Annotated in this window: 206 protein-coding genes and 2 tRNA genes (1 of these 208 cut by a window edge); 103 read left to right on the top strand and 105 right to left on the bottom strand. The window is 36.2% G+C overall.

The genetic code is table 11. From position 1 onward, the window contains the following. Window positions 1–893: the 3' portion of an arginine--tRNA ligase gene (argS, locus tag QOL71_RS09405; protein ID WP_283416678.1), read on the top strand. The gene continues 871 nt to the left of window position 1, outside the view; the window shows 893 of its 1,764 coding nt (coding positions 872–1,764); its start codon lies beyond the left edge, outside the window; it ends in the stop codon at window positions 891–893. A gap of 117 nt (window positions 894–1,010) precedes the next feature. Here argS and QOL71_RS09400 read toward each other — a convergent pair. Next, window positions 1,011–1,081: transfer RNA gene (locus QOL71_RS09400), tRNA-Gln, on the bottom strand. 100 nt (window positions 1,082–1,181) lie between these two features. On the opposite strand from QOL71_RS09400, the gene QOL71_RS09395 reads away from it, so the two are divergent. Then, a complete protein-coding gene (locus QOL71_RS09395; RefSeq protein ID WP_283416677.1) occupies window positions 1,182–2,270 on the top strand; it encodes an AMP-binding protein in 1,089 nt (362 codons plus the stop codon). A 199-nt stretch (window positions 2,271–2,469) separates the two neighbouring features. Continuing rightward, complete coding sequence (gene arfB / locus QOL71_RS09390; protein WP_283416676.1) at window positions 2,470–2,862, top strand: alternative ribosome rescue aminoacyl-tRNA hydrolase ArfB; 393 nt, start codon at window positions 2,470–2,472, stop codon at window positions 2,860–2,862. Here the strand turns inward: arfB and QOL71_RS09385 are convergent. Further along, window positions 2,852–3,379: a hypothetical protein gene (locus QOL71_RS09385; RefSeq protein WP_283416675.1), complete on the bottom strand. Its 528-nt coding sequence runs from the start codon at window positions 3,377–3,379 to the stop codon at window positions 2,852–2,854. The genes arfB and QOL71_RS09385 overlap by 11 nt on opposite strands. A gap of 78 nt (window positions 3,380–3,457) precedes the next feature. On the opposite strand from QOL71_RS09385, the gene cdd reads away from it, so the two are divergent. Next, complete coding sequence (gene cdd, locus QOL71_RS09380; protein WP_283416674.1) at window positions 3,458–3,937, top strand: cytidine deaminase; 480 nt, start codon at window positions 3,458–3,460, stop codon at window positions 3,935–3,937. Between the two features lie 4 nt (window positions 3,938–3,941). On the opposite strand, the gene QOL71_RS09375 is transcribed toward cdd, so the two are convergent. Genes QOL71_RS09375 through QOL71_RS09350 form a run of 6 tightly spaced genes read right to left on the bottom strand, consistent with a single transcriptional unit; the run spans window position 3,942 to window position 8,315 of the window. After that, window positions 3,942–4,076: a hypothetical protein gene (locus QOL71_RS09375; RefSeq protein ID WP_283416673.1), complete on the bottom strand. Its 135-nt coding sequence runs from the start codon at window positions 4,074–4,076 to the stop codon at window positions 3,942–3,944. 5 nt (window positions 4,077–4,081) lie between these two features. After that, window positions 4,082–5,161: a DNA replication/repair protein RecF gene (gene recF / locus QOL71_RS09370; RefSeq protein ID WP_283416672.1), complete on the bottom strand. Its 1,080-nt coding sequence runs from the start codon at window positions 5,159–5,161 to the stop codon at window positions 4,082–4,084. Further along, window positions 5,158–5,466, bottom strand: coding sequence for a type II toxin-antitoxin system RelE/ParE family toxin (locus QOL71_RS09365; protein ID WP_283416671.1), 309 nt, complete (start codon window positions 5,464–5,466; stop codon window positions 5,158–5,160). The genes recF and QOL71_RS09365 overlap by 4 nt, the downstream gene beginning before the upstream one ends. 16 nt (window positions 5,467–5,482) lie before the next feature. Further along, entirely contained in the window at window positions 5,483–5,692 is a 210-nt protein-coding gene (locus QOL71_RS09360) for a hypothetical protein (RefSeq protein ID WP_283416670.1), read from the bottom strand. Window positions 5,693–5,735: 43 nt separating this feature from the next. Next, complete coding sequence (locus QOL71_RS09355; protein ID WP_283416669.1) at window positions 5,736–7,535, bottom strand: hypothetical protein; 1,800 nt, start codon at window positions 7,533–7,535, stop codon at window positions 5,736–5,738. A 9-nt stretch (window positions 7,536–7,544) separates the two neighbouring features. Continuing rightward, window positions 7,545–8,315 (bottom strand): UbiA prenyltransferase family protein, encoded by a 771-nt coding sequence (locus QOL71_RS09350; RefSeq protein ID WP_283416668.1) that lies wholly within the window; start codon window positions 8,313–8,315, stop codon window positions 7,545–7,547. Between the two features lie 55 nt (window positions 8,316–8,370). Between QOL71_RS09350 and QOL71_RS09345 the strand changes: the two genes are divergently transcribed. Together QOL71_RS09345 and QOL71_RS09340 are read left to right on the top strand one after the other, a co-directional pair. Next, the gene (locus tag QOL71_RS09345) at window positions 8,371–14,400 is read left to right on the top strand and encodes an alpha-2-macroglobulin family protein (protein WP_283416667.1); all 6,030 of its coding nucleotides are present in this window, start codon (window positions 8,371–8,373) and stop codon (window positions 14,398–14,400) included. Window positions 14,401–14,548: 148 nt separating this feature from the next. Next, window positions 14,549–16,813, top strand: coding sequence for a zinc-dependent metalloprotease (locus QOL71_RS09340; protein WP_283416666.1), 2,265 nt, complete (start codon window positions 14,549–14,551; stop codon window positions 16,811–16,813). A gap of 61 nt (window positions 16,814–16,874) precedes the next feature. On the opposite strand, the gene QOL71_RS09335 is transcribed toward QOL71_RS09340, so the two are convergent. The 5 genes from QOL71_RS09335 to lpdA all read right to left on the bottom strand — a co-directional run bounded on the left by QOL71_RS09335 (window position 16,875) and on the right by lpdA (window position 22,158). After that, window positions 16,875–17,465, bottom strand: coding sequence for a porin family protein (locus QOL71_RS09335; protein WP_283416665.1), 591 nt, complete (start codon window positions 17,463–17,465; stop codon window positions 16,875–16,877). A gap of 90 nt (window positions 17,466–17,555) precedes the next feature. Further along, the gene (locus QOL71_RS09330; RefSeq protein ID WP_283416664.1) at window positions 17,556–18,239 is read right to left on the bottom strand and encodes a porin family protein; all 684 of its coding nucleotides are present in this window, start codon (window positions 18,237–18,239) and stop codon (window positions 17,556–17,558) included. 159 nt (window positions 18,240–18,398) lie between these two features. Further along, window positions 18,399–19,445, bottom strand: coding sequence for a 3-dehydroquinate synthase (gene aroB / locus QOL71_RS09325; protein WP_283416663.1), 1,047 nt, complete (start codon window positions 19,443–19,445; stop codon window positions 18,399–18,401). A gap of 139 nt (window positions 19,446–19,584) precedes the next feature. Beyond that, complete coding sequence (locus QOL71_RS09320) at window positions 19,585–20,508, bottom strand: proline and serine-rich protein 1 family protein (protein WP_283416662.1); 924 nt, start codon at window positions 20,506–20,508, stop codon at window positions 19,585–19,587. Window positions 20,509–20,754: 246 nt separating this feature from the next. Further along, complete coding sequence (gene lpdA / locus QOL71_RS09315; protein WP_283416661.1) at window positions 20,755–22,158, bottom strand: dihydrolipoyl dehydrogenase; 1,404 nt, start codon at window positions 22,156–22,158, stop codon at window positions 20,755–20,757. A gap of 208 nt (window positions 22,159–22,366) precedes the next feature. Between lpdA and QOL71_RS09310 the strand changes: the two genes are divergently transcribed. Continuing rightward, a complete protein-coding gene (locus QOL71_RS09310; RefSeq protein ID WP_283416660.1) occupies window positions 22,367–23,023 on the top strand; it encodes a YggS family pyridoxal phosphate-dependent enzyme in 657 nt (218 codons plus the stop codon). Between the two features lie 79 nt (window positions 23,024–23,102). Here the strand turns inward: QOL71_RS09310 and QOL71_RS09305 are convergent, their stop codons facing one another. The 10 genes from QOL71_RS09305 to amaB all read right to left on the bottom strand — a co-directional run bounded on the left by QOL71_RS09305 (window position 23,103) and on the right by amaB (window position 32,434). After that, window positions 23,103–24,197: a glycosyltransferase family 4 protein gene (locus QOL71_RS09305; protein WP_283416659.1), complete on the bottom strand. Its 1,095-nt coding sequence runs from the start codon at window positions 24,195–24,197 to the stop codon at window positions 23,103–23,105. Further along, window positions 24,197–24,985 (bottom strand): polysaccharide deacetylase family protein, encoded by a 789-nt coding sequence (locus tag QOL71_RS09300; protein WP_283416658.1) that lies wholly within the window; start codon window positions 24,983–24,985, stop codon window positions 24,197–24,199. The genes QOL71_RS09305 and QOL71_RS09300 overlap by 1 nt, the downstream gene beginning before the upstream one ends. Next, window positions 24,986–25,915 carry a glycosyltransferase family 2 protein gene (locus tag QOL71_RS09295; RefSeq protein WP_283416657.1) on the bottom strand — a complete coding sequence of 310 codons (930 nt, stop codon included), beginning with the start codon at window positions 25,913–25,915 and terminating at the stop codon, window positions 24,986–24,988. It abuts the gene before it with no gap. Between the two features lie 12 nt (window positions 25,916–25,927). Further along, a complete protein-coding gene (locus tag QOL71_RS09290) occupies window positions 25,928–27,115 on the bottom strand; it encodes a glycosyltransferase family 87 protein (RefSeq protein ID WP_283416656.1) in 1,188 nt (395 codons plus the stop codon). Between the two features lie 49 nt (window positions 27,116–27,164). Further along, window positions 27,165–27,977, bottom strand: coding sequence for a 2,3,4,5-tetrahydropyridine-2,6-dicarboxylate N-succinyltransferase (locus tag QOL71_RS09285; protein WP_283416655.1), 813 nt, complete (start codon window positions 27,975–27,977; stop codon window positions 27,165–27,167). Window positions 27,978–28,207: 230 nt separating this feature from the next. Next, a complete protein-coding gene (locus QOL71_RS09280) occupies window positions 28,208–28,747 on the bottom strand; it encodes a C40 family peptidase (protein ID WP_283416654.1) in 540 nt (179 codons plus the stop codon). A 327-nt stretch (window positions 28,748–29,074) separates the two neighbouring features. Further along, a tRNA-Ala gene (locus QOL71_RS09275) sits at window positions 29,075–29,148 on the bottom strand. A gap of 125 nt (window positions 29,149–29,273) precedes the next feature. After that, window positions 29,274–29,501: a putative signal transducing protein gene (locus tag QOL71_RS09270; protein WP_283416653.1), complete on the bottom strand. Its 228-nt coding sequence runs from the start codon at window positions 29,499–29,501 to the stop codon at window positions 29,274–29,276. A 66-nt stretch (window positions 29,502–29,567) separates the two neighbouring features. After that, window positions 29,568–30,887, bottom strand: coding sequence for an L-lysine 6-transaminase (lat, locus tag QOL71_RS09265; RefSeq protein ID WP_283416652.1), 1,320 nt, complete (start codon window positions 30,885–30,887; stop codon window positions 29,568–29,570). Between the two features lie 8 nt (window positions 30,888–30,895). Further along, window positions 30,896–32,434, bottom strand: coding sequence for an L-piperidine-6-carboxylate dehydrogenase (amaB, locus tag QOL71_RS09260; RefSeq protein ID WP_283416651.1), 1,539 nt, complete (start codon window positions 32,432–32,434; stop codon window positions 30,896–30,898). Window positions 32,435–32,734: 300 nt separating this feature from the next. Here amaB and QOL71_RS09255 point away from each other — a divergent pair, with 300 nt between their 5' ends. Beyond that, window positions 32,735–32,926 carry a hypothetical protein gene (locus QOL71_RS09255; protein WP_283416650.1) on the top strand — a complete coding sequence of 64 codons (192 nt, stop codon included), beginning with the start codon at window positions 32,735–32,737 and terminating at the stop codon, window positions 32,924–32,926. A gap of 52 nt (window positions 32,927–32,978) precedes the next feature. Here the strand turns inward: QOL71_RS09255 and era are convergent, their stop codons facing one another. Further along, window positions 32,979–33,854, bottom strand: coding sequence for a GTPase Era (era, locus tag QOL71_RS09250; protein ID WP_283416649.1), 876 nt, complete (start codon window positions 33,852–33,854; stop codon window positions 32,979–32,981). 153 nt (window positions 33,855–34,007) lie between these two features. On the opposite strand from era, the gene QOL71_RS09245 reads away from it, so the two are divergent. After that, complete coding sequence (locus QOL71_RS09245) at window positions 34,008–35,072, top strand: T9SS type A sorting domain-containing protein (RefSeq protein ID WP_283416648.1); 1,065 nt, start codon at window positions 34,008–34,010, stop codon at window positions 35,070–35,072. A gap of 119 nt (window positions 35,073–35,191) precedes the next feature. After that, window positions 35,192–36,196, top strand: a complete 1,005-nt coding sequence (locus tag QOL71_RS09240) for a DHH family phosphoesterase (RefSeq protein ID WP_283416647.1) — start codon at window positions 35,192–35,194, stop codon at window positions 36,194–36,196. A 94-nt stretch (window positions 36,197–36,290) separates the two neighbouring features. On the opposite strand, the gene QOL71_RS09235 is transcribed toward QOL71_RS09240, so the two are convergent. From QOL71_RS09235 to tilS, 7 genes are all read right to left on the bottom strand, one after another. Further along, entirely contained in the window at window positions 36,291–36,656 is a 366-nt protein-coding gene (locus QOL71_RS09235; RefSeq protein ID WP_283416646.1) for a DUF1304 domain-containing protein, read from the bottom strand. A gap of 1 nt (window position 36,657) precedes the next feature. After that, window positions 36,658–37,440 carry an alpha/beta fold hydrolase gene (locus QOL71_RS09230; RefSeq protein ID WP_283416871.1) on the bottom strand — a complete coding sequence of 261 codons (783 nt, stop codon included), beginning with the start codon at window positions 37,438–37,440 and terminating at the stop codon, window positions 36,658–36,660. Window positions 37,441–37,443: 3 nt separating this feature from the next. After that, window positions 37,444–37,941, bottom strand: coding sequence for a hypothetical protein (locus QOL71_RS09225; RefSeq protein ID WP_283416645.1), 498 nt, complete (start codon window positions 37,939–37,941; stop codon window positions 37,444–37,446). 142 nt (window positions 37,942–38,083) lie between these two features. Then, window positions 38,084–38,605: an ExbD/TolR family protein gene (locus QOL71_RS09220; RefSeq protein WP_283416644.1), complete on the bottom strand. Its 522-nt coding sequence runs from the start codon at window positions 38,603–38,605 to the stop codon at window positions 38,084–38,086. Window positions 38,606–38,731: 126 nt separating this feature from the next. Next, the gene (locus tag QOL71_RS09215; RefSeq protein WP_283416643.1) at window positions 38,732–39,166 is read right to left on the bottom strand and encodes a GNAT family N-acetyltransferase; all 435 of its coding nucleotides are present in this window, start codon (window positions 39,164–39,166) and stop codon (window positions 38,732–38,734) included. A 2-nt stretch (window positions 39,167–39,168) separates the two neighbouring features. Beyond that, entirely contained in the window at window positions 39,169–41,238 is a 2,070-nt protein-coding gene (locus QOL71_RS09210; protein ID WP_283416642.1) for a protein-disulfide reductase DsbD family protein, read from the bottom strand. A gap of 101 nt (window positions 41,239–41,339) precedes the next feature. Then, the gene (tilS, locus tag QOL71_RS09205) at window positions 41,340–42,632 is read right to left on the bottom strand and encodes a tRNA lysidine(34) synthetase TilS (RefSeq protein WP_283416641.1); all 1,293 of its coding nucleotides are present in this window, start codon (window positions 42,630–42,632) and stop codon (window positions 41,340–41,342) included. A gap of 83 nt (window positions 42,633–42,715) precedes the next feature. On the opposite strand from tilS, the gene QOL71_RS09200 reads away from it, so the two are divergent. The 3 genes from QOL71_RS09200 to QOL71_RS09190 all read left to right on the top strand — a co-directional run bounded on the left by QOL71_RS09200 (window position 42,716) and on the right by QOL71_RS09190 (window position 45,034). Continuing rightward, the gene (locus tag QOL71_RS09200; RefSeq protein ID WP_283416640.1) at window positions 42,716–43,552 is read left to right on the top strand and encodes an OmpA/MotB family protein; all 837 of its coding nucleotides are present in this window, start codon (window positions 42,716–42,718) and stop codon (window positions 43,550–43,552) included. 86 nt (window positions 43,553–43,638) lie between these two features. After that, window positions 43,639–44,286 (top strand): O-methyltransferase, encoded by a 648-nt coding sequence (locus tag QOL71_RS09195; RefSeq protein WP_283416639.1) that lies wholly within the window; start codon window positions 43,639–43,641, stop codon window positions 44,284–44,286. Window positions 44,287–44,317: 31 nt separating this feature from the next. After that, window positions 44,318–45,034, top strand: a complete 717-nt coding sequence (locus tag QOL71_RS09190) for a C40 family peptidase (protein WP_283416638.1) — start codon at window positions 44,318–44,320, stop codon at window positions 45,032–45,034. Between the two features lie 50 nt (window positions 45,035–45,084). Here QOL71_RS09190 and QOL71_RS09185 read toward each other — a convergent pair whose 3' ends face one another. The 5 genes from QOL71_RS09185 to QOL71_RS09165 all read right to left on the bottom strand — a co-directional run bounded on the left by QOL71_RS09185 (window position 45,085) and on the right by QOL71_RS09165 (window position 52,971). Then, window positions 45,085–45,339 (bottom strand): hypothetical protein, encoded by a 255-nt coding sequence (locus tag QOL71_RS09185; RefSeq protein WP_283416637.1) that lies wholly within the window; start codon window positions 45,337–45,339, stop codon window positions 45,085–45,087. 18 nt (window positions 45,340–45,357) lie between these two features. After that, on the bottom strand, window positions 45,358–47,565 hold the full coding sequence (locus QOL71_RS09180) for a TonB-dependent receptor plug domain-containing protein (protein WP_379953746.1): 2,208 nt from the start codon (window positions 47,563–47,565) through the stop codon (window positions 45,358–45,360). A 374-nt stretch (window positions 47,566–47,939) separates the two neighbouring features. Beyond that, complete coding sequence (kdsA, locus tag QOL71_RS09175; RefSeq protein WP_283416636.1) at window positions 47,940–48,749, bottom strand: 3-deoxy-8-phosphooctulonate synthase; 810 nt, start codon at window positions 48,747–48,749, stop codon at window positions 47,940–47,942. Between the two features lie 119 nt (window positions 48,750–48,868). Next, window positions 48,869–49,402 (bottom strand): DUF1697 domain-containing protein, encoded by a 534-nt coding sequence (locus QOL71_RS09170; RefSeq protein WP_283416635.1) that lies wholly within the window; start codon window positions 49,400–49,402, stop codon window positions 48,869–48,871. A gap of 83 nt (window positions 49,403–49,485) precedes the next feature. Continuing rightward, window positions 49,486–52,971, bottom strand: a complete 3,486-nt coding sequence (locus tag QOL71_RS09165; RefSeq protein WP_283416634.1) for a glycosyltransferase family 117 protein — start codon at window positions 52,969–52,971, stop codon at window positions 49,486–49,488. 219 nt (window positions 52,972–53,190) lie between these two features. Between QOL71_RS09165 and QOL71_RS09160 the strand changes: the two genes are divergently transcribed. Both QOL71_RS09160 and QOL71_RS09155 read left to right on the top strand, forming a co-directional pair. Further along, window positions 53,191–54,228 (top strand): PLP-dependent cysteine synthase family protein, encoded by a 1,038-nt coding sequence (locus QOL71_RS09160; RefSeq protein WP_283416633.1) that lies wholly within the window; start codon window positions 53,191–53,193, stop codon window positions 54,226–54,228. Window positions 54,229–54,303: 75 nt separating this feature from the next. After that, complete coding sequence (locus tag QOL71_RS09155) at window positions 54,304–55,575, top strand: aminotransferase class I/II-fold pyridoxal phosphate-dependent enzyme (RefSeq protein ID WP_283416632.1); 1,272 nt, start codon at window positions 54,304–54,306, stop codon at window positions 55,573–55,575. 76 nt (window positions 55,576–55,651) lie between these two features. Here QOL71_RS09155 and QOL71_RS09150 read toward each other — a convergent pair whose 3' ends face one another. Then, the gene (locus tag QOL71_RS09150; protein ID WP_283416631.1) at window positions 55,652–57,187 is read right to left on the bottom strand and encodes a serine hydrolase; all 1,536 of its coding nucleotides are present in this window, start codon (window positions 57,185–57,187) and stop codon (window positions 55,652–55,654) included. Between the two features lie 378 nt (window positions 57,188–57,565). Between QOL71_RS09150 and QOL71_RS09145 the strand changes: the two genes are divergently transcribed. From QOL71_RS09145 to QOL71_RS09135, 3 genes are all read left to right on the top strand, one after another. After that, the gene (locus QOL71_RS09145; protein ID WP_283416630.1) at window positions 57,566–58,114 is read left to right on the top strand and encodes a DNA-3-methyladenine glycosylase I; all 549 of its coding nucleotides are present in this window, start codon (window positions 57,566–57,568) and stop codon (window positions 58,112–58,114) included. Window positions 58,115–58,313: 199 nt separating this feature from the next. Continuing rightward, window positions 58,314–59,672 (top strand): orotidine-5'-phosphate decarboxylase, encoded by a 1,359-nt coding sequence (pyrF, locus tag QOL71_RS09140; RefSeq protein WP_283416629.1) that lies wholly within the window; start codon window positions 58,314–58,316, stop codon window positions 59,670–59,672. A gap of 66 nt (window positions 59,673–59,738) precedes the next feature. Next, the gene (locus QOL71_RS09135) at window positions 59,739–62,555 is read left to right on the top strand and encodes an aminopeptidase (RefSeq protein WP_283416628.1); all 2,817 of its coding nucleotides are present in this window, start codon (window positions 59,739–59,741) and stop codon (window positions 62,553–62,555) included. A gap of 137 nt (window positions 62,556–62,692) precedes the next feature. Here the strand turns inward: QOL71_RS09135 and QOL71_RS09130 are convergent, their stop codons facing one another. From QOL71_RS09130 to QOL71_RS09120, 3 genes are all read right to left on the bottom strand, one after another. Further along, entirely contained in the window at window positions 62,693–63,463 is a 771-nt protein-coding gene (locus QOL71_RS09130; protein ID WP_283416627.1) for a T9SS type A sorting domain-containing protein, read from the bottom strand. 335 nt (window positions 63,464–63,798) lie between these two features. Then, window positions 63,799–64,554: a T9SS-dependent surface endonuclease, AS87_RS02955 family gene (locus tag QOL71_RS09125; protein WP_283416626.1), complete on the bottom strand. Its 756-nt coding sequence runs from the start codon at window positions 64,552–64,554 to the stop codon at window positions 63,799–63,801. A gap of 195 nt (window positions 64,555–64,749) precedes the next feature. Further along, entirely contained in the window at window positions 64,750–65,532 is a 783-nt protein-coding gene (locus QOL71_RS09120) for a T9SS type A sorting domain-containing protein (protein ID WP_283416625.1), read from the bottom strand. Between the two features lie 152 nt (window positions 65,533–65,684). On the opposite strand from QOL71_RS09120, the gene QOL71_RS09115 reads away from it, so the two are divergent. After that, window positions 65,685–68,927 (top strand): hypothetical protein, encoded by a 3,243-nt coding sequence (locus QOL71_RS09115; RefSeq protein ID WP_379953688.1) that lies wholly within the window; start codon window positions 65,685–65,687, stop codon window positions 68,925–68,927. A 48-nt stretch (window positions 68,928–68,975) separates the two neighbouring features. On the opposite strand, the gene QOL71_RS09110 is transcribed toward QOL71_RS09115, so the two are convergent. Then, on the bottom strand, window positions 68,976–69,806 hold the full coding sequence (locus tag QOL71_RS09110) for a sulfurtransferase (protein ID WP_283416624.1): 831 nt from the start codon (window positions 69,804–69,806) through the stop codon (window positions 68,976–68,978). Window positions 69,807–69,899: 93 nt separating this feature from the next. On the opposite strand from QOL71_RS09110, the gene QOL71_RS09105 reads away from it, so the two are divergent. Then, window positions 69,900–70,871, top strand: coding sequence for an NAD-dependent epimerase/dehydratase family protein (locus tag QOL71_RS09105; RefSeq protein WP_283416623.1), 972 nt, complete (start codon window positions 69,900–69,902; stop codon window positions 70,869–70,871). Between the two features lie 68 nt (window positions 70,872–70,939). Further along, window positions 70,940–71,692: a polysaccharide deacetylase family protein gene (locus QOL71_RS09100; RefSeq protein ID WP_283416622.1), complete on the top strand. Its 753-nt coding sequence runs from the start codon at window positions 70,940–70,942 to the stop codon at window positions 71,690–71,692. A 175-nt stretch (window positions 71,693–71,867) separates the two neighbouring features. Here QOL71_RS09100 and QOL71_RS09095 read toward each other — a convergent pair whose 3' ends face one another. After that, complete coding sequence (locus tag QOL71_RS09095; RefSeq protein WP_283416621.1) at window positions 71,868–73,073, bottom strand: metallophosphoesterase; 1,206 nt, start codon at window positions 73,071–73,073, stop codon at window positions 71,868–71,870. A gap of 81 nt (window positions 73,074–73,154) precedes the next feature. After that, window positions 73,155–74,234, bottom strand: a complete 1,080-nt coding sequence (locus QOL71_RS09090) for a 3-oxoacyl-ACP synthase III family protein (RefSeq protein ID WP_283416620.1) — start codon at window positions 74,232–74,234, stop codon at window positions 73,155–73,157. Between the two features lie 170 nt (window positions 74,235–74,404). Between QOL71_RS09090 and QOL71_RS09085 the strand changes: the two genes are divergently transcribed. Beyond that, entirely contained in the window at window positions 74,405–75,001 is a 597-nt protein-coding gene (locus QOL71_RS09085; RefSeq protein WP_283416619.1) for an IMPACT family protein, read from the top strand. 3 nt (window positions 75,002–75,004) lie between these two features. Here the strand turns inward: QOL71_RS09085 and QOL71_RS09080 are convergent, their stop codons facing one another. Next, window positions 75,005–75,715 (bottom strand): zinc metallopeptidase, encoded by a 711-nt coding sequence (locus QOL71_RS09080; RefSeq protein ID WP_120213586.1) that lies wholly within the window; start codon window positions 75,713–75,715, stop codon window positions 75,005–75,007. A 99-nt stretch (window positions 75,716–75,814) separates the two neighbouring features. On the opposite strand from QOL71_RS09080, the gene QOL71_RS09075 reads away from it, so the two are divergent. The 18 genes from QOL71_RS09075 to QOL71_RS08990 all read left to right on the top strand — a co-directional run bounded on the left by QOL71_RS09075 (window position 75,815) and on the right by QOL71_RS08990 (window position 93,629). Further along, entirely contained in the window at window positions 75,815–76,945 is a 1,131-nt protein-coding gene (locus tag QOL71_RS09075) for a GNAT family N-acetyltransferase (protein WP_283416618.1), read from the top strand. Between the two features lie 61 nt (window positions 76,946–77,006). Beyond that, a complete protein-coding gene (locus tag QOL71_RS09070) occupies window positions 77,007–77,192 on the top strand; it encodes a hypothetical protein (protein WP_283416617.1) in 186 nt (61 codons plus the stop codon). Window positions 77,193–77,312: 120 nt separating this feature from the next. Continuing rightward, a complete protein-coding gene (locus tag QOL71_RS09065) occupies window positions 77,313–77,684 on the top strand; it encodes an NADH-quinone oxidoreductase subunit A (RefSeq protein ID WP_283416616.1) in 372 nt (123 codons plus the stop codon). A gap of 72 nt (window positions 77,685–77,756) precedes the next feature. After that, window positions 77,757–78,317, top strand: a complete 561-nt coding sequence (locus tag QOL71_RS09060; RefSeq protein WP_283416615.1) for an NADH-quinone oxidoreductase subunit B — start codon at window positions 77,757–77,759, stop codon at window positions 78,315–78,317. 36 nt (window positions 78,318–78,353) lie between these two features. Continuing rightward, complete coding sequence (locus QOL71_RS09055) at window positions 78,354–78,848, top strand: NADH-quinone oxidoreductase subunit C (RefSeq protein ID WP_283416614.1); 495 nt, start codon at window positions 78,354–78,356, stop codon at window positions 78,846–78,848. Window positions 78,849–78,916: 68 nt separating this feature from the next. Next, window positions 78,917–80,140: an NADH-quinone oxidoreductase subunit D gene (locus QOL71_RS09050; RefSeq protein ID WP_283416613.1), complete on the top strand. Its 1,224-nt coding sequence runs from the start codon at window positions 78,917–78,919 to the stop codon at window positions 80,138–80,140. A 133-nt stretch (window positions 80,141–80,273) separates the two neighbouring features. Further along, window positions 80,274–80,783: an NADH-quinone oxidoreductase subunit NuoE family protein gene (locus QOL71_RS09045; protein WP_283416612.1), complete on the top strand. Its 510-nt coding sequence runs from the start codon at window positions 80,274–80,276 to the stop codon at window positions 80,781–80,783. Between the two features lie 11 nt (window positions 80,784–80,794). Further along, window positions 80,795–82,150, top strand: coding sequence for an NADH-quinone oxidoreductase subunit NuoF (gene nuoF / locus QOL71_RS09040; RefSeq protein WP_283416611.1), 1,356 nt, complete (start codon window positions 80,795–80,797; stop codon window positions 82,148–82,150). A 45-nt stretch (window positions 82,151–82,195) separates the two neighbouring features. Next, window positions 82,196–83,032: a hypothetical protein gene (locus tag QOL71_RS09035; RefSeq protein ID WP_283416610.1), complete on the top strand. Its 837-nt coding sequence runs from the start codon at window positions 82,196–82,198 to the stop codon at window positions 83,030–83,032. Window positions 83,033–83,077: 45 nt separating this feature from the next. Further along, complete coding sequence (locus tag QOL71_RS09030; protein ID WP_283416609.1) at window positions 83,078–84,106, top strand: NADH-quinone oxidoreductase subunit G; 1,029 nt, start codon at window positions 83,078–83,080, stop codon at window positions 84,104–84,106. Between the two features lie 35 nt (window positions 84,107–84,141). After that, complete coding sequence (gene nuoH, locus QOL71_RS09025; RefSeq protein ID WP_283416608.1) at window positions 84,142–85,203, top strand: NADH-quinone oxidoreductase subunit NuoH; 1,062 nt, start codon at window positions 84,142–84,144, stop codon at window positions 85,201–85,203. A gap of 74 nt (window positions 85,204–85,277) precedes the next feature. Further along, a complete protein-coding gene (locus tag QOL71_RS09020; protein WP_283416607.1) occupies window positions 85,278–85,832 on the top strand; it encodes a NuoI/complex I 23 kDa subunit family protein in 555 nt (184 codons plus the stop codon). Further along, window positions 85,832–86,329 carry an NADH-quinone oxidoreductase subunit J family protein gene (locus tag QOL71_RS09015; RefSeq protein ID WP_283416606.1) on the top strand — a complete coding sequence of 166 codons (498 nt, stop codon included), beginning with the start codon at window positions 85,832–85,834 and terminating at the stop codon, window positions 86,327–86,329. Before QOL71_RS09020 ends, QOL71_RS09015 begins: the two co-directional genes overlap by 1 nt. A 4-nt stretch (window positions 86,330–86,333) precedes the next feature. Beyond that, window positions 86,334–86,663 (top strand): NADH-quinone oxidoreductase subunit NuoK, encoded by a 330-nt coding sequence (nuoK, locus tag QOL71_RS09010; RefSeq protein WP_283416605.1) that lies wholly within the window; start codon window positions 86,334–86,336, stop codon window positions 86,661–86,663. Window positions 86,664–86,670: 7 nt separating this feature from the next. Further along, the gene (gene nuoL / locus QOL71_RS09005) at window positions 86,671–88,566 is read left to right on the top strand and encodes an NADH-quinone oxidoreductase subunit L (RefSeq protein WP_283416604.1); all 1,896 of its coding nucleotides are present in this window, start codon (window positions 86,671–86,673) and stop codon (window positions 88,564–88,566) included. A 2-nt stretch (window positions 88,567–88,568) separates the two neighbouring features. Next, complete coding sequence (locus tag QOL71_RS09000) at window positions 88,569–90,059, top strand: complex I subunit 4 family protein (protein WP_283416603.1); 1,491 nt, start codon at window positions 88,569–88,571, stop codon at window positions 90,057–90,059. A gap of 19 nt (window positions 90,060–90,078) precedes the next feature. Beyond that, window positions 90,079–91,461 (top strand): NADH-quinone oxidoreductase subunit N, encoded by a 1,383-nt coding sequence (locus tag QOL71_RS08995; RefSeq protein WP_283416602.1) that lies wholly within the window; start codon window positions 90,079–90,081, stop codon window positions 91,459–91,461. 314 nt (window positions 91,462–91,775) lie between these two features. Further along, complete coding sequence (locus QOL71_RS08990; protein WP_283416601.1) at window positions 91,776–93,629, top strand: CocE/NonD family hydrolase; 1,854 nt, start codon at window positions 91,776–91,778, stop codon at window positions 93,627–93,629. Window positions 93,630–93,663: 34 nt separating this feature from the next. On the opposite strand, the gene QOL71_RS08985 is transcribed toward QOL71_RS08990, so the two are convergent. Continuing rightward, complete coding sequence (locus tag QOL71_RS08985) at window positions 93,664–94,656, bottom strand: LLM class flavin-dependent oxidoreductase (RefSeq protein WP_283416600.1); 993 nt, start codon at window positions 94,654–94,656, stop codon at window positions 93,664–93,666. Between the two features lie 164 nt (window positions 94,657–94,820). On the opposite strand from QOL71_RS08985, the gene aqpZ reads away from it, so the two are divergent. Next, window positions 94,821–95,534, top strand: a complete 714-nt coding sequence (gene aqpZ / locus QOL71_RS08980; protein ID WP_283416599.1) for an aquaporin Z — start codon at window positions 94,821–94,823, stop codon at window positions 95,532–95,534. Between the two features lie 46 nt (window positions 95,535–95,580). On the opposite strand, the gene QOL71_RS08975 is transcribed toward aqpZ, so the two are convergent. From QOL71_RS08975 to QOL71_RS08945, 7 genes are read right to left on the bottom strand one after another with little or no spacing between them, the layout of a single operon-like run. After that, window positions 95,581–96,126: a hypothetical protein gene (locus tag QOL71_RS08975; RefSeq protein WP_283416598.1), complete on the bottom strand. Its 546-nt coding sequence runs from the start codon at window positions 96,124–96,126 to the stop codon at window positions 95,581–95,583. An 11-nt stretch (window positions 96,127–96,137) separates the two neighbouring features. Next, the gene (locus QOL71_RS08970) at window positions 96,138–96,731 is read right to left on the bottom strand and encodes a DUF5715 family protein (RefSeq protein ID WP_283416597.1); all 594 of its coding nucleotides are present in this window, start codon (window positions 96,729–96,731) and stop codon (window positions 96,138–96,140) included. 60 nt (window positions 96,732–96,791) lie between these two features. Then, the gene (locus tag QOL71_RS08965; protein WP_283416596.1) at window positions 96,792–97,775 is read right to left on the bottom strand and encodes a LuxE/PaaK family acyltransferase; all 984 of its coding nucleotides are present in this window, start codon (window positions 97,773–97,775) and stop codon (window positions 96,792–96,794) included. 22 nt (window positions 97,776–97,797) lie between these two features. Beyond that, entirely contained in the window at window positions 97,798–98,562 is a 765-nt protein-coding gene (locus tag QOL71_RS08960) for a UDP-2,3-diacylglucosamine diphosphatase (protein ID WP_283416595.1), read from the bottom strand. 19 nt (window positions 98,563–98,581) lie between these two features. After that, on the bottom strand, window positions 98,582–98,779 hold the full coding sequence (locus QOL71_RS08955) for a hypothetical protein (RefSeq protein WP_283416594.1): 198 nt from the start codon (window positions 98,777–98,779) through the stop codon (window positions 98,582–98,584). 4 nt (window positions 98,780–98,783) lie between these two features. Beyond that, on the bottom strand, window positions 98,784–99,404 hold the full coding sequence (locus QOL71_RS08950) for a DUF3575 domain-containing protein (RefSeq protein WP_283416593.1): 621 nt from the start codon (window positions 99,402–99,404) through the stop codon (window positions 98,784–98,786). After that, complete coding sequence (locus QOL71_RS08945; RefSeq protein WP_283416592.1) at window positions 99,404–100,573, bottom strand: thioredoxin family protein; 1,170 nt, start codon at window positions 100,571–100,573, stop codon at window positions 99,404–99,406. Before QOL71_RS08945 ends, QOL71_RS08950 begins: the two co-directional genes overlap by 1 nt. 344 nt (window positions 100,574–100,917) lie before the next feature. Here QOL71_RS08945 and QOL71_RS08940 point away from each other — a divergent pair, with 344 nt between their 5' ends. From QOL71_RS08940 to QOL71_RS08925, 4 genes are read left to right on the top strand one after another with little or no spacing between them, the layout of a single operon-like run. Next, a complete protein-coding gene (locus QOL71_RS08940) occupies window positions 100,918–101,634 on the top strand; it encodes a DUF3822 family protein (RefSeq protein WP_283416591.1) in 717 nt (238 codons plus the stop codon). Window position 101,635: 1 nt separating this feature from the next. Next, window positions 101,636–102,076 carry a GNAT family N-acetyltransferase gene (locus tag QOL71_RS08935; protein ID WP_283416590.1) on the top strand — a complete coding sequence of 147 codons (441 nt, stop codon included), beginning with the start codon at window positions 101,636–101,638 and terminating at the stop codon, window positions 102,074–102,076. A gap of 4 nt (window positions 102,077–102,080) precedes the next feature. Then, complete coding sequence (locus tag QOL71_RS08930) at window positions 102,081–102,647, top strand: RsmD family RNA methyltransferase (RefSeq protein ID WP_283416589.1); 567 nt, start codon at window positions 102,081–102,083, stop codon at window positions 102,645–102,647. A 12-nt stretch (window positions 102,648–102,659) separates the two neighbouring features. Then, window positions 102,660–103,106, top strand: coding sequence for a glucosaminidase domain-containing protein (locus QOL71_RS08925; protein WP_283416588.1), 447 nt, complete (start codon window positions 102,660–102,662; stop codon window positions 103,104–103,106). Here the strand turns inward: QOL71_RS08925 and QOL71_RS08920 are convergent, their stop codons facing one another. Then, window positions 103,107–103,457: a winged helix-turn-helix transcriptional regulator gene (locus tag QOL71_RS08920; protein ID WP_283416587.1), complete on the bottom strand. Its 351-nt coding sequence runs from the start codon at window positions 103,455–103,457 to the stop codon at window positions 103,107–103,109. Window positions 103,458–103,537: 80 nt separating this feature from the next. Between QOL71_RS08920 and QOL71_RS08915 the strand changes: the two genes are divergently transcribed. After that, complete coding sequence (locus QOL71_RS08915) at window positions 103,538–104,140, top strand: nitroreductase family protein (protein ID WP_283416586.1); 603 nt, start codon at window positions 103,538–103,540, stop codon at window positions 104,138–104,140. Between the two features lie 271 nt (window positions 104,141–104,411). Then, entirely contained in the window at window positions 104,412–106,007 is a 1,596-nt protein-coding gene (gene abc-f, locus QOL71_RS08910; RefSeq protein WP_283416585.1) for a ribosomal protection-like ABC-F family protein, read from the top strand. 97 nt (window positions 106,008–106,104) lie between these two features. On the opposite strand, the gene QOL71_RS08905 is transcribed toward abc-f, so the two are convergent. From QOL71_RS08905 to QOL71_RS08895, 3 genes are read right to left on the bottom strand one after another with little or no spacing between them, the layout of a single operon-like run. Then, window positions 106,105–106,392, bottom strand: coding sequence for a putative quinol monooxygenase (locus QOL71_RS08905; RefSeq protein WP_283416584.1), 288 nt, complete (start codon window positions 106,390–106,392; stop codon window positions 106,105–106,107). A gap of 15 nt (window positions 106,393–106,407) precedes the next feature. Then, window positions 106,408–107,295 carry an NAD-dependent epimerase/dehydratase family protein gene (locus QOL71_RS08900; protein WP_283416583.1) on the bottom strand — a complete coding sequence of 296 codons (888 nt, stop codon included), beginning with the start codon at window positions 107,293–107,295 and terminating at the stop codon, window positions 106,408–106,410. A 7-nt stretch (window positions 107,296–107,302) separates the two neighbouring features. After that, on the bottom strand, window positions 107,303–107,923 hold the full coding sequence (locus QOL71_RS08895; protein ID WP_283416582.1) for an NAD(P)H-dependent oxidoreductase: 621 nt from the start codon (window positions 107,921–107,923) through the stop codon (window positions 107,303–107,305). A gap of 98 nt (window positions 107,924–108,021) precedes the next feature. On the opposite strand from QOL71_RS08895, the gene QOL71_RS08890 reads away from it, so the two are divergent. Then, window positions 108,022–108,918, top strand: coding sequence for a LysR family transcriptional regulator (locus QOL71_RS08890; RefSeq protein WP_283416581.1), 897 nt, complete (start codon window positions 108,022–108,024; stop codon window positions 108,916–108,918). Between the two features lie 144 nt (window positions 108,919–109,062). Here the strand turns inward: QOL71_RS08890 and murI are convergent, their stop codons facing one another. From murI to QOL71_RS08865, 5 genes are all read right to left on the bottom strand, one after another. Beyond that, a complete protein-coding gene (gene murI, locus QOL71_RS08885; protein ID WP_283416580.1) occupies window positions 109,063–109,893 on the bottom strand; it encodes a glutamate racemase in 831 nt (276 codons plus the stop codon). 250 nt (window positions 109,894–110,143) lie between these two features. Continuing rightward, complete coding sequence (gene hemW / locus QOL71_RS08880) at window positions 110,144–111,253, bottom strand: radical SAM family heme chaperone HemW (RefSeq protein WP_283416868.1); 1,110 nt, start codon at window positions 111,251–111,253, stop codon at window positions 110,144–110,146. Window positions 111,254–111,350: 97 nt separating this feature from the next. After that, window positions 111,351–112,319: a PorP/SprF family type IX secretion system membrane protein gene (locus QOL71_RS08875; RefSeq protein WP_283416579.1), complete on the bottom strand. Its 969-nt coding sequence runs from the start codon at window positions 112,317–112,319 to the stop codon at window positions 111,351–111,353. 19 nt (window positions 112,320–112,338) lie between these two features. Further along, a complete protein-coding gene (locus QOL71_RS08870; RefSeq protein WP_283416578.1) occupies window positions 112,339–113,403 on the bottom strand; it encodes an RluA family pseudouridine synthase in 1,065 nt (354 codons plus the stop codon). 49 nt (window positions 113,404–113,452) lie between these two features. Beyond that, window positions 113,453–114,502: a PASTA domain-containing protein gene (locus tag QOL71_RS08865; RefSeq protein ID WP_283416577.1), complete on the bottom strand. Its 1,050-nt coding sequence runs from the start codon at window positions 114,500–114,502 to the stop codon at window positions 113,453–113,455. A gap of 128 nt (window positions 114,503–114,630) precedes the next feature. Here QOL71_RS08865 and hpt point away from each other — a divergent pair, with 128 nt between their 5' ends. The 8 genes from hpt (at window position 114,631) to QOL71_RS08825 (ending at window position 121,558) form a co-directional block, all read left to right on the top strand. Continuing rightward, window positions 114,631–115,185 carry a hypoxanthine phosphoribosyltransferase gene (gene hpt, locus QOL71_RS08860; RefSeq protein ID WP_283416576.1) on the top strand — a complete coding sequence of 185 codons (555 nt, stop codon included), beginning with the start codon at window positions 114,631–114,633 and terminating at the stop codon, window positions 115,183–115,185. 44 nt (window positions 115,186–115,229) lie between these two features. Further along, window positions 115,230–115,808 carry an adenylate kinase gene (locus QOL71_RS08855; RefSeq protein ID WP_283416575.1) on the top strand — a complete coding sequence of 193 codons (579 nt, stop codon included), beginning with the start codon at window positions 115,230–115,232 and terminating at the stop codon, window positions 115,806–115,808. A 79-nt stretch (window positions 115,809–115,887) separates the two neighbouring features. Continuing rightward, on the top strand, window positions 115,888–116,871 hold the full coding sequence (gene obgE / locus QOL71_RS08850) for a GTPase ObgE (RefSeq protein ID WP_283416574.1): 984 nt from the start codon (window positions 115,888–115,890) through the stop codon (window positions 116,869–116,871). Between the two features lie 18 nt (window positions 116,872–116,889). After that, on the top strand, window positions 116,890–117,285 hold the full coding sequence (locus tag QOL71_RS08845) for an outer membrane beta-barrel protein (RefSeq protein ID WP_283416573.1): 396 nt from the start codon (window positions 116,890–116,892) through the stop codon (window positions 117,283–117,285). A 40-nt stretch (window positions 117,286–117,325) separates the two neighbouring features. Then, on the top strand, window positions 117,326–117,526 hold the full coding sequence (locus QOL71_RS08840; RefSeq protein ID WP_283416572.1) for a porin family protein: 201 nt from the start codon (window positions 117,326–117,328) through the stop codon (window positions 117,524–117,526). A gap of 97 nt (window positions 117,527–117,623) precedes the next feature. After that, on the top strand, window positions 117,624–119,687 hold the full coding sequence (locus tag QOL71_RS08835; protein WP_283416571.1) for a T9SS type B sorting domain-containing protein: 2,064 nt from the start codon (window positions 117,624–117,626) through the stop codon (window positions 119,685–119,687). Between the two features lie 50 nt (window positions 119,688–119,737). Further along, window positions 119,738–120,223 (top strand): DUF6438 domain-containing protein, encoded by a 486-nt coding sequence (locus QOL71_RS08830; protein ID WP_283416570.1) that lies wholly within the window; start codon window positions 119,738–119,740, stop codon window positions 120,221–120,223. Window positions 120,224–120,307: 84 nt separating this feature from the next. Further along, window positions 120,308–121,558 (top strand): DEAD/DEAH box helicase, encoded by a 1,251-nt coding sequence (locus tag QOL71_RS08825; protein WP_283416569.1) that lies wholly within the window; start codon window positions 120,308–120,310, stop codon window positions 121,556–121,558. A gap of 30 nt (window positions 121,559–121,588) precedes the next feature. Here the strand turns inward: QOL71_RS08825 and QOL71_RS08820 are convergent, their stop codons facing one another. The 4 genes from QOL71_RS08820 to QOL71_RS08805 form a co-directional block, all read right to left on the bottom strand. Continuing rightward, window positions 121,589–122,353 carry a TatD family hydrolase gene (locus QOL71_RS08820; RefSeq protein WP_283416867.1) on the bottom strand — a complete coding sequence of 255 codons (765 nt, stop codon included), beginning with the start codon at window positions 122,351–122,353 and terminating at the stop codon, window positions 121,589–121,591. A gap of 64 nt (window positions 122,354–122,417) precedes the next feature. Next, window positions 122,418–123,368 carry a GSCFA domain-containing protein gene (locus QOL71_RS08815; protein WP_283416568.1) on the bottom strand — a complete coding sequence of 317 codons (951 nt, stop codon included), beginning with the start codon at window positions 123,366–123,368 and terminating at the stop codon, window positions 122,418–122,420. A 77-nt stretch (window positions 123,369–123,445) separates the two neighbouring features. Then, window positions 123,446–124,417 carry a polyprenyl synthetase family protein gene (locus QOL71_RS08810; protein WP_283416567.1) on the bottom strand — a complete coding sequence of 324 codons (972 nt, stop codon included), beginning with the start codon at window positions 124,415–124,417 and terminating at the stop codon, window positions 123,446–123,448. 118 nt (window positions 124,418–124,535) lie between these two features. Continuing rightward, complete coding sequence (locus QOL71_RS08805) at window positions 124,536–125,786, bottom strand: Kelch repeat-containing protein (protein ID WP_283416566.1); 1,251 nt, start codon at window positions 125,784–125,786, stop codon at window positions 124,536–124,538. Between the two features lie 200 nt (window positions 125,787–125,986). Here QOL71_RS08805 and QOL71_RS08800 point away from each other — a divergent pair, with 200 nt between their 5' ends. Continuing rightward, window positions 125,987–127,036 carry a sensor histidine kinase gene (locus QOL71_RS08800; RefSeq protein WP_283416565.1) on the top strand — a complete coding sequence of 350 codons (1,050 nt, stop codon included), beginning with the start codon at window positions 125,987–125,989 and terminating at the stop codon, window positions 127,034–127,036. Further along, entirely contained in the window at window positions 127,026–127,715 is a 690-nt protein-coding gene (locus QOL71_RS08795) for a LytR/AlgR family response regulator transcription factor (protein WP_283416564.1), read from the top strand. The genes QOL71_RS08800 and QOL71_RS08795 overlap by 11 nt, the downstream gene beginning before the upstream one ends. Here the strand turns inward: QOL71_RS08795 and QOL71_RS08790 are convergent. The 7 genes from QOL71_RS08790 to QOL71_RS08760 form a co-directional block, all read right to left on the bottom strand. Continuing rightward, on the bottom strand, window positions 127,712–128,854 hold the full coding sequence (locus QOL71_RS08790; RefSeq protein WP_283416563.1) for an inorganic phosphate transporter: 1,143 nt from the start codon (window positions 128,852–128,854) through the stop codon (window positions 127,712–127,714). The genes QOL71_RS08795 and QOL71_RS08790 overlap by 4 nt on opposite strands. Before the next feature lie 24 nt (window positions 128,855–128,878). Further along, a complete protein-coding gene (locus QOL71_RS08785; protein WP_120213539.1) occupies window positions 128,879–129,517 on the bottom strand; it encodes a DUF47 domain-containing protein in 639 nt (212 codons plus the stop codon). 150 nt (window positions 129,518–129,667) lie between these two features. Beyond that, the gene (locus tag QOL71_RS08780) at window positions 129,668–131,362 is read right to left on the bottom strand and encodes a DEAD/DEAH box helicase (RefSeq protein WP_283416562.1); all 1,695 of its coding nucleotides are present in this window, start codon (window positions 131,360–131,362) and stop codon (window positions 129,668–129,670) included. Between the two features lie 139 nt (window positions 131,363–131,501). Then, window positions 131,502–132,920: an L-serine ammonia-lyase gene (locus QOL71_RS08775; RefSeq protein WP_283416561.1), complete on the bottom strand. Its 1,419-nt coding sequence runs from the start codon at window positions 132,918–132,920 to the stop codon at window positions 131,502–131,504. 405 nt (window positions 132,921–133,325) lie between these two features. Beyond that, entirely contained in the window at window positions 133,326–133,967 is a 642-nt protein-coding gene (locus QOL71_RS08770) for an alpha/beta hydrolase (protein WP_283416560.1), read from the bottom strand. 92 nt (window positions 133,968–134,059) lie between these two features. Next, window positions 134,060–134,626: a YceI family protein gene (locus QOL71_RS08765; protein WP_283416559.1), complete on the bottom strand. Its 567-nt coding sequence runs from the start codon at window positions 134,624–134,626 to the stop codon at window positions 134,060–134,062. A 168-nt stretch (window positions 134,627–134,794) separates the two neighbouring features. Further along, a complete protein-coding gene (locus QOL71_RS08760) occupies window positions 134,795–135,367 on the bottom strand; it encodes a hypothetical protein (protein WP_283416558.1) in 573 nt (190 codons plus the stop codon). A gap of 215 nt (window positions 135,368–135,582) precedes the next feature. On the opposite strand from QOL71_RS08760, the gene QOL71_RS08755 reads away from it, so the two are divergent. The 4 genes from QOL71_RS08755 (at window position 135,583) to QOL71_RS08740 (ending at window position 139,193) form a co-directional block, all read left to right on the top strand. Continuing rightward, the gene (locus QOL71_RS08755) at window positions 135,583–136,950 is read left to right on the top strand and encodes a DUF1800 domain-containing protein (RefSeq protein WP_283416557.1); all 1,368 of its coding nucleotides are present in this window, start codon (window positions 135,583–135,585) and stop codon (window positions 136,948–136,950) included. Window positions 136,951–136,961: 11 nt separating this feature from the next. Continuing rightward, window positions 136,962–138,152 carry a DUF1501 domain-containing protein gene (locus tag QOL71_RS08750; protein WP_283416556.1) on the top strand — a complete coding sequence of 397 codons (1,191 nt, stop codon included), beginning with the start codon at window positions 136,962–136,964 and terminating at the stop codon, window positions 138,150–138,152. Between the two features lie 132 nt (window positions 138,153–138,284). Next, entirely contained in the window at window positions 138,285–138,707 is a 423-nt protein-coding gene (locus tag QOL71_RS08745; RefSeq protein ID WP_283416555.1) for an organic hydroperoxide resistance protein, read from the top strand. A gap of 57 nt (window positions 138,708–138,764) precedes the next feature. Further along, window positions 138,765–139,193 carry a MarR family winged helix-turn-helix transcriptional regulator gene (locus QOL71_RS08740; protein WP_283416554.1) on the top strand — a complete coding sequence of 143 codons (429 nt, stop codon included), beginning with the start codon at window positions 138,765–138,767 and terminating at the stop codon, window positions 139,191–139,193. A 53-nt stretch (window positions 139,194–139,246) separates the two neighbouring features. Here QOL71_RS08740 and QOL71_RS08735 read toward each other — a convergent pair whose 3' ends face one another. Further along, a complete protein-coding gene (locus QOL71_RS08735) occupies window positions 139,247–140,269 on the bottom strand; it encodes a 3-oxoacyl-ACP synthase III family protein (protein WP_283416553.1) in 1,023 nt (340 codons plus the stop codon). Between the two features lie 294 nt (window positions 140,270–140,563). On the opposite strand from QOL71_RS08735, the gene QOL71_RS08730 reads away from it, so the two are divergent. From QOL71_RS08730 to QOL71_RS08680, 11 genes are all read left to right on the top strand, one after another. Next, a complete protein-coding gene (locus QOL71_RS08730) occupies window positions 140,564–141,472 on the top strand; it encodes a magnesium transporter CorA family protein (protein WP_283416552.1) in 909 nt (302 codons plus the stop codon). Continuing rightward, entirely contained in the window at window positions 141,473–142,396 is a 924-nt protein-coding gene (locus QOL71_RS08725; RefSeq protein ID WP_283416551.1) for an endonuclease/exonuclease/phosphatase family protein, read from the top strand. A gap of 73 nt (window positions 142,397–142,469) precedes the next feature. Further along, on the top strand, window positions 142,470–142,640 hold the full coding sequence (locus tag QOL71_RS08720) for a lmo0937 family membrane protein (RefSeq protein ID WP_283416550.1): 171 nt from the start codon (window positions 142,470–142,472) through the stop codon (window positions 142,638–142,640). Window positions 142,641–142,934: 294 nt separating this feature from the next. Beyond that, window positions 142,935–145,220 (top strand): hypothetical protein, encoded by a 2,286-nt coding sequence (locus tag QOL71_RS08715; RefSeq protein ID WP_283416549.1) that lies wholly within the window; start codon window positions 142,935–142,937, stop codon window positions 145,218–145,220. 277 nt (window positions 145,221–145,497) lie between these two features. Beyond that, window positions 145,498–147,621, top strand: a complete 2,124-nt coding sequence (locus tag QOL71_RS08710) for a Tex family protein (RefSeq protein ID WP_283416548.1) — start codon at window positions 145,498–145,500, stop codon at window positions 147,619–147,621. A gap of 163 nt (window positions 147,622–147,784) precedes the next feature. After that, entirely contained in the window at window positions 147,785–149,248 is a 1,464-nt protein-coding gene (locus QOL71_RS08705) for a tetratricopeptide repeat protein (RefSeq protein ID WP_283416547.1), read from the top strand. Between the two features lie 454 nt (window positions 149,249–149,702). Further along, the gene (locus tag QOL71_RS08700) at window positions 149,703–150,278 is read left to right on the top strand and encodes a hypothetical protein (protein ID WP_283416546.1); all 576 of its coding nucleotides are present in this window, start codon (window positions 149,703–149,705) and stop codon (window positions 150,276–150,278) included. A 319-nt stretch (window positions 150,279–150,597) separates the two neighbouring features. Further along, window positions 150,598–151,095 (top strand): hypothetical protein, encoded by a 498-nt coding sequence (locus QOL71_RS08695; protein WP_283416545.1) that lies wholly within the window; start codon window positions 150,598–150,600, stop codon window positions 151,093–151,095. A gap of 323 nt (window positions 151,096–151,418) precedes the next feature. Continuing rightward, the gene (locus tag QOL71_RS08690) at window positions 151,419–153,689 is read left to right on the top strand and encodes a beta strand repeat-containing protein (RefSeq protein ID WP_283416544.1); all 2,271 of its coding nucleotides are present in this window, start codon (window positions 151,419–151,421) and stop codon (window positions 153,687–153,689) included. A gap of 483 nt (window positions 153,690–154,172) precedes the next feature. After that, the gene (locus tag QOL71_RS08685) at window positions 154,173–154,985 is read left to right on the top strand and encodes a T9SS type A sorting domain-containing protein (protein ID WP_283416543.1); all 813 of its coding nucleotides are present in this window, start codon (window positions 154,173–154,175) and stop codon (window positions 154,983–154,985) included. Between the two features lie 347 nt (window positions 154,986–155,332). Continuing rightward, window positions 155,333–155,638 carry a hypothetical protein gene (locus QOL71_RS08680; protein ID WP_283416542.1) on the top strand — a complete coding sequence of 102 codons (306 nt, stop codon included), beginning with the start codon at window positions 155,333–155,335 and terminating at the stop codon, window positions 155,636–155,638. A 46-nt stretch (window positions 155,639–155,684) separates the two neighbouring features. Here the strand turns inward: QOL71_RS08680 and QOL71_RS08675 are convergent, their stop codons facing one another. The 5 genes from QOL71_RS08675 to QOL71_RS08655 form a co-directional block, all read right to left on the bottom strand. Next, entirely contained in the window at window positions 155,685–157,175 is a 1,491-nt protein-coding gene (locus QOL71_RS08675; RefSeq protein WP_283416541.1) for a collagen-like domain-containing protein, read from the bottom strand. Window positions 157,176–157,193: 18 nt separating this feature from the next. After that, the gene (locus QOL71_RS08670; protein ID WP_283416540.1) at window positions 157,194–157,670 is read right to left on the bottom strand and encodes a T9SS type A sorting domain-containing protein; all 477 of its coding nucleotides are present in this window, start codon (window positions 157,668–157,670) and stop codon (window positions 157,194–157,196) included. 170 nt (window positions 157,671–157,840) lie between these two features. Further along, on the bottom strand, window positions 157,841–159,409 hold the full coding sequence (locus tag QOL71_RS08665; protein WP_283416539.1) for a M20/M25/M40 family metallo-hydrolase: 1,569 nt from the start codon (window positions 159,407–159,409) through the stop codon (window positions 157,841–157,843). 209 nt (window positions 159,410–159,618) lie between these two features. Continuing rightward, window positions 159,619–160,332 carry a 3-ketoacyl-ACP reductase gene (locus tag QOL71_RS08660; protein WP_283416538.1) on the bottom strand — a complete coding sequence of 238 codons (714 nt, stop codon included), beginning with the start codon at window positions 160,330–160,332 and terminating at the stop codon, window positions 159,619–159,621. A gap of 228 nt (window positions 160,333–160,560) precedes the next feature. Beyond that, a complete protein-coding gene (locus QOL71_RS08655; protein WP_283416537.1) occupies window positions 160,561–161,307 on the bottom strand; it encodes a glycerophosphodiester phosphodiesterase family protein in 747 nt (248 codons plus the stop codon). 220 nt (window positions 161,308–161,527) lie between these two features. Between QOL71_RS08655 and ligA the strand changes: the two genes are divergently transcribed. After that, on the top strand, window positions 161,528–163,531 hold the full coding sequence (gene ligA, locus QOL71_RS08650; RefSeq protein WP_283416536.1) for an NAD-dependent DNA ligase LigA: 2,004 nt from the start codon (window positions 161,528–161,530) through the stop codon (window positions 163,529–163,531). A gap of 72 nt (window positions 163,532–163,603) precedes the next feature. On the opposite strand, the gene QOL71_RS08645 is transcribed toward ligA, so the two are convergent. Continuing rightward, window positions 163,604–164,251 carry a DUF1349 domain-containing protein gene (locus QOL71_RS08645; protein ID WP_283416535.1) on the bottom strand — a complete coding sequence of 216 codons (648 nt, stop codon included), beginning with the start codon at window positions 164,249–164,251 and terminating at the stop codon, window positions 163,604–163,606. A gap of 208 nt (window positions 164,252–164,459) precedes the next feature. Further along, a complete protein-coding gene (locus QOL71_RS08640; RefSeq protein WP_283416534.1) occupies window positions 164,460–165,020 on the bottom strand; it encodes a sugar O-acetyltransferase in 561 nt (186 codons plus the stop codon). Window positions 165,021–165,125: 105 nt separating this feature from the next. On the opposite strand from QOL71_RS08640, the gene QOL71_RS08635 reads away from it, so the two are divergent. Both QOL71_RS08635 and QOL71_RS08630 read left to right on the top strand, forming a co-directional pair. Continuing rightward, on the top strand, window positions 165,126–166,337 hold the full coding sequence (locus QOL71_RS08635; protein ID WP_283416533.1) for a S41 family peptidase: 1,212 nt from the start codon (window positions 165,126–165,128) through the stop codon (window positions 166,335–166,337). Between the two features lie 6 nt (window positions 166,338–166,343). After that, the gene (locus QOL71_RS08630) at window positions 166,344–167,093 is read left to right on the top strand and encodes a response regulator transcription factor (RefSeq protein ID WP_283416532.1); all 750 of its coding nucleotides are present in this window, start codon (window positions 166,344–166,346) and stop codon (window positions 167,091–167,093) included. Window positions 167,094–167,195: 102 nt separating this feature from the next. On the opposite strand, the gene QOL71_RS08625 is transcribed toward QOL71_RS08630, so the two are convergent. The 6 genes from QOL71_RS08625 to QOL71_RS08600 form a co-directional block, all read right to left on the bottom strand. Next, complete coding sequence (locus QOL71_RS08625) at window positions 167,196–167,597, bottom strand: hypothetical protein (RefSeq protein WP_283416531.1); 402 nt, start codon at window positions 167,595–167,597, stop codon at window positions 167,196–167,198. 108 nt (window positions 167,598–167,705) lie between these two features. Next, on the bottom strand, window positions 167,706–169,286 hold the full coding sequence (locus tag QOL71_RS08620) for a DHA2 family efflux MFS transporter permease subunit (RefSeq protein WP_283416530.1): 1,581 nt from the start codon (window positions 169,284–169,286) through the stop codon (window positions 167,706–167,708). A gap of 83 nt (window positions 169,287–169,369) precedes the next feature. Further along, a complete protein-coding gene (locus QOL71_RS08615; protein WP_283416529.1) occupies window positions 169,370–170,485 on the bottom strand; it encodes an HlyD family secretion protein in 1,116 nt (371 codons plus the stop codon). 45 nt (window positions 170,486–170,530) lie between these two features. Further along, window positions 170,531–171,835: a TolC family protein gene (locus QOL71_RS08610; RefSeq protein ID WP_283416528.1), complete on the bottom strand. Its 1,305-nt coding sequence runs from the start codon at window positions 171,833–171,835 to the stop codon at window positions 170,531–170,533. Between the two features lie 31 nt (window positions 171,836–171,866). Then, a complete protein-coding gene (locus tag QOL71_RS08605; protein WP_283416527.1) occupies window positions 171,867–172,499 on the bottom strand; it encodes a TetR/AcrR family transcriptional regulator in 633 nt (210 codons plus the stop codon). 235 nt (window positions 172,500–172,734) lie between these two features. Further along, complete coding sequence (locus QOL71_RS08600) at window positions 172,735–173,841, bottom strand: DNA polymerase III subunit (protein WP_283416526.1); 1,107 nt, start codon at window positions 173,839–173,841, stop codon at window positions 172,735–172,737. Window positions 173,842–174,050: 209 nt separating this feature from the next. Between QOL71_RS08600 and bamG the strand changes: the two genes are divergently transcribed. From bamG to QOL71_RS08585, 3 genes are all read left to right on the top strand, one after another. Then, window positions 174,051–175,349, top strand: a complete 1,299-nt coding sequence (gene bamG / locus QOL71_RS08595) for a BamG family beta-barrel-assembly machinery protein (RefSeq protein WP_283416525.1) — start codon at window positions 174,051–174,053, stop codon at window positions 175,347–175,349. Window positions 175,350–175,442: 93 nt separating this feature from the next. After that, window positions 175,443–175,973 (top strand): LPS export ABC transporter periplasmic protein LptC, encoded by a 531-nt coding sequence (locus QOL71_RS08590; protein WP_283416866.1) that lies wholly within the window; start codon window positions 175,443–175,445, stop codon window positions 175,971–175,973. Next, a complete protein-coding gene (locus QOL71_RS08585) occupies window positions 175,974–177,029 on the top strand; it encodes an anhydro-N-acetylmuramic acid kinase (RefSeq protein WP_283416524.1) in 1,056 nt (351 codons plus the stop codon). Here QOL71_RS08585 and QOL71_RS08580 read toward each other — a convergent pair whose 3' ends face one another. Next, window positions 177,030–177,416, bottom strand: a complete 387-nt coding sequence (locus QOL71_RS08580) for an SRPBCC family protein (protein ID WP_283416523.1) — start codon at window positions 177,414–177,416, stop codon at window positions 177,030–177,032. A 36-nt stretch (window positions 177,417–177,452) separates the two neighbouring features. Here QOL71_RS08580 and QOL71_RS08575 point away from each other — a divergent pair, with 36 nt between their 5' ends. Next, window positions 177,453–178,064 (top strand): NUDIX hydrolase, encoded by a 612-nt coding sequence (locus tag QOL71_RS08575; protein WP_283416522.1) that lies wholly within the window; start codon window positions 177,453–177,455, stop codon window positions 178,062–178,064. A 15-nt stretch (window positions 178,065–178,079) separates the two neighbouring features. Here the strand turns inward: QOL71_RS08575 and QOL71_RS08570 are convergent, their stop codons facing one another. Next, complete coding sequence (locus tag QOL71_RS08570) at window positions 178,080–179,351, bottom strand: UDP-N-acetylmuramoyl-tripeptide--D-alanyl-D-alanine ligase (RefSeq protein WP_283416521.1); 1,272 nt, start codon at window positions 179,349–179,351, stop codon at window positions 178,080–178,082. Between the two features lie 85 nt (window positions 179,352–179,436). Next, window positions 179,437–181,044 carry a gliding motility lipoprotein GldJ gene (gene gldJ / locus QOL71_RS08565; protein ID WP_283416520.1) on the bottom strand — a complete coding sequence of 536 codons (1,608 nt, stop codon included), beginning with the start codon at window positions 181,042–181,044 and terminating at the stop codon, window positions 179,437–179,439. Window positions 181,045–181,202: 158 nt separating this feature from the next. Here gldJ and porU point away from each other — a divergent pair, with 158 nt between their 5' ends. The 3 genes from porU to QOL71_RS08550 all read left to right on the top strand — a co-directional run bounded on the left by porU (window position 181,203) and on the right by QOL71_RS08550 (window position 188,645). Beyond that, window positions 181,203–185,141 (top strand): type IX secretion system sortase PorU, encoded by a 3,939-nt coding sequence (porU, locus tag QOL71_RS08560; RefSeq protein ID WP_283416519.1) that lies wholly within the window; start codon window positions 181,203–181,205, stop codon window positions 185,139–185,141. 42 nt (window positions 185,142–185,183) lie between these two features. Further along, window positions 185,184–186,314 (top strand): type IX secretion system outer membrane channel protein PorV, encoded by a 1,131-nt coding sequence (gene porV, locus QOL71_RS08555; protein ID WP_283416518.1) that lies wholly within the window; start codon window positions 185,184–185,186, stop codon window positions 186,312–186,314. A gap of 72 nt (window positions 186,315–186,386) precedes the next feature. After that, window positions 186,387–188,645 (top strand): FUSC family protein, encoded by a 2,259-nt coding sequence (locus QOL71_RS08550; RefSeq protein ID WP_283416517.1) that lies wholly within the window; start codon window positions 186,387–186,389, stop codon window positions 188,643–188,645. On the opposite strand, the gene QOL71_RS08545 is transcribed toward QOL71_RS08550, so the two are convergent. Continuing rightward, on the bottom strand, window positions 188,621–189,232 hold the full coding sequence (locus QOL71_RS08545; protein ID WP_283416516.1) for a 4'-phosphopantetheinyl transferase family protein: 612 nt from the start codon (window positions 189,230–189,232) through the stop codon (window positions 188,621–188,623). The genes QOL71_RS08550 and QOL71_RS08545 overlap by 25 nt on opposite strands. Before the next feature lie 143 nt (window positions 189,233–189,375). Between QOL71_RS08545 and QOL71_RS08540 the strand changes: the two genes are divergently transcribed. The 10 genes from QOL71_RS08540 (at window position 189,376) to QOL71_RS08495 (ending at window position 202,324) form a co-directional block, all read left to right on the top strand. Then, entirely contained in the window at window positions 189,376–189,753 is a 378-nt protein-coding gene (locus QOL71_RS08540) for a hypothetical protein (RefSeq protein WP_283416515.1), read from the top strand. A 242-nt stretch (window positions 189,754–189,995) separates the two neighbouring features. Further along, entirely contained in the window at window positions 189,996–191,081 is a 1,086-nt protein-coding gene (locus QOL71_RS08535) for an efflux RND transporter periplasmic adaptor subunit (RefSeq protein ID WP_283416514.1), read from the top strand. A gap of 104 nt (window positions 191,082–191,185) precedes the next feature. After that, window positions 191,186–194,398, top strand: coding sequence for an efflux RND transporter permease subunit (locus QOL71_RS08530; RefSeq protein WP_283416513.1), 3,213 nt, complete (start codon window positions 191,186–191,188; stop codon window positions 194,396–194,398). A 197-nt stretch (window positions 194,399–194,595) separates the two neighbouring features. Then, entirely contained in the window at window positions 194,596–196,044 is a 1,449-nt protein-coding gene (locus QOL71_RS08525; RefSeq protein WP_283416512.1) for a TolC family protein, read from the top strand. 136 nt (window positions 196,045–196,180) lie between these two features. Further along, window positions 196,181–196,774, top strand: a complete 594-nt coding sequence (locus QOL71_RS08520; RefSeq protein WP_283416511.1) for a TetR/AcrR family transcriptional regulator — start codon at window positions 196,181–196,183, stop codon at window positions 196,772–196,774. Window positions 196,775–196,823: 49 nt separating this feature from the next. After that, on the top strand, window positions 196,824–197,582 hold the full coding sequence (locus tag QOL71_RS08515) for an SDR family oxidoreductase (protein ID WP_283416510.1): 759 nt from the start codon (window positions 196,824–196,826) through the stop codon (window positions 197,580–197,582). Window positions 197,583–197,664: 82 nt separating this feature from the next. Further along, on the top strand, window positions 197,665–198,096 hold the full coding sequence (locus QOL71_RS08510) for a PaaI family thioesterase (protein ID WP_283416509.1): 432 nt from the start codon (window positions 197,665–197,667) through the stop codon (window positions 198,094–198,096). Beyond that, complete coding sequence (fabF, locus tag QOL71_RS08505; RefSeq protein ID WP_283416508.1) at window positions 198,096–199,331, top strand: beta-ketoacyl-ACP synthase II; 1,236 nt, start codon at window positions 198,096–198,098, stop codon at window positions 199,329–199,331. The genes QOL71_RS08510 and fabF overlap by 1 nt, the downstream gene beginning before the upstream one ends. A 128-nt stretch (window positions 199,332–199,459) precedes the next feature. After that, window positions 199,460–200,776 carry an adenosylhomocysteinase gene (ahcY, locus tag QOL71_RS08500; RefSeq protein ID WP_283416507.1) on the top strand — a complete coding sequence of 439 codons (1,317 nt, stop codon included), beginning with the start codon at window positions 199,460–199,462 and terminating at the stop codon, window positions 200,774–200,776. A gap of 111 nt (window positions 200,777–200,887) precedes the next feature. Continuing rightward, window positions 200,888–202,324, top strand: a complete 1,437-nt coding sequence (locus tag QOL71_RS08495) for a T9SS type A sorting domain-containing protein (RefSeq protein ID WP_283416506.1) — start codon at window positions 200,888–200,890, stop codon at window positions 202,322–202,324. 211 nt (window positions 202,325–202,535) lie between these two features. Here QOL71_RS08495 and QOL71_RS08490 read toward each other — a convergent pair whose 3' ends face one another. Beyond that, entirely contained in the window at window positions 202,536–203,051 is a 516-nt protein-coding gene (locus QOL71_RS08490) for an FUSC family protein (protein WP_283416505.1), read from the bottom strand. A 139-nt stretch (window positions 203,052–203,190) separates the two neighbouring features. On the opposite strand from QOL71_RS08490, the gene QOL71_RS08485 reads away from it, so the two are divergent. Together QOL71_RS08485 and QOL71_RS08480 are read left to right on the top strand one after the other, a co-directional pair. Further along, window positions 203,191–204,633, top strand: a complete 1,443-nt coding sequence (locus tag QOL71_RS08485; RefSeq protein WP_283416504.1) for an aminoacyl-histidine dipeptidase — start codon at window positions 203,191–203,193, stop codon at window positions 204,631–204,633. A 136-nt stretch (window positions 204,634–204,769) separates the two neighbouring features. Further along, window positions 204,770–207,532: a M4 family metallopeptidase gene (locus QOL71_RS08480; protein ID WP_283416503.1), complete on the top strand. Its 2,763-nt coding sequence runs from the start codon at window positions 204,770–204,772 to the stop codon at window positions 207,530–207,532. 71 nt (window positions 207,533–207,603) lie between these two features. On the opposite strand, the gene QOL71_RS08475 is transcribed toward QOL71_RS08480, so the two are convergent. After that, window positions 207,604–208,104 (bottom strand): FKBP-type peptidyl-prolyl cis-trans isomerase, encoded by a 501-nt coding sequence (locus tag QOL71_RS08475; RefSeq protein ID WP_283416502.1) that lies wholly within the window; start codon window positions 208,102–208,104, stop codon window positions 207,604–207,606. Window positions 208,105–208,248: 144 nt separating this feature from the next. Between QOL71_RS08475 and radA the strand changes: the two genes are divergently transcribed. The 3 genes from radA (at window position 208,249) to QOL71_RS08460 (ending at window position 211,765) form a co-directional block, all read left to right on the top strand. Further along, window positions 208,249–209,592 (top strand): DNA repair protein RadA, encoded by a 1,344-nt coding sequence (gene radA / locus QOL71_RS08470; protein WP_283416501.1) that lies wholly within the window; start codon window positions 208,249–208,251, stop codon window positions 209,590–209,592. Window positions 209,593–209,626: 34 nt separating this feature from the next. Beyond that, entirely contained in the window at window positions 209,627–210,193 is a 567-nt protein-coding gene (locus QOL71_RS08465) for an acyl carrier protein phosphodiesterase (protein WP_283416500.1), read from the top strand. 111 nt (window positions 210,194–210,304) lie between these two features. After that, entirely contained in the window at window positions 210,305–211,765 is a 1,461-nt protein-coding gene (locus QOL71_RS08460) for a tetratricopeptide repeat protein (RefSeq protein WP_283416499.1), read from the top strand. A gap of 250 nt (window positions 211,766–212,015) precedes the next feature. On the opposite strand, the gene QOL71_RS08455 is transcribed toward QOL71_RS08460, so the two are convergent. The 3 genes from QOL71_RS08455 to QOL71_RS08445 form a co-directional block, all read right to left on the bottom strand. Continuing rightward, window positions 212,016–212,384, bottom strand: a complete 369-nt coding sequence (locus tag QOL71_RS08455) for a hypothetical protein (RefSeq protein WP_283416498.1) — start codon at window positions 212,382–212,384, stop codon at window positions 212,016–212,018. A 66-nt stretch (window positions 212,385–212,450) separates the two neighbouring features. Further along, window positions 212,451–212,921, bottom strand: a complete 471-nt coding sequence (locus QOL71_RS08450) for an Lrp/AsnC family transcriptional regulator (RefSeq protein ID WP_027384579.1) — start codon at window positions 212,919–212,921, stop codon at window positions 212,451–212,453. Window positions 212,922–213,050: 129 nt separating this feature from the next. Beyond that, window positions 213,051–217,697: a translocation/assembly module TamB domain-containing protein gene (locus tag QOL71_RS08445; RefSeq protein ID WP_283416497.1), complete on the bottom strand. Its 4,647-nt coding sequence runs from the start codon at window positions 217,695–217,697 to the stop codon at window positions 213,051–213,053. A gap of 5 nt (window positions 217,698–217,702) precedes the next feature. On the opposite strand from QOL71_RS08445, the gene tsaD reads away from it, so the two are divergent. Next, window positions 217,703–218,719, top strand: a complete 1,017-nt coding sequence (gene tsaD / locus QOL71_RS08440; protein ID WP_283416496.1) for a tRNA (adenosine(37)-N6)-threonylcarbamoyltransferase complex transferase subunit TsaD — start codon at window positions 217,703–217,705, stop codon at window positions 218,717–218,719. Window positions 218,720–218,731: 12 nt separating this feature from the next. Here tsaD and QOL71_RS08435 read toward each other — a convergent pair whose 3' ends face one another. Then, a complete protein-coding gene (locus QOL71_RS08435) occupies window positions 218,732–219,175 on the bottom strand; it encodes a hypothetical protein (RefSeq protein ID WP_283416495.1) in 444 nt (147 codons plus the stop codon). 203 nt (window positions 219,176–219,378) lie between these two features. Between QOL71_RS08435 and QOL71_RS08430 the strand changes: the two genes are divergently transcribed. Then, on the top strand, window positions 219,379–220,260 hold the full coding sequence (locus QOL71_RS08430) for a DUF808 domain-containing protein (RefSeq protein WP_283416494.1): 882 nt from the start codon (window positions 219,379–219,381) through the stop codon (window positions 220,258–220,260). 67 nt (window positions 220,261–220,327) lie between these two features. Continuing rightward, window positions 220,328–221,020, top strand: coding sequence for an RsmE family RNA methyltransferase (locus QOL71_RS08425; RefSeq protein ID WP_283416493.1), 693 nt, complete (start codon window positions 220,328–220,330; stop codon window positions 221,018–221,020). 3 nt (window positions 221,021–221,023) lie between these two features. Here the strand turns inward: QOL71_RS08425 and QOL71_RS08420 are convergent, their stop codons facing one another. Further along, window positions 221,024–221,680: a hypothetical protein gene (locus tag QOL71_RS08420; protein WP_283416492.1), complete on the bottom strand. Its 657-nt coding sequence runs from the start codon at window positions 221,678–221,680 to the stop codon at window positions 221,024–221,026. 110 nt (window positions 221,681–221,790) lie between these two features. Between QOL71_RS08420 and QOL71_RS08415 the strand changes: the two genes are divergently transcribed. Together QOL71_RS08415 and QOL71_RS08410 are read left to right on the top strand one after the other, a co-directional pair. Then, window positions 221,791–222,378 (top strand): DUF1572 family protein, encoded by a 588-nt coding sequence (locus QOL71_RS08415; RefSeq protein ID WP_283416491.1) that lies wholly within the window; start codon window positions 221,791–221,793, stop codon window positions 222,376–222,378. A 3-nt stretch (window positions 222,379–222,381) separates the two neighbouring features. Further along, on the top strand, window positions 222,382–223,509 hold the full coding sequence (locus QOL71_RS08410; RefSeq protein ID WP_283416490.1) for an NAD(P)/FAD-dependent oxidoreductase: 1,128 nt from the start codon (window positions 222,382–222,384) through the stop codon (window positions 223,507–223,509). Between the two features lie 11 nt (window positions 223,510–223,520). Here the strand turns inward: QOL71_RS08410 and QOL71_RS08405 are convergent, their stop codons facing one another. The 8 genes from QOL71_RS08405 to QOL71_RS08370 all read right to left on the bottom strand — a co-directional run bounded on the left by QOL71_RS08405 (window position 223,521) and on the right by QOL71_RS08370 (window position 230,557). Next, window positions 223,521–224,033, bottom strand: coding sequence for a hypothetical protein (locus tag QOL71_RS08405; protein WP_283416489.1), 513 nt, complete (start codon window positions 224,031–224,033; stop codon window positions 223,521–223,523). A 30-nt stretch (window positions 224,034–224,063) separates the two neighbouring features. Next, on the bottom strand, window positions 224,064–224,729 hold the full coding sequence (locus tag QOL71_RS08400) for a TrmH family RNA methyltransferase (RefSeq protein WP_283416488.1): 666 nt from the start codon (window positions 224,727–224,729) through the stop codon (window positions 224,064–224,066). Between the two features lie 226 nt (window positions 224,730–224,955). Continuing rightward, window positions 224,956–226,743 (bottom strand): membrane protein insertase YidC, encoded by a 1,788-nt coding sequence (gene yidC, locus QOL71_RS08395; RefSeq protein WP_283416487.1) that lies wholly within the window; start codon window positions 226,741–226,743, stop codon window positions 224,956–224,958. Window positions 226,744–226,908: 165 nt separating this feature from the next. Next, on the bottom strand, window positions 226,909–228,522 hold the full coding sequence (gene pyrG / locus QOL71_RS08390) for a CTP synthase (RefSeq protein WP_283416486.1): 1,614 nt from the start codon (window positions 228,520–228,522) through the stop codon (window positions 226,909–226,911). Window positions 228,523–228,626: 104 nt separating this feature from the next. Continuing rightward, window positions 228,627–228,860: a hypothetical protein gene (locus QOL71_RS08385; protein WP_283416485.1), complete on the bottom strand. Its 234-nt coding sequence runs from the start codon at window positions 228,858–228,860 to the stop codon at window positions 228,627–228,629. Between the two features lie 563 nt (window positions 228,861–229,423). After that, window positions 229,424–229,795, bottom strand: coding sequence for a helix-turn-helix domain-containing protein (locus QOL71_RS08380; protein WP_283416484.1), 372 nt, complete (start codon window positions 229,793–229,795; stop codon window positions 229,424–229,426). Between the two features lie 31 nt (window positions 229,796–229,826). Next, the gene (locus tag QOL71_RS08375; protein WP_283416483.1) at window positions 229,827–230,162 is read right to left on the bottom strand and encodes a helix-turn-helix domain-containing protein; all 336 of its coding nucleotides are present in this window, start codon (window positions 230,160–230,162) and stop codon (window positions 229,827–229,829) included. Continuing rightward, window positions 230,129–230,557: a transposase gene (locus QOL71_RS08370; protein WP_283416482.1), complete on the bottom strand. Its 429-nt coding sequence runs from the start codon at window positions 230,555–230,557 to the stop codon at window positions 230,129–230,131. The genes QOL71_RS08375 and QOL71_RS08370 overlap by 34 nt, the downstream gene beginning before the upstream one ends. Window positions 230,558–230,686 lie beyond the last annotated feature (129 nt).

Genomic DNA, 230,686 nt, shown 5'->3' with positions numbered 1-230,686 from the left:
ATGGGATTCTTTACAAAAAAGAGGACGGTTCTGTTTGGTGCGACCTGACAGACGAAGGACTTGACCAAAAACTGTTGCTGCGTTCTGACGGAACTTCGGTTTATATGACTCAGGATTTGGGAACAGCTGTGGAGCGTTTCAAAGATAATGATATTCAAAAACTGATTTATACGGTTGGAAATGAGCAGGATTATCACTTCCAGGTTCTTTTCAAAATTCTGAAAAAATTGGGTTACGAATGGGCTGACCAGCTTTTCCACTTATCTTACGGAATGGTAGAATTACCGGAAGGGAAAATGAAATCCCGTGAAGGAACAGTGGTTGACGCTGATGATTTGATTCAGGAAATGTACCAGACTGCGAAGGAAAAATCTCAGGAACTAGGCAAGTTGGAAAGTTTGAGTGATGAAGAAAAAGAGAAGTCTTATGAAACTGTTGGATTGGGTGCTTTGAAATATTTCATCCTGAAAGTGGATCCGAAGAAAAAAATGCTCTTCAATCCTGCAGAAAGTATTGACTTCAATGGAAATACAGGACCTTTCATTCAATACACTTATGCAAGAATCCAGTCACTTTTGGCTAAGGCAGATTATTCTGCAAAAGAAGATTTTGGGACATATCTTCCGAATGAAAACGAGAAGGATTTGATTATGCTTTTGTCCGAATCCAAAGATGTTGTGAGCAAAGCCGCAGATTCTCTAAGTCCAGCTTTAGTCGCTAATTACGTTTATGAATTGGTAAAAACTTACAACTCTTTCTATCAAAATAATCCTATCCTGAATCAGGATGATGAACAAGCGAAACAGTTCCGTCTTCAGTTGTCTGAATTGACCGGGAAAACGATTAAGAAATCATTATCCATGTTAGGAATTAATGTCGTAAACAGAATGTAAATTGTGCTTAGAAATAAATAAAAACTCTGCTTTTTCGGTGGAGTTTTTTTTGTTTTTTTTTAATTAATCAAAATAAAAAAGCAACCAATTAAATTAATTGATTGCTCGATTTCGAAGTAGACCCACAGGGATTCGAACCCCAGATGACTGAACCAAAATCAGTAGTGTTACCGCTACACCATGGGTCTGTTCTTTTAAGTGGTGCAAATTTATAGCTTTTTTTTTAACTTCCAAACTTTTTCTGAAAAAAAATCAATAATTTTATAAAATAAATTTTCGCTCAACCTAATGTTAATCGACCTTTCCAAAGCATCACGCATTAACCCGGACTCATCTAATGAATTTGAAACCAAAGTTTTAGACTTTATAAAAGAATGGTTTTCGGAGTCCAAAACGATAAAAGTTCAGAGTTCCGGTTCTACAGGTAAGCCTAAAGTGTTTGATATCGAAAAATCAAAAATGTTGAATTCTGCTGAGATGACTTGTGATTTTCTAGGTTTAAAGGAAGGAGATCTGGCACTACTCTGTCTTCCGATTGAATATATCTCAGGCAAAATGATGGTTGTAAGAAGCATTTCACAACAATTAAAACTAAAAATTGCTCAACCTTCTCTCAAACCTTTAGAAAACCTTAAAGAAGAAATTGATTTTTGTGCAATGACACCTTTGCAGGTTGAAAATTCTTTGGACAAAATTCACTGGATCAAAAATCTGATTATCGGTGGCGCCGCGGTTTCAGAAACTTTAAAAACTAAAATCTATCAAACTCTTCAACGCTCCAATTCCCAAACACAAATCTTCGAGACCTATGGCATGAGTGAGACGCTTTCTCATATAGCTTTGAAAAAAATTTTTCCCAGTCAGGAAGATTGGTTTACGGTTTTTGACGGTGTTGATATTTCTTTAGACGAAAGAGGTTGCTTAAAAATATTTGCGCCCAAACTGAATGCGGAAGTTTTGCAGACCAATGATTTGGTTGAGCTGAAAACTGAAAAACAATTCAGATTTTTGGGACGATTGGATAACGTAATTAATTCCGGGGGAGCAAAGATTTTTCCGGAGGAATTGGAAAGATTAATCAAAAAAGAGATTCCAAATGAAGCTGTTTTTCTTGGAATTGAGGATGAAAAATTAGGACAGAAATTAGTTTTGGTAGTTGAAGATAAAAGATACAAGATGCAAGGCTTAACAAATGATGATTTAAATCCCGAGTTACAAAATTTTAAGTCTCAAATCTCAAATCTTAAATTCGAAAAGTCATTTCATAAGCCAAAAGAGATTATTTTTGTTGAACAAATCCCAAGAACGCCGAACGGAAAGGTGAACCGTTCCGAACTCCGACAACTGGTGAAAGAAATGACACACGGTTTGCAATAGCGATAGTAACGGTTATCCTTTTGCTTGCCTTGCAAGGCAAGCAAAAGATAATAGTGGATAGCGCAGTGACACAGATTAGCATTGGATTTGCAGTGGGAAATCTGTGGCAATTGCCCAAAATATATTAATAAACCACCTCGTCAAATTTTTCAAGAAAAATTTGCCACCCCTCCAAAGGAAGGGAATTTTGAAAAACTAAATGAAAGATTTTTCTACCGAGATCAGTTATAAAACTTCCCGCTCTTCCGGAGCTGGCGGACAAAACGTGAATAAAGTAGAAACAGCTGTGACAGGGATTTGGAATGTAATGGAAAGTCAGTTTTTTTCTTTTGATGAGAAAATGCGGATCTCGGAAAAGCTGAAAAACAGAATCAATTCCGAAGGTTTGCTGCAAATGACCTCGTCGGAAAGCCGAACTCAGTTACAGAACAAAAAAATTGTGACAGAGAAAATGTTGGAACTTGTAGAAAAATCACTCTTTGTTCCAAAAAAACGTGTTGCTACAAAGCCTTCAAAAGGTCAAGTCCAGAAACGTATCGACAACAAAAAGAAGTTGTCCGAGAAAAAAGAAAATCGAAAATTCAGATTTTAAAGTCTGACAATTTTTCTATTTCCTGATTGATTTTCTCACTGTACTCCAATTGCTTCTCACGAATTCTCCCGTGATTGGTAACCGTTTCATAATCCTGCTGAAAATCTTTATAAGCCTCATAAACATTAGTATAATGCTTTTGAAGTGTCTTTGCGTCGAGTATTTTGTCGCTGATTAATTTCCTGAATCTTCTCGCAAACAGTTCGGCAATGTCGAAGTGACTTTGTTCGTGCATCAAAACCAAATCCGTTTTGTGGTCACTGTGCGCCCACGATTTTGAAGGCACAAAAAAAGATTCGATCTTAACTTCTTTGGAACTGAATTTTTTGGTTGGGCTATTCAACAAATAAGAGATTCCACAAAAGGTTGTAGCAGCAGCTTTGGAAGTGTTCGGCTGGTTTTTTGACTGAAAATCTTCCCAGACCAGCTTTCGGTTTTCACTCCAAAAAATCTTGTCCTGGGCTTTCGTCAGTCCAATGATAAACATAAAAATAGCTGCTAAAAATATTCGTAACATATCGGTTAGATGTTTTTTTTCAATTAATGTTAATTTATTTCCACAAAAAATGTATTTTTACCTCCCTCATTTTAAAAAATGGAAAAAGAGATAAAAATCAACTTTGAAGTGATCCCGAGTTACGAAAAACTCAATGATATAGAAAAAATACTTTTTGACAAAGCTAAAACCATCCGCGAGCAGGCTTATGCACCTTATTCCAATTTCCTGGTCGGCTGTGCGGTTCTACTGGAAAATGGCGAAATCATCACAGGGAGCAATCAGGAAAATGCCGCGTATCCATCCGGACTTTGTGCGGAAAGAACCACAATTTTTTGGACTTCGGCCAATTATCCTGACGTGAAAATCAAAAAACTTTTTGTAATTGGTGCACCAAAAGACGCGTTAACTTCTACTCCAATTCCGCCTTGTGGTGCTTGCAGGCAATCAATTCTGGAATATGAGTCCAAACAAAAAGAGGAAATCGAAATCTACTTTGCATCGCTTGACGGGGAAATACTGAAAACAAAATCCATTCGGGATCTGTTGCCGTTTTCTTTTGATGCAAGTTTTTTATAATTTTTCAGGAGCAAACCGTTAGTTCTTCGGCAGAAGGTTCCAGCCTGCTGTCCACTGTATCTTTTTTGTCCGTTAAAAACAGACAAAAAAGGATGCCGTTCCCATCAGGGCTATGTTGAAGGTTAGTCTTTCTTTTCAACGTTTTCAAATTTCAAAGATTCTACTCTCTTCGTTGATCCTTCTCACCACATTTTCTGTCCGCTCTTTGTGCGTATCCGTAATGAAAATCTGCCCAAAACTCTCTTTGTTAACTAATTCGATTAGTTGAGAAACCCTGGTATCATCCAGTTTATCAAAGATATCGTCCAGAAGAAGGATTGGAGACTTTCCTGTCAATTCTTTGATTCGGTTGATCTGAGCTAATTTTAGTGAAATCAAGAAAGATTTCTGCTGGCCTTGCGAACCGATTTTTTTGATAGAATTCCCATTCATCTCGAACAGCAAGTCATCTTTATGTGTTCCTTTGGAAGTGTAGGTCAAAGCTCTGTCTTTATCAATTGAACCAGATAAAAGGCTGTGAAAATCTTCAGTCAAAAGATGCGATTCATAGATAACATTCACGATTTCTTTTCCACCGGAAATGATTTCGTAAAAATGCTGAACAATGGGATTCAGTTTTTCAACAAACTCTTTTCTTTTCTCAAAAATCCTTGTTCCGAAATTGGAAATCGGCTCGTCATAGATCTCCAAAGAATCTTTGTCGAAGACTCTGTTCTTCGCAAAATATTTCAGTAAAGCGTTTCTCTGCTGGATAGTTTTCTGATATTGGATCAAATCAAAAAGATAAGAAGAATCGGTTTGCGAAATCATCGCATCCAAAAACTTCCTTCTGCTTTCCCCGGAATCGGAAATCAGATTGGAATCGTAAGGTGAAATCATCACACTCGGTAAATAGCCAATATGGTCGGCTAATCTATCGTAATTTTTATCATTTTTCTTGATGATTTTTTTAGATTCTTTTGGCTGAAGAATTTTAATAATATCCTCTTTCTCTTCATTCTGAATTTCGGATTCAATAACAAAAAAATCTTGATCAGATTTCACATTATTAATATCAGAATTTCCAAGAAAGCTTTTCCCTACGGAAAGATAATGAAGCGCATCCAGAACATTAGTCTTCCCTACGCCATTATTTCCGACAAAACAATTGATTTGAGGAGAAAATTCGAAAGCTCTTTCCGAGTGGCTCTTAAAATTGATGAGTAAAAGTTTGTTGATAATCATAATCCCAAAAGTTTTTTCAGTTTACTCGGATTTTGCCGATTATCCCACAAAGAAATAATGTAGAGTAAATCTTTTTCTAATCTATAGACCAATCCGTAATTTTCAAAATGCAGAATTCGATATGGTTCGAAATTGGTTTCAATATCACTTAAAGGATTAGACTTTAATAAATCAATTTTTTGATAAATAGTAAGGTTTAGTTTTATAGAATAACGATTACTTTTATTTCTATTATTCCAGTAATCGAAAATGGCGTTTCTCTGTTTTATTGCAAGCGTTGTCCAAATGACCTTTACTTCATCCATTCTTCATCCAATTTTCTTAACTCCTCGTCGGAAATAGTTCGCCCATATTTAATATCTCTTCCGCAACTAGAATCATTTCTTTCTGACTTTTGGACAAAATATATTTTGCATCTTCTTCAGGCTGAACAGACAAAAAAAGATTTTCAACAGCTTGTAAGAAATTGACATTCGTAGTAGAAAAGATTCTTTCTACCAGTTTGCTTCTTAGTACTTCAATATTTTCCATCCCTCAAAAATTTATGTAAAGATAAAACTTCTTAACAAGAAAATCAATTTCCGAAGTTCACAAAATGCGGAATATCGGCCGCAAAAGTATTCATCGGCATCATATTGTTTCTATAGCTGTTGAAATCAAAAACAGAACTATTGTCAAATGGCACCTTCGGATAATACATAAAAGAAACCTGAATCCTGTTGAAAACCAGATAAGGATTGTTGATCAGAACCCCGATTCCAACTTTTGTATTGATACTGGTTTTCAATAATTTCTCATCCGGCATTCCCAGCCAACCAACAGCCGTTGTCAAATATGGACTGAAATGAAAATTTTTCCAGGTTTTGTTGATGAAAAACTGCAACTGGTATCTCAAAATAAGCTTTTTTGTCCCGATATAATCATAATTATAAACAGGAAATTCATCATTAGCAGAAAGGTTGATCCGGTCTTTGTAGGAATAATTATTTTGTGGATTACCCAAAGCCAGAGTCGGCGAAAAGAAATGACGGACCTTGGCAAATCTCCAGTCCATAAGGTTGGTAAAATATGTTCCATCGACGCGAAATGCATCACGGTTAATTCTTTCTTCATTAAAAAACCGTCCGAACTGTGCTTTGATATTAAAATATCCTATTTTCGTGAAGTCACCATAAGCCGCAGAAAGTCCGGCATAGGGAACAACTTCTTTACTTCTGGAGAGTAAACCGGCTGTAACATTAAATGCATTTCCGTAAGGAATATCTTCGGGCAAATCGTACTGGAAAACTTGTTTCTCCACCGAGAATTTTCTCTGGATAAATCCCGCCGAAGCCAAAAAACTATTATACGAACGGAAATACTGAAACTGATCAATGCCCGGACTGTCTTTATACTGATAATTCTGGAATCGACCTATTAAAGCAATATTACTGGAGATTCTTTCAGCAGGATTAGACGAAACGGGTATCTGGTAACCACCCCACAAATCCTGACTGTAAACTTTGATCTGAACTTCCGGAAATGCTGTCATATCATCCATTGGCAAGGTTACATTTCGCATAAAATATTCGAAAGTGAAACCTCCTGCCCATTTTGTCAAAGGCGAGAAAAAATCACGTCTTGCACTCAGGTTGATGCGCTCATTTTTCAAAAAATCTTTTTCTCCCAAAATTTGTCCAGTAATATAACTTCCAAAAAGATTATTCGCCGTATAACTTCCATAGAAATAATCCTGTTTTTCTTTGGAATCATTCCTGTAAAGAAAGTCCGCTTCATGGCCAAGACCAAGGAAATTCTCTTCTGTTACGCCTAATCCTATTTTGCTACCGGAATAGCTTAATCTTGGTTTCAAACTCCAGGAATCCAAAACTTTCACAACAACATCAATTGAGTCGTTAGAACTGTTTTCAACTACAATTTTTACACGGTTGACAAAAGGCATTTCTCTCAGCAAGCGTTCGGATTCATAGAGTTTTTGTGCATTATAAGCTTCACCTTTTCTGAAAAGTAAATAATTGTTAACCGTCGAGATTCTGGTGTTGGAATGGAGATGATTCGTGAACCAGTCGTACCATTTCGCTTTCTCTTTTTTTTCTTTGGTGTTGTATCCAAACGGGTCGATGGTTTCAATTTTTATATCCCGAATAAATTTTCCATCATAAGATTCCTGAGATTGCTTTTCCGTTCTTGTAGCAACTGACGCAGAATCAGCTTCCCGACGAAATATAAAGCGGTGAATGAATCTTGTAAATTTTCTTTTATCTGAAAATTCTTCAATCTTATAATAAATCGAATCTTTTTTCTCCTGCGCCTCAGCAACGGAAAAGAAACTTAAAAAGACGATAATCAGGAGAATAGATTTGTTATTGAACATTCGGAGATTTTAACAAAACTGCAATATCAATTTGTAAGCCAAAAGACATATCAAAGGAAGTCCACTACAGCTTTCCACCCAAAAACTAAAATAAGCTTCCCGATTATTATTTTCTGAAAAATAAATTAATAAAAATGTGATAATTGTAGTCAGGAAAAAACATATTGCAAAAGCAAAATCCAGGTAGAAAACACTTAACAAGCCTGAGATACAAACTAATAAATATGCCAGGAATTTAGTTTTCTGGACGCCAATGAGAATCGGGAAAGTCACTACATCATCACTGTTCATATCCCGGATATCAAAAGGCAAAACCAAAGCTGAAATAAATAACCAGGTAATCATAAAAATCTCCCAATCAAATTCCGGAAGAATGAGCCAGGAATTGATTAAAGCCCAGGTTAATCCAACATAAAAAACCTTTAGCAAAGGAATTTTGCGTATAAATTTTTCCAAAAAAAAGGAATTGTAAAGCAATCCGAGAATAACAATAATTGCCCATTTCAAAAGTCGTATTTCGTTATGATTCCTGAGAATCAGAATCACACTGATAATCCCACAAATACAATTGAAAATCAGAATCTTAAAAAATATTTTCTTATCGTACTGATATTTGGTGTAAAGGTAACCGCTGAAATAAGTAATAAAAATTAAAAGTAAAGTCGGCCAACGGAATATGTTTTGCTCCAGCATAAAATAGGCAGCCAAACAGGTTCCCATCAAAGAAACATATATCTGACTGTCAATAACATATTTTTTTGTTAAATTTAAAATCGACATTTTACTTTAACAAATGTCGGAAAAAACTATCTTACACAAGAGAAAAAATAAACTTATGAAAATCTTAAAGTCCTTATCAATTTTCTTATTGATATTTATCACTATGAATTTTTCTGCACAAAACTACTACGATCAGCAATGGAAAAAAATCGAAGACAATTATAAAAAAGGAACTTACAAATCCAATCTTCCCATCATTCTGGACATTCAGAATCAGGCTTTGAAGGATAATAACGCGATACAAATTATCAAATCTCTAAAAGCTGAATTCAGTATTACAAAACAAACTTATGACGATGTAAAAAATGATGAAAAATCTGTTTTTTTTGCCAAACTGAAAAGCATTGAACCCAAACTGAAAGGTGAAGAAAGGCAATTATTTCGTCTGTTGACTTTGGAATTTATCAGAGATTATTACCAAAGCAACTCCTGGAAAATCAATCAGAAAACCAATATAGACAACGTAGATTTGTCGCAAATCGAAACCTGGAGCAAGCTGGATTTTAAAAATTATTTGTCAAAGAATTATTCGGATCTGGAAAAAGACAATGCTGCTTTGAGAAAAATCCAGATGAAAAAATACAGCGAAATATTTGATACGACGGACAATTTTGAATATTCCCCGACACTTGCCGACTGGTACAATTATAATTATATCGATTTTCTTACCAATCAGAACATTTTCACACCGAACGAACTGAAGATCAATTCAACGAAAATCAATGATATTTATGACTCGGAAATTGCTTCGCTGTCAGGAAATGCTCAGTTGTATTTTAAACATCAGAAAATCAATTATAACTGTGAAGCGAATCATTGCAAAGACCAATTCGCTCAACTTGAAAAACTGGTTAAAGACGAATCTGCAAAAGGCGATTACAAAGTTCAGATTATTAATGATATGATTGAAATCCTTCAGCAAAAGCAGGATTACAAAGCAGCTTTAGCCTGGATTGATGAAGCAAAAAAACTTTATCCAAAATCGAAATTCCTTAATAATGTCATAAATAAGGAAAACGACATCAAAAATCCGCAGCTGATTCTTTTTTATGAGAACGAAACACAGAGCAATAAACCAATTCATATTGTTGCGGAAGGAAAAAATCTCACAATGTTTTCTTTGAATATCTATGAACTACAAGACAATTATCAGAGTTTCCTCAATTATGTTACTAATTCCTATCAAAAGCCGTTTTCAAGCGTTAAAAAATCTTTGATAAGAACAGAGCAATTCAGTTTGCCACAATCTCCTGATTATAAAACACACAGAACATCTTTAGAAGTAAAACCTCTTCCACCAGGAATTTATCTGGCAGAATATGTTGTGGGAAATTCTGTCCAAAGTAATTTTTACTTTATCGTTTCTGACACCAAAATCATTTATTCCAAAAAGAATGACAGCGGTTCCAATCCGGATATTATGAAATTGGTCAATAATGAGAATGGAAAAGCTTTTATGAATGAAAATCTTGAAATTACAGAATTTACCGAAGGTAATTCGGCAAAAAACTATACTGCAAAAACGGATAAATTGGGTAATTTTCAGTTTCCAAAATCGCTTGACGACAACTATTACAGATACTACCTTGTTAAAAACGGAAATAATGTTGTGATGATTGATGTTTACGGAAATAACCGATATAATAGAAAACAATCTGAAAATCAGGAAACAGCACAAATTTTCCTCGACAGAAAAATCTACAGACCTGGACAAATTGTTTATTTTAAAGTCATTGCTACAGGAATCAACGGAGAAACCCAGAAAGTGAAAACATTGGAAAAGGTTCCGTTGAATATTATAATTCACGATACCAATGGTGAAGAATTACAAACTTTGAAACTGACGACCAACGAATTTGGTTCTGTCAACGGCAGCTTTACACTTCCAAAAAATAAATTGAATGGGAACTTTAACATTCAAGTAGAGGAAAACGATAATAACTCGGATTATAACATTTCCGGCTACGCGGATTTCCAGGTTGAGGAATATAAGCGTCCGAAGTTTGAAGTGACTTTTGAGCCGATAAAAGAGGAGTACAAATATGGCGAAACTATTGAATTGAAAGGAAAAGCAACGATGTTTTCCGGCGTTCCTTTGAGCAATTCAATAGTGAATTATGAAATTAAAAAACAGAATATCCGTTGGAGATATTTTTGGTGGTATCCTCGTGAAAATGACAATGAGAATTCGATTCTTGGAGATGTAAAAACCAACGAAAAAGGAGAATTTACTATCAAAATTGAGTTGAAAAAAGATGAAACGTTGGAAGGAATCCAAATTGATAATTATGCAATCAATGCTTCTGTGACAGACATCAATGGTGAAACGCAATCTGCCAATACCAATGTGAAAGTCGCTTCGGTTTCTCATTATATCACTGCCAACGAAATTGGAAATACATTTTCTGACGAAGATGTGAAGTTGAATGTTGACACCAAGAATTACAACGACCAAATTCTTAAGAAATCATATAACCTAAAACTGGAAAAACTGGAAGAACCGAAACAGATTTTCAGAAAGAATTTTGCTTCTGTAATTCAGGATTTGCCACAATTATCAAAGAAAGAATTTGTACAAAAATTTCCTCACGACAGATTTGATAAAAATGATGATGTGAAGAATTGGAAAGTTTCTTCTGCCATTCTTAATGAAGTGAAGAATCCTGTCATTCAGAACCAAGCGAAGCGCAGTGAAGAATCTAAAGATTCCTCGTCCCTCGGAATGACAAGCGAACCGCTTAACTTAGGAAAATTAAATGCCGGCACTTATAAACTTCAGCTTTACAATATTGAAGGAAAAGACACGATAAAAACAGAGCAATTTTTCAAAGTTTGGGATAAAAAGTCGTTGGGTGAAAATCAAAATCCATTCTTGGAAGTGATTAAACCAACTCAGGATTTCAAACGGGGAGAAAAAGCAAAAGTGTTTGTTTATTCTGCGATTCCGGATGCTTTGGTCAATATTTTCATTCAAAATGGAAAAGGTGAAACCGTGACTGAAACCAAATCTTTCAAAAATGGAATTCTGGAATATGAAACAGTAATTCCAACAGGTGAAAGTATCTCGAGAGTGAATTTGCAGTTCCAACTGGTCGCTTTCAATGATGTGAAAACCGAATCGGTTGATTTGAAAATTGCAGACAGCAAAGATGATTTGAAAATTGAAACGGTGACTTTCCGGGACAAATTACAGCCTGGACAAAAAGAAAAATGGACAATCAAAATTTCTGGTGCTGATAAGGAAAAAATCAACGCGGAAGTTTTGGCAAATATGTATGATAAATCACTTGATCAGTTCGCAGTGAATTCCTGGAATTGGCAGAAATTTCATTCGGCTTTTTATGAAAGTTCTTATGCTATAGGAAATTATCTGCAACAGCAATATTATCGGAATTATTTTACTTACCAGAGCAATTATTACATTCAGTCACCTGATTTTAATTGGTTTGATGGCAGAATATATTATGGTTCAAACCTGGATACAGATGGCGACGGCATTCCAAATTCATTAGATGCTTGTCCAACAGTTCCCGGAACATCTCAATATCAAGGTTGTCCAAAACCAGCTATGGCTTATGCAAGCGAGGTTGAAATGTCAGCACCAGTTGCAAAACTCCAAGGAAAAGCAGCAGGGATAAATTTACAAGATTCTACAAATAAAAACCTTGAAGAGGTTGTAATAGTTGGTTATTCTGAAAAGAAGAAAACAGCGGAAAATATAGAAAAAATCCCAGTTCGTCAAAACCTCAACGAAACTGCATTTTTCTATCCAAATCTTCTTACAGACAAAGATGGAAATGTATCGTTTGAATTCACTTCTCCGGAAGCTTTGACACAATGGAAACTGATGTTTTTAGCTCATACTAAAGACGCGAGAGCAGCAATTCTGGAAAAATCTGTGGTTACTCAAAAAGACTTTTCGATTACGCCAAATTATCCAAGATTCTTGCGAGAGGGTGACGAACTGAATCGTCAGACAAAAATTTCAAGTTTAATCAATCAAAAACTAACTGGCTTTGCACAATTGCAGATTTTGGATGCTTTTACCAACGAGGATGTTACAGATAAATTCGGAATCAGTCAATTGACCGCAGTTTCAGGATACAATAAGGAACAAAGTTTTTCATTAGCTAAAAATGGAAACACATCTGCAACCTGGAAATTGAAAGTTCCAAACAATGTTTCTTCGATTATTATTAAAATTGTTGCTAAAGCCGGAAACTTCTCTGACGGCGAACAAAAGGCAATCGCAGTTCTTCCGAACAGAATGTTGGTAACCGATGCACTTCCGATTTTTGTGAAAGAAGGTCAGACAAAAACATTCACTTTAGACAATCTGAAAAATTCCAATTCTAAAACTCTGACCAATGTTTCCAACACTCTGGAACTGACGACGAATCCGATCTGGGAAATTATGTTTGCATTACCGAGTTTGAAAGATGATATCAATAATTCGGCAGATGTTGTTTTCAACAAATGGTTTGCAGATGTCCTGGCTTCGGAGATTTTCAAAGCGAATCCAAAGTTGAAAACTGTTTTTGATGAATATCAATCCAAAGGTCTTTTGATCTCGAATCTTGAAAAAAATCAGGAGTTGAAACAGTTGTTACTGGACGAAACGCCTTGGATTTTAGAATCGAAAAATGAAACGGAACAAATGCAAAAACTGGCAAGATTATTCGATGCGAATACGATGCGAAATTCTATTAATGAAGATTGGTCAGAATTGGTAAAACTTCAAAACCCTGATGGTGGATTTAGCTGGTACCAAGGTTATCCGAGCTCTTATTACACTTCGCTTTATATTCTGAAAAACCTTGGCAGAATTAATGAATGGCTGAAAGGAAATCTTTCTGATTACCAAAGTTCCGAACAAAAAGAAATGGTCAAAAAACTGGTTTCTTACGTGGATAATGAAGTCAATAAATATTGGGACTCTTCGACTCCGCTCAGAATGACAAAGGAGAATATTTGGAATAATTTTGTTCTCGATTATCTTGACACAAGGCATTATTGGGAAAAAGAATATGCTTTGAAGGCAAAAGGTGCCACTTTGAAAACTTCGGTTATTTCAAAAGCGAAAACAGCAAAAATTACCGATTTTACTTTCTTTGGATTGCATCGTTCGGCTTTATTATTCAACAATTATGGATTGAAAGATGTTTCGAAAAAACTGATGACTTATCTGAAAGAAACGTCAACAGAAACGGAAACGCAAGGCGTTTATTGGAAACAGAATCTGAACGACTGGGGTTGGTATTCTTCAAAAACCGTAAATCACGCAGGTGCTTTGGAAGCCTTCCAAAAACTGACTCCACAAGATGAAAATTTCATTGAAGAAATGAAAATCTGGCTAATCACTCAAAAAGAAGTGAATTCTTGGGGAAATTCGAGAGGAACTGCAGAAGTTATTTTTACGATTTTAAATTCCGGGAAATCCTGGACTTCTTCTGAATCCGACAAAGCGGAAATCACTTGGGGTGGAAAACAACTGAATCCTCAAACGCAGGCAACGGGCTATGTTAAACAAACTGTAACTTCAGATAATATTGACAAAAATCTGTCAACAGTTACAATCAAAAAAGAAAGTCCTGGAATTGTTCAAGGAGGTCTGTTCTGGCAATATTATGAAGACCTTGATAAAATAAAATCTTCGGAAAGTTATATCTCGATTTCTAAGGAATTGTACAAAAAAGTGAAGACTGAAAATGGCGAACAATTAATTAAAATCAATGAAAATTCGACTTTAAAAGTTGGAGATAAAGTGACTGTACGAATGATTCTTAATACAGACAGAAATATGGAGTTCATTCATCTGAAAGATATGCGAGCAGCCGGATTCGAACCTTTGGATGTTATTTCAGGTTATCAGTGGAAGAATAATCTGGGATACTATCAATCCACAAAAGATGCTTCAACTAATTTTTACATCGAATATATGCCAAAAGGAAAATATGTTTTCGAATATGATTATGTTGCCAATGCTAGTGGAAAATTCAGTAATGGAATTACAACTTTGCAGAATTATTATGCGCCGCAAATGAGTGCACATACACAGGGAACAAAAGTCAAAATAAACGAATAACAATTATTCCCGAATGTTAAAAAAGCAATCAGATAGCATTATTTGATTGCTTTTTTTTATTTTTACCCAGCTATTAATATTAAAGAGTTTAAAATTATTTAATATTCTTCAAGAAAAAAGAAATTCAATTATAGTAATACAATTAATTATGATCAAACATTTATTAACGGCAACCGGTATCATGGCTTCCATGCTATTGAGTGCACAAAAAAACTTCTGGACTCCTGTACAAAATTTAAGCGTTGCAGGAAAATCAGGACTAAAAGACAGAAAAACCCTTCCTACTGAATACAAAATTTTCAGTTTGAATGTTGATGGAATAAAATCAGAATTAGACAAAGCCCCAAACCGTGGAACTCAGAATGAGAGTCTTGTTTTAAAATTCCCTAACGCTTCAGGAAAACTTGTTGATTATGTGATACAGGAAGCGGCAGTTATGGAAAAAGAATTATCTGACAAATATCCCGGCATCAAATCTTATTTGGGATATCAGAAAGATAATAACAACAACACGATCAGGTTCAGCATCTCTCCTTTTGATGGGATGAATGTGATGTATTTTGATAATTGGGAAGTAAGCTATATGGATTCTTATTCTAACGATCTATCCAATTATATTGTTTACAAAAGGACAAGCTTACCTGCTGATCCGGAACGCTTCAACTGTGATTTTGAAAAAGTAAATATCCAAACACCGCCTACTGCTGAACCTATTAAGCTAAAAGCAGCGATTGTAAAAGATGGGCTTCTGAGAAAATACCGTTTGGCACTTTCCTCAACAGTAGAATATTCTAATTATCATATCAACAGAGCCGGCCTTTCCGGAGGAACAACAGATCAGAAAAAAGCAGCTGTACTTGCGGCGATGAATACAACGATGACAAGAGTAAACGGAGTTTATGAAAAAACAGTTTCTCTTACAATGGTTATGATTGCTAATAATGATCTTTTACTTTCTATAGGAACTGATGCTTATGGCCCGGGATTTACAAACAATGACGGATCAGCTTTATTAAGCGAAAACCAAGCTTTTACGGATCAGACTGTTGGTACAGCAGCATATGATATCGGTCACATCTTCAGTACTGGTGGGGGCGGTATTGCGTCATTACAGTCACCTTGTAACTCTTCCAGAAAAGCAATGGGAGTTACAGGTTCTAGTGCTCCAAGAGCCGATGCGTATGACATTGATTATGTAGCTCACGAAATGGGACATCAGTTTGGAGGAAACCATACCTTCCGAGCAAATACATCAGACGCAGGATCTTGTTATGGTAATTCTAATACAGCAACTTCTGTGGAACCGGGAAGCGGATCAACAATTATGGCTTATGCCGGCATCTGTGGCTCAACATATAATTTACAGGCACATAGTGACCCGTACTTTCATTCGGTAAGTGTTAATGAAATGTATAATTTTATTACTAGAACAACAGATTGTTCTGCAAAAACGGCTAACAATAATGGAGTACCAACAGCTGATGCAGGACCGGATTACACTATTCCTTACGGAACCGCATTTGTATTAACAGGTGCAGGCACAGATCCTGATGGTGATGCTTTAACTTACCTTTGGGAACAAACAGATTATGCTTCTCTTTCAGCGACTAATCCTCAACCTCCAGTAGCTACTGCAACCGGTGGAACAGTTTTCAGATCTTACAACCCGACAACATCTAATCAAAGATATTTCCCGGCAATGGCTTCTGTTGCGGCAAATACATTAACTCCAAAGTGGGAAGTTATACCAAACGTAGCAAGAACACTTAATTTTTCATTATTGGTTAATGATAACAAAGCAACAGGAAATCAATCCGCAAGAGATCTAATGAAGGTGACAGTTGCTAATACCGGGCCTTTCAAAGTTACATCTCAAACCGTAGCTGCTAATTATACCGGTGGTTCTCAGATAACCGTAACATGGGATGTAGCCGGGACTAATGCTGCTCCAATCAATACCCAAGATGTTCAGATTTTATTATCATCTGATAATGGACTTACATTTAATACGGTATTAGCTGATGCTCCTAATACAGGTAGCGCAGTTGTTACTCTTCCAAATGAAAGCAATGGGAATGCAAGAATCATGGTAAAAGCGGTCAATAACATCTATTTTGCGGTCAATTCTGCCAGATTTAATATTAATAAAAACCTTGCTGTCGATGAATCTGCTTTTAACAAAGGATTCGCAATCTATCCAAACCCAGCAAAAGGGGAAGTTAACATTTCTTTGAATAGCATAACAAAAGGTGCTACTTATCAGATCGTTGATCTTTCGGGAAGATTAATTTCCAACGGATCTTTAGAAAATGAGAAAACAAAGGTTAATATTTCTAATTTGAAACCAGGAACTTATAAGATTGTAATTTCCAACAACGGAGAAACTACAAGTAAAAATCTTATTGTTAAGTAATTTATCTAACAAAAATAATATCAACAATAAGCCCCAACTTATTTGTTGGGGCTTATATTTTTTAGAATCCGTATTGAAAGCCTATTTGCAATCCATTATTTCTTAATTGCTTGTCATCATTATTCCAGCTTGTAGAGCCGGATTTTTTAATGTCGGTAAAGCCAAACAGATATCTCGCACCAACTGACATATTATTAAATCTAAATCCCAAACCTAAGCCTGCGCTCAAATCGAGCTGATTATAAGCATCTTTATCCTTCTCAATAATTGTCTTATTGCTGCTCTCATATTTGTTTTTATTTCCAACCAGATAAGAAAACTGCGGACCAGCTTCAAAATATAATCTTGGGATTGGCTCAAACTGAAACATAACAGGCATCGCAAGATAATTCAGGTTCAGAGTATGAATTGTATTTGCATTTTCATATTTCACACCCATATTATTATAAATCAGTTCCGGCTGAATACTCAAAATATTATTTACAGAAGCATGCATGTAAACGCCTGCAAAATATCCGATCTTGGCATTCGTATCATTCCAGCCATTATCTTTGCTGATAGTCGATACATTCAAACCTCCTTTTACACCAAACGATTGTGAGTATGCTAACGACATCATTGTTAGTCCAAACAATCCAAAAATTTTCTTCATATATAATCGTTTATGAGTGACAAAAATAAAAATTATACAATAAAAAAGACCGAATTAATCGGTCTTTTAAAATATTTAATATTTAACTTCTTAGAATTTATATGACAACCCAACCTGGAAAGTATTGTTTCTGTTTTTTCCACTTTGTTCTAATGTTGTATTACCATCTTCACCATTATTCTTTTTATTGATGTCAGTAAAACCTGCAACATATCTTGCATTGATACCGAAGTTTGGTGTAAAATTGAAGCCTAAACCAAGACCAGCTCCCATATTAAATGAGCTGATTCCATCTTTAATATCGGTAGTACCCGATGTTGTACTAGTTGAAGTAGTTCCTCCAGTAGTAGTTGTTGTGGTCAAATCACCTTTATCCTTTGCACTTACTAAAAACCCAAATTCCGGACCAGCTTCTAAGTAAAAATTTGGAGTTGCGTGAAATTGAAACATTACAGGTACTGTAATATAATCTAAATTACGACTTTGAGAAGACTCGTATTTTCTAGTAGTTCCAAGAGCTTCAGTTGTATAACTTTGAGTAACTTTTGCTCCATATTGGCTATACAAAACCTCTGGTTGAATACTGAATTGCTCTGACAATGGTGCATTCATAAAAACACCTCCGTAGAAACCTGCTTTAGCTTTAGAGTCTTCGTACCCGTCATCTGAGATTGATGAAACGTTAAGACCTGCTTTTAAACCGAACGACGGACTAGTTTGTGCAAATGCAAATGTTCCTGCTACTAAACCTAATCCTAAAAATAACTTTTTCATAATTTCAAATTTTAAATTTTGTTTTACGAGTTGGGTAATTCCAAAATCTTTGCCAAAATTTAAAAATTTGATATTTATAAAGACTTATCAATTAACAAAAATCAAAATAAGACATTTATTATCAGCGAATTAAAAACATTATTCATTAAATAATAACATCTAATTTTTTTTTAGATCTTTATAGAAATTTAAAGTCAAAATTATTTGTTCAGCACTTAGTTTTTGATCATAAAGGCAGGATCCGATCCCATTAATCAATGAAAAATTGATATTTCCATCCTGATTTTTCTTATCATTAAACATCAGATCCATGATAGCGCCGTTTTTGAATTCGGAGATATCTATATAAGGAAATAATCTTTGGATCTTACTGATGATCACAGATGAAACCTCTACATCTATCAATCCGCAGAGAAATGCCAGATGCGTTTCACAGATCATTCCCAGAGCAACCGCTTCTCCGTGAGGAATCAGATTCCCTTTTTTAAGGAACAGGCTTTCTACGGCATGACCAATCGTATGTCCAAAGTTGAGCGTTTTTCTCACATTCTCTTCCTTGAAATCTTTGGAAACCACTTCATTTTTAATTGCCATACTTCTATTGATAAAAGGTGTAATAGATTCCGGAGTTATTTTATGCAATGAACTCAAATCATTCCAATGAGCTGCATCAGCAATCAGACCGTGTTTCAGCATCTCTGCAAAGCCACTTCTCAGTTCTTCGAACTTTAATGTTTCAAGAAATCCCGGATAAAAGAAAATAGCCTCCGGCAAAGCAAAAGTTCCAATGATATTTTTAAGATACTGATGATCAATTCCCGTTTTCCCGCCAATCGAAGCATCACACATCGATAATAATGTGGTCGGAATATTAATAAATTTAAAACCTCTTTTATAGGTTGATGCCACAAAACCGCCTAAGTCGGTAATAACGCCGCCGCCAAGATTAATCAAAAGAGATTTTCTGTCAGCTTCCATTTCCGAAAAAATCTCCCAAAGCTGCGTTGCTGTTTCGATATTCTTATGTTCTTCGCCTGCTTCTATTTCTATAACTTCAAAAGGAGCATCAGTTTCCAGATTCGGGAGCAAAACCGGTAAGCAGTGATTATGTGTGTTCTCATCAACCAGAATGAAAATTTTGCTTGGTTTGATTTGATCTATATATTCGTTAAGGCTTGTAAAATCCTTATCCAGTTCCTTGATCATAACTAATGTTTTAACAAAAGTAAGAACAAAATAGGAATATTCGGTTTTAATTAGATAATGTTTGTATCACTCAAATTGATGTGCCAGCTATTCAATTAAATAAAAAAGAGAAACTCAATCAATGGCTTCTCTTAATTTTTTATAATCTTGATATATAATCCCGCAATTCCTGGGCTGAACTTTGAAATTGAAACGAAGGATAGACCACAAAATAATTATTTGGATCTGCACATCGGGAATAAGCATATTTTGCGACATCTAACCTGTCTTTATCATAGTTTAAGGTTTCTATAAGTATTTTAATCTGTTCAGAAGTCACCATTGTGTTTCTTAATTGTTGCTTGATAACAGATACCTTATCACTGTCGAAGTTTGTTTTCCTGACAACCTGTAAAAAAGAATTAAACATCGTACTGTTCATGACATTTCCATAATTTCCCTGGTTATTATTGTTTCCGTAAGAACCATTCTGCGTACCATAAAAAGGATCCCATTGTCCCGGATTGCCATTATTATATGGCGAATTCCACATATCGTTCCAGATATCACCATAATTGCCATAAGCCTGGTTTTGAAGCTGGTAAGTTCCTAAAAGATATAATCCACGATTACTGAAGAAGTCCAAAACCAATCTGGAATTATTCCGAACATTAATTCTTGTTCTGTAAAGCAAATACCCGTTTGCATAAACAGAAATGGGAACTAGACCGGGAATGATGTCAAAGAACCTGTATTTTCCTGATGAATTGGCAGACATCTGATCACCAACTTCTACTGTGTAAAAACCTCGTTCAGGAATTCTTAAAAATATCTCTGCATAACCGTAACCATAATTCTGATTCCAGTTATAACCCGAATTGTTACTCCCTCTGTTGTTGCTGTTTTGATTATTCCTGTATCCCGAATTGTCGAGCGTCCCTTCTTTTTTGCTGCTGTTTCCGTTTCTTTGGGACATTTCGCTTTTGGAAGCTTCATTTTTCAGTAGTTCACCAGCTTTTCCTGCCTCTTGCCCGAAAGAAATAATACTGAAAACTAATAAACAAGTAGTAAAAATATTTTTCATAAATAATAGTTTAATAATATTCTAATCAAATCTACTATTATGCCAAAATAAAAATCAATTAAAATAATATTTAAAAAAAAATACATTTAATAATTTAAATAGATTTATATTTTTAATTTCATTTAATATAGCAATTTTAGATTTAGAAAAGATGAAAAAGTTAAATTAGCCTTGTTTTTTTACATTGATAAAGGTCAAAAAAAAGAGAAGCTTGCGCTTCTCTTTTTATATAATCTCCATAATCTATTACATATGAATAGAACGCTTGTCCGTTGCATCCAAAGCAGCTTCTTTTACGGCTTCTGCATAAGTCGGGTGTGCGTGAGACATTCTTGAGATATCTTCTGCACTTGCACGGAATTCCATGGCTGTAACACCTTCTGCAACCAAATCTGCAGCTCTTGCCCCGATCATATGAAATCCTAAAACTTCGTCAGTCTTTGCATCAGCTAAGATTTTTACAAATCCGTCCGTGTCACCACTTGCACGGCTTCTTCCCAAAGCTCTCATTGGGAAATTCCCTACTTTGTAATCTATACCTTCTGCTTTCAGTTGTTCTTCTGTTTTACCAACACCTGCAACTTCCGGCCAAGTGTAAACAACGCCCGGAATCAGGTTATAATTGATATGTGGCTTTTGTCCTGCCAAAGTCTCGGCAACAAAAGTTCCTTCCTCTTCTGCCTTGTGAGCCAGCATTGCACCTGCAACAACGTCTCCGATTGCATAGATATTGGAAACGTTAGTCTGAAGGTGGTCATTGGTTTTCACTCGTCCTCTCTCGTCCAGTTCCACACCGGCTTTTTCCAATCCAAGGCCGTCTGTATAAGGTCTACGTCCTACGGAAACAAGAACATAATCTCCGTCAAAAGTTACATCTTCTCCCTTTTTATTTTTTGCAGTTACTTTCACAGAATCTCCATTTCTCTCCACTGCAGAAACGGCTGTAGAAAGCTCGAATTTCATCCCTTGTTTTCTAAGGACTTTTTGCAATTCTTTTGACAGACTTCCGTCCATTCCCGGGATAATCTTATCCATAAATTCCACAACAGTCACCTGAGAACCTAATCTCAAATAAACAGAACCTAATTCAAGTCCGATAACACCGCCACCTATAACCACTAAATGCTTAGGAATTTCTTTCAAATTCAAAGCTTCTGTGGAAGTGATGACTCTTTCTTTATCTAAAGTGATGAATGGCAAACTGGATGGTTTTGAACCGGTTGCGATAATAGTGTATTTTGAATCGATGGTTTCTGAAGAACCGTCGTTTTTCGTCACTTTGATTTGTGTTGCAGACTCAAAGCTTCCAACACCTTCAAAAACAGTGATCTTGTTTTTGTCCATCAGGAAGTTGATTCCTTTTGTCGTTTGTTCTACAACACCGTTTTTACGCTCAATCATTTTTGCCAGATCCACTTTCGGCTCGTTGATAATAATTCCGTAATCCGCAAATTCGTGTTTTGCCTTTTCAAAATGTTCAGAACTATCCAACAACGCTTTTGAAGGGATACAGCCTACGTTAAGGCATGTTCCGCCCAAAGTAGGATATTTTTCAATAATTGCTGTTTTGAAACCCAATTGCGCAGCTCTGATTGCTGCAACATATCCGCCAGGACCGGAACCGATAACGGTTACATCAAATTGACTCATATTTTTTGTGATTATTATTCGAAAAAAATTTCCTCAAATTTACGAATTTTAGAGCAATTTTAGAATATAATTTTAACACAAGGAGTACGAAGTTGTTGTCAAAAAGAACACCATTTAATCGATTTCATTTTTGTGTTCTTTATGAAAGCTTTGAGACTTTGTGGTTAATAAACTATTTTTGCATCAGATTTTTCAAAATTGATTTACAATGTCGCTCGAGCAAAATTATCAGAACATCCTTTCTCAGCTTCCGCAAAATGTAAAGCTGGTTGCAGTTTCCAAAACCAATCCTGCTTTTAAGATCAAAGAACTTTATGATTTGGGACAAAAAGCTTTTGGAGAGAACAAAGTTCAGGAATTACTGGAAAAACAACCCGTTCTTCCCAACGATATTGAGTGGCATCTGATTGGTCATCTACAAACCAACAAAGTGAAATATATCGCCGGTTTTATCACAATGATAGAAAGTATCGACAGCGAAAAACTATTGAAAGAAGTTGATAAAGAGGCTGCAAAAAACAATAGAAAAATCAATATTTTACTCCAGGTCAAAATCGCTAAGGAAGACACAAAATTTGGCTTAACAACAAACGAAGCCAAAGACATTTTCAGCCAATATCTAGCAGGAAATTTCCCTAATGTTGAAATCAAAGGGTTAATGGGAATGGCAAGTTTTGTGGATGATGAGGCTCAGATCCGTGAAGAATTTTCTATTCTGAAAAACCTTTTTGACGAATTGTCTCAATTGAAACCATTAGAGACCCTATCAATGGGAATGAGCGGTGATTTTCCGATTGCAATAGAATCGGGGTCTAATTCGGTAAGAGTTGGTTCAGCAATTTTTGGGGAACGGAATTATGTTTAAACACAAAGTTCACCAAGCATTAACACGATGTTCACTAAGAAACTTGTGCGCTTTGTGAATCGTTGTGTCTTTATGGTTTTTATAAACCTTCATAAACTTTCATCAAATCTTTTGCAATCACATCATCATTGAATTTCTGTGCAAACTGCAACCCCTTTTCCACACGGCGTTTTCTTTCAGATTCGTTGTCCCAGAGGAACAGGATTTTAGCTTTGATATCATCTACATTGTCAGGATTGACATAGACAGAATCCGGGCCGCCGGCTTCTGGCAGACAGCTTGTATTACTTGTAATTACAACAGTTTCTGAAAACAAAGCTTCTATGACAGGAATCCCAAAACCTTCAAAAAAACTTGGATAAATAAAAATATCCGCCAACCTGTAAACCGAAGCTAATTCTTCCATAGAAACATCTTGAAGAAAATAAACTTCTACTCCGTTTTTTCTGATTTCAGACTCTATTTTTTTTACATATTTTTTTTTCTTTCTGCTTCCCACAACTACTAATGGAATACCAGAATCCTTAAGAGCTTTTACAACATTCAAAAGGTTTTTTCTTTCTTCGATAGTTCCGACATTCAGGACAAACCTATCAGGAAGATCGAATTTTTCTTTAACCTGTTCTAAAAATTCGTCAGTTGGCTTTTCTTTGAAACCGGCATGACAGCCTTGGTAAACGACATCAATTTTATTTTCTTTGATTTTCAGAAAATGGATAATATCTTCTTTAGTCTGCTGAGAGATTGCAATAATTCTATCCGCTGTATTAGCTGCTTTTCTGAATTTCCAAAAATGGATTTTTCTATCAAACCAAGTGTAATATTGGGGAAATCTTACAAAAATCAAATCATGGATCGTCACCACTTTTTTGATTGGCTTTTTGTTCCATTTCAAAGGCAATTCACCGGATAACCCGTGAAAAATATCCGCACCTACATTTTGTGCATCTTTTCCCATTTTGAATTGTCTGGACATTGTCCCATCGGAAGTTTTCACAAAAGAAACATTGGGCAAGTCCAAGATATCTCTACCTAGTTCCGACTTGTTCTTGTTAAGAAGAATATATTGATTTTGTGGATAAAACTCAGCAAGAATCCTAACCAGGTCACGAGAATAGTTTCCTAAACCAGATGTGTTATGAAAAAAACGTTTGGCATCGTAAGCAATCTTCATCAATTCTTATTTTTTTGAGTCCAATTTTCTAAAAAATCCCTGGTTGTAGAAAACTGATAATTATTTTTTTTTGCCCATTTGATAAAATCATCAAACCGCTTTATCATTACTTCATTCGTATTTTTGAAAGTAAAAGCCGGTAGTTTATATTTTGGATCCGATATATCCGCAAATTCCCAGGGATGAAAATAGATGTTCAAAAATCCTGTGGAACTTAATGATAATCGAGACAACAATTTATAAATCCAAAGTGGAAAGTTATGAAAACTTAACCAAAATAGAGGAATCCTGAATATTGTAGAAACCGAAGCAGGAAATTGTAAGACCTTTTTTTGCCAGAATGGTTTTCTGCTGACGCTGAAGTTGTTATATCTCCCAGGCAGATAAGTCGGGTTAATGGAAGAATTATAAAAATAGCCTGCATTAGAAACAGCATCTTCCGACACGGGACTCATTCTCGGCATCCTTAGCCCTACTACTTTTGTATCGAATAATTGTTCTAATTCCTTTCTGGACTCTGACAGATGCTTTTCCACAAAATCAGAATGAAACCAAGTGTGAGAAGCCAGCTCGTGGCCTTCGGAAAGTAATTGCTGAATCAAATCTTTATTATTTTCCGCAAAAACAACTGTGGAAAAAAAAGTAGCTTTGATGTGATTCTCATTCAAAATCCTGAGAATATTTTGCAATCCTTTCCTGGAAACAGCCAATTGCTCTTCCAAAGCAATTTCGCCATTATATTCCAAAGGCATATCAAACTCTTCGATATCGAAACTTAATAGAATCATTTATAAATTTTTTGAACGAATGATGTAATTAGGCCTTTCTTTTACCTGCTTGAAAATTTTACCCAGATAAATTCCGAAAATCCCCAGGATAATCAATTGTAATCCGCCAAAAAAAACAATCGTCATAATGAGTGATGCCCAGCCGGATATTTCCGTTCCGGAAACAAAAGATTCGATGACATAAATTCCATAGCCGACAACAGAAAGCACAGAAAACATAAATCCCAGATAAGCAGCAAGATAAAGTGGTTTTACACTGAAGGCTGTAATTCCTGTAAATGCAAACTTCATCATTTTCTTGATATTATAACTGCTTTCGCCAGCGTTCCTCTCACCAGCTAAAAAGTTGACCGATGCCTGCCTGAAGCCCATCCAGCTTGTTAAGCCTCTTAAAAACAAATCATCTTCGTTAAATTTTTTGAAGACCTCTACCACACTTGCATCCATCAATCGAAAGTCAGAACCTCCGCCTTTTTTCAAATCGACATCAGAAATCCTGGACAGAAATCTGTAAAAAATCTCCGATGTTTTTTTCTTGAAATAGGAAATCTCCTTGGGATATTTTCTGCTGGTCAAAACCACATCAAAACCTTCCTCCCATTTCCGGATCATTTCGGGAATAAGTTCCGGTGGATGTTGCAAGTCGGCATCCATAGAAATCACGGCATTCCCGTCTGCAAAGTCCATCCCGGCTTTAACAGCCGGCTGATGTCCAAAATTTCGTGAGAACTCTATAAACTTAATTTCGCTGTGATTTGTAGCAAGTTCCTCTAAAATCAGTTGTGTTCTATCCCTGCTACCGTCATTAACAAAAATGATTTCGAAATAATAATCTTCAAGCTGCGAAAAAACAGTCTTTATTCTCTGATAAATCAGAGAAATATTGCCTTCTTCGTTATGAGCGGGAATTACAACCGAAATTTTTTTCATTGGAGCATGTCTTTAATCTAATTTATAATCCTTTTCAAAATCCCGGGTTAACAATTCGTATATAACCCTGAACCAAACCAAAATGCATGGAATTGCTTTTGTAGAATATTTAACAAAAACATTTTCTTTTATAGATTTTGGAAATAAATCTGAAAATGCGAAACAAGTAAAAATCATTACAAAAATCAATAATCCTATATCCAATTTTGAAAATCTCTTTTGCATCAGAAACCAAAGCATAACACCAGCAATTGCAATGATATAGGTCGGACTTTCTGAACCCGAGCTGAAAAGAACAACAAACAATAATGTTGACGCTAAAATCATCAGTTGAAATGGCAAATGTTTGTACTGTTTGATCCTGAGATAAGGCAGCATAAAAATGATAGCTCCCGGAATCAGAAAAACCAGATTTGAAATGCTTGCATTCTGTAAAATCCTTCTCACAACGCCCATTAACGAATAATCCTGACGTGTTCCCAAGGCTTGATTTTCAAGATTTTTTCCTGACAAAGAAGTATACCAATCGAGGTATGATTGAATTCCAAATTTTGGACTGGAAATCAGCATTGGTAAAACAAAGAACAGGATTGCGAGGATTATAAAACTCAGAATAAACCGAAGTTTGTTTTTAATAAAAAAGAATGCGGAAAGTCCTACAATGCCATAAACTTTCACAAAAGTTCCGATGAGAATTGAAAAGGCAGATTGGGTTTCTTTTCTTTCGTAAATATAAATTGCAGATAACATCAGCAATCCTGTCAAGATAATATTGAACTGGAAATAGGTTGCAGCCGTAATGAATTCCTGCAGGCAAAGCCACGCAAAAAAAGATTTCTTTTTATCCGAAAACGGAAGTTTATAAACTGCATAAAGAAAAACTGATGTGATTGCCACATTCCAGAGAACACAGCCTAGCCAATCCGGCATCATTGCAAAAGGTGCAATCAGAAGGCTGAAAAAAACACCATAGTGATTGCTGTCAAAAAATAGATCCGGATATTGCAGGAATATGTTTTTCTCTTGCAAAGTGTTATAAAACACACCTTTGAAAATCAGGTAATTATTATAACCGCCAGTTCCTCTCTTGTATTTGCTGTAAGCAGTAATGCCTGCTACAATAATATAGATTACGAAAATGATTCTGTAATCTGAGATAAATTTTAAGAATTTTTGTTTCACAAAATTGGCTATTAGCATTAGATAACTGCCTATCAGATTTGACAGGCAGCTTTTATTTTTCTAAATCCTAAACCGCAACATTATTTTCCCTCAGCGCATCATTCAAGGATGTTTTCTTATCTGTAGATTCTTTTCTTTTACCGATGATCAAAGCACAAGGCACCTGATATTCTCCGGAAGGAAATTGTTTGGTATAACTTCCCGGAATCACAACAGAACGCTCTGGCACATAACCTTTCATTTCAATAGGTTTGTCACCAGTTACATCAATAATTTTGGTAGACATTGTCAAACATACATTTGCGCCCAAAACTGCTTCTTTGCCAACACGAACGCCTTCTACCACAATACAACGCGAACCGATGAATGCATCATCTTCAATAATAACCGGAGCCGCTTGCAATGGTTCTAAAACGCCTCCAATTCCTACACCTCCACTCAGGTGAACATTTTTACCAATCTGAGCGCAGCTTCCTACAGTTGCCCACGTATCAACCATTGTCCCGGAATCCACATAAGCTCCAATGTTAACATAAGAAGGCATCATAATCACCCCGCTTGCAACAAAACTTCCGTGTCTTGCAATCGCATGCGGAACTACTCTTACGCCTTTTTCAGCATAGTTTTTCTTCAAAGGAATTTTATCATGGAATTCGAAAGGACCAACTTCTATGGTTTCCATTGTTTGGATCGGGAAATACATTACCACACCTTTCTTTACCCATTCGTTAATTTGCCACCCGTTTTCCGTTGGCTCAGCTGTTCTCAGCTCTCCTGAATCCAGCTTTGCAACTACTTCTCTTACAGCATTCTGATATTCTTCTTCTTTCAATAGTTCGCGGTTATCCCAAGCTTTTTCGATTTTTTCCTGTAAAGACATTTTTATTTTTTTAATTAAATTTTATTCTAATGATGAGATTAATAACAACGAATTGCACGCAGCCCGACCTGAGTGGAGCTCTTTTTCTTTTTTTACAAAAAAAAGAAAAAAAGCGGGAACGGAGGGCGGATAAAGCTGCCATAAAATTTATCACCCAGCACTCCAACAAAAAAGTCCAATAAAAAATTATTGAACCTCATCATTACATATCTCCCGACAAAAATAATAAATTATAGAACACTTCTTGCAAAAAGAAAAGCTTTATTCCAATAAGCTTCGTTAAGGGACGAAATTATAACGCCTTTGGTAGTAGAAGAATGGATGAATGTCACCTCGCCAGTATTCATCACGTCATGAACAATACCGACATGGGTAACTGCTGAACCGCCTGCTGTTGCAAAAAATAACAGATCTCCGGGTTTGACTTTTGAGATATCTATGGAAACGCCTGCTTTTCCCTGATCCTGAGAACGTCTCGGCATTTTCATATCGTTCTCGTCAAAAACTTTGCAAACCAAACCGGAACAATCAAAACCGGCTTTTGTATTACCGGCATACTTGTAAGGTGTTCCCAAATAGTTTTCCGCATCACTGATAACAGAGGCTCTTTTGCCGGAAACTGAGCCAGAATAAGTGGAATTTAGTTTTTTAAGATTGCTGGTCTTGGTTGTGGTTGTTGGCCTTTTGTAGGCGTATTTTTTTACAGGCTTTGAAGCACCGCAAGAAACCAGAATAATTGAAAATATAATTACCAGTACAGATTGTTTCATCTAATCAAATTTAAATAGTAATTGTTTCTCAATAAGAATTTTCTCTGTTATCTACACAAAAATAGCTTAGATTATTTTTCTAAACAAGCATTTAAGCTAAAAAACACAGAATTTTCACAAAGAAAAAGAGAAGCTTATAAAAACTTCTCAGGCTAAATTATCAATTTGACTAATTATTTCAAAAATTAAGAGGGCAACGAGTGCCCCCTTTAATCAATAATCAGGTTCTATGAACTTGATTATCTTATGTTTTACACATCAAATTTTTTGCCAAAATAAAAAAATCAATCTCCTGAAAGTCAGAAGATTGATTGAACATATTGCTTGTGGAGAATACGGGGATCGAACCCGTCACCTTTAGACTGCCAGTCTAACGCTCTAGCCAGATGAGCTAATTCCCCAATTGGTATTGCAATGATAAGGATTTTGTCTGAACATTTTCTAAAAAAATTTAATAAAAATAAAAAATCGGGCTCAAATAAATTGGACCCGATTTCTGTAAAACGTAAAATTTAAAAATATGAAATCAATTTTGGTTTGATTTTAAATATTCATCGATGATGTCAAAGGATTTTTTTTCATCCCTGATATCAACTTTAATAAAAGTATTGGTTGCAGTGGGAGTCGAAAGAAAACTAAGATAAGAATTCTCAACATCACATTTTATTCCTGCATCTTCCAGCTTAGATTTGATGAGCTGGATCTCCTGTGGGCTGCTACTTTCATACACAGCGACTCTTGTTGTTGCATCCATAGATTTTCAGATTTTGATTTTTTAAGCAAAGCAATTTACGAAAAAAATATCATAATCCGAAATTCTTTATATTAAATCCTCAAATATTGAATTTATTTTATCTAAAATAACCTGAATTTCTTCTTTTGTTACATTAAGATGTGGGCGAAACCTAAGTGACTGATCTCCACAGGTTAAGATGATAATCCCTTCGTCGTAAAGTTTGCTTCTTAACCATTCCCTGCTTTCACCGTCTTTAAGATCAAATGCACACATCAATCCCTTTCCTCTTGCAGCAGAGATGTGATCCGGAAACTTTTGTTCCAATTTCTTTAATCCGTTCAAAAGGAATTCTCCCACAACTCTGGAATTCTCAACCAGATTTTCATTTTCAATGATTTCCAAAACCAATTGGAAACGTAGCATATCGATAAAATTACCTCCAAAAGTAGAATTGATTCTTGAACTTTCCTTGAAAACGTGATGTTCTAATTCGTCCAGTTTTTCTTTATTTGCCAGGATTCCGCAAACTTGTGCTTTTTTACCAAAAGTGATCACATCCGGAATAATATCCAAGTGTTGGAACGCCCACATTTTTCCAGTCATTCCTATTCCTGTTTGTACTTCGTCCAGGATCAAAAGGATTTCATTTTCATCACAGATACGTCTCAGTTCTGTAAAGAATTCGTTTCTGAAATGGTTGTCGCCGCCTTCAGCCTGGATCGGCTCGATAATCACACAGGCCACCTCATCCGGATGAGATAAGATCGCTTCCTGAATATGCAACAAAGCTAACTGTTCGTGTTTGATAGTTTCTTCCAGATTTTCCTCCGTAATTGGGAAGTTCAGTTTTGGATTGGTGATTCTTGGCCAATTGAACTTTGGAAAATATTGATACTTTCTTGGATCGGAAGTATTGGTTAAAGACAAGGTATAACCGCTTCTTCCATGAAAGGATTGTTTAAAATGAATCGCAATTCCCGCTTCTTTATCTATATCTTTTTGCCAATTTTTTCTGGTTTTCCAGTCAAAAGCTGTTTTCAAAGCATTTTCAACTGCCAAAGCACCGCCTTCTATGAAAAAGCAATAAGGCAGTTCTTTCGGAATTGCAACTCTGGAAAAAACTTCCATAAAGTCTGCATATTCCTGAAGATAAACATCACTTAAAGTCGGTTTATAAATTGCCATTTTTCCAAGCCAATTGGCCTTTTCTGCAATATAAGGATGATTGTATCCGACAGATGCTGATGCGAACATGGAGAACATATCAAGATATTTTTTTCCTGTCAGCTTGTCAACAATGTAAGAGCCCTGAGATGCTTCATAATCCATTACGAAATCAAAACCATCTGCAAGAATATGTTTACCTAATGTTTCTTTTACTTTATTTTCTGTAGTTGTTATCATATTGTTTTTTATAAGTCAAACTTAATCCCTTGAGCTAAAGGTAAATTAGTTGTGTAATTGATTGTGTTTGTTTGTCTTCTCATATAATATTTCCAGACATCCGAACCAGATTCCCGTCCGCCCCCAGTTTCTTTTTCGCCACCAAACGCACCGCCAATTTCAGCTCCGGAAGTTCCGATATTAACATTAGCTATTCCACAGTCAGAACCAGCGTGAGAAAGGAATAATTCCGCTTCTCGTAGGTTTTGGGTCATAATTGCAGAACTCAGACCTTGCGGAACATCATTCTGGATCGCAATGGCTTCATCCAACGTTTTATACTTGATCAAGTAAAGAATTGGCGCAAATGTCTCGTGCTGAACAATTTCGTAGCTATTCTCAACCTCAGCAATACAAGGCTTTACATAACAGCCAGAGTTGTAATTATCACCTTCCAAAACACCACCCTCAACGATGAAATTTCCGCCTTCTGCTTTGCATTTTTCGATAGAATCCTGGTATTGTTTTACCGCAGCTTTGTCAATCAGCGGACCAACATGATTAGTTTCGTCCAATGGATTCCCGATTTTCAACTGTCCGTAAGCTTTAACCAATCGGTTTTTAACCTCATCATAAACAGATTCGTGGATGATAAGACGTCTTGTAGAAGTACATCTTTGGCCCGCTGTTCCAACAGCTCCGAAAACGGCACCGATAATCGACATATTGATGTCTGCATTTTCTGTAATAATAATAGCGTTGTTTCCACCTAATTCCAAAATCGATTTTCCAAACCGTTCAGCAACATTTTTCCCAACAATTCTTCCAACTCTTGTGGAACCGGTAAAGGATACCAATGCGATTTTTTTATCATTAACTAATTGATCTCCAATCTCATGATCAGCAATTACTAAGTTTGAAATTCCTTCGGGAAGATCATTTTCTTTTGCTACTTCATTAAAGATATTCTGACAAGCGATTGCGCAAAGCGGTGTTTTTTCTGATGGTTTCCAAATCACTACATTTCCGCAAATCCAAGCCAGAGCAGCATTCCAGCTCCAGACTGCAACAGGAAAGTTGAAAGCCGAGATCACCCCAACAATTCCCAGTGGATGGTATTGCTCATACATCCTGTGTCCGGGCCTTTCGGAATGCATCGTGTAACCATGAAGCTGTCGGGACAAACCAACTGCGAAATCGCAAATATCGATCATCTCCTGAACTTCTCCCAGACCTTCCTGAAGAGATTTTCCCATCTCATAGGAAACCAATTTTCCAAGATCCTCTTTGTATTCTCTAAGCTTATTACCAAATTGGCGAACCAGATCTCCTCTTTTTGGTGCAGGAATTTTTCTGAATTCCAAATAAGCCTGTTCTGCTTTTGCTACAACTTTCTCGTAGTCTTGTTTATCTGATGTTTTTACCGAAGCGATAAGATTACCGTCTACCGGTGAATAACTTTCTATTGCTTTACCGGAAGAAAAGAAATCCAAACCTGTAGAAGTTCCGTTATTTTCTGTCGAAATTCCCAGTCTTTTCAGGTTTTCTGATATTGAAATTGAGGACATAAAGTTTTTTATTTTTAAAGTGTCTAAAGATAAAAATATATTTTGACCAGCAAAATCAAAAACTAACAATCGTTAGTAAATAAATAAAAAATACTGAAAATCATTGGCTTGAATAATTTTGGCGCTTTAATTGTTATCCAAAAAACTTATCAATTTACTTTTATGTTTGAAAACGAAATAGAGAACACTTCTAATTATTGGCGATTGAAATATTGTTAATTATTTATAAAATGCAGTTTTACTTATTTTGAATAAATCTAAATTGCACAATTTTTCTTATTTTTGAAAAAATAAATCGGGATGGAAAATAATGAGACCACTCAAAAATCTGAAAATAAATCATCCAAGTGGAAAAGCCTGGTGAAAAAATTTGGTATCGGTGGTATTATTTTTTTTACTGTAAAAGGGATTATCACTTCTACTTTGATCTATTTTCTGGGAAAAAACTTTTGGATCATTATTAAAGATTATATCGCCCAATGGTTTGATTAAACCATGTTTTTACAACATATCGAAATAAAAAAATCCTTTATAATAAAGGATTTTATCTGTAACCGAAATTCTTAAGATCTCTGTCATTTTTTCGCCAGTCTTTTTTGACTTTTACAAAGAGATTAAGGTGTATTTTTTTGTTGAAGAATTTCTCCAGGTCAACACGTGCTTCTGTTCCCACCTTTTTAATGGCTTCACCTTTGTGTCCAATGATAATACCTTTTTGGGTATCGCGTTCCACGTAGATTATGGAATCAATAAAAATAATTCCTTCTTTTTCCTTGAACATCTCTGTAACAACTTCTACAGAATAAGGAATTTCTTTCTCATAATTCAAAAGAATTTTTTCACGAATAGCTTCGTTGACAAAGAAACGTTCCGGTTTGTCCGTAAACTGATCTTTATCGTAATATGGAGGATTTTCCGGCAACAAAGATTTCAGTTTCGGAAGAATAATATCCGTATTAAAGGCATTGAGAGCAGAAATTGGTAAAATTTCGGCTTTCGGAATTCTGTTATGCCATTCGTCCACCAGCTTTTCCAAACCTTCCTGATTGGTCTGATCTACTTTATTCAGAAGTAATAATACCGGAACCGGGATCTTGTTAAGTTTATCTATTAAAAATTCCGACGGTTCTTCTTTGTCGGTCACATCTACAATGAATAAAAAAACATCAGCATCCTGTAAAGAATCTTTTACAAAATCCATCATTTTTTCCTGCAGATTATATTTCGGATCCAAAACCCCGGGTGTATCGGAAAAAACAATCTGCAAATCTTCCTCATTGTATATCCCGAAAATCCTGTGACGTGTTGTTTGTGCTTTTTGGGTCACAATTGCCAGCTTCTCTCCCATCAATTGATTGAGAAGTGTAGATTTTCCTGCATTGGGTTTACCGACAATGTTTACGAATCCTGCTGTATGCATTATTTTTTTGAATATATTGAATAATGTACAAAGGTACGGAAATTTTGAAGTAAGAGTTTAAGAATTTACAACATGGAATATATCAATACTTTACAAAAAAAAATATCAGGAATTTTTTTATAACTTTAAATCCTAATTATAAACTTATAACGTATGAAAAAACTCTACATTTTATTTCTTGGTATTTTAGGAATTTTAAGTTCTGCCCAAAATTCTTTACTGTTCAATAAAAATTGGAAAATTGAACAAGTGAATGTCAATGGATCAAACAAAGACATTTCTAATGATCAATATGCTTATTTTATAACTTTTCATTCGGATTTTTTATTTAATTACATCAGTACGATATGTTCGGAGAATCTTGGAAAGGTTAATTTCAGCAGTAGTTCGAATGATTTTGTTATTACGGAAGCTAAAACATCTTCTTCGAATTGTCAATCTAATGAATTGAATGACAATTATTCTTTATTCTTTACAAAAAATGCTTCGGCAAATAACAAAATCAGTTATAATATAGAAACAGTTTCTTACGGTTATAAGCTTAAACTGACCAATATCTCCGGGGATTATATCTCATACAGCTTTTATACACCTCCAACAGACCTTACAAATACTGTATGGAATATTTCTTCTCTCAAAATTGCATCAGTTAATTATTATAAGCCGACACACTGGGCAGGAAATAATACGACAATTTTCTCAAATGGAGATATCATAACTAGTTATTTCAACGCTGGTAGCGGAAGCGTTGGGTTTTATTCTGATAATAGATTTCGCGTATTGAACCTGGCTATAACTCTTGCTGACAGTTTTGATCAGGAAATCAATAACTTTGATGGATTATATTTTGGTAATTTTTTCAGCGGAACAGATGGCAGAATCAATCCCTATTCTTATGCTATATCCAATGGAAATGAGACATTAGTAATTACAAAGTATAACGGCGACACAGCAACATATACTAAAAAAGCATTAGCAACTTCCGAAGCTGCAAAATCAAAGATTTCAGTTTATCCGAATCCATCATCTGATGTTATAAAAATTGAAAAATTGAAACCCAATTCATCATTAGAATTGACAGACAGTTCAGGAAAATTGATTAGAACAATTTCTAATATTAAATCGGATAAAACTGAGATTAATATCAAAAATTTAGCGTCCGGAATATATTATTTAAAAGTCGACGGGCAATCTGTACAGAAGATTATCAAAAAATAATTTTAAAAAAATCAAAAAATCGGTTCAAAATTGAATCGATTTTTTTTGACCAATATATCCATGTGAAACTTTGGTTTTAATTTCATTATCTTTGAAACTTTATTCTCAAAAAGACATTAATGTTTACAGCCAAAGAAATCTCAGAAATCAACAATCTTCTTATCCCGAAAAACAACGTCGTCATCGTAACTCATCAAAATCCTGACGGCGATGCGATCGGCTCTTCTTTGGGACTTAAACATTATCTGAAAACAAAAGGGATTGAAGCGATCGTGATCACACCCAACGATTTTCCGAAATTCCTGAAATGGATGCCGGAAGCAAAAAAAATTATTATCGGGGAATATAAAAGAAAAGTAGCTGGTGAAGCCATCTATAATGCTGACGTTATTTTTTGTCTGGATTTTAACTCACCCTCCAGAATTGGGATTCTTGGCGATTGGGTTACAAAATCACGTGCTAAAAAAATACTGATTGACCATCATCAGATGCCGGAACAGTTTGATTACGTTTATTCTGACACCACAGTTCCTGCAACATGCCAAATGGTTTATCATTTTATCCAGGCCAATCAAGATGAAAAATTGGTGAATGTTGATATCGCACAGTGTCTTTATACTGGGATAATGACCGATACGGGAGGCTTCAGATTCCGTTCCACAAGCGCCACAACACACAGAATCGTTGCTGATCTTATAGAAAAGGGTGCTGATCCCGCTATCATCACTTCCAATACTTGGGACACTAATACCATTTCCAGGTTACATCTTCTTTCTTTGGTTCTTGGCAGAATAGAATTGGTAAAAGATGGAAAAGTCGCTATTCTTTGGCTAAAGCGTTCAGAACTGAAAGAATTTGGTTTTGATAAAGGCGATACGGAAGGTTTCGTAAACTATGGGCTGAGTCTTGCCGGAACCAAAATGGCCGTTTTTTTTATGGAAGACCTTTATGAAGATTTTATCAAAATCTCTTTCCGCTCCAAAGACAATGTTGATACGAATCAGTTTGCAAGAAAATATTTCAATGGTGGCGGACACATCAATGCCTCTGGCGGAAAATATTTCAAAGCTATCGAAGATACTATTGAAGATTTCAAAGAAAGAGTTGAAGAAGAGGATTTCTAATATTAATCACAAAGTCCTAAAAGAAATCGACTTCCATTAAGTCTGAAAAACGAATTTTATTTGAAATAATAATCTTTGTAACTTTTGTGGCAACCTATCTCAACAAAACGAAAAGCAATGCAATAATCGCGGGCAACGCCTGCACAAAAAATATCTTCTTCGAAGCGGATAATGCGCCGTAAATTCCTGCCGCAATAATACAGCCTAAAAAGAAAATTGCAACATTTTTCGCCCAGATCGAATCACAAATAAAGAAACTCCAGATGAGCCCTGCCGAAAGAAATCCGTTATACAGACCTTGGTTGGCTGCAAGTTTTTTTGTCGGTTTAAACATCTCGTCCGGCAACGACCCTTTGAATGTTTTTTTACCTAATGTTTCCCATGCGAACATTTCCATATAAAGAATGTAAAGATGCTCCAGAGCAACGATTGCAACAAGGATTTTTGATATAATTTCCATTTTAAAAAACAAGATTTTTGGGTAAATGATGCAGTAATTCCGTATTGATAACAGAAGCACAAATCTCAGGCTTTTCCCAATGTCCATTGTGTCCGCAATCCAGAACGTAAGATTTGATATTGGTTCTTTCAGGGAGATTCTTAATGGTTTTTTCCGAATTGACCGCAGAATCATGCTTGCCTGACAAAACCAGAATTTTCCCTTCAAATTGTTCTAAAACCGAGGTTCTGCCGGCACGTTCTATCATGCCTTTCTGTGATGCCAAAACACCGTCAACAGATGATGTGTAAGCAATTTCTTTTGCCAGTTTGATTTTAGATTCCAAAACATCGTGCTCATTGGGATTGAAAAGATTGGGAACGCCGGCATTGACAAAAGCCCGAAGATTTTCTTTGATGATTCTCAAACCCTTCCTACGGGTTTCTTTTTTGGTCTCGTCATCGGCAAAATAAGTAGAAAAAAACAAAGTGAATGATTTCAGTAATTCCGGATATTTTTCTGCAAAAGCTAAAGAAATATAACCGCCCATCGAATGTCCAAGCAAATGGAATTCTGTCAAACCTAACTTATCCGTTACTTTTTTGACTTCGTCCGCCATTATCTCGGAAGTTTGGACTTCTGCAACAACTTCTGACTTTCCAAATCCCGGCAAATCAATTTTTACCAGCCTGAATCTGTCAGACAAAAACGGAATCATGCTGTCCCAAATCGACAGATTCTCCATAAATCCATGAAGAAGAACAAGATTTTCATTACCGTCACCTTCTATTTCGTAGTTGAGCATCATTTACATTTTAATAATTATTTTGTCAGCAAATCCAGCATTATTGACGGATTCATAAAGCTTAAACGTTTTCCCGCCGTCTTTTGTTGAGAAATTTTTCTTGCCTTTTCTTATATCCAATTTCCCCTCATCATAGTCTGAAATACTTTGCGTAATGGTTCCGTCGAATTTAAGATTTTTTGGTGAAGTCATTCTTGCAGTTCCTTCAATTTTCAGAAAATCGCTGCCTCTTTTATTTTCACCTGATATTTTATATTCATCCTGGCCTGTTTTTGTAAAACTTATTTTACCATTGCCGGAAATCATATCGTGTGTGAGAATATGCGTGCCTTCCAGATTTTTGTAACCGCGACTGATTCTAATACTGTCATTGATTTTCGTTCTCACCGCATTGATTGAATCGATGATTTTCGCGCTGTCAACTTTCCGATCTGTAATTTCTTCGGATTTTTTACAGGAAATGACAGACAGTACAACAATAACCGGAATCAGTTTTCTCATAGTTTTTATTTTCCTTACGAAAATAATTAAATTAAATGAAAAACCTTTCTAAAAATTGATTCAGAAAGGTTATAAGTCACTCCTACGGACTTTGATTTGAATTTCTGTAAACAAACATTTCGCTCCTACGGAGCTTGCCCGGTTACTGCACTTTCTTTTCGTACAATTCTTTTTCTTTATCATTCATTTCAGCAATGCCGTACTTTTCAGATTTTGTAATGGTCATTTCGTCCAACATATCCACCATTGTTTTGTACTGCGAATCGTCAGCGGGTTTTATAATAATCGTAAAATTTTCTTTTTTAGGAGCGTTCGCTTTTGCTGCTTCGATGGTTTTCGCCACCTGAGCTTTATCAAATGAAACCTCTGTAAGACTATTGTCATTCAAATCATTTTTCTCTGCCTGATAGTAGAAAACCCTTCCATCTCTACCAAGAATAAATGTTATTGAATTTCTAATATCAACGTGTGTTTCTATATGCGTTGGATTTTTTGGAGGATTGGAAAAATTAATAGCATTTGGTTTTGAAAAATTGGTTGTGAACATAAAAAATGTGATCAATAAAAATCCTAAATCCACCATTGGCGTCATATCCACACGAATTGGTTTCTTGTTCTGAGTTTTCTTTCCGTTAGATTGCTCTTTAATTTGTACTTCTGCCATAGCTTCAATTTTAATAGTTAGTAATAAAAAAATAAAAATCCATAACGATTTATCATCATTATGGATTTCCAAATACAAATTATGTACCTAATTTTTAATTTTAATACAAAAATACTATTTATCAAATTACAAATTCTGCCAATTCTCAGAAGTCATCTGGAATTTGATTTCTTTTCCGTGTGTTCCGATTTCCTCCCAACCTGAAAACCGATAAAATTGTGCGGCTCTTGTACCAGGTGCTGTTCCAAGCCATACAGGATTTTTGGTTTGTTTAAAATACCAATTCAGCATCTGGTTATGCAATTGTTTTCCAATACCCTGATCTTCAAATTCTGGTTTTACAAATAATGCCCAAACGTTATTTTCAACCAAATCTACGATGGCAAATCCGACAATTTCATTTTCAATTTCACAAACCCAGCCTTTTCCGTTGTCTGTTAAATAGATTTCATAATCTTTATCTTTGACAACATCCGGACTTGATAATTGATTTTCCTTCACAGAATTGCGGACAATCTGCATTTGTGAAATATCGCTGATATTAGCTTCTCTGAAAACCACAATTATTTATTCTTAAAATAATCAATTCCACATTTCAGGAATTTTTTGAAATCCTCTTTTGGCATATATCCTGAAACCGGAGAATTAATCACCTTTTGGTCTGGTGTTACCAATACATAATGCGGTTGAGAATTATTATTGAAATTAACTTGTTGAAACAAACTCCATTTATCGCCAATCGTCTTTACTTTCTTCATTTGACCTTCGCCCATATCGATTTTGATTTGCTCATTTTCCGGCAATTCTTCTTTATCATCCACATAAACAGAAGCCAGAATCACATCATTTTGGATCATTGGTAAAATATCTTCCTGGCTCCAAACAAACTCTTCCATTTTACGGCAGTTTTCGCAACCATAACCTGTGAAATCTATTAAAACGGGTTTGTTCTCTTTTTTCGCCACTTCTATGGCTTCGAAGTAATTGTGATAAGGCTTCAAACCAAGAATTCCATCTTCTTCTTTATGAAAATAACTAACATTCAACGGCGGTAAAATCCCACTTAGCAATTGTAATTTTGGTTTTTCCGAAGGAATCAATCCCTGAATCAAATATGCGATGAATACAATCCCGAAACCTCCAAGAATTCTTCTTCCTAAACTGATTTTCGGATTCTTATCATCGTGCGGAAATCTGATCTTCCCGAATAAATAAACAACTAATCCAATAGCAATGATTATCCAAAGTGCTATGAATAATTCTCTTTTCAGCAAGAAAGTTTTGGAAACCAAATCTGCTTTGGATAAGAATTTCAACGCCAAAGCCAATTCGACAAATCCAAGAACAACTTTCACCGTATTCATCCAACCGCCTGATTTTGGTAAACTTTGAAGTGCTTGCGGGAACAGTGCCAACAATCCGAAAACCAATGCCCAAGCCAATCCGAAACCAGCCAAAGCGAACGTCAACAATGTTGGAACATTGGTCGCTCCAGCTACAACACCACCTAATAAGCTCCCTAAAATCGGACCTGTACAAGAGAATGAAACGATCACTAAAGTCAATGCCATAAAGAAAATCCCAATGATTCCGCCCGCTTCTTCAGCTTTGGAAGATTTATTGGCAATCCAGCTTGGCAAAACGATTTCATAATAGCCGAAAAAGCTAAGAGCAAAAAATAAAAATATAGCGAAGAAGAATAAATTCAGCCAGATATTGGTCGAAATTTGATTGAAAATATTCCCCGAAATTCCATCAATAATATGAAATGGAATACTCAATAAAACGAAAATCAACAAAATGAAAAATCCGTAAATAAAGGCATCACGCTTTCCTTTTGCTTTGTCTTTGTTTCCTTTTGTGAAAAATGAAACCGTCAACGGAATCATTGGGAAAACACACGGCGTAAGCAATGCAATCAGTCCGCCTAAAAATCCTAATCCGAGAACGAGCCAATTATCGTTAGCCGGTTTTTGCTGAGCAGTTCCACAATTGGTCAAAGGGTTTTTGAAATCCAAAGAATTGACCTTCAAACCGTCTTGTTTTGCAACAGTAGGCGTTGCAACATTTGTCGGTTTCAGAACTGTTCCGACTTTTCCGGACGGAGCAACCTCATAAACAGTGTCTTTTGTTTTACCAACATTTTCGTCAGAAGCAACGGTTGTTTTACTGCCTTCAATTTGTTTTTCAAATTCTAATGTATTTGGCGCCAAACAAACACGGTCATTACAAGTCTGATACATTATTTCAGCGGTAATTGTCGCCGGTTTTGCGGCATCTTTTGGTTTGAATTTTTGCTTGAAAACGACTTTGTTTGAATAATAAACAATCTGAGCACCAAAAGCTTCCGAAAATTCATCATGTTTTTTTCCTATTTCCTGAACTTTACCAATCAGTTGGATTCCTTGTTTTGAAGTGATTTTAAATTCCGTTGGGATTCCGGAATCAGGTGGCAAATCCTGAGAATAAACGTGCCAGTTATCTTCAATTGTTCCTGTCAAAACAGCTTCATATTCGTCTTTCCCAACAGCATTAATATCGAACTTGAACTTAACCGGATTTTTTATCTGTGCATTGAATAGGGTTATTATTAATAGAAAAAGTGTGGATAACACTAATTTTAAATCTTTCATTTTTTGATATTAAATTTTATTTTTCTCACCACAAAGTTCACAAAGTTTTTTCACAAGAAACTCAATTTGTGAACTTTGCGAAATCTTCGCAGTCTTTGCGGTTAAATTTCAAGTTCAAGATAATCGGATTTTTGAGATGAAAATCTTCTGTCCTGACGAAAAGGTAAAACACCTAAAACTTGGTCATTCTTATCACAAAGAAGCCAGATTTTTTGCTTCGCTAAAATAGACAATTTTTCATCCTTAAAAAACTTCGAAATTTTCTTTTTGCCAATCATTCCGATAGGAAAAAACAAATCGCCTTCATGTTTTCTTCGTAATTTCAAAGGCTTTTTAACTGTCTTATTATCAATTTTCCAAAAACAATGACCAAATTCCTGGATTTCATTTTTAATATTTTCAGGAATAATGATTTTGTTATCAATAATTTCAAGCTTTATTTCTTCTAATTTCTCATTTCCAACTTCTAAATTCTTATTAAAAATCAACTCATTCCTATTAACTACCAATTGAAATTCAGAATTGAAAAAAGAACTTCCGGTTTGAGATGTCAGAAACTTTTGCATTTCGTTTTCGTCATTAAAACTGAATCTTTTTAAAATCTCGTATCGAATCAACTCAGATTCTTCTGAGAATTTTTGTTTATCAATAATTATTTGATCTTCAGCAGAATTTAACTTTAATTTTTCAATTTTTTCATCAATTGATTGATCAATGAAACTCTTAGCTTGATTAATATAATTGATACTTCTTGAAAAATTGGTCAGAAAATCCGGATTGACTTTCTCCAATTCAGTAACGATATTGTGACGGATTTTATTTCTCAGATAATCCATTTTTTGATTGGACTTGTCTTCACGGTATTTGATTTGATTCTTTTTTGCAAAATCATAAATTTCATCCTTAGAAAAATCAAGAAGAGGACGAATGATTCCGTTTTCATTTTGCGGAATACCGCTCAAACCACGGATTCCCGATGCTTTGGAAAGGTTGATGATAAAAGTTTCCAACTGGTCATTCAGATGATGCGCTGTAACTAAAAATTCCAAATTTTCTTTTTTCTGAATTTCTCTGAAAAATCGGTATCGAATTTCTCTCGCCCAATTTTGGATCGAGTTTTCCGGCTGAATATCCTTTTGAGAAATTTCATATAAATGAAAAGGAATTTTATGTTTTTCACAAAAATAGGAAACCAACTGTTGATCCAGGTTAGAATCCTCATTACGGAGATGATAGTTGATATGTGCAACATGAAAATCAAAACCCGAAACCTGAAATAAATCAGCCAAAACCATAGAGTCCACTCCTCCACTTACCGCTAAAAGGTATGTTTTTTGTTGCGAGTTTGGAAGTAATCGCTCAATAGCGTTTTGAAATTTTAAGAGACTTAACACAAATTTATAACGAAATATTAAGTTATAACCACAAATATACAGTTATTAATTCTTACTTTTGAAACGATTAAAATCATTATACTATGAAATTATTTAAGATTTTGACCATCACAGCACTGGGGCTTTCCCTTGCGTCTTGCGTCAGCAAAAAACAGTTCGATGCCCTTAATCTCAATTACAAACAATGTGTTGAAGATGCTGGTGAAAGAATGCGCCAGATCCAGGATCTAAAAGGTGAAAACTCATCACTAAAAGGTCAGAACGATTTACTTTTAGGACAAAACAATGCATTAAAATCCAGCTTGGATGCCTGTCTATCCAATGCAGGAAAAGGTTCTGCAAATATTGATAAACTGGTTGGAGAAATCAACGCTTCTAATGCTTACATCAAGCAATTAATTTCCGGGAAAAGTAGAAATGACAGTTTGAACATTGCTTTATCTAATAAATTGAAACGTTCCCTTGATAACGTCGCAGACCAGGATGTAGATGTAAAAGTTCTGAAGGGTGTAGTATTGATTTCATTATCGGATAAGATGCTTTATCAGGTTGGAAAATATGATATTCAGCCAGCCGCTGCGGATGTTCTTGCTAAAGTGGCTAAAGTTATCAACGATTACGATACTTACAGTGTGTTGATCGAAGGTAACACGGATAATACGCCATTGAACAGTGCTAATGCGCCAAGAGACAACTGGGATCTTTCTGCTCTTAGAGCGACTGCCGTTGCAAAAGTTCTACAAAATCAGTTTGGTGTGAATCCTAACAGAATAACTGCAGGAGGTAGATCAGAATATAATCCTAAGACAACTAACGCATCAGTTTCCGGAAGATCTGAAAACCGAAGAACAGAGATTATCATTATGCCGAAACTGGATGAGTTCATGAAGCTCATGGACATTGCTCCAGTTAAGAAATAATACAATTCTTAGAAATATAAAATAAACCTTGTCAGATTTTGGCAAGGTTTTTTTGTTTACTAAATTTGAACCTTAATCCTTGATCAATGAGTTATTTTGAAGAATTGGACAAAGAGATGGATCGATATCTGGAAGACAACGCTTCCGAAGAGCCTGTCATTTTAAAAAAATTAAGAAAGGAAACTTATCAGAAAACCACTCAGCCACATATGATCTCCGGTTATCTGCAAGGCCGTTTGTTAAGCATTTTATCACATATTCTCCAGCCAAAATATGTTTTGGAAATCGGAACATTTACCGGCTATGCAGCTCTGAGTATTGCAGAAGGATTACCAAAAGACGGGAAAATCTACACGATTGATAAAAATGAAGATCTGGCTTACATTCCTCAAAAATATTTTACAGAAAGTGATTATAAAAACCAAATCGAATTCATCATCGGTGATGCGAAAGAAGAAATCAAAAAACTGGATAAAGTTTGGGATTTGATTTTCATTGATGCAGACAAGGAAAGCTATTTGGAATATTTAATGCTCATCAAACCTAATCTCCGTTCCGGAAGTATCATTCTTATTGATAATGTTCTTTGGTACGGAAAAGTGCTCGAAAATAATCCGAAAGACAAGCAAACCGAACAAATCAAACTCGTGAATAAAATCATTACCGAAGATCCTGATTTCGAAAATCTAATCTTACCTTTGCGGGACGGATTACACTTGATAAGAAAGAAATAATTCGTATTTTTAAATTCATAATTGATTGAAAATGAATAAAGGCATTTGCAATGTTTCCATCGCTCCGCTGAGAGCAGACAGTTCCGACAAAAGCGAAATTGTATCACAACTTCTTTATGGTGAATCTGCTGATATTTTGGAAGTAAAAGACAACTGGACCAAAATCAAAACCCATTACGACAATTATGAAGCGTGGATGGACACAAAACAAATTTCACCGGTTTCTGACGAATTTTTAGCATCAAGAAAAACAAACCTTGTGAAAGAATCTTTCCAATCTACAATGACAGAAAGTGGAAAAGCGCTTTTATCAATGGGTTCTGAAGTCAATTTTGAAACCACTTCGCCAACACGTGGCCACGATCTCAGCGAAAGCATTGTCAACTGCGCCAAGGAATTCCTGAATGTTCCCTATCTCTGGGGCGGCAAAAGCTTTTTCGGAATCGATTGCAGTGGTTTTACGCAAATTGTTTACAAAATCCACGGTATCAAAATCCCGAGAGATACTTATCAGCAGGCCGAGCTAGGAGATGTTTTGACTTTCATAGAAGAAGCAAAGCCTGGCGATTTGGCATTTTTTGAAAATTCGGAAGGAAGGATTATTCACGTTGGTTTTATCCTAGCAGACCAGAAAATCATCCACGCGCACGGAAAGGTAAGAATTGACAGCTTGGATTCATCAGGTATTTTCAACAAAGACCAAAACAGACACACACACAAACTGAGATTCATCAGATCTTATTTTTAAAAATAAAAAGCTTCCAATTTTTGGAAGCTTTTATTTATTATTAAGAAGAATTACTTTATCAGATTTCTTGATTTAGCTTCTTCTTTTACTTTTCCATGGCTCATAATATTGGCAATCAAAACCGGTAAAAATGCCAAAGGTAAAAATGTAAACACTCCAAAACCCTGAGTAATGCTGATATAAACGCAGGTTATAATCATAATGAAAAAGATGACAGAAAAAGATATCAAAACTGTTCTTGCGATTTTCAGATTCTTCAACACTTGCTCATTGCTTAATTCTGAAAGGTTTTCTGATCTTTTCATAGGATTTGATTTTGATAATTACAGTTTGAAATTCACTGAAACGTTAAAGAATCTCCCTGTCAATCTTACCGGAACCGGATAATAGACGTGCGGAGAAGAATTAACATCACTGATCCATTGATTGGCAATCGTGTTATTGATATTAAATGCGTTGAAAATCTGAACGCCTAAAGTTAGCTCTTTAAAATTTCTCCAGAAAGTTCCGCTGGCTTTATTATCTTTTTGATCAATGAAAACTTTTGTCAAACCGATATCCACTCTCTTATAAGCCGGCAACGTTTTCTGATAACGATAAGCCGCCAGATAATCCGGCAAACCATTAGAATCAAATAAAACAGGTGTTCCTGACGGTAATCCGCTTGCATAGGTCAAAGTCAGGTTAACTCTCATACTTGGGAACTTTGGCATATAATCCTGGTAGAACATAGAGAATTTGAAACGTTGGTCAGTTGGTCTTGGAATATATCCCATCCCTTCGATATTCTCATAAACTCTTGCATAACTCGCAGAAACCCAGGAATCAATACCCGGAACAAATTGCCCGAATAATCTTGCATCAACACCATAAGCATAACCTTCGGAATTATTTTTTCCGGAATATCTAACTCTCACGTTATCTAAATAATACGGAATTAAATTTTCCATCTTTTTGTAATACGCTTCTGAAGTCAGCTTAAATTTCCTATCCTTAATTTGGAATTCGTAATCATTGGATAAAATAACCTGATAAGATTTCTGAGCTGTAATATCTGAATTAAAAGCACCCGTCAGATCTTTAATTTCTTTATAAAATGGCGCCTGATAATAAACTCCGCCCGCAAGCTTGAACAACATATCCATATCCCAGTTTGGCTTGACCGCAATCTGCGCTCTCGGACTGAATAATGTTTCTTTGTTAAAGCTCCAGTTCTGGATTCTCGCACCTCCGTTTACAAAAACTCTGTTATTTCCCCAATAGAATTTTTTCGAAAACTGAGCATAAGCTGAAATCCTTGTTGGTCTGATGTTATTTTGCCCGGCAATATGGTAGTTAAGATTAAGATCAGATATATCCAATTGTCCTGGAAGAACAAAATCTCTTGGATTACTGTAACCAATAGAATCTACAAATTGCCATTCATTAGTAAAATCCTTTATCATTTCTCTCTCGAATTTTGCCCCAATTTCGATATCCGTATTGATGTCCGGGGAAAACTTAGTTCTGAACTGGGATCCAACCACTCTAACTAATAAGTCATTTCTGGCGTGATCGATCTGTCCGCCAGCATCATAGCCAGCAACAGGATTTCCATCCTCATCAAAAGCTTCTAAAATATATCCCGAAGCTATGGAATAATATTCTCTCTCTCTGTTTTGATAAGCAAAATTATCAAGTGTAAACTGCCATTTTTTGCTTGGCTTAAAATTCACACTTACAGTTCCCATCATATTTTTATATTGGTCATCTTCTTGCCCATTATAGAAAACCGTCAATTTCAATGGCTGTAAAAGACTTCCAAAATCTACTTCTTTTTTCTTAGGATACATCTCATAATCGTTCTTTGCAAAATATCCTAAAAACGATAAAGACCACTTGTCATTAAACTGATAATTAAGATAAGACTGCAAATCAAAATATCTTGGATTGAAATCCGTATCTTCATTCAAAGTATTAAGAACCAAATTAGTATTTCTATATCTCCCGGAAATGATCCCTGAGAATTTTTTATCTTTTGAAGCAAATCCTGTTGATAATCTCCCACCAATTAAACTCGCTTCCCCGGAAAGTTCAAATTTTTCCGGTTGTCTGTAATAGATATTGAGAGCAGACGACATTTTATCACCATATCTTGGTTCAAAGCCACCAGCAGAGAAATTAATTGTGGAAACCATATCGGGATTAATGATACTCATCCCTTCCTGTAAAGAATTACGAACCAAAAATGGTCTGTAAAGTTCAATATCATTAATATAAATCAAATTTTCATCATAGTTCCCTCCTCTTACCATATATTGGGAGCTCAGCTCCGCATTGGAGTTTACAGAAGGTAAACTTTTGATAAGGCTTTCCACGCCGCCGCCTAACGAAATTACAGTCTGAGCTTCTTTTGCAGAAATCTCTATGGATGTCAGGTCATTGGTTTTATTTTTAGCTCTTTTCTGGAAAACAACTTCCTGAATCTCATTCTCCTTAACCGCCGGCAGGAAAAGGACATTGATCGATTGTGATCTTGGCGATGTTTTGATGAGCTTGGAAAAACCTTTGAAGTTTTCCTTTTGAACCTTTAATTCCTGTTCAGAATCTGCTAATGGAATCCTGATGAATCCGTTTTTATCGGTCTGGTAAGTTTGATTATTATAAGTGACTTCTGCTTCAGAAACGGTTTTTCCATCTTCGTCCAGGACTTTTAGATTGATTTGAGAAAAAGCCAGTACCGGCAGAAAGAAAAGAATTAAAAGGATATAATTTTTCAAAGCTGTAGTTTTTTATCTAAATTTATTTTTAACGCATTCTTGAATCAACAAAAATAGCAATTAATACAAAGAACGAAAGAATATTTGTAAATCTTATACGAAAAACTGAAATTAATAAAAAAGTCCGGCAATTCCGGACTTTATTTTTATAGTATCGCTTCTCTGATTCTTGTTAATTTTCCGAGTAAACTGTCCAATAAATCCAATTTCAACATATTCGCACCATCAGATTTTGCAACTGCAGGATTAGGGTGCGTTTCGATGAACAAGCCGTCTGCACCTACTGCAATTCCTGCTTTGGCAATGGTTTCAATCAACGCTGGTCTTCCGCCCGTAACACCGGAATTCTGATTCGGTTGCTGAAGCGAGTGCGTTACGTCCAATATCACCGGAGAATATTCTCTCATGGTTGGGATTCCACGGAAATCTACTACAAGATCTGTGTAACCAAAAGAATTACCTCTTTCAATGATGGCCGTCTTATCGTTTCCGGAATCCTTTACTTTCTGAACTGCAAACTTCATTGACTCTGGCGAAAGAAATTGTCCTTTTTTAAGTGTCACTGCTTTTCCTGTTTCTGCTGCTGCAATCAACAAATCGGTTTGTCTAACCAGGAAAGCAGGGATTTGTAAAACATCCACATATTCCGCAGCCAAAGCCGCGTGACCATTTTCATGAATATCTGTTGTTGTAGGAATATTGAAGGTCTCTCCTACTTTTCTAAGAATCTTTAAAGCTTTCTCATCACCAATTCCTGTGAAAGAATCGACACGACTTCTGTTGGCCTTTCTGAAAGAACCTTTGAAGATATAAGGAATATTGTATTTGTCAGAAAGCTTCACGATATGTTCTGCAATCTGCAAAGCCATTGTTTCATCTTCGATCGCGCAAGGTCCTGCAATCAGGAAAAAGTTCCTGGAATCTTTGTGATGAATGTTATCTAAATATTGTATCATTTTTTTGATTTTAAATTATAAACTTCAGATTGTTTTCTGTCTGAAAATCGAATACAAATATACGGAATTAATGCAGGAAAACCTTTTCCAACCCAAACTATCGAAAGGGTTGAAATTATCTATTTATTGAATTTCTTGATAATCTTTTCAAACGTATTGACATTCCTGCTCGTCATTTTATCTTTCAGACTTTTCTTGCCAAGAACCTTTCCAAAATTGGAATCCAAAGTTTGTCCTTTCTGAACCTGCCAATAGAATATATTGTTAACGATTTTACCCTTTTCGTTCTCTGCTTTATTTGATTTCTCAAATTCTTCTAACAAAGTTTCTTCTACCTTTTCCGAACCGAGGAAAATGTAATTATGAAAATTTTCAATCGGTGGAAATGGATCATTTTTCAAGATTTCTTTGATTTCTTTTTCATTTTTGATGAAGAGAAAAGCTTCGTAATTAAAGTGTTCTGACATTGCTTTTTCCAGAATTTCCTTCAGTTCTGCCGAATCTTTATCTGATTGAAACAATATATTACCGCTTGCCAAAACCGAAGATACATTTTGGACACCTGCATCTGAAAAAACTTTGCAGACGTCTGCCATTTTCATATTGGTTCCTTTTACATTCACACCACGGAGAAAAGCACAGAAGTTGTTCATAGTTGATGGTTGATGGTTGATGGTAAAATTAATTAAATTAGAAGATAAAAAAAGCGTTTCAAGATTTTGAAACGCTTTTTTTATTATTGAGTTACTTTCATCAACTTCTTCGTGATCTCATCCATCTTTTCGGATTCGTAAGTTGTATCGTAATCCTTCATAATATCAAAAAGATACGAGTAGAACGATGTCACTTTCTGGACATCATCTGCTTTTTTGAAAGCTTTTTCTTTGCCCATCTCCTGCAGATCTTTGATGAATGTATTGAATCTCTTATCAATTACATTCAGAGAGTTGACAAGGTATTGATAGCCTTTATCTTTCTGTCCAATCTTGTTGTAAGCATCAGAAACTGCACCAACTACAAGAGAATATTCCATCGGTTTGGTTTTCATCTGTCTTGCTGCATAAACCTGAAACTTAGGCGATAATCTGGTATAATAATCATACTCTTCGAAGATTCCTTTCTTGAGGTCATCTGCTAGTTTCAAACCTTTTTGCTCTTGTCCGGCTACGATGTAGGCGTAAACAATAGAACTCAAAGACCTCGGATCATTATATTTTGAAACCGGAATTTCTCTGCTTGCCAAATCCAGAACCTCAATCGCTCTTTTTTTATCGCCTTTCAGAACCAAAGCTTCAGCAGCTCTACTCGCAGATGACCTGTAGCTTACAATATTCTGTGTGCAAGTTTCATCGAAATGAACCTTCAGATCTTTGAAATTACCCCATCTGTAATTTTTCACAATGTTATAAAGCTCGTCCGCATTTACCATTCCCAATTCGCCATCTGCAGACTCTTCGGTCTTGATTGGAACCAATCTGTAGCTGAATCCGTCAAACTTAAGATAATTGGACAAGAAGAATAAATTACTTCCGTCGTATATTCCGCCGCTTGAGAAGTTGATTGGACGTTTCCAATCGAAGTTGGCCAGGATATCCAACATCAGCATATTATTCTTGAACATACTAGAACCCTTATAATCGATAACGATTTGCTTTTCTGCTTTCTGCGCTTCGGCTGGTGTGATGATTCCAGATTTCACAGCATTATTCACATTCACTGGCAGTACAAATTTGGAAACCGGAAGGAAGTTGAATTTCTGATAACGTTCTTCTCCGAAAATCATTTTCACGATTTCGTCTTTTTCAGGCGATTTCATTTTCAGGAAGCTAACAGCTTCTTTCATCGTAATCGAATCCTGCGTCAGATATTTTCTGAAGGCTGCAAATTCTGTATCCGGTGCGCCCTGGTCTTTCAGATTCGCAAAAATATTAGACCAATCGTCTTTCGTCATCATATAAACCTGGTCGTTGGAACCTTCGCGGTAATCTTCGTGCTCCAAAGTTGACGGAACAGGCATAGAGTTGTAAGTTCTTCTCTTAACCTGGTCAATATTCCAAGGTGTAGATAACAATGTGAAATTCACCACTTTTACATCCGGACGGAATTCCTCAGTCTCCTGAATGGCCCAAACCGGATAGGTATCATTATCACCATAAACGAACATTATTCCGTCTTTCGGCAGTGATTTCAAACTTGAATAAGCGTAATCGTAAGCTGTGTAACGTCCGCTTCTATCATGAACATTATAATTCTGGAATCCCATCATAAAAGGAATTCCTAATAAAACAACACCTACGATAATCTGAGCCGATTTGCTTTTTACTTTTTTCTGAAGCAGCCAATAGATTGATGCAACACCTAATCCAATCCAAATCGCAAACGCATAGAAAGAGCCAACCATCGCATAATCTCTTTCACGAGGCTCGAATGGTTTCATCCCTGTGTAGAATACAATCCCGACACTAGTTAAAATGAATAAAGATAATATCGCATAGAATCTTCCGAAATCCCTATTCAGTTGGAAAAAGAATCCAAGCAATCCTAATATCAAAGGCAGCATAAAGAACTTCACAGTGCTTTCATTCTGGAATTTAGCAGGCATTTCGCTCTGGTCTCCCCAAATATTATTATCGATGAAAGGAATACCTGTAATGAAGTTTCCATTGGTATTTTCCATATGACCTTCGACATCATTCTGGCGACCAGCAAAATTCCACAGAAGATATCTTCCGAAATAATAGTAATTCTGGAACGTAATGAAATAATCCAGATTCTGAGCTAAAGTAGGTTTCTGAACATTGATGATTCCGAATTGTTTCGCCTTCAGATAATCATCCATTTTGATGGTTCCGTTCTCATATTTCTGACGAAGTTCATCAAAGAATTGTTTAGCTTCCGGACTTTCAGAGACTTGCTCATTACCATAATTGAAGGTAAAATCTGGCGCACCATACATCGAGATATAATTCGGCATTACCGATTTATCTTCGCTAAACATTCTTGGTAAGAAACCAACGTGTTCTTTGCTGTAAACATAATTGAATTTCTCTCCTACTTTACGGTATTGTCCTGTAGTAGCGTCTTTTTCGTAAGTATCACCAGTTTTTTCAGTTTTATAGCTTCCGTCTTCGTTTTTCTCAATCCCATTCGGGTCAAGATAAGCAGTATAATTTTGTCCATACAAAGTCGGCCAATCACCGTATTGTTCACGGTTGTAGTAATCCAACATACCCAAAGCGTTGTCCGGGTCATTAAGGTTCATTGGAGGATTTGCAATCGCACGGATTGGAATGACCAACCAGCAAGAGAATCCAATCATCATATAAACAATTGATAAAGCAATCGTCTGATACAATGATTTCCCGGTTTTTCTTGTATAAGTAATGAATAAATAACAAAGAACAGACAAAATAATAAATGCGAAAACTGTCCCTGAGTGGAAAGGCAGGCCTAATCCGTTTACAAAGAATATTTCGGATTTTCCGAACAATGTCATTATCACAGGGAAGATAATTTTGAAGACAATCGCTAGGATTATCAAAGTAATTCCATTTGCCCAAAGGAAAGATTTCCAAGTGAATTTATAATTTCTGGTATAATAAATCAGACAAACCGCAGGCAAAGCCAGCATACACATCATATGTACACCTACAGACAAACCGATGACGAAAAACAAAAGGATAATCCATCTTTCGTTATCTTTCTCTAGATATTCGTTTTCCCATTTTGTAATGAGCCAGACAATCAATGCAATAAACATACTTGCCATTGCATAAACCTCGCCTTCTACCGCTGAAAACCAAAATGTATCCGAAAATGTAAAACATAAAGCACCAACTGCTCCTGCAAATAAGGTTGCAATTTCTTCGGCAATTGTAATATTTTCGAATTCTTTATTGAGTAATCTTCTTACAAGATGGGTAATCGTCCAGAATAAAAACAGAATTGTAAATGCGCTGAACAAGGCCGACATCGCATTAATCACCAAAGAATAATGCTGACCGTCACCAAAAGCAAATAATGCAACAACGGCTCCAACCAATTGGAAAAGTGCAGCTCCCGGTGCGTGTGTAACCTCCAATTTAACAGCGGAAGAAATGTATTCTCCACAATCCCAAAAACTGAAGTTGGGTTCTATGGTTGATAAATATGTGATAAATGCAATTACAAAAACTACCCATCCCAGAATAGTGTTCCATCTTTTAAAAGTCCAATTCTTCATACGGAAAATGAAATATCGGCGAATTTAACGTTTTTGATTCAGTTATTTAAGTTTTTAACAAAAATTAAAATTTTGGTGCGCTTTTTGAAAATTGCAGGAAATCAGTTGAATTATTAATAATATTTTCAATGCAAAATCAGATTCACAGCTCAAAAATAAAAACATTGCAATTTTTTTTTTATTTTTGCAGACAGTTTTTGAGAGAAAAAATGATATAAAATGACGAATGTATACGATAATATTCTTGGTTTGATTGGCAACTCACCGTTAGTCAAGTTAAATCAGGTTACCAAGGACATTCCTGCGACAGTATACGCTAAGTTGGAATCTTATAACCCAGGGCATTCTACAAAAGATAGAATTGCACTTCATATTATAGAAAATGCAGAAAGACAGGGAATCCTGAAATCAGATTCTGTAATCGTAGAAACCACTTCCGGAAACACCGGTTTTTCTATTGCAATGGTTTGTATCGTCAAAGGTTACAAATGCATTCTTGCAGTTAGCGATAAAACAAAGGCTGAAAAAATCGCTTATTTAAAGGCACTTGGCGCAACAGTTTATGTTTGCCCGGCTTCTGTTCCTGCAGATGACCCAAGATCTTATTATGAAGTAGCTAAAAGAATTGCTGCGGAAACTCCTAATTCGGTTTACATCAATCAGTATTTCAACGAATTGAATATTGATGCACATTACCAAACCACAGGCCCTGAGATTTGGAAACAGACGGAAGGCAAAATAACTCACCTTTTTGCCTGCACAGGAACTGGCGGAACGCTTTCCGGCTCCGCAAAATATCTGAAAGAACAAAATCCTGACATCAAAGTGATTGGTGTAGATGCGGATGGCTCTATTCTAAAAACTTACCACGAAACAGGAAAAATCAATAAAACAGAAATTCATCCTTATCAGATTGAAGGTCTTGGAAAAAATTTGATTCCGGGTGCGCTTTTATTTGATACGATTGATGAATATGTACGAGTTAATGACGAGATGTCAGCTTACAGAACCCGAGAGATTGCTTTGAAGGAAGCAATAATGGGGGGTTACACAACTGGAGCAGTAACTCAGGCTTTGATTCAGTATGCCAATTCCCATGAGTTCAAAGAAGATGACTTGATAGTATTAATTTTTCCAGACCATGGTTCCCGCTATATCACTAAAGTATACAGCGACAAATGGATGGAAGAACAAGGCTTTATCAACAACTGTTTTCACAACTATGATGAAGTTTTCAAAACAGAAATCATCAAATAAAATTTAAACACAAAATTCATAACCTTTTGTCATACAAAAGGTTTTTTCAATCAATAAAAATATCAGTTAGAAAAAATGGACATTTTTGAAAGAATAAAACAAAATCCAGGTCCGCTGGGACAATTTGCAGATTATGGTGAAGGATACTATATTTTCCCAAGATTAGAAGGACCAATTGGACCGAGAATGAAGTTTCAGGGGAAAGAGGTTATTTTTTGGAGTGCTAATGATTATTTGGGTATGTGTAATCATCCCGAAGTTTTGGAAGCTGATGCCAAAGCCGCTGCAGAGTTTGGAATGTTTTATCCGATGGGAGCCAGAGCAATGTCCGGAGAAACTGAACAGCATTTGCAACTGGAAAGAGAATTGGCGGATTTCGTTAAGAAAGATTCTGCTTATCTTTTGAATTTCGGTTACCAGGGAATGGTTTCTACGATTGACGCTTTGGTCTCAAGAAATGACGTGATTGTTTATGATGTAGATTCTCACGCTTGTATCGTGGACGGTGTCAGACTGCACGCTGGAAAACGTTTCACTTACAGACATAATGATATCGAAAGTTTTGAAAAGAACTTAATCAGAGCTCAAAAGGTCACTGAAGAAACAGGCGGCGGAATTTTAGCAATTACCGAAGGTGTTTTCGGAATGCGAGGACAACAAGGTAAACTGAAAGAGATCTGCGCGCTTAAAGACAAATATAAATTCAGAATCTTGGTTGACGATGCTCACGGATTTGGAACATTGGGAGAAACCGGAGCAGGAGCTGGTGAAGAGCAAGGTTGCCAGGATCAGATTGATGTTTATTTCTCTACGTTTGCTAAGTCTATGGCTGGTTTCGGGGCATTCTTAGCTGGAGACAAAGAGATTATCCGTTATTTGAAATTCAACCTGAGATCTCAGATTTTTGCTAAATCTCTGACAATGCCAATGGTAATCGGAGGTTTGAAAAGATTGGAACTGTTGAGAACAAGACCGGAAATCAAGGCTAAGCTTTGGGAAAATGTTGAAAAACTTCAAGGTGGATTGAAAAAAATCGGATATAATCTTGGTGACACCAACACTTGTGTAACGCCGGTTTTCATCCAGGGAACACCTGTTGAAGCGACTTTATTAGTTAAAGAATTAAGAGAAGATTACGGAATTTTCACATCTGTTGTAGTTTATCCGGTAATTCCAAAAGGAATGATTCTTCTTAGATTAATTCCAACCGCTTCTCATACCGATGCTGAAATCAACGAAACCCTTGCAGCTTTCGAATCGATTTACAACAAATTAGCAAGCGGTTATTACAAAGAAGCTGAAGCTAAATTATTGAAAGAGCAAAACTTAGAATTTAAGCCAATTTAATGTGGTTTGAATTCTTATTAAATAAAACGCCTAAACAAAATTGTTTAGGCGTTTTTATTTTATCAAATCAACTTTTCTAATTAATCTTCTTCAAATCCAAATCCTCAAAATCAAAACTAAAATCCGTCACATCAGAAATCGGTTTCATTTTCGCAGAAACCGCTTTTCCGTTTTCATCAAAATTCAAAATAAAAAACGCATCCGCATCGTAACTTCTGTCATCCCATTTCGCCACAAAAGAATTCGCAGAATAGGGAATCAAATCACCTTTAAGTCTTGGAGAAGATTTAGAAATAATTCTATAACCTTTGCCTTGTTTGGAAACCTCAACAATCCCGAACCAATCATCTTTGTACCAGCCGATGAATTGGTCGTCCTTCAAATCTGATTTGAACTTCGAAGCCTTATCATAAACATCTTTCTTCTGCTTGGCAAAAGTCTCTTCATTTTTTTTATTTCTATCACCGTAAAGCTTCAGCCAATCACGGTTTTCAACACCCAGATAAGCATCTTTCACAGAATTGGTAATCGTAGAAAATGCCGCACCAGATTGTTGATTCGTCAAGACCACAATCCCCAATTTCAAATCCGGAATCAATGTAAAATGGGTTACAGTCCCTATCAAACCTCCGGAATGCTGAACCTGCAAATGACCTTTAACATCGCTCAAAAACCAGCCCAATCCATAACCATAAAAATGCGTATCATAAGGCGAAGTCAATCCAACTTTATCCGGAATTTGAAGACTCCATAATTCGTGAGCGTTTTTCTCAGAAACCAGACGTTTCCCGTCTTTGGTCACAAATCCATTCAGAAGAAAATTGGCCCAAGTCGTCATATCCTGAATATTGCTCATTATACCGCCTGCAGCGTTCGCCGTCTCGTTCCAGTCGTGTGGAACAGCAATCGCTTTCCCATCAACCGGAGCGTGTGCATCGATAATATTCTGAGAATTTTTCGCTCTATTATAAGAACCGAAACTCGCCGTCATCCCGACAGGTTTCATAATTCTTTGCTCGATAAAATCTGCCCATTGCAAACCGGAAACTCTATGAATCACTTCTCCGGCAACAATGAACATGATATTATTATAATCCAAAGTTGTTCTGAAAGGATTTTCCGGCTTGAGGAATCTTACATTATGAACAATATCATTCACTGTCAAATTACCACCTTCCGGAAAAAACATTAGATCACCTTGTCCCAATCCCAATCCTGCTCTATGCGTAATCAAATCTTTTATCGTTACATTTTGAGAAACGTAAGGGTCAGCCATCTGGAATTCCGGTATGTATTTGGTCACTTTATCATCCCAATTGAGTTTGCCTTCGTCTGCTAAAATGGCAAGAGCTGTACAGGTAAAACCTTTACTGTTAGAAGCAATACCAACCAGGGTATTGGCATCCATCGGCTGATTATTGTTGAGCGAGCGAACACCAAAACCTTTCGCATAAATTAGTTTTCCATCTTTCACAACGCCAACAGACATTCCCGGAACATCAAAAGTTTTAAGAGAATTTTGAATAAGTTCATCCAGTTTTTTTTCCTCAATCTGAGCATTGATAAAGACAAAAGAGAAAAGTAAAAAGAAAAAAGATATTGATTTATACATTTTAAAAAAGCTTTGCACGAAGATAAGAAATTGTTAATTCTAATCCTTAATCATATTCACAGCTTATTAAACAATATTTCAAACCAGATATCATTGTTAAATTTTAAACTTTGACTGATAATCTACTTAAGACCTTTGATTATCTACTTATTACCTTTGACTGTCTACTGAACTCGTCTGAATGCTCACTAAAGACCCCTGACTATCTACTCAAGTCTTCTGACTACTTACTTAACTCTTCTGAATGCTTATTCAAGACCTCTGACTGTCTACTCAACTCTTTCTTTTGTTTACTTTACTCTTCCTTTTACCTATTTTAGGGAAATTTTAATAACCGGTAAAAAAAATTACCTTTACATTCAATTTTAAAAATATAAGATGTCATACTGCCAAGCCATAGAAACAATGCAGCCCGAAGACCGGAAAGCGTTGCACAAAAACTACCACGATAATCATTATGGTTTTCCGATTCACAATGATGATGAATTGTTTGGAAGACTCATAATGGAAATCAATCAGGCTGGATTGAGTTGGGAAACGATTCTCAAAAAGGAAGATTCTTTCCGAAAAGCCTACAGCAATTTCAGTATCGAGAAAATTGCCGCTTACACAGAAAAAGACCGGGAGAGATTATTGGCTGATCCGGGAATCATCAGAAACAAACTCAAAGTCAATGCAGCCATAGAAAACGCCAAAACCATTTTGGAACTCAAAAAGGAATTTGGCTCATTCGAAAAATGGTTGGAACATCATCATCTGAAAACAAAGGAAGAATGGGTAAAACTGTTCAAAAAAACCTTTAGATTCACAGGCGGCGAAATCGTCGGTGAGTTTCTGATGAGTATTGGTTTTCTGAAAGGCGCACATTCCGACGATTGCAAAATCAATGAAAGGATTTTTGCTGCGAATCCGAAGTGGAAAGAATAAACCACAAAAGTCACAAAAGAAAGTGGTGAAAAATTCAATGAAATATTTTGAGCATTTAGTTTGTCATTCCGTAGGAATCTAAGCAAACTCTGTAGGGATTCCTACGGAATGACAAAATTGTGTTTTTGATTTTCAAACTTTTGTGCCTTTGTGGTTAATAAAAATTAGCCTTAAATTTGTCGAAATCTAAAGAAAGTCAATGGAAAGTAAAAAAGAATTCTTCCTCGAGTGTTATAAACTCGGGATTATCAAGTTTGGGCGTTTTACACTGAAAAGCGGAATAGAAAGTCCGTTTTATGTGGATTTGCGGCCACTCGCTTCTGATCCGAAAATCCTGAAAAAACTAGCTAATTATCTCTTGGAAATGTTGCCGCTGGATAATTTTGATATCATCTGTGGCGTTCCTTACGCAGCGCTTCCAATGGCGACAGCAATGTCGCTGGAAAGTTATCTCCCATTAATTATTAAGAGAAAAGAAGCCAAAGCTTACGGAACAAAAAAACTGATTGAGGGAATCTACGAGAAAGGACAAAACTGTCTATTGGTAGAAGATGTCATCACCTCCGGAAAATCTTTGGTAGAAACCATTGATGAGGTTGAAAATGAAGGCATCAAGGTTTCTGACATTGTTGTAGTTCTTGATAGACAGCAAGGCGGAAAAGAAAAACTAGAAGCTAAAGGTTACAAAGTTCATTCGCTTTTCAATATCTCTGAGGTTGTGGAAATCCTGAGAGAAGTTAATTACATCGATGATGAGGAAGTATCGAGAATCAGAGATTTTGTGAACGGAAATCAAGTGGTTTTTGAAGAGAAAAAACGTCTGTCTTATGAACAAAAACTGGAAGTAGCGGAACATTCTTTTGCTAAGAAAATCCTTGAAATCGCTATTGAAAAAAGATCAAACTTAATTGCATCGGCAGATTTTATTACCACAAAAGAATTATTGGATTTCGCTGACATTGTTGGTCCTCACATTGTGGCTCTTAAAACTCATATCGATATTCTGAACGATTTTGATGCTGATGAAACCATTCTTCCGCTCAAAGATATAGCAACGAAACATAATTTCCTTTTGATGGAAGACCGGAAATTTGCTGACATCGGGAACACTCAGGAACTGCAGTTTTCTTACGGAACTTACAAGATTTCCAACTGGGCAGATTTGATAACTTCCCACGTTATTGGAGGAAGCAAAAGCTTAGATTGCTTTATGAATGTTGGTGTGGTCGCGATTTTAGGAATGTCTTCTGAAGGAACTTTAACAGATTCTCATTATCGTGAAGAAGCTTTGAAAATCATAGAGAATCATCCAAGTATAATCGGTTGTGTAGCACAAAATCAAGTTTCTGACCAAATCTTATTGTTTACACCAGGTGTGAATTTGGGTACAAGTGGCGATGACAAAGGCCAGCAATACAATTCTCCGGAACATGTGATTAAAAATTACGGTACCGATTTCATCATCGTTGGACGCGGCATCTATAAAGCAGACGAGCCGGAACAAGAAGCTTTACGTTACAAAAACGAAGGCTGGAAAGCTTATCAGGATTCTTTGTAATTTTAACAATATAACATCTCGCTTCATCAGAAAAAAAGTAGTAGTTTTAATTACTTATATTTTTTGATGAAGCGATTTCTTTTATGTTTGGTCTTATTTCTTCCTTTTTTCTGGGCAAAGTCTCAGCAAGACAGCATTTTGTTGAATGTAAAACTGAATGATGATCAAAAATCGATTTCTGTAGAACAGACTTTGATTTATCATAATCCGCATCAGAAATCCATCAATCAAATCAAGCTGCTGAATTGGGTTTCGGCTTACCAAAATCGCAAAACACCACTTCTCAAAAGAAAAGTTGAAGACAGAAAAAAGGATTTGTATTTTGCTAAAGATGATAAACTGGGGAAATTAGAAAATCTCCAATATTCTTACGGGAATATCTCCTCAGAAATCCTTAATAAAACTCAGGAAAACATTTTTATTCCGCTTGGGCAGCCTTTGGAATCTGGAAAGAGTATTAGACTTAATCTGAAATATCAAATTCAGTTGCCTGACGCCCGTTTTACAGGTTATGGTGTGGACGCCAATCGCATTCTTTTAAAATATTTTTTCCTGGTTCCGGAAACTTATGAAAATGAAAATCAAAGTAACGTTTCATATAGAGATACGGAAGAAACTGCCAACGCCGGCTCATTTTGGAATGTGAATTTTGAAATTCCAAACAGTTGGAAAATTTATTCTAACCTTAATCAAAAATCAGATTCCAAATTTGAAGGAACTTCGATCAATGACCCGGAATTTCAATTCTCCCGAGAGATTTATCCCGAATTTTTATTAGATGTTGACGGTCAGAAAATCAATATCCAACTAGGTTATCAGATCACTGAATATCAAAGACAGGTTTTAAGTTTTCTTTTGCCGACACAACTCAAATTCATAAAGGCAAGAGTTGGAAATCTTCCTGACAAATTGTTCATTACTCAAAAATTCCTGAATAAGGAAGAATTTATCGGTATTGATGACATCAAATTCTGGAAATTCAAATTCCAGATGTTTACGGATTATGAAAAGACGGATCTAGATTACTTCAGTGCCGTCTCAAAGAAAATAATGGACGAATATTTCATTACTAATAAAACGGAAGAACACTGGCTGAAAAACGGCTTGAAATCCTACCTCGAAATTCAATATCTGAAAAATTTCTACCCCAATCATAAGCTTCTTGGGAATCTTCCCGATAATGCAAAGATTTTCGGAATCAAACCTTTGAAATTATTTCATGCTTCCAAGCTGAAGCTTTCCGAGCGTTACGGACTGGCTTATCATTATATCTACACGCAGAATCTCGACCAGAAAATAACAACGCCATATTATTTGTTGAGCAATTTTAATACAACTGCAATCAGTCAATTTGAAATGGGAAGTCTTTTGAATTATATTTCGGAATACCAAGGGCAGAATTCGTTTGATTTTTTCCTGAAAAATTATCTGTCTTCTAATTATAAAACCAAAACAACAGGTAAAGATTTCCTCAATAATATTGAAAAATTCACTTCCGGAAAATCAGTCTTTCTGAGTCCGATGATGGATGAGAAGCACAGGATTAATTTTAATTTGAAAAATATTAAAGAACAAAACGATCATTATCAGGTAAATATCAAAAATAAAAATGCTTCCAATATCCCTTTAAAAATTGAATCGGAAAATAAGAATGATGAGAAAACAACTTATTGGAAAGATGGCAGCTCCAAAGCAAAAGACTCGATTCTGATTCCAAAAGAAAATGTGGCAAAAATTGTTTTAAATGATAATTACATTTTTCCTGAATCCAATTACAGAGACAATTATATCTATACAAAAGGCTTATTTTCCAACACAAAAAAAATAAAATTCAAGCTGATTAAAGACATTCAAAACCCTGAATACAATGAAATCTTTTTAACACCGAGATTAACATTCAATGCTTACGATAAGATTTTGGTTGGTCTCAATTTTAAGAATCAGGGGATCTTTGACCAGAAATTTGATTATTCGTTCACACCGTATTACAGTACAGGAACAGGGAAATTGACGGGTTCGGGTGCACTTGGCTATTCGATTCTTCCACCGAACAGCTTTTTCAGGAGCTGGAATTTTGCAGTTTCAGGTTCCTATTTTCATTATAATACGGATTTGGCTTATAAAAAATTTGGAGCAGCAACAGCTCTCAATTTCAACAAAAATCCCAGAAGTGCCATCGGAAGAAGTTTATATTTCTCATATAACTATTATGAGCGGGAATTGACACCATTGATGATTGAGAATAACTTGTATTCCAAATATAACCTTTGGAATCTTGGTTATTCCTATTCCGATAACCGATTGATTCACGAAAAATACATCTCGGGCAATTTGCAATGGATGGAAGATTTTCAGAAAATTTCTGCTGAAGCGTTTTACCGCTGGGAATTTGCTAAAGACAAAAAAATCAGCTTCCGTTGGTTTGCAGGCTATTTTTTGAGGAACGACACGAAGAATGCTTTGTTCAATTATGGGATATCCCGTGTTTCCAACTATTCTTTTTCTTATGGATTATTGGGGCAGAGTGCCACCTCGGGAATCCTATCTCAGCAGTTTATTCTGGCAGAGGGCGGTTTCAAATCGATGTTTAATACATCTGTGAATCAATTCATCACCAGTATTAATGTTGATTCTCATCTTTGGAAATGGTTCAACCTGTATGCTGATGCAGGGATTTATACAAATAAGAGCAGAAGCACCGAATTCATTTGGGATTCCGGCGTAAAGGTAAAAGTGGTGCCGGATTTTTTGGAAATCTATTTTCCTGTAGCGTCCAGTTTAGGATTTGAGCCCTCATTTAAAGACTATGGTTACAGGATACGATATACCTTGGTTCTGAATCTTGGTGCTCTGATTAATAATCTTAGACGAGGAGTTTATTAATAAAAAAAGATCCTTCGACAAACTCAGGATGACATTGTAAATACTAGCAGAAATGATTATGAACCCCGAAAACACATATAAAATAAAAAAAGGCCTCCAAAATTTGGAAGCCTTTTGCTTTTTAAGAAAAACTATAATTAGTTTTTGATAACTTTTCTGCTGATTTTGTTAGCACCATTATCAACAGTTACGATGTAAGCACCTTTAACTAAAGACTGAGTGCTTACAGAACCTCCGTTCTCAACTCTGTTAGAAGAGATTAATTTACCTTCTGCAGAGTAGATATTTACAGTTGATTTAACTGGTAATTTGAAAGTAATCTGATCTTTTACGATTGTATTAAACTGAACTTGTTTATCAAAATCTTTGATATCTGTAACAGCCATTGAACCTTTTACATAGAACATAATATCGTCAAACAATATTACTCCTCCTCCTGCGTTGTTTTCAGGATATACTCTTAAACCCGGTCTTGCAACTGTTGCACCAGCATTAGGTTGTGCTTCTGCTGTGAAAAATTGCCAAGATGGGGAATCTGTCGAATAATCTGCAGCTTGCATATTATTAGCACCTGTATCCGCTGTATTTCTGAATTGATTCCAATACTTAAATCTTGCAGTAGTAGAGTTATCAAGATACCAACCTGAAAAAACATATGTTGTTCCAGCAGTTACCGGAGTATCTGTTGTTGGGCTTACAGTACTGTTACCAGAAGCCGGCGAAGTTAATGATAATGAAGAGCTACCACTGTGTGCTGTAGAAGATTGAGCAATAGTTGCAGCAGTCGGTATAAACCAACCATCTGGCTTTCCTGAAGTCCAAGTTTCAAAACCATTATTTGGAATCAAATTTTGAGCAGAAACTAAAGATACAGCCGCAATACTTAAAATTGTAAAGATTTTTTTCATTTTATTAAAGTTTAAAAATTGTTTTTATTTTTAATTATTGTAAAGGGATGCTAAGTTAACAAAAAAATGCATTCAGCAAAATTTAATTTATTTTTTAACATTTTTATATTGATAAACATCATTACAGTCAATGTTTCTGAATTTCTTACTGGCAAAAATTAACATTCTGTAAGCCCAGCAATTCCCCCTTTTCCCTTCCGCAAATGTAAACATATTAATGTGATGAAATGTTAAGCCTGCTTTAAATCATATATAATAAACATTAAACTCAATAGCTTTTAAACAAAAAAACATTGCCAGGATTGGCAACGTTCATTTATAGATTTAGTGTAAAATTATTTTTTGATAATTTTCTGAGATACTGCCTGTCCATTAACAAGACCTGTTACCATGTAATTACCTTTTGGCAAAGCAGAAATATCCAATCTTCCATTTTCTGTAACATCAGCAGCTTTTACCATTTGTCCCGCGGTATTATATACAGATACTTTTGAAGAAACACCAAAAAACAATTCATCTGTTGCAATGGTATTTTTAACCAGATTGGTTTTTGCTTTGATAACATCTGCAACAGCCATTGTTGGAGCTGTGACTTTTATATCATCAATAAAAAATCTGCCGTTTGCAGTTGCATTACCTTCAAAAGCAATAACCAGATTTCCGGTTGCATTGGTTATATTAACGGTATAAGTTGTGTAACTGGCTTTCACAAGGGTCACCGTAGCCAAGCTCAAAGTTCCTCCTGTAGCAGAAATTTTCAAAGTAGTTTGCTCATTATTTCCGTTCCAGGCTGCCGCTCTGAAAGTAAGTGTTCCGTTACCTGTCAAAGTAATGCCTGGTGTTTTTAATACTCCCAAAACACTTGCAGTTCCCATTTTCAGACAACCTCCACCTTTATAAGCTCTCGTCAAATCCCAGCTGCCTCCTGTTGTATAACTTGCAAGCGCATTACTTGCAACACTGGAAGACCAGTTACCATCACTGCCTCCTGTTCCATCCACATCATCAAAAGTGGCATTGAAAACTGTTGTTTGTCCATACATTGTTGCTGTCAAAACAACTGCTGCGAAGAAAGAATAGATCTTTTTCATAATTAGATTATTTAGATTTTATTTGTGTCAAATCTATCACGATTCATCTTACTTTAGATTACCAAAGCATTAATAAAACAATAACAATCAGAAACTTACAGTTAAAAATTTGTTATATTCTAAATAATATTCAGTTAATAAAAAAAGCGCTGTCAAAACTGACAGCACTCATATATAAAATAGAAATATTTTAAATTACTTCTTGATAATTTTTTGAGAAACAGCTTGTCCGTTAACAAGACCTGTCACAACATAAGTTCCTTTAACCAAGCCAGAAACATCTAATTTTGAATTTTCAGAAACTTCAGCAGTCTTCACAATCTGACCAGCAGCGTTATAAACTGAAACTTTTGCAGAAGCACCGAAGATCAATTCATTGGTTACGATTGTATTTTTAACCAGATTAGCTTTCCCTTTAGAAGAATCTATTACTGCCATTGTCGGATCTTCATAAACGATAGTAATAGAGGTAAAGTATGCAGCATTAGCACCTCTTTTGATTGCAAAAAATGTGTAGTTTGTACCTGTTAAATCTGTGGAAGTCCAGCCTGTTGTAGAAGCAGATCCAACCTGAGTTCCAGCTGTAGTGTAATCTGCTGCTGTACTTGTTACCAAACGGCTTGTACCACCGAATAATGATGATTGTCTTGCTGTACCACCTTGGTTAAGGGTTACACTAACAACTCTCCCAGGTAATGCTACCGTGTTGTAGATAACACCATTGTTAGCTTGTGCCTGAACGTAAGTTCCTGCAACGTCACCGCTGGCAGGGCTGTTGGCTGTATTGGTAGTAATTGCCTTACCCCCTAAAGAAATACCTCCGGTTGACCAAGTTTTTTCAGCTCCGCTGTTATAATTATTACTTCCCAAAACTGCCGTACCACCAATGTTTGCAACATCTATAGTAATTGTTTTTGTCTGAGCAACCACGTTTGCAGTAATCGCTACTGCAGCTAATAAAGAATAAAATTTTTTCATAATATAAAGTTTAAAATTGTTCAGTTTTTATGCTCGGCAAATATAAAATTTTAATGCTAAGTATAATTTTACGCACCCTGTTTCCGTTTTAAATAATTGTTAATTCGTTATAAAGCCTATTATTACTACATTTACACATCACAAGAAAAAGGGTGTCGAAGATAAATAAAATTTTCCTAATAATCTGTATTTTTTTTGCAATAATCAAGATTAATGCACAGATATTCAATTGGAAAAATCCAAATATTCCACAAGATTCCCTTAAAAAAGACAGTGTTATTATTTCTAAAATCAATCAGGACTTTTACACCAAAGACACGCTTGACTTTATCAAAAAACAGAATCGCGTCATTTATGACGAAGAAGTCCTTGTAAAAAACGACAAGAAAAGAATCCTCGGCGAACTCAATTCCAAAGGTTCCATTATCAGAGGTATTACTTTTGGAAATAACCAGGGCTCATCTGTGCAGAGTTCTATGGATATGCAGATTTCCGGAAAGCTAAGTCCTGATGTTTCGATTTTGGCTTCCATTTCGGACCATAATCTTCCTGTTCAGGCTGATGGATACACTCAGACCTTGCAGGAATTTGACAAAATCTATCTTCAGCTTAATATCAAAAACCATAGTATCATCCGGGCAGGACATCTCGACCTGAATGATGAAACGACTTATTTCGGACGATATCAAAGACGAAGTATGGGTTTGCAATTTCTCACGAGTTGGGAAAAGAATGGTAATAAAACTTCCGTTGACGTTTCCGGTGGCGTTGCAAGAAGTGAATTCTTCAGAATGCGATTCCAAGGAATTGAAGGCAATCAAGGACCTTATCGATTGACTGGGAAAAATGGAGAATTGTTTATTACGATTATTTCAGGTTCGGAACAGGTTTACATCGACGGAATATTGATGAAACGTGGCGAAAATCAAGATTATATTATTAATTATAATACGGGCGAAATCACATTCACCAGTTTTCGGCCAATTTATAAACAGAATTTCATCAACGTATCTTATAATTACACCAATCGGAATTATACAAGATTTTTGATTACAGGAAACATCAGGCATCAAAGAGAAAAACTGAAAGCCGGATTCAGCTGGTTTATGGAGAATGACAATAAAAATGCGCCTTTATCTTTGAATCTTAGCGATGAAGACAAGCAAACACTGGTTAATGCAGGAAACAATCAGGATTCTATGTATTCGCCGTCTGGTGTGGAAACGGAATATGACGTTAATAAAATTCTCTACAAAAAAGTATTCACTACCGATCCTTTCCACTATGAGTTTTCTACCGACCAGACTCAGGTGCTCTACCAGGTGTCTTTCACTTATTTCGGAAGTGGAAAAGGCGATTACCAACTGCAGCAATCCACCAACAACGGCCGCGTTTTCCAATATGTAGGAACTGGTTTGGGAGATTATATGGCAGTAAGAAAACTCCCCGCTCCGGAAAAATCACAGGTTTATTCTGCTAACGTTGAATATGCATTAAATGAAGGTGTTATTGGAACTGATGTTTCGATGAGCAATTACGATCTCAACCTTTATTCATCAAAAGATAATAAGCAGAATATCGGATATGCGGCAAGAATCTATGCTAATAAAACCTTCCGAAAAAATACTTGGACAGGAACACCAATGGTCGAATATCAGGTCATACAGAAGAATTTTCACATTCTGGACAGAATTAACAATGTTGATTTCTGGAGAGACTTTAACCTAACCAATGAATTTAGTCAGATTACGCAGAATCGATTTATCTTTTCTTTTCTGAATGACTTTAATAAAAAATCATCTGTTAATTATAAAATCAATTATCTCGAAGAAACCAACACTTACAAAGGAATCAAAAATGATTTGGATGCCACCTGGAGAATCGGGAAATTCACCAACCTCGGAGCTATTTCTTATTTGGATACCAAATCCACAGACCTTAACACCACTTTTATCAGAGGAGCGGTTTCAACCGAATTAGCTGGTAAAAAAGGAAGCTGGATGTTGGGCGCTTCTATGGAACATAACGAGAAAAAATATAACGCCACGCAATTGTTGGATGTGACCAGTTTCAGTTGGAAAGAGGTTTTCATTCAGAAAAAAATTGCAGATTCTGTAAGAACCAAATTACTGGCAAAAATTTATTTCCGAGGCAATGACTCTGTTCTGGATAATCGCTTACAAAAGATGAATAATATTCTCGGGATTCAGGCGGAAAGTCAAATCATCAAAACCGAGACTACTCTATTATCGACTTTGATTCATTATAGAAAATTCTTTTATGAGAATCAGACTTTTGCAAACGATCAGAATCAGGATTTTGTTGTAGGAAATATCCTTTACAATCAGCAGTTATTCAAAAACGGAATGCGTCTGCAGCTTTTCTACGAACTAGGGAATGGACAGGAAGCGCAACGTGAATTTCAATATATCAAAGTAACCGACGGACAAGGTGTTTACAAATGGACGGATTATAACAACGACGGCATTCAGCAATTAGACGAATTTGAAGTGGCAGAATACGCAGATTTGGCGCAATACATTAGAGTTTACACCAACAGCGTCAATTATCTTGCTTCTAATAAAAATAAGCTTCAGGTCGCATTATTCGTCAATCCTTCTGTCATTATCAGTTCGGAAAATGTTTTCCTTAAACGATGGAACTTTAACCTATCCTTACTTTCTCAAAATTCTTATCTTAAAGGCAGCAAAGTCCTGGTTTGGAATCCTTTCGAAAAACAAGCTGACCAATTACTGAGAACTCAGAATATTCTGGCTTCAGCTTTATTTAATTCTAATGAAAAATCTGGATGGAACGGAAGTTACCGATATACAGATAATGATAATTTGGTGAACGCTAATTTCAGCAATGAGGAACATTCTCAGAAATCTCATTTTATGAATCTCGGTTATTCCTTTACAAAAACTTTTCGTGCAGATTGGGAAAACACGCTCCAGAATGTGACCAATAGCTCACAAGTTTACAATACAAGAAACTACCTTCTTCAAAACTGGGAAACCAAACCGAAAGCTACATACAAATTAACCGAAACTCTGCAAACAGAATTATTTGGAGCATTGCGCCAGAAAAAAAGAACCGACGGCGAAGAACTTTTAAAAACCTACGAAATATCAGGAACACTTCAGTGGGAAAAAGCGAAGACGTCCATTAGAGCTAACTTTTCCTTTATCAACAACGACTTCACGGGCAACAGCTACAGCATTGTCGGAAATCAAATGCTGGAAGGCCTGAAAGCCGGGAAAAACCAGGTCTGGACTTTATATATCCAGCAAGCCATTAATTCCTTCATTCAATTGAATGTCAACTATGAAGGTCGAAACTCCGGTGACAGAACTATCCATATCGGAAGTATGCAAATCCGAGCCAGTTTTTAAATAATTATCAATGCTTAATTATCAATGATAACAATTAACAATTGACAATTAAACTTCATTTCTACTCCACTCGCTCCAGCTTCCAACATACAAATTGGGGATTTCAAAGCCTGCATAATGCAATGCTAACAAAGAATGACAAGCCGTTACACCGCTTCCGCAATGGAACGCGATTTTGCTCTTGTCATAATTCTCAAATAATTCGGAATAGATGTTCCTGAGAGCTTCTGGAGATTTGAACAAACCGTTTTCATCCAGGTTATCAATAAAAGGAAAATTCTGGGCATTCGGGATATGCCCTGCGGCCAAATCAATCGGCTCTGTGATACCATTGTAACGCGGAGACTCTCTTACATCCACAATCACAGCATCAGAATCTTGTATTGTTTTTTTCACATCATCTATCCAAACCTGTGGCAATTGCCAATCGTTGAATTCAGAAATATATTCAGTTTCAGAATAAGAATATTCACCAGAACTTAAAGGGTAATTTTGATTTTCCGCAAATTGTAATCCGCCATTAAGAACCTGAACATTGGTGTGACCAACCGCACGCAACATCCACCAAAGTCTTGCAGCAGCATTAGCACCATTTTTATCATCGTAAATCACAACGTGAAAATCTTTATCAATTCCTAATTTGCCTAAAGTCTTGACAAAATTTTCAAATTTCGGAAGCGGATGTCGACCTCCATTTTTTGGATTATCAATTTCTGCCAAATCAGAATTCAAATCAACAAAAACTGAATTCTTGAGATGTTTTTTAAGATATTCTTCTTTGGCAACAGGACCAGTTCTGACATCAAAAATTCTGAGATTCGGATTTTCAGATATCTTAATTAATTCATCAACTTCTATTATGGGTGACTGATTTTGCATATTATCATATTTTAAAAATTTATTGGAATTCTTTTTGATTCTCAATCCCAAATTTAATTAGATTTGCGAATCAGGAAAAGTAAAAATGAAACTATGACAGAAAAAATTCTCATCACCGGCGCACTAGGGCAAATCGGAACAGAACTAACCTTAAGATTATCAGAAATTTATGGTAAAGAAAATGTGATTGCTTCTGGTCTCGATAAGTGGAAAGAGGGCATTACGGAAGCAGGTTATTATGAAAGATTAGATGTTACTAATTTTCAAGCCGTTACAGACATCATCAAAGAACATAAGATTACTACTGTTTATCATCTAGCATCGCTCTTATCCGGAACTTCGGAAAAGCAACCACTTTTTGCGTGGAAACTCAACCTTGACCCATTGATTCATCTTTGCGAATTGGCAAAAGAAGGTATGATTAAAAAAATATTCTGGCCGAGTTCCATTGCAGTTTTCGGAAAAGGAATTCCTAAAGAAAATGTGGGACAGGAAGTTGTACTTAATCCGACAACCGTTTACGGAATCTCGAAAATGGCAGGTGAAAAATGGTGCGAATATTACTTCGAAAAATACGGCGTTGATATCAGAAGCATCCGTTATCCCGGTTTGATTTCCTGGAAAGCACCAGCCGGTGGAGGCACTACAGATTATGCCGTTGAGATATTTTATGAAGCTGTAGAAAATGGAAAATACACGAGCTTCATCAGCGAAAATACAGCGATGCCAATGTTATATATGGACGATGCAATTGACGCAACAATCAAGCTGATGACTGCTCAGAAAGAACAGGTGAAAATCCGTTATTCTTATAACTTGGGAGGAATGAGTTTTACACCAAAAGAACTTGCTGAAGAGATCAAAAAAACAATGCCGGATTTTGAGATAAAATATGAGCCGGATTTCCGTCAGGCGATTGCAGATTCCTGGCCGGCAAGCATTGATGATTCTGCCGCAAAACAAGATTGGGGATTGGATTATAAGTTTGACATTTCATCAATGTCAATAGATATGATAAATAATCTTAAAAAGAAATTAGGAAAACAATATAATCTGAATAATTAATTCAATTAAAATATATTTTAACATCTGATTTTAAATTATTTACAAATAATATATAAATTTTAATTTAAGTGATTTTATTAACTTTTAACATATCGGTTTCTGAAAACAAAATATTAAATCAAAAATATATTTCAGAAAAAGAATTGATAAAAGCTATCGAAGAAAAGACAGAAATTATTCTGCTTTTATTAGAACTTCACGAATTCAAAGCTACTTTTTTCGTAGAAATTCCTCTTGTGGAAAAGCTCCAAAAGTTAATTAAAGCTATCTCTTTTTCAGGCCACGAAATTGCATTTTATAATGTCAATTCCACACCAGAAAACATAGAAAAAACTAAGCAGAATTTAGAGCAATTTTTGGAAAAACCGGTTCGTGGTTTAAGACAAAAACATCATCAGATTTCTTACTCAGAAATTAAAAATCTGGACTTCAATTACGTATCCAATATTGAAGAATCCAGACTCAATTTTCTGTGGCGAAAACTGACCGAAAAAACCGAAGTTCATATCCAGAATGATTTGACCATAGTTCCGGAAAGCCAGTCGCCTTATTCGCAACTTCCGTTCAATGATTATGTGCTCCAGGTAACACCAATGAAGTATTATGAAAGCATGCTTCTGGAAAGTTTGAAGAACAATGAACACATTATGATCTATGCCAATGCATGGCAGTTTTTCAATTCCGCTGAGTTACCGTTTGAACTTCCGTTTTATAAAAGGATCAACATTGGTCGCAGATTCGAAGACCGTATTGAGCAGCTGTTTCAGTTCATCGATGAAAATGAAATAGCTGTTTCGAGAATGAAGGATTATTTGTTTTAATAAAAATTAAAGATTTATCAAATAAAAAGATTTATTTTTCAATTATTAATAACAAGATTGAAATAAAACCAAGGTAAAGGAAGTGTACAGCGGATGTACAGAAACCATATAGAAAAGCCTGTTATCGTTGTATTGATAAACAGGCTTTTTTATTATTAAAAAGAGAATTGATAAATTAACTCAATTCAAAAACAGTAATCTCTGGCAACACCCCTACTCTACCAGGATAACCAATCACTCCAAAACCCCGGTTAACATATAGATATTTGCCTTCACTCTCGTAGAGGTCTGCCCATTTCGGGTATTTGTATTTCACAGGTGACCATTTGAAGTTTTTCAAGTCAATACCGAACTGCATCCCGTGTGTATGCCCGGAAAGTGTTAACTGGATGTTTTTAGGATGCTTTTTAACTACCGCATCAAAATGGGAAGGATCGTGTGACATCAGGATTTTAACTGCATCTGTAGGCACATTTTCCGAAGCCTTATCCAGATCTCCAAATTGTGGAAACGGTGGAATCCCCCAGTTTTCGACCCCAAGAATATATAATTTTTCACCATTCCTTTCAATGACACGATGTTCATTCCGCAACATCTCGAAACCAGCTTTTCTTTCATTTTCGATGAGTCTAGGGATGTTATTTTTTCTATCGTCAATGTTTTTCCAAACGCCATATTCACCATAATCGTGGTTTCCGAGAACTGCAAACTTACCATCTTTCCCTTTGATCTGGGAAAACAAATCTATAAACGGGACAAACTCATCCGCATAATTATTCACCATATCACCGGTAAAAAGCACCAAATCCGCATTCTGCTCATTAATCAAATCAATGGCGTGTTGCAGATGTTTTGGATTCTGAAAACTGCCGCTATGCACATCAGAAATCTGAACGATTTTATAACCTCTGAAACTTACCGGAAGATTCTTCAGTTTAATCCTTACTATTCTTGCTCTATGGCGGTATTTTCCGAAGACAATTCCATCCAAAATAATTCCCGCCAAAATAGCTCCTGAACCAAGTCCAACCAAACTTATGAATTTTCGTCTTGACGGATAACCGTGATTCTCTGTTGCGACATAATTGTAACCGAAATTTAGTAGTCTCATTAAATCTTCGATCAAAAGAAATATGGCTACCAAGAGCTTTGGTAATAAAAAAATCAAAATCACAGAAAATACAATCTGAAGATTGAGATACTTGTGCGAAGCTCTGTCAAAAGTGAGAATCGAGTAAAACAAAAAAACATAAACCAGAATCGTTGGGATCCAATAGATTAATCTTGCATTCTGATTAGAATAAAGTGTTTTAAAAGCCTGATAAACATAAATTTCCAGAAGTAAAAATATACCGAGAAGAAATAAGATGGTCTTTTGCATAATATTATAAAAAAACAAAAGGAATAAAAACTATTCCTTTTTGTTATTGACGTTTAAAATATAGATTTACTTTATTGTAATTTAAATTTTCCCTTCCGGAAATTTGTAAACCACACAATTGATATTCATCCCGGCTCCTACAGACGTAAACAAGATATGAGAACCCGGTGTGAATTGCTGACCTTCCATTTTACCTTTTCTGATAAGATCAAACAAAGTCGGAACCGTAGCAACAGAAGAATTCCCTAACTCCTGGATTGTCATAGGAGAAATCGCGTGGTCGTAATCTTTTTGTCCATATAATTTGAACAATCTGCCGATCATTGCATAATCCATCTTTGCATTGGCCTGATGAATTAATATTTTACTAATATCAGAGATATCAAGACCCGCTTTATCAATCGTAGCTTTGATTGCGTCAGGAACATTTTTAAGTGCATATTCGTAGATTTTACGGCCTCTCATTCTGATAAATAACTGACTTTGATCGTGCTCCAGATTCAAAGATGGTCCGTTTTCCAAATAACACAATTCTTCCCCGTTATCGCAAAGTGTATTATCCGCCAAAACACCAACAGTAGAATCTTCGGTAGCAGTCACCACAACAGCTCCGGCACCATCCGCAAAAATCATTTTATTTCTGTCATAAGGGTCGGTAACCCTGCTTAATGTTTCGCCGCCAACAACCAAAACGGTTTTAGCTTTTCCAGCCTTGATCATCGTATCAGCTAAAATCAGAGACTCTACCCAACCCGGACATCCGAAAATCATATCATAATTGATACAATCTCTTCTTTTGATGCCCAATTTACCTTTCAGTCTTGCTGACATTGATGGCATAAAATTCGGAATTCCGTTCACATCCACCTCACCAAAATTGGTAGCGAAAATAATATAATCAATTTCTTCCTTATCAATACCGGCATCTTCAATAGCCTCAAGAGACGCTCTGTGAGCCAAATCTGAGTTAAAATCTTCCGGATTGGCGTACCTTCTTCTTTCTATCTCTGTAATGTCCACAAATTTCTCGATAATCTCCTCTGTTGGTTTTTCGATCAACTGATGGTTATCATCATAAAAGACAGCATCTTTGAAATGAGAACCTTCTATTACGTTTTCCGGAACATAACTTCCGGAGCCAATGATTAATGTATTAGGCATTGATATTAAAAAATTTTAAATGCAAAATTACATAAAAATTAATTGACGGAATTTTATTTTTTCTGATTTTTTGAGACTTACGCAAAAGCGTTGCTATTATTGGCAGGAATGTTTTTTTTTACTTTAGCAAATGGAAAGATTTTAATTTAAGAATTTTCTATTTTTGACAAATGTTTGAATTCCAAACCATAAAAAAGCCAATAGAAGATGCTCTGTTAAAAGAGAAAGGAAGCAAGTTCATTGGATTTGCCTATCCTGTTAACTCTGAAACGGATATCAAAGAACGATTGAATCACCTTTACGAAATCCATCCTAAAGCAACACATCACTGTTACGCCTACAGATTAGGAATCAATGGAGAAAATTACCGGGCCAATGATGACGGTGAACCTTCAGGAAGTGCTGGTTTGCCTATCTACAATCAGCTTCTTGCTCATCAGATCACAAACGTTTTGGTGGTCGTTATCAGATATTATGGTGGGACAAAATTAGGCGTTGGCGGTTTGGTTAAAACTTATAAAGAATCTGCAAAATACACATTGGAACAAGCAGAAATCATTACCAAAGAATTAGAAACCGAATTAGATATTCAGTTCAAATTTTCTCAGCAAAATCAAATCTTCACCCTGCTGAATAAATACGACGCAAAAATCATTGAGTTTGACGCAAAGGAAATCTGTATCATCAAAGCTAATATTAAAACTTCTAAAAAAGAAAACATCTCAAACGAATTGTCTGAGATGCTGTTGGAATTTAATTTTTCATAACTTTTAATCCCGTCTATTTCCCATAAGCATCGAAGCAAAATAAAGAAGCTGAGCCAACGATCCCAATGCTGCAACAACATAAGTTCTGGCAGCCCATTTGAGAGAATCCTCTGCGCCTTCATATTCTTCCGCTGTAACTGTTCCAGTAGATTTCAACCATTTCAATGCACGGTTGCTCGCATCATATTCAACCGGCAATGTTATAAATGCAAATAATGTGGTCACCGCAAAAAGCGCAACACCTATTGCCAAAACAGTTGTATTTCCGTTTGGATTATCAATAGTTCTTGTTCCTACCATAATTGCAATACCAGCGAACAAAACAAATTGTAAAAGTCTGGAACTTATGTTAACAACAGGAACCATTTTTGATCTCAACTGCAACATAGAGTAACCCACGGCGTGCTGGACAGCGTGTCCGCATTCGTGAGCCGCAACTGCCGCCGCCGCTGCATTTCTCTGCATATATACAGCTTCAGAAAGATTCACGGTTTTATTTTCCGGATTATAATGATCTGTTAACTGTCCCGGTACGGAGATTACCTGAACATCATTAATCCCATTATCCCTCAACATTTTTTCTGCCACTTCTTTTCCGGACATCCCGTTTCTGAGATGTACTTTGGAGTAGTGCTCGAACTTCGATTTGAGCCTTGCGGAAACAATCCAGCTAAACAACATCGAAATCCCAATAATTAAATAATAGCCTGTCATTTTTATAAAAAATAATTATGTGATTTTAAGGAAAAATTATGCCAAAACATTGCTTATTTTGCCTTAAAACCTATCTTTGTGTTATTGATAAGCAAGAATATGGAAAATGTTGTTATAAAGCAAGTGATTACGGAGAATGACCTGATGAAGTTCATAAAATTTCCGATGGAATTGTATAAAAACAATCCCAATTATGTCCCGCCATTGATTAACGAAGAAAAGAACATTTGGAAAAAAGAAGAAAACCCGGCTTTGTCATATTCTGTTGCTAAACAATTTCTTGCTTATAAGAACGATAAGATTGTTGGTAGAATTGCCGTAATGATCAATAATAAAGAAGCGCAGGAGCTTGGAGTCAAAAAAGTGAGATTCGGATGGCTGGATTTCATCGACGATCAGGAAGTTTCCAAAGCTTTAATCGACACGGCAATACAATTTGCCAAGGATAATCATACAGACAAGATCGAAGGACCAATGGGTTTTACCAATCTTGATAAAGCCGGAATGCTGACAATGGGATTTGACAAATTGGCAACTATGATCGGTCTTTATAACTTTGAATATTATCCTACACATCTTGAAAATCTTGGCCTTGCCAAAGAAAAGGAATGGGTAGAATTCGAAATTAATTTCCCGGAAGTTTTACCGGAAAAAGTGGTAAAATTCAGTAGTTTGATCGCCGAGAAATACAAACTGAAAGTCATTAACTTCAAGTCAAAACAAGAGATACTTCCTCTCGTTGATCCGATGTTCAAATTACTAGACGAAACTTATAAACATCTCTCGACCTACACGCCAATTTCGGAAGAACAGATCAAAACTTACAAAGAAAAATATTTCCCTTTCATTGATAAGAATTACATTATTTGTGTAGCCGATGAAAATAACGAACTCGTATCTTTTGCGATAACAATGCCTTCCTATTCAAAAGCTTTGCAAAAATCCAAAGGCAAACTTTTTCCTTTTGGCTGGTGGCATTTTCTGCAAGCCGGAAAGAAAAACGACAGAGCTAATTTTTATTTGATCGGCGTTCATCCGGAATATCAAAGACGTGGTGTTACAGCCATTATTTTTAAGGAAATATTTGATCGCTTTACGAAAATGGGAATTAAGTTTGCTGAAACTAATCCGGAACTGGAAGAGAATAAAAACGTACAGCTTCTCTGGCAGGACTACAATCCTGTCAATCACAAGCGGAGAAGAACGTATTCATTAGAAATCAAAAACTAAACAATCGTTTAACGAATTTATTTTTCGAAATTACAGTTCAACCTTTAAAATCAATTTCGATTTGAAAAAGCAATTATACATCTACGCCGTCCTTATCATTCTGTTTGTCCTGTACAACTTTCTGAATCCAATCGAAGACAAAAAAACAGATACAATCATCAACATCCTGTTTGCCAGCGTCTTATTTCTATATATCGCTTACATTGCCTATCTTGTTCTCAAGAGAATCGGTAATAAAGAAAAATAATTCCTTATTTATAATTATTCTAAATTTATAAAAACAGACTTTTCTCTCCTTTTCGTAAGCCGGATAATTTAATATATTAAATCTTTATTTAGTATTTTTGCATAGTTAAATTTAGATCTTATGAATTTACCGGAAAATTATATTCCAATACTAATTCAGGCAGCAGTTGGACTTGGTTTTGTCATTATTTCTTTATTAGGTGCTCATTTCCTTGGGCCAAAACAAAAGAAAGGGAACTCTGTTAAAAACCAGAGCTGGGAATGTGGAGTTGCTGTAGAAGGAAACGCAAGAACGCCATTTTCCATCAAATATTTCCTGACTGCAGTATTGTTTGTACTATTCGATATAGAAATCGTATTTTTTTATCCTTATGCTGTTAACTTCAGAGAATTTGGAATGGAAGGCTTTTTAGCGGTTCTTACATTCGTAGCTATTTTCTTTGTGGCCTTTTTCTATGTTTGGAAAAGAGGTGCTCTGGATTGGGATAAGTAAAATTAATTATTAATGATAAATTTTTCTGGAAATCATTTATCACTAATCATTTATAATTTATAATTAAAAGAAATGTCAGATAAAAAACCAGTAATAAGAACAGATGCACCAGCTCCTGAAGGATTTGAAGGAGAAGGATTTTTCGCAACTAAATTGAGCAATGTTATCGGGATGGCAAGAAAATATTCTCTTTGGCCGTTACCGTTCGCTACTTCTTGTTGCGGTATCGAGTTTATGGCTACATTGAACCCAACATACGATGCATCAAGATTCGGGATGGAAAGAAACTCTTTCTCGCCAAGACAAGCAGATATGTTGATGGTTTGCGGAACTATTTCCAAAAAATTAGGTCCGGTTTTGAAAGAAGTTTACACCCAGATGGCTGAGCCAAAATGGGTTGTTGCTGTTGGAGCTTGTGCTTCCAGCGGCGGTATTTTTGATACTTACTCCGTTCTTCAAGGGATTGACAAAATCATTCCTGTTGACGTTTACGTTCCAGGTTGTCCGCCAAGGCCGGAACAAATTATCGAAGGTGTGATGCAGGTTCAGGCTTTGGCAGAAAGCGAAAGCATCAGAAGAAGAGATACACCGGAATATCAGGCCCTTTTAGACTCTTATAACATTAGTAATTAAAATTCGATTATTGAATTTTAAATTTTGAATTTAATTATGACGAACGAATTTGTATTAGAAGCTATAACTAGGGAATTTCCGGATTCAGTGATATCCAGTTCAGAACCTTACGGGATGCTGACAGTGGAAATCAAGAAAGATGATATTAAAAAAGTAATTCATTACTTAAAGGATTCAACTTTGGAATTCAATTTTCTGACTGATATATGCGGAATCCATTATCCAGAAACTCCTGAAAAAGAAATTGGCGTTGTTTATCATTTGCATAATATGATGGCAAATTTCAGAATCCGTCTGAAAGCTTTTATGTCGAGAGAAAACGCAGAAGTTGATTCTTTGACAGAACTATATGCAGGTGCCAACTGGATGGAAAGAGAAACTTTTGATTTTTACGGAATCAAATTCAAAGGGCATCCGGATTTGAGACCAATCTTGAATATGGAAGACCTGGGATATCATCCGATGCTGAAAGAATATAAGCTGGAAGATAGAACAAGAACGGACAAGAACGATGCAATGTTCGGAAGATAAAAAATATAAATGATTAATGATGATTGATTAATGATCAATTATCGCTTATCAATTATCAATTATATATTATGAAAGATAACTCATTATCTAATATACTTAACCAATACGAAAGCAAGGAACAAATCGACGGGCAATTATACACGTTGAATCTTGGTCCTACTCACCCTGCGACTCACGGGATTTTCCAGAACGTTCTTACCATGGACGGAGAAAGAATTCTTCATGCTGAGCAGACAGTAGGTTATATCCATAGAGCTTTTGAAAAAATTTCTGAAAGAAGAAATTTCTCTCAGATTACCACGCTTACTGATCGTATGAACTATTGTTCTGCACCTATCAATAATCTTGGCTGGCATATGACAGTAGAAAAGCTGATTGGTGTTGAAGTTCCAAAGCGTGTAGATTACATGCGCGTTATTCTGATGGAATTGGCTAGAATTGGTGACCATTTGATTTGTAATGGTGTGACAGGAATGGACTCTGGAGCAATTACCGGCCTTACTTATATGTTCATTGAAAGAGAGCGTATCTACGATATGTATGAGCAGATCTGTGGTGCGAGAATGACAACCAATATGGGAAGAATTGGAGGCTTTGAAAGAGATTTTACACCGAAGTTTCATGAGTTATTGAAAGATTTCCTAAAAACTTTCCCGCCAAGATTCCAAGAGTTCTGTAACCTTTTGGAAAGAAACAGAATCTTTATGGACAGAACCATTGGAGCAGGAGCAATTTCAGCGGAAAGAGCCTTGAGCTATGGTTTCACTGGGCCTAATCTTCGTGCCTGTGGTGTGGATTATGATGTGAGAGTGGCACAGCCTTATTCTTCTTATGAAGATTTTGATTTTATTATTCCTGTAGGAACTGCCGGTGATACTTATGACCGTTTTATGGTTCGTCAGCAGGAAGTTTGGGAGTCTATTAAAATCATCAAACAAGCTTACGAAAACCTTCCTGAAGGACCTTTCCATGAAGATGTTCCGGATTTTTATCTTCCCGAAAAAGCAGATGTTTATCAAAAAATGGAAGCTTTGATTTACCATTTCAAAATCGTCATGGGCGAAACTGATGTGCCTAAAGGTGAAGTTTATCACGCAGTAGAAGGCGGAAACGGAGAATTAGGATTCTATCTGGTAAGTGATGGCGGAAGAACTCCTTACAGACTGCACTTCAGAAGACCTTGCTTCATCTATTATCAGGCATATCCGGAAATGATTACAGGTTCAGTAATCTCTGACGCGATTGTTACAATGTGTAGCATGAATGTAATTGCGGGAGAATTAGACGCGTAATTCAAATTATAAACTTTAGATTATAAATTTTGATTAATCTAAAATACTATTCAAGATAAATGTTAAATGATAAGATTTTTAGACTATGATTTTCATCGTAAAATCTAAAATCTAAAATCTAAAATCTTTAAATATGAGCGAAACAATTGCTTTTAAACCTGAAAGCTTAGCGCAGGTTCATAAAATTATCGCAAGATATCCGGAAGGGAGACAAAAGTCTGCTCTTATTCCTGTTTTGCATTTGGCACAGAAAGAATTTGGTGGCTGGCTGGCTGTTCCGGTAATGGATTATGTTGCAGAATTATTAAATATCACACCAATTGAAGTATATGAAGTTGCGACATTCTATACAATGTTCAATATGAAGCCGGTCGGAAAATATGTTTTGGAAGTTTGCAGAACCGGACCTTGTATGCTGAACGGAAGTGATAATATATTAGACCATATCCGTAAAAAGCTAAACATAAAAGACGGGCAAACTACAGAAGACGGATTGTTCACTCTTAAACCAGCTGAATGCCTTGGAGCATGTGGATATGCACCAATGATGCAGTTGGGCAAATTCTATCACGAAAATTTAACTATAGAAAAAGTTGACGAGATTCTTGACCTTTGTAGACAAGGAGCCATCGCTTTAGATTAATTATTAAGAAAATGAGTAAAAAACTTTTACTTAAGAATGCACATATAGAGGGAATTCGTTATTTCGAGACTTACCGTAAACACGGAGGTTACGAAGCAGCGGAAAAAGCGCTTAAAATGACTACCGATGAAGTTCTGGAAGAAGTTAAAGTTTCCGGACTTAGAGGAAGAGGTGGCGCCGGTTTCCCAACGGGAATGAAGTGGAGTTTCTTGGCCAAGCCGGAAGGTGTTCCAAGACATTTGGTTGTTAATGCCGATGAATCTGAACCCGGAACTTTTAAAGACAGATATCTGATGGAGTTTCTTCCTCATCTTTTGATCGAAGGCATGTTGATTTCATCTTACTGTTTAGGTTCCAACACATCCTATATATATATAAGAGGAGAATATTCCTGGATTCCGGATATTTTGGAAGAAGCCATTGAAGAAGCAAAAGCTGCCGGATTTCTTGGAAAAAATATTCTGGGAACTGGTTACGATTTGGAAATTTATGTTCAGAGAGGTGCTGGTGCTTACATTTGTGGTGAAGAAACTGCTCTGCTTGAATCTCTTGAAGGAAGAAGAGGAAATCCGAGATTGAAGCCACCATTCCCTGCTGTAAAAGGACTTTGGGAAAGACCAACGGTTGTGAACAATGTTGAATCTATTGCAGCAGTTGTTCCAATTATCGAAATCGGTGGTGCAGAATATGCTAAAATAGGTATTGGAAGATCAACAGGAACTAAATTGATTTCAGCTTGTGGTAATATTAATAAGCCAGGCGTTTACGAAATCGATATGACAATTACCGTTGAAGAATTTATCTATTCTGATGAATATTGCGGCGGAATCCCGAATGGTAAAAAGCTGAAAGCTTGTATCCCTGGAGGAAGTTCTGTTCCAATTGTTCCAGCCAATCTTTTACTGAAGACCATCAACGGCGAACCAAGATACATGAATTATGAATCTCTGGCAGACGGTGGTTTTGCTACCGGAACAATGATGGGTTCGGGAGGATTTATTGTTTTGGACGAAGACCAATGTGTGGTTAATCATACGATGACTTTAGCAAGATTCTACAACCACGAGAGTTGTGGACAATGTACACCTTGCCGTGAAGGAACGGGTTGGATGTACAAAATTTTGAAAAAAATTGAGAAAGGAGAAGGAAAAATGGAAGACATCGATTTGCTTTGGGACATCCAGAGAAAAATTGAAGGCAATACCATTTGTCCTTTGGGAGATGCTGCTGCCTGGCCGGTTGCTGCTGCTATCAGACACTTCAGAGATGAGTTTGAGTGGCATGTCAATAATCCTGAGCTATGCCAAACGCAAAATTACGGAATAGCAAACTATGCAGATCCTATTCCAGCTGTTAGTAACAGTTAAATAAAGATTTAAATAGAATTTGTATTTTCAAATTCACTAGAAATAATGAAGAAGTTCTTTGAATTCGTTTTTGTATTTTTTGTTGGGATAACAATTGTATTCGGACAAAATCAAGACACTATTGATAATGATAAATCCACATTAAAAAAAGGAACAATGTTCGTTTTTTGGGGTTGGAACAGGGCTGGATTCAGTAATTCCGATATTCGGTTCAGAGGAAACGGGTATGATTTCACTTTAAGTAATGTTGTAGCGCACGACAGGCCTTCGGAATTAAGTATGGCTTATATCGATCCAACAAGACTTTCAATTCCGCAATTCAATTTTAGATTAGCTTATTTTATTAAGGATAATCTAGCGGTTGTAATTGCGCAGGATCATATGAAGTATGTAATGGATCAGGATCAGATTGCAAAATTCAATGGTCATATTTCTGACCCGGCATATGCAGCAATGGTCCAGAATGGTCAGGTTAATCTGACTGATGAGCAGTTTCTGACTTTTGAACATACGGATGGATTGAATTACATCAATGCAGGTCTGGAAAAGTATAAAAACGTTTTATCAAAAAAAAATTTTGACATCTTTTGGGCTTATGGCGGAGGAATTGGTGCTCTGATGCCTAAAAGTAATGTGAAGTTATTCGGAAACGAAAGAAGCGACAGGTACCATTTAGCAGGATTTGGTTTAGATGCGAGAACTAATATCAATTTTGTTTTTTGGAATCATATAATGGCAAGAGTAGAAGGAAAATTTGGTTACATCAATATGCCGGATATCAAGACTACTCTTAATAATAAACCTGATAAAGCCAGTCAGGATTTTGTATTCTACCAAGTTAATTTTGGGATTGGATACGTATTCAATAGAAAATTAAAATAAAAAATTAAGACTATTGCTGCACGCATATAGCCAAAAGCAGAAGATATGAGCGAAGAAGTCAAAAAATTTAAAGTTACCATAGACGGACAAACTACCGAAGTTTTGCCGGGCACTTCTATTCTGGAAGCAGCTAGACAGATCGGTGGAAAATCTGTACCTCCGGCAATGTGCTACTACAGCAAATTGGAAACCAGTGGTGGTAGATGTAGAACTTGTCTTGTAGAAGTTTCCAAAGGCTCTGAAGCAGACCCAAGACCAATGCCAAAATTGGTTGCAAGCTGTAGAACAGGTGTAATGGACGGAATGGAAGTAAAAAACTTAACTTCTGAAAAAGCACAGGAAGGCAGAAAAGCAGTTACGGAATTCCTTTTGGTAAATCACCCATTGGATTGCCCTGTTTGCGACCAGGCCGGAGAATGTCACCTTCAGGATCTCGGTTACGAGCATGGAAATCTTGAAACGAGAACAGAATTCGAAAGAAATACTTACGATGCAGATGACATCGGTCCATATATCAAATTGAATATGAACCGTTGCATCCTTTGTGCAAGATGTGTATTGGCTGCCAATCAGTTGACAGAAAAAAGAGAGCACGGAATCCTTTACAGGGGTGACCACGCAGAGATATCAACAATGCTGAACAAAGCTTTGGATAATGATTTCATCGGAAACGTGATTGATGTTTGTCCGGTTGGCGCTTTGACAGACAGAACCGCCAGATTTGCAAGCAGAGTTTGGTTTACTAAGCCTTATAACGCAACTTGTAGTTGTACAAAATGCAGCGGAAAAGCGGTACTTTGGATGAAAGGTGATGAAGTGGTAAGAGTAACGGCCAGAAAAGACCAATACGGTGAAGTTGAAGATTGGATCTGTAATGAGTGTCGTTTTGAGAAAAAAGATACTGCACTTTGGAATATCGAAGGACCGAGACATATCGACAGACACTCTGTAATTTCTCTCAACCATTATGAGAAAAAAACAGACAGTTATAATGTTTTGGAAAACCCTGAGGCTAAAGAAATTGGCTTGAAAGACGAAAAAGAAATTGAAAAATTAGATAACGAGATCATTTAAGTTCTTCAATCTAATCAAATTTCAAATAAAAACTTATGGAATTAATTACATTCAAATTGATATTGGTACTTGCCCTGTTCTTGTTAGCATTAACAATTGCTGCATATTCTACCTGGGCAGAAAGAAAAGTTGCTGCAGTAATGCAAGATAGAATCGGACCTAGCAAAGCCGGACCATTCGGATTACTGCAACCGCTTGCCGATGGTGGAAAGTTTTTCTTTAAAGAAGATTTTACACCGGCCAATGCAGAGCGATTTCTTTTTATATTAGGACCTTCATTAGTCATGTTCATCTCTCTGATTACCGGAGCAGTAATTCCTTGGGGAAAAAGTCTGAACATTGGCGGAACGTCTTTCGATCTTCAGGTTGCCAATATAGACGTAGGTGTTCTTTACATCATTGGTATGGCTTCAATCGGAGTTTATGGAATTATGATCGGAGGCTGGGCTTCTAATAATAAATATTCTTTGATTGGTGCAATCCGTGCTTCTTCTCAGATGATCTCTTACGAATTGGCAATGGGACTAGCGCTTCTTTCTATCATTATGATGACAGGAAGTCTTGATCTTAAAGTCATTTCTGAATCTCAGGCTACAGGAAAACTTTGGGGATTATTCGAATTAGACGGAATGAACTGGAATATTTTCTATCAGCCATTAGCATTTTTAGTTTTTATTATTGCAGCTTTGGCAGAAACCAACAGACATCCTTTTGACTTGCCGGAATGTGAATCAGAATTAGTAACAGGATATTCTACAGAATATTCTTCTATGAAACTGGGATTGTATATGTTTGGAGAATATGTGAATATGTTCATTTCCAATGCATTTATGGTTGCTCTTTTCTTCGGAGGTTACAATTTCCCTGGAATCGAATGGGTTACTCAGAACTGGGGAGAAAATGCAGCAGGAATTCTAAGTATCGTAGCATTCCTTACAAAAACAATCATCGGAATTTTGATCTTTATGTGGATCAGATGGACACTTCCAAGATTCAGATATGACCAGTTGATGCACCTTGGGTGGAAAACTTTAATCCCATTGGCTTTGATAAACCTGATGATAACTGGTGCCGTAATTTTGGCATTCGGAAATTAATATTGAATATAAAATTAAGATAACAGACAAGATTAGTCTAGATCTAATGTCTAACATCTAACATCTATAATTAAATGAAACTTACTAACAGATCAAAAGTTGTTTCGAACAAGGAAATGACCCTTGCAGAAAAAATCTACCTTCCGGCGATATTCAAAGGAATGGGGATTACATTGAAGCACGCTGTCAGAAATATTGTAAAAGGTCCGCCAATCTATCCTTATCCGGAGGTTGACAAACCGAGAGCGGAAATATGGAGAGGACAACATGTTCTTAAAAGAGATGAAGAAGGAAGAGAAAGATGTACTGCTTGTGGGCTATGCGCAGTAGCTTGCCCCGCTGAAGCGATCACCATGACGGCAGCTGAAAGAACCAAAGACGAAAAAGATCTTTACAGAGAAGAAAAATATGCCTCAATCTATGAAATCAATATGTTGAGATGTATCTTCTGCGGTATGTGTGAAGAAGCATGCCCAAAATCTGCAATCTATCTTACCGACAGGCTGGTAGATGTGGAAACCAACAGAGGTTCTTTTATCTATGGTAAGGACAAACTGGTAGAAAAAATAAATGAAAGGATTGACATTACCACAAGACAATCTGAGAAACAAAAAAATGCAGTAAAATAATGGATCAGTTTTTATTTTTCTTAGTAGCATTTTTAGCTATTGCAAGTGCTGTTTATTTTGTATTCGCAAGAAATCCTTTGTATGCAATCCTGTCACTTATTGTCACAATGTTCTCTATCGCGGGAATGTATATTCTTCTTAATGCACAATTTTTGGGAATTGTTCAGATCATTGTCTATGCAGGAGCGATTATGGTATTGTTTCTTTATATCCTGATGATGCTGAACTTGAATAAAGAAGATGAAAGCAAAAAAGCAAATCTTCCGAAATTCATCGGTATTTTTTCTGTTTGCATTTTATTCGTAGGAATGTTAGGTGCTTACAAAGGTCTTACCGGAAAAACAACCGCTGCTGAAAGTATTGATAACTCGGTAGGTTTGACGAAAAACCTGGGAAGATTATTGTTTAATGAATATGTATTACCATTCGAATTGGCATCGATTCTGATTTTAGCAGGAATCGTTGGCGCTGTTCTTATCGGTAAAAAAGATTTATAAGATTATGGGAGACGTGAATACATTTATACAACAGGTGCCTTTGGAATATTTCATCATTCTGAGTACCGTTTTATTTTGCCTTGGTGTTTTGGGAGTTTTGCTTCGTAAAAATGCTATCGTGATTTTGGGATGTGTAGAATTGATGCTTAACTCCGTAAATCTTTTATTAGCAGCTTTCTCTGCTTACAAAGGTGATGGTAACGGACAGCTTTTGGTTTTTTTCATCATGGTAGTTGCTGCAGCAGAAGTAGCTGTAGGTTTGGCAATTATCGCAATGATGTACAGAAATACCAGATCTGTAGACGTCAGTATTTTTAATAAATTAAGAGGATAAGAAAGGAATGGAAAATTTAGTTTACGCAATTGTACTTTTACCTTTAGCCGGATTCCTGATTAACGGGCTTTTTGGGAAAAACCTTCCGAAAGCGTTTGTTGGAGGATTGGCAACTTTGGTGGTTTTCGCTTCGTTTGTTATCACAACAAGTATATTTTTAGGATTCAAAAGTGACAGCGCACCGGTTGTTGTTAAAGCTTTTGAATGGTTCCGGGTGAATGGTATTCAGGTTAATTTTGGATTCCAGATTGATCAGTTATCATTAATGATGGTCATGATTATTACAGGAATCGGATCATTGATCCACCTCTACTCCATTGGCTATATGAGCCACGACAAAGGATTTTATAAGTTTTTCACTTACCTTAATCTGTTTATTTTCTCGATGTTGCTTTTGGTTCTAGGAAGCAACTATCTGATCTTATTTATTGGTTGGGAAGGTGTAGGACTTTGTTCATACCTATTGATTGGATTCTGGTATACCAACGAAGATTATGGAAAAGCTGCAAGAAAGGCTTTCATCATGAACCGTATCGGTGACCTAGGATTATTAATCGGTATTTTTGCAATCGCTGCACAAGTTAACGCTATCGATTATCTGAGTGTTGCTGAAAATTCATCAAAATTCGCTTTAGACAGCAGTGCGATCATTTTCATCACAGTAAGTTTATTTATCGGAGCTGTTGGTAAATCAGCACAGATCCCGTTATTCACTTGGTTACCGGATGCGATGGCAGGTCCAACACCGGTTTCCGCTTTGATCCACGCTGCAACAATGGTAACAGCGGGTGTATATTTGGTAGTAAGAAGTAATTTCTTATTCTCATTAGCACCTTCAACATTAAATTTAATTTTATTCATAGGAATTGCTACATCTTTGGTTGCTGCTTTTATTGGACTGAGACAAAACGATATCAAAAAAGTATTGGCGTATTCTACTGTTTCTCAGTTAGGATTTATGTTCATTGCTTTAGGCGCAGGAGCTTACACAACAGGAATGTTTCATGTAATGACACACGCCTTCTTTAAAGCATTGTTATTCTTAGGGGCCGGCTCTGTGATCCACGCTATGAGTGGCGAACAGGATATGCGCTTCATGGGAGGACTGAGAAAAAAAATCCCTGTAACTTATTGGACTTTCCTTATCGGAACATTAGCAATTACAGGTATTCCACCCTTGTCTGGTATGGTTTCTAAAGACGAAATCTTAACGCACATCTATGCAAAAAGCCCGCTTCTTTGGGGATTAACATTATTCAGTGCTGCATTGACGGCTATCTATATGTTCAGATTGTTGTTTCTGACTTTCTTTGGAGAGTTCAGAGGAACCGAAGAACAAAAGCATCATTTGCACGAGAGTCCGGCTGTAATGACAATTCCGTTGATTGTTTTGGCAATTCTTTCCGTTGTAGGTGGATTTATCAATCTTCCGCACTTTATCGGACATGGACATTTCCAGAAACTAGCACATTGGCTGGAGCCGATCTATGTTTATGATATCGAAACACCGGAAATTCCTTTTGCAACAGAAATGATACTGCTGGCCGTAACCGTAATTATGGTTTTGGTAATTTTCTTCGCAGTAAAAGCAATTTATGTTACCAAAAAGAAAAATGCTCTACCTGAAGAAAGCTACACCGGCTGGGAAAAATTGTCTGCAAGAAAATTATTTATCGATGAGATTTATAATGCGATGATTGTAAGGCCTTTTGAAGAAGCCGGAAAAGCGGCAGCAATGTTTGATAAAGCGGTTCTTGACCCAATTGTGAATTTCATTGGATTGGGAGCACAGGATTCCGGAAGGGCTGCAAAAAGACTTCAGAACGGAAACGTAGAAAACTATGTGTTGATTATGTCATTGGCCATAGGAATTGTATTGATTGTTAACTTTTTATTGAAATAATAATGTCCTGTTTACTATTTACATTATTACTTTTACCTCTCGTAGGTTCGGGTTTACTATTTTTCTGGAAAAATAATTCCAGCAAATATATTGCATTGGCTTTTGCTTTTGCAGAGATGTTTATCGCATTTTATATGTTGGGGAATTTCGATTTCCATCCAACTGTAGATGCGCCATTACAATATGAAATCGCCTATCCGTGGTCTAGCTATATAAAAAGCAGCTTCAATTTTGGAATTGATGGAATGAGTATGTTAATGGTTATCCTGACTAATGTTCTTGTTCCTTTAATTATTTTATCGTCTTTCAATGAAAAGAAAGCTTATCCTAATTCCTTCTACGCATTGATCTTATTAATGCAATTTGGTTTGTTAGGCGTATTCACTTCATTAGACGGATTATTATTCTACATCTTCTGGGAAGTAACTTTGATCCCTATCTGGTTCATCGCCGGACTTTGGGGGCAGGAAGACAAGAGAATCAAATTCACTACAAAATTCTTTGTATATACATTCGTAGGATCATTGTTCATGCTGATTGGCTTAATCTACGTTTACAATCAATCAGCATCTTTTGCACTGACGGATCTTTATAATGCAACTTTGAACACCAATGAGCAAACGGTTATCTTCTGGTTTATTTTCTTTGCTTTTGCAGTGAAATTACCGGTGTTCCCTTTCCATACATGGCAGCCTGACACTTATACTTATTCTCCGACACAAGGATCAATGTTGTTATCGGGGATTATGTTGAAAATGGCGGTTTACGGTGTTTTAAGATATTTGTTGCCAATCACACCTTTAGCCATTGCCGGAATCTCGGGCGAAATTGTAATTATCCTTTCTGTCATCGGTATTATCTATGGTGCACTGATCGCAATGATTTCTACCGATAGTAAGAGACTGATTGCTTTTTCATCTCTTTCACACGTTGGTTTGATTGTAGCAGGGATTTTTGCTTCTGCAGTTGTCACAATGAGAACAGGATTGACTTTCGAAGGCGGACAAGGTGCAATGGTACAGAGTTTTGCTCACGGGATCAACGTAGTTGGATTGTTCTACTGTGCAGACATTCTTTATAAAAGATTCAAAACAAGAGATATCCGTAAAATGGGTGGTTTGTCAAAAGTAGCACCTAAATTCGCTATCTTGTTTATGATTATCTTGTTGGGAGCAACCGGAGTTCCACTAACAAACGGATTTATCGGGGAATTCATCTTATTGAAATCTGTTTTTGCCTACAACTACATTATGGCAGTTCTTGCCGGATTAACATTGATTCTCTGCGCAGCTTACATGTTAAGATTCTACGGAAAAGCAATGTTCGGAAAAGGCGATGAAGCGGTTTTAGCAACAACCAAAGATATCAGCTCCGTTGAGTTTTCGGTATTAGCTAGTTTAGCTGTATTTGTAATTGCATTGGGAGTTTATCCGCAACCTATTATAGAAATGGTAAGTAATTCATTGGTTTTCATCTACAAATCAATGTTATAATAAATTGATATTTTAAGAAATGAGTGTTTTAATAGTTTTATTCCTTACGGCAGTTCTTGTATTATTTTCGGGCGTTTTCGAGAAAGGAAAATATGCAAGATATATAGGGATTTTAGGATTAATCGTTGGTTTATATTTCAGCTTTCTTCCGGATTGTGAGTTTTTTGCTCAGTATAAAGCAATGTATGAATACGGATACAATGCTGCTTTGTTTACAAAAATATCAATTGTTGTTACTTTATTTTTATTCTTTTTAGGAGGATTTGCATTCAGTAATCACAGAAGTCATCAGTCAGAATTATATTCCTTAATGTTATTCGCACTTTGCGGAGGTATTGTATTATTCGGATATCAGAATTTAGTAACATTATTTATCGGAATCGAGATATTATCCATTCCTTTATACGTAATGGCCGGCGCCAACAAAACCGACCTCAGATCCACAGAAGCCTCTATGAAATATTTCCTAATGGGAGCATTTGCAACAGGATTTCTTTTATTTGGAGTAGCTTTGGTTTACGGCAGCGTAGGAAGCTTTGATCTTTATGCTATTCATGATTTTGCAATCAACAATCCCAAAAATCTGATGTTGATCATGGGCTCTATTTTGATGTTGTCAGCATTGGCATTCAAAGTATCATTAGCGCCTTTCCATATGTGGAGTCCAGATGTATATCAAGGTTCACCGTCACTGATTACCGCTTTTATGGCATCTGTCGTAAAGATTTCCGGATTCTTTGCCTTGTTCAAATTGATGACCATCGGTTTTAACGGAATCGCAGGCGACTGGATTAATATATTAGGTGTCTTCATTATTCTGACTTTACTCTTGGCAAACGTAATGGGATTGGTTCAGACCAACGCCAAAAGAATGTTGGCCTACTCATCTGTTTCACATGCAGGATATATCGCTTTGATCTTTTTCGGACTGAACAATTTTTCGACTTACATCTTAGGCTTTTACCTTTTCGCTTATTCATTAGCAACAGTTGGGGTTTTCATCAGTCTGATCTGGGTAGAGAAAATTAAAAAAGAAACATCGTTTGCAGCATTCAATGGTTTAGGTAAAAGAGAACCGTTGTTAGCAGTCGTTTCAACAATCTCGATGCTATCGATGGCAGGTATTCCTTTGACAGCAGGTTTCATCGGAAAATTAGGAATCTTCAACCAGGCGATTGCAGGCGGCTCAAGTTTCCTTGTACTGATTGCAGTTCTGGGTTCGGCATTAAGTATCGCCTACTACTTGAGATTGATTATCGCAATGTTTTTCTACAAAGAAGATAACTTTCATAATACAGAAAGAGCGAGCATTACTTACAACATTGTTTCCATAGTTATTATTCTCGCTTTGGTTTCGATGGGAATCGTCCCTGATCTGTTCGCCAAACTTTTCGGATTATAGAAAATTAAAATATAAAAAACCTGATTCAACTGAGTCAGGTTTTTATTTTTTATTCATTCTTAAATACTTCTACTCTCTTCTCTCAAATTCATTTGGGCGCCTTTGTCCGCGCTCCACTCCCGCTTTTTTGTTTATTGCGGAGAAAATAGTATTTCAATAGAAACATTCAGCAACCGCAATAACAAAAAGAGCTCCGTTCAGCTCGGGGCGCGCTTCGCACAAAAGAAGTTTATAGTTTCAAATCGAACTTTTGTCTATATTTCTAACATCAAGTTTCATTAAAAAAACTTAATTTTATTCAAAATTATTTATCAATGAAGAGATTATTAATGTTTTTCTGTTTTATGGTCGTCGGATGGAGTTTGGCGCAAACATCTTCCGTTGAACAAAATTTTACCAAAAAAGAAGTTTATATCCCTATGCGCGATGGTACAAAGCTGTTCACAATCATTTATATCCCAAAGGATATTTCCAAAAGCAACAAATATCCGATCATTATGAACAGGACTTGTTACAGTGTTGCACCGTACGGCGAAACTAATTTCAGAAAAAAGTTGAGTCCTAATCCTTTCATCGAAAAAGAAAAATACATCTTCGTTTTTCAGGACGTTCGCGGACGATATATGAGCGAGGGCACTTTTACCAATATGACGCCGCAAGTTGATCACAAAACCAAAAAAGATGTGGACGAAAGCACTGATACTTATGACACTGTGGATTGGCTGGTAAAAAATGTTCAAAATAATAACGGAAAAGTCGGGCAATATGGAACTTCCTATCCTGGATTTTATACAGCTGTAGGAACTTTAGCCAACCATCCTGCTTTAGTAGCATCTTCACCACAGGCACCTATTTCAGATTTTTGGTTTGATGATTTTCACCACAACGGCGCTTTTCTGATGAGCTATTTCAAAACTTTCCCTGTATTTGGTGTACAGAAAACAAAACCTGAGAAAGAATCTTGGTTTGCTGATAAAATGATAAAACCAACTTCTGATGACGGCTATCTTTTCTATAAAAATATGGGAACGTTGAAAGAAGGTGTTGATAAATATTACAAAGACAACTTCTTTATGCAGGAAGTTGTCAATCACCCAAACTATGATGACTTCTGGAAAAAAAGAGATCTTTTACCTCACCTCAGGAACATCAGTCATGCTGTAATGACAGTTGGTGGTTGGTTTGACGCAGAAGATCTTCGCGGACCATTGGAAATTTATAAAACTATTGAAAAAAATAATCCAAAAGCTAAAAACACAATTGTTATGGGACCGTTTTCACATGGCGGCTGGAATGTAGAAGCCGGAAAACATTTTCATAACGACATCTATTTTGGAGATAGTTTAGCAACTTTTTACCAAAAAAATATAGAGCAGCCATTTTTTCATCATTATCTGAAAGAAGACTCCAGGACAGCAGCTAAACTGCCGGAAGCTTATATGTTTGATACCGGGAAAAAAGAATGGAAACAGTTTGATGACTGGCCACCAAAGCAAACTGAAAAACGAACTTATTACATGAATTCAACGGGAAATCTTTCTGTAAAAGGAGATAACCCGAAAACATTTTCCGTTTATGTTTCCGATCCCAACAGGCCTGTTTTAAGTAGTGAAAACTATAAGGATATGAACAATTTCACTCCCAAAAATTATATGAGCGAGGATCAGCGCTTTGCAAGTTACAGATCGGACGTCGTGACCTATACAACAGAAGTTTTGGAGAATGACATGACATTAGCCGGGGAAATTCTGACAAAATTAAAAATCGCTTCTTCATCCACTGATGCAGATTTTATTGTAAAATTAATCGATGTTTATCCTGCTGATGAAAAAGCTAATCCTGATAAGCCCGTTGTGGTCTATGCCAATTATCATCAATTGGTAAGAAGTGAAATAATGCCGGCAAGATTCCGCAACAGTTTTGAAAAACCGGAACCTCTTATACCAAATAAAGGGGTAACTATTGATGTTAAATTGCAGGATGTTCTTCATACCTTCAAAAAAGGACATAAAATACAAATCCAGGTTCAGAGCACCTGGTTTCCGCTAATGGCAATTAATCCTCAGAAGTTTTTGGAAAATCCTTATCTGGCTACAAAAGATGATTATGAAAGAGCAGAAATCAAGGTTTCAAGCGGAAGTACTATAGAATTTGAAGTTTTAAAATAAAACAAAAAATCACAAACCTAGGTTTGTGATTTTTTTATAGTTTTTTTAAAACTTCTGAAGCAATTTCGTAAGATCTCATTTTTTTTTCAAAGTCATAGATATTACCCGAAACGATAATCTCATCGGGGCGATAATCTTTGGCAAATTTCCCTAATTTTTCTTTTAGAGTTTCTGCATCGCCTACAAAAGTTTTAGCGGCCATTCTGTTAAGATGCACTGCAACTTCATCTGAGATGTCTGCTAATTCGGTTTCTTCCGGAGGTAAAAGCGGTTGTCTCTGATCTGTCAGAATATTAACAAATGCCTGGAAATGTGATGTGGACAAATAATGTGCTTCATCGACAGTTTCTCCTGCAATAATATTGATACAAACCATTATATAAGGCTCATCCAGAAATTCAGAAGGCTGAAAATGTTCTCTGTAAATTTCCAAGGCAACTTCCAGCTGAGAAGGCGCGAAATGAGCTGCAAATGCATAGGGCATTCCTAGTTTCGCAGCCAGAAAAGCCGAATCTGTAGAGCTTCCAAGAATATAAATCGGAACATCTGCTCCCTCTCCGGGAATTGCTCTGACTTTGGATCCCGAATTTTCTTCTGACATATACTTCTGAAGTTCTCTGATATGGAACTCGAAATTATAATTCGGAGTAAAATTGTTACCTCGCAAAGCTGTTGCAGTCAGCATATCTGTTCCGGGCGCTCTTCCAAGTCCCAAATCTATTCTGCCGGGAAATAATCCGTCCAAAGTTCCAAACTGTTCTGCAACGGACAGAGTGGAATGATTCGGAAGCATTATTCCACCAGAACCTACTCTTATTGACTGAGTTTGTGATGCAATATGTCCAATCAGGATAGAAGTTGATGCGCTTGCTACGTTAGGAAAGTTGTGATGTTCTGAAAACCAATATCGGGTAAAACCTAATTTCTCTGCTAGCTGTGCCGACTTAACAGATTTTTCAAAAGTTGTATTGATATCATCTCCTTTGACAATCGTTGCCAAATCCAGAATTGAATATTTTATGGCCATAATTCAAAAATTTATACAATTGTTTAACTCAAAAAACAAACCAATAACAGAATTGTAAAAATAATTGGAAATTTTGTCAGCCTATATTTATTTACTGGATTTTTCACAATCAATTGAAAAAATCGTTAGATTTGTTTTAATAAACTATTAAAAACAATAAACAAATGGTATCAACTACTTCAAAATTTGTTGCCGAAATGATCGGTACAATGGTTCTAGTATTAATGGGTTGCGGAAGCGCGGTAATTGCAGGTGCGGACGGCACAACCGGCGTCGGACTTCTGGGGATTTCCTTTGCATTTGGTTTAAGCGTCGTCGCAATGGCGTATGCTATCGGGCATATTTCCGGATGTCATATCAATCCTGCGATTTCTCTGGCAATGGTTGCCGCTGGCAGAATGAAATTAGGAGAAGCTTTGTATTACATTGTTGCTCAGATCATCGGAGCAATTATTGGTGCAGGAATCCTTTATGTCATTTTCAACAATCATCCTGGCGCTGAATTAGGCCCTTGGGCTTTGGGTTCTAATGGTTGGGGAACAGGTTATCTGGATGAATATACAACTGTAGCAGCTTTGGTTGCTGAGTTTGTTTTTACGTTTATCTTTTTAATGGTAATCCTCGGTTCTACCTCTACAAAAAATATCCACGGTGGTTTTGCTGGCCTGGCAATTGGGCTTTCTCTGGTTCTGATTCATATTGTTGGAATTAAAATCACAGGTGTTTCTGTGAATCCTGCAAGAAGTATTGGCCCTGCTATTTTCGCTGGTGGAGAAGCACTTTCACAACTTTGGCTGTTTATTGTAGCGCCAGTTTTAGGTGGAGTTTTTGCTGCTTTCACTTATAATTTATTGATCGAAAAACCAGAAAAGGTTTAAAAAATAGAAATTTAACTTCAATAGATCCTGTCAACATTGGCAGGATTTATTTTTTGTTTTGAATACCGAAAGGAGTTTTAAAAATTAATTCTTCCTTTTTTCCTTTCAGCTCAAATTTTTTGATGAGAAGACTTCTAGCCATATTCCTCATAAATTGATCTTTGTCACAAAGTTTCCAATAAGAATCTTCGTGAATCATTTTTGATTCCCGAATTTTATAAAAAGTAGTTTCCCAATTATCTTCGTCGTGGTAAAACTCAATAATGCCACAATGTTCCGGAATATCTTTATGATCAATCATTCCCATTGGCAGCAAAAAACTGAATGAATTACAGATATAATCGCCGCAACCAATCTTATCGTGCTTTAGAAACTTTTCACCTGATTTTTGATTGGTATAGAATTTTTTGAAATCGTTTTTAAAATCAGACTTTGACAATTTGATTTCAATCTCGTGACTAAAGCCCGAATTATTAATCAATAAAATATCGGCTTCCCAATCGGAATGAAAAAAATTAGTCAATACAATTTCCTTATCAAAATCACAATTAGCAGTAACGAAGGCGTGAACCAGTTCTTCTATTTTCAACATCAATCCAAACTTTAATAATTACGAACTGTAACGTGATAACAGCTTTGTTGCTTCTCTTTGATATAAAAGATTTTTCCAAGATTTTTATATTCTTCCAAGACTTTTTCCAATTCTTTTTCCAATTTTGGATTGACTTTCAATTTGTGATCAAAACGGACATATGAGATATCAAACGCTGCTCCATAATTATGAGAACTGATTCCCAGAGATGCATTGGAATTCACTTTTCTTAATCTGCATTGATCTTCCAAAGTCCTTGTGACAGATGAAACAACGAAGAAACTTTTGGTATCTGTAGCAAATTTGTTTGCCATTTTTTCCAAAGTAGTTCTTGCCTTCTTAACCAAATATGGACGACTATATTCTAGGGCTTGCAATCTGTAACCTCTTGATTTTTTTTTTACTTTAACAAATTTGCCTTTAGCAATATATTTATCAACTGATTTGGTATCTTCCAGAATATTGATACCGAAATTTTGAGAAGCCAACAAATGTGGTTTATATAATTCCGTAGGTTCTACCTTCAGAACGGTTTTCAGATCATAACATTTCTGTGATTTGAAAAAAGAAAAACACAATAATAATATCAACGATAAAAATCTCATTAAAAATGATATTTAGATTAGTCAAAAATTGTGTTTTTAAAAATTAAATTTAAATAAAATTTAGGAAACCAAAAGGCTGCATCCACGAATGTCGGAATGATCGATTCTACCAAGCACCTGAAATGTCCCATTCTTAACATTTCCCAAATCCTGGGTAGCAATGAAGGAACAGGAATGTCGGTTTGCCAAATCAATAATGTTAATAGCTCCGGTTTTTCCATCATCAACATAAGAAAAAGGATCTTCCGTATTTCTTATAAGAATTCGCATCCAATTTGAACTTTTATAAATGTTGTCACCTAAGGAATAAGCCTGAGATAACAATTCCGTCATAGAATATTCTGAATAAATATTTTCTGTGTTAAATCCATTTTGAAAAATTTTCAGCAGTTCGTCCTTCGTCATTTCTTCTTTTCGTCCTTTCATACCGCCCGTTTCTATGACAGTTACAGAGTTTGAAAATTGGAGTGTTTTAGAGTTTGAGTTGCAATAATCTAAGAAATCCAGTAATGCAAAAGATACTCCGAAAAGAATGATTTTTTTATCCGTTAAAGTTTGAAGCAAATCAAACAATTCCTGGTGATTGTAAAGAAAATAACCATTTTCTGGTTGATTGGATTTTTTCATCAGATAATCCACCATATAGATCAAAGACGAATGTGGATTCTCGGAATAGTTAGGAAGCAATCCTAAGAAAATGTAATCTTCCGGCTTGCCAATAAATTGTTCAAAACTTTTATAGATGCTCTCTTCGTAAAGAGAAAAATCAGCAATATAATGTTTGGAACGATTCATCTGTGTTGTTCCGGAACTTTGAAAATAACTCTCAGCTCCAAAATTTTTATCCAAAACCAAATGATTTTTAAACATCTCAATTGGGAGAAACGGAATATCAGAAACTTGATTAATCGACAAAGGATTGATGTTCAGATAGTCCACAAACTTTTTGTAAACTTCTACATTGTCGTATTGGTATAAAAAGGTTTCCAGGCAAGCTAGCCGGAAATCTTCTTCTGTTTGGATTTCAAAAATAGTCTGCTTCATTTTTTTCAATTCAACTTTTGAATTAATCTTCAAATTTTTTCAGATCAAATTGTTCGCCATCAAAAACGCCATAAGTGAAATAGGAAATCCAGTCGCCAAGATTGATATATTTGGCCTCATTTTCCAGATCCAAAACCATAGGCAAGTGGCGATGACCGTAAACAAAGTAGTCTATTTTTTCAGTTTTCAGTTTTTCTTTGGAATAAAGAATCAAAAACTCTTTATCCTCACCTAAAAAAGCTTTGTCTTCGTCACCTGAAATCAATTTGTTTTTCTGAGACATATAATTTGCTATTCTCATCGCAATATCAGGGTGAAGCCAGCGAAATGCCCATTGAGCAGCAGGATTAGTAAAGACTTTTTTCATCCTTTTGTAACCCTTGTCACCTGGGCCGAGCCCGTCGCCGTGAGCTAAAAGTAATTTTTTTCCGTTGACTTCGTAATATCTTTTTTCAAAAAAAACAGGAACGCCTAATTCTTCTTCGAAATAGTTCTTCATCCAAAGATCATGATTTCCTACAAAAAAATAAATATCAATCCCAGAATCCTTCAGTTCAGCAATTTTCCCTAAAACCCGGATATAGCCTTTCGGAACAACGTGTTTCCACTCGTGCCAGAAATCAAAAAGGTCACCCATCAAAAATAGAACCTGCGCATCTTTTTTGACGGAATCCATCCAACGAATAAATTTATCCTCACGTTTTTTACTCTCAACAGCATTGGGAATCCCAAAATGCTGATCAGACGCGAAGTAAATCTTCTTTCCGGGATTGAGATCAATTTTCATAAAATCTGGATTAAATTGATTAATCAAAATCAGGATGATTGTTGTTTTTATCTCGTTTGTAAAACCACATCCCTATTGCCAAACCTATCACTGCTGCAAATGCCGTCATAAGTGCTCTGGATAATTTGTCCGGCGCATCGTTTCCCAAATAATTCATAAGGAATATTATAATGAAGGTGATAAGTCCGAAAACAATATATTTTGGTTTAAAATTCATAATCTTAAAGTTTATATGAAATCATAATCCCTCCTTTGAAGGGAACAATTTCTCCGCTTTTATCCCAGTTTTCTACTCTGTCATATCTATTTTCCTGAGTCTCTGGAAGATATTCTACATAACCTTTGTAAAAACCTTGCTGAGAACCAATCCCTAAGAAAATATCCATGTTCCAACGGTTTCCAATTTGAAATTGGTAACCTGTTGTGAGTCCAAACATATAAGAAAAACCTTTCTGGTAAAGCTCATTATGTTTATATGGCGTTATTTCTCCTTCTTTTGTGAAATATATATCTTCTTTCCAATAATTCCATTTTTGGATATTGAAAATACCAAAACCTACACTTGCTCCCAAATACCAATGTTTAAAAGCCTGATCAAAATAATATCGCCCTTCTATAGTTGCAATACCAAATAAGGCCTGATGTCCAGCAAAGGATTTCCAGGGAGAAATAAATAAATCAGCCTGACCTGTTATATGTTCCGAGAAACCGCGTTCCAAACCTACATTTAGCATTCCTACAGGGAGAAACAAGGCATTGGCTTTGATATAAGTTTCATTTTTTTGAGCAAAACTAAAAGTTGCGATGCTTACTAAACCAAGCAGAAAAAGTTTTTTCATCATTATTTTTTGTTCAGAATTTCATTCATTTTTGTAGCATCCTTGTTTTCTTCTTTTGCGAAGTTAGCTGCCATTCCTGCGAACATTTTAGCTTCTTCTTTTTTCCCTAATTTGTCATATAATGTTGCCAAAATACTTGTAGAATCATAACTTTCCTGCGACATTACCACTTTTTCTGCCCAGCGAGCAGCTGTTTGCAATGCAATTCTATCTGTCGATTTTTCAGCGAGTGTACTAGCGGCACCTAACAATTCATTGTTATTGAATTCATCCGGATTCTTGTAATATTCCAATGCTGTTTTCTCGTAAGCAGGGAAATTCTCGTGTGCTGAGTAATAATTTAATTTATAGATATTCAGACTTTTTATCAACTCATCTTTTGGAAATAATCCTTCACCATCTTTCAGAACTTTGGAATCATCGATTGTTTTCGTTTTTTCGTTAGTTGCAGAAGTGACGAGTTTCATCAACTTGAGATAATTATCAAACTGTTTATAATTATTTTCAGGAAGCAGTTCTGTAATCGCAGCCTTATTTGCCACGAAAACTTTATAATTAGCGTCATCAACAGATTGTGTAAAATTCAGAAGCGCATTAACTTCTTCACCGGAAAATGATTTATCTTTTTTATTTGAAAAATATTTTTCTGACGCTTGTTTTGCAAGAACAGGGTCTTTGCTTGCATAAAGACTGATGAAATTAAGTAAGCCGGCCGGGTCTAATTTTCCTTTCAGGAATTCGTCTTTCAGGTTGGTATTGACCAACTGCGGATTGTTGTTTTTCTTTCCCAGTTCCAGGAATTCTTCTGACTTTATATAGCCTAATTCCTTACCAACAATCTCGCCTTCAGCGTTAAGGAACAAAAAAGTCGGGTAACTTCTGACACCGTATTTCATGGCCAGTTCCTTTCCTTCGCCTTTTTCCATATCGATTCTTACATTGATGAAATTTTTGTTGTAAAAATCAGCAACATTCTCATCTGTGAAAACATTTTTCTCCATCAGCTTGCACGGTCCGCACCAGGACGCATAAGCATCCATAAAAACAAGTTTCTTTTCAGTCTTGGCTTTGGCTAGAATTGATGCAAAGTTGGATTCTTCAAATTTGATGGACTTCTGAGAAAAAACCAGCTGGAAAACGAATAATATAAAGAAAAATGATATTTTGTTCATCCTGAAAATAAATCGAATTATCTTGCGAAGATAACTATAATATAGAAATTGACCGAGATACAAGCCGAAAGTTTTAATTTTTTAACTTTGCAAATCTCTGGGTAGACTTTCAGATAATAGACTGATAGAAATTAGACTTTAAAAGTTGGTGTCTATTGGTATTGCAAAGTTGGTTAGTATGTAGAATGTTTCAACTTTGCGAAGCGCAGCCCGACTTGAGCGGAAATCCTTTTTACGCAACGTAATGGAGTGAAAAGATTGACTACGTCGAACCAATTCGTTAGGTTTGGGAGCGGAAGGCGGAAATAGCTGCCAAAAAAATTTAATTTTATTGATATTAAAATATGAGGAAATTATCCTTGCTTTTTACGAAAGATGGTTTGCAGTGGCAGATTTCTAAATCCAGAAAAGTTCTGGAGGAAAAAATCTTTCTGAAAAATGAAGAAACACCGGAAAATCTGGTTGAAGAAAAACTGAACGAAGTTTTGGCTTCCGAAAAATTTTCTGAAATCTCCGTGATTTCTGCCATCAATCACTTTTCAATTGTTGAAGAAGGTTTTGACCAGCACGATTTGGGTTATGATTTGATTTCCTACAACGCCGACGTAAAGAAAGATTCTGAAGAATTGATGCTTTCTGTGAACAAAAAATTCGGGATTCAGTTTTATTATAGTTTTCCGAAAGATTTTTATCAGAAAATAAAGCAATTGGAAGTTCCGACGCATTTCAATTTTTCTGGTGAAAAGTTCCTGAATTCTCTGAACGTGAAAAACCGAAAAGAAATCCATGTGAATCTTTATCATCAGCAGGCAGAATTTTTCGCTATTGAGAATAAAAAAGTGATTCTTTATAACAATCTGGACGCGGCCTCGGAAGTTGATTTTCTGTATTTCATTATGTTTACGTTAAGTAAAATCAATTTTGGAATTTCTGAAACCTATTTCTACATCTATGGTGAGACAACTGAAAATGAGACTTTTATTTCAGAAATGCAGAAATTTGTATCTAATTTGAAGATTATCTTTGACAATCTTCACAAAAAGAACTTCCTTCTGAATTAAAATGAACTACAGAATTGTTAAGTACAAAGATTCTCACAAGACAGAGATCCTCTCTGTTTGGGAACAATCCGTAAAAGCAACACATCATTTTTTGATGGAATCTGATTTTGAGCAATACAAAAAGATTCTGCAGAATTTCGATTTCAAAGACCTTGATGTTTTTTGTCTGGAAGAAAATGAAAAAGTTGTAGGCTTTATCGGCATCCATTCAGAAAAAATAGAAATGCTTTTCCTTAACCCGGATTATATCGGAAAAGGATTAGGCAGACAGTTAATTGATTTTGCGTTTTCGAATTTTGATATTCGCTATGTTGATGTCAATGAACAAAATCCAAAGGCAACAGAATTCTACCAGAAAATAGGATTCGAAATCTTTGACAGAAGCGAGAAAGACGATTTGGGAAAACCTTATCCAATTCTCAAAATGAAACTTAAAAAATAGAAAAATGTACAGAATCATATCCGGAAAATGGAAAGCTAAGAAAATTGCAGCGCCAAAAAATTTCGATGTAAGACCAACAACCGACTTTGCAAAAGAAGCTTTATTTAGCATCATTGATAACAAATATGACCTTGAGTTTTGCTCAGTTCTAGACTTGTTTGCAGGAATTGGTTCGATAACTTTGGAATTTGCTTCCCGCGATTGTCAGGACATTACTTCTGTTGAACTGAATCCAAAACACGCAGGATTTATCAATTCTACAGCCAACGAATTGGATATGGGATTGCAAGTCAATATCCAAAGAGCAGATGTTTTTGAATGGCTTAAAAAGAAAAGAAATCACGACAAAAAGTACGAAATCATTTTCGCTGATGCACCTTTCGAAACGGAAGAAAAAAAATACAATGAATTAATTGATTTGGTTCTGAATAACGAATTATTGAAACCCAACGGCGTTTTCATTCTGGAACATCAGAGCAGACTAAAATTCTCTCATCCAAACTTGAAAGACACAAGAAAATACGGGAATGTAAGTTTTTCTTTCTTTGAAAGTCAGCCGATTTCTGAATAAAACTACAATGATATGAGGAATTTCAACATCAGATTACTAATGATTTTCGTTCTGTTTTTCAGTTTGAAAATCTCTGCGCAGAATTCTTACATCAACCAATATAAATCATTGGCAACTGAACTTTCTCAGGAATTTGGGATTCCAACAACTGTTATTCTTTCTATTGCATATATGGAAACCGGCGGTGGTACGAGTTCCGCTTGTAAAGTCCTGAACAACCATTTTGGAATGACAGGTAAAAACGACATCAACACTTCCAGATTCAAAAGTTTTAATGATTCCAAAGCTTCTTATCGAGCATTTTGCGAATGGGTTACAAAAAGAAAATTCTATGGAAGATTAAAAGGCTCTCAAAATCATAACGATTGGTTTGTAGCCATCGCCTCTTCCGGATATTCTACAAAACCTGCGGAATGGAAGCAAAAACTCAATTTGGTGATGAAGAAAATCGGATTATAACTAATCCTGAACCAAAATTTTATCACAATCTTTAACGGCTTCATTTCCCCAATCGCAAATCGAACGCAGGACAGGAATCAAAGTTTTTCCAAATTCTGTCAAAGAATATTCTACCATCAGCGGTGGTTTTTGCGTATAAACTTTCCGCCCGATGATTCCGTCATCTTCCAGTTGTTTCAACTGCAGACTCAAGGTTCTTTCCGTGATTGTTGGGATTTCTTTCCTGATTTCATTATAACGTTTCGTTCCCATTGCAAGATGAATGAGAATCACAGCTTTCCATTTTCCCCCGATGAAACGCATTGTAACGCTTGTTCCACAAGGAAATTTTTTATTATCGATTAAAAACATATACTATCATTATTGACCGTTATTGCAAAGTTAAGAAACACTACTTATTTTTGCAACTATAAAATTGATAGTATAAAATTATGGAAACATTTCTTAACAAAATGCAGAAAAGATACACTGTAAAAAAGTATAATTCTGAAGGAAAACTTGATAACGAAATTAAAGAACAATTGAAATCGATTCTACATCTGAGTCCTTCATCAATCAACAGTCAGCCGTGGAAATTCACTTTTGTAGAAGATTCAGACGCGAAGTCAGAGTTTTCTGAAGTTTCTTATTTCAACAAAGAAAAAATCAATGACAGTAAGCTTTTAGTCGTTTTTCAGGTTTTGAAAAATGTTGAAGATTTTGAAAAGCAAATCGAGCGAAATTTACCCGAAGGTTCCATAGAATATTACAACAAAATGATAAAACCGCACGGCGAAGATTACACAAAAAGCTGGATGTCGCATCAGGTTTATCTTGCGTTAGGTGTTTTGTTGAGCGCTTGTGCACAAATGGAAATCGATTCTACACCAATGGAAGGCATTGAAATCGCAAAATACGACGCCATTCTGAATAACGAAAAATACACAACATTGTTCGCCGTCGCAATTGGTGTAAGAGATGAAAATGATTTCAATCAACCGAAACTTAAAGCAAAATCTAGATTGAATTTTGAAGAAATTTTGGATGTGATTTAAATTCATTTTCAAAACCACAAAAGTCACAAAAGACAATGATTTGATAATCAAAGTTTAAATAAGTTGAGTTTTCAAAGCTTATTTGAACTTTATTAAAAACAATCGAAACTTCTGTGACTTTTGTGACTTTTGTGGTTGAGAATCTATTTAAAAATAATTTCTAACTTTGCAGAAATAAAATTCTAAAGATTATAATGTAAAATCCAATTTCTTTTCAGGCAATCTTGTGCAGACCAACTCGTCTGCTATTGTTCATCTTAAAAAAGAAATTATGTTAATTTTACAAGATATATCTTATCAACATCTCAATAAAGATGTTCTTTTTTCGGACATCAACTTTACACTTAATTCTCAGGAAAAAACAGCTTTAATCGGAAATAATGGTTCCGGAAAATCGACTTTGCTCAAAATAATTGCAGGCGAATTACAACCAAAATCAGGAATGATTAAATCTGATTCTAACATGTATTATATTCCGCAAATTTTCGGTCAGTTTAGTCATTTGAGTATTGCTGAAGCTTTAAACATTGATAAAAAACTAAATGCCTTAAAGGAAATTCTAAACGGTTTTGTAACCGAAGACAATATGGAAATTCTGAATGACGATTGGACTATCGAAGACAGAATAAAAGAAGTTTTCACGTATTGGAATCTGCCTGATTTTGATTTGAATCTGAAATTAGAAAATCTGAGTGGCGGACAAAAAACCAAATTATTTCTAGCTGGAATGATGATTCATCAGCCGGATTTGATTCTAATGGATGAACCTACGAATCATCTGGATTCGGCAAGTAGAAATCTGCTTTATGAGTTTATCAAATCAACATCAAAAAGCCTTTTGATTGTAAGTCACGACAGAGTTTTACTCAATCTTTTGACTAAGACCTGCGAACTCAACAAAAACGGAATTTCGGTTTACGGTGGTAACTTTGATTTCTATTCTGAACAGAAAAAAATCGAACAAAATGCTCTTGAGCAGAATATTCAAAACCGAGAAAAGGAACTGAAAAAAGCCAAAGAAAAAGAACGCGAAACGATTGAAAGACAAAACAAATTGGATTCCCGAGGAAAAGGAAAACAGGAAAAATCAGGCGTTTCCAGAATTATGATGAATACGCTTCGCAACAAAGCGGAAAACAGTACATCAAAACTAAAATCTGTTCATTCTGAAAAAATTGATAATATCAGAGAAAATCTTCACAGCTTAAAAGACAATCTTTCCGGAATTGATAAGATGAAAATTAATTTTGACAATTCTCATCTTCATAAAGGGAAAATTTTGGTCAAAGCCGACCAAATCAATTTCAATTATCATCAAGAAAATCTTTGGGAAAACAATCTCGATTTTCAAATTGTGAGTGGAGAAAGAATTACGATAAAAGGCGATAATGGTTCCGGAAAAACAACTTTGATAAAACTGATTTTGGGGGAAATAAAACCAACTTTTGGCGAGATTTATTTATCGGAAAATAAAACGATTTACATCGACCAAGAATATTCTTTGATTAAAAATGAACTTTCGGTTTATGAACAGGCTCAACAATTTAATTTAAAAAATCTTGAAGAACACGAGGTCAAAACCATTTTAGCAAGATTTCTATTCTGGAAAAATGATTGGGACAAAAAGTGTGAATTCCTGAGCGGAGGTGAAAAATTGAAACTTCTACTTTGCTGTCTTTCTATTCAAAATATTTCGCCAGATATGATAATTTTGGACGAGCCAACCAATAATCTGGACATTCAGAATATTGAGATTCTGACATCAGCAATCAACGATTACGAAGGAACTTTGATTGTAGTTTCTCACGATAATCAATTTTTGGAAGATATAAATATTAGTAAGCTTGTCATTCTGAACGAAATGTAATGAAGTGAAGAATCTATAGATATCTCGTTCCTCGGAATAACAAAAATAATCGGAATGACAAAAATAAAAAACGCCTCAATTAATCGAGGCGTTTTATTTATACTAATTTCGCAAGATAAATCTCAGCAGATTTTTCTAATAAATTGGGTGCTTTTTCTACAAACTCTTTGATATAAGACTGTTGATTATGAGCATCCAAACCTTCTTTGCTTTTCCAAATCTCATGAAATATGAAAACAGTTTCGTCTTCCAAACCTTGCTGCAAATCATATTTTTCACAGGCCTCTTCTTTTATCGTATTTATAACCATATGATCAAGAATTGATTTCAAATCCTGAACTGATTCCTTTTTTGCTTTTAAAATAGCTGTTAAATAGATTGACATTTATTTATTTTTTATTTAAATGAACTCCAGAATATCTTTATATACGGGTTTCCAATTCAGTTCTCTCCTAGCTTTATCCGCGTTACAGAAACTATTGGAGGCAAATCCAAAATGTGCTCCCGCTTGTCCGAAATATGCTACAGCTTCATTAATATCAATTGATTCAGCAAGATTCAGATGATATTTTTCAGAAATTTTATTAGCAATATTTTTAATATTGGAGCTGCCGTTTTCTACGTAAAATAAAGAACCAGCTTTTGCATTTTCTATAGCCAGAAAAAACAGCTCTGCTAAGTCCGAAATATGGACATTGGACCATATATTTTCTCCTTTTTCAATATATATTCCTGCATTTTTAGATTTAGAAAACTTTACAAGAGCTGGAATCTGGATACTTTCTTTCTTTAATCCTAAGCCTTGCCCGTAAACCATTGTTGGCACTATTACTATACTTCTAACGTTGTTCTTTGCCGAATTTAAAACTGCATTATTAATATAAACTCTTTGTACCATTTCTAATCTCGGAACTAACGGGATATCTTCTGTAAAACAAAAATCACAAGCTTCTCCCTTTTCCTTATTACCAAAAATTGCCGAGCCGGAAGTAAAAACAAAAGTTTTTCCTGAGTTATCAAGTATTCTCAGAAAAGAATCTGCTGCAAAAGCATCATCAGCGGAATCTGCTGTATGAATTATAATATCTGCTTCGATACAAATTTTTCTCAGTAAATCCTCATCTTGAATATCTCCCAAAACTGCTTTGAAATTAAGATCCTCCACAGGCCTGATAAAGTCTTTGTTCCGAACCAAGCCAATGATTTTGTAGCCTTTATCCGAAAGCAATTTTGCAACAGAGCCACCAATATAACCAGTAATTCCTGTAATAAAAACCGTTTTTGCCATATTAGAGTTAATTTAAAACTTGAGATTCTTTATCTGCAAATACAGCTTTAAGATAATTTTTATATTCGATTTCATAATTATCGATTCGTTCCTGAGTCGCTTGTTTCTCCATATCGTGAAAATGGAAGCTTCCCAAGCTTTTCATCCCGGTGAAAGCATTCATCCTGTGAAAACCAAATAAAACGCCTTCATCAACAGAATGCTGATTGAAAAATTCGCCTTCCAAAGTGAAAGCCGTTTCCGGTGCATTCCAGCTTGTAGTTACGAAATAATGTTTTCCGTGCATCAAACCGCCAGTTCCGTAATTGATGGCTGGGTTAACTCTGGAACGTCCGTCGCTTTTATAAATGCCGTTGTTATGACCGGCCGTGAAAACTTCATCGATATAAAATTTCAGACGATTAGGAACCTGAAACCACCAAACCGGGAAATGATAAATGACAACATCTGCCCATTTAAAATTTTCTGCTTCATCGACCGGATTAAAATCGTCATTAATATTAGTTATTTTGATTTCAAAACCCTGTTCATAAAGTGTTTCCTTTGTCCATTTTGTAATGGTATTATTAAAACTGCCGCCGGAATGTGCAAATTTCTGCCCACCATTAATTATGAATATTTTTTTCATTTTTCTGACTTGATAATTTAACAATGCAAAGTTCCAACAGAAAAATGAATTATAAAAATAATATAAATTATATATTTGCATTATAATTATAATACAAAATGATCAATCTGGAATGGCTTAGAACCTTTAAAAGTGTTTATGAAACTCAGTCTTATACCAAAGCAGCGAAGGAATTGTATATTTCTCAACCCGGCGTGAGCCTTCATATCAGCTCATTAGAAGCTTATGTTGGCTATTCTTTATTTGAAAGGATTTCTAAAAAATTAATTCCGACAGAGAAAGCGAAGATTCTTTATAATTTTACTTTGGAACCGCTTCTAAAGTTAGAAACTGCCGAACAGACTTTCCATAAAACAACAAAAACCGAGCGTCCAACAGTAAGTGTTGGGATGTGTTTCGAAACTTTTCAATTTACTTTGGAAAAGCATATCCCTACTTTTGATTTTAATGTAATTATCCGATTTGGATTATATGAACAGATGTTTTCGGATCTGGATAACGGATTGTTGGATTTGATTATTACACCAAGAAAAACCAACCTTAAAAATCTGAATTTCGAGGCGTTTTCCAAAGAAAAAATTGTTTTAATCAATGGAACAGGAACCGATACTTCCGAATTCCAAAAATTAATTAAAACCAATAAAATCGAAGAAGCGGAAAACTGGCTGAAACAACAAATCTGGTACAGCACAGCAGCGGATATGGAGCACCTGAATAACTTCTGGAAAGCCAATTTTAACCGGCACCCTGATTTCAAACCAAATTATATCGTTCCAAATATCTGCTCGATTGTCCGTTGTTTAAGTGGGAATTCCGGGTTTTCCATCGTTCCCGATTTTCTATGCAAAAAAGAGATTGCAAATGGCGGAATCGAGATTACTTGGGAAGGCCATAATAAAATCGAGAACACTTTACACTTTGGCGAACGAACAAAAAATATGGTTCAAAACGAGATTGATGAAATTAAAAGTATTTTCAGGAATGAGAATTTTTAATTATTAAACCACAAAAGTCACAAAAGATATAATTTCGTTTAATGAATTTTTATTTACAAAAGGCTTCGAAAACCTCAGCCTGACAATGTAATTTTCAGCATAACTATTACCTATGTTAAGCGAAGCCGAAGGATTTTCATAGAATTACAGAACTTTCAATTCCAAATCTATAGATTTTCCGAAGAATTTTTTCGAGATTTTTTCGAAATTCTTGGTAATATCCGATAAGAAAAATTGATAAGTTGTATTGTGATTTTCTTCGTTCAAAAGATGATGCTTGTCCAGAATCATTTTCAACTGATTGGCAACGATATTAGGAGAATCAATGACGCGAACACGGTTGCCATAGTATTGTTTGATTTCGTCAATCAGAAGCGGATAATGCGTACAGCCGAGAATCAATGTTTCGATATTTTTTAATTTATTATTACTCAAGTAATTATAAATAATCGAATGTGTAATCGGATGATTTTTAAAACCTTCTTCAATTGCAGGAACTAAAAGCGGAGTCGCCAGCTCATCAACCTTGATAAATTTGTTATGCTTGCGGATTGATTTTTTATAAAGTCCGGAATTAACCGTTGCTTTAGTCGCAATCACACCAACATTATTGTGGATTTCATAAGATACTTTTTCTGCAACGGGATTAATCACATCAATCACAGGAACTCTATCTGCAACCAATGCCTGAACTTCCTGCAAAGCGTTTGCTGTAGCAGTGTTACAAGCAATTACAATCGCTTTACAATTTTGCTCAAGCAAAAAATTGGTAATCTTTGTAGAATAACCGACGATAGCTTCACGGGATTTTTCACCATAAGGAAGATGTTTCGTATCACCAAAATAAATCAAATCTTCATTGGGCAACAGTCTTTTGATTTCTTTCGCCACCGTTAATCCACCAACTCCGGAATCAAAGATCCCTATTGGCTGATTGGCTGAAAGATGCGTGTAGTCGGCTTTTTTCTTTTTCAAGAGATGATATTTATCTATTATTTTGAACGCAAAGTCCGCAAAGTTTTTTTGACAAATGCAATGTTTTTAAGTTCGCAAAGGCGTAAAACTCAGCAAAGATTTAGCTTTACAAAAATAAGGAAATTAACATTTAAAATCATAATTTTTGTCATTCCGTAGGAATCTTAGAGGTTTTAGATTGACTTCGTCGAACCACTTCATTAGGTTTCCTACGGAATGACAAACGCAAAGTTTTATTAGAATAAAAAACTTAAACAATAAATAAATCACTTGCAATTCCGTCTGCCAGGAACCAATGCTGTTCAGGAATTTTGAGATAATTATCTTTTATTTTCAGAATACCGGATTCTAATTTTGGTTTGATTCCCTGATTGAGATAATCAATGATTTCAGAAGAAAAATTTTGATTGATTTTATTCAAATCTACACCCCAGATTGTTCTGAGTCCGATCATCATCATTTCATTGAACCGGTCTTTCTCGGAAAGGATTTCGGTTTCTTTTGGAAGAATATTTTGGTTCAGATTTTTGATATAGACTGGATTATTGGCAATATTCCAGCTTCTTTCCAAACTGCCGTTATAAGAATGTGCCGAAGGACCAATCCCTAAATACGGTTCGGATTTCCAATACGCCGAATTATGTTTGGAGTAAAATCCGGGTTTTCCAAAATTCGAAATCTCATAATGGTCAAAGCCATTATCTTTCAAGAAGTCTTTCATATAATAGAATTCCTGATTCTGTTCCGCTTCTTCTGGAGAGTTTACTTTTCCATTTTCGATCCATTTTTCCAAAGCCGTTTTGGGCTCAACCGTCAAAGCGTATGAAGAAACGTGCGGAACTTGTAATTCTACTGTTTTGTTAAGGTTTTCTTTCCAGATATCGAAATTGGAAGTGGGCGAGCCGTAGATCAAATCGATGCTGATATTTTCCAATCCAAAATCCTGCGCTCTTTTAATCGAACTTTCTGCTTCGGAAGCATTGTGTGCTCGATTCATCAATTTCAAATCCTCATCAAAAAAACTCTGCGTTCCAATTGATAAACGATTAATTTCTGTCTGAGATAATTCTTTGAGAAAGTTTTTATTCAAGTCATCAGGATTAGATTCTAAAGTAATTTCGATATTTTCATCAAAACTGAAATACTTTTGAATCTCGTCAATCAAAGATTTGATTTCATCAACACTCAAGACAGAAGGTGTTCCTCCACCAAAATAAAGGGATTTCAGCGATTTATCTTCGAGCTCATTATGTCTGAGTTGGATTTCTTTTTTTATAGCCGACAGCATCTCGCCTTTCAAATTAAAAGAAGTTGAAAAATGAAAATTACAATAGCTGCATTTTTGCTTACAAAAAGGGATGTGGAGGTAAATCAAGCTGAATTATAAATGATTAATTATGAATTGTTAGTTATAAATTGAAAATCATTAACAATTTACCATCGACAATTTAATAAAACTATCTATAACGGAAACCTCTAGTATTGATAAAGTTTTCGATATTAAATCCTATTGACAACATAAAACTGTTTCCGAAATTTTCAGTCAGTTCCGAAACACCAAAGTTGTAGACTGCACCAAAAGTGAAATTTCCTACTCTTCCTTTGATAATTGGTGACATTCCCAGATTCTGACTTCCAACAGCGCTTTTTGCGCTTCTAAAACTAATCCCGGCAGAAACATTGTTCTTTTCTCCAAAAACGGTTGCCATTAAGTTATAATCAAAAATTCTTGAAGAATTGGTATTAAGATTCATCATCAAAGACGGTGTCAAATACATCCCGTCTATGAAATGCCAGTCATATCCAGCATTGAAATAAAATTTAGTTGGTGATGGTTCTATTCCGTTATCAATTGGTAGTGTATTGCTGATCGGAATGTCCACAACAGAAACTCCTGCAAAAAAATGTCTGTATTTAACAGCTGTTCCAATATTGACGTACGCCAGAAAAATATCGTTGGTATTTTCACCTAGCACCTGGTCGCCCTGCTGTTGGGCATTCAGCTGGGTATAATCAATATTCATGTTATAAAGATTAGTACCGATCCCGAAAGAAAATTGATCCTGACGATCTTCCTCATCCGTAATTGGGATAAAATAAGATGCACCCAGCATCAGTCCATTGGAAGAAATCGGTCCATTCTGATCCCTAAAAAAGGAAATACCTGCTCCGACTCTGTCAAAAACATTAGCATGCAGTCCAATTGACTGTACATTTGGGGATTCACTTAACTGTGAAAACTGTTTCTGATAATTCAGATTCAGAACTACATCATCAGTCTTTCCCAACAATGCAGGGTTGAACAAAAAGTCTCCATCAACAAGATATTGCTGATAAAACGGTAAAGTTTCCTGCGCTTTGGTTTCAACAAAAAAACTGGTAATTAACAGTAATAATATTTTATAGAATCGGTAATTTTTCTTCACAATACAAATATATAAAACTCTAGTTATTATCTAAATATTTTCTCCAACGTTCTGCCGCATCCTGCATATCCTTTGGCATTGGACTTTCAAAATACATTTCTTTTTTTGTCACAGGATGGATAAAGCCAAGTGTATGTGCATGTAATGCATGTCTTGGCAAAACCTCGAACACATTTTGTACAAACTGCTTATATTTTGGCAAATTAACGCCTCTCATTATTATATTGCCTTCATATCTTTCATCATTGAACAATGTATGACCGATATGTTTCATGTGTGCACGGATCTGGTGAGTTCTTCCCGTTTCCAACTTACATTCTACCCAGGTCATATAACGAAAACGTTCCAAAACTTTGTAATGCGTAACAGCATGTTTGCCCTGACTCCCATCAACATAGGTGTACATCTGCATTCTGTTTTTTGGATGCCTGCCAATATGTCCTGTTATTGTTCCTTCATCATCCTGAACATTACCCCAAACAAATGCCCAATACAAACGTCTTGTTTTCCTGTCAAAAAATTGTTTTGCAAGATGACTCAGCGCATATTCATTTTTTGCAATAACTAACAATCCGGAAGTATCCTTATCAATTCTATGGACCAATCCTACTCTATCCAGGTCTGAATTATAACTTGGATCTTTTGAAAAATGGAATGCCAGTGCATTTACCAAGGTTCCGTCCCAATTTCCAAATCCGGGATGGACAACCATTCCGGCATCTTTGTCAACGACCACAATGTCATCATCTTCATAAACGATATTAATTGGAACATCTTGTGGAATGATGACATTTTCTCTTGGCGGATGTGCCAATAAAACACTGATTTCGTCTCCCGGTTTAACTCTGTAATTTTGTTTTACAGGGTTACCATTAACAACAACATTACCAGCCCGGCAAGTCTGCGATATCTTATTGCGGGAAGAGTTCTGACGATGAATCAGCAAAAATTTGTCAATACGAAGCGGTTCCTGATTTTTATCGACTTTGATGTTAAGATGCTCAAACAGGCCACTGCTTTCTTCATCAGCAGAAATACTATCGGTTAAGTCTTCTTCTAAAAAATCTTCGTTTTCGTCCAGCATATTCTAATTTTAAAAAGGCTTCAACTAATTGTTGAAGCCTTAATTTTCTTTATTCTATTACCACTTTTTTAGGCTTAGGCTTATCTACCGGTTTTGTGGTAGATGGTTGTGAAGCCGTTGTATTTTGTTTGACAGCAGGTGACGTTGTGACCGATGCTTTTGTCTGTTGATTATTTGTAACTGCCTTAGGTTTTGGTGCCGCAGTCGTTGCAGTATTTGCAGGCTGATTGTTTGAAGCAGCAGGTTTCTGTTCAATAGTTGGCACTTCTTTATATTCTATCGGAGCCAGTGTTGTATCAATTTTCGGACGATACATATCATCCAGCTGTTTGATTTTATTCTGCAGTTCTGCTGGTGTCTTCTTACTTGCCCAAAGATCGATCTGCATCCCCTGATCCCTGAGAGATCCAAATTCAGGATCCTGATAATAAACAATATCGGAATCATCTTTTCCTCCGTCTTCGTGTTCCACAATTCCAACTTCGAATAAAGCCTGTGCAATGATTTTTTTCGCCTCCTGAACTGTTCTTCCAACTACATTAGGGATAGAAACATTTCTAAGAGGTCCGGAGCCAATTACTAAATCAACTGCAGAAAACCTAGGAATCTGAGTTCCCGGTTTCACACTTGTTCCATTATATATAATTCTAAGAACCGCATCCCGCTGAATACTCGGTTCATAGAGTGTATCTCCAACTTTCAACCCAACAAGATTCAGCTGATTAAAAGCCAATCCTTTATATCTGTCAATAATATCAGGGATTGCCACTTTTGCCCAGGTTCTCGGATTAACTTTAAGTGTAATGATTCTTCCGTTTTTCACATTAGCTCCGGGATTCGGATTAACAGCTAAAACCTGAAACGGGCGAAACTTAGGATCATATTTAAAACTGTCCACTTCATATTCCAGCCCAGAATCATCAAGAATCTTAATGGCTTCGTGGACGGTCATATTCATAACATTAGGTACGGGAACTTCTTCACCATGACTGGTATGATACTCCAGCCAACGGAATGTTAACCAGACCAAACCGGCAAAAAGTGCCATTGCCAAAACTATATTAAGTAATACTTTCCAATGGAAAAGTGATTTGAACATAATGATTCTTTTTCAGAAATAGTAACGCAAATATAGATAATTAAATTGTATTACTGATTTGTGAACATGGCAAAAAAGAAAATCGATCAATTGTTATAAAAACCTTATTTTTGTGCTTTGAAATATATATGGAGTCTATACAAATTCACGATAAAAGTTTCGTACCTTACCTGAAACATGATGAGATTCAGGAAATTATAAAACAATTAGCCCTTAGAGTTTACGAAGATTACAAAGATGAAACTCCTATTTTTGTAGGCGTTTTGAATGGTGTAATTATGTTCTTCTCAGATTTTTTAAAATATTATCCAGGAAAATGTGAAATTGCTTTTTTGCAGGTAAGTTCTTATTCCGGAACACAATCCACCGGTATTGTTTATAAAAAAATGGATCTTACGAAAGATGTTGTGGATCGCCATATCATTTTGATGGAAGACATTGTAGATACTGGGAATACTTTAGAAAACCTTTTTGAATATTTCAAAAGCACGCAACGTCCAAAATCATTAAAAGTGGCATCTCTTCTGCTGAAACCCGATGTTTTCCAGAAAGATTTTACTATTGATTATGTTGCGAAAGAAATCCCCAACAAATTTGTCTTAGGTTACGGATTGGATTATGATGAGCTAGGCAGAAACCTACCGGATCTTTATCAGTTAGAGGAAGGCAGAATCAATCATTAATCACTCAAGAAAAAGAAATAAATCATCAATAAATTAAAGAAATTATGATCAACATTGTTCTCTTTGGCCCTCCAGGAAGCGGAAAAGGAACCCAAGCCCAACATCTTATTGAAAAATTCAATCTGAAACAGATTTCTACAGGAGATCTTTTCCGTTACAATATGAAAAACAATACAGAACTGGGCAAATTAGCAAAATCATATATCGATAAAGGAGAACTTGTTCCAGACAAGGTAACAATAGATATGTTAATTGATGAGTTGAGAAAACCAACAGAAACCAACGGGTTTATTTTTGATGGTTTTCCCAGAACGGCAAATCAGACAGAAGCTTTGGAAACCATCGTGAAGGACGAGCTGGGAGCTGAGATCAGCATTTGTCTTTCTTTGGTTGTTGAAGATGAAGTTCTGGTACAAAGACTTCTTAAAAGAGGAGAAACCAGCGGAAGAACAGATGATTCTAACGAAGATATTATCCGAAACAGAATCAAAGAATATTACACCAAAACTGCAGAAGTTGCAGAATTATACAAAAAACAAGGTAAATATGTAGAAGTTAACGGGATTGGTGAAATCTCCGAGATCTCTGAAAAATTATTTGCTGAAGTAGAAAAGATTAAATAGAACTTGTTGATGGTTCTCATTTGATGGTCTCGAAACAATCACTATCAACTGGCAACTGGCAACTGACAACTAATAGATTATGTCCAATTTCGTAGATTACGTAAAAATTCATTGTAAAAGTGGTCACGGTGGTGCTGGATCAGCCCATCTCCGCAGAGAAAAATACATCCCAAAAGGCGGTCCCGATGGTGGTGATGGCGGACGTGGCGGCCATGTTATTATGAGAGGTAATGCCAACGAATGGACACTTCTATCCCTTCGCTACACACGTCACGTAAAAGCAGAGCGTGGAGAAAACGGTGGAAAAAATCAATTAACCGGCGCTTATGGAGCAGATGTTTATATCAATGTACCATTAGGAACCATTGCTAAGAATGAAGACGGTGAAATCATCGGCGAAATCTTAGAAGATGGCCAGGAAATCATTTTGATGGAAGGCGGAAAAGGAGGACTTGGAAATGAGCACTTCAAATCGTCTACCAATCAAACGCCAAGATATGCGCAGCCAGGAATGGAAGGACAGGAAGGTTATGTTATTTTTGAATTAAAAATCTTAGCAGACGTTGGTCTGGTCGGATTTCCGAATGCCGGTAAATCGACTTTGTTATCTGCAGTTTCTGCTGCAAAACCAAAAATTGCAGATTACGCTTTCACCACTTTAACGCCTAACCTTGGGATCGTGGAATGGAGGAATTACAAATCTTTTGTAATGGCTGATATTCCCGGGATTATAGAAGGTGCGGCTGAAGGAAAAGGTCTTGGCCACCGGTTTCTTAGGCATATAGAGAGAAATTCGATTTTATTATTTCTCATTCCTGCAGATTCCGAGGATCATTTTCAGGAGTTCAAGATTTTGGAAAATGAGTTGAAAGAATATAATCCTGAATTGGTAGATAAGGATTTTATTTTATCTGTGTCCAAAGCTGACTTGCTTGATGATGAACTGAAAAAAGAAATCGCAGCAGAATTTCCGGAAAACAGACAACCCTTATTTTTCTCAGGTGTTACAGGTGAAGGTCTTCAGGAACTGAAGGACGCTATCTGGAAAAAATTACACGGATAAAAATAAAACTTATAACTCATGAAAAAAATCTCCTTGCTATTATTAATGGCAGTATCCTCTTTATCATTTGCACAAACTCATTTTGGTGTAAAAGCCGGATATATTAATTCATCTTTAAAATGGAAATCCTCTCCTGACACGTTCTGGGAAGACTTTTCTGACTTCGATTCTAAATCATATTTTTATGTTGGAGGTTTTGCAGAATATTTTCTAACTCATAAGTTTGCATTGCAGGGAGAACTTATTTACACAGAACTGGGTGGTAAAACGGCTGTTGATTTGTATGACTTTATAGGAAATGAAATCATACAAGGCGGAACAATGGAATTGAAATATAAATATTCACAGATTCAAGTTCCGATTTCGGCTAAGTATTATATAATCGACCAATTTTCTGTTTTTAGGAGGATTTAATTTGGGATTCAATGTGGATTCTAAAATTAAAAGCGATTTTATGATCAATGGAAATTCTTCTAACAAACTGGAAAATGTAAAATCTATTAATGTATTTCCTTTTATAGGAACCGAATTTCATTTTAATAAAAATATTTTTGCTGACGCCAGATATAATTTTGGAGTCTCCAATATCAACAAAGAAGGAATTGATACAAGAGTAAGTTTCTTCCAAATTGGGCTGGGATACCGTTTTAAATAAAATTCAGTTTATTAAATAATTAACAAATGTCTTGTTTTTAGGTAAAAAAAATATCATTTTTACTTAGTAATAACCATTTCCAAATTATTTATATAAAATGAAGAGAGTTTTATTTTATTGTTTATCTTTATTTCTTAATTACTGTTATTCACAATGCAATAGTTATTCCGGTTGTAATCCCAATACTGGTCTTTATTCTAATAATGATCCAGAGAATATAGACTATGATAATATCATTACTGCTTTTCATACAAGTGTTATTAAAGATGCATTTAATAATTACAAGATATGGGGAGCATATGCAAATGCGAATGGAGTAGATCCAGTATTATTTCCACAATACATTAATGCAACTAATTATCCTGGATTAACAGGAGATGTAATGAAAGTAGCACTAGGTTCAAGTGGCGCTCCACAATTAATTGTACTCACTAGTGATGGATTATTTGTCTCCGGATATCCTGGAATGGTTATTCCTATAAGTATCAAGTCTACTAATAACTTTGAAAAAATTAGTGTTAATGGAAAATCTAATGGTCTTCCAACCGGTGTAATGCCTGCTGATGTTAAAATGATGTTCGCCACTGCCAGCTCTCTTACAATAACTACTTGTTCGGGTATAGTTTATGTTCTAAGTGAATTGCCGCTTGCGCGTGGCAATGGACAAACAGGAAATGATCGCGAGTGGGCTACAGTCATGGAAAATCCTACCACTCCATTATCAGGTATAATAGTTGCTAGAGGGCAAAAAAACATGGGTTTTGCGCTAAAAAAAGACGGAACATTATGGACGTGGGGAGAAAATGTCTTTTCTGGTAAAAGTACCGACGGACGTAATGAAATTTACGATTTTGCAACAAAAATGATTTTACCTTCAACTATTCATGGGATTAAAATGATACAAGTTGCAGCGCAAGGCAATAGTAATTATCATACATACTATTTGCTCGATACAAATAATACTTTATACTGCTTAGGTTATAATACAAATGGTGCATTTGGGTTTAGAACATACCCAATTGTAAAAACGTGGACACCTTCGCAATATCCAGACGGGAAAATAACAGATGATATCAAATGGATTACCTCTAATGAACATGATAATTTTTTTACAAACCTGGGAATTATTAATAAAAATGGAACAGTTTATACTGCAGGAGACAATTCTGGTGGTATGATAGGCCATGACAATTCCGGTATAAATTATTTTAAAATACCTAACGGCATATCTTCTAACGATGTTATTACATCACTTGAGGTTGGAGGACATTGCACAGCTGCTATAAAAAAAGGTACATCGCGCTATGGATATGTTGGGCATCGTATTCAGGGATCTATGGGAGACGGTGTTCCTGATATTGATTCTATTGGTATTTATGAAGACACATTTGATTTTGTTACAACACCAATCATTAATGTATGTGGTGTTAGCTGTACAGAACCAATTATAGAAAACAACTCACCACTTTGCTTTAATGACAATGCCAATTTCACAATAAGAAGCACTCCAAATGACAAGATAACATATTCTCTTAATAACGATGCTGAACAAACAGTAACAATTGATAATACAGGTATTTATACAATAAATATTCCTAAAGCAGATAAAAAACAAACGTTAAAAATTATAAAGTTTTCGAATGCTGTCTGTGACCAGAATGTTAGTATCATATCTGAAGACCAAATTATAAACAATTCTAATATCCGGATTGAAGAAACTGGAAAAAACTCGATCAATATCATTGTAGTTGGAGGTACCCCAAAATACGAATATCAGCTTTTAGATGAGGACGGAAACATTACTTTTCCTTGGCAAACAAGTAGTAGTTTTTATAACTTATCTACTCATTTTTATCAAATCCAAGTCAGAACAGAAAATACAGATTGTATTTCTAACTATGATTTTATATTTCTTGATTTACCTAACGTTATCACTCCAAATGGTGATGGGAAAAATGATGTTCTGGATTTATCATTCTTAAAAAAGGCAGCCAACTCTACATTAGAAATTTTTGACAGATATGGAAGAAAAGTACTAAGCCTCAATAATAATTCTTCCCATCAGGATTATAAAAATTTCTTTACAGGTACATATTGGTACATATTTACAAATGAAATCGGTGCAAAAAAATCGGGTTGGATTGTTGTAAAAAATCGCTGACCTTAATAATAGGAATACTTTTTGTTAACAATCGATCTAATAATTTTATTATGAAATACATCTTAAGCCTTGTAGTTTTTTTGGGATTAATGTCTTGCACAACTTCTCAGACTACAAAATACTCTAAAATAGAATACGAAGTCGGTCCTTGTTTTGGATTTTGTCCGATTTATAAAATCACAATTGATTCTGACAGAACGGCAATTCTGGAAGCAGAACATTTTAACTTCTCTCAAGGCGAAGGTCGTGGAGATCTTGATAAACCAAGGGAGGGAACTTTTAAATCAACTGTCAGCAAAGATGATTATGATAAATTGATTGCTTTGACTGACGAAGCCAACATCAAATCTTTAAAAGACAAATACGAGGACAAACAAATTATGGATGCTTCCAGAACTCATTTGAGAGTTTATTTCTCTGACGGAGGCAAAAAGGACATCGCAATATCTGCAGGCGAAAAACCGGAAAAACTTACAAAACTTTACACCTACATTTCTGAATTAAAACAAAAACAGAAATGGGAAAAGATAAAATAATATTAATTATTTTTCAACTACCTTTGCAAAATACAATTCCTTCTGATTATGGAAGGAATTTTCTTTTAATTAAAAACATTTCAATTGAATTTTGAACAATTAGGTTTAATCAAACCAATATTAGACGCACTTAAAACCCAAGGTTACGAACAGCCGACACCCATCCAGGAAAAAGCAATTCCACCTATTTTACAAGGCAAAGATCTTTTAGGAAGCGCACAAACAGGAACAGGAAAAACCGCTGCATTTGCGATTCCTATTTTGCAAAATCTTTCCGACAAGCAACAATTTAGAAATCAAATCAAAGTTCTGATTCTGACTCCTACAAGAGAATTAGCCATACAAATCGATGAAAACTTCAAAGCATACAGCAAAAACCTAAAACTAAAATCTCTGGTGATTTTTGGTGGCGTAAAGCAGCATCAGCAGGAACAGGATCTTAAAAAAGGTGTTGACATTCTGATCGCTACGCCAGGAAGATTATTGGATTTTATTTCTCAGGGCATTATCAAGCTTCATCACCTGGAAATATTTGTTTTGGACGAAGCTGATAGAATGCTGGATATGGGATTTGTTCACGATGTAAAAAGAATCCTGAAACTGCTTCCTGCCAAAAGACAGAACCTTTTCTTCTCCGCAACCATGCCGAAAGAAATCGCAAAATTGGCTTCTGAAATCTTAATAAATCCGGTAAAAGCAGAAGTTGCACCGGTTTCTTCTACAGCAGACACCATTCAACAAAGTATTTATTTCGTAGAAAAAGATAATAAAAATGACTTGCTGATTCATCTATTACAAGATGAAAAACTGGATCAGGTTTTAGTCTTTTCCAGAACCAAATATGGTGCTGACAAGATCGTAAAAAAGTTGGTTAAATCAGGAATTTCGGCTCAGGCAATCCATGGAGATAAATCCCAGAATGCAAGACAAAATGCACTGAACAATTTCAAGGAGAAAAAAACCAGAGTTTTAGTCGCAACTGATATTGCTGCAAGAGGAATTGATATCGATGAACTAAAATATGTTGTCAATTATGAATTATCTGACGTTTCCGAAACTTATGTTCACAGGATTGGAAGAACCGGAAGAGCAGGTTCAGAAGGCACTTCTTTTTCGTTTGTTGACGGTTTGGATTTAGCTAATCTCAGAAACACGGAAAAACTGATCGGGAAGAAAATCCCGGTGGTTAAAGATCACCCTTTTCATACTGATGATTTGGTTGAACAGAAAAGAGATAGCAATAACAAACCTTTTACACCAAAGCCCAAACCACAGCAGAAAAGTGAAATTGGATTTAAAAAGCCTAAAAATAAAGGATTTTTTAGAAAGAAATAAAAAAGAAAACCGGAAACAACTTCCGGTTTTTTATATTTTAAATAGTTTTAAAGCATTATCTGTCGTGACTCTGTCAATCTCCGTAAAATTAGTTTTATAAATATCTACCAGTTTTCCGGCAACTAATTCTAAGTAAGCGCTTTCATTTCTTTTTCCACGATAAGGCACTGGTGCAAGATAAGGCGAATCGGTTTCCAGAACAATTTTATCTAACGGAATTTCGTTCAGGAATTGATCTATCTTACCATTCTTGAAGGTCACTACTCCACCGATTCCCAGTATAAAATTAAGATCAATTGCATGATTCGCTTGTTCCAGATTTCCCGAGAAGCAATGGAAAATCCCGCGTAGTTTCGGATGTTTTTTTCTTTCCAATACTTCAAAAGTCTCATCAAAACTTTCTCTGGTGTGGATGACTATTGGAAGATCTTTTTCTATCGCCCAATCGATCTGTTGTTCAAAAGCCTTGACCTGAATATCCAGAGTCGACTTGTCCCAATATAAATCAATACCGATTTCTCCAATAGCTACAAAATCTCTTTGATCCAGGTAATTACGAACCAGTTGTAATTCTTTTTCCCATGATTCCGGTTGGACAGAACAAGGATGCAATCCCATCATTGAAAAAATTGTTCCTGGATATTCGGTTTCCAGAAGCAACATTTTCTGATGTGTTTCCGAATCTATTGCCGGCAGGAAAAATTTTCCAACACCTTTATCCAAAGCCCTTTGAATCATTTCTGCACGGTCTTCGTCAAATTGATCAGAATATAAATGGGTGTGAGTGTCAATCATATTAATGATGAGTGATAAATGATGATTCAAAATGTAAAAATTTATAATTCATCATTTATAATTACTAAAATATTTTATGTTTTACTTTATTTTGTTGTTCCTTGATTTTAAGGTTGATTTTATCCAGGAACTCCAGATATTTTGGATTTTTATCATCCGCAGTTTTATGGTTCAGGGCTGTGATGATCTTATTATTTTCGTTAATAAAAACTTTGGTCTCATCTGAAAAATAAGCATTCCCGAATTTTTCCCAAATGTATTGCACTGCCTGTGAATTAGGGTGAATCAAATCGCCTTTGTAAAAACGGTAATCCCGCAGATCATCCATCAATATCTCATAAACAGGAAGATAATGGCAGTTTTCTTTTCCAGGAATCGTCTCGTGAATAGCTGTTATTAATTTTGATTTACTTAGTTGATTTTCAACAATTCCATCCTTTGTATGACGAACCGGCGAAACTGTAAATAAAATCTGGACATCATCCTTGCAGATATCTTTCAGAATGTCAATCGTTTGAGTGATTGATTCAGTTAGTTCCTGATGTGTCAAAAATCGTTTCTCAAAAAACTTTTGTGGAATCTTGTGACAATTGGCTGCTAATTTCTTTTTTGGAAGAAATTCATAGATGTAGGATGTTCCAAAAGTGATGATTACAAAACTCGTATTTTGTAAAAACTGATTGGCTTCTTCTATATTCTGATTGATTTTCTCAAGAGATTTATGTGCATATCTGGAATCAAAAGACGAATGATGATCCAGACTGATGTAATTATCATTGGCCAAGATCAAATCATTTTCCTGATATTCTTTGGCATCGTAAACTTGCTGAATCGCCTGAAAAACCGAATATGGATTGAAAATAGTTCCGAAAGGATTATTCAGAGTCTGAATCTGACCTTCAGAAAATTTCTCTTGCATCTCCGTTGCAAAGCAAGAACCAATCGAAAAGATACAGTCCTCGATTCCTATTTTTTTCCCACTTTCATTAATCTCTACTTCTGTCCTGAATTTCATTTTGCTAATTCATTGATTTGTTGATTTGGCAATGTGATGGATTAATTTTCAAATCATCGCATTATCAAATTATGATATTAACTCTCTCTTCTCAAAAGATAATTAGCCAATTCCCGGAATGGTAATTTCTTTTCGTCAGAAAGATTAATTTTATCAAGGTAACTTTGTCCTATCTCGTTATGTTTCTGAATTAATCTCAGAACTTTATCATCTACTTTGGTTCTACGAAAGATTTTCTCTACACTGTAAACTTTGTCAACATTATCTGTTTTTTTAGAATACCAGTAATTCAGTTCAGATAATTCTTCTTCGTTGGCGTGTTCAAGCGCTAAGAGATAAAGAATTGTTTTTTTATTTTCGTAGATATCACCTGCATGTTTTTTTCCAAATTGTTCCTGATTTCCGAATACATCCAGATAATCATCCATAATCTGGAACGCAATCCCGATATGTTTCCCGAAGTTATACATCGCTTCTGCATCTTCTTCCGAAGCTCCTGCAATCAATGCACCGATCTGGAATGATGAAGCACTTAAAACACCTGTTTTGAAGGTAATCATCTGGATATAATCATCGTAAGTCACATTCGACATATTTTCAAAATTGATATCGAATTGTTGACCTTCACAAAGCACAGCTCCGGTCTCAGAAAATATTTTGATGCATTTTTTGAATAATTCCGGTTCCAGATCCTCAAAAAACTGATAAGCTTTAATTAGCAAGGCGTCTCCGGAAAGAATACCAACATTGATCCCGTGAAGCGTGTGGATTGTTGGTTTGTTTCTTCTCAATGGTGCTTCATCCATAATATCATCATGGATCAATGTGAAATTGTGGAAGAATTCTATTGCCAAAGAAGGCTTCAAAGCTTTTTCCAGATCACCCTTAAACAGATCGCAAGCCATCAGAACCATAATCGGACGAAGTCTTTTTCCACCATGTGAGATGATGTAGTTCATTGGACTATACAACTCGTCCGGCTTGTTGGTGAAAGTATGTTTCTCTATAGCGTCCGCTACAATTTTCTGATACTGATCTAGAAATTCCATTTAAAAAAACTTGTTTACGGCAAAAATACGATTTTTAAATACTTTTCAAATAAAATACTCCGACAAACTGCCAGAGTATTTTGTTTAGAGATGACTTCGATATTTTAACTAATAATTATCAATTCCTTATCTGAATTTTTCTTGAAACCGAGTTTTGATTTTGTTTCAAATTAATAATATATAACCCGGATTTAAAACCTTCATTCTCTAATGAAACGAAATGCATTCCTTTTTTATCCGCGATTTTTTTTTCTTTTTTGATTTTTCTGCCTTGCATATCCCATATTGTAAGATATGTTTCTCCATTTTCTGAGAGACAAAAATTAATCCCCGGACGATTTCCGCTTATCGTTTTCATATTTTTCAGTTGGCAGGTTTCAGAATTATCAGAAACAGATAAATTTTCCTGATTATAGATCTCCGTTTTTTTCAAATATTGCTGCTCAAATCCTCCGGAACAAATCAATTTCCAATTGCCATCCAGAAAAACTGAAGCTGCATTTCCCGTATTCCAAGCTGTGGGTTTATTCGTTAATTGCGACCATGTATTATTTTCAACATCAAAAAAATAATTTTCATTGGTATAAGTATCAAATGTATTATCGGTTGTTCCTCCTATGAGAATCAGTCCATTGTTCCAAGGCTGAAGTTCAAAAAAGGTTCTTGTCTGGCCGGGAAAAGAAGTTCCTTGTGTCCAATTGATAACCGAACGATTATTCTGATCTATCTCTCCAATCCAAACGTTGTTCCAATAAGTTGTAGAGAAAGTACCATTAGAACCGCCAACATAAACCAATTTGTTACCCGAAATAGAAACTGCACCATAAGAAAGTGAAGCTCCCGGAGAGGGAACTGCGTTACATTCCCGCCATTTGTTTTTGTTGATATTATAGACAAAGGTTTTTTCCGAGTTATAACTTCCCACCACATAGATTAAACTGTCCTGGTAAGGGACCGCATCACCATCTGTAAAGGACCTTGGAAAATCTGCCGCATTATTCCACAAATCATTTTCTATATTATACTTATAAACTTTTCTAGTAACAGTTCCCGGTGTTGTGACCATTCCTCCGATGATGAAAATATTGTCTCCTATTCTTGCGCTTGCTGCGCCTAAAATCGGTGTTGGAACATTTTGTTTTGCATCCCAAACATTGGTTTTGATATTGTAACGGTAGGTTTTGTTGGAAATAATTCCCTGATCATTCCTGCCACCAATAATATACATATAGGCATTATCATTCGGATCAGTGTAAGAAATTGTATTTCCTGCTCTGATTCCTTCCGGCATATCTGCTCCTATTGTCCATTGTCCAAAGAAAACCCCGCAAAAGACAAACAATAAAATAAATGGTAATAATTTTTTCATTTTTTTATTAAAATTAATTAGTAAAAAGATTGAAAAAACCGAGTTGCAGTACAAAACCTAAAGAGATTCATATACACCATTTTTTAATCTTTTTATAACATCCAGGCTGTTGATTTGAAAAATGCAGCCGTTGGTATATTCAAAAGTGTAATTGGTTAGAATTATTAACATCTGAAAGTTAAAAGACGTAGTTTTACCTTATGAAAAAACGGTTTGTCAGACATTTCATATTTTGGTTATTCTATTTGGTATTAGAAGTTTACACAGAATATTACTGGATGGAAATCCAGTACAAGCAATCTGTATATTCAACATTTGTTCACGCATTATTAGAGGAATTTTTGACAATATTAATCATCAAAATGCCGATGGGATATCTAATGCTGAATTTAATTTCAAGATTCAGGAATAAGAAAAATAACCTCAGATTGATTATTTTATTATCATTGATATTAATTGCTTTTTCGGTTTTGGGTTATCTGTTTTTAGTTTACTTTATTGTGCCTTACATTTATCCGCATCTCAAGATTGTAGGAATATACGGTTACGGTGGAATGCTGAATTCTTTTATGGATAAGATTTTCCTGGCGTGTGTGATGATTGCTCTTTATGAATATTCAGCCGGTCAAAAAATGAAACAGCGCGAGTTAATATTAATAAAAGAAAAAACCGAAGCAGAACTGAGCTTTCTAAAATCTCAAATCAATCCGCACTTTTTGTTTAATACTTTGAATAATATTTATGCTCTAGCAAGAGAAAAATCAGATAAAACGGCTGATATTATTTTAAAATTATCCGGTCTTCTGCGGTTTATGCTATATGAAACCAAGGAAAAATTTGTTCCTATTTCCAAAGAGATTCAGTTCATCAATACTTATCTGCAAATACAGAAAATCCGTTTTGATGACCGATTGAAAATCGAATTTGAAAATCTTATAGACAATAAAGAAAAATTGGTTTTACCTTTGATACTAATTCCGTTTTTGGAGAATGCTTTCAAACACGGTGCAAGCGAAAGTACAGATAAAAAGTTTATAAACATCAATCTCGAACTCAAAGGTAATATACTGAACTACAGCATCATTAATTCTTTTGAAAATAATGAGATTGAAAAAAATACAGGTATTGGTCTGATTAATTTTGAAAGACAGCTGAAACTGGTTTACAATGATTTTCGTTTGCAAACCGGAGCAGAAAATAATATATTCACAGCATCACTCTATATTAACCTGAATTCTTATGAACCTTAAATGTATAATAATTGAAGATGAACCACTAGCTGTGAATGTAATGAAAGATTACATCCAGCAGATTCCTTTTCTGGAACTCATAGCCGTCTGCAATGATGCAATAAGTGCAATGCAGAAGCTGAGTGAGCATCAAATCGATCTGATGTTTCTTGATTTGCATCTGCCGAAAGTCAAAGGCCTTGATTTCTTAGCTGCCATCAAAAATCCGCCAAAAGTGATTATTACGACAGCCTATCACGAATTTGCCGTAGAGAGTTATAAATATCAGGTTTTGGATTATCTTTTGAAACCCATTGAATTTGAAAGATTTGTGACTTCTGTTCTGAAAGCTTTACCCGTGGACTCAAAATCAGATAATCAAAAAACAAATGAACCTGAATTTCTTTTCTTTACGGTTAATAAGAAAAGAACAAAAATTCAGGTTAGTGAGATTCTTTATATAGAAAGTCAAAAAGAGAACATCAAGATTGTTCTAAGAGAAAAGACAATCATTACCCGGCACTCTATTAGCGAACTTGAAAAAACTCTGCCTTCGGATTTTATTCGTATCCATAGGTCTTTTATTATTTCAAAAAATAAAATAGATACCTTTGATTCCCAATCTGTAGAAATTCAAAACAAATCAATTCCTATAGGAAGAAACTATAAAAACTATATTAAAGATTTATTAGAATATTAAAAAAACAACACTACAATCAGATAAGTAATCCCTGCGATAATTGCACTAATTGGAATTGTAAGTACCCAAGCCCAAAGTAAACTAACGGTAACACCCCATCTTACAGCTGATACTCTTTTTGTTAATCCAACACCAATGATTGATCCTGTAATGGTATGAGTTGTAGAAACCGGGATTCCCAAATGATCTGTAATAAATAATGTCACAGCACCTGCCGTTTCAGCGCTTACGCCTTCCAAAGGTGTTACTTTTGTAATTCTTGTCCCCATTGTTTTAATGATTTTCCAACCACCACTCATTGTTCCAAGACCTATTGCTAAGAATGACACAAACGGTACCCAAAGGTAATGCTGTGCAAAATAGGCAAATCTCTCGGCTTCAGGAATGCTAAGATATTGTGGGTCGTGTATCATATTAACATGAAAATAGATCATTGCTGCGCCAATAATTCCCATTACCTTCTGTGCATCATTGGTTCCGTGACCAAGACTGAATAATGCTGATGAAACCAACTGCAGCTTTTTAAATGCACGTTCTGCCTTGTGAGGATTTGATCTCTTGCAGATGTTTACAATAATCAATGTGATGATAATGGAAACAAACATTCCGATAAAAGGCGCCAGGAATATGAAAAGGAAAATCGGAATTACAACTTTATACTTAACGATATTTTGTGAGAACAGCTGTTTGAAAGACTGTGTCACAGTTTCAAAAAATGAATATTCCGGGTGCGTCTGTGTGATCACATGGTAATCTGTAATCAAAGCATGCATCAAAGCAGCTCCGATAAAGCCACCAATTAATGTATGTGATGATGATGACGGAATCCCGAACCACCAGGTAAACAGATTCCAGGCAATGGCTGCTACTAATCCAGCGAATATTACTTCCAATGTGATGAAGTTTTCATCCACGGTTTTGGCAATCGTATTACCAATTTTGAACTCGCCAACGACATAAGCGGCGATAAAAAAAGCAGCAAAGTTCCAGAGTGCTGCCCAAAGAACTGCCTGAAAAGGCGTCAAAACTTTTGTAGAAACAATGGTTGCGATAGAGTTAGCCGCATCGTGGAAACCATTGATAAAGTCAAATATTAACGCTAATGCGATAATAATAATTAGTAGAATTGGAAACTCCATCCGTTTTATTTTTTGATCTCGCTCTTATGCGTATTTGATAACTATGCTTTCCATTGTGTTGGCAACATCTTCTGCTTTATCAGTAACGATCTCCAGATAATCCAGAATAGATTTTTGCTTAATGATCAAGATAGCATCATTAGTCTCAAACAGTTTTACAATAGCCTGGCTCAAAACGTCATCTGCGATATTCTCGTATGAATTGATCTTGATACAAGATTCTCTCACCTCATCAGGATTTTTGAAATCTTTTAGATTTTCCAAAGCTTTCTTAATTTCGAGGCAAGATTTGTGGATCAGTAATGAAAACTCCGAGTAAACCTTATTGTCCGGACTTTTATATAAATAAATATATTTTGCAGAAGCATAGATATAATCTGCGATATCATCTAAACCAGAAGCTAGATAATTGATATCTTCTCTGTCAAACGGTGTGATGAAATTTTCTCCCAATTGTACAAAAATCTCATGCGTAAGATCATCCAATTTGTGTTCGTAATCACTCATCTGATTCAACAGCGTTTCGTCATTGATATCAAACTCTAATAAACCTTCATGAAAAGTTTTTGACATCTCTACCAGGTTATCCGCTACGCGAAGAAACAAATCAAAAAAGATTTTATCTTTTGGCTGGAATGCTCTGAAAATATTACCTATTCCCATTTTTTAATGTTAATTTCTGCAAATATGATAAAAAACAAAAGGCGATGAAAATTTTTATGTTAAATAATTATTAAGATTAAAAACAAGAAAAACCTGTTGATTAACAGGTTTTTACATAATAATTTTCTAATTATAAACAAATATTGTTCATTAATTTGCAACTTCTGCACGCATTTCTTTTCCCCGAAATTTCATACTAGTTAATCCATCCAAAACTTCATTCTTGAATGACTTTTCGATTTCAAAGAAACTGAACTTGTCCAAGATTTCGATATCACCAATGTCAGCTCTCTTTTTGGATTTGGAAGTTGCCTTGTTGATGATCTCCAACATATCCATTTTTTTCAGTTGGTCTCTTTTTCCAAGATTGAAGAAGAATCTTACCATATCCTCATTCTTTCTTCTCGGTTTTCCACCTCTGTCATTTCTATCATTTCGGTCTCTTCTTTCTCTTTTTTCACCATTTCTTTCACGCTCTCTTCCTCTTTCTCTTCTGCTACCTCTATCGTCTCCTCTAGTATTGAATTCTTGCTGTTGGATATCGTTTCTGTCTTTATAATAAGTCGCAAGATCTTTCAGTTGGAATTGTAGTAACTGATGAACCAATTCTTCTTTAGTAAAGCTGGAAAGATCAGGAATCAAAGAATCATCAAACTCGAATATGTCTTCGTGTTCTGTCAATAATTTTTCGAAAACACCGCCAACCTGAGCTTTGATAATATCTTTTCCTGTAGGGATTTTCTTCTCCTCGATTTCGATTTTAGTTTCAGATTTGATTTGCTTCAATTTTCTGCTTTCTTCCGGCTTGATTAATGCCATAGAAATCCCGTCTTTTCCTGCACGTCCTGTTCTACCACTTCTGTGAACGAAAACCTCTGGATCATCCGGTAAAGAAAAATGGACAACGTGCGTCAAAGAATCCACATCCAAACCTCTAGCCGCAACGTCTGTCGCAACCAGGATATCAATGTTTTTCAATCTGAATTTCTTCATCACCGTATCTCTCTGTGCTTGCGAAAGATCACCGTGAAGAGCATCTGCAGCATAACCGTTTTGCATCAGGAAGTCTGCAACTTCCTGAGTTTCCATCCTGGTTCTGCAAAAGATAATTGAGTATTGGTTCGGATTAGCATCAATCAATCGCTTCAAAGCCTCTTTTTTCTGCCTGTAACCAACCACATAATATTCGTGCTTGATATTTTTCTTAACCGCATTGATAGACCCAACAGAAATTCTGTGAGGATTCGTCAAATAATTTTTAGAGATACGTTCTACTTCTTTGTTCATCGTTGCAGAGAATAAAAAAGTCTGTTTTGTATCCGGAGTTTCGCTAAGAATTGTTTCCAAATCATCTTTGAACCCCATTGATAACATTTCGTCAGCTTCATCCAAAACTACCCATTGTACTTCAGAAAAATCTAAAGCTTTTCTGCCGATCATGTCGATCACACGACCCGGAGTTCCCACAATAATCTGCGGTTTGTCTCTCAAAGATCGGATCTGATCCATAATACTGCTACCACCATAAACTGCTGTAGTTTTGATGTTTTTCAGGTATTTTGTATAATTTTTGATGTCTTTGGTAATCTGAAGGCAAAGTTCACGAGTAGGGCAAAGCACCAATAATTGGATTTTACGACTGTTGTCGTCTATCATATCCAAAATCGGAAGCGAAAATGCTGCTGTTTTGCCTGTTCCTGTTGCCGCAAGTGCGATGAGATCGCGAGTATCTGTAGAGATAAAAGGAATAGTCTGTTTTTGGATTTCTGTCGGCTCTACGAAGCCGAGGTCGCCAATCGCCTGAAGAACTTCAGCGCTAAGATTGGATTCCGTAAATAAATTCATTTAAAGATCGTCTAATTTGGTGCAAAGGTACGATTTTTATTTTTGCTAACAAAACGACTTCTTTTTTAACGATTCTTTATTACAGAAAATTAATATTGGAAAGTTAAATAATTACTGAATATAAAAAGTATTAATCCATTTAACATTCTGCAACATTCACAGCAACAGCTAAGCCACCTTCGGAAGTTTCTTTGTATTTAGAATTCATATCCAATGCTGTTTCCCACATCGATTTGATAACACTATCCAAAGACACTTTCGCTTTGGTTGGGTCGCCATCCAAGGCTAATGATGCTGCGGTAATCGCTTTCATTGCGCCCATAGAATTTCGTTCGATGCAAGGGATTTGAACCAATCCGCCAATCGGATCACAGGTTAATCCAAGATGATGTTCCATTGCGATTTCTGCCGCCATCAGAACTTGTCCCGGTGTTCCTCCAGAAATCTCAGTTAGTCCAGCGGCTGCCATTGCTGAAGAAACGCCAACTTCTGCCTGACAACCACCCATTGCTGCGGAGATAGTCGCGTTCTTTTTAAATAAAGTTCCGATTTCTCCCGCAACCAAAAGAAATCTGATAATGTCTTCTTCAGAATTGAATTCTGTAAAAGTCTGGGCATACATCAAAACTGCAGGAATCACACCACTTGCGCCATTAGTTGGAGCTGTAATGATCCTTCCGAAAGATGCGTTCTCTTCATTCACAGCAAGAGCAAAACAGGAAACCCACTTGGTAACTGAGCTGAAAGTTTTTTGCTCGTTCTTTACCATTTCGAACCACTCGTTCTTATTTTTGTAGATCTGAGTTCCAAGCAATTTCTCATTCATTTCGGAAGCTCGTCTTGTGACATTCAAGCCGCCGGGAAGAATTCCTTTCTTGTTGATGCTCTTGTAAACACAATCTTTGATGTTATCCCAAATCTCTAGAGCTTTCTGACGGGTTTCTTCCTGAGTTCTCCAAGATTCCTCATTTAACAAAACCAAATCAGAAATTTTATTGAGATTCAGTTTTTCACAGTACTTCAGTATGTCGCTACCGTGATGACATGGATACAATGTCCTCACGCATCTGTCTTCCATAGAATTATCTTCTTTGGTTGCGACAAATCCACCTCCAACGGAATAATAATCCTGACTAAATTCTTTACCGTTTTGGAAAATAACTTTGAAAATCATTCCGTTGGGATGAAAATCTAGGGATCTTTCTTTGTTAAGGATCAAATGATATCCGTAGATAAACGGCAACCAGGCTTCTCCTCCAAGATTGATTTTTTGTTCCGATTTTATTTTTTCAATTTTCTCATCAATCTTATTTGTATCGATTGTTCGGAAATTTTCTCCACTGAGACCAAGCATTCCTGCAATGTCAGTTCCGTGCCCAACACCGGTTTTTGCCAGAGAGCCAAAAAATTCTACAAAAACTTCTTTCACATCTTGTAAAGAATGATTTCGTCTGACTAAATCCAGAAACATTTTCGCTGCGTTCCAAGGTCCCATTGTGTGGGAAGAAGATGGTCCAATCCCGATTTTTATGATATCAAAAACACTGATAGATTCCATTCAATTGTAAAAAATTATCGTTTGTAAATGTAATTGATTTTTGAAACCGATACAACTTTATATTGTTATTGTTGCTGAACGCAAAGAGCGCAAAGTTTTTTGAAATTATTGAAAATATTTTTAAGGTTCACAAAAGTGTAAAGCTCAACGAAGAAAAACCATCCAACTTTGTCATTTTGTAGGAATCTCTACGCAAATTGATAGCTTAGATTCCATGCTTTACTCCGTTTCGCTCTGAATGACAAAATGCTATTGATTTGTACTATTAATTTTAACAGTGAATGTCACACGCAGCCCAGCTTGAGCGAAAATCCTTTTACGCAGCGAAGGAAAGTGAAAAGATTGACTAAGTTGAACGACTACGTTGGGTTTGGGAGCGGAAGACGGAAATAGCTGCCAAAAAAATTATACAAAAATAGCTTTGAGAATCTCGGAAACTTGTTTTGCTTTGGTTAATGGGAAAAGATGTGTTGCATTTTTGACGATAAAATCCGGTCGAGAATTTTTGATTGGGAAGACGATGTCTTTGTCAGCCAAAATCTGAATCACATCGGGCAGTTTTTCGAATTTCCACTTCGCAACTTTATCCATAGACCATTTCAGATAATGTGGATCTTTAATTGTCAGATATTGATTAAGATTGCTGTTTTTGGAATCGAATATTCTTTTTAGAAACGCATATAAAATCGAACTACTGTTACCAAAAAATTTTAACGGTATATATTTAACAGCATTAATTTTACCGCCTGCTTTGATGAAAATCGACTTTTCCTGATCTGAACGAATGCTTCCCAAGATGACAATTTTTTTTGCAGGTTTCAGCTTATGAATCTCCTGTACCATTATCCCTCCGAATGAATATCCCATTAAATAAAAATCTTCTGAATCATCTATTACAGCAGACATCCTATTAACATAATGATAAAAATCCTCATTTTTTTCAGGGATTAGCCAAGGAATGTGAACTACCTCAACTTCCGGATTGAAAGTCAGTTTTTCCAGAACTTTTTCATCTGCACCAAGACCACTTATGATGTATAATTTCATTTGGTAAAATTCTTTTGTGTTTTGGTCAAATTTAACAACAAAAAAAGAGCAGAAAAAATTCTGCTCCCGAAAAATCATATATTTTTCCGAAATTATTTCACACTCACTTTTACTTTCAAGTCTACATCATCCTTTACTAGAACGTCCTGCATCGTAGATTTGTAAGCTACATCAAATTTTTGTCTGTCAAAAGAAAATTTATCCGATTCCAAAGTTACAACACCTTTGTTCGATGTGATTTTTGCTGGAAAAGACACCGGGTTTGTTTTACCTTTTACAGTCAGGTTTCCGTTAACTACAAAATTGTAATCTTTGTTTGAGTTTTTCTTTACAGAAGTAATTTTATACGTTGCAGTCGGGAACTTTTCAACCTCGAAGAAATCACCATTTTTCAAGTGACCATTCAATTTTCCTTGATATTCTCCTGATAAATCTGTAGAATTAATAGTTGTCATATCTAATACAAATTCTCCGCCTACAACAGCTCCGTTTTTAAGAACAAGGTTACCCGATTTTACATTTACAGTTCCATCATGAGAAGATGCTTCTGTTTTTGCAATTTTATAACCCCACCAGTGTACATCGGAACTCGTTAATTTCTTTGTCTGTCCAAACGCTAACCCACTTGCTAAAACTGCTAGTAATAATACTTTTTTCATTTTTTAATAATTTAATGATGCAAATCTAATTAGAATCATTCAAAATTGAAATTGATGTATGATAAGTTTTAAAAAAAAATTAACGCCTCCAAATTAATGAAGACGTTAATTATGTGTCATAGTTTGATTAATATTTTTAGATTTTCTTAGAAAACCGAAAAATTCTGATTATTTACCCAAAGGAATGTTGTAAGCAAAACCTACACCAATTGCACCGGCATTATATTTCTGATCAGCAATCTGCCCTTTATCTCCGGTAAATGTTTTGTTATACTGTACAAAAAAGTTCCAATCACGGTTGTGATATCCAATTTCCGGTCTGATGTAAAAACCTCCGTCTGGTCTGTCAACATTGACGTTACTCGCTACTTTATCATCTCCAACGATAAATCCATAACCTAAATCTGTTCCAAAATAAAATCCGGTTTGCTGCGGATAGAATCTGAAAAGTGCCGCAACAGGAATTACACCGAAGTCATTGTTATCAACATCTACTCCGCTAATTGTTCTGTTTTTTCCGAAGTAATGATTATAACCTGTAGCGATACCGAGACCAAAACCCGGAGTTATTAAATTCTGATAAGATAAATCCACTCCAAGATTTGCGGCAGTATTACCTCCGGTTGATATACCAGTGTTAAGGCCTACTTTGAACATATTGGTCATATCAGCACTCTGAGCTGAAACTAATCCTCCAGCCAAAATCCCCAGACCTAATACCAACTGCTTTAAAGTTTTCATATTTTTAAATTTTAAATTTTACAAAGGTCATACTTGTAAATTCCGTGCCAAAATAGATTTTTTGTTTGACAACTCTAACAATACAACCACCAACAAACTAATTTTCAATTATTTAAAAATAATTAAATATTAAAATTTATTCACAAACTGATATTTTCATCAATTTTGATTTAACAATTGGGTGATTACTCACTCCAACTGATAAATTATCACTTATGAATAATTTCCTGAAAAATAAGCATTTGATTTCCAGAGCAGGCTTTGGAATTCATCATAACGATATCGAAAAGTATAAAAATCTGAGTCCGAAAAAGCTTTATCAGGAATTAAAAAACAACTCAGAGTATAAAGTTTTACTGACAGATTTTCCAACTGTCACGCCTGAGCAATACCTGGAAATGTCAAAAGCGCAGGATAGAAAACCCCTGAATCAGTTTAATAATTTATACAATAAGAACTTCAGAAAATCATGGCATTCTCAAATGATAAATTCACCGTATCAGCTTCGGGAAAAAATGGCATTTTTCTGGCATGGGCATTTTGCAACAAGAATTCAACATGCGCTTTTTAATAAAGAGATTATAGAAATCTTTAGAAAAAATGCTTTGGGAAGTTTTCGCGACCTGGTTTTCGATGTATCAAAATCATCTGCAATGCTCAATTTTCTTAATAATCAACAAAACAAAAAAGCGAAACCCAACGAAAATTTTTCTAGAGAGTTAATGGAATTATTCACACTAGGAAGAGGAAATCTCTACACAGAAAAGGATATCAAAGAATCTGCAAGAGCTTTTACTGGTTGGAGCTATAATGAATTAGGTGAATTTACAGACAATAAAAAACAGCATGATGCGGGAGAAAAAGTATTTCTTGGAAGAAATGGAAACTTTGATGGAACAGACATTATTAATATTATTCTTGAGCAACCAGAATGTGCAGAATTCATTACCAAAAAGATTTATCAATTTTTTGTGAACGACATAGCTGATGAAAAAATTGTCAAATCTCTCAGTCAGAAATTTTACAAATCAAATTATGATATACTTACGCTAATGGATGAAATTTTTCTTTCAGATTGGTTTTATTCTGATGAAAACATTGGCTCAAAAATAAAGTCACCTGTTGAATTAATTGTTGGAATCCGCCGGATAATGCCGATGGATTTGCAAAATAAAGATACCATTTACAACTTTGAAAAAATACTTGGACAAGAGCTTTTACAACCACCGAATGTTGCAGGCTGGCCTACCGGACTAGCATGGATTGACAGCTCTACTCTACTTATAAGAATGAAAATACCTTCTGTAATGGCTGGTTATAAAACCCTGGATATTGAACCAAAGCCAAATGACGATGTCAATATGGGAAAAGAAGAAAACAAAGTAATTGTAAATCAAAATCAAAATACAATTACAATCCATTGGGACAGCATCAATAACATTCTTAATCAAGACTTATTCAGTATTTTATTGCCAAAATCCAATGAAAAATTACAAAATACAATTTTGCAATTTAATTCTGATAAAAGTAGGAAACATCTTATGATAAGTATTATGTCAACACCAGAATATCAACTTTGCTAAAAAATGATGTTATGATTATTAATAGAAGAAACTTTATAAAAAGCAGCAGTCTAGCTGCAGCATCTTTCTTTTTCCCAAACTTCTTAGAAGCTTTAACTTTACCTGAAGCTATTGAAATGAACGGTAAAATACTAATTATTTTACAATTAACTGGTGGAAATGATGGTCTCAATACGATTATTCCTGTCAAGAATGATATTTATTTTAAACTAAGAAATAAGATTTCTATTAAAGAAGAAAATGCACTATTATTAACAGATGAAGCCGGAATCAATCCTGATTTGAAATTTCTTAAACAATTATATGATAATGGTGAATTAGCTGTGCTGAATAATGTAGGTTATCCTGATCCCAATAAGTCTCATTTCCGAAGTATGGACATCTGGCAGTCTGCAAGCGGAAGTAATGAATTCATCAATTCTGGTTGGTTGGGAAGATATCTGGATGAAGCGTGTCATAGTTGCCAAAATCCGACGCAGGCAATAGAAGTAGATGACCTTCTAAGTCTTGCAATGAAAGGAAATAATAATAAAGCGATTGCTTTTAAGGATCCTAAAAAACTCTACGATTATAGTGTGGAGAATTTTTACAAAAAGATTATTACGGATGGCCACGACCATGATTTGGCTAGCTATATGTACAACACTCTAGGAAGTACAATTAACAACTCCGAATATATATTTGAAGAAAGCAAATCTAAGTCAACAGATAAAGTTTACCCAACAACTCAAATAGGAAAAGACTTCAAAACAATTGCATCACTTATTAAATCTGACATCAATACACAGGTTTATTATCTTTCTATCGGGAGTTTTGATACCCATTATAATCAAAACAAAAGTCAATCAAACTTGTTCAAAATGATAGATCAAGCGGTCAAAGTTTTTGTTAAAGACATGAAGGAAAATGGAAAATTCAATGATATTATGATCATGACTTTCTCCGAATTTGGTAGACGTGTTGCTCAGAATGCTAGTAACGGAACCGATCACGGAACGGCCAATCAAATGTTCTTCATCAGCGGCGGACTTAAGAAAAAAGGATTATTGAATCCACTTCCAGACTTGACCAATCTTAAAGACGGTGATTTGATTTACACCGAAGATTTCAGAAAAGTCTATGCGACGGTTCTTAAAAGATGGCTCAATTCCGATGATAATAAAATCCTTGGAAAGGATAATGGTTATTATGATTTTATCTAAAATTTAGATATAAAGAAGACATTTTATAGTTTCCATCAATAAACGGTTTTGATGAAAACTTTAATTTATATTTTGCACAATATAATTTTACGCAATAAATTTGCTCCATCAAAATAATTTAAATCATAAAAAATGAAAACATTGTACAGTATTGGCGCAACAGCCAAAGGAGGAAGAAATGGACACGTTAAAAGTGACAACGGAGTTTTGGATCTGGAAGTGAGAATGCCAAAAGGTTTAGGAGGCGCTAATGATGATTACGCAAATCCGGAAATGCTTTTTGCTGCAGGATATTCAGCTTGTTTTGACAGCGCATTGAACCTCGTTATCAAACAAAGTAAAATCGAAACCGGCGAAACAACCGTAACAGCAAAAGTAGGCATCGGCCAAATTGAAAATGGCGGATTTGGATTAGAAGCAGAATTGCACGCTAATATTCCGGGAGTGTCTTTGCAGCAAGCTCAGGAATTGATTGAGAAAGCGCATCAGATCTGTCCTTACTCTAACGCAACAAGAGGAAATATCGAAGTTAAGTTGACCGTAAGCAACGATTAATAAAAACTAATTCTTTTATCTTTGACGAATTATTGAATTGTTATTAAGAAACTCAATATGGAAGATTTATTAAAATTGGACAAGCAACTTTGCTTCTCTGTTTATGTTTTACACCGCGAAATCATGCAGTGTTACCGTCCTATTCTGAAAAATATTGGGTTGACTTATCCGCAATATATCACAATGATGACGCTCTGGGAAAAGGATGATTTGACAGTGAATCAAGTAGGGGAAATTTTACAATTGGACAACGGAACTTTGACGCCGCTTTTGAAAAGGCTGGAATCTAAAGGCTATCTGGAAAGAAAACGCAGCAAAGATGACGAGCGTGTTGTAAAAATTCACTTAACGGAAAAAGGCACAAAACTCAGGGAAAAAGCCACTTGCATCCCGATGGAGCTAGCAAAAGCAACGAATCTAAGCATCGATGAAATAATGGAATTGAAATCACTGTCTGATAAAGTTGTTCAAAAAATTAACCAATAAAAAAAGAGCTATTCGTTTTTGAATAGCTCTTTTCTATTTTAAATTAATTTGGATTAATACTCAAACAAAACACTTCCCCAAGTAAAACCACTTCCGAAAGCCGACATACAAACCAAATCGCCACGTTTCATTCTGCCTTCCTGAATCGCTTCGCTCAAAGCAATTGGAATGGAAGCCGCCGTTGTATTGCCATATTTCTGGATATTAACGAAGACTTTTTCGTCCGGTAATTTCAACAATTGCTGAACATATTGCGCGATTCTGATATTCGCTTGGTGAGGAATTAATAAATCCAAATCTTCAATCGATTTTCCTGCTTTTTCAAGCGCTTCCAAAATGGTTTCCGGAAATCTTGTTACAGCGTGTTTGAAAACGAAATTTCCGTTCATCACAGGATAGATATCTTCTGCTGTCAAAGAATCTGGATTTTTAAGAAGATTGTCACTCCAGCCTAATTTAGTTCCAGGAAATTTTACAGCTAACTCTTCCGCATATTTTCCTTCAGAATGCATATTCACAGACAAGATACCTTTCGCATCCTCGTCCTCACTTGCAGATAAAACCACTGCGCCAGCCCCATCACCGAAAATCACGGAAACACCACGTCCGGCATCTGAAAAATCCAATCCAAAAGAATGAATCTCTGCTCCTACAACCAAAACATTTTTATATAGACCAGATTTGATAAATGCATTGGCAACGCTCATCGCATAAACAAAACCTGAACATTGATTACGAACATCTAAGGCGCCGATTGTATCACAACCCAGCATCTCTTGCAACAGCACACCTGAACCCGGGAAATAATAATCCGGAGACAAGGTTGCAAATACAATATAATCGATATCTTTGGCGGTAAGGTTGGCATTTTTGAGGGCAATTTCTGATGCTTTCAAACCATAGAAAGATGTTGTCTCTTCAGAATCCACACGGTTTTTGCGATGTCTTCTTTCTTTGATTCCAGTTCTTTCCGTAATCCACTCATCATTAGTGGTCATTAGCTTAGAAAGGTCATCGTTGGTCACTACATTTTCCGGAACGTAATGTCCCACACCTGATATTACACTTTTAAACATTCTTTTGATTCAAAAATTTCGACAAAAGTAAATATTTTATTTATTACATAAGTTCCGGAACGACAGATTTTTTCTATTGGATTTTGAACCTGCTTTAGGGGCATCATATCTTAATTATTATTTTTTTTGGCGCCTATATCCGTCTCCAGCTCCCGCTCTTTTCACTCCACTGCGTTGCGTAAAAAGGAGCTCCGCTTACGCCGGGGCGTGCTGCGCAAAAGATAAAAAATTCCTATCCAAACCAAATTCTTCAAAAATTTGAATTGATATAGAGATTTTATTTAGTTTTGTTATATGCCTATAGAACAGAAATATAAAACCGCCAACTGGGAATGGATTGATGTAACCGCACCAACGGAAGAAGACCTCCGGTTTTTGCACGAGCGTTATCATATCAATTATCTTTTGCTGGAAGATACCATAGATCCTAACCATCTTCCAAAATACGAAGAAGTTGGCGATGTCAAATTTTTTCTGGCCCGGGAATCAACAGATTTGGAACGTCGAACTTTGAATAACATTAGTGATATAAGCAGCAAACTTGGAATCTTTCTGCTTCCGAAACTGATCATCACAACACACAGGACGAAGAGCAAAAGCATCCATGAGGTGTGCGAGGAACTGAAAAAAGAAAATCCGGACAATGTCACCAGAGATCATCTCGCGCTTAAACTGGCATTAAGAATCATCAAGACTTTTGATGATGAGAGCCGCAATCTACTCGAAGTAATGGATGCTATGGAAAACGAGATTTTCCTGAAAACGACCAATCATACCAACCAGATCAGACGTCTTTACAAGCTGAAAAGAAAATCCGGTCTCAATACTAGAATCCTGAACATATCAGGTGAATGGATCACCAAATTCAAAACGCTGGATCTGGAAGAAGTGGAAGTAATGGATTTACTGGACAAACAAAAGGATGTGATTGCAGATTTTGACCACGTCAATGCGCAGACTGTTAACCTTATTTCCATGTTTTTAGCACTTTCCGATCAAAAAGCCAATCAGGTAATGAAACTTTTAGCTATCTATTCGGTTTATTTTTTACCAATTACATTTATTGCGGGCATCTACGGAATGAACTTCGATAATATGCCGGAACTGCACCATAAGCATGGTTATTATTTTACTTTGGGATTGATGGCTTTGGTGGTAATTATTACCTTCATCTATATGCGAAGAAAAAAATGGCAAGGCTAGATGGATATAGAATTGCTGACTTTTTACAACGTAGAAAATTTTTATCCGTCCGATCAGGATTCTGTCGGAACTTATCATTCCGGTTTATATAACTGGGATGATTATAAATACCGTCTGAAAGTCAGAAAAATCTCCAATATTTTTCAATCTATTGAAGAAGATTATGAACAGTTGCCTTCTATAATTGGATTGGCTGAGATTGGTGCAAAGTCAGTTCTGGAAGATCTAACCAACGAAAATTCCCCAATAAACGATTACGAAATCATCTATCAATCTTCCAAAGACTCGCGTAATCTGAGTGTGGCCTTACTTTTTGATAGAAAGAAATTCACTTTACTGAAATATCAAACTTTACAGTTCCAATTAGACAAGGAGAAAAAGTTTGATACCCGTGATATTTTGCAAACAGAATTTTTATACCAAGAAAAAAAGCTTCATATTTTTGTTATTCATCTGCCTTCCAAAAGAAATCAGGATGCTAAAAAAGATCAACGGAATTTTATTATTGAAAAGCTTAAAGAAACATTTCAGGAATTATTTGATAAAGGAGAAGCTATTGTTTTGATGGGCGATTTCAATGAAAACCCAGATAATGAAGCTGTACAAGAATTACTTTTGGATAAAAATGGTAAGCAAGTTCTGAATAATCCTTTTGAAAGCCTATTCAATGCAAATCAATTTTCAACTTATCACGGTAAAAAAGGCGTTTGCTTTGACCAGATCATTTATCCGGAAAAACAGCTTATTGAGCAATTCAGTCTTCGGTCTATAAAAGCTGAAATCTATAATTCGCCACGACTGAGAAACAAAAACAATAAAAATAATAATTATCCTTTCAGAACATACTCCGGTTCCCGATATGTGGGCGGTTACAGCGATCATTTTCCTGTCATTTTAAAATTAATAGGAAAATCCCTGTCATAAATTTTTATTGATTCGAAAATGAAAGGCATAGATTATGCTTATAGGTTATTAAATCACTAAAAAATTTAATGTTATGAGAAATCTATTATGGTTAGTCGCAGTCATTTGTATTATTGTATGGCTTTTAGGAATGTTGGGCGTAGTCCCGGGAATGAGTACCGGATATCTGGTTCATGTATTATTAGTAATTGCCATTGTTGTGGTGTTATTTAATATTATCTCAGGAAGAAAGCCTTTGGATTAAATATTTTACCACTTAAACTAAAATTATTGTCTGATTAAATTTCCACGAATTTATTCAGACATTTTTATTTTATGACAAGAATTAAGCAAATTTTAATCTGTTATAAAATTGCGTTAATCAAAGGGAAAATACATTTTAGACCATATAACATTTGTATTTTTATTTTATGAAGAAATCATACACATAATGCTATATTTTTCCAAAAGATTTGTTTGCAAAAGTATTTTTGCATTTTTTCTGTTTCTCTCGCTATCTGGTTTTTCACAGGATAAAGCCGAGCAAGCCATTCAAAATATGGATAAAAACTTTCCACAGGAAAAAGTGTATCTGATGTTTGATAAGAATAGCTATGCTGCAGGAGATAATATTTGGTTCAAAGCTTTTGTATTTGACGGTTACAGCAAGTCCAATGTTTCCACAACACTTTTTGTAGAGCTGTATGACAGCAGCAAAAAACTGATTGATAAAAAAATGCTTCCACTTTATAATAGTGAAGGAAATGGTAATTTTCAATTAGCAGACAATCTGAAAGAAAATATCTATTATGTAAGAGCTTACACAATCTGGATGACGAATTTTAGTGAAGACTTTCAGTTTATGAAATCGTTTGCTGTTTATAACCCCAATTCTCCCGAGAAATTAATCAAAAATGATAATGCAGATTGGTCAGTTTCTGTCTTTCCGGAAAGTGGAACTTTTGTTGCCGGTATTGATACTAAAATTGCTGTTCGTTTACAATCCGGGGGAACTTTACCAAAAAACTGGAACGGTTATATAATTGATAAAGATAAACCCAATGCTCATCTTGCTGATTTTGAAAGCTTTGATCAGAATGTAGGATCATTCTTTATGACGCCACAGAAAGATAAACAATATCAGGTAGTTATTACAGATAATAATGGAAAAAATCAAAAGATAGATTTGCCACAAGTTGCTGAAAGTGGAATTAATCTCCAAGTGAAAAGCTTAGCTGACAAAATCGAATATCAAATTAAATCTAACAACATTGCTGATGAATCCGGTTATTATAAAATTATCGCAACTATCGGTAACCGTTTCGTTTACAAAGCCCGCATCAGGAAAAATTCCAATGATGAAGTTTTCTCGATTCCGGCTAATCAATTAATTAACGGCATTCTTCAGTTTACTTTGTTCGATGAAAAGGAAAATGTGGTTGCTCAAAGACTTTGTTTTATTCAGCCTCAAAAACTGAATTTTTTAAAACCAGTAGTGCAATCGATTTCAAAGAATTTAAATCCTAAAAGTTTAAACTCATTTGATATAAAATCAGACAGCAATATTTATGATGTATCGGTTGCAGTTTATGACCAATCAAAATTTAATCAAAAAGAAAATATCTTAAGCGCATTCTGGCTCACAGGAGATTTCACGGATACGATTGAACAGCCGGTTCAATATTTTTCCGATAACAGGAATACGGATGCACTGGATGCATTATTGATTTCTGAAAAGTGGAAGCGTTTCAATTGGAAGGATATTATCTCCGGTAAATTTCCAGTCATCAAAAATCAACCTGAAAAATATATTTCATATAATGTCAGAATCACTTCCAATGGCGCTCCTGTAAAAAATACCAATATCAATCTGATGTTTGAAGGTGATAAATCGGGTTCAAAATTATTGACTGTTATAACAGATAACAATGGTGACCTTAGCCTGAAAAATATGGCTTTTTATGAACCTCAGAAGATTTATTATCAATTAAATGCTGATAATCCGGATGCTGTTATTATTCCGAAAGTTTCATTTGTTCCTTTGAAAAAAGAATTACCGCAAAGTGATTTTATTCTAGTAAAACGAAATCCAAATGATGCTCTTACTTCCGAAGCTTCACTTGCCATAGAAAACAGTCAGTTTCAAAAAAAACTGAATGAAAAAGTAACCGATATAGAAGAAGTAAAACTGATTGCAAAAAAACAATCACCAACAGAAAAACTGAATGACGAACTCAGTAGTCCGATGTTTCAAAGTGCATCAGAAACCATTTTTGACTTTGTGAACGATAAGTCTTTAGCAACTGGTTCTCCCGATATTCTATTGTGGCTGGAAGGTCGGGTTGCCGGACTTCAGATTCAAAGGGATGGCGCAGATGTAGATGTTCTGATGAGAAATAAAAAAGTGGATATCTATCTGGATGAAGTCAAAACGGAATTGGAGATCCTAAGAGGTTTTAATATTTCGAATATTGCAATGATCAAGGTTGTGAAAGATGATTTCTTTGGTGGATTTGGTAATTCGAATGGCGCCATTTTAATTTATACTAAAAATGGAAACACAGGTTCCGGCGAAGTTATGAAATCGATGACTGGACTTAAATTTTTCATATTGAAAGGCTATGACAAGCCAGACTTTTACAAAAACATTTTTTACAGTAATGATTCTCTGAAAAACCTGATTGATAACCGAATTAATCTGTATTGGAATCCGAAATTACCTTTAGACCAATCAGCAAAAGTAGAATTTTACAATAATGATTCTGCAAAGCAAAACAGAGTCATTATTACCGGATTCGATGATGAAAAACAGCTTCCTGTTTTTTCTGATTCAATATTGAATTAAGTCACCAAATCTATATTTTTTACAAAATCCGTATTTCTACCTAAAACCGAATGACTAAATCATTTTAGCTTTGGCTAAATATTCAATTATGTCAACGCTAACTATTTTTGGTTCATTCGGATTAGAATTATTTGGACCGATCATTTTAATCGCAATGCTTTTCATCACTTTATTAAGAGAAAAGAAAAAACGTAGAAAATAATATTGCTTCCTGATTTATTTAATTTTCGATTATTAACAGCTAAAAAACACTATTTTCGCTGTTCAAAATCAAGAAATGAAGGCTTCAGACTTTATACAAAAGCAACTAAATATCCCTACCAAAAAGATAGACAGTACGCTTCAGCTTTTCTCCGAAGATTGTACCATCCCTTTCATTGCACGTTACAGAAAAGATAAAACAGGCAATCTGGACGAGGTCGCAATTGAAAATATTTTCAAGCTGAATAAGCAGTTTGAAGACGTCATCAAAAGAAAAGAAAGTATCCTGAAATCCATCGATGAACAAAATGCTTTGACGCCTGAATTGAAGCAAAAGATAGAACAAAGTTTTGACCTTCAGGAACTGGAAGATTTTTATCTGCCCTACAAAAAAAGGAAAAAGACAAAAGCCGATACAGCAAGAGAAAAAGGACTGGAACCTTTGGCCAAGATTATTATGAGTCAACGTTCTGATGACATCGATTTTATCGCTTCAAAATATGTTAATCAAAATGTTGCCGATGAAGATGAAGCTTTGCAAGGTGCAAGAGATATTATTGCGGAATGGATTAATGAAAATCTTTATGTTCGTAAAAATCTTCGAAGATTATTCCAGAGAAAAGCCGTTATTTCTTCTAAGGTGGTCAAAGCAAAAAAAGATGAGGAAACAGCTCAGAAATTCTCACAGTATTTCGAATGGCAGGAAGCTTTGAACAGGATTCCATCGCACCGTCTGCTGGCAATGCTCCGTGCAGAGAATGAGGGTTTTGTAAAAACGTCTGTTGATATTGAAAAAGATGAAGCGCTTGACCTGATAGGAAATGCTATTATCAAAAGTAATAATTCATCTTCAAAACAAATAGAATTAGCAATAGCCGATTCTTACAAACGATTGTTAGAGCCGGCTCTTTCCAATGAAGCGCTTCAGGAAGCCAAAGAAAAAGCAGATATCAAAGCGATTGAGGTTTTCTCTGAGAATCTTCAACAATTACTTCTCGCCTCGCCTTTGGGAGAAAAAAGGATTTTAGCCATTGATCCCGGTTACAGAACCGGTTGCAAAGTCGTTTGCCTTGATGAAAAAGGTGATCTTTTGCACAACGAGAATATCTATCCGCACGCTCCGCAAAACGAAACTGGAATGGCGATGAAAAAAATTCGTTCTATGGTTAATGCTTATAATATTGAAGCCATCTCTATCGGAAATGGGACAGCCAGCCGGGAAACCGAATTCTTCATCAAGAAAATTGCATTTGATAAGCCGATTCAGGTGTTTGTGGTTTCAGAAGCAGGTGCATCGGTCTATTCAGCCAGTAAAATCGCGCGGGATGAATTTCCAAATTATGATGTGACCGTTCGTGGTGCTGTGTCCATTGGAAGACGATTGGCCGATCCTTTGGCAGAATTAGTAAAAATCGATCCTAAATCTATTGGCGTCGGACAATACCAACATGATGTGGATCAAACCAAACTAAAAGAAGAGCTGGACAATACTGTAATTCGTTCCGTCAATTCGGTTGGAATTAATCTGAATACAGCTAGTAAATCATTATTAAGTTACGTTTCCGGAATCGGAGAAAAAATGGCGGAGAATATTGTTAATTTCCGAACAGAAAATGGCGCTTTCACCGAAAGAAAAGATCTGAAGAAAGTTCCAAGACTTGGAGAAAAGGCTTATCAGCAAGCCGCTGCTTTTGTTAGAATCAAGAATGCGAAAAATCCTTTGGATAATTCAGCCGTTCATCCGGAAGCTTACAAAACGGTTGAAAAAATGGCAAAAGATCTCGGCTTAAAAACTGAAGATTTAATTTCGAATAAAGAGAAAATAGCTTCCATCAATCCTGAAAAATATGTAACTAATGATATCGGAATTCTTGGAATCAAAGACATTCTGAAAGAATTAGAAAAACCGGGATTAGACCCAAGAAAAGGAGCGAAAGTTTTTGAATTCGACCCCAATGTAAAATCCATCAAAGATGTAAAACCCGGGATGATCCTACCGGGAATTGTCAATAATATTACTGCTTTCGGATGTTTTGTGGATTTGGGAATCAAGGAAAGTGGCTTGGTTCATATTTCTCAATTGAAAGATGGCTTTGTATCCGATGTAAATGAAGTGGTAAAGCTGCATCAGCACGTCCAGGTTAAGGTTACAGAAGTAGACGAAGCAAGAAAAAGGATCCAGCTGAGTATGATTTTATAATTGCTCTTAACACAATCATTATAAACAGTAAAATATTTATTAATAATTTAAAAGCTTGTAGATATTTATCGTAATATTAAATTAATATTTAAATATATTCTATTTTTGCATCGAATACTTAATAACAAATGATTTGAAAAACAAAATATATTTAAACAATATTATGCTGATTCGACATGGTATTATATTATTTTGTACCTTATTCTTCTATCCATTTTTGTCGGCCCAGAACCATTATACACCAAAACAAATAGACTCTCTCATTACAACTAATGAAAAACCAAATGATTGGAGTCTGGAAAAAAATATAAGTTTTCTCAGTAATTTATATAAAGAATCAGAAAAGATTCATTTCGAAAAAGGGATGTATAGGTCTTTGATGCAAATAACCAATTGGTGTATGCTGAAAGGACAGTACAAAAGAGCTTTCCCTTACTTTGAAAAGACAGAAAATCTGCCGCTAAGAAATCCGGAAAATATCAAATATAAAATTAAAGCCCTTCAGAGTAAATCTCTAGCTTTTTCAAGTTTAGGTTTGTATGATGATGCGCAGGTGGCAATTGGTAAATCAATGCATATGGCAGAAAAGCTAAAAGATAATGATTCGAAATTTCGGTTTTTGGGGCAGGGTTTTCAAATTAAATATGCACTCTGTATAGAGATGAAAAAACCCGAGGATTCTGCACGATTTTACCTTAAAAAGTCAATACCCGAATTTAAAAAAATTAAAAACGAAACTGATAGAAATCTTTTCCTGGGAAGCACTTATATTAATATAAGCACCAGTTTTTTTGAAGCAAAAAAACTGGATTCCGCTAAATATTATTCTTTTAAAGCATTAGCAATAAAAAATATAACTGATGAATCAAAAGCTTACCTGTTCCAGACCATAGGGCAGATACATCGTGAAAAAAAGAATCAGGATAGTGCTTTTTATTATTATAACAATGCGGAAAAATTATCATCTAAGTTTGGCGACCCTGCGGCTTTGAAAGCTTTATATCAGACACTTTCTGATATGTATAGTGAGTCGGGGGATAAAGATAAGGCTTTGCTTTATGCTAAAAAATTATCTCTTTTGTCTGACAGCATCAATGTTGTCAATAAAGAAAGTGCGGCGTTAGCTAATAAAAATATTAAGGAAGATCTAAAAAAGCAATCCGAATCAGATAAAAAACGCCTGTACTGGATTATAGGAGGTATTATTATCATTTTACTTTTTATTTCCTGGTATCTTGTAAAAAAATACAATAAGGAAAAGAAAGCACAATTAGAAAAAAAAGAGATCATCCAACAAAAAGATTTCGAGCTTAATGATTTGAAATCCAAAGTAAATGATTCTTTCGAGGAGGTAGCTTTGCTTGCAAAAAATAACGATTCTGCTTTTTTGGGACGTTTCAAAGAGGTTTACCCGGATTTTTGTAATAAGCTTCAGCAGATATGTCCGGACATTCTCAATTCAGAGTTAATCTTTTGCGCTTACCTCAAGCTCAATTTCTCTACCAAAGATATTGCTACCTATACATTTGTAACACCTAAAGCTGTTTATAACAGGAAGAACAGGATTAGAAAAAGACTGGATATTCCTTCGGATGAAGACATCTATTTATGGATGAATAAGATTTAAAAATGAAAGAGCCGGGATATTATTTCGGCTCTTTTATTTTTAAGCTTTTGCGTATAGATTAAATTGGAAAAAACAAAAACCCGGGTAATTTTTTCAGGCAAAATTTTGTACTGGAAGTTCTGTTTATTAATATTAAAAACAAAGGTAACACATCCCAAAAATTAAATTATCCTGTCGATTTTTTTTAAGATTTATTTTTTCCAATTTTTTTTGTTTTAAAACACAATCCAATGATTATCAATTAATTAAAATCGTGTGGTAACTATGTGGTAAGGTGTTTTTTCGGAAATTAGTAATGTTTTTATTCATTTGCAGCATAAACACAAAAACACACAGGTGATCGGAATTAGATTTTGTAATCAAGTATAGTATTGAGCAATTGAATTACTAATTTTTCATAATTCAATTGTATACTTGATTTTTCTTTCACCTCTGTTTTTATAACAGTGCTACATTGAAATTTTTTAAGAAACTTATCTGCTCCAATTATCTTCCGAAATATTCCGGGAGAATAGCGCTGTTGTTTCTGTTTAACATTAGTAGCTTATTCTATAGCCAGGTTGTTGTTTCCGGGATGGAGAATATCACAGTCTCAGCCGGGGCAAAAATATATATACAAGATCCGCAGGAAGCTGAAATTACAGCCGAACATGAGATAACAATACCTGACACACCTGAAAACCCCAAAAAGAAAATTGCCGTACAAGCTAAGATTCTGAAAAAGCAGGCAGGTAAAAAGAATCCAAAAACAGAAGTCAGGAAAATACCTGCATCACAAGACACAGTCTTCAAAACCGGGAATCAGGACAATAATTTTGTTTTTGAGATGTCCGGCTATAGGGATTTTGGTATTTCATTCAACAGGCAGGAATACACATCACAAAAAGCTCTGGTTGCTAAGAATGCATTTGCCGGCTTTTTCCTCACTTTAGTCTATTCCGGACATACTTTTAGTACGGAAAACCATCACAGGTACAACATAACCCATTCTGCATTTAGTTCCCGTCCACCGCCTGCTCTGCAAGCATAAAAGATTATTAACACAGGTTTTACGTATTTCAGTCGCAACAATAATTTTATTGCGGAAAGGAAACTTTTGTACCTATCCTTTTATATTATACTAATGTTAGCAGATTGACACATGCAAAAATCAGGATAAGGCAGATGATAATTTTTTAATGCTAATATAGACCCATTTCTTCTGCCTGTCTTACCGGGGCTCTTCGGATACTCGGCAGGCTTTAAAATCACAGCTTATAGATTCATTTAAACTCCTTTAAATCATTGGTTATTTAATACTTACAGAAGAGTTTGAAAAAAATTATCAACACATAAAAATACGATATTTTATGCCATTTTTAAATTTTGAGAGCCGCCATTTTTCTCAGGCGGAAGAAGCCGACATCAAAGCAGCAATGCAAACATTACAAACCTTATTATCCGGTAAGCTCGCCACCCTTACTGCAGAAGAACGTCAACAGTATGGCAGCATCAACGAGCAGAATAAGCTGATGGTCAACAAGATAAAAGATTACCGCGATGCGCAGCCTCAGCTCAGCAGCCCGGAAATAGACTGGCAGGAGTTCGAAAAGGATTACAGCAGCCGCAGCTTTCTCCAAAACCTAAGCGAGCAGCTCAATGAGCTTGTGCGCGGTTTGGACAATGCCAAGATCCTCCACGACTGGGACAATTATCAGGTATCTCTTACTGACTACCAGTACGCCCGATACCGAAATGATGCAGGCAGCACAGGTTTTCATACCAAGCAGCAGGAGATCGGTCAGTTCTTTTCCCGTACAGGAAGCGGAAGCAATGGTACGGAAAATCCTGCTATGCCAGAAGAATAAGGTTTATTTGACGTTCCCCACTCCATCGTTGGGGTGGCAAGACCCCAAATTTGAGGTTTGTAACGTCAAAAATGAGCTTATAAATATCAAAAATGAGGTTCAAAACCTGAAAAAAGAGGGTCTATGATCTAAAATTTGAGGCTGAGAACCGCAACGTTCAGGTAAAAGATCACAAAAAAGGATCTCCGGACGTCAAAAATAAGGCTCTGGGGTAGAATCTGCACCGGAAAAGCCTGAAAAACTATCAAAATACAAACTTAACACAAGAACCTGGCAGTTTTTTTAAAGACTGTTCAGGTTCAAAATCAATTTTTTAAAAACAGATGAAAAAACATGTTATTCTTTTAGGAGCATTATTAGTTTCCGGCATTGCCTATTCACAAGTAGGTATTAATACCGACACACCAAAAGCTACATTAGATGTTGTGGCAACTCCCGCAGATGTAACTAAAACAGACGGATTTATTGCGCCAAGGCTGAAAGGCTCTGAGCTGAAAGCCAAAGATGCTCTTTACAGCACACCACAAACCGGCGCTATCGTTTATGTTACCGAAGCATTATTGCCGGCAGCCACTACTACAAAAACAGTAAATGTTACTGCTGTAGGCTATTTCTATTTCGACGGGACGGTATGGCAAAAGGTGAGCAGCGGAGCAGCAGCTGCACAAACAGACGACTGGCATACCACCGGAAACGCAGGAACCACACCTGGAACCAACTTCATTGGAACTACGGATAACCAAGACATCATATTTAAAAGAAACAAGGATATGTCAGGTTTATTAAGTACCCAAAATACCGCTTTCGGGGTACAGGCATTTTGGAGTGGTGCTGGTAGTAGTAATTCTGCTTTTGGAACAGGTACACTTATGGTGAATGCCGCAAATGAGAACTCTGCTTTTGGAGCAAATGCGCTTAGATCCAATACATCCGGATTTTCCAACAATGCCTTTGGTAGTGGGGCTTTGTCAGGCAATACGACTGGTGGCAATAACTCTGCTTTTGGAGGAAATGCTCTTAGTGGCAATACTACAGGTAATGCTAATTCTGCCTTTGGTTATAATGCGCTTCTCAAGAATACCACAAGTATAGGTAACTCTGCATTTGGGCACTTTGCACTTATGAACAATACCACAGACAGCAACTCCGCTTTTGGCTTTAAAGCCCTTACTGCCAATACAACAGGTAGCTACAATTCTGCTTTCGGTTATCAGGCACTTATTGCCAATTCAATGGGTGGCAATAACTCTGCTTTCGGTTATAATGCGCTTGCTGCTAATACGACAGGTGATGATAACTCCGCTTTTGGTAAAAACGCATTGGCTATCAATACAACAGGAGAAGAGAATACAGCGGTAGGTCACTGGACTCTTCCTGCTAATACAACTGGAAGTTATAATACAAGTGTTGGAAGAAGCTCACTTTGGAGCAATACAACAGGTAATGATAATACTGCTGTAGGTACTTCTGCACTTGGCTATAACACAACCGGAAATAATAATACGGCTTTAGGACAGGGAGCAGGAAATTCTTCTAAAACAGCCGATAATAATACAATGCTGGGCTATCAGACGATGTATCAATCCTCCACAAGTTTTGGAAGCAACAACGTTGCCGTAGGTGCCAATGCTTATAGCGGAACTTTGTCAATTGCAGTAGGAGCAGGGGCTAACAACACCATTGTCGGGGCAGATGCAGGACGCCTGGTAACCGGCAACAAAAACACCTTTTTTGGCAACAGTGCAGGCTTCAAAAGTGTGCAGGAGACCTTATCCGGTGATAACAATACGCTTATAGGTGCAGATACTTATCTTCCAAATATTACGGCAAGTAATCAGCTCAATATCAGCAATGCCATCTTCGGGACGGGGCTTAGTGGTTCTACCACAGCACCGGCAGGCAACATCGGGATCAAAACCACTACACCCACAGAAACATTGGATGTAGCCGGTAATACAAGGCTTAGAAATCTTCCCGCAAATGGTACTGCTAACGCCATCTATACCACATCGGGCGGCACCGCTTCGGCAACGCAAAACCAGACCTTTACTGCTACCAAAACCGTGGTTGCTGATGCCAACGGGGTGTTGGGAACGCTGGCTTATGTACCTTCTCTGCCTGTCGTAATTGCTGGTACAGACGGCGCGGATGCCATTACTGCAACACAAACCATCAGGCAAAGGAACAGTACAGGCGGTAATGGGGTAAGTGTTAACCTGCTAACCAAAACATTTACACTCAGCAAAAAATCCCTTGTTACCATTTCCTATGATGTAAGTGTGGGTAACATTACGGATTATAACGGTAATTATTTATCAGACGATGCCTCCAAAAAGCTGGAAGCCTGGGTAAGCCTGGATGGTTCAAATCTATCAGCGACCGGTATGAGCTATTCAAATGGAAATACCACTTATACTGCAACGGGAAATTTTAACCTTGGGAAGAGCAGGACGGTTTTGATGAATACAGGTTCCCATACCGTAGTGCTTGGTGCACAAGTATATGTGTATAATACTGATGGCATCGGGGTGCAAGCGACTTTTGGACTAGGTGGTCTTGACCAACTGGATATCGTAGCTGTTCCGGTAGAATAATATGCAACATCCGCTTGTATTTTTATTTGTCGGGGTTCTTCGGAGCTTCAGCAAGGTTTAATCACAATCTAAAACACAAGAATTAAAATAAACATAGACCTTTGGCCGGGCATTGCATTTACATAGCTTTTTTTCACCATCATTTTTTTGTTTTTGCTGCCCGGCTTTTTTTTAATAATTGAGACAAAAAGCGAACTTACAATGTGTAAACAATAGTACAATGTGTCACAGCTTTTTGATTTAAAATTGGGTACAGCGATATTAGATATAAGAATTAAAATATAAATATGTGGCCGGGCGGTACCGTTCTTAGGCTTTTTCTTCATTATTCATGTGTGTTTTTGCCGCCCGGTTTTCATCCCAATGAAATATAAAAAATGATCGATCATCCATAGATATTAAACAGCACAACCGGATTAAAAAATACGTGCTTCTCTCGTCCGGTTGTTTTTAATCAAACTCAATGAGAAGACCAATCATGTTATGAAAAAAATATTATTTGTTACAGCACTGGTATGTGCCACGTTACAGCTTAATGCGCAAACGACAATTTTTGAGGAAGATTTTGAATCTACACCCAGCTTTCAGTTACCCCCAGACTGGCAAACTATAAGTACGGGAGGTTCATTCAATACCTGGTTTACTATTAATTATTCATTCACCGACAGTTACGGATTTTCCGGAAACATACTCCAAGTGGGAGTTAATAATACGGCCGGCAATTATGGAGGAACTTTAAAAACGGAGACAATTTCAATACCGGCAGGTCAATTCTCATATACGCTGACCTACCTGATAGGAAAAAGTTCTTTTACCGCTACGGATGTTAATTACGCTGTCTATGTATTACCGGCAGATGAGTTGTTTACAGGCACAGGTACCCAAATTCCTGTCTTCTTGGATACATTTTCAATAAATGCGACGGCTTTTCAAAAAACAATTGACTTGTCGGCTTATGCAGGGCAGGATATCAGGCTGTACTTCCAGACCAGACAGAGTAACCAGGCAAATATCTTTTTTGATAGTGTAAAAATCATACAGAAACCTCTGCTTGCCACATCTGATATTGCAAAAACTGATAATGTGAAGATCTATCCAAACCCGGTATCTGACATTCTGTACATCCAGCCCGTATCCGGAATTACTCAAGCTGAAATCTTTGATATAACCGGCAAAAAGGTGAATTCAAAACTGAATAACAATAAAATTGATGTAAAAAACCTGCAATCGGGCATTTACATCCTTTCTACTGAAGCCGGAGGTAAAAAATCGAGCCAAAAGTTTATTAAGAAATAGCTGTTTCATGTCCCATAGTCGGTAAAACCTATGCTGTTCCGGGGTTATGCACCTTATAAACAGTCCTGAAAAATAGTTTTTGGCCGGGCAATTTTAAGGAAAGTACAAACCAGACCTCATCATATATTATTTTCTTCTGCCCGGCTTTTTTTAATCATCTTATCATCATATTGATTAATCATCAAAAACTGTTGGTTTATAACTTAGGCATGATGTAATCATAAAGGCATACATACCCTGTGTGTTTTTTGCCGGGCAGTTTTCAACCATCATCATAATTATATAATCTGCACGGCTTTTCCATTCTCATGAATGTTATAACCTGAACTGCAACATAAATTATTAATATGGACGCACAATTAAAGAAAATAGATGCATTGGTTAGGAAATATCTTCATCGGTCAAAAATAGCATTAATGGTATTGTATGGCGTTCCAAACACAACCTGGGATGACGATATATGGATCTACAAGCAGACTAAAAATTATATTTTTAAGACTGAAATCGTTTTTATTTTTAAGAATAACAGGGTAAAGGATATCATAATTTTTGAGTATATACTTGGTATCCTGTGGAGTGAGGTATTTTATAATGCCAATCATTCTCCTAGATATGAAGTGGTCAATCATTATCAAAGGTTTAGAAATATATAAAAAAGGTTAGCGTGTGCTAACCTTTTTTAATTATCCTATTGATTTACTAGAAAACAAACCATTTCCCGTTATAAATCAAAGTCATGCCTATTGAGTTTGCAACATTAGCATTTGTAGCGTTAATAGTACTATCTTTACCGAACTCATATATTTTTGAAGCTCCATAGTCATTTGCACCCTGCCGGAACTTCTTGCCGTTAGGATCAATTGTAGTATTCTTATTTTCTGAAAAGATATAGAGTGTCAGCCCATTACTTGGGTTTGCTGGAAGCGTAACCGTATAATTACCTGTGATATAGACCATTTGATTGTTATTAGTCAAAGTAATATTACTACTTACAGTTGTTACTGATAAACTGCCTCCTCCGCCGCCACTCGGTGTTGCCCATTGTCCGTCACCTCTTAGAAATGTAGTGGAATCAGCAGTTCCTGTTGCGCTTATTTTTGCCATGGTAACGGCGCCGTTATTAATTTTTGCAGTCTTAACCGCATTGTCAGCAAGTGAAGTTGCAGCACTGCTGCTTATTGTCACATCACCTGTCATGGTCTGTGGCACTTGTGGAGCATATGGTGACGAAGATGATGTAAGATAAACCTGCCCGCCTGTAGAACCATTTGCAAACCCGTTACCCGCAGGACCGGTAGCTCCTGTTGCTCCTGTTGCACCTGTTGCTCCCACCGGACCAACTGCTCCCTGAGGTCCTTGAGGCCCAACTGGTCCTGTTGCACCCTGAGGTCCTTGAGCACCTGTTGCTCCAGCTGGTCCTGTTGCCCCTGTGTCACCTTTTGGTCCCGTTGCGCCTGCTACTCCTTGAGGTCCTGTTGCACCTGTGTCACCCTTTGGTCCCTGCGCTCCTGTTGCGCCCTGAGGTCCTTGAGCACCTGTTGCTCCAGCTGGTCCTGTTGCACCGGTATCACCTTTTGGACCCTGCGCTCCTGTTGCACCTTGAGGTCCTTGAGCACCTGTTGCTCCAGTTGGTCCTGTTGCCCCTGTATCACCCTTTGGTCCCTGTGCACCTGCTACTCCTTGAGGTCCTGTTGCACCTGTATCACCTTTTGGACCTTGTGGCCCGATTGCTCCAGCAGGTCCCGTTGCTCCTGTATCACCTTTTGGACCCTGAGGGCCAGGAATTGAGCTCCCCGAATTTTTTGCATACAATGCATAGGGCACGCTTAATAACTGGGATGTTCCGGATATGGTATAATTATTAGATCCAGTGGGATCCGTTTCTGTTTTGATAAAATAAGTATCAGCTCCCCAATCAATGTTAGAATAGGAACCGCTCACCAAAGTTCCAGCTCCAATCTTCGCTGTCACAAGGCCATTGTTATTGGCTGGCAGAGATTGTGTTTCCGAATAAACGACAGTACCCGAAGCGGAGCCCTTGATGATGGAAAATCTCATGCCCACATTCTGATTCTTGATCAGATCATTATTAGAGTTTCTGATAATGGCCTGATAACTCATGGCATCCTGCGTTTGTGAAAGCGCCATGGCAGACACGCAGAAAACGGCTAAAAAAGAGAGTTTTTTCATATTGTTATTATTTTTAAATTATTTGTCTGATTTGATGACTTTAAATATTTTGATCAACTTTCCATTCTTCGTAACCTTAAGAAGGTAAACTCCCGCTGCATAAGAACCCATCGAGAATGAAACCGTTGACGAACCCACAGGCTTGATCATCAATGATCTCCCCGAATTATCCAAAAGCTCAAAACTATACTTTCTAAAATCTTTGAAATCGATATTCAGATAGAGAATATCCGGTGTAGGGTTAGGATAGATCTTCAAATTAAGCCCTATTTCCCTAACATCCATACCCAAAGTTTCCAAAATCTCGTAAGCGTGTTCAACGCCGGGATGCACACTACCCGATGGTGATCCAAAAGGTTCGTAGAAAACTTGTCCAATTGCGGATGCTACATTGCCACTGCCGCCGGATGCGTACATACCTGATGAATTGATAGATGATTGTGCAAACCCTTGAAATGAGACGCCCAAGAGAAATAGACAAATTATTGTTTTCATAGGTTTTAATTTTTATGATTATAAAATAATCAGGTTTTTAGCAAATATAAAAATAAATCCGTTTTAGTAATTAAATAAATTTATATTAAAATCAATCTAGTGAATCTTTGATGTATTACTATTTGAAATGGTATAAAAAAAGCGACAAAAATGCCGCTTTCAATATCCGATTAATAGTCTTTACTACTTCTTTTCGGCTCTCTCACTTCCGGCCATTTGGTTACAGCACCTTTATCATCATTCGGCATCATGCGCTTTTCACGGCTGGTGAATTCCGGATCTTCTGAAGCCATATAGGCTAAAGTTGCGGTCAGAATCACATTATTCTTCAATTCGTCAAAAACGATTTTGTCATACGTATCTTTGGTCGTGTGCCAAGTGTAACCGAAATAACCCCAGTTAAGCGAACTCAAAGAAAAACCTGGAACGCCCGCTGCTACGAAAGAAGCATGGTCAGAACCTCCACCACCAGGCATTCCCGGGAAAGTCGATTTGATTTGGTCTTTTACTTTTTTAGGAGCAGCATCCAGCCATCTTCCGATGTAGGCATAAGAATCTTTGAAACCTTGTCCGCTGATGTCCACTACTCTTCCAGTTCCGTTATCCTGATTGAAAACCGCCTGCACACCTTTGATAATTTCAGGATTGTCAGCTACAAAACCTCTTGAACCGTTCAGACCTTGTTCTTCACTTCCCCAAAGTCCAACAATGATAGTTCTCTTAGGGTTAGGATAATATTTTTTAAGGATTCTCATAGTTTCCAGCATCGTCAAAGTTCCCGTTCCGTTATCAGTCGCACCTTGTGCGCCGTCCCAAGAATCGAGGTGAGCGGAAAGAATCACATATTCGTTAGGCTTTTCTGAACCTTTTATCATTCCGATGGTGTTGAAAGATTTAGCTTCCGGCAAAACTTTGGATTGTGTATCCACTTTGATTCTCGGTTTTGCACCTTTTTCCGCCATTCTGTACAACATTCCGTAATCTTCCAGATCGATGTCGAACATTGGAATTGTTTTCGTTTTAGCGCCGAAAATACGATTGGTGCTATGGATTCCTGTCCAGTTGGAAATGGCGATTCCTGCCGCTCCGGCTTTCTCTAAAGCTTCTGGCAAGGTTGTATTATCATACCCTATATTCTTGATATAATCTGCGAAATCTTTTTTAGCCTGTTCTTTTTCAGCTTTCAGTTTGTCATATAATTCGGGGGTTGCAAATTCTTTGATTTGCTCATCTGAACGTCCGATTTTCTGATATTGCGCCATCAAAACAATTTTACCTTTTGCAGAAGGCAACCATTTATCAAACTCGGTTTTGGAAGATACTTTCGGAAGAATCACCACTTCTGCTTCTACCGCTTTTTTAGTTGCCGGACTCCACGCTAATTGGGTTGCAGATAAGGTTTTGGTTCTTGGATAAACCAAATCTACGTGTGTTGTTCCGCGTTGCCAGCCTTTCCACGTTCCGAATTGCTGAAGATTAGCTTCGATTCCCCAAGATTTTAATTTATCGGCTGTGTAATTGTTAGCGGCTAACATTTCAGGTGTTCCAACCAATCTCGGTCCGATTTCGTCTAAAAGTTCATAAGCCATATCTTCCAGCTGAGAATTGTTATTGGCTTCGTTGACAAAACTTTGAACGATTGGATTGAGTTTTTCTTCGGATTTGGTTTGAGCAGTGACTAGAGTGATTTGCGCTGCAAAGAAAATTGCAGACATTGTGACAAATGAGTTTCTCTTCATATCTTTTATTTGATTCCGATAAAGATAAGGATTATGTCACGGAATAAAAAAACGCCTCAATATTGAGACGTTATATTTTACCATAGAATGCATGCAGCCCGACTTGAGCGGAGCTCCTTTTTACGCAACGTAGTGTAGTGAAAAGAGCGGGAGCCCTTCGACAAGTTCAGGATAAACTACAGGCGGATTAAGCTGCCCAAATTATTATTTTATGGATTGGTCGAGAAAATAGATGCGTTGGCAATCATTGCTCTGCGGTTCATTTTCAGGATATCTCTCACCCACTCTGCAAAGTCCTCCGGCTGAAGAACCTTGTCCGGATTACCGTCCGTCAAACCACCATTGATGCTCATATCGGAAGCAATGGTACTCGGTGTCAGCGTAATCACACGGATATTCTGCTTTCTCCATTCTGCCATCATCGATTGCGAAAGAGAAACGACAGCCGCTTTGGAAGCCGCGTATGCCGACATATTCGGCCCGCCTTTCAATCCTGCTGTGGAAGCAACATTCACGATGTCACCTTGTCCTTTTTCTTTCAAAAACGGATAAACCGCTTTGGCTGTGTAATAAACGCCGAAAAGATTGGTTTTAATCACTTGTTCCCAAACATCCGAAGCCATTTCCTCGATGCTTCCAAAGTCACCGATTCCTGCATTGTTGACCAAAATATCGATTCCGCCTAATTCGTTTGCCAGAGATTCGATTCCTGCTTTTACTTCCAATTCGTTATCAACACTGAAAACCGCGTAAGCTACTTTCACGCCGGTTTGTTTCAGTTCGTTAACTGCTATTTTGAGATAATTTTCGTTTCTTCCCGTGATACCAACGTTCACACCTTCATTGGCAAGAATCTGAGCTACAGCTTTTCCAAGCCCTCTTCCACCGCCAGTGATAATGGCATTTTTACCTTTTAAATTCATAATCTGTTTCATTAAATTTCGAGGTGCAAAATTACCAAACACATGTTTAAAATCCGAATAAAGTCTTATGATTTAATACAAGTTTATCATTGAGGAATTCAATTGGTTGTATTGATTTCTCGCAAAGACGCGATTTGAATTAATCTTAAAGGAAATAAAAAGTCGCAAATTTTCCTTTGCGACTTTATAAGATTTGAATTGTAATATTTTTTGCGTCTTTGCGATAAATCATTTGTCTTTCAATTGGTCAGGAATATTAGTCGTAATGAAATTGATTCCTTGATTTTTGAGTTCTTCGTAAATTTTGATATCATTTACAGTCCAGGAATTGGTAATCAAACCAAGCGAATCGGCTTCTGAAATCCAAGTCGGATTTTTCTCGAAAACGCTGTAATGGTAATCCAATCCGTCCAAACCTTCGGCTTTGATTTGCTGAGGCGAGAGATTGCCTTCCAGATACTGAACTTTGGCAGACGGATTCTGTTTCTTGATTTCTTTACAAATATTAAGACTGAATGAGATGTAATCACTTTGGCTATCGAGTCCGAGTTCTTTTATGGTTTTCAGAACTTTGGTAACGATTTCGTTTTCACGTTCTTTGGATTTGGTTGGTTTTATTTCGATAATTAATTTGACGGAAGAATCTTTTTTACCTTGTTTCAGGTAATCTTTGAGGGTTGGAAGTTTTTCTCCGTTGGATAATTTTAGTTTTTTCAAATCGGAAAAATCAGTTTCCGAGATTTCCATTTTCCCGTGATGTTCATCGTGATTGACAACCAATTTTCCATCTTTGGTCATATGAATATCAAATTCGGAACCATAAACTTTCAATTTTTGAGCATTTTCTAAGGATTGAATCGAATTTTCCGAAGTTTTTGGCTGTGTATTCCAGAATCCGCGATGGGCGATAATCTGAGTTTGAGCGTTGATAAACATAGTCGTGATAAGGGTTAAACTACAAAATACTTTCTTCATTTTCATTTTTTTAGGATGACTAATTTAATCAATTATTATTAAGGCTTCGAGAGCCTCAGCCTGACAGCGTTTAGACATTTCGATAGTTCAAGCTCACTACAGGCTTCAATCAATGTGACAACAGCTGTCAGGCTGAGGCTCACGAAGTGTCTAAATTTATAAATTTCTTGGTTGTAAACTTTGATGTTTTGGTTATTTTTGCTTTAAATAAATTTTCCCAATGTCCGAAAACATTCAGCAAAAGATAGAATCCCTGAGAGAAGAACTTCATCAGCATAATTACAGTTATTATATTTTGGATGAACCTTCGATTTCTGATTTTGAATTCGATGCTAAACTCAAAGAACTGCAGGAGCTGGAAACTGCGCATCCTGAATTTTTTGATGCCAACTCTCCTACTTTGCGTGTTGGTGGCGGAATTACAAAGAATTTCCCGACCGTCCAGCATCAGTACAGAATGTATTCTCTCGACAATTCCTATGATTTTGACGACCTAGAAGACTGGGAAAAACGAATCATCAAAACAATTAATGAGCCTGTAGAATTTGTAGCCGAATTGAAATATGACGGTGCTTCGATTTCCATTCTTTACGAAAACGGAAAATTGTCGCAGGCCGTAACACGTGGAGACGGTTTTCAGGGTGATGAAATCACTAATAATGTAAGAACGATTTCTGATGTTCCTCTGACCTTGAAAGGTGATTTTCCTAACAGATTTTTTATCCGCGGCGAAATTTATCTTACCAGAAAAAACTTTGATAAAATCAATAAAGCTCGTGAAGAGGAAGGTTTGGATTTGTTTATGAATCCGAGAAATACCGCTAGTGGAAGTCTGAAAATGCAGGATTCCGGTGAGGTGAGAAAACGTGGATTGTCGGCCGTTTTGTATCAATATATTTCGGATGAATTTCCGGCAGATACCCATTGGGATATCCTTGCTAAAGCCAAAAACTGGGGTTTCCGGGTTTCGGAAGACCAGGCGAAATTGTGTAAAACATTGAATGAAGTAAAAGATTTCATCATATTTTGGGATACGGAAAGACACCAATTACCTTTTGAAATTGATGGCATTGTTTTGAAAGTTAATTCATTAAAACAACAAAGACAATTGGGTTATACAGCCAAATCGCCACGTTGGGCAATGGCTTACAAATTCAAGGCTGAAAAGGTGGAAACTGAACTTTTGAGCGTTTCTTATCAAGTTGGAAGAACCGGCGCTATTACGCCTGTTGCGAATCTGAAGCCTGTTCTGCTGGCTGGAACAACAGTAAAGCGCGCGTCTCTTCACAACGAAGATATTATCAAAAAACTGGATTTGCACGAGCACGATTTTGTTTACGTAGAAAAAGGCGGCGAAATTATCCCCAAGATTGTGGGTGTAAATGTTGAGAAGAGAACGCTTTTGCAAACCCCAATCGAGTATATCAAAAACTGCCCGGAATGTGGAACTGAACTGGTAAAAATCGAAGACCAAGCGATCCATTTTTGTCCGAATGAGCTGCATTGTCCGCCACAAGTAGTGGGAAGAATGATCCATTATGTTTCCAGAAAAGCTTTGAATATCGAGAATCTTGGTGGAGAAACGATTGAGCAGCTTTATCGCGAAAAATTGGTTGAAAATCCCGCTGATTTTTACACATTGACAAAAGAGCAGCTTCTTCCACTTGAAAGAATGGCTGAAAAATCTGCTCAAAATATTCTGGACGGGATTGAAAAATCCAAAGAAGTTCAATTTGAAAAAGTATTATTCGGAATCGGAATCAAACACGTTGGAGAAACGGTGGCGAAGAAACTGGTCAAGAATTTTTCTACGATTGATGAATTGAAAAATGCGACTTTGGAAGAACTTTGCCAGGTTGAAGATATCGGAATGAAAATCGCAGTCAGCATCACTGACTTTTTCCAGAATTCTGAAAACATCTTGATGATTGAGCGTTTGAAATCTTACGGCGTTCAATTGGAAAAAGGCGAAAACACGAATGAAGTTTTATCCAATGTCTTGGAAGGAAAAACTTTTCTATTCACTGGTAAGCTATCGCTTTTCACAAGAGAACAGGCAGAAGAAATGGTGGAAAAACACAATGGAAAAAACATCTCTGCCGTTTCAAAAAACCTCAATTATCTGGTGGTTGGCGAAAAAGCGGGAAGCAAGCTGAAAAAAGCCCAAGATATCGGAACGATTACGATTCTGGATGAACAGCAGTTTTTGGATTTGATTGGATAAGAATATAAATAATTAAACCACAAAAGTCACAAAAGGAATGTTTAAATCTTTTGTTACTTTTGTGGTTTATAACTATTGATTCTTCTTCAGCCATTCCAGTCGTCTCTGGTCCGGCAAATGTTTGACAGAGAAATTTTCAAACGTCGCTTTGAAGCCATTGCCATCCGGACTTGCAGCCATAAAACCGACCTGAACAGGCATATTGTCATGCAGATAAGCATTCCGCATCATTACATAATCTTTGTCATCGAATGAGTAGAAAATTTCCACAGCATCCAATCTTCTGACGGCTTTGATCCAGACAAATGGCGGCGTTTTCTCCAAAACAATTACGCTCCAGTCGCTGGTTTTGTGTGTTACAACTGTACTGAGATTGAATTTCCCATCAACGAACTCAACGCCGGCTTTGATGTAATTCTGTTCATCAATTCTAAGCATCAGTCCCATTTGGTCAAATCGGGCTTTGTAATCGCCGGTGATTTTAACTTTGGCTTCAAACTCACCGCCATAAGTGCTGTAATAAAAAGGCGCATCATCTACCGTGAAACCGTAATGCGAAATCCGCCAGTAATCGCTTTGCGGCGTGACAGTCATTGTGAGTTTTTTGTCTTTGATTTCCCATTGGGAAGGCTCATTGAACCAGGTCATCTTTTCCAGAGATTGTGCTTTTATTTGGAAAAGAGCCAACATCAGAATTGATGCTAATATAATTTTCTTCATTATTAATATAATTTTAAACGCAAAGTTTTTTAGTTTGATTCAATGCAGTAACCGTCACAAAGACGTTTCACTCATCAATGTCAAGTAGTTATATTAAACCACAAAAGACACAAAAGAAATTCAGATGGTTATTAGTTTGGATTATAAGAAAATATGAACTTTTAAATATTTCTGAACTCGTACTTTAATGCCTTTTGTGGTTTTATTTTCATATTTCCCTGATGACTTTACAAGGATTACCGACAGCCAGAACATTGGCAGGAATATCTTTTACAACAACGCTACCTGCGCCAATGACAGCATTATCGCCAATGGTAACACCAGGAAGGATGCTGCAACCTGCGCCAAACCAAACGTTATTGCCGACTGTAATGGGTTTTGCATATTCCAGGCCTGCGTTTCTGGTTTCTACATCCAAGGGATGATTGACCGTGTAGAACCCACAATTGGGCGCAATGAATACATTATCTCCGAAAGTCACTTTGGCACAATCGAGAATCACGACGTTCACATTGGTATAGAAGTTTTCCCCGATTTCTATGTTGTAACCATAATCGCAGTAGAAAGGCTGCTCTATCAGGAACATTTTCCCTGTTTTGCCGAATAGTGTTTTGATAATGCCTTTTCGCTCCTTCATTCTGGACGGCTGAATCTGATTGTAGCGGAAGCACAAATCCTTACCTCGCTGTCTTTCCTCCACCAGTGCTGCATCATTCGCATCGTATAATTCACCGGAGAGCATTTTCTCTTTTTCGTTAAGATTATTCATTGTATTTTTACATATTAGCAAGGCAAATTTAGGCGCTTAACTATCAATAATCAATACTGATAAATAACCATTTTTTGATTTAAAATAAAAAAGACCAAACAAGTAATGAATCCATTCGATAGAATTTTCAATCTTAAAATAAAACTAATCTTCCCAGTTATCATGTTTCTTGTAAATAACTGGTCTTCTGCCCAGACAAAATACCAGAAAGATTTCAATGAATTTTGGACAGATATCAATGATAATTACGCCTATATTGACCAGCAAAATATTGACTGGAAAAAAGTCAAACAAATCTATGAGCCTCAATCTTCCAGGATTTCCAATGATGACGAATTCATTACATTTATGGAAAATGTTTTAAACGAATTGTACAACGGGCATTCATCCTTAAATACCAATCTACCAAATTCCAACAGATTAGTCCCTTCCGGATCGGATTTGTATCTCGAAAAAGTTGGCAATAAATACATTATTAAGGATCTAAGAAAAGGATTTGGGGCTGATTTGGCAGGTTTAAAAATCGGAATGGAAGTTACCGCTTACAATGGAAAATCTATTGATGAGCAACTGAAAAAATTCTTACCAAAATTTACAACCCAACATAACCAAAAGATGTATCAATATGCTATTGATATGCTGTTTGCAGGTACTCACGATATTAAAAGAGAAATTACAGTTGTCGAGAACGGAAAATCGAAAACTTTTTTTCCCATCACCTATGGAAACAGTAATGAATTGCTTTTCAGTAAGGTTCTGAATGATACTACTGCCTATATCAAAATCAATAATTCTTTGGGAAACAACAATCTCATTGCAGAATTTGATAAAACATTTGATAGCTTTTTCCAGTTCAAAAATCTGATTATTGACTTAACTGAAACTCCTAGTGGCGGCAATTCTACTGTTGCAAGGGCAATAATGGGCAGATTCACCAATCAGCTTTTACCTTTTCAGGTGCATGAGTTTGATGAAAAAGATTTTGAAACCAAAAGACATTGGGAAGAATACGTGACACCACGCAAAACAACTTATAATGGTAAAGTTTATATTCTGGTTGGACATTGGACGGGAAGCATGGGCGAAGGGATGGCAATTGGTTTTGACGGAATGAAAAAAGCCAAAATAATCGGAACCAAAATGGCTGGTTTGCTTGGCGCAATCTCTAACTTCCAAATGACCGAAACCAAAATTGGATTCCAGTTTCCGACAGAGAGATTATATCATATCAATGGAACACCAAGAGAAAATTATGTTCCTGAAATCCTGACCAAAAATATCGAGGAAACACTTCAAAAAGCGCGAGAGATTAAATAATTATTGATGAAGAATATCCAGTCTGATTTGAATGAGCAATTGTTGCAACAGGATTTTGTTCCCGAAACAGAGCAGTTGCAGCTGGAGCGATGTCAGATAATGGCTCAGAATTTTGTGGAACTTGAAAACGGCATCGCTATTCTGAGTGACCTCAAGAATAATAAAAGCTATATCTATTCCGGTAAAATGGCAGATGAATTGAATATCTTCAGGAATCAGAATCAGCTTGAAATCGAAAGCATCTGGGAGGATGAACTGTTCACCGTGTTGAATGCTGACGATGTTTTGCATAAACATATCCTGGAACTTCAGTTTTTGCAGTTTATTAAAACGGTTCCTTTTAATCAGCGAAAGGATTTTTCTGTCATTAGCAGATTAAGATTGGCGCAGGGTAAGAAATCGTTGATCCATAAGATGTTTTATTTTTCAGATGTGCATCATAAGAATATTGAACTAGCGCTTTGCCTTTATCATTTTGATTTTCTTCCTTCCTCGGATTATACCGGTATGATTATCAACACGACGGATGGCAGCATTATTCAGCAGACCGAAGTGGAGAACTCTAATTTCCTTTCTGTCCGTGAGAAGGAAATCCTGAACATGATCCAGTTGGGAAAAAAGAGTAAAGAAATAGCGGATATCCTCTTTATCAGCATCAATACCGTGAATCGGCACCGACAAAACATCCTTGAAAAGATGCGGGTTTCCAACACTACAGAAGCCTGCACACTCGCCTCTAAACTGAGGTGGATTTGATCCAGGAAAAAAGTTACTGGCTATTTCGAGGCTGATTAATGGTCTATAACGCTTGTGATAGACTATCTATTACTAGGCTTATAGAATAGCTATCTCGTATGATTATTTATCGCCAGTCATTTCCTTCAGATTCTCATCCTTCATCTTGGCTTCAATCTTTTCGACTTTCAGGCTCTGTCTCAGGTAGCCGAAGAGGCTCATATACCAGTTGGCAATCCAGACCAGTGAGAAGAACGCCAGCAAGTAGCCGCGCCAATCGTCGTAGAGTAACTGAAATCTGGTGATGATTAAAAAAATAATACTGATGTAATGGCTGAAACAATATTCGCAGGTAAAGAGGTAGAAGAATTTTCGCTTAGCAATGGATTGCGTACTGCCACAGATTTTTTGACAATATTCCCTGGGTTCGCGAAAGATCTCCTCGTGCGTGACTGTCCATGCGATGCAGGCAATGGGAATTGCAATCAGGAAAAGATATATTATTTGAGATAAAAGAGGCGTCATAACATTGGTTTGAACTGGATTGTAGTTAACTAACATTAAAATCAATGCCAAAAAAAACTCAGAACCAAATAGAGATTCTGAGTTTCTAACAAATAACTAAAAAATAAACTAATGAACCGAGCTTAGGTCGATTTTTTCGCCTTTGCCTTTTCTTTCCCGCACGAACAAAACGAACGGAATGCATATGAGGAACATCAATCCCAAATAAAGAAAAACGTCCATATAAGATAACACAGTTGCCTGTTTGGTTACCGAGAAATCGAGCATCTGGTAAGCAGCATTCAATGCTTTATCAGGTGTGTAGCCCTTCGCTATGAAACTAGCTTTGAGCGCAGCCACTCTCTGCTGAACATCAAAATCGTTGATATCCAGGTGCGCCACAAGATTGCTCCTGTACAGCTCGCTCTTATTGGCGATAAAAGTTGTAATAGCAGCAATACCGAATGAACCGCCCAGCTGGCGCATCATGCCTGTGAAAGCAGCACCCTGTCCAATCTCCGGACCTTTCAGCGTGCTCAGAGACAATGATGTAATTGGTATGAACAATAGCCCCAGTCCCATTCCCCTTACAATCAGCATCCAGAAGAAGGCATCCTTCCCTGTGTCGGGTGTCAAAATCTTATAGCCCCAGAAACTGTAGATGAAGAATATCAACAAGCCCAATGCCACCAGAATCTGCTGTTTTGCACCTTTGGTCAGCAATTTTCCGATGATCGGCATCATAAAAGCAGTTGTCAAGGCTGCCGGAATCATCAATGCACCTGATTGCAATGCCGTCCAACCCAGAATACTTTGTGTATAAAGCGGGACAATAAATGTAGAACCATATAAACCGAATCCCAGAATGAATGACATCACTGTTCCGATCCTGAGATTTCCGTTTTTAAGAACTCGGAGCTCTACAATCGGGTATTTGAAGGTGAGTTCCCGCCAGATGAACAGGACAAATCCTACAACGGCCGTAATGGTCAATGCAACAATGGCTTTACTCGCAAACCAATCATCCTCGTGTCCTCTCTCCAAAATGTATTGCAAAGAACCTACGAATGCAGCCAGTAATCCAATTCCAATCCAATCGACATCCGAAGCCGAACGTTTCTCGGAATATCTAGGGCTTTTCACAAATTGTAAAGTCAATAATGTGGCAATAATTCCCAAAGGAATATTGATGTAAAAAATATAAGGCCAGCTGTAGTTATCTACAATATAGCCTCCCAACGGCGGACCAAGTGTTGGGCCGATAATAACACCCAACCCATAGATAGCCTGGGCCATACTTCTTTTTTCGATAGGATAAGATTCCGTAATGATGGTTTGTGAAGTTACCAAAAGTGCTCCACCACCAATTCCCTGACACAAACGGAAAAATACCAGCTCCCAAATATTGGTCGCATTACCGCAGAGAAAAGAGAAAACTGTGAATATGATGACAGATGCCGCAAAGTAATTTCTACGCCCAAACTGCTGAGACAGCCAGCTCGTCATCGGAACAATAATCACGTTACCGATAGCATAAGCCGTAATCACCCAGCCTACTTCGGATAATGTTGCTCCAAGGTTACCTTTCATCTCATTCAGCGCCACATTCACAATCGTGGAGTCCACAATTTCCAGAAGTGCGCAAACGATGGCGGTAATAGTAATAATTACCCTGCGAAATCCATATTCTACTAATGAATCGTCTTGCATAATTTTTTAGATTTAGGTTTTAGGGATATGGTCATAGCGAAAAGTATATTAAACCAATATTTAAAACCTTATTACTAATACCTCTATTTTAGAGAAACGACAGTTTGAACATTCATCCCGACACGAAGTTTTTTCATAATATCCGGGTTAAGATTGTCGAAAGTGATTTTAACAGGAAGTCTCTGAACAACTTTCACAAAGTTACCGCTTGCGTTATCCGGTGGAAGCAATGCAAATGCAGAACCTGTTGCGGGAGAAAATGAACTGATGGTTCCTTGGAATTTTTGGTCAGGATAAGCATCGATTTCGATTTCTACTTTCTGCCCTTCCACCATTTTCTCCACCTGAGTTTCTTTGTAATTGGCGACTACCCATTTCTGATTGCTCATCACCAGACTGAACAGCTGTGAACCAGCCTGGATAAACTGCCCAACCTGAACAGGAATTTTAGATACATAACCACTTTCTTTAGCTGTTATCACTGTATAAGAAAGATTCAGTTTTGCATTTTCGACATCCACTTGTCTTTGTTTTAATTGAGAGTTAGCAATTCCGATATTCTGATAAGTGGCATTAGATTGTGAGGTCACCACGCCAGTCTGAACATTCGCCTGGTTTTTCTGGTCCACAAGAACCTGAAGTTGTTTTTGGGCTGACTGATAAGCAGCCAAAGCTTGTTCATACTGTTGTTGCGTAATAGAATGATCCTTTACCAGTTCAGAATATCTTTTCATATCCTGCTCGGTTCTCCAGACATTGACTTTAGCCGCTTCGATTTGAGCATTTGCGGTTTGAACTGCCGCTCTTGAATTTCCGATTCCCGTTTTTGCTGCTTCAGAACCAGCCTGTGCTGATGCCACATTGCTCTGTGCTGTTCCCAAAGCTGCTTCAGCCTGCTCCAATGCCATTGTTTGGTCTCTGTTATCGAGAACGACAAGCGTATCTCCTTTTTTCACAAATTGATTGTCTTTTACCTTTACTTCAGCAATATAGCCTGAGATCTTAGAAATAACCGGACTGATATCTGCCGCGATTTGAGCATCATCTGTTTCCTCATGAGACTGACTGTATTGATATTCTCTCACGCCGAAGAAAGCACCTGCTAAAATTGCAACTATTAATACGATGTAAAAAACAGGGCTTTTTTTCTTTTTTGCAGGAATCTCTCCTTGTTCGAATTTTATATTGTCTTGTGCCATTATTATTTGTTTAAAGTTTTTTGTTCTGAGTTTAAATTTTATTTATTATTGATTACCATTAATGACTCCTGCTGTCTGTAATAGTTTTTTGTGAGCCAGAGCTGCATCCGCTTTAGAAGTCACAACATTGACATTAGCTGTGATTTTTGCCGTATCAGCATCCAGAAGGTTGGTAATAGTTTCCAGGCCGTTGTTATACTTATTAAGTGTGATTCTGTAATTTTCTTCTGCCTGTTCCAAAGCCCTTTGATAAACATCTATTTTTTTGTGGGCATAAAGATCATTCTGATAATCGCGTTTCACTTCCAGCGTCACATTATCATTCAGTAAGTCATTGCTTGCAGCCAATTCCTGTTCTCTAGCTTTGGACTGCATCAGACTCGAATTTTTTTTCCAGATATTGGATAGATTATAAGAAATCCCGACTCCGACATTCACTGCATTAGTAATGGTCAATAGTTTCGGAATATCCGCCGCAACGTAACCGCCTGTAAAAGCTAAAGAAGGAAGATTTTCCGCCTTAGCAGCTTTAGTTCCCAGCGCTGCCGCTTTTCTCTGGTAATCCAAAGCCTGGATATCTTTCCTGTTCTCTCTTGCCAGATTCAGGTAATAATCATCCGGTTTCGCAAGATCATCTGCTCCTATATAATTAGAATCAACCTCAATTTCCGTGTTGTCAGGAAGTCCCAAAAGCAAATCCATATTGATATTGGCAATGCTGAAATTATTCTCAGCTTCCATTAGCTGCAATTCGATATTTGAGGTCTGCAGCTGAGCTTTGAGTCTGTCATTTTTAGCAATCACACCATTGTTTTCCAGCTTGATGAAGGATTGGTCTCTTTTCTGCGATGAAGCCAGATTTTCCTTCAACAATTTCACGACTTCCGATGCCTTGAAAAGATTGTTATAGGCTTGAGAAATATTATAGGCAATCGCATTCTTATCGTTTTCAGAATTCAGCTTCGATGCTTCTACAAGATATTCCGCAGATTGGATTCCGTACCTGATTCTACCGCCAGAATAGATAGGAACAGAAAGGTTGGCTGAACCGTAAAGCACATTGCTAACCTTGGGTCCGCCGCCTGACATTCCGGGAATTTTAAGATCAACATTCGGTTCAAGAGGAAGATACATATAACTTCCGGAAACTTTGAGCTCAGGTAATTGTTTGTTCTTTGCTTCCAAAAGGTTCGCGGTAGACTCTTCTATTTTTGCTTGATCTATCTTTAGATTTTTGCTGTTTTCTATTCCTAATTTCACAGCTTCTTCCAGACTTAACACTCGTTTTTCCTGAGCAGAAACCGAGTAGAAGGTCCCAACAATTAATGCTGTTGTTAAAAATTTATTCACTGTATTATTTATTGTTAAGGTTTGAGTAATGTTATTCTTCTTTGTAGCCGACCATTGCTCTTACAATGGCTTTCACATGACTTCTGACTTCCTGGAAATATTGATTTTCGTAATGTTTCTCGTCAAAATCAGGATTGTGTTTTTTCAGATATTCCTTATACAATTTCATCCCGTGCATGGCATTGAATATTGTTCCGGAAATAGTACACTGCAGAAGATGATAGGAAGGTTTTACTGTGAAAATCCCTTTTTTCAGCCCTTGCTCTATAATCTTTTGGTTGATTTCTATGTAATTGATTTTCGAATCCTTAAGAAAACTCTGGATATTTTTGTTTTGACTAATAACTTGCTGCGTGTGAACCAGTAGAAAGAAATCTCTCAATCTCTGAACACGGTTCACAAAATTGTCAATAAAAGCATCAATTTTCTGGATTTCGTTCAGATCATTATTTTCCAAAATATTCTTGGCGAAATTAAGTCCTTCTTCCATTCTCCACTTGAACAGTTCTTCCATCAGATTTTCCTTAGAACCGAAGTAATACGAAATCATCGATACATTTACTTTTGCTTTCGTTGCAATATCTCTTACAGAAGTTCCATTATAACCATTGGCGGCGAAGAGTTTCTCTGCAACCATCATAATATGTTCTTCTTTTGTTGGCATAATTAATTTTTTGACGACGCAAAGTTAAATCAAAACAATCATTCAATCAAACATTTGTTTGATTAATTTTTTATTAAGAATACATTGAATTTGTCTATAATTTCAAAACCTTGATTAACAGAAGAATTCTTAATAGAACTTCTTTAGAAATGAATGTTTATAGCAATAAAATGGAAATATGGTCAATACTTGAAAAATTACCAAAAGATGATCAATTTTTACAAAATGGCAAAAATCAATTCGCAGATTTATGAATATATCTTGTCAATTTTATTCCCATATCCGTAAGGACAATCTTAGAATTGGCATTTCTGGAAATGTGATAAGACGCATCTGTAATTTCTTCAACAATAGAAACGATATTCGCTCCATGAATGAATTTGGAAAATGAGTTCCAATTGAAATTTCCTTCAATGAGTTTCTTATAAACAAGATTATCATTTCCGTAATTCTGAAGCATGGCCAGACGGAAAATCTCAATGCAATAATTAAGAAATTTCATTTGCTTTTCGCGATTCCAATCGGAGATTTGACGCGCCCATTTCACGATTTCTCTTAGAACTTCGGGTTTCTTTTTGGCCTGAAATGCATTTCGAACCCACTGAATGAACAACGTTTCGAATTCCGAAGCACCTTCATTATTTTCCGAAAGTGATTTAGCAAGATTCCAATCACCTTGTGCCTGATAAGCAATTTCTTTTGCTGATTCATGATTTTGAAGACTTGTTAAAATGTCATCATCACTGATTCTCGGGACATTAACGATCTGACATCTCGATAAAATCGTTGGCAAAATATCATTGGTACTAGGAGCACAAAGAATAATGAATGTATTCTTCGGGGGTTCTTCCAGGAATTTCAGGATTTTGTTAGCAGCGGCATCATTCATTTTGTCGGCTCTCCAGACAATCAGAATTTTACTTCCGCCTTCAAAACTTTTCAGATTGAATCTTTGTCCGATATCTTCCGCTTCGTCCGCTGAAATGAAGAATTGCTTGTTCTCAGATTCCAGAAAACTTGTCCAGTCATCAAAAGAAGAATAAGGATTTTCCAAAACCATTTCTCTGAAATTGTCGAAAAAGCGTTTACTAAGCGAAACATTCTTTTCAGAAAAAACCGGAAAACTGAAATGCAGATCGAGATGATTGAGATTCTCAACCTTATGAACAGATGCAGGGTTTTCCTTTTCAAAAATCTCCCTGGCCATAGCCAAAGCCAAAGGTAAAACACCAAAGCCCTCTTCTCCTACAAAAAGCTGCGCATGCCCTACTCTGGAATCCTGAATACTATCCCGTAAAAGATTTTTGATGGATTGCTGACCAATAATCTGTTCCCATTTCATATGAGCAAAGATAATATTTTCGCCAGAAGTCGGAAGTTGAATATCAGAAGTTTTTTCCGGAAATTACATAAAAAACAAATTATCTTATATCCTATCCAAATTATCGGGAAATAACATCAATCTATCGCAACTACTTAACAAACTTTAACCCAAATATATTTTTGCAATTCATTATTAATTAAGATATTTGCGCATTGAAATTTTAAAGGATGAAGAGAATTTTTGTTTTATCATCATTGGTAGCAGGATATTTCCTAAACGCTCAGAGTATCGGTAACTCGCCATATGGAGCTTATGGAATTGGAGATGTAAAATATGATAACACAGTCGATATTAGCTCTATGGGAGGTATTTCCACAGCTTATATTTGGGATTTTAATAACAATTTTAATTTCCGAAACCCAGCTGCAAACACCAATCTGGAACTCACAACTTTGAAAGTTGAAGGTACAAACGAGAATAATTATTACAAGTCTGACTATAATAATATGAGTAGCAACAAACATTCTACTTATCTCTCAAATATTACCATAGCTTTTCCTATTACCAGAAAAATAAAATTCGGGATGGGTTTCCAGCCTTATAGTTCCAAAACTTATAATATTCTGACATCTAGTACTGTTCCATCGTCTCAACCGGATCAAATCAATGATGTAGTAACTGTGGCACATCATTTCCACGGCGAAGGAACTCTTAATACAGTTCAGGCCGCTTTCTCTTACCAGATCAATCCGGAATTTGCGGTAGGTTTGAGATCTAACTTTTATTTTGGTAAATTATATGACATCGAAGAAGTAGCATTCACCGGTGCAGAATTGACAAGCGGATATTCCAACAGCTACAGGATCGAGTCATTTAACTTCACACTGGGTACAACTTACCAGAAAAAACTGGCTAACGACCACAAGCTAACAGTTGGTGCCACTTATACCTTTGGTAATACGGGAAATATGAAGAGTACTTATACAAACAGTACTTATTATTATCTGCTTGGAGAAACCAAGGCCTATGAAACCATTATTGATCAGCAGGTTAATTACGACAAAAAATTCCTTCCACAAGAAGGTTCTTTGGGTGTAGGTTATGGAAAAGATACCAAATGGTTTGTCGGAACACAGCTGGATTATAAAAAAGGTGAAAACTTCAATTTCCTAGGACAGACATTATCTTATCAGGATTCTTACAGATATTCTGTAGGAGGTTGGTATTTGCCAAACTTCAATGATTTCCGATCTTATTTTTCAAGAGTAATTTATCGTTATGGTGCATATTACGAAAAAGGTAATCTTCAGGTTAACGGATCCAGCATTAACAAATATGCTGTAACTGCAGGTGTAACTTTACCATTTGAAAAAAGTACTATCAACCGTATGAATAGTATCGATCTTGGAGTAGAATTTGGAAAAAGAGGAACACTTAATAATAATCTGATTCGTCAAAATTTCATAAATTTGAGAGTTGGAATCAATTTCGCAGACAAGTGGTTTGGAAAGAGACTCTACAACTAATGCTATAAAAGACCGAATACTGATAATCTAATGAAAGATTATTGCTTCAAAATATTTAACCTAAAAACATCACAACAATTCTTTTTGTTGCTGATGTTTTTTCTTATTCAGTCTTGTGAAGAAGATCTGACTAAAATCAATCAAAACAAGAAAACCAACTTTGCATCCCAGGTTATTTACAACGGCAACATCATTCAACGGGACTCGGGAATTGTCAAAGTTAATTTCAAAGCACCACTCATCGAGAAATATGAACTGATCGATTCTCCTTACATCGAAGCGAAGAAAGGAATCTACCTCGAATTTTTTGATAAAAAATCAAAAGATCCGGGAAAAATCTGGGCAAAGTATGCAAAATATAATGAGAAGAAAGACTTCTATTTTGCAAAAGGAAGAGTGAAAGTCATTACAACAGAAGGTCAGACCTTTGTCATGGAAACCATAAACTGGGATAAAAGGAATAAAAAAATGTATACCAAAGACACCGTTTTTGTGTCTGATAAAGACGGAAACATCCTGGTAGGTTCCCACGGAATGATTGCTAAAGATGACTTTACGGAATATACTTTCTTCAATAATTCCGGAAGTTTCAATTCTACCAACCTGCCAGCTACCAGTAAGTAAATGGAACAACAAATTTTCTATGCAATCGGTCTGATGTCAGGAACAAGTCTTGACGGATTGGATATTTGCTATACAAAATTTACCCGGAAAGAATCGATATGGAATTTCGAAATTCTAAAATGTGCAACACTTCCCTATTCTTCTGAGCTAGAAAATAGTTTGAGAAATGCTATTCATATTTCCAGCGAAGAACTTCTGAAACTCAATTCAGATTACGGATTCTATCTCGGTGAACAAGTTTCCGAATTTATTTCAAAACATAATATTCATGATCTTGACCTGATCGCTTCGCACGGGCACACCATTTTTCATCAGCCTCAGAAATTTTTCACTTTACAGATCGGCGACGGAAGAGCCATCAAATCAAAAACCAATAAAACTGTTATCTATGATTTCCGAAGTCAGGATGTCATTTTGGGTGGGAACGGTGCGCCTTTGGTTCCGGTTGGAGATGAACTATTATTTTCAGGATTTGATGCGTGTCTTAATCTTGGTGGTTTTTCTAATATTTCGTTGAAACGGGATGGAGAAAGAATCGCTTTCGATATTTGTCCTGTTAATATTCTTCTCAATGATTTCGCTCTCCAATTAGGAAAGAAATATGATGAGAATGGCGATCTGGCAAAAGCAGGAATGATTGATGAAAAGCTGTTAGACGAATTAAACCAATTAAGTTTTTATTCTGAAAATCATCCGAAATCTCTCGGGATCGAATGGATTAATGACAACATTCTACCCTTAGTTCAAAATCAAAAAGTTGAAGATTTGCTGGCGACTTTCACAGAACATTCAGCCGTTCAGATTGTAAAAATTCTGAATGAATATCATGTCAGAAGTGTTTTGATAACAGGCGGCGGAGCTTATAACAACTATCTTATAGAAAAGATAAAAGCAAAGACCAAAACCGAAATCCACATTCCCGAAAAGGAAATTATTGAATATAAAGAAGCTTTGATTTTTGCTTTTATGGGAGTTTTGAGATTACTTGATCTCAACAATGTTTTGTCATCAGCAACGGGAAGTTCAAGAGATCATTCTTCCGGTTTGATTTGCTGATTACAATTGTTCAATCTTATCAGTCAAAGAATTGATAAAATTCTGAAGCGGTTTTTCTACCATCATTTTGATAAACGGATTAAATTTTCCTTCGAATAATAGCTGTACTTCAGTTTGATTATCGCTCACAGGATTCATTGTTCCGGTTAAAGCAAAATCAAGACTTGAGCTTGCAGACTTCAGAACAACTTCTTTATCAGAAACATTATCTATTTTAAGTGCAATTTCCGGCATCCCTTTCAGCCCGAATTTGAAACCGTCTTCTCTCGCTTCAAAATTCTGGAGACTGTCCGGCATCAGATCTTTGTAATCCTGAGGATTTTTAAGCATCTCTGCCAATTCTGATGAAGATTTATTTACAATAATTTTTCGTCCTTCTAAATTCATTTTTATATTTTTGTATTAATATTAAAAGCCTTACAAATGTATAAAGTTTTTATCAATGAGAAAAAATTAATTTTGAGTTCTGAGCCTCAAAACAGTCCTAAAACACTGAATTACGATGGAACGCATAGCTTTGATTTCGCCATTGATCTGCTTGAAAATACTGCATCGCAAGGCTTGAATATTTATCATAATGATATTGATCAACTCTGGGCAGATTTTGGTAATTATTTCAAAAAAATCGATGCTGCCGGCGGAATTGTAATGAATCTGGAACACAAGATCCTCTTCATCCACAGACTAGGAAAATGGGATTTGCCAAAAGGTAAAATCGAACCCGGAGAATCCAGAGAAGTGGCTGCTGTAAGGGAAGTTGAGGAAGAATGCGGGATTTTTGATCTGCAGCTCAAAGATTTCATTAATTCCACTTATCATATTTATACAGACAGAGACGGCAAAAAAATCCTGAAAACAACTTATTGGTTCGAGATGTTTTATGCCGGAACGGAGACTCCGATTCCTCAAATAGAAGAAGGCATCAACGAAGTAGGCTGGAAAAACGAAGAAGAAATCGAATCTGAGATTTTGCCATCAACGTTTCAAAATATCAAATTAATCCTGAATGACTTCAAAATTAAAAATCCTCAATAAGTTTGAGGATTTTTTTTATATATAATCAATGATTTTCTCGAGCGCAATTCCGCGTGAAGCTTTCAGAAGAATATTATCTTTTTTAATGGGATTAATTTTCAAAATCTCAATCAATTCCGATGTATTTTCAAAAGCATTGCCGGTTTGATTAACTTTTTTGAAATTTGGTCCAACAGTTATGATTTCGTCAAAGCCACAAGAATTGGCAAAATCCAGAATATTCTGATGCTCTTTTAGACTTTCCTCGCCCAATTCCAGCATATCACCAATGATAATCAGCTTGCTTCCTTCGAAGGTTTTAAAATTTTCCAGAGAAACCTGCATACTGCTTGGATTGGCATTATACGTATCCAAAACCAGAGTTGTATTATCTTTTTTCTGGATCTGAGAACGCATATTGGAAGGAAAGTAATTTTCTATAGCGGCCTTGATTTCATTAATATCCAGACCAAAATAAAGCCCTAAAGCTACAGCTGCAGAAATGTTATCGTAGTTATATTTCCCAGTAAGATTGGAAAAAATGTCTGTTCCATTGTAATTGACGCCAACAAAGTGTTCTTTGAAAACCGGCTCAAAATTATAGTCAGAATCCGGAGTTCCGAACGTTATTTTATCATGATAATCTCCAGTTTTTTCTACCTGGATCTTATCATTATTATTAACCAGGATCTTCTGTCGATTTTCTTTGAGATAGTTATAAAGTTCGGACTTACCTTTGATAACACCTTCAAATCCGCCAAAACCTTCAAGATGAGCTTTACCAAAATTGGTAATATAACCGATGTTTGGCTTTGCGATTTTACAAAGAAATTCGATCTCTTTCTGATGATTGGCGCCCATTTCTATGACAGCAATCTCATGCTCAGATCTTATAGAAAGTAAAGTCAAAGGAACGCCAATATGATTGTTAAGATTCCCAAAAGTATATTGAACTTTGAATTTTTCTGCAAGAACATTGCTGATCAACTCCTTAGTTGTAGTTTTTCCGTTACTTCCAGTCAATCCAATAAATGGAATTACTAATTGATCTCTATGGAAGATTGCGAGATTTTGCAGGAATTCTAAAGTAGAAGCAACATAAAAGATATTATTATCCGGATCAGAATATTTTTCATCTTCAATGATAACGGCCAGCGCACCATTTTCAATGGCTTCTTTTGCTTTTTCTGCAGCATTATAGCTGTCTCCCGAGAAAGCGAAAAACAAACTTCCTTTTTCGATCTTTCTGCTATCTATAACCACATTTTTGCTCTGCAAAAAAACCGGATAAAACTCATTGATATTCATAGATCAAAAATATTAAAATGCTACAATATAAAAACAAAAAAACAGCAGATTTTTCTGCTGTTTTTCAATTTATAATATCCTGATATTATCTTTTTGTTCTTCCGGCTTTGTTATTCTTAGCGTCCTGTGCAACACGGAAACCAATCCAACCATAACCTTTTGTCTGATTTTTGAATCTTCTTTGACCCGGATCTAACCAATATGCTGAATCTAACCAAGAACCCCCTTTTACAACTCTACTGTAATCATTGATCTGAGACGTTGCTTTCTTTTTCTCTTTTTGTAAAACTACGTTACCATTCTTATCAACAATGAATTTTGGTTTTACAGAATTATACATATTGAATTCTGTGCTATCACTAGGAGGAGTTCCGCCTGCATCTAACGAAGACTGATAATCACCATCTCTGTAATTTCTATTATCTTCCAAAGTCTTCCTTTCGAACTCTCCCGGCAGACCTTTGTAAACCAAACGCCCATCAGCCAGCGTATCATATTTGATTTCTGTATTGCCAACTTTTTTGTAGGATCCGTCATCATTTCTAACAGACTGTACAACAACATTACCTCTATAGTAATTGAAATCACTGAACTCTTCATCAATCATTGGTCTGTAGATATCCGCTACCCACTCTGCAACATTACCATACATCCCGTAGATTCCAAGATCGTTAGACGGATATTGCTTAACATCAGCAGTTGTAGGAGCTCCATCATTTTTCCAACCTGCAACTCCGGAGTAATCTCCACGTCCCATTTTGAAGTTTTCGAGATACATTCCTCTGTTTTTACCTTTTTTACCTTTAAGATTTGTAATTTCTGTATTCTTACCAAGGTAATTGTTGTATTCTCTGTTTTTTTGAAGACCAAGTGCAGCAAACTCCCATTCTACCTCTGTCGGAAGCCTGAATTTTTCTACAAGTCCTGAACTAGCATTTCTGTTAGCAGCAGCAATTTTTTCATTCGTAGTTTTGATTCCGCTTCTTTTTTGAAGTTTCTCTTTATCAACATATGAATCAAGTTCAGGATCATTGGACTTGAACTTATCCATGTTGAAAGTAGCACCAGCTGTTGCAGCTTTATCTGCAGAATAGATATCTTTTGATATAACGCCTTGCTTCATAAGAGCTCTTTCATTAGCTCTTTCTGTCAACCAGTCACAATATTTTGTAGCTTGTAACCATGACACACCCACCACAGGATAATAGTCATACTCCGGAGATCTGAAGTAAGTCTCTGCATAATCGTTACGGGATAATTTGTTATTCCAAACCAAAGTATCTGGTAAAGCCCCTGTATAGATGTGCTTAAAGCTAGGATCTGACGAAGGAAAAACAAACTTAAGCCAAGTCGTGTATTCTCTATATTCAGAGTTTGTAATTTCTGTATCTCCGATGAAGAAAGAACTTACCTGCATTCTTCTTGGCGTATTATTCCAATCATGCATAACATTGTCTTCTACTAGTCCCATAGTAAAAGTACCGCCTTCTACATAAACCATTCCTGGCCAAGCTTTTGGTTTTTGCTGCTTACCAGAGAAGAACCACCCGTCTTTTTCATTGGGTTTCCAACCTGTTTTGCTCACAAAACCTTTTGTGCCACCACCTTTTTTGGAGTTACCTCCTCCTCCACAACTTATCAAAAGTAGTGTAGTGCTAAAAGTAATGATCGAAAACAACCTAATTTTTTTCATAATAGATATAGAAATTTTCAGAGTACAAAGAAAAAATAAATTCTTTAATTAATCAAATATTGAATGCTTTTTTTTAACAGAACGCAATTAAATTATTTTTATTATATACCATTTTTTTAAAAAAATCGTTTATTTTGTAATCTTAATAAATAACATTGATGAAATTCAAATTTTATATTATCTCTTTTTGCTTTCTTTCTATTTTGGCTTTTGCTCAAAAAACCACTATCAACTGGGACGGCAGCAAAGAAGTGGATTATGGTCTGGAAAAGCTTATATATCCGTACTTTACAAATTATAATTATCAGGTAGATGCCAATACTATCTATGTTAATCTTAATATCAAAACAGATAATCAGTTGAAATTAGATCAATTCCAATGGCAGGAGATGCCTTCAAAGGATATTAAAGATCTTAAGATTAACTCACTCTCGTCAAATCCCTCAACAAGCGTAAACTATTACTTCAATGAAAACGAAAATGCTCAAAATGCCAATGTAAAAGTTGAGGCCGTAAAGGTTCAGAATAATAAAATTTATAAATTAATTTCTTTTAACATTAATCAGGTAAAAGAAAAAATTTCTGACCTATATAAAGGAAGCAATAAGTATGGAAGCACTGAAAACCCGCTGAAGTCCGGAACTTTTTATAAAATAAAGGTTGACAAATCCGGTATTTTTAAAATTACAAAACAGTTTTTACAACAAAACGGAATCAATCCGGCCAGTGTTAATCCTAAAAACTTTAGAATCTATGGTAATGGTGGGATTATGTTGTCGGAGTATAATCAGGACAAACGCTATGATGCTTTACAGGAAAACGCAATCCAAGTAATCGGCGAAGAAGATGGTGTCTGGAATGATAATGATTACGCACTATTCTACGCACAGGGACCGAATGGTTATAATCTATACGACACCTCCAACGGTAACGGAAAAAAGAGAACGGAATTCAGAAGGCTCGGAACGCCTAATAATTTTATCAATATCTATGAGGACTATTCTTATTACTTTATAAATTTTGATATCGGTGCAGGGAAAAGGGTTCAGACGGTAGATAATAACCTTCCTCAGGATTTGATTACCCGTTATGATGATTATCAGTACATTAATGAAGAAAAATTTAATCTCGTAAAATTAGGAAGAACATGGACTGGTGATGCTATCCCCGGCAATAGAGAAATAACTTTTACAACAAGATCTCCGATCCAGACAGATGATGTCATCCGTTTCAAAACTCAGGTTATAGGTTACAATGCACAATCGGGAAAAATAACTTTCAATGTCAATGGTTCTCAGGACACAAGACCTTTGAACAGCTCAGCGGCTAATTTTGAAAGAATAATGTATGAATCTGCACTATTCAATCAAAGTGGAACAACTATCAAATTTAATTATACAACAGATATAAGTGCTAACCCCAATGCATCTTTTTATTTTGATTTTGCAGAAGTTCAATATAAGGAGAATTTGAGTTTTAACAATACACAAATGAACTTTAGGGATTACGATATTGTAACCGGATCGGGAGATCTGTATGGGTTTTCTGTGGGTAATTCCTCCGGAATAGATCAGATCTGGGATGTTTCCGATATCACCAATGCAAAAAAAGTAACTAATAAAAATTCACAAAACTCGACATTCAATTTTGGATATATTGCTGATAGCGAATTTTTTAACAATGAATTTACTGCTTTTAAAAATTCCGCAGCTTTCGAACCAGGTTTTGTAGGCAGAATTGACAACCAGGATCTTTCCTCTCTTAAGAATGTTGATTATCTGATGATTACCCAACCTTCTTATATAGCTCAGGCTCAGAGATTAGCGGCTTATCACCAAGCGAAAAATGGCTATAATGTTCAGGTTGTTGATGTCAACAAAATATATAATGAGTTCAGTAGTGGCGGAAAAGACATTACTGCAATAAGAGATTTTATAACTAAACTGAATACACCGGCCGGATCACTGAAATATGTGTTTCTACTTGGAGATACATCATATGACTTTAAAAACCGTGTTGCTAATAATACAGATGTAATACCTAGCTATCAAAGCGAAAATAGCGCCGATGTAAAAGGTTCTTTTGTTACAGATGATTATTTTGTAATGACAAGTCCTCAGTCTTCTACGGATCTTTCGCAGATCATTCCTGACATACCAATAGGAAGATTGCCGGCGGACAATGTTCAGGAAGCAAAAGTGATGATTGATAAAACATTAGCTTATTATAATGCTTTACCCGGTCAGTCAAGCCCTTTTGGAGAATGGAGAATGAAGCTGGATTTTGTAGCTGATGATGATTTTGAGGGAAGCGGTCCTAACAACATTCCCGGTCCGTTCCATTACCTTGTAGATTATACCATAAAACAAAACTTTGAGGCCAATACGGATAAGCCTGAATATAATATCAGAAAACTTTATCTGGATGCTTTTCCGGCAGTGACAAGTGCAGGCGGACAGAGATACCCTCAAATTAATCAAGCGATTACGAATGATGTCGGCAATAGTTTATATTTATTTTATTTCGGGCATGGTGGGATCAATGGTTGGGCACAGGAAAGAGTTTTGACCTCAACGGAAGTTCAGGGATTCAATAATTATACTTCTGTATATAGCAGGTTTCCTTTAGTATCTACCATTACATGTGAGTTTACACTTTGGGATGAACCAAGTACGAACTCTGTTGGTGAGCAACTGATCAAGCATACCAGCGGAGGTGCTGCTACAATGATTACATCCAGCCGGGCTATATCAGTAGATTATGGAAGAAAGTTCACACTTCTTTTTACTGATAATTTATTCAAATTGTATAATGATGATTTTATTTCTTTAGGTGCAGCGCATTTGTTAGCCAAAAAGCAATATAAAACCATATACAGTTCTTCCTTTGATCATCTTAGAGTTAATTTTCTAGGCGATCCGGCAATGAAAATGAGCAGACCTAAAAGACTTTTAAAAATTGATAATATTGAAACTCCGGTCCCTAACCAAATACGAGCATTGGATTTTGTTAAGGTTCATGGTCAAGTTACAAAACCAGACGGGACTTTGGATAATACATTTAATGGACGTGTTGCGATCAATATTTTTGATAAAAAGATCACTAAAAAGACACTCAATAACGACAAAGTTTCTGAGCTGAATCAATTAATGACTTATTCAGAAGAACCAAGTGCTATTGTAAAAGCTTCAGGCAAGGTTGAAAATGGTAAATATACAGTAGAGTTCTATGTCCCTAAAGATATTAACTACGAAATAGGTGATGGAAGAATGCTGGCTTATGCAGAAAATTTTGAAAATGCGAAGATTAACGCCTTTGATGTTTTCACCAATCAGGTTCAAAAAGTCGGAGACATCAACCCGAACGGGATCAATGATTCTGAGCCTCCAAAAATAAATCTGTATATGAATAATACCAATTTTGCCAACGGAGGAATTACAGATCAGAACCCGATGCTCCTGGCTTGTGTAAGGGATAATATGGGTATCAATTCAACCGGTGCGGGAATAGGACACGACATTACAGTAGTTCTGGATGGCGATGTAATCAACACAACAGCTTTGAACGACTATTTTGCTTCCGGAGATGGTAATGGCTGTAGTTATGCAGATCTGAATGATTATCAAAAAGGATCTGTAACTTTCCCTTTCAGAAATCTGACGCCGGGTGAACACCAATTGGTTTTCAAAGTTTGGGATATCAACAATAATTCTACTAGCTCTACGTTAAACTTTGTAGTAAAAGATGAATCCGAAAAGAAATTAACCGTTAACAGACTTCTTAACTGGCCAAATCCTTTTACTAATAAAACTTATGTCCAGTTTGAACACAATTGTGATGATATTCTGGATGTCAATGTTCAGATCTATACGATCACGGGAAAAATAGTCCGTACTTTATCTGCAAGTATCTCGGCTGAACCATTTTTAGAAGGTTTCAGAACACCAAGACAAGCAATAGAATGGGATGGAAAAGACGATTTCGGCGACACGGTTGCAAAAGGTACATATATTTTTAAGATATTTGCACGCAGCCAAAACCAGGAAAAATGTTCAGGAAGCGCAACTGCTGTTGAAAAAATGGTATTATTAAAATAAAAACTTGAAAATATTGGTAAATTTTACCTTAAAAGAAAAAAAATGAATTTAACAAAAAGATTATTTTTAGGATTAGGAATTGGTGTGAGCGCCTTTGCCTTTTCTCAAAGCAATGTTCAGCCTGTATTGACAGGAGCTCCGTTTCTAAGAATATCTCCGGATGCAAGAGCAGGCGGTATGGGAGATCAGGGTGTTGTAACATCGACAGATGTTTTTTCACAGTTTTGGAATGCTGCAAAATACCCTTTCGCAAAGGTTTCTTCGGGAGTAGGTGTTAACTATACGCCATATATGAGTAAGCTTACAAATGATGTATTTTTACTTTACGGATCTTTCTATACATTTTTAGGAGATGAAGAACGTTCTACTTTGAGTGCGAGTATCTATTATTTCAATATGGGTGACGTAGACTTAACAGATTTTGTCGGAAACGAGGTTATCCAGGGAGGGACTGCGAAGCCAAATGAGTTTTCAATAGATGTCGCTTATGGTTTGAAATTATCAGACTCCTACTCTATGGCTGTTACCGGTAGATTTATCAGATCCGACATTGGTGGGGGATTCAATTCCAATAGCACTTTAAAGCCGGCTAATACATTTGCAGTAGACGTTTCCGGATATTATATGTCTCCGAAACATGAGAGTCTCAGTGGATATGAAGGCCGTGTAAAAGCAGGTTGGGCTGTCCAGAACTTAGGTCCGAGATTAGATTACACTGGTGACGAAGAATCCAGATCTTATCTTCCGACAATGGCAAGATTAGGTTTGGGATACGATTTATTAATTGATGACATGAACCGTTTCAGCTTGAGTGGCGAAGCTTCAAAAATCCTTGTCCCTGGTCCAGATGCAACAGGAAATGTTCCTAATGTTGGTGTAATGGAAGGTATCGGAAAATCATTCAGCAATAAAAAAAGTATCATGTATAGTGGTGCTGCAGAGTATTCTTATGATGAAACTTTTGCAATCAGAGCTGGTTATTTTACAGAAGCGCCTGAACAGGGTGCGAGACAATACGCAACTGTTGGTGTTGGCTTCAAATATGCTTCATTCGGATTAGATCTGTCTTATCTGATTAATACTTCCAAAATTAATACGGCGCTGGACAACACTTTAAGATTTGGATTGACATGGAATATCGGCAGCGAAACGTATAATGCCACAGATTATTAATATTTTATTTATTAACTATAATTTTAAAATGCCTCTATTCAAAAAAGAGGCATTTTTATTTAAATTTGTAGTATGAACTATAGTTCCGAACTCAAAAAATTTTTAACGAGCCAATACATTTATTCCGGAGCAAGGATTGCTTTGGCGATAGTTGTTCCAAGCATTATTCTGGCACAATTCGGCTTACTCAAGGAATATTTTTTGTTTCCACTCGGGACCAGTTTTGTAGGTTTGACAGATCAGCCTGGCCCATTCATTAGAAGAAGAAATACACTATTGCTTTCCGTGTTTTTCTTTTTCTTCATAGCGCTGTTTGCAAGTCTGGTCAAGGATTTCCCCATAGCAGTTTACCTGGAAATTATTGTGTGTGGTTTTTTCTTTTCGATGATTGGCGTTTACGGATTGCGGCTTGCTACGTTTGGTTCATTAGCGCTAGTTGTGCTCAGCATCTTCATCGACGGGCATCTCACAGGTGATGATATTTTCAAAAGCTCATTCATTTTTTTTCTTGGCTGTCTTTGGTTTTTCATCATTTTTATGATTGTCTCCACATTGCAGCCTTATAAATTAGCCAGTCAGGTTGTCGGAGAAAACTATCTGGAATTAGCAGACTATCTGAGGATCAAAGCCAAATATTATACAAAGAATCCTGATTTTGACTCGTTATTAAATCAATTGATTGCTCAGCAGGTCAAAATCAAAAATCATCAGGAAGATACACGGGAGATTGTATTCAAAACCAGAAAAATTGTTAACGAATCCACTACTCAGAGTCGAATCCTGATGTTGATGTTTCTCAATTCTATCGATCTTTATGATAAGCTATTGACTTCCGAAAACGATTACAAAAGAATGAATCAGGTTTTTGGGGGCACAAAGCTTCTTCAAAGTATTCATGATTATCTTCTGGTCATGGCTGACGAGATTACCAATCTTGGGATTTCTATGCAAAGCGGTTTGGCTTTTAAGCAAATTACCAATTTTGATGAAGAGCTGAAAAAAATCTATGACGAATTTTTCGAACATCGATCCCAAAAATTCTCTTCGCAAACTCTGGAAGATTTTATGATGATTCGTCAGGTTTTGATGAGGATTACCGAGATCACGGATGAAGTCAATACGATCATGAAAGTCAATTCTCAGGATATTAAATTAGCGAAAAGTTTATCCACAGGTCTTGATTATTCTAAATTCCTTCCAAAAGAGGAAAGGTTAAACCACAGGGTTTTTCTGTCTAATTTCTCTCTTAATTCCGGACATTTCCGTCATGCAGTCAGAGTGACAATTGCATTGCTTCTTGGATATATTGTCTCCAGATTCGATATTCTTGGAATCGGGCACTCTTACTGGATCCTGATTACTATTATTGCCATTCTGAAGCCTGCTTATGCCACTACAAAACACAGGAATCTTCTGCGTCTTTTCGGAACCTTGGCAGGAGCCATTCTTGCCTACATTATTTTATATTTTATTGGAGAGCCGACGACACTTTTAATTATACTTTTGGTCAGTATGATTATCTGTTTTAGCCTGTTAAAATCCAATTATTTCTGGGCAGTTCTGTTTATGACGATTTATATTTTCCTGTCATTCAACTTCCTGAGGCCAGGTAATGTTAATCTCATTTTCAAAGACAGGTTGTTGGATACTTTGATTGGCGGAGCGATTACATTTTTGGTGGCTTATTTTATCTTGCCGGTATGGGAACACACTCAGAATCTTGACCTGATGAAAAAATCTTCCAGAAGTAATCTTGATTATTTCCGGTTGGTAATGGATCATTTTTTGAAAAAAGAAGTTGATGATGAAGATTTCCGTCTCAAGAGAAAAAATGCCATCATTGATCTGGCTAATCTTTCCGACAACTTTCAAAGAATGATTTCTGATCCCAAGAACCAGCAAAGAAAATTGGAAACAGTTCACCAGTTTGTTACAACCACACATTTGATAACGGCTTATACCGCTTCTTTATCTCAATATGCAAAATCCGGGCATGAGTTTCCGGAAATCGATTTTCAGAATTGGAAACTTAAAATTTCTGCGGAATTATTGAGAACATCTTCCTTACTTTTCCAAAAAGATCTGGATGAACAGATCAGGTCAGAAAGTCGTATCAAACCGGAAGATCATGTTGCAGATCTATTGGAAAAAAGAAAAGCAGAATTGGAAAACCAGGCGATTTCAAACGAAAGAAAACCGTTCACAGTCAGCCATTTGACCGAAATAAAAAATATCAAAGAATTACTGGAACTGATCTATGATGTCGCAAAAGATCAGCGAAAAATCATTGAAGAATATCTGATCTATCAGTCAACGATAGCTAAGCAGTAATTATCAAAAAAAGAAATTTTGGCTTTGAAAAAATCTTCATTTTCGAGATCATAAACCCTGCTTTTTGCAAAAAACTCCTGCTTCAGTTCAAAAGGTAAAACATCGTAGTGCTTTTTCAAAGACCAGTGTTTGCTGTGATGAATCTTGTAAAGGGCTTCTTTCACGCACCAGATTGCTGTCAGAAAATCTACTTCTTCATTATTATCAATGAAAACATCTTCATGAAGTATGAATTTGTGTCTTATATACTTAATCTTTTCTTTCCTCTTTTCCAGATCGATTCCGACTTTTTTCTTCGAAATTGCCAAAGCTGCCAAAGGAAAGGAATGACTCACAGAGATATGATGATCCTGAGGAAAAAGATAAGGTTCGCCATTTTCTCTATAAAGAATCTTATGGTCCGGAAGAACTCTTTTCAGCATTTTTCTCACCATCAGAACCTCAGCTATTTTATTAGGATGATAGCCCAGAATTTTATTTTGATTTTCCGGCTCCAGCAATTCATCCGGATTAAGTACTTCATTCTCATCATATTCCCAGACCAGAACAGTCGCAACATCATCAGAAAAATCTTTATAAAGCGGCATCAATTATTTTTTTAGTCTCTAAAATTAATAAAAAACAAGGACTTCTGAAATTGCAAATCCAGTTCTCTGAACTTAAAAATGCCTTAAAAATGAGGCTTTAAGATTATTTTAACAATTATCCGATGTAAATTTGCAGTATCAAAATGAAAAAAGCAATTGTATATATTCTGATGTTTATCTTTCTGTTGTTTACCGCAGAGAATAAACAAACACTTGATTTCCAACAAGATTTTGGAATTCAGAATGTATCATTGCATCTTTTTTCCTTTGCAAAAAAACACCATCTTAATCATTCTCTGGAAAAAGCGTCTTTGCAGCAGATCAGCGATTCTTTGGATTCTCCCGAAGAAAGCAATCTGAATTTTTCTAATGCCTATAACTTCATTGCCGTAATCACTGCATTCGGGTTGGGTTATCTTTTGCAATTATATTTCAAGCTTAGATCGAAGACATTCCTGGAACCGGAAATTATATTTTCTTCGGTCAAAAGATTTATTTTGCTGCGTACAATCCGCATTTAAAATTCAACTTTTTCAAAACAATATTGCTCTTGTCATAAAGAGGCAATTATACCTGTCGTTTTGAAAATTCCCATTCAAACTCCTGAATGATCATTAGTAATGATTAAGCATTAACTAATTTTAAAATTAATGCCCGGATTATACTTATGTTACATTCTTTCAATATTCAATTAAAAAAATAAAATTTATTTAAAATGAAACCGAAAAGTTTCGCAAATTCTCCTAAAAAAACAGTAAAAATTATGAAAAAAAGAGTTGCATTCTCTGTTGCTCTCAGCGCATTGCTGATTATCTTCAGTTGTAAGGACAAAAAAGAAGAAAAAGAAGAAGCCGTAATTTATCCTACAACATCGCCGGTAAAAATGGACACCGTTATTACCAAAGAATTTGTATCCCAGATCAGGTCAGAAAAAAACATCGAGATTCGTGCCCAGGAAAAAGGTTTTCTCGAAAAAGTCTATGTAGATGAAGGTCAGCATGTACAGGCAGGACAGGTTTTGTTCAGAATTATGCCTCAAATTTATCAGGCTGATGTTCTGAAAGCCAAAGCAGAAGTGGCGCAGGCTGAAATAGAATTACAAAACTCCAGCACTTTGGCTAATAATAATGTGGTTTCCATTAATGAAAAGAAAATGGCAAAAGCCAAATTGGATGCAGCAAAAGCTGAATTGAACTTAGCTCAAACGCATTTATCATTCACCACGATCAAAGCTCCTTTTTCAGGAATTATCGACAGACTTCCTTTGAAGTTAGGAAGTCTGATTGATGAGGGCGATTTGTTGACAACGCTTTCTGACAATGGAGGAATTTACGCATACTTTAATGTTTCTGAACCGGAATACCTTAACTATCAGATGCATTCGGCCGATCGGGGAAATAATTTAGTTTCTTTAATTATGGCCAACGGTGAGCCATTTCCTGACAAAGGAATCATCCAGACTATTGAAGGCGAATTTGATAATGAGACAGGAAATATCGCTTTCCGAGCCAAATTCCCGAATTTTAAACAAATATTGAGAAATGGTGAAACAGGAAAAATCCAAATGACACTGCCTCTTAAAAATGCTTTGATCATTCCTCAGAAAGCTACTTACGAAATCCAGGATCAGAAATATGTTTTCGTAGTTGGTAAAGATGGCGTTGTAAAGTCTAAGAATATTAAAATTGCTTATGAGCTTCCGGATATCTATGTTGTTTCGGAAGGAATTAATGTGGGTGATAAAATTCTTCTGGAAGGTGTTCAGAAAGTGAAAGACGACCAAAAAGTGGAAACCAAATTCCAGGATCCGAAAAAAGTCTTGAACTCATTAAAATTACAAGCCAACTAAAATTTAAGAATTAATTGTTAGTGATTAGTTATTAATCTGATTCTGAAAAAACATGATGCTTTTACTTAATCATTACCAATTCAATAATTAATAATTAAAAAATTATGTTTAAGAAATTCATACGCAGACCGGTTCTGTCAATCGTAATCTCTTTGATTATCGTATTTATGGGAATCTTGTCTTTAGTTAAACTTCCTGTAACGCAATTTCCATCCATTTCTCCGCCAAAAGTAAACATCACGGCAGAATATCCCGGAGCTAATAACGAATTGCTGATTAAATCTGTTGTAATTCCTTTGGAACGCGGACTCAATGGTGTTCCGGGAATGAAATATATGACCTCTGATGCAGGAAACGACGGTGAAGCATCAATCCAGGTTGTATTCGACCTTGGAACAGACCCGAATGTTGCTGCGGTCAATGTTCAGAACCGTGTATCTTCGGTTGTTAACAAGCTTCCGCCTTTGGTAGTTCGCGAAGGGGTGAAAATCACCCGTGAGGAACCGAATATGCTAATGTATATTAACCTTTACAGTGATAATCCGAAAGCAGACCAGAAATTTCTTTTCAACTATGCAGATATCAACCTTATTTCTGAATTGAAGAGGGTGAGTGGTGTTGGTTTTGCCGACATCCTGGGAACGCGTGAATATGCGATGAGAATCTGGCTGAAGCCCGACAGAATGACCGCTTACGGAATCTCCGCAGATGAAGTGATGGAATCATTAAACGAGCAAAGTTTGGAAGCTTCTCCTGGAAAAACAGGTGAAAGTTCCGGAAAACGTTCTCAGTCATTTGAATATATCCTGAAATATCCTGGACGTTTCAACAACGAGAAAGATTACGGCAATATCATTCTGAAAGCCAATCCAAATGGAGAATTCGTAAGACTTAAAGATGTAGCAGATATCGAATTCGGGTCATCCATGTACGACATCTACTCTACTTTGAACGGAAAACCGTCAGCAGCAATTACTTTGAAACAATCTTACGGTTCCAACGCAAGTGACGTTATCAAGAATGTCAAAGTTCTGATGAAAGATCTGGAAAAAACGTTCCCGAAAGGCATGCATTACGAAATAAGTTATGACGTTTCCAGATTCTTGGATGCATCAATTGAAAAAGTAGTTCATACATTATTTGAAGCTTTCATATTAGTAGCAATCGTTGTTTTCTTATTCTTAGGAGACTGGCGTTCTACTTTGATTCCGACAATTGCCGTTCCGGTTTCTTTGGTAGGAACATTTGCAGTAATGTCCGCCTTTGGAATTACTTTGAACTTGATTTCACTCTTTGCTTTGGTAATGGCCATTGGTATTGTCGTTGATGATGCGATTGTTGTGATAGAGGCCGTCCACGCCAAAATGGAAGAGAAACACCTTTCGCCACTCAAGGCAACGGAAGAAGCAATGCATGAAATCAGCGGAGCAATTATCGCAATTACTTTGGTAATGGCATCGGTTTTCATTCCGGTAGCTTTTATGTCCGGTCCGGTTGGAGTTTTCTACCGTCAGTTTTCGATTACGATGGTTTCGTCCATTATTTTATCCGGAGTTGTCGCTTTGACATTGACACCTGCTTTGTGTGCATTAATCCTAAAAAATAATCATGGAAAAGAGAAAAAGAAAACACCTGTAACAAGATTTTTGGATGGTTTCAATAACCTATTTACAGTTGGAGCAGGGAAATATCACAACTTATTGACCAAAGTTGTTACAAGAAAAATGGTAACACTTCCTTTATTGGTTCTTTTCTGTATTGGGACATTTTTCCTGAGCAATAAACTGCCTACCGGATTTATTCCAAGTGAGGACCAGGGAATGATCTACGCTATTATCCAGACGCCACCGGGTTCAACTTTGGAAAGAACGAACCAAATTGCCCTTGAACTTCAGAAGCAATGTGAAGAGATAGATGGTGTTGCATCTGTTTCATCTTTGGCAGGTTATGAGATTCTGACAGAAGGAACAGGTTCTAACTCCGGAACTTGTTTGATTAATCTTAAAAAATGGGACGAAAGAAAAGAATCAGCTACGGAAATCATAGAGCAATTGGAACAAAAAGCGAAGGAAATTCCCGGAGCCAATATCGAATTTTTCCAACCGCCTTCAATCCCTGGTTATGGAGCAGCCGGTGGTTTTGAATTAAGACTCTTGGATAAAGCCGGAAGTGGAGATTATCACAAAATGGAACAAGTAAGCAATGATTTTGTAAGAGAATTGAAAAAACGTCCTGAATTGGGTTCTGCATTTACTTTCTATTCTGCAAGTTTCCCTCAATATATGCTGAAAGTAGATAATGATCTGGCAGAACAAAAAGGTGTGACGATAGAAAAAGCGATGGATAATCTATCAACCTTAATTGGTTCCAACTACGAAACCAGTTTCATCCGATTCGACAGACCTTACAAAGTAATTGTTCAGGCTGGTCCGCAATATCGTGCTTTGCCAAGTGATTTGTTGAAATTATATGTCAAAAATGATAAAGACCAAATGGTGCCTTATTCGGATTTTATGCATCTTGAAAAGGTGTATGGATTGTCGGAAATCACGAGACATAATATGTACAACTCGTCTGAGGTAAGCGGAACGCCAGCGCCTGGATACAGTTCCGGAGATGCAATTAAAGCGATTCAGGAAGTGGCGGACAAAACGTTGCCAAGAGGTTTCGGAATCGATTGGGCAGGGATTTCCAAAGACGAAGTTTCCAGAGGGAATGAAGCGATTTACATCTTCTTGGTTTGTCTTGGATTCGTTTACCTGATTCTTTCTGCTCAATATGAAAGTTTCATTTTACCATTACCAATCATTTTGTCTTTACCGACGGGAATTTTCGGAGCATTTTTATGCTTATCACTTTTCGGGCTGGAAAATAACATTTATGCGCAGGTGGCGATGGTCATGCTCATCGGATTACTCGGAAAGAACGCTGTTTTGATTGTAGAATTTGCGGTTCAGAAAAAAGCAGAGGAAGGACTTTCCACAAAAGAAGCTGCTTTACAAGGAGCATCTTTGAGATTCCGTCCGATTTTGATGACATCATTTGCATTCATCGCCGGATTGATTCCATTGGCTTTGGCAACAGGACCAGGAGCAGTTGGAAACAGAACGATCGGAACAGCTGCTGCAGGAGGAATGCTCATCGGAACTATTTTCGGATTGATGATTATTCCTGGATTGTACTACATTTTTGCCAACATTGCAGCTAAGTCCAAACTGACTTACTATGAAGAAGAAAATCCTTTAACAGAACAAACTGAACCTTATCAACACGATGGAAAATTTGAAGATAAAAATCCTAACGTGGATAATCGATAATAAATTGAAAAACAAATGATAAAGCCTCAGAGAGGCTAACTGTTAATAGAAAATGAAGTACAATGTAAATTTAAGCTCCGTAGGAGCGAACTAAAACATTAGAAAGACAGGTCGTTCCGATGGAACTTTACGGAAAACCAATAAACGAAATCTATTAATAGTTAGTCTCTACGAGACATTTAAAAAAATAAAATATTATGAATAGTTTTTTTAATAATCATAAAAACAAAATTGCTTTGGCTGCGTTGTCTCTTGCTTTAGCAAGTTGTAAAGCGCCAATGGCAACCAAAATTCAGGACCGGGTAAAAGAAACTTTACCTCAGAATTTTGAAAATCAAGCCGTTTCGGAAAATAATTCCGGAATCACGCCTTGGAAGCAATTTTTCACAGACCCGAATCTTGTGAATCTGATTGATGAAGCTCTGAAAAATAATCAGGAATTAATGATTACACTTCAGCAAATCGAAATCGCAAAAAGCGATGTGATGTACAAAAATGGAAAATTAAGTCCGACTGTTGCAGCAAGATTAGGTGCTGGCATCGAGAAAGTCGGTCGCTACACGAGTACAGGAGCTGGTGATGCATCCACAGATATAACAGACGGAAAAGAAGTCCCGGAAAACCTGACAAACTTCGAAGGTGGATTGGTTGCCAATTGGGAAATTGATATCTGGCATAAGCTAAGAACTGAAAAACAGGCTGCTGTTGCACACTATTTGTCAACCGTTGAAGGAAAGAATTTTGTTCTGTCAAGCCTGATTGCTGAAGTGGCTGATAATTATTATGAATTATTGTCACTTGATAATCAATTGGACATAATCCATCAGTATATCGATTTGCAGAAAAAAGCGCTTGAAGTGGCAAAAATCCAAAAGCAGGCAATGGCTGCAACGGAATTGGCCGTTAAAAAATTCGAGGCAGAGTTAGCGAAATCCAATGCAACTGAATATGATTTGAAACAACAGATCACGGAAAAGGAAAATCAAATCAATGCTTTGCTGGGTCGTTACCCACAACCGATCGTGAGAACCAAAGAAAGCTTTATGTCGATTGTTCCACAGACTGTTTATACAGGAATTCCTTCTCAGTTGTTAGCCAATCGTCCGGACATCAAACAAGCGGAATTGGAACTACAATCTGCAAAATTGGATGTTGAAGCAGCAAGAAAAGAATTCTATCCAAGTCTTGAAATCAATGCTGCGCTTGGTTTAGAAGCTTTCAAACCGTCATATCTTGTCAAAATGCCGGAATCGATTGCTTATAGTCTGGTTGGAGAATTGGCTGGTCCGTTGATTAACAAAAGCGCCATTCAGGCAAATTTCAAATCGGCTGATGCAAAACAAATCCAGGCTTTGTATGAATATGACAAAACCATCTTGAGCGCTTATCTTGATATTACCAATCAAATGTCTGCAATTAAAAATCTCGATAAATATTACGAAATGAAGTCTCAGGAAGTTAAAGCATTAGACCAAGGAATTGACATCGTCAATCAATTATTCAGAAATATGAGAGCAGATTATCTGGAAGTTCTGATGAATCAGCGTGATGCATTGGACGCCAAAATGGAACTCATCGAAGCTAAAGAAAGACAACTCAGCACGGTTGTCAACATCTACAAAAGCTTAGGTGGCGGCTGGAAATAAACTAACACTAACTAACTATACGCTAATGCTTCCGGGATTTTTTTCGGGAGCATTTTTTATTAGCTCAAAATAAATCAAAAAAATATACCAATTGGTATATAATTTATATATCTTTGCAAAGTCAATTCAGATCAAAATGTCAAAAGCAGAAAAAACAAGACAGTTCATCATCGAACAAACCGCAGAGCTCTTCAACAAGAAAGGTTATGCCGGAACGTCCTTGTCCGACATTACTTCTGCAACCGGATTGACGAAGGGCAGCATCTATGGAAATTTCGAAAACAAAGACGAAGTGGCTAAAGAAGTTTACCTCTATAATTCTAAAAGGCTTCAAATCAGTTTTACCAATGAGCTTAATGATGCGATGACAACACGCGAAAAGCTTTTTGCTATCATCGATGTTTACAGAAAAACCTGGGAAACAAATATCTCCCGAGGCGGTTGCCCACACCTCAACACGGCCGTAGAAGCAGATGACACAATGCCATTTCTCAAATCTGAGGTTAACAAGAATTTTGAAAACTGGGCAAATCACTTCACACGAATTCTGGATAAAGGTAAAAACCAAAACGAAATTGTAGGATCAATTGATTCTCAAAAATATGCTTATCAATTCATAGCATTGATAGAAGGCGGAATTCTTCTTTCAAAAACAATGAACAACAAGGCTCATCTTTTCAACGCATTGGAAAGAATAGAAACAATCATCGATAACGAATTAATCAAATAATTTTTTTTACTCAAAAATATACCAATCGGTATTTTAATATCATGACATTATGAAAACAACCAACAACACAGTATTAATTTCCGGAGGTTCAGCCGGAATCGGATTAGAAATCGCAAAACTATTATCCGAAAAAGGCAACAAAGTTATCATCACAGGTAGAAATGAGGTGCGTTTACAACAAGCCGCTTCGCAACTGAAAAACGTTAGCACCATCGTTTCGGACGTCAGCAATGTAGAAGATGTGGAAAATCTCGTCAGCCAAATCAAATCCGAATTTCCGGATTTGAATATGGTTATCAACAACGCCGGTCGCGCACTCGTTTACGACATCACCGAAGAGAATGTCAATGCTTTCGAAAAAGCAGAAGACGAAATGCTGACCAATTATCTCTCCATCATCCGTCTGAACGAAAAACTACTCCCGGTTCTGAAAACTAACGACAATCCAACCATCGTGAACGTGTCTTCCGTCGTAGCCTTCGTTCCTGGCGCTTTGGCAACCTATTCTGCGAGCAAAGCCGCCTTGCATTCTTACACCAGATATTTACGCTTAGCTTTAAAAAATGCTAATGTCAAAGTTTTTGAACTGATGCCACCTTTGGTAGATACCGAATTTTCTGCGCCGATTGGTGGAAAAAACGGCATTCCGGCGTCCTTTGTTGCCGAACAGTTTATCGCCGGATTGGAAGAGGATAACTACGAAATCCGCGTTGGACAAACGGAAGATATCTACAGATTATATTTGTCATCACCCGAAGATGCTTTGCTGGCAATGAATCAAAGAAGAACGCAGGAAGTTGGTGAGTAGATTAAATCTTCTGAAGTTCCCGAAGAATCCGCTCTTGGCAGTTTGCGAAAGTAACACTCTATCAATATAAGTTAATAATATTATGGACAGATTAGCACACCTGCAATCATTAATAGGACAAGAATTCACAGATTCACCGTCGCCGTTTATGCGCTGGCTGAAACCAATTGTAGTATCCGCAGAAAAAGGTCATTTGGAATTCCAGTACACCATTCGTCAGGAATGGCTGAATCCGATCGGGAATCTCCACGGTGGCGTTACAGCAGCGATTATTGATGACGTTTTGGGAGCCACAATGTTTTCTCTGAATGAGCCAACTTTTTACACGACGATTAATAATGTTATCGACTATTTCTCAATCGGGAAAGAAGGTGAAAATATCATTGCCGAAACACACATCACCAAATTGGGGAAACAATTCATCAACGCCACCTGCGAAATCTGGAATGCAGACAAAACCAGACTGATTGCAAAAGGCACATCCAACTTATTCAAAACACAAATTACAAGATAATGAAACGAGTCGTAATTACCGGAATGGGAGCAGTAACGCCTTTGGGAAATGACGTCGAAACCTTCTGGAATAATATTCTAAAAGGTGAAAGTGGCGCTGACACCATTACTCATTTCAAGCCGGAAAAATTCAAAGTTCAGTTTGCCGCCGAGGTTAAAAACTTCTCACCGGAAAAATATCTGGACAGGAACGAAATCAAACGAAGTGACCTTTTCACACAATACGCCATTTATGCAGCCGTTCAGGCGATGGAAGATTCCGGATTGAATTTCAAGGACTTCGATCCTTTTGATATTGGCGTCATTTGGGGAACCGGGCAAGGTGGAATGGAAACCTTTGAAAATGAAGTCACTGACTATGTTTCTGGCGATGGAACACCTAGATTTAGTCCGTTTTTCGTTCCAAAACTGATTGCTAATATGGCTTCCGGAATGATTTCTATGAAATATGGTTTACGAGGGATCAACTATACAACAGTTTCAGCTTGTGCAACTTCTAACACTGCATTTATGGATGCATTCAATTATATCCGCTGGGGAAAAGCAAAAGTTATTGTGAGCGGTGGTTCGGAAGCTCCAATTACGCCGGCTTCATTAGGTGGATTTTCATCAATGAAAGCAATGTCCACGAGAAATGATAATCCAAAAAATGCCAGCCGCCCTTATGATGTGGAACGTGATGGTTTTATAATGGGCGAAGGTGCTGGCGCTTTGATTTTGGAAGAATATGAGCACGCAAAAGCTAGAGGTGCAAAAATCTACGCTGAAATGATTGGAGCTGCAATGACAGCCGATGCGTATCATATGACCGCACCTCATCCGGAAGGAATTGGTGCTGCAAAATCAATGGAATTGGCACTGGAAGATGCCAACATCTCTCCCGATCAAGTCAATTACCTGAATCCTCACGCTACTTCTACTCCATTAGGTGATTTGGCAGAACTGAATGCCATCACAAAAGTTTTCAAAGGAAGCCCGAATCTGGATATCAGTGCTACTAAATCTATGACTGGACATTTGTTGGGTGCTGCCGGCGCTGTGGAAGCAATTATTTGCATCAAAGCCATTCAGGAAAATATTATTCCTGCGACAATCAATGTTTCAAAACTGGATGAGAATATTCCTCAAGGAATTAATATCATTACTGAAAATAAAGAAAAACCAATTAACATCGCAATGAGCAATGCTTTTGGTTTTGGCGGCCATAACTCGACGGTGATTTTTAAAAAGATATAAACAATTAGTTTTCAAATAATTAAACATTTTCTCATTAATTGATTATTGCTGAAGCTCCGCTTTTGTATCTGAATTATTAATTGTAATTTTGCATTTTAAAAATCAGAATATAAATTCATTCATTAGATATGAGTACTACAACACAATACATTCCTTATAAAGTTAAGGATATCTCCCTTGCAGAATGGGGAAGAAAAGAAATTACCCTTGCAGAGGCTGAAATGCCAGGCTTGATGTCAATCCGTGAAGAATACGGACCGTCTCAGCCGTTAAAAGGTGCAAGAATCGCAGGATGTCTTCACATGACGATCCAAACTGCTGTGCTTATCGAGACATTGGTAGCTTTAGGAGCTGAAGTTACTTGGTCTTCTTGTAATATTTTCTCTACACAGGATCACGCTGCTGCTGCAATCGCTGCTGCAGGAATTCCGGTTTATGCTTGGAAAGGAATGAATGCTGAGGAATTCGACTGGTGTATCGAGCAGACTATTTTCTTTGGAGAAGACAGAAAGCCATTGAACATGATCCTGGATGATGGTGGTGATTTAACGAATATGGTTTTTGATAAATTCCCTGAACTTACAGCCGGAATTAAAGGTCTTTCTGAAGAAACTACAACAGGTGTTCACAGATTGTACGAAAGAATGAAGAACGGAACTTTGGTAATGCCTGCCATCAACGTAAACGATTCTGTAACGAAGTCTAAATTCGACAACAAATACGGATGTAAAGAATCTGCAGTAGATGCTGTAAGAAGAGCGACTGACGTAATGCTTGCCGGAAAAAGAGTGGTAGTTTGCGGATACGGAGACGTAGGTAAAGGTACTGCTGCATCTTTCAGAGGAGCTGGTTCTATCGTTACGGTTACTGAGATCGATCCAATTTGTGCGCTTCAAGCTGCAATGGATGGTTACGAAGTAAAAAGACTGGATACTGTGGTTGATAACGCAGATATCGTAATCACTACAACCGGTAACTTTAATATCGTAAGAAAAGAACATTTCTTAAAATTAAAAGATAAAGCGATCGTTTGCAACATCGGTCACTTTGATAACGAAATCGATATGGCTTGGTTAAATGAAAACTATGGTCACACAAAAACTGAAGTAAAACCACAGGTTGACATCTATACGTTGGAAGGAGGTAAAGAAGTTATCATTCTTGCGGAAGGTAGATTGGTAAACTTAGGTTGTGCAACTGGTCACCCAAGTTTTGTAATGTCTAACTCTTTCTCTAACCAGACTTTGGCACAGATCGAGCTTTGGACTAACTCTGAGGCTTACGGAAACGAAGTTTACATGTTACCAAAACATCTGGATGAAAAAGTTGCTGCTCTTCACCTTAAGAAATTAAGCGTAGAATTAGAGACTCTTTCTCCTGAACAGGCTGAATACATCGGTGTTGATGTAAAAGGGCCGTTCAAACCTGAATATTACAGATACTAAGTAGTCGAAAAATTTGAATTTAAGATTAATTATAAAAAACTCCTCTATTATTTTAGAGGAGTTTTTTTTGATTTTTTAGAAATATATTTATATTTATAATATAAAAAATTTATGAAAAAAATATTTTTACTTTTAATATTAATTCCTTTACTCAATTTTTCTCAGAATAAAAAAATTGAACTTGATTATACATTTGGAAATAATGGATTATATACTTCAAATTTAAGTAATTATTTTTCAAAGGTTTTACCCGATGGAAAAATAATATTTGTCACAAAAGAATTCGAAAGGTATATTAATATTAATGACTATGTTATTACAAGACTTTTGGCTAATGGAACAGTTGATAATACATTTGGAAATAATGGACACGTCTATACAAAAAATTTGATTGTAAATGTTTTTGATTTTGAATTTCTTTTTGCTGATGATGGTACAATTTTCATTGCCGCAGCTTTATTTGGAACACAAGAAACTGCCAGTAAGTTTGTTAAACTCAATATAAATGGAGTTTTAGATACGTCTTTTGGAATCGATGGTATTCTCACTATAGATAATATAGATGTTTCTTATGGATTCGGAAACAGCATTGAATTAAGCAATGGGAATATATTGTTTACACTAACTAACACAATCCTATGCATTTCAAAAAACGGTGAAATAATAAATAGTTTTGGGAATAACGGATATCTAGATTATTCTGGAATTATTAAAATTATTAAAGCAACTGATGCCTTTTTATTATTGACAGAGCAATATAATTCCGCAACCAATGAAAGTACCTTTCAAATTAAAAAACACAATAATAATGGAACAATAAATACCCAATTTAACACTATAGCTTATACTTATTCTCAACCAAGGTTTTCAACAAGATTTGTAATTGATAAAAATGAGAATATTTATACTTTACAAAATTTTTTTAATGTTTCTGCTCCATCAATTATAAAAAAATATGATTCCGATGGAGTTCAAAACCCAAATTTTGGAAATAATGGGATTCTTTCTGAAGCGTCACGTCAAATAAAAGGTATTTTTTTTGATTTAGATAATAATCCTATACTGTTTGGAATATATTATAATTTAGATAACTTAAAACCAACAATGATTAGATACACAAAAAATGGAATTTTGGATACAACTTTTAATGGTAATGGATATTATGAAGAGTCTAATAACATCAGTTTAAGAGAATATTACTACGCAGATGTAACTTCTGACAACAAAATTATAGTTTCAGGAAGCATGATCTACAGTCCTTATTCTGCATACGTTGCAAGATATAAAATGACCGACTTGCCATTATCTACAGATATTGTGGAACTTAATAATATACTTTCGATTTATCCAAACCCTGTAATAGATAATTTTAAAATAAAAATTAATCAAGAAAAAATTCAATTAGTAAGAATCTATAGTATCGATGGAAAATTAGTTTATGAATCGAAGACTGAAATCAATAATATTGATGAATTATCTAAGGGAATTTACATTGTCAAAGTGAAGACTGAAAAAAATACATATAGCAAAAAATTAATTAAAGAGTAAAACTTTATAATACATAATAAATACAATTCTATTTTATAACTTATTTGCTCTAGTTCGTTTTGGAAAAACATACGTAACCAACCATCTGTTTACTATACTTTTATTATGAACCTAATCCTACTATCCCGCTCATACTCCTCGCGCCAGTGCTTTTCCCAGCGTCCGCTGTGGGGTAACCGCTACTATCGGGGCTAGGGACCTGCAGATAATATCAATGTTTTAAATAAGTTTGGCCGTAAGTCTTAAACTTTGAAAAAACAAAAGTAATAATCAGCGCCACAAAACATCCGATGCATACACAGATCACACGTTCAATAGGAATCAGCCAATCGTGAGCCTGATTTTCCTCAATCAAAACAATCACCATTGCAGCCAAAGCAGAACGAAGCGTATTATCAAGTTTTAAAGCAATTCCTACTAAAATCGTTAACGCCACTCCAAAACAAATCAATAAAATGTTTGGAATCGGAATCAGAAATAAAATCATTCCAATAGAAGCACCGAGAAGATTGGATTTGATTCTGTCATAAGCTAATTTATTACTGTTGTCTGGTGAGAAAACTATCACCACAGAGATCAATGCCCAATAAACAGGATATTGTGGAAGAAAAATATAAAACAGATAACAGATTGCCGCGCCAATCACACATTTTATCAAGTAAATCCATTCCGAAACAGAAACTCTTAATCTTAAAAATCTGGAAAACTGTTGTATAAAATTTGACATCAATATTTTGCTAGAAATTGAGCTTCAAAATTATAAAACATATAACGAATCTAAGATTCCGGAAATATTATTTATATCATAAAGATTTCATTTTCCTTTCATAATTAGTAAATTGCCGCTTCAAAAAATTTCAAAAAAAATGGAATATTCACAACTGGAACCAAAGGTGATCTGGAAAAACTTCGCAGCACTGAATTCGGTTCCGAGACCATCAAAAAAAGAAGAAAAAGTTATACAATTCATAAAAGAATTCGGGGAAAGATTGGGATTACCAACAACTATTGACGAAGTTGGAAATGTCATCATCACCAAACCTGCAACTCCGGGAATGGAAAACCGAACGCCCATCGTAATGCAATCCCATCTTGATATGGTTTGTCAAAAAAACAACGATGTCGATTTTGATTTTGAAACTCAGGGAATCCAGATGTATGTGGACGGCGACTGGGTAAGAGCGAAAGGGACAACTTTGGGTGCTGACAACGGTTTAGGCGTTGCTACCATTATGTCAATTTTAGAAAGTAATGACATTGCACACCCGGAACTGGAAGCACTTTTCACGATTGATGAAGAAACAGGAATGACAGGTGCATTGGCTTTAAAACCTGGACAATTGAAAGGTCAAATCCTTCTCAATCTTGACACAGAAGAAGATGACGAGATCGATATCGGTTGTGCCGGAGGTGTGGATGTAACCGCTTCTGCAAAATTCGATTTGGAAGAAGCAAAAGGAGAAATTTTCAAGATTGAGATCAAAGGTTTGCAGGGTGGACATTCTGGCATGGATATTCACAAAGGTCTTGGAAACTCAAATAAATTATTGGGAAGATTCTTGTTCTTAGGACTGGAAAATCAAATTCAATTAATATCAATTGACGGCGGAAGTTTGAGAAACGCAATTCCAAGAGAAGCAAAAGCGATTATTTCTGTCAGCAATTCAGAAGATTTTGTAGCAAAATTTGAACAATTGAAATCTGAAATTCTGGAAGAATTCGCTTCACTGGAAAAAGATCTGGTAATTAATATCGAAAAAACTGTTTCTACAGACCAGGCCATATCTGTCGACGATTCCAGAAAAATCATTTATGCCATCAATGCAGCCCACAATGGTGTTTTCCGAATGAGTCCGGATGTAGAAGGTTTGGTAGAAGCATCTAACAACGTTGCAAGAGTTGAATTGAAAAATGGAGAAATTAAAATTTTAAATTTAACACGTTCTTCCGTAGAATCTACAAAATGGGAAGTTGCCAATCAGTTAGAATCTGCTTTTGAGAGCAACGGATTGACAACAGTATTCGGAGGTTCATATCCGGGTTGGAAACCCAAACCTGAAGCAGAAATTATCAAAGTAATGACGGAACTCTATCAAAATAATTTTGGTGAAAAACCATTAGTTGTTGCTTGTCACGCAGGATTAGAATGTGGAATCATCGGTGCCAATTATCCAAAAATGGAAATGGTTTCTTTTGGACCGACTATTAAAGGTGCACATTCTCCTGATGAAAGAGCCAGTTTATCATCCGTTCAGAAATTTTGGACGTATACCCGGGAAATTTTGAAAAACATCCCTATCAATGAATGATGATTCGATTTTAAATCCAGTAAAATTACTGGATTTTTTATTTTTTGGAACAATTAATTAAAATTTTACAATCAACTACTTGATATTTTTAAATTTCCTTAAAAATTTACTAAATTAGCAATATAAAATCTAATATATGAAGAAAGAACTTTTACGAATTGGTATTTTGTGCAGCATTGTCGGATTTACATTCTCTGCAAAAGCACAGGAATACATTGAAAAGAAAATTACCGAAAAAAACGGAAATATCAGTTTAGTAACTTTTAAAAGTACTGCTGATTTGAAGTCGGCATCAAAAACCGATCTATTCAGAGAAATTTTAAAACTTTCAGCTGGCGCTGAATTGAGACTTATGAAATCTGAGAAAGATACAAAAAGTAATTTCTCAGATGAAAAATATCAATTATATTATAATAATGTAAAAGTTGAATTCGGAATATATAACCTGCATTATAAAAATGGCAATCTTACCAGTATGAACGGTGAGATCTTCGATACAAAAAATGCAAATATATCACCGAAAATTTCTTCGCAAAACGCATTAGATAAAGCAATACAAAATGTTGGTGCTGAGAAATATATGTGGGATGATGTAGACAGTAATGTTGACAATTACAAAAAACCCTCGGGAGAACTGGTCCTTTTACCAATCCAGCAAGCTGATGAGAGTTATAAATTATTTTTAGCTTACAAATTTGATGTTTTTGCTTCTCAACCTATGAGCAGAGCTTATATCTATGTGGATGCTGCAACTGGTCAAATCTTATTATCAGATGCAATCATCAAGCATGCGAATGGACATAATCACAACATATTAAAAGGTGACCTTGATACGGAAAAAATCGTATCTGACGTGAAAGATAGCCACCTTAAGGAAACAATCAAAAAACTGGCAACAGGTAATGCTGCAACCAGATATAGTGGAACCCAATCTATTGAGACATCATTAAATACCGCTGGTGACAATTACATCTTGTATGATACAACAAGAGGGAATGGTGTAAGAACTTACAACCTGAAAAAGAGCACCACAATAAGCAACACGGATTTCACCGACGCTGATAATGATTGGACTGCTGCAGAATTTAATAATGCTACCTTTGATAATGCAGCATTGGATGCACACTTCGGAGTAGAAAAAACTTATGATTATTTCAAAGATGTCCATAACAGAAATAGCTATGATAATAATGGCTCAATCTTAAGAAGTTATGTACATTATGGCAACAATATCAATAATGCTTACTGGTCGGGAACTTACATGCTTTATGGAGATGGAGACAGAACAAGCAACTTTAATGTATTAACGGCATTCGATGTCACCGCTCACGAGTTAGGCCACGGTGTCTGTAGTGCTACTGCTGCATTAGCTTACCAAAGAGAATCCGGCGCAATGAACGAAGGACTTTCTGATATTTGGGGAGCCGTCGTTGAGCACACATATTTGCCTAATAATCAAGCGTTTAATATTGGAGAAGACATTACTTTATATTCTCCTTATTATCTAAGATCAATGAGCAATCCGAAATCTGCCGGACAACCTGACACATATCGCGGAACAAACTGGCAACCTGCAACAGCTGCAGAAGGTTGCGTAACACCTGGACAAAATACTAATGATTATTGTGGTGTTCATACCAACAGCGGCGTTCTCAATCATTGGTATTATGTACTTGTACAAGGAAAGACAGGAACTAATGATATCGGCAAATCTTACAGCGTAACAGGAATTGGATTTGAAAAAGCAGCAAAAATTGTTTACCGTTTGGAAACAGCTTATTTATCGTCCGGCTCCACTTATATGAATGCAAGAGACTTCGGAATACAAGCTGCCACAGATTTGTATGGTGCAGGATCTGCAGAAGCTATTGCTACACAAGATGCTTTTTATGCTGTTGGTCTGGGTGCAAAATATAATCCGAATGGTCCGGACACGACTGCTCCAACCACTCCGCTCAATTTACAAGCTTCCTCTACAACCAATGTTTCTACATATCTGACATGGACTGCTTCAACTGATAATTTTGCCTTGGACGGATACAATGTTTACAAAGACAATGTGTTATTAGGTTCAACTTATAATACATCTTATTACGTAACAGGATTAACAGCGTCTACAGCATATAAATTTAAGGTAGAAGCAAAAGACGAAGCAGGTAACAAATCTAACTTCAGTAACGAGGTTACAGTCAATACAGCAGCTACCGGAACAACTTATTGTACTTCACAATCCGGAAGCACCAGCTTCATGAAAATCCAAAATGTAAAGCTTAATACAATTGATAATTCAAGTACAGGAGGCGCGGGTTATGAAGACTTCTCATACCTATCAACAGATGTAACAAAAGGATCAAGTTATACGATTACCATTACCCCAGTTTGGTCTGGTACTGTATATCCTATGAGATATGCCGTATATGCAGATTATAATAATAATGGTGTCTTTACCAATACTGGTGAAACACTTTGGACACAGGCATCAACATCCAACCCTACAGTATCCGGAACATTCACAATTCCTACAACTGCAACAACTGGAAAAGTAAGGTTAAGAGTTGTTATGATCTATTCTTCTGCACCAGCTTCTTGTAACTCTTATTCATATGGACAAACTGAAGATTACACAATTAATATTCAGGATGTTTTAGCTGTATCAGACCTTAATAGTGAAAATAAAGTATCAATTTATCCAAATCCTGTGAAAGATATACTTAATATCAAAACTAAAGAAGCCGGAGAATCAACTTATAAAATTTACAATACAGCAGGACAATCTGTGGCAAATGGTAAATCTGTTGAAAATAAAATAGATGTCAATAGACTTCCTAGTGGAAACTACGTCATAGAGTTAGTGAATAAAAAGGGTGAAAAATCAACTCAGAAATTCATTAAAAAATAGTTTACAAAACTTTTAATTCAATAAAAAAGCTCCCAGATTTGGGAGCTTTTACTTTTATATAATAATTTTCATTAGTGTCCGGAATGACCATCAGGTCCATGTGCATGACCATGCGCTAATTCTTCCTCAGTTGCAGGACGTGCATTAAGAATTTCCACATCAAAGTACAAAGGTCTTCCAGCCATAGGATGATTAAGATCCACCACTACCGCTTCCGGAGTGACTTCCAAAACTACCGCTTGAAAATTATTCCCTTGATTATCAGACAATGGTAAAACAGCTCCAACCGGAGGCAATTCCTGACCTTGGAACATATCAACAGGCAATTGCGTAACAGCTTGTGGATCTCTTTCTCCATAACCTTCGCCTGGCTTGATTTCGAAAGAGGTTTTATCGCCAACACCCAGATTTTTGATTTCTTCCTCAAACTTCGGAATCATCATTCCTACGCCGTAAAGAAAAGTCAAAGGATTTTCTTCAGAAGTTTCTTCTACAAAAACTTTCTCTCCACTCTCATCATTGGTATGCAGAATATATTTTAAAGTTACAACGTGATTTTTGTCTAATGCCATTTTTATTTATTTTTAAGTTATTTACATCATCAATTATGATGTATCGCAAACAAAATTAAGCTTTTGAAATTTAAGAGCTGATGATTTACGATAAAACTTCTTTTTAATATTTTCTTTTCAAAAAAAAATCTGGAACTTAGCAGAATGGCAAAACTCAAAACTCAATATTTCTGTCAGAACTGTGGTGCACAATATTCTCAGTGGCACGGGCAATGTAAAACCTGTGGCGAATGGAATACACTTGTGGAAGAAATTGTAGAAAAATCAACAAAATCAGTTGCTACAAAATCCAAATCTTCCATTATCAACATCATAGAAGTTGAAACCAACGAAGAGCCGAGAATTAAAACCCCTTCGGAAGAACTGGACCGCGTATTGGGTGGCGGAATCGTTTTAGGTTCTGTAACATTAATTGGTGGTGAGCCTGGTATTGGAAAATCAACACTGCTTCTCCAATTGGCTTTGAAGATGAAGAAAAAAATTCTTTACGTTTCCGGTGAAGAGAGTGCCTCGCAAATCAAAATGAGAGCCGACCGTTTAGCTGAAATCAAAAACCCTAATTGTTTCTTATTTACTGAGACTTCTGTCGAAAAAATCCTACACGAAGCCAAAAAACTTCAACCGGATTTTATGATTATCGATTCTATCCAGACGCTGCAATCCCAATTGATTGAAAGCTCGCCGGGAACAGTTTCGCAAATCCGGGAATGTTCCAATGAGATCATCAAATTTGCCAAAGAAAACAACATTCCTGTTTTCCTGGTGGGGCACATCACCAAAGACGGGCAAATAGCCGGGCCAAAAGTTCTGGAACATATGGTTGATGTGGTATTGAATTTCGACGGCGATAGAAATCATCTTTTCCGACTGTTGAGAGCCAACAAAAACCGTTTCGGTTCAACCGCTGAAATAGGAATTTACGAGATGATTTCACAAGGTCTCAAAGAAATCAAGAATCCATCCGAAGTATTAATCACTAAAAAATTCGAAGAACTTTCCGGAAATTCTGTTGCGGTAACTTTGGAAGGCAACAGGCCGATGCTATTAGAGATCCAGGCTTTGGTTTCAACTGCTGTTTATGGAACGCCACAAAGAAGTTCCACCGGTTTTGATTCCAAAAGGTTGAATATGCTTTTGGCTGTTTTGGAAAAAAGAGCAGGTTTTCAACTCGGCGCAAAAGACGTTTTTCTTAATATCACAGGAGGCATTAAAACCGATGATCCTGCGCTGGATCTAGCTGTTGTTGCATCCATTCTATCCAGCAATGAGGATATCGCAATTTCCGAGCAGTATTGCTTTGCCGGTGAAATTGGGTTGAGCGGAGAGATCCGTCCTGTTGCCCAGATCGAACAGAGAATCACCGAAGCAGAAAAATTGGGCTATGAAAAAATATTTGTTTCAAATCTTAATAAAATCCCGAAAAGAAAATTTGGAATCAAGATTGAAGAAATCAGTAAAATCGAAGATTTTGTAGAATTACTTTTTTAATCCATTTCATCTTAATAATTTGTAACTTCATTTAATGAATTATCTTGCCCACTCTATCCTATCATTTACCGACGGACAACTTGTCGGAAATATGATTGCAGATTTTATCAGGAATAATGAGCGGGAAAATTTCCCTTTGGAAATCCAGGAAGGCATAAAACTTCACAGATTTATAGATACATTTACAGATTCTCACCCGGCAGTTTCGGAAGCTAAAAAGATCTTCAGCCCGCTTGTCAGGCTTTATTCAGGTGCTTTTGTAGATGTTGCTTTCGATTATTTTGTTGCCCATCATTATCCGGAAAATGAATTGAAAAATCACTCACAAAAAACCTATAAAATTCTTTGGAATAATGAACAGTGGCTTCCTGAAAATTATAAGCAAATGCTGGTGAGAATGGAAAAGGACGATTGGCTGACTAATTACAGAACAGATCGCGGCATCAGATTCAGTATGCAGAATGTTCTCAACAAAGCTCAATATCTTGAAAAGGATTTACCTGTTTTTGATATTTTCCTGGAAAACAAAAATTTGTTACAAATTTATTTTGATCAATTCTTTCCTGATATTTTGAGAGAATGCAGGCTGAGCTTCGGATGATATAAAAAGGATTACGTATTTCTTACCAATTTACTATCAAAATAAGCTAAAAATACCATTTATACTAAATTATATTTGAATTTTTAATACTTTTGGAGCTTCATTTTGATTGTGAATTCCCTTAATAGATCTATAATAGCTGTACTTATAATTTCGTTTCTACATGAAGCGAAAGGGCAGCAATATACACCTAAAAAAATAGACAGTCTTATTTCCGGCACTTTTCAATTGGCTGACCGGAATGAAGCTCTCAAGATAAGTGATAAAACCTATAAACTTTCCGAAGATATCGGTTACTATCAAGGTAAAGCCAAATCTTTAAAGGCCGACTTAAACTGTTATCTTGGTCTTGGTGAACAAGAAAAAGCTTTGAAAACAGCCAATAAGCTTTACGATCTTGCAAAAAAAGAAAATGATGACTATCATTGCGGGCAAGCCCTTATTGCAAGAGCATTGATCTACGCCTATCTGGGATTTTTTGAAAAAGCGCTGAAAACAAGTAATGAAGCTGAAAAGCTTTGTGAAAATATTTCTGATAATGATGATCGTTATAGCTCTCTGGGACAGATATATGCCGGCAGATCAGAAATTATGAATCTGCAATATCAGGCTCCTCAGAGTACTATAAAATATGATCTAAAAAGTATAGAATATTATAAAAAAATCAAAGATACCAAGAAAAGGAATGGTTGGCTGGCTATACAATATTCGAGTCTTGGTTATACGTATATTGATCTTGATGATTATAAACCGGCAATCTACTATAGCCGAAAAGCTTACGAGCTCTCAAAATTAGAAAATGATTCCATCAATCAGGCTTTTGGCTTGTACGGACTTGCTAATGCTTACCTGGAGATGAACCAAAGCGACAGTTCTATACACTATTATAAAAAAGCGCTCCCTATTTTTGAAAAAGCCAATGATATCTACCGTTTGCAATACATATATGATGATCTCTCCGTGATCTATGAGAAAATGGGTGATGATAAAATATATTCTTATTATTCCAAAAAATCAAAAGAACTGGCTGATATCATCAGAAGAAAAGAGAAAATGGAAACGGATAAAGTTTCTACCAGCATCATTGAGCAGGAGAAACAAACATGGTATCAAAATCTATACATCATTTTAGGAAGTATCATTCTGCTTGCAACCGTATTCTTTTTCTTTACTATAAAATACTTTAAAAGTTATCGAAACGAAAAAGAACAGAAAGAAATCATGGAAGATGATCTTATCGAAAAAGAAGAAGAACTCAATCACCTTGAACTGAAAGTAAATGATGCTTTTGCCGAATTATTGGAATTAGCGAAAAGCAATGACTCTTCGTTTCTAAGCCGTTTCAAAGAAGTTTATCCTTATTTTTACAATAAATTAATTACCAATTATCCGGAACTTACAAACGGGCAATTACAATTCTGCGCGTTACTGAAATTAAATTTTACAACAAAAGAAATTGCGCATTACAACAACATCTCTGTAAGAAGTGTCGAGACAAGAAAAAACAGATTAAGAAAACAGCTTGATATTTCTTCTGATATTGACCTTAATAAGTGGATGATGGATTTTTAATTTCCTTACAGCAACTTTAAAACAAAAATCTAGCAATCAACAACTTAAACCTTTGGCGTAGTTATGTAGTAGATAGTTTTTTGTAGATATTATGCGATATGATAATATTTGTATAGTAAAAACACATACTGATTTTTGATTCTGAAGGCACACAAGATGAACATAGATTTATAATCAGCAGATTTTTCATTTAATTATTTTCAATCAATAGCTGATTATCAAATGTATATCCCGGATCTATCCCGGGTTTTTATTTTAAAATACTCCAACGTGGGATGACAGCGATAAGCCCTATTCCAATATATAAAAACAGAACCGTAATATCAGAGTATAGATAGGTACTCAAAAAATAATTATGCAGCCCAAAATGAAGAAGTACAAAAATAGGAAACGCAATAGTTCCTATCTTTCTGAAAAATAAAATCAATATCCAGCTGATAATTACTAAAAGGTCAACTCCCAGCGTGTAATAAAAAAAACCTGTGGGAATATTGAGTGACTGCCGCTGAGAAAATTCTGCCAGATCTGTATTGACACTCAATAAAAACACCAATAAAATAAGTCCGAAAATAATGTAATAATCTCTATTTCTGCGAAAGCTTTTATCCTCTGAATTCATAGTATAAAAATACAAAAAAGAGCTTAATCAATAAGCTCTTTTCTATAGAAATTTCTATTAACTAACCTATATACTAACCGCATTTATAAGACGGTTTTTATCACTGATGTACTCTTCCATAGAGATCATACTTTCAGTTCTCATTACATCCTGGATGTCATCAATCTGATATATGATTCTTTTAGCATCTTCGGTATTTTTGGCTTTCATTTTACAGAAGATATTATATTTTCCGGAAGTAACACTTGCTTCTACGACATTCGGGATCAAAGCCAATTGCTTCAACACCTCTTGTGTATGATTTGATTTTGTAAGTAAAATACCAATAAAAGCGGTGAAATTGTAATCCAGTTTACCGTAATCAATATTAAGAGAAGAACCCAAAATAATTCCGGCATCTTCCATTTTCTTTACTCTTACGTGGATTGTCCCTGCAGAAACGTCCATTTGTTTAGCAATTTCTGTAAAAGGCATTCTTGTGTTCTCTACCAGAAAATCAAGGATCTTTTTATCGATATCGTCTAATTGATAGTTCATTGTATGATTTTATTATTTATTTAAAATATATCTAATTTTTTTGCAAATTTAAAAAAAATTATTTAAATAAAAACAAATATTAAAAGATTAACAGCTTTTAACAAAATCTTAAATTCACTATGACAATTATCATTTATTTGGCCTGTTTTTTACAGAATCAATTTTATTGGTATTTGCAGAAACAGTATCAGATTTTATCTTTTCTCTCTTTTTAAAGAGATCTCTGAAAGAATTAAAACTTTTGCTGTAAACCACTCCAACTCCGTAACTTTGATTGGCACCGGCTGTCGTTGTCAGCCCGATATTGGATGGCTTGGAATAAGCACGGAACAATCTGCTGCCATTATTATTTTTACTCCAGTCATACTCAACAATTCCTTCTACAGAAAGATAATTGGCATTGGTATTTTCAGTTCGGGAAATTGGAACTCCTAATCCGGTTTTAAATTTAATCCTTGGCGAAAGCGCAAGACTCACATTGGTATTAGCCCTGTCGGAAGTATTAGAGTTTGGATCTCCGCTGATATAATCTAGATTGATCTGGAAAGCACTACTAATAGTATTAAGAACAGATCCCAGCTGCTTGAGGGCAACCCCGACACCCGTATTAAGAGCTGTTTGAGAAACATCAAACTTCAATCCCGAATTGACAACATTAAAATTATTAAGAACCAAAATAGATCCAAACTGAACTATCCTTTCATCATCATTACTCATTTTGCTCGCCAATGTTTCTCTTACCTGAGAAGATCCATCCGGAGCAGCCACTCCAAAAGCAATCTCAGGCTTAGTCAATGTTTCAGTAATCTTTGTAGTGAGAACTACATTAATAGGCTGTGTCAGAGTCATGCCAAGATATTCTCCGGCATTGGTAACGGTTCTTGTATAGTTTGCAGTGATATCCAAAGCTGGCGTCATTGGACTTCCGCTCCATTGGATACTACTGTTTCTGGCGATCTGGAAAGTTCTGTTCAGGATAGATTTTGAAACGAAAGTCCCATTATCAACCGTGTAAGTACCGTCCATTGTAATATTCCCGCTTCTTGCCATTTTGAATTTCAAATGCCGTGCATCTCCTCTTACAGAAATATCGCCGACATTATCGCCAACCAATACATTAACCAATGATCCTTTATCAATCGTTACATCAAAGTCAATCAACATATTAGCCCCGGCTCTTTTCTTTTTTTCAACAGAAATTTTCCCTTCGTCATCACGTTTCAAAAATCGAAGGATCTTGAACTCTTCCACATTAGCCGTTGATGCGCTGTTAAATGTAAATGTACTGTTATTCAGAACTCTGAGACCGTCATTAGGTGTCGAGATTTCCAATCCGGAAACAGGTCCGCTGACATAGACATCACCTTCGGCAGTAACTCTTCCCCAGAAAAGATCATTATCATCTTGCGTAGAATTAAGAACCAACAGGTTATCCGCACGCATAATCAGGTTGACACCCAACGAAGAAAGCGTTTCAAACTGAATAGAACCGGAAATACTGCCTCTCGAATTTTCTCTTCCGTCTCTGATCCCAATGTTGTTCAACAAAGCTAATCCTCTTGAAAGATTGATTACTGTGTCATCAAAAGAATAATCAACACCTGTGAACATCAGTTTCAGTCCAAACCCTTTTAAAGCAATATCACCACTGTAATCTATATCATTGGCAGGTCCGGATATTTTAAGATCTCCTGTTGCTTTTCCACGGAAATTTCCAAAAATTTCTTTTACAAATTGCTGGGCAAAACCAAGATCAAACTCATTCATCTTTGCATCTACATCAAAAATCATTTCAGAACCATTTGTATCTACAGTTCCGGTAACATCTAAAGTATTTTTCCCCAATAAGTCTGATGACAAAGCCTGAACATTAACATCAAAGACATTTGGTTTTTCGCTTTTGGTAATTTTAGCTTCAAGATTTCCCATAGCCTTACCATTCATGAAAATATCATTAACATCCAGATCAACCAATGGCTCCAGATTGTTACCTGATTTTTTAATCTGAATGGTTCCGTTGGCAGTTCCCTTTATATCCAAAGAATTATTATCCTTTCCAAAAGCAAGTAATTTCGAAATATCCAGATTTTTGACTTCCGCATCAGCAGTAAATTCTTTGCCTGATTTGAAATCAGCATTCTTTACAAGAAGCTCACTTTCATCAGAATAAATTCTCAGGTTTTCTACCAGAAAATCTTTTTCCTTTTTCCTGTAAGTGATTGAATGATTGAGCTCTGGACTAGTATCAACTGTCCATGCCACATTATTGAATTTAACCGTAGTCGGTTCAAAACGAAAAACATAATCCTTGGCAGCATTAGTTGTTTGATTGATATTGACCGCATATTCTTTCATCTGTTTTGCAGTCTCATCATCAAGTGTACCTAGCTTAAAAACCGTTCCTATATGCAAAACCTGCATATTCTCATTATTAGCGGTCAATTTTACATCCTGGAGAACGTTATTGCCATATTGCCCTCTTTTGATTGTCGCCAACAGCTGCTGATTAAGATCTGCAGTATTAACTCTCAGACTGAGACTATCAACCATAGCACTATCCTTCACTTTGTTGAGGTCCGGCTGATAAGTGGCATCGGTCTCGGCCAGGAATTTTTCCGCTTCGGTCAATTCCTTTTTGCTGGTCATCACATATTTGATTTGTGCAGCATCGGCATTCAGAATCAAATCATTAGTTTCTCCGGTATAATTTCCTGCAACCTTTGCGCCATTAGGCAGCTCCAGGTCGGGAACAAAAAATGAAATCAGGCCTTGTTTTACATCAAAATCGAAATCAAAATTCTGCCCATTGTAAGTTTTCTTTGGTGGATTGCCAACCAGGATTTTATTGACACTATTCATGACCATATTGCCAATATCTTCAAGATTAAATCTCCCGGAAACTCTTCCGTTAACAGCACCTGGTGCATCAACGGAGACTATCCTGTTTCCATTTTCGAAATAAGCCTGTATTTTGGAATCTGGAATTTGCAATTTCTGAGCGTCTGAATTAAGGGTTAAATGCTTGATATTGGTATCAAGATTGAGATCATTCAGATTGGTCATAGAAACCTTCCCGGATATCAATCCACTTACTGAATTGGTATCACCAGCCGAAATGCCGAAATATTTCAGGTTTACATATTTGACATCCGCTGTAAAATCGGCCAGCAATCTTTTGGTGCTGAAATCTACAACTCCTTTGAAACTTCCCTTTGCATTAGGATCATTTGCCAGAACATTTCCCGTAAAACGTTTTTTATTGAGAACCCCGTCAATAGAAATGTTATTAAGGCTTTTACCCATCAGATCAATATGATTGACATCCGAATTCGTTTTGACATACATCGTATTAACATCAAAACCTTCCCCCTGAACGTTGAATTTTCCTGAGATCAGTCCGACTTGCTTATTCTTTGTCAAAGCTGTCACATTCAGATCTTTGACTTCAAAATAGCCTTTATATTTTGGCCGTTTCGTGCTGTAATCTACAAGATTGAGGTCCTTCATTTTCGCCTGACCGATTCCTGTAATGACGTTTCCTGTAGCAAAAATCTGTTTTGGATTGACTTTTACGGAGCCGTTATATTTCAACCTTCCGAAATCATCCGCAAAATTCCCCAACTTAGACGAAATGAATTTGGGAAGCGATGCTTTCAGGCCTTTGTAAGTAAAATCAGCCGAAACATCTTTACTTTCAATGAAAAACTTTTTGTCCAGAACACTGGAGATTTTCATTTTTTTTGTGTTAAGATTAATGTCCTGTGAGCGGATCACAAATTGATTTAAAGTAAAATCATTCAAAGGTCCGGTCATTGTACCCGAAATATTAATCGGCGTATAATTATCCCAGTCCACAACGAAATAACTCAAATCATAGCCACTGATCTGACTTCCCGGAACCATTTTCAAATCCCAGTTGACTTTGTTACCAAAATCTGCAAACTTTGTTTTTGGATCGAGGTTAAGAATAGCTTCTCCCTGTAATAGAGAATGATCCGTATTGAAAGTCAGATTTCCCAACTTCAAATGTTTTTTTGTCAGTTCAAAATTGGTGGAGAAAGTATCGACAATATGTTCTTTTCCGTAACGCTTGGTAATGAAATTAAAATTTCTGATATCAGCAAAAACATCAGCTCCTTCCACTTTCAGAGAAGTGACATTCAGGTTGACCTTTCTTGCATCAAGCCATCTTCCGGCCTCACCGGGATGATTTTCATTGACAATACTTGCAACTCCATTGATCAGGTCGATTTTCATCCCCATTTTGAAAGGCTTCTTTTTCGGATTTCTTGGTTTCCCATCATCAAAATTATCAACGTATCTGATAAAATTACTGATGCTATCGCCTTTGTAAGTGATAACCCTGATAACAGGATCTATAATTGTAGCCTGATTAAATTTGATGTCCCTTGTATTGAAAGCCAGAGCAAACCAATCAGAACCTACTCTTAATTCTTTTGCCTTAACAAACTCATAATTTTTGTAATCCTTAAGTCTGAGACCTCTGATTGTCACATCTCCGAAAAAATTAACATCTATATCATCTATAGACATACCCATTTTGAGATCTTTATTAAGAAAATCAATTGCTTGGGTTGCGATATAACGCTTTGTTACCGGAAGGTTGATGATAATAAATAACAATGCAACCAGAATAATAATGGCATAAGAAACCGTACTCAGAATCCTTAGAAAAAGTGGACGCTTTTTCTTGATGACAGGTTGGTCAACGTTTGGTTCTTCGTTATTTGTATTTTTATTTTCTAACTTTGCCATCTATTATGAGCAGTTCAATTATTTTAGGTATAGAATCTTCTTGCGACGACACTTCCGCAGCCGTTATCAGGGATAGCAAAATCCTTTCCAATATTGCTGCCAATCAGGAAATCCACAACGAATATGGTGGTGTTGTTCCCGAATTGGCTTCCAGAGCGCATCAGCAAAACATTATTCCTGTCGTAGAAAAAGCTTTCTTAAAAGCAAATATACAACAAAATGAGATTTGTGCGATCGGCTTTACCAGAGGTCCCGGACTTTTGGGGTCGCTTCTGGTTGGAACATCTTTTGCAAAATCTCTGGCCATGAGCCTGGACATCCCTTTGATAGAAGTTAACCATTTGCAGGCTCATATTCTTGCACATTTTATTGATGATGCTAATCCTGCCCCTCCAAGTTTCCCGTTTTTGTGTTTGACAGTCAGCGGCGGACACACGATGATCGTTTTGGTTAAAGATTATTTTGACATGGAAATCATCGGAAAAACCATTGATGATGCTGCAGGCGAAGCTTTTGATAAAATTGGAAAAATCTTCGATCTCGATTATCCAGCAGGCCCAATTGTGGACCGATTAGCAAAAGAAGGAAATCCCAACGCTTTTCAATTCAACAAGCCAAAAATGGAAGGTTACGATTATTCTTTCAGTGGAATTAAAACTTCAGTTTTATATTTTATTCAAAAAGAGGTAAGAAAGAATCCTGATTTCATTAAGGATAATCTGAATGACCTTTGCGCTTCTGTTCAGAAATCAATCATCGAAATTCTTATGGACAAACTGGAAAAAGCAGCGAAAGAACTTAAAATCAATGACATCGCGATTGCAGGAGGTGTTTCTGCTAATTCAGGTTTGCGAAAAGCGATGGAAGACAACCGCGAAAGGCTTGGTTGGAACATATTCATCCCAAAATTCGAATACACAACGGATAATGCTGCGATGATTGCAATGGTTGCCAAACTGAAATATGAACGTGGCGAGTTTACCGATATCAGGACAACGGCAACGGCGAAGTATGATTTATAGATATTATTAAAGTTATCTGGCTTTTCTTTTTTGGCTTTCCAAGTAATTTTCTACATAATTTTCATAGATACTTTTTAAATTCTCGCTCTCACCAGCAAAATATTTAACAGCATTTTCTGTAATACGTATGTGTTTTTTCAACATTACATTATAAATTATGAATTTATATGTCAGATATGCTGACAGACAAAGAGTCAGAATAAAGTTTGATACAATAATTTCCCAATTTATCTCATAAAAGTCCGAACTAAGATAACTCCTAACAGCATTATAAATCAAAAACAATATCGAAAGAACATTAATGGAGGCAATTATATAATTCAATACCTCATTTTTTCTAATTGCTAACAGATCCTTTCTGAACTCAGAAAATTCTTGTTCCCTGGTGTTGATACGTTGGATTTTAAATAGCTTATAATTACGTAATTCTTCGTTAATTTTCTCAGTTTCGGTCATTTGGTTTTTTTTATATTCGAATTAATAAATGTTTAATTCAAATATAAAATAACTTTTTAATTTTTATATATAATTTTCCAGTATCAATATTTTTCGCAGCAACATGATGATATTGTAATTTTTATATCGAATCTTAAGTCATGCGTAATTACATATTGAATTTTGAAGTTTAAAACTTATTTTTGTATCAAAATAAAAAAGTTATGGCTTCAGGATTCTTTGCAATCTTAGACGATATTGGTGCGCTGATGGATGACATTGCCGTTACCAGCAAATTGGCGACTAAAAAAACTGCCGGGATCCTCGGCGACGATCTGGCGGTAAACGCGGAAAAGGCTACCGGATTTTTATCCTCCCGTGAGATTCCTGTTCTTTGGGCCATCACCAAAGGCTCTTTTATCAACAAACTGATTATTCTTCCTGTAGTTTTCCTTCTCAATTTTTTCTTTCCCGTTGCTATTAAAATCCTTTTGGTGATTGGAGGTGTTTATCTGGCATATGAAGGTGTTGAAAAAATTATCGAATTTCTCTTTCACAGGAAAAAAACCAGTGGAGAAGTGATAGAAGAAAGTACTTTGGAAGAAGAAGAGGTTAATTCTGAAAAATCAAAAATCAGTTCGGCTATCAAGACCGACTTTATTCTTTCTTTGGAGATTGTTATCATTGCACTGGGAACTGTTATCGAAAAAGAACATCCGCTTATAGAACAGATTATTGTGGTTACTATTGTAGCATTTCTCGCAACAGTTGGTGTTTACGGCATTGTTGCACTGATTGTAAGAATGGATGATGCAGGTTTTTTCCTGATGAAAAAATCGGGAAACAAAGGCTTTTTCTCCAGCTTAGGACAATTTTTGGTCAAAGCGTTACCCATCGTTATCAAAATTCTAGGTGTTGTAGGAACTATTGCACTTTTGCTGGTTTCCGGCGAAATTTTTCTGCATAACATCGATTATGTCCACCATTTGCTTCCGGAAAATATTCTTTCAAAATTCGGATTGGGAATTGTTTTTGGTCTGGGTGCAGTTTTGGCGATGACAATTTTCAAAAAAATAGTAGATTTAGTAAAACCTGCTAAAAAATAATAATGTAAATTAAAGTCACAAAGCTTACAATTCTTTTGTGACTTTTGTGATTTTAAAATCAATTGATATGAAACTTTTCTTTGGACAGATTTTTCCGGAAATACAGATTGATTCTGATGAGCAACAGCACATCACGAAAGTTCTCAGGATGCGAGAAGGTGAAGAGATTTTCGTAACCGACGGTAATGGAAACATTGCTAATGGAAATCTTGTTTTCGAAGGAAAAAAAGTATCTTTAAACATTTCCGAAATCAAAGAAAATCTGCCCGGTTTTTCCCCGAAGCTTCATATCGCCATTGCGCCGACAAAAAACATTGACCGGATAGAATTCTTTGTAGAAAAGGCTGTAGAAATGGGAATCTCGGAAATCAGTTTGATTCTAACAGAAAAAACCGAACGCAAGAATATCAATATTGATAAACTACGAAAACAGGCAATTGCAGCCTCTAAGCAAAGCCTTCGATTCCATTTTCCGAAAGTCAATGATCTGACCAGATTTTCTGATTTCATTAAAAATCTGGATTCAGGCAACTCGTTTGTTGCGCATTGCAATGAAAATCTGGAAAGAATTAATTTGAATGACATTCCGAATCTTGAAAGTTGCACATTTTTGATCGGTCCGGAAGGCGATTTTTCAGATAAAGAAATCAAATTATTAGCCGACAAAGGCATCAAAGCTGTTTCTCTCGGCAATCAAAGACTGAGAACGGAAACGGCCGGAGTTTTCGTCGCTGCCTGGAATTATAATAAAATGTTTTGATCCTTAAAACAAGTTCACCATCAAGAAAAAACCAAGATTATTCTTGTTGTATTTTTCGGGACCATAAAAATCAAAATTACCTGCCAATCCAAACGTGAACTCTTTAACAGTCAATCCCGCTCTCAGCCAAACATAACTTCTGGAATGAAAATCATAGCCTAAATTGTGACAATACAATCCCTGGATCTTGGTATAAAGATTCAGTTTTTCATTTAATTCCGGTTTATATTCAGCTAAAGCAAACAATTCTGCATTCGGATTTTTTGCAATATCAACTCTTGGATTTGCCAATACGAAAACTTTAGAATTGGCATAAGTGTAAATAAAACCAGCGGAAGGCCGGATTCCGTCCACAGGATTGGCGAAAAATCCGGCTTCTGCGTTAAGCCCCTTTAAAATAGTGTAAGTCAAATGTCCCTGCAACATATAATCGCCGATTTTGGACTCGCCCCAATCTGTTTGGAAATTGACAACTGTATAATATCCTAAGCTCGGTATGCTCTGGAATTTTTTATCTGCAACGAGTTGATACGAGAAACCCCGGCTTCCCACAAGACCTTCCATTATCACAGGTGGATTCTGGATTTTTGACGCTTCCTGAGCCTTAATAAAATTTGAGATAATTAGAAATAAAATTAGAATTGTAGATTTTTTCTTCATAAATATTGCTTCGAAAAAAGGACTGCAATATTAGGCAAAAAAAGTTTTCCTTTTCAGAAAGAATTTGATAGCAGAATATTTTTATTTTTGAGTTTAAAATCAATTCCAAAATGAAAGATTTATTCATCAAGCGATTTTTGTATTATAAAGAATTAGGCGACAAATCGTTTGCCCAGCTTTCTGATGAACAATTATTCTGGCAATACAATGAAGAAAGCAATTCTATTGCAATTATCGTAAATCACATTGCAGGGAATATGCTCTCCCGTTGGACTAATTTTTTGACGGAAGACGGCGAGAAAGATTGGAGAAACCGGGATTCAGAATTCATCAATTCTTTCAAAACAAAAGCCGAAGTTTTAAAATATTGGGAAAAAGGCTGGGATTGTCTATTCGAAGCTTTACAGCAAATTACAGACGACAATATCAATTCTACAATTTATATCAGAGGCGAAGCTCATTCGGTTTTGGATGCAGTTCTTCGTCAGCTGGCACATTATCCTTATCACATCGGTCAGATTGTTTACATCGCCAAAATGATGAAAAATAATGATTGGCGAATACTTTCCATTGCCCGAAACAAATCGGCGGATTTCAATCATGAGATGCATTCAAAATTTGGCTCGGGTCAGGAAAATTCATCCCCGGTTTGCTTTGCAAAAAGTGATGAAGTGAGAGATGATTATAAACCTGAATAACCTATGAAAATCGCCAATCCAAGCATTTGGGAAACCGAAACCTTTTATAGAAAACGTGACATTACCATTATCGGCTCAGGATTTACCGGACTTTGGACAGCAATTTCTATCAAAGAAAAATTTCCTGAAAAATCCGTTTTAATTATCGAACGAAACGCTATCCCAACCGGTGCTTCGACTCGAAATGCCGGCTTTGCTTGCTTTGGAAGTCTGACAGAGATTATTTCTGATTCAGAAAAAATGGGTTGGAAGAAAACTTTGGATCTAGTCAAAATGAGATTCGAAGGTTTGCAGAAAATCCAGAATTATTTTACTCAAGACGATATTGATTTTGAACTTTGTGGTGGTTACGAAATTCTGAATGATGAATCAGCCTTGAACAAACTGGAAGAAGTTAATGAAAGACTAGCTCCCATTACAAAAACTAAACATACTTTTAGAATCGCGAATAAAAAGATTGAAGGATTCGGATTGAGGAAATCTGATTTTTTGGTTGAGAATCTTTGTGAAGGCAGCTTACATTCCGGAAAATTCCTGAACAAACTTTTAGAAAAATGCTACGAACTGAAAGTTGAGTTCTTATTTGGAACCGAAGTAGAATCAGTTTCAGAAAACAATTATGAAATCGAAATTAAAATTAATGACAACCTCATTCTAAAATCTGGAAAAGTCATCTATTGTACAAATGCATTTAGTTCTAAATTTTTGGAATCGGAAGAAATTATTCCTGCACGAGGACAGATTATTCTGACGGAACCAATAGAAAACCTTAAACTCAAAGGAACATTTCATTATGACGAAGGCTACTATTATTTTCGGAATCTGGGAAACAGAATTCTTTTAGGCGGCGCAAGAAATCAGGATTTTGAGGCTGAAAAAACAACCGATTTTGACACAACACATTTTCTACAAAATCATTTGGAGAAATTTCTAAAAGAAGTGATTCTACCTAATCAGGATTTTAAAATCGCAATGCGCTGGTCAGGAATTATGGCAATGGGAACAGAAAAAAACCCGATTGTAAAGAAGATTTCCGAACGACAATTTTGTGCAGTGCGACTTTCTGGAATGGGTGTTGCGCTGGCTCCTAAGATTGGAGAGTTGGTTTGTGAGTTGACAATTGAAAATTAATAACATTTATTCTATCCTTTTTTTGTTCTAATTGGAAGTGTCAAACCAATATTCAAAGTATTAACTGGGAAAAATTCTGTTTTTAATAATCTAAAATTATAACCAATAAATAATCGCCTTCCTAAACCTCCAAGTCCTAAATATGGCATTGCTCTTGGTACAACTTTATTAAAATCCGTTTGAAACTGGATTTCACCTCCCAAGACTAGTGCGCCGCCACTTGTATTAGCTCCTATTTTTGGAGCAACTAAAAATGACTCCTTATAGTTGAAAATTAAATCTGTACCAGTATACCAAGCGGCAGACTCGCCGTGTCTAGTTCCGTGGTCTAGAACTTTACCGTAAGCAATTTCTAATATGTGCATTTTAGAAGATTCCCAAGTTTCGGTATTATCCCGAGCTTCAGGAGAAAATTGATACCCAACAAAAAATGCAGGATACTTTTTACTTTTTGTAATTAATGATTGTGAGGCAGCACTGATTGTAAAGAGCATTAATATAAAACATAAAATTTTCGAAATCATAAATCTGTATTTATATTATTACGAAATACTTTACAAATTATTTTGTTCTCTCAAATACTTTTCCAAAATCATATCACCACTCGGAATAGAATTTTTCGCCCAGCGGATTTTCATTTGGAGTAATTTTTCTTCGGACAGTTTATAATCGATATTAGATTTTATAAGTTTTTGTTTGAGTTCATACATACAAATAGCAGCAGCAACAGAAACATTGAAACTTCTCGTGAATCCAAACATTGGAATAGCCAAAGTTTCGTCGGCAAAGTCGAGTAATTCATCTGTCGTTCCTTCCCACTCTGTTCCGAAAACCAAAGCCAAAGGTTCTTCGATTTTATAATCAGGTAGCATCTTTGCATTGTTTTCCGCAGAAACTGCTACAATCTTATAACCTCGGTTCTTGATGTTTTGTAGAGATTCTATTGTTCTCGGCATTTTCTCCACCTCAACCCAAGTGTCTGCGCCTTTTGTTACTTTTAGATTGGGCTCAAAGTAATTTTCTTTCTCCATCGCCACTACTTTGTGGAATCCGCAAGCTTCCACAGAACGCACAATTGCAGCCGCATTTCTGAACTGGTAAATATCTTCCATTACCGGCAGAACAAAATCAGAACTTTCTTTGGAATAATGTTCTATTTTTTGAAAACGTTCAACTGTTAGGAATTGTTGGAGATATTCGTAAGTGGATTCTAAGTTCAAAGTTGTGGGTTTAAAATTGATGGTTGCAAATCTCGGTATTTTTCTTTGTATAAAATGTAGATTTTAACGCAAAGTTCGCAAAGATTTTTTTAACATTATTGAAAACATTTTAAGGTTCACAAAGACGTAAAACTCATCAAAGCTAACAAGAACCCTTTCAGAGTTTGAAACTCTGAAAGGGTTTATTAAAATAAAAAAAGCGGTAAAAAATTACCGCTTTTTTTATTTATTTCTTTTTGTTTCTTGCTTGCTCCTGCATTCTTTGTTGCTCTTGCGCTTTCTCCATCATCTCTCTCATTCTTTTCTGGAAAGTCCCTTCTTTTTTCGGTTCTTTCTTTTTGTTTTCCTGGATCTGAGCGTGGATTTTTTTCTCATCTAAGATGAAATATTTAATCACCAAAATAATCACAATGTTAATCGCGTTGGATACAAAATAGTACCAGGACAGCCCTGATGCAGAACTGTTCAGGAAGAACAGGAATGTGATTGGGAAGATGTACATCAACACCTTCATATTCGGCATCCCTTCCTGTTGTGGCTGCTGAATGTTACCGGAAGTCATAATCGTGTAAATTAAAATCACAATAGTACAAGCCAAAGCAAAGATACTCAGGTGATTACCCAGCAACGGAATATTAGTTCCCCAGCTGATAACATCATCATATGCTGTCAAATCCGGTACGAACCAGAAGCTTTTTCCCCTAAGATCCAGCATATTCGGGAAGAATCGGAATAGTGCGTAGAACAACGGGATCTGAACCAAGGCCGGAAGACATCCCGCCATTTGATTCACACCGGCTTTCCTGTAGACCGCCATTGTTTCCTGCTGTTTTTTCATTGGGTCAGCATCCTTGAATTTGGCATTGACCTCATCAATCTCAGGACGAATCACCTTCATCATCGCACTTAGTTTGTGCTGTTTGAACATGACCGGAGACAAGATCAGTTTAACAATAATCGTCATCCAGAAAATCGCCCATCCTGCTGCCAATCCCCAAGACGATAACAAATTGTACATTGGCATAAACACGTGGCGGTTCAGTGAACCGATGAATGACCAGCCTAACGGCAGAATCTCGTCAAAGTTCTTGTCATAAGACTTCAGCAAGTCCATATCCAACGGCATAAAATACCAGGTGAAATCCTGATTCAGCTCGTTGCCTGCCAGGTTAACCTGTCCGTCGTAATTGAACTTCTTCAAAAACTCCCCTTCCGGGATCGCTTCCTGATTACCTTTTGATTTGGTGAATCCATTTTTAGCTTCAAGAACTGCTGCGAAAAACTGTTGCTTTACACCAATCCAGTTCAAAGTTTCGTCCGGCTCATCCATATCGGAACGGGCATCGTAATCGTAGTCTTTATAATTGTTGAACGCATAAGCAAACTCGGTGTGAGTCTCTTCCTGCGAACGTCCTTTTTCTGCGCCTCTTACATTATAATTCCAGACAAAATTAGCTTTTCCATCATTAACGATATTAGCTAAACCTTGTGTTTTAACCTGAAAATCTAACGTATATTTTGGTTTAAGTGTATAAATGAATTGTACAACAGCATTTCCAACTTTTGAACTCAAAGTCACGGAATTGCCGGAAACCTGTGGTGCAAATACCAAATCTTTTGTATTGAAAACTTTACCAGATTTATCCGTAAACTGGAATCCGTAATTGGAATTGTTATTATTGAAAAGATATAATGGCTTTCCGCCAAAAGCTTCAAATTTATTTAATTTAACAGAGCTCAACTGTCCGCCAACACTGGAAAATTCCAAAGCCAGCTCATCGTTCTGAAGATTAACTTTCTGAACCGAAGTCGGCGTTACTGCCGTTGCATTTAAGTTGGTTTCGGACACCTTTGCTTTTGCAGTCTGCTCTGTTTTCTTGGCTTGTGCAGCCAGTTGTTCCTGTTCAGCTTTTGCGTTTCTGTTTTGGAAATAAAACATAAAACCGATAAGAATCATAGAAAAAACCGCGAAGCTAATCAGCTGATTTTTATCTAATCCGTTATTCTGTTGCATTGATAGAATATTTAAAGTTTTAGGTTTTTAATTTGAAAGTCTTCGAGATCCTCAGACTGACAGTTAGAAACCTGGTTCGTTTTGGTCTGCAAAAATAGGATTTATTTTTCAGATTCCGTTATAAAGACGAATGGCTCAAGGAAATACTTTGAGCCATTCATTCAATTATTTTTTGTTTTTCACCGTAGCGCTAACAAACGCCTTGAATAAAGGATGCGGTGTCGCGACCGTACTCTTATATTCCGGGTGATACTGGACACCCACATAAAACGGATGGTCTTTCAGCTCCAAAGTTTCTACCAGACCTGTTTCAGGATTCAGTCCTGTTGGAACAAGACCTTTATCTTCGAAGTCCTTTTTATATTCACTGTTGAATTCGTATCGGTGACGGTGACGCTCCGAGATGGTTTTCGCTCCATAGACTTCTGCCAGTTTTGAACCTGCTTTCAAAGTACATTTCCAAGCACCAAGACGCATTGTTCCACCTTTTTCCACTACATTTTTCTGTTCTTCCATTAGAGAAATCACAGGATCCGGAGTGGAAGTATCGAACTCCATACTGTTGGCTTTTGCTAAACTTAGGACATTTCTAGCGAACTCGATAGTCATAATCTGCATCCCTAGACAGATTCCCAACAATGGGATTTTGTTTTCTCTTGCATATTTTGCAGCCTGGATTTTCCCTTCTATTCCTCTGTCGCCAAAACCCGGTGCAACAAGGATTCCGTCCACGCCTTTTAATAGCTTTTCGGCTCCTTTCTCTTCAATGTCGCCACTGTAAACCCATCTTACATTCACTTCGGTTTCCATATCGGCACCTGCGTGGATGAAAGCTTCCGCAATGGATTTATAAGAATCCTGAAGTGATACATATTTGCCAACCAAAGCGATTTCTACACTTTTCTTCGGATTTTTATACTTTTTAAGGAATGTTTTCCAGTCTTTCAGGTTAATCTCTTTTCCTGCAGGCAAATTCAGTTCTTTGAGAACGACCTCATCAAAATGCTGCTTCTGAAGGTATAGAGGGACTTCGTAGATCGTATCCATATCGATACATTCGATAACATTTTCCAGACCCACGTTACAGAACTGCGCCAGCTTTGAACGCAGATCTTTCGGAATGGTATGCTCCGTTCTGCAAACCAGAACATCTGCCTGGATCCCGCTTTCCATCAACTGGCGAACAGAGTGTTGGGAAGGTTTTGTTTTCAGTTCTCCACTGGATGACAAGTAAGGCAATAATGTCAGATGGATGACCATAGAATTATTTTTGCCCAATTCCCATTGCAGCTGGCGAACACTTTCTATGTAAGGCAAAGATTCAATATCACCAACTGTTCCTCCAATTTCTGTGATGATAATATCATAATCTTTTTTTGACAGGATTTTGATTCTGCGTTTGATCTCGTTGGTAATATGTGGGATGACCTGAACTGTTTTTCCAAGAAAATCACCTTTACGTTCTTTCTCGATAACAGTCTGGTAGATTCTTCCGGTTGTAACGTTGTTATTCTGTGAAGTGGGAGAATCCAGAAAACGCTCATAATGTCCCAGGTCAAGGTCAGTTTCTGCGCCGTCTTCGGTCACATAACATTCGCCATGTTCATAAGGATTAAGTGTTCCGGGGTCGATGTTGATATAAGGGTCAAGTTTTTGTATGGTAACTTTGAAACCGCGGGATTTAAGAAGAAGTCCCAAAGAAGCGGAAACAATACCCTTACCAAGTGACGATGTTACACCTCCTGTTACAAAGATGTATTTCGTTTCTTTTTTACTCATTAGATTAGGTTTGTGCAAAGTTAAAGCATCTCAACCTAAAAAACAATTTTCGTTGAAAGATTAGTCAAAGTCAAATTGGTTATCTTTCGATTTATACAGGCTTCTTAATGTTCGAGATGCTCTTCAATATCAACTACGTCTACATATTCAACAAGTCCATCGGGGTCAAAATTAATAACGACTGCTTTTTTTCTTATAAAATATACTTTAAAAATATAGACTAAGTGATCTCCACCATATTCTGAATAATAGTCATTTCCCAGTAGGGAATATATTTCCTCCCTGGTCATTCCTTTTAATAGTTCCGGTTGTTTTATGATCTGGCTTCTTGTTATCATTTGTTGTTATATTTATAATCCAATGTAATAATCTCTTAACCGTCCCTTATAAAAGAACAAATAAAGTTTCCTTTTATATAGATCAAAAAATAGCTTTTAGCAATATATACGATTTCGTCTTTAAAATCATTTTGTGGCTTACCAAGCATTATTATAACGGTCTTTTTTGGAGCTCCTATCAGGTGATCTATCATGGCCTCCATTTCAAAAATTTTATGCATTTTTATATATGACTCCATATTATCATTTGAGCTTACTTTACATTTATACTCACAGCATCATCATAAAAACAGCCGGATAGACAAACACAACTAAGCTTCCAGCTGCAAACACTAAAATGATGTTCTATTCGTTTTTATATTGTTACTTACTGATATAATGTTTGGTATATTGATGAAAAAGCATCTGTTTGTCATGTTGAGCAGAGTCAGCGGTGTCGAAACATCTTTCGTTTTTTTTAAGAACTCCCTTCTCTTTTGTTAGAGATCCGTCGACAAGCTCAAGATGACAATGTCTTGTTAAAGATTTTTCTGCTTAGGAGTCCAGCCAGATTGGAATAAAGCTTAGCTTTTATACTCCCTTCGGAAGTTACTCGGGGTCCGGCCTGTCCTGCTTTTGAAAAACTTTGAAAAGTTAGACGGATCATAGGTAAAGGTTCTTGCAATTGCAGCTATGGATACATCAGCTTCTAGTAGCATCTCCTTTGTCTTTTCTATGATTTTAAAATCGTAGAAATATCCCGGATGACTTCCCAATTCGTGCTGAATAATATCTATCAGATGCTTATGGGAAACCGCAAGTTCAGAAGCAATTTGATTAAGTGTCATAAACGCCTGCGTTCTTTCAGCAATAACATCATCTACATGCCGGTCCAGAAGTTCAACATATCTTTCTGAGATTTCTTTACTTCTGCTTTCCTTTTTTCTTTCATTCATGTTTTGTCTTTCGGGGTCAATAGACTTGTAGTTATATGATGAACATCTTCTTCCATTTGGCAACAGAGTTACGGCTAAGGCCGAAATGGTTTGCCAGCTGACTGTTGTTCAGCCTGTATTTTTTCTGGTAATGTAAAATATGCAGTATGTCTGATTTGCCGTAAGAGCGATACTTTTGATTGATACTCCCGGATTTCCCAAATATCTTTTTGTTAAGCTCCATAATATCCAATGCTGAAAGACTGGACTTGGCAAGAAGACTCTGACATTCCTCCCTTTTTTCGGGATACTGATGGCTCAGAATATCCGAGTAAATGAGACTGAAATCAGGGGTCATTTTTTCTGTTCTTTGTGTTTTATGATCCATTTGTATAATGTCGTTTTCGGTATTTTGTAACGTTCCATCACCTCTGTTTTAGTCATTGCACCCGACTGAATCCGACCCAATATGAAATCAATGACTTCTTTGGTATAAATATTCTTGCGGAAATGGGGAAGGCTGAGTTTTTTACCATTTTCCTTTTCTTTTGCTGCCGGAGGTGCGTATAAGATGAGGTGCTGGGAATACATTCTGAAAAAATCGTATTCCAGCAGCTTACTCCATTTCAGAAGAATGTCTACTTCAATGCTCTTTTGAAGATACATCTCCCTCACTTCTTCTTCAGTACACTTCAAAAAGCTACAGATACGGGATAATTCTATCCCGCTTTCTGTAACTCCCTGTTCAATTATTTGACCTATATGAATATTTTTAAAATTCATTGTTATGTTGAAATCGTAATTACTGTTTTTTTACGGCTTCCAGAAGCTCCATACAGTTCCGTTATAGACTGCAAGCTGTTTTTTTGTGGTGTCATAGGCCATCATTCCAGGTGCAGGGTTGATGATATT

This window comes from Epilithonimonas pallida (genome assembly GCF_900182975.1).
Lineage (GTDB): Bacteria > Bacteroidota > Bacteroidia > Flavobacteriales > Weeksellaceae > Epilithonimonas > Epilithonimonas pallida.
The sequence above is the reverse complement of the archived record's forward strand: the minus strand, read 5'-3'. Positions and strand labels throughout refer to the sequence as shown.

What these genes read in the sequence shown, in the direction of transcription:
- QOL71_RS08435 (WP_283416495.1), bottom strand. Translation starts at nt 219,175, where the DNA reads ATGACCGAAACTGAGAAAATTAACGAAGAATTACGTAATTATAAGCTA.
- QOL71_RS08585 (WP_283416524.1), top strand. Translation starts at nt 175,974, where the DNA reads ATGGAACAACAAATTTTCTATGCAATCGGTCTGATGTCAGGAACAAGT.
- QOL71_RS09220 (WP_283416644.1), bottom strand. Translation starts at nt 38,605, where the DNA reads ATGGCAGAAGTACAAATTAAAGAGCAATCTAACGGAAAGAAAACTCAG.
- QOL71_RS08540 (WP_283416515.1), top strand. Translation starts at nt 189,376, where the DNA reads ATGAAAAAAGCAATTGTATATATTCTGATGTTTATCTTTCTGTTGTTT.
- QOL71_RS08845 (WP_283416573.1), top strand. Translation starts at nt 116,890, where the DNA reads ATGAAAAAAATCTCCTTGCTATTATTAATGGCAGTATCCTCTTTATCA.
- QOL71_RS08475 (WP_283416502.1), bottom strand. Translation starts at nt 208,104, where the DNA reads ATGGCATTAGACAAAAATCACGTTGTAACTTTAAAATATATTCTGCAT.
- QOL71_RS08800 (WP_283416565.1), top strand. Translation starts at nt 125,987, where the DNA reads ATGAAAAAACGGTTTGTCAGACATTTCATATTTTGGTTATTCTATTTG.
- QOL71_RS09160 (WP_283416633.1), top strand. Translation starts at nt 53,191, where the DNA reads ATGACGAATGTATACGATAATATTCTTGGTTTGATTGGCAACTCACCG.
- yidC (WP_283416487.1), bottom strand. Translation starts at nt 226,743, where the DNA reads ATGCAACAGAATAACGGATTAGATAAAAATCAGCTGATTAGCTTCGCG.
- QOL71_RS09225 (WP_283416645.1), bottom strand. Translation starts at nt 37,941, where the DNA reads ATGAGAAAACTGATTCCGGTTATTGTTGTACTGTCTGTCATTTCCTGT.
- QOL71_RS08530 (WP_283416513.1), top strand. Translation starts at nt 191,186, where the DNA reads ATGTTTAAGAAATTCATACGCAGACCGGTTCTGTCAATCGTAATCTCT.
- nuoK (WP_283416605.1), top strand. Translation starts at nt 86,334, where the DNA reads ATGGGAGACGTGAATACATTTATACAACAGGTGCCTTTGGAATATTTC.
- QOL71_RS09285 (WP_283416655.1), bottom strand. Translation starts at nt 27,977, where the DNA reads ATGTCTTTACAGGAAAAAATCGAAAAAGCTTGGGATAACCGCGAACTA.
- QOL71_RS08520 (WP_283416511.1), top strand. Translation starts at nt 196,181, where the DNA reads ATGTCAAAAGCAGAAAAAACAAGACAGTTCATCATCGAACAAACCGCA.
- QOL71_RS09360 (WP_283416670.1), bottom strand. Translation starts at nt 5,692, where the DNA reads ATGGAAAATATTGAAGTACTAAGAAGCAAACTGGTAGAAAGAATCTTT.
- QOL71_RS09320 (WP_283416662.1), bottom strand. Translation starts at nt 20,508, where the DNA reads ATGAAAAATATTTTTACTACTTGTTTATTAGTTTTCAGTATTATTTCT.
- QOL71_RS09300 (WP_283416658.1), bottom strand. Translation starts at nt 24,985, where the DNA reads ATGATTCTATTAAGTTTCGATATCGAAGAGTTTGATATGCCTTTGGAA.
- QOL71_RS08490 (WP_283416505.1), bottom strand. Translation starts at nt 203,051, where the DNA reads ATGTCAAATTTTATACAACAGTTTTCCAGATTTTTAAGATTAAGAGTT.
- QOL71_RS08630 (WP_283416532.1), top strand. Translation starts at nt 166,344, where the DNA reads ATGAAGAATATCCAGTCTGATTTGAATGAGCAATTGTTGCAACAGGAT.
- QOL71_RS09240 (WP_283416647.1), top strand. Translation starts at nt 35,192, where the DNA reads ATGTTTACAGCCAAAGAAATCTCAGAAATCAACAATCTTCTTATCCCG.
- QOL71_RS08665 (WP_283416539.1), bottom strand. Translation starts at nt 159,409, where the DNA reads ATGAAGAGAAACTCATTTGTCACAATGTCTGCAATTTTCTTTGCAGCG.
- QOL71_RS08710 (WP_283416548.1), top strand. Translation starts at nt 145,498, where the DNA reads ATGAAGGCTTCAGACTTTATACAAAAGCAACTAAATATCCCTACCAAA.
- QOL71_RS08660 (WP_283416538.1), bottom strand. Translation starts at nt 160,332, where the DNA reads ATGAATTTAAAAGGTAAAAATGCCATTATCACTGGCGGTGGAAGAGGG.
- cdd (WP_283416674.1), top strand. Translation starts at nt 3,458, where the DNA reads ATGGAAAAAGAGATAAAAATCAACTTTGAAGTGATCCCGAGTTACGAA.
- ligA (WP_283416536.1), top strand. Translation starts at nt 161,528, where the DNA reads ATGTCCGAAAACATTCAGCAAAAGATAGAATCCCTGAGAGAAGAACTT.
- QOL71_RS09230 (WP_283416871.1), bottom strand. Translation starts at nt 37,440, where the DNA reads ATGCTCAACTACGAAATAGAAGGTGACGGTAATGAAAATCTTGTTCTT.
- QOL71_RS08720 (WP_283416550.1), top strand. Translation starts at nt 142,470, where the DNA reads ATGAGAAATCTATTATGGTTAGTCGCAGTCATTTGTATTATTGTATGG.
- QOL71_RS08750 (WP_283416556.1), top strand. Translation starts at nt 136,962, where the DNA reads ATGATTATTAATAGAAGAAACTTTATAAAAAGCAGCAGTCTAGCTGCA.
- gldJ (WP_283416520.1), bottom strand. Translation starts at nt 181,044, where the DNA reads ATGAAAAAAATTAGGTTGTTTTCGATCATTACTTTTAGCACTACACTA.
- QOL71_RS09165 (WP_283416634.1), bottom strand. Translation starts at nt 52,971, where the DNA reads ATGAAGAATTGGACTTTTAAAAGATGGAACACTATTCTGGGATGGGTA.
- QOL71_RS09045 (WP_283416612.1), top strand. Translation starts at nt 80,274, where the DNA reads ATGAGCGAAACAATTGCTTTTAAACCTGAAAGCTTAGCGCAGGTTCAT.
- QOL71_RS08925 (WP_283416588.1), top strand. Translation starts at nt 102,660, where the DNA reads ATGAGGAATTTCAACATCAGATTACTAATGATTTTCGTTCTGTTTTTC.
- QOL71_RS09330 (WP_283416664.1), bottom strand. Translation starts at nt 18,239, where the DNA reads ATGAAAAAGTTATTTTTAGGATTAGGTTTAGTAGCAGGAACATTTGCA.
- QOL71_RS08525 (WP_283416512.1), top strand. Translation starts at nt 194,596, where the DNA reads ATGAATAGTTTTTTTAATAATCATAAAAACAAAATTGCTTTGGCTGCG.
- QOL71_RS08950 (WP_283416593.1), bottom strand. Translation starts at nt 99,404, where the DNA reads ATGATGAAAAAACTTTTTCTGCTTGGTTTAGTAAGCATCGCAACTTTT.
- QOL71_RS09135 (WP_283416628.1), top strand. Translation starts at nt 59,739, where the DNA reads ATGAAGCGATTTCTTTTATGTTTGGTCTTATTTCTTCCTTTTTTCTGG.
- QOL71_RS08820 (WP_283416867.1), bottom strand. Translation starts at nt 122,353, where the DNA reads ATGATTGACACTCACACCCATTTATATTCTGATCAATTTGACGAAGAC.
- nuoL (WP_283416604.1), top strand. Translation starts at nt 86,671, where the DNA reads ATGGAAAATTTAGTTTACGCAATTGTACTTTTACCTTTAGCCGGATTC.
- QOL71_RS09080 (WP_120213586.1), bottom strand. Translation starts at nt 75,715, where the DNA reads ATGACAGGCTATTATTTAATTATTGGGATTTCGATGTTGTTTAGCTGG.
- QOL71_RS09345 (WP_283416667.1), top strand. Translation starts at nt 8,371, where the DNA reads ATGAAAATCTTAAAGTCCTTATCAATTTTCTTATTGATATTTATCACT.
- QOL71_RS09195 (WP_283416639.1), top strand. Translation starts at nt 43,639, where the DNA reads ATGAGTTATTTTGAAGAATTGGACAAAGAGATGGATCGATATCTGGAA.
- QOL71_RS08410 (WP_283416490.1), top strand. Translation starts at nt 222,382, where the DNA reads ATGAAAATCGCCAATCCAAGCATTTGGGAAACCGAAACCTTTTATAGA.
- QOL71_RS08690 (WP_283416544.1), top strand. Translation starts at nt 151,419, where the DNA reads ATGAAAAAACATGTTATTCTTTTAGGAGCATTATTAGTTTCCGGCATT.
- tsaD (WP_283416496.1), top strand. Translation starts at nt 217,703, where the DNA reads ATGAGCAGTTCAATTATTTTAGGTATAGAATCTTCTTGCGACGACACT.
- QOL71_RS08870 (WP_283416578.1), bottom strand. Translation starts at nt 113,403, where the DNA reads ATGCTGGACGAAAACGAAGATTTTTTAGAAGAAGACTTAACCGATAGT.
- QOL71_RS09085 (WP_283416619.1), top strand. Translation starts at nt 74,405, where the DNA reads ATGTTTGAATTCCAAACCATAAAAAAGCCAATAGAAGATGCTCTGTTA.
- QOL71_RS09155 (WP_283416632.1), top strand. Translation starts at nt 54,304, where the DNA reads ATGGACATTTTTGAAAGAATAAAACAAAATCCAGGTCCGCTGGGACAA.
- QOL71_RS09270 (WP_283416653.1), bottom strand. Translation starts at nt 29,501, where the DNA reads ATGGATGCAACAACAAGAGTCGCTGTGTATGAAAGTAGCAGCCCACAG.
- QOL71_RS08615 (WP_283416529.1), bottom strand. Translation starts at nt 170,485, where the DNA reads ATGGCACAAGACAATATAAAATTCGAACAAGGAGAGATTCCTGCAAAA.
- QOL71_RS08930 (WP_283416589.1), top strand. Translation starts at nt 102,081, where the DNA reads ATGTACAGAATCATATCCGGAAAATGGAAAGCTAAGAAAATTGCAGCG.
- QOL71_RS09050 (WP_283416613.1), top strand. Translation starts at nt 78,917, where the DNA reads ATGAAAGATAACTCATTATCTAATATACTTAACCAATACGAAAGCAAG.
- QOL71_RS08590 (WP_283416866.1), top strand. Translation starts at nt 175,443, where the DNA reads ATGTTTTTTCTTATTCAGTCTTGTGAAGAAGATCTGACTAAAATCAAT.
- QOL71_RS08680 (WP_283416542.1), top strand. Translation starts at nt 155,333, where the DNA reads ATGGACGCACAATTAAAGAAAATAGATGCATTGGTTAGGAAATATCTT.
- QOL71_RS08990 (WP_283416601.1), top strand. Translation starts at nt 91,776, where the DNA reads ATGAAGAGATTATTAATGTTTTTCTGTTTTATGGTCGTCGGATGGAGT.
- QOL71_RS09020 (WP_283416607.1), top strand. Translation starts at nt 85,278, where the DNA reads ATGAAACTTACTAACAGATCAAAAGTTGTTTCGAACAAGGAAATGACC.
- QOL71_RS08805 (WP_283416566.1), bottom strand. Translation starts at nt 125,786, where the DNA reads ATGAAAAAATTATTACCATTTATTTTATTGTTTGTCTTTTGCGGGGTT.
- QOL71_RS09335 (WP_283416665.1), bottom strand. Translation starts at nt 17,465, where the DNA reads ATGAAGAAAATTTTTGGATTGTTTGGACTAACAATGATGTCGTTAGCA.
- QOL71_RS08735 (WP_283416553.1), bottom strand. Translation starts at nt 140,269, where the DNA reads ATGTTTAAAAGTGTAATATCAGGTGTGGGACATTACGTTCCGGAAAAT.
- QOL71_RS08915 (WP_283416586.1), top strand. Translation starts at nt 103,538, where the DNA reads ATGGAAACATTTCTTAACAAAATGCAGAAAAGATACACTGTAAAAAAG.
- QOL71_RS09130 (WP_283416627.1), bottom strand. Translation starts at nt 63,463, where the DNA reads ATGAAAAAAATCTTTACAATTTTAAGTATTGCGGCTGTATCTTTAGTT.
- QOL71_RS08920 (WP_283416587.1), bottom strand. Translation starts at nt 103,457, where the DNA reads ATGTTTTTAATCGATAATAAAAAATTTCCTTGTGGAACAAGCGTTACA.
- QOL71_RS08600 (WP_283416526.1), bottom strand. Translation starts at nt 173,841, where the DNA reads ATGAAATGGGAACAGATTATTGGTCAGCAATCCATCAAAAATCTTTTA.
- QOL71_RS08455 (WP_283416498.1), bottom strand. Translation starts at nt 212,384, where the DNA reads ATGAATTCAGAGGATAAAAGCTTTCGCAGAAATAGAGATTATTACATT.
- QOL71_RS09245 (WP_283416648.1), top strand. Translation starts at nt 34,008, where the DNA reads ATGAAAAAACTCTACATTTTATTTCTTGGTATTTTAGGAATTTTAAGT.
- amaB (WP_283416651.1), bottom strand. Translation starts at nt 32,434, where the DNA reads ATGTCCTCAATTTCAATATCAGAAAACCTGAAAAGACTGGGAATTTCG.
- QOL71_RS09095 (WP_283416621.1), bottom strand. Translation starts at nt 73,073, where the DNA reads ATGCAAAAGACCATCTTATTTCTTCTCGGTATATTTTTACTTCTGGAA.
- QOL71_RS08570 (WP_283416521.1), bottom strand. Translation starts at nt 179,351, where the DNA reads ATGAATATCAATGAGTTTTATCCGGTTTTTTTGCAGAGCAAAAATGTG.
- QOL71_RS08890 (WP_283416581.1), top strand. Translation starts at nt 108,022, where the DNA reads ATGATCAATCTGGAATGGCTTAGAACCTTTAAAAGTGTTTATGAAACT.
- QOL71_RS08675 (WP_283416541.1), bottom strand. Translation starts at nt 157,175, where the DNA reads ATGAAAAAACTCTCTTTTTTAGCCGTTTTCTGCGTGTCTGCCATGGCG.
- QOL71_RS08495 (WP_283416506.1), top strand. Translation starts at nt 200,888, where the DNA reads ATGAAAAAAATATTTTTACTTTTAATATTAATTCCTTTACTCAATTTT.
- QOL71_RS08640 (WP_283416534.1), bottom strand. Translation starts at nt 165,020, where the DNA reads ATGAATAATCTTAACGAAAAAGAGAAAATGCTCTCCGGTGAATTATAC.
- QOL71_RS09090 (WP_283416620.1), bottom strand. Translation starts at nt 74,234, where the DNA reads ATGCCTAATACATTAATCATTGGCTCCGGAAGTTATGTTCCGGAAAAC.
- QOL71_RS08745 (WP_283416555.1), top strand. Translation starts at nt 138,285, where the DNA reads ATGAAAACATTGTACAGTATTGGCGCAACAGCCAAAGGAGGAAGAAAT.
- QOL71_RS09060 (WP_283416615.1), top strand. Translation starts at nt 77,757, where the DNA reads ATGTCAGATAAAAAACCAGTAATAAGAACAGATGCACCAGCTCCTGAA.
- QOL71_RS08535 (WP_283416514.1), top strand. Translation starts at nt 189,996, where the DNA reads ATGAAAAAAAGAGTTGCATTCTCTGTTGCTCTCAGCGCATTGCTGATT.
- QOL71_RS08425 (WP_283416493.1), top strand. Translation starts at nt 220,328, where the DNA reads ATGAAACTTTTCTTTGGACAGATTTTTCCGGAAATACAGATTGATTCT.
- QOL71_RS08755 (WP_283416557.1), top strand. Translation starts at nt 135,583, where the DNA reads ATGAATAATTTCCTGAAAAATAAGCATTTGATTTCCAGAGCAGGCTTT.
- porU (WP_283416519.1), top strand. Translation starts at nt 181,203, where the DNA reads ATGAAATTCAAATTTTATATTATCTCTTTTTGCTTTCTTTCTATTTTG.
- QOL71_RS08450 (WP_027384579.1), bottom strand. Translation starts at nt 212,921, where the DNA reads ATGAACTATCAATTAGACGATATCGATAAAAAGATCCTTGATTTTCTG.
- QOL71_RS09350 (WP_283416668.1), bottom strand. Translation starts at nt 8,315, where the DNA reads ATGTCGATTTTAAATTTAACAAAAAAATATGTTATTGACAGTCAGATA.
- QOL71_RS08940 (WP_283416591.1), top strand. Translation starts at nt 100,918, where the DNA reads ATGAGGAAATTATCCTTGCTTTTTACGAAAGATGGTTTGCAGTGGCAG.
- QOL71_RS08445 (WP_283416497.1), bottom strand. Translation starts at nt 217,697, where the DNA reads ATGGCAAAGTTAGAAAATAAAAATACAAATAACGAAGAACCAAACGTT.
- QOL71_RS09385 (WP_283416675.1), bottom strand. Translation starts at nt 3,379, where the DNA reads ATGTTACGAATATTTTTAGCAGCTATTTTTATGTTTATCATTGGACTG.
- QOL71_RS08370 (WP_283416482.1), bottom strand. Translation starts at nt 230,557, where the DNA reads ATGAATTTTAAAAATATTCATATAGGTCAAATAATTGAACAGGGAGTT.
- QOL71_RS08835 (WP_283416571.1), top strand. Translation starts at nt 117,624, where the DNA reads ATGAAGAGAGTTTTATTTTATTGTTTATCTTTATTTCTTAATTACTGT.
- lpdA (WP_283416661.1), bottom strand. Translation starts at nt 22,158, where the DNA reads ATGAGTCAATTTGATGTAACCGTTATCGGTTCCGGTCCTGGCGGATAT.
- QOL71_RS09235 (WP_283416646.1), bottom strand. Translation starts at nt 36,656, where the DNA reads ATGGAAATTATATCAAAAATCCTTGTTGCAATCGTTGCTCTGGAGCAT.
- QOL71_RS09150 (WP_283416631.1), bottom strand. Translation starts at nt 57,187, where the DNA reads ATGTATAAATCAATATCTTTTTTCTTTTTACTTTTCTCTTTTGTCTTT.
- QOL71_RS08810 (WP_283416567.1), bottom strand. Translation starts at nt 124,417, where the DNA reads ATGGAATTTCTAGATCAGTATCAGAAAATTGTAGCGGACGCTATAGAG.
- QOL71_RS08935 (WP_283416590.1), top strand. Translation starts at nt 101,636, where the DNA reads ATGAACTACAGAATTGTTAAGTACAAAGATTCTCACAAGACAGAGATC.
- QOL71_RS09110 (WP_283416624.1), bottom strand. Translation starts at nt 69,806, where the DNA reads ATGCAAAATCAGTCACCCATAATAGAAGTTGATGAATTAATTAAGATA.
- QOL71_RS08970 (WP_283416597.1), bottom strand. Translation starts at nt 96,731, where the DNA reads ATGAGATTTTTATCGTTGATATTATTATTGTGTTTTTCTTTTTTCAAA.
- nuoF (WP_283416611.1), top strand. Translation starts at nt 80,795, where the DNA reads ATGAGTAAAAAACTTTTACTTAAGAATGCACATATAGAGGGAATTCGT.
- QOL71_RS08780 (WP_283416562.1), bottom strand. Translation starts at nt 131,362, where the DNA reads ATGAATTTATTTACGGAATCCAATCTTAGCGCTGAAGTTCTTCAGGCG.
- QOL71_RS08865 (WP_283416577.1), bottom strand. Translation starts at nt 114,502, where the DNA reads ATGTTCAAATCACTTTTCCATTGGAAAGTATTACTTAATATAGTTTTG.
- QOL71_RS08635 (WP_283416533.1), top strand. Translation starts at nt 165,126, where the DNA reads ATGAATCCATTCGATAGAATTTTCAATCTTAAAATAAAACTAATCTTC.
- QOL71_RS09210 (WP_283416642.1), bottom strand. Translation starts at nt 41,238, where the DNA reads ATGAAAGATTTAAAATTAGTGTTATCCACACTTTTTCTATTAATAATA.
- QOL71_RS09035 (WP_283416610.1), top strand. Translation starts at nt 82,196, where the DNA reads ATGAAGAAGTTCTTTGAATTCGTTTTTGTATTTTTTGTTGGGATAACA.
- QOL71_RS08900 (WP_283416583.1), bottom strand. Translation starts at nt 107,295, where the DNA reads ATGGCAAAAACGGTTTTTATTACAGGAATTACTGGTTATATTGGTGGC.
- QOL71_RS09015 (WP_283416606.1), top strand. Translation starts at nt 85,832, where the DNA reads ATGGATCAGTTTTTATTTTTCTTAGTAGCATTTTTAGCTATTGCAAGT.
- QOL71_RS08510 (WP_283416509.1), top strand. Translation starts at nt 197,665, where the DNA reads ATGGACAGATTAGCACACCTGCAATCATTAATAGGACAAGAATTCACA.
- QOL71_RS08550 (WP_283416517.1), top strand. Translation starts at nt 186,387, where the DNA reads ATGAACTATAGTTCCGAACTCAAAAAATTTTTAACGAGCCAATACATT.
- QOL71_RS08740 (WP_283416554.1), top strand. Translation starts at nt 138,765, where the DNA reads ATGGAAGATTTATTAAAATTGGACAAGCAACTTTGCTTCTCTGTTTAT.
- QOL71_RS08545 (WP_283416516.1), bottom strand. Translation starts at nt 189,232, where the DNA reads ATGCCGCTTTATAAAGATTTTTCTGATGATGTTGCGACTGTTCTGGTC.
- obgE (WP_283416574.1), top strand. Translation starts at nt 115,888, where the DNA reads ATGTCCAATTTCGTAGATTACGTAAAAATTCATTGTAAAAGTGGTCAC.
- QOL71_RS09145 (WP_283416630.1), top strand. Translation starts at nt 57,566, where the DNA reads ATGTCATACTGCCAAGCCATAGAAACAATGCAGCCCGAAGACCGGAAA.
- bamG (WP_283416525.1), top strand. Translation starts at nt 174,051, where the DNA reads ATGAAGAGAATTTTTGTTTTATCATCATTGGTAGCAGGATATTTCCTA.
- porV (WP_283416518.1), top strand. Translation starts at nt 185,184, where the DNA reads ATGAATTTAACAAAAAGATTATTTTTAGGATTAGGAATTGGTGTGAGC.
- kdsA (WP_283416636.1), bottom strand. Translation starts at nt 48,749, where the DNA reads ATGATACAATATTTAGATAACATTCATCACAAAGATTCCAGGAACTTT.
- recF (WP_283416672.1), bottom strand. Translation starts at nt 5,161, where the DNA reads ATGATTATCAACAAACTTTTACTCATCAATTTTAAGAGCCACTCGGAA.
- QOL71_RS08760 (WP_283416558.1), bottom strand. Translation starts at nt 135,367, where the DNA reads ATGAAAACTTTAAAGCAGTTGGTATTAGGTCTGGGGATTTTGGCTGGA.
- QOL71_RS09340 (WP_283416666.1), top strand. Translation starts at nt 14,549, where the DNA reads ATGATCAAACATTTATTAACGGCAACCGGTATCATGGCTTCCATGCTA.
- QOL71_RS09000 (WP_283416603.1), top strand. Translation starts at nt 88,569, where the DNA reads ATGTCCTGTTTACTATTTACATTATTACTTTTACCTCTCGTAGGTTCG.
- pyrF (WP_283416629.1), top strand. Translation starts at nt 58,314, where the DNA reads ATGGAAAGTAAAAAAGAATTCTTCCTCGAGTGTTATAAACTCGGGATT.
- QOL71_RS08785 (WP_120213539.1), bottom strand. Translation starts at nt 129,517, where the DNA reads ATGGGAATAGGTAATATTTTCAGAGCATTCCAGCCAAAAGATAAAATC.
- QOL71_RS08730 (WP_283416552.1), top strand. Translation starts at nt 140,564, where the DNA reads ATGCCTATAGAACAGAAATATAAAACCGCCAACTGGGAATGGATTGAT.
- QOL71_RS08465 (WP_283416500.1), top strand. Translation starts at nt 209,627, where the DNA reads ATGAATTATCTTGCCCACTCTATCCTATCATTTACCGACGGACAACTT.
- QOL71_RS08480 (WP_283416503.1), top strand. Translation starts at nt 204,770, where the DNA reads ATGAAGAAAGAACTTTTACGAATTGGTATTTTGTGCAGCATTGTCGGA.
- QOL71_RS08430 (WP_283416494.1), top strand. Translation starts at nt 219,379, where the DNA reads ATGGCTTCAGGATTCTTTGCAATCTTAGACGATATTGGTGCGCTGATG.
- QOL71_RS08855 (WP_283416575.1), top strand. Translation starts at nt 115,230, where the DNA reads ATGATCAACATTGTTCTCTTTGGCCCTCCAGGAAGCGGAAAAGGAACC.
- QOL71_RS08975 (WP_283416598.1), bottom strand. Translation starts at nt 96,126, where the DNA reads ATGTTGAAAATAGAAGAACTGGTTCACGCCTTCGTTACTGCTAATTGT.
- hpt (WP_283416576.1), top strand. Translation starts at nt 114,631, where the DNA reads ATGGAGTCTATACAAATTCACGATAAAAGTTTCGTACCTTACCTGAAA.
- QOL71_RS09055 (WP_283416614.1), top strand. Translation starts at nt 78,354, where the DNA reads ATGACGAACGAATTTGTATTAGAAGCTATAACTAGGGAATTTCCGGAT.
- QOL71_RS08790 (WP_283416563.1), bottom strand. Translation starts at nt 128,854, where the DNA reads ATGGAGTTTCCAATTCTACTAATTATTATTATCGCATTAGCGTTAATA.
- QOL71_RS09200 (WP_283416640.1), top strand. Translation starts at nt 42,716, where the DNA reads ATGAAATTATTTAAGATTTTGACCATCACAGCACTGGGGCTTTCCCTT.
- QOL71_RS09355 (WP_283416669.1), bottom strand. Translation starts at nt 7,535, where the DNA reads ATGTTCAATAACAAATCTATTCTCCTGATTATCGTCTTTTTAAGTTTC.
- QOL71_RS08955 (WP_283416594.1), bottom strand. Translation starts at nt 98,779, where the DNA reads ATGAATTTTAAACCAAAATATATTGTTTTCGGACTTATCACCTTCATT.
- QOL71_RS09170 (WP_283416635.1), bottom strand. Translation starts at nt 49,402, where the DNA reads ATGAACAACTTCTGTGCTTTTCTCCGTGGTGTGAATGTAAAAGGAACC.
- pyrG (WP_283416486.1), bottom strand. Translation starts at nt 228,522, where the DNA reads ATGAGTAAAAAAGAAACGAAATACATCTTTGTAACAGGAGGTGTAACA.
- QOL71_RS08770 (WP_283416560.1), bottom strand. Translation starts at nt 133,967, where the DNA reads ATGAAATTATACATCATAAGTGGTCTTGGTGCAGATGAAAAAGTTCTG.
- QOL71_RS09030 (WP_283416609.1), top strand. Translation starts at nt 83,078, where the DNA reads ATGAGCGAAGAAGTCAAAAAATTTAAAGTTACCATAGACGGACAAACT.
- QOL71_RS09310 (WP_283416660.1), top strand. Translation starts at nt 22,367, where the DNA reads ATGTCGCTCGAGCAAAATTATCAGAACATCCTTTCTCAGCTTCCGCAA.
- QOL71_RS08945 (WP_283416592.1), bottom strand. Translation starts at nt 100,573, where the DNA reads ATGAACAAAATATCATTTTTCTTTATATTATTCGTTTTCCAGCTGGTT.
- QOL71_RS08605 (WP_283416527.1), bottom strand. Translation starts at nt 172,499, where the DNA reads ATGCCAACAAAAGAAGAACATATTATGATGGTTGCAGAGAAACTCTTC.
- QOL71_RS08575 (WP_283416522.1), top strand. Translation starts at nt 177,453, where the DNA reads ATGTATAAAGTTTTTATCAATGAGAAAAAATTAATTTTGAGTTCTGAG.
- QOL71_RS09280 (WP_283416654.1), bottom strand. Translation starts at nt 28,747, where the DNA reads ATGAAACAATCTGTACTGGTAATTATATTTTCAATTATTCTGGTTTCT.
- QOL71_RS08405 (WP_283416489.1), bottom strand. Translation starts at nt 224,033, where the DNA reads ATGATTTCGAAAATTTTATGTTTTATATTAATGCTCTTTACAATCAGT.
- QOL71_RS08655 (WP_283416537.1), bottom strand. Translation starts at nt 161,307, where the DNA reads ATGAAGAAAGTATTTTGTAGTTTAACCCTTATCACGACTATGTTTATC.
- era (WP_283416649.1), bottom strand. Translation starts at nt 33,854, where the DNA reads ATGCATACAGCAGGATTCGTAAACATTGTCGGTAAACCCAATGCAGGA.
- arfB (WP_283416676.1), top strand. Translation starts at nt 2,470, where the DNA reads ATGAAAGATTTTTCTACCGAGATCAGTTATAAAACTTCCCGCTCTTCC.
- QOL71_RS08485 (WP_283416504.1), top strand. Translation starts at nt 203,191, where the DNA reads ATGGAATATTCACAACTGGAACCAAAGGTGATCTGGAAAAACTTCGCA.
- QOL71_RS08725 (WP_283416551.1), top strand. Translation starts at nt 141,473, where the DNA reads ATGGATATAGAATTGCTGACTTTTTACAACGTAGAAAATTTTTATCCG.
- QOL71_RS08415 (WP_283416491.1), top strand. Translation starts at nt 221,791, where the DNA reads ATGAAAGATTTATTCATCAAGCGATTTTTGTATTATAAAGAATTAGGC.
- QOL71_RS09395 (WP_283416677.1), top strand. Translation starts at nt 1,182, where the DNA reads ATGTTAATCGACCTTTCCAAAGCATCACGCATTAACCCGGACTCATCT.
- QOL71_RS09125 (WP_283416626.1), bottom strand. Translation starts at nt 64,554, where the DNA reads ATGAAAAAGATCTATTCTTTCTTCGCAGCAGTTGTTTTGACAGCAACA.
- lat (WP_283416652.1), bottom strand. Translation starts at nt 30,887, where the DNA reads ATGATAACAACTACAGAAAATAAAGTAAAAGAAACATTAGGTAAACAT.
- nuoH (WP_283416608.1), top strand. Translation starts at nt 84,142, where the DNA reads ATGGAATTAATTACATTCAAATTGATATTGGTACTTGCCCTGTTCTTG.
- QOL71_RS08420 (WP_283416492.1), bottom strand. Translation starts at nt 221,680, where the DNA reads ATGAAGAAAAAATCTACAATTCTAATTTTATTTCTAATTATCTCAAAT.
- QOL71_RS09185 (WP_283416637.1), bottom strand. Translation starts at nt 45,339, where the DNA reads ATGAAAAGATCAGAAAACCTTTCAGAATTAAGCAATGAGCAAGTGTTG.
- QOL71_RS08620 (WP_283416530.1), bottom strand. Translation starts at nt 169,286, where the DNA reads ATGCAAGACGATTCATTAGTAGAATATGGATTTCGCAGGGTAATTATT.
- QOL71_RS08795 (WP_283416564.1), top strand. Translation starts at nt 127,026, where the DNA reads ATGAACCTTAAATGTATAATAATTGAAGATGAACCACTAGCTGTGAAT.
- QOL71_RS08905 (WP_283416584.1), bottom strand. Translation starts at nt 106,392, where the DNA reads ATGTCAATCTATTTAACAGCTATTTTAAAAGCAAAAAAGGAATCAGTT.
- QOL71_RS09295 (WP_283416657.1), bottom strand. Translation starts at nt 25,915, where the DNA reads ATGAAAAAAATTTCGGTTGTAATTCCCGCTCATAACGAAGAAGGCAAT.
- QOL71_RS08580 (WP_283416523.1), bottom strand. Translation starts at nt 177,416, where the DNA reads ATGAATTTAGAAGGACGAAAAATTATTGTAAATAAATCTTCATCAGAA.
- radA (WP_283416501.1), top strand. Translation starts at nt 208,249, where the DNA reads ATGGCAAAACTCAAAACTCAATATTTCTGTCAGAACTGTGGTGCACAA.
- QOL71_RS08775 (WP_283416561.1), bottom strand. Translation starts at nt 132,920, where the DNA reads ATGGAATCTATCAGTGTTTTTGATATCATAAAAATCGGGATTGGACCA.
- QOL71_RS08625 (WP_283416531.1), bottom strand. Translation starts at nt 167,597, where the DNA reads ATGACGCCTCTTTTATCTCAAATAATATATCTTTTCCTGATTGCAATT.
- QOL71_RS08385 (WP_283416485.1), bottom strand. Translation starts at nt 228,860, where the DNA reads ATGATAACAAGAAGCCAGATCATAAAACAACCGGAACTATTAAAAGGA.
- QOL71_RS08645 (WP_283416535.1), bottom strand. Translation starts at nt 164,251, where the DNA reads ATGAAGAAAATTATATTAGCATCAATTCTGATGTTGGCTCTTTTCCAA.
- QOL71_RS09305 (WP_283416659.1), bottom strand. Translation starts at nt 24,197, where the DNA reads ATGAAGATTGCTTACGATGCCAAACGTTTTTTTCATAACACATCTGGT.
- QOL71_RS08765 (WP_283416559.1), bottom strand. Translation starts at nt 134,626, where the DNA reads ATGAAAAAAGTATTATTACTAGCAGTTTTAGCAAGTGGGTTAGCGTTT.
- QOL71_RS08985 (WP_283416600.1), bottom strand. Translation starts at nt 94,656, where the DNA reads ATGGCCATAAAATATTCAATTCTGGATTTGGCAACGATTGTCAAAGGA.
- QOL71_RS09190 (WP_283416638.1), top strand. Translation starts at nt 44,318, where the DNA reads ATGAATAAAGGCATTTGCAATGTTTCCATCGCTCCGCTGAGAGCAGAC.
- abc-f (WP_283416585.1), top strand. Translation starts at nt 104,412, where the DNA reads ATGTTAATTTTACAAGATATATCTTATCAACATCTCAATAAAGATGTT.
- QOL71_RS08670 (WP_283416540.1), bottom strand. Translation starts at nt 157,670, where the DNA reads ATGAAAACAATAATTTGTCTATTTCTCTTGGGCGTCTCATTTCAAGGG.
- QOL71_RS08705 (WP_283416547.1), top strand. Translation starts at nt 147,785, where the DNA reads ATGCTGATTCGACATGGTATTATATTATTTTGTACCTTATTCTTCTAT.
- QOL71_RS08375 (WP_283416483.1), bottom strand. Translation starts at nt 230,162, where the DNA reads ATGGATCATAAAACACAAAGAACAGAAAAAATGACCCCTGATTTCAGT.
- QOL71_RS09075 (WP_283416618.1), top strand. Translation starts at nt 75,815, where the DNA reads ATGGAAAATGTTGTTATAAAGCAAGTGATTACGGAGAATGACCTGATG.
- QOL71_RS08960 (WP_283416595.1), bottom strand. Translation starts at nt 98,562, where the DNA reads ATGAAAATTGATCTCAATCCCGGAAAGAAGATTTACTTCGCGTCTGAT.
- aroB (WP_283416663.1), bottom strand. Translation starts at nt 19,445, where the DNA reads ATGATCAAGGAACTGGATAAGGATTTTACAAGCCTTAACGAATATATA.
- QOL71_RS09255 (WP_283416650.1), top strand. Translation starts at nt 32,735, where the DNA reads ATGGAAAATAATGAGACCACTCAAAAATCTGAAAATAAATCATCCAAG.
- QOL71_RS09120 (WP_283416625.1), bottom strand. Translation starts at nt 65,532, where the DNA reads ATGAAAAAATTTTATTCTTTATTAGCTGCAGTAGCGATTACTGCAAAC.
- QOL71_RS08695 (WP_283416545.1), top strand. Translation starts at nt 150,598, where the DNA reads ATGCCATTTTTAAATTTTGAGAGCCGCCATTTTTCTCAGGCGGAAGAA.
- aqpZ (WP_283416599.1), top strand. Translation starts at nt 94,821, where the DNA reads ATGGTATCAACTACTTCAAAATTTGTTGCCGAAATGATCGGTACAATG.
- fabF (WP_283416508.1), top strand. Translation starts at nt 198,096, where the DNA reads ATGAAACGAGTCGTAATTACCGGAATGGGAGCAGTAACGCCTTTGGGA.
- QOL71_RS08830 (WP_283416570.1), top strand. Translation starts at nt 119,738, where the DNA reads ATGAAATACATCTTAAGCCTTGTAGTTTTTTTGGGATTAATGTCTTGC.
- QOL71_RS08815 (WP_283416568.1), bottom strand. Translation starts at nt 123,368, where the DNA reads ATGAAATTCAGGACAGAAGTAGAGATTAATGAAAGTGGGAAAAAAATA.
- QOL71_RS08380 (WP_283416484.1), bottom strand. Translation starts at nt 229,795, where the DNA reads ATGAATGAAAGAAAAAAGGAAAGCAGAAGTAAAGAAATCTCAGAAAGA.
- ahcY (WP_283416507.1), top strand. Translation starts at nt 199,460, where the DNA reads ATGAGTACTACAACACAATACATTCCTTATAAAGTTAAGGATATCTCC.
- QOL71_RS09290 (WP_283416656.1), bottom strand. Translation starts at nt 27,115, where the DNA reads ATGCTAATAGCCAATTTTGTGAAACAAAAATTCTTAAAATTTATCTCA.
- QOL71_RS08995 (WP_283416602.1), top strand. Translation starts at nt 90,079, where the DNA reads ATGAGTGTTTTAATAGTTTTATTCCTTACGGCAGTTCTTGTATTATTT.
- QOL71_RS08965 (WP_283416596.1), bottom strand. Translation starts at nt 97,775, where the DNA reads ATGAAGCAGACTATTTTTGAAATCCAAACAGAAGAAGATTTCCGGCTA.
- QOL71_RS08685 (WP_283416543.1), top strand. Translation starts at nt 154,173, where the DNA reads ATGAAAAAAATATTATTTGTTACAGCACTGGTATGTGCCACGTTACAG.
- QOL71_RS08715 (WP_283416549.1), top strand. Translation starts at nt 142,935, where the DNA reads ATGGATAAAAACTTTCCACAGGAAAAAGTGTATCTGATGTTTGATAAG.
- QOL71_RS08840 (WP_283416572.1), top strand. Translation starts at nt 117,326, where the DNA reads ATGATCAATGGAAATTCTTCTAACAAACTGGAAAATGTAAAATCTATT.
- QOL71_RS09365 (WP_283416671.1), bottom strand. Translation starts at nt 5,466, where the DNA reads ATGGATGAAGTAAAGGTCATTTGGACAACGCTTGCAATAAAACAGAGA.
- QOL71_RS08895 (WP_283416582.1), bottom strand. Translation starts at nt 107,923, where the DNA reads ATGAAAAAAATATTCATAATTAATGGTGGGCAGAAATTTGCACATTCC.
- QOL71_RS09065 (WP_283416616.1), top strand. Translation starts at nt 77,313, where the DNA reads ATGAATTTACCGGAAAATTATATTCCAATACTAATTCAGGCAGCAGTT.
- QOL71_RS09105 (WP_283416623.1), top strand. Translation starts at nt 69,900, where the DNA reads ATGACAGAAAAAATTCTCATCACCGGCGCACTAGGGCAAATCGGAACA.
- QOL71_RS08515 (WP_283416510.1), top strand. Translation starts at nt 196,824, where the DNA reads ATGAAAACAACCAACAACACAGTATTAATTTCCGGAGGTTCAGCCGGA.